Genomic DNA, 230686 nt, shown 5'->3' on the forward strand with positions numbered 1-230686 from the left:
GGCTCTCACTCTTAATCACGAACACACCAGCCTTTCCTTGTTTAAAGTATAAGCGCTTTAACTTTAGTGATAAATAAAAATCGAATTATGCCATAATGAGTAGAAAAGATAAATCACAAGTTAAACCGCTTTAACTTTAATGCTGTCTGTTTCCCTAATCATAGTGGATGAAACGGAAATAATCAACCCTTTATTTTGGGAATAAAGCGCTACCAGTCAATAAATATAACAAAAACATGGATGATAATGCTAAAAACAAAGACATTTTTCGTATGGTAAGGAGTATTGTGTAAGGTAACCTTACTTTATTGGCGCGATTTCAGGAACAGCTCACCCGTCAGCCCACGCGCCGCCCAATGTAATCGGTTTTCCGCATCCATATCATTTCCTGAACGGCAAAAAACCGTCCGGCAGGCCGGACGGCTCTTGTACAAATATAAGAAATTATATGTTTCACACGATAACTTATCCTTCTATTTCTCGCTGAAACGGTACCGTCCCTTAAAAGGACGGTACAGCCGTTTCCACTTGCCATATCAGCCGGTGCGGCTTAATGCCACTGATGATCGCCGGACAGATACTTCTCGGTCAGCACGGACAGCAGCTCGATTCCTACCTGATTCTGTCCGCCTTCCGGGATGATCAGATCCGCGTACTTCTTGGAGGGCTCGATGAAGGCCTCATGCATCGGCTTCACCGTAGTCAGGTATTGCGTGTGGATCGAACGGATGGTCCGTCCGCGTTCTTCGATGTCCCGCAGCACCCGGCGCAGGATACGCACATCGGGATCGGTGTCCACGAACACCTTGATGTTCAGCTGCTCGCGCAGCTTCTCGTCGGACAATACATGCAGTCCTTCCAGAATGACGATATTATTCGGGGCAAGCTCCACGGTCTTCTCGGTGGAGCGGGCATGAACCGTGAAGTCATACACGGGAGCGAAGGCGGCTTGTCCCGCTTTGAGACAATCCAGATGCTCAATCAGCAGTTCCGTGTCAAAGGCCAGCGGGTGGTCGTAGTTAATCGCCCCGCGTTCAGCCATGCTGAGGTAAGAATGGTCTTTATAGTAGTTATCCTGGGATATGAATGTTACTTTGTCAGAGCCAAGACGGTCAATCACGGAGCGAGCTACCGTTGTCTTGCCGGAACCGGTCCCGCCGGCGATACCAATAATGAGCATGGTGTAATTATAAACCTCCCTAAGCGATTGCCTTTGCAATTCCAATATTGTAGCACAGCGTTCAACTTATTTCACCTTGATCGAGAGGAATATCATGTGAACATTCTAAACATTCGGTTATTTTGTAGAGGAATGATATAATTTCAAGGATTCGTACAGATCGGATGATACGGAGAAGGGAGACGGGATAACAGAATGGATGAGCAGATTGCATTAATGGAGGCATTTGACAGGACAGAAGTCCGGCTTGCAGGCCATGGCGCACGTGACATAGCAGTACTCCAAGAAGCACTGGCCGAAGTGGAGGATACCCTCGCTGCGGACATGTACGGTACGGGCGCAGTCATCGAGGAGTTCCAGGCGGAGATGGCGGAGGTGCTGGGCAAAGAATGCAGCGTGTTCTTCCCCAGCGGCACGATGGCCCAGCAGATTGCCCTGCGGATCTGGAGTGACCGCGAGGGAAGCAGACGCGTGGCGTATCATCCGCTGTGCCATCTGGAGATTCATGAGCAGGACGGGCTGAAGGAGCTGCATCATCTGGAGCCGCTGCTGCTGGGAGGCAGAGACAGACTGATTACCCTGGACGATGTGAAGAATATGGGACCGGGCATCGCCTGTCTGCTGCTGGAGCTGCCGCAGCGGGAGATCGGCGGCCAGCTGCCGGCATATACCGAGCTGGAAGCCATATCGGCATATTGCCGGGAGCAGGGGATCAGGCTCCACCTGGATGGGGCTAGACTGTTCGAGGTACTGCCATACTACGGTAAAACCGCCGCAGAGGTCTGCGGGCTGTTCGACAGTGTATACATCTCCTTCTACAAGGGGATCGGCGGCATTGCCGGGGCTGTCCTGGCCGGAAGCCGGGACTTCACAGAGGAGTCGAAGATCTGGAAGCGCCGCCACGGAGGCGACCTGATCAGTCTCTATCCCTATATTGTACCGGCCCGGTATTATTACAAGCAGAGAATCGGCAGGATGTCAGAATACTATGAGCAGGCCAAGGAGCTGGCGGCCTTGTTCAACAGCTGCCATAAGGTATCCACGCTGCCGGAGGTTCCGGTCTCGAACATGTTCCACATCCATTTCGCGCTGTCCCGGGAGCAGCTTGCCCCGGTATTGATGGGGATCTATAACGAGACCGGTATTGGCCTGACACCACGGCTTAAGCCAATCGGCGAGAACTCCTGTTACTACGAGCTGAACATCGGCGATGTCTATGGCGGCGTCTCGGGGCCGGCTCTGAGGGAAGCGTTCCGGCTGCTGGATGAGCGGCTGAAGCAGCTCTGACTCTGATAGATAAGAAACAAGCCTCTGCGGAAGCCCGCAGAGGCTGTTTGCTGATTGTGGTACAGGTTGGAAGCAGGAACACCGAAACGCAGCGCCTGGGCTCAAAGATAAGAATTTATATGCATCGCGCAATAAAAATTCCTTATCCTTCTTCTTGGAGGATGCAGACTACGCCTGACTCCGCAAAGCCATTTTTCTCACCGGCCCGGCCACCATCTGCTTCTCTGCGCCGTTCAGCCCGAACAGCCACATGGTTAGCACATAGATCAGGGAGTACAGGATGACATACATGCCCAGATACACGTAAGAAGTAATGCTCACGAAGCTAAGCAGGAACCCGCACAGACCGGCCAGCACCACCACCGGAAGGAACACCCGGATGATCTGCAGCCAGAAGTGAAGAATATCGAACTTCAATTTATATTTGTAGTACACATTATTCAGGCATACATTGATGATCATCCCGATAGCCGTAGCGATGGCGCAGCCTGTGATCCCCCAGATCCGGATGAACCAGAAGGTTAAGGCTACCTTCAGAATAGCGACAGAGAAATAGATGAAGGCCTTCACCCTGTGCATATTCATCGCTTCCAGCATGGTGGCGAACAGCGACTGCACAATGGAAGTGATCTGGGGAATGATGATGATCAGCGCAACCGTGTATGCATATTTGTAATCCGGGCCGAGCCAGATCAGAATGAAGCTCTGTCCGAATAATACGAATCCCGAGACGATGTAGCCTACGATCAGCGCCTGGATTCTTCCTATTTTGACCAGCTCCAGCATTAAGGCCGCCTGATCTGCACCCTTGACGATCATCTTGGTAAGCTTCGGCAGATAGAAGCTGGCCAGCACATTGGAGAAGTTGAGAATATACGTGTTGAGCTGGGCAGCGATGGCGAAGACGGCGATGGGCGTAGCCCCCAGGAACATCCCGATGATCAGCGGATCGGCATTCGTATAGATCTGGAAGGCGATCGACGACAGCAGGATGTACGAGGAGTAGCTGAAGATCTCTTTGAACAGCTTGGTATCGAAGCCGTGGAATCTGACCTTCAAGTTCAGCTTGGTCCGGCAAAAGACCACATTAATCACGCCAATCGCCAGGTTCAGCACAAGCGCAACAGTGACCATTCCTGTCGATCTGAAGTCGAACAGCAGGACCAGCACCATCATGGCTGGGGACAGGACTACGCGGATCAGATTGATGATTTTGAGATAGACGAACCGCTCATAGGCCGTAATAATCGAGCTGAAGATATTCAGCGGGAACGAGACAGCCACATTGATGGCGGCAATGATGAATATGGTCTTCAGAATGCCCAGCTCAGCTGCATCGAGGCTGCCGAAGATCGCATCGAAATTAAACACCAGAACCACGCTGGCCAGTAAGGAGATGAGTCCGATCGCAGAGAATAGCAGCAGGAACATTCCGTTGATATTGCGCTGGCCCGACGGGTCGTTCTCGGAGATGTATTTCGCATTGAAGCGGATCACCGCGCTGCCGAAGCCCAGATCCAGCAGGACGATATAGGCGATGATGGAGTTCACCAGCGAGAAGAGTCCATATTCGGATTTCCCCAGGGTTGACACAATGAAGGGGGTCGAGCCCAGGGAGATGATTACGCCTAGAAATACCGAAGCATAGGTTATGATTGCAGCAAGTTTTATATTCGTTTTCAAGGGTGGGATCGCTTCCTCACTACAGAGAGTGTCTTGGGCTTATCTTAAGCGGTAACGATAGACGAAGCAGGTGCTTCTGTGCTGCTGCTTGCCATGGATGCAATGATCTGGCTGTAATGCTGGGCCGAGAACTCATTATTGTACCGGGGACGCTGGATCGTCTTCAGTTCTTCCAGCAATGCCGGGATTTGCTTCACATCGTTCGTGAATTTCACATAACCCAGATGCTTAATCCATTCGTAGCTGCCTACAACCTTGTAGTTGTAATTCCCCAGCGCAATACAAGGCGTGGACGTAATCGCCGCAAAAATCATCCCGTGCAGCCGGTCCGTAATCACAACCTCCGCTTCCTTGAACTGATTCCATAGGGTGTTCAGCTCGTGATCCCGGTCTTCCAGGGAGACAGGACGGAGGATGCAGGTGTCGGTGAATGTAGTTGTGCTGTAGTGCTTGGAGGTGTACTCCTGAATGACCTTCTTGTCCTGCTCGCTGAAGATGCTCTCCTTGTCTGCTCTAATGCAGAGAAGGGCTCCGTGGCGCTCCTTGGGAGGATCGGTGATGTCCAGGGACATTACAATGTCCGGCGTTAACAGCACAGCGTTGTTTCTGAAACCTGCTTTCATAATTTCATACGACGTTGCCTCTCTGGCAACCAGCGTAAGGTCTTTGTGGGAGCCGTAGAGGTCCTGTGTCTTCTTGAACTCCGCGCGCCCAAGCTCGGTATCTCCGAAGTAGATGGTCTGCGGGAAGACGATGATTTTGTTATTAGGGAATTCGGAGATAATCTTGCGGCGTACCTCTTCCTCGCGGAAATACTCAATGCCGAAGTTGCCTCCGCCCTGAAGCACGAAGATATCCTCCGGCGAACAGAATTCCTCCAGGCACTTCATGTTATGCATCAGCCGGTTGGCTACAATCTCTATGAGCGTATAATCGGGAAAAGCTTGTCGCAAAAAATTCATCTGCGCATAAGTGATGGCGTGATCGCCGAGATTGTCATGCTCAGGGGAGCCGACCACATAGATGGCCTTGGATTTGCCCTTATATTGGTTCCGGTAGCTCAGATAGCCCTTATAGTATTGATAGACGGGAATGTTGCTTACATAATTGCGGAAAGACAGCGGCAGGATCTTCTCAAGGGCTTGGCTCATATCATATTACTTCCCTTCAAACGGAGTTTGGAATAATACAGCATTTTGTATACCGTGGAGCTGGTCATAATCAGCAGGGCTGCGGTCTTCATCTCCCGGCGGATAATACGGTTGCGCAGGATCGCGGAGGTATGCTTGCTCAGGAACCCGCCCAGCTCGGCGAGATATTCCTTGTTAACTGCAGTCTCGCCGGTAATCAGCTGGAAGTTGCACAGCTCAATGCCTTCCGTTACCGTCCGGGATAACGAGATTTCTTTGGCAATCGGATAGTTTTTATCCTGAATCGTCTCGTAGATCTCCAGCGCCGCGCAATAGCGGTCGTAATATTTCCGGTTGTTCATCGCTCCGGTGATGCTGTCGCTTCGCTTCAGATACAGATATTTGGGGGAATCCAGCGAGACGGTCTTGTTCGCCTGGAGGAATAATTTATAGGTGGTGAAAATATCCTCGAAATACCGGCCGACCGGGTATCTCACCTGGCTGAACAGCTCGGCCTTGTACAGCTTATCCCAGGCAAGGTTCTGGATCTCGGTATCCTCCAGCAGCTTGTCGATGGCATGCGCATTATCGTATACACGCACCTGGTGCGTGAAGGACTTTTCCAGCTTGACATCATCCTGCACCTCGCAATGACCGCATACAGCGATATCTGCGTTGTGGGCGGTGATGAGTCCGTACAGGGCTTCATACATGTCCGGTTCAATCCAATCATCGCTGTCGACGAACCCGATATACCGGCCCTCTGCCACATCAATTCCATAGTTGCGGGCATCGGATAATCCGCCGTTCTGCTTATGAATGACGACGACACGCGGGTCCAGCTCCTTGTAATACTCGCAAATCTCGCCGCACTTATCGGGTGATCCGTCATTGACCAGAATCAATTCAAAATTGCGGAAGGTCTGCGCCAATATCGAATCCACACACTTCCTCAGGTACAGTTCCACGTTGTAGATAGGCACAATAATACTTATCTCTGGCTTCACTCGAGCAGTCACTTCCTTTCCCGGTTCTGATTCGGGTCTACGCGTCACTATATTTGTGATAATCTTACTATCCGGGTCAAAAGGTTGTATATACTACTAAAGTGTACTTATCGTATGCAGAAATGCCGGAAACACGGCGAAAGCGCTTCATTTAAAGCGGTGTGTAAGGCGTATGTAATCAGGAATCACGGTACTCCGCAGCAGCAAAAAGAGGCTGTCCCAAAAGGGATAGCCCGCAACTTTTAAGTAGGATTAACATGAGCACATGGGTGGACGCTCCGCAAACGGACCGTTGTTACAATCGCTGTTGTGTCCGGATTTTACCTTAGCGGTGAAAATCCGGACACAAAGGCGACCGCTGCCGTTTTTACACGGGTCGTTCCGTTCGCTCCGCTGTTTAAGCGGGATGCATTCTTCATTCTTTTAAAAACGATTTCTGTGGATCGATTACGGGGTTTTCAGTTAAATGTAATCGTCAGCGAGCTTGTAAACCGGCCCTCCGGCGGCAGGGAGATTACGCCCTGCTTGTCGTGTATTTCGCCGCTGAAGCCTTCGCTGTCCGCGACGCCATGCCAGGGCTCTATGCACAGAAACGGCGCGTTCTTCGGCTGCCAGATGCCGAGATCGGGGAAGCCCGTGAAGGCGACCGTTACGCTCCGGTCAGACTGTTTGCTCTTCAGGGCCACAGACTGCGAGCGGACATTGCGGAAGACAAGGGCGTCGTGCGCGAACATCTCATGATTCAATGGCAGCAGGTTTCCGTCTTCGAGCAGAGTTTCGCTGGTACCCTGGATGATCTGGCCGGTCTTGTTCAGGAACAAGCGCTCCAGGCGCTCCGGCTGTCCGAATTCAAGGTAATAGTCGGTGAAGCTGCCCTCTCCGCCAATCGGGCAATTGAACGCCGGATGAGTACCAAGCTGGAAGAAGATCTCTTGTCCGCCTGGGTTCTCCACACGGTAGCTAATCTCAAGCGTACTGCCGCTCAGGGTATAGGTGAGGAACAGATGGAACGGGTAAGGATAACTCGCCAGAGTGCTCTCACTGTGCGATAGCCGGTAGACCGCCTGCGTCTCGCTCGCCTCCACCAGCGTGAATTCACTGCGTCTGGCGAAGCCGTGATTGGCAAGCTTGTAGGCCTGCCCGTCCACCTTGATCTCGCCGCCCATAGCTGCGCCGATAATCGGGAACAGCACCGGCGAACGGCCTGTCCAGTAAGCGGCATCCCCGCTCCACATATATTCGGTCCCGGTATCCGTTCTTTTGAAGTTGACCAGCTCTGCTCCGAGTGAACTGATTACAGCTTCCGCTGTACTGTTACGCAAAATGGTGTTCATACTGTTACCCCTCTCGTCCTGCAATATGTAATCCTGACGTCTCATATTCTATCAGACTTCCCCGCAGGTGCCAGCAAATAACGGAAATTCGCCAGTCTATAATTTTTACATTATGTCAAATGACAAACAGGTGGAATTCGTTAACATATAAGGATAGCATATATTCCAGGATTAGCGGAAACGGAGGAACAGTCCATGCAGCTGAAGCAAATATTCGTGAACGGTGTACGGCTGAAGGAGACGATTGAGGCCTTTGCGGATTTCGGGCGGACAGAGCATAACGGAGTGACCCGGCTGTCGCTGTCGGAGCAGGATGTGCGGGTGCGCGGATACTTCACCGCCTGCTGCGAAGAGCTGGGCATGACCGTGAAGGTGGATGATATGGGCAATATGTATGCCACCCTGGCCGGCAGCGAAGAGGGCCCGCCGATCGTAATCGGCTCGCATCTGGATACCGTCAAGAAGGGTGGCAGATTCGACGGTGTGCTTGGGGTAATTGCCGGCCTTGAGGTGGTAAGAACCCTGGTGGATCACGGGATTAAACCGCGCCTGCCTGTCACGGTGATGAACTTCACCAATGAGGAGGGTGCGCGCTTCGAGCCGTCGATGATGGCCTCCGGCGTCTTATCGGGCAAGTTCAGCAAGGCAGAGATGCTGGAGAAGAAGGACCCGGAGGGGATCACCTTCGGGGAGGCGCTCCGGGCCAGCGGGTACGCGGGCGATGCGGAGAACCGGATCAGGGAAGCGGCGGCCTATCTGGAGCTGCATATTGAGCAGGGTCCCGTACTGGAGAAGGAGAACGTTAAGATCGGATTGGTTGACTGTGTCGTGGGTATGGCCTGCTATGAGATTGAAGTGACGGGCGAATCGGATCATGCCGGGACGACGCCGATGGATATGCGGAAGGATGCACTGTTTGCCGCTACGGATATTATTGCGGAGCTGCGCCGGAAGCTGGCTGTGCTGGACCCTGAGCTGGTCTATACGATGGGGCGGATGAATGTGCTGCCGAATATTCATACGGTCATTCCGAACAAGGTGATCTTCACCGTGGAAGCGAGACATAAGGACATGGATGTGGTTCGTGAAGTTGAGGCGGTCATTCGCGGCCTGGCGGAGGAGCTGCTGGAATGCAGCGTGTCGAGCACGAAGCTGTGGGGCCGCGACACGGTATGGTTCGATCCGGGCGTCTGTGCGCTGGTGGAGCAGGCTGCGCAGAAGCTTGGTTACAGCAGCCGGAAGCTGGCGAGCGGGGCGGGGCATGATGCCCAGTTCGTGGCCGGATTCCTGCCGTCGGCGATGATTTTTGTCCCAAGTGTGAATGGTAAGAGTCATTGTGAGGAAGAGCTCACCTCGTATGAGGATTGTGAGATGGGTGTGAATGTGGTGCTGGAGACGGTACTGTCGGTGCTGTCGCGTGCCTGAGCGGCGGGTAGGGCAAGCTTCACTAGACCAGGCGAATTCCATAGATTGGCGACGAAGACACCTAACCGGTGTCTTTTTTTCGTGTCGGTGAAGGTGCGTGGCCAAAATGTAATCGAAAAACCGATTACAATGGGACCGGGCGGCGCGTGGTCCAAATGTAATCGAAAAACCGATTACAATGGGACTGGGAGCGGCTTGTAGGCCAAAATGTAATCGAAAAACCGATTACAATGTGCTGGCGCGAAGGGCGTGGGCCGGATATAGCCCAATGGGAGCGAATGTGGAGCATTATTGCACTAGAATCCGCCGGAAACGGGCGGTACATGGGGCTCCTCTGGCGGGGCTGGCCGACTGGGTTAAGTTAATTAACTGAAAAGTTAAGGGAAAAGTGGCGGAGGGGAATTTTGGAACTGGAGGAGCGGGAGCGGCCGGAAGTCCAAAACTTCTCTGGAGTCACGGCTCATCCCCAAACGTAATCTTTTGACAGATTCAATCCCAATTTCTCAACATCCATATGCAATTCCTGTGATGGACAGGCCATAAGCAAGATATCGATATCGCGGCAAGAATGGGAGATAGCCAGGGCGGGGGCGGAAACGGTAAGTTAGATGAGCGGGAGGGCAGCGGCCTTACGGGGCGGCTAACGCAGAATGCAGAATAAGGTTCACCTCTGGCAGCTGCATATCGATTACGAACACATGGGGGAGATGAGAAGGATGAAGAGATCGTGGAGAAGACGGATGCTGCTGAGTGCCAGCCTCCTGCTGGCCATAGGCGGACTGGCAGGCTGCTCGGGCGGCGCAGAAGGGAATAAGAACGCGGAAGGAGCGGCGGCGAATGGGCCGACGCCGATCTCCATCTGGGCGTCGCTGAATACGAATGTCTCGATCACGCTGAAGAATATGAGTGAGATCACGGCGATTCAGGAGTGGGAGAAGCGAACCAACATTAAGACGGAATTTCAGCATCCGGCGGTTGGGGCGGAGACGGAGCAGTTCAACGTGATGCTGGCGTCCAATAAGCTGCCGGATGTGATGTTCGTCTATGGTGATTACTCCAAGCTGTACACGGACGGCAGCATCATTAAGCTGAATGATCTGATAGACCAGTATGCGCCTAACCTGAAAAAGATTCTGGACGAGAATCCCGAGGTGGCGAAGCAGTTGAGAGCGGATAACGGAGACATCTATGCCATCCCGCATCTGCGGTTGGGTAAGTACAAGACCTTCGGCGGCATGTTCATCCGCCAGGACTGGCTGGATGAGTTGAAGCTGCCGCAGCCGGAGACGATTGCGGAGTGGGAGACGGTGCTGAAGGCCTTCAAGGAGAAAAAGGGCGTCACCGCCCCGCTCCTGTACGGTGCTCCGCCCAAGCTGACGACGATGGGCCCGGCGGCCGCGAATTTCCTGGAGGCTTACGGAATCACGAATACGATCTTCCTCAAGGACGGCAAGGTGGTGTTCGGGCCGGTGGAGCCGGAATTCAAGGAGTTCCTGACCACCTTCCACCGCTGGTATCAGGAGGGGCTGATCGATCCCGACTTCGCCACCAATGATCAGAAGACCTTTGATGCCAAGATTCTGAGCGGCCAGGCCGGTGCCTTCTTCACCTACATCGGCGGCGGCATCGGGCGTTATCTGCCCGCGCTTCAGGAGAAGGAGCCGCAGGCTAACCTTACGGCCGTCCAGTTCCCCGTAGTGAACAAGGGAGAGGAGCCGATGTTCACCGGCCGTTCCTGGGAGTGGAGCGGTGCCGGCGCAACGATCACCAAGAGCAACAAGCACCCGGAGGAGACCGTGAAGGCGCTGGATTATTTCTTCAGTGAAGAAGGCCATATGCTGAAGAACTTCGGCGTAGAAGGGGTGACCTATACGATGAAGGACGGGTATCCGACCTACACGGATGAGATTCTGAAGAATCCGGACGGGTTGTCGGTGGTTCAGGCGATGGCGAAGCATTTCATTGCCAATTATCCGTTTGTCGGGGAGGATGACGACCGGTACAACGAGCAGTATTACCAGTTCCAGCAGCAGAAGGATGCGGTAACGCTCTTTTCCAAATACAGCGACAACACGCTCAAGGTGGGTCTTCCCCCGGTCAGCCTGACTACTGAGGAAACCAGCGAGTACAGCAAAATCATGAGTGACATCACCACCTACCGCGATGAAATGTTCATCAAGTTCGTCATCGGTGCTGAACCGCTGGAGAACTTCGATAAGTTTACGGCTCAGATCAACAAGTTCAATGTGAAGCGGGCGATTGAAATCCAGCAGGCGGCGGTAGACCGTTACAACGCAAGATAACTCAGGATGAAGGTCACCTGCGGAGCGGCAGATGGAGCATTTTGCCCCTGCAGGCCTGTCCTGCAGAAGAAAGGAGGGAGACTTGTGACCCATAAGTTATCTCTGGTATGGCTGAATTACAAACGGAATAAAGTGATCTATTGGATGGCGCTCCCGGTGGTGTTATACTTTCTGGTCTTTAAGTATCTGCCGATGTACGGGGCGGTCATCGCGTTCAAGGAGTATACCGTCGGCAAGGGGATCTGGGGCAGTGAGTGGGTGGGCGTGCAGCATTTCCGCGATTTTTTTCAGAGCTATTATTTCTGGAGGGTGCTCAAAAACACACTGATTCTCAGCTTCTACCAGCTGCTGTTCGGCTTCCCGGCCCCGATCCTGCTCGCACTGCTGCTCAATGAGCTGAGGCATGAGATGTTCAAGCGTACGGTGCAGACGGTCTCTTATATCCCTCACTTTATCTCCCTTGTGGTCATTTGCGGGATGGTGGTCGACTTCTCCTCCCGTGACGGACTGTTCAATTCGATCATTACGTTCTTCGGCGGGGAGAGCAGCGCGCTGCTGAGTGAGCCGGGGAATTTCCGCACGATCTATACGGCCTCCTCCATCTGGCAGGAGCTTGGATTCTCGACCATTATTTATCTGGCTGCGCTCAGCGGCATTAATCCCGAGCTCTACGATGCGTCGAAGGTGGACGGGGCCAGCCGGATACGCCGGGTATGGCATATTACACTGCCGGGGATTATCCCGATGATTGTCATTCTGCTGATTCTGCGCGTAGGCGGGCTGATGGAGATCGGCTTCGAGAAGGTGATTCTGCTCTATAATCCGAATGTCTACGATACAGCGGACGTCATCTCCACCTTCGTCTACCGCAAAGGGATCAGTGAAAGTGCAGAGTTCAGCTATACGACGGCGGTCGGTCTGTTCCAGTCGCTGGTCAATTTCATTCTGCTCATCGGCGCCAACCGGCTCTCCAAGGCCGTATCCGACAATAAGCTGTTCTAAGCGGGGGATTCTCATGACCATTCAACGAACGATAGGCGAAAAACTGTTTGACAGTCTCAATGTGCTGCTCATGGTCCTGCTCATCATCATCACCTTGTATCCGTTGTGGCATGTGCTGAATGCCTCATTAAGCGACTCCAATCGGCTGATGGCCCACAGCGGACTGCTGCTGCTCCCGGACGGGTTCAATCTGGATAGCTACAAGCTGGTGCTCAGTAATCCGAGCATTCTCTCCGGCTACCGCAATACGCTGGTGATCGTGGTGCTGGGCACGGCGCTCAATCTGCTGTTCACCATCCTGGGGGCGTATACCCTGTCCCGCAAAAGCTTCATGCTGCGCAATCCGATCATGCTGGGCATTGTATTCACCATGTTCTTCAACGGCGGCATTATTCCGACCTACCTGTTGATTAACAATACGCTCCATCTTGGCAATAACCTGCTGGCGCTGATTGTACCGGGGCTGGTCAGCAGTTATAATCTGATCATTATGCGTACCGCCTTCCAGGGAATTTCCGAGAGTCTGCTGGAATCGGCCAGAATCGACGGTGCGGGGGAGATGCGCATTCTGTGGCGGATCGTGGTCCCTTTATCCATGCCGGTTATTGCGGTCATGATTCTGTTCTACGGGGTAGGCCACTGGAACTCCTGGTTCAGCGCCATTCTGTATATCCGCGACCGTGATTTGTATCCGCTTCAATTGGTCCTGCGGGAGATTCTGATCCAGAACAGTACGGATTCGATGACCACCTCGGCCGCCATGGGCGACAAGGAAGCGATCGGAGAGAGTGTGAAGTACGCAACGGTGATGGTGGCTACGCTGCCGATTCTGTTTATTTATCCTTTTCTGCAGAAGTATTTCGTGAAGGGCGTCATGATCGGCGCAATCAAGGAATAGACCAGATCCGTACCTGTAAGGTACCCACATCATGAACAAGGAGGAGGAGCGCCATGAAAAAGAAAAGCATCCTGCTGTCCTGGAGCCTCTCTTATCTGGTCATCCTGCTCATCCCCGTCGCCATCGGGGCGGCTGTGTTTGCGGAATCCCGCAATCTGCTGAAGGAAGAGGTGAACCGCTCCAACATGGTATTGCTGTCCCAGGTTCAGGAGACCATCGACAGCCAGATCCGGGATATCAGCAGCATCAGCAGCCAGCTCATGGCCGACTCCCAGCTCAGCAGCTTCATCAACCACGCGTCCGAGCAGGATGCCAGATGGCGGCTGATGGGGCTGGAGCTGATCAAGAACCTCAAGTCGATCCGGATCGGGAACGGGCTCATCCGCGAGCTGTACATCTATGTGAAGTCCTCGGATGTGGCGCTGTCCTCCTCTTCGCTGGTGTCCAAGAAGCTGCTGTATGAGATTTATTATGAGGGGACCGGGGTAAGCGAAGCGGAGTGGACCCGGCTGATGCAGGAGTCGGAGCAGAGTGCCTTCCGCAAAATGAAGGTCCTCAGCGAGGACCGCCGTACCGAGGAGACGCTGGTCTACCTTCAGCCTTTTCCGGTTCAGGTGTCGCAGAGCAGTCCGGCTACGTTTGTGGTTACGCTGGACCCGGAACGGTTCCAGCAGGCGATCAATAATGTGCGGCTGGAGCCGGAGAGTATTGTATTCATACTGGACCGCGACGGGCGTACACTTTTCTCCACAGGTACCGTTGAAACCCCTTACACGATACACCGCTATCTGCAGCAGAATAAGGACAGCGGAAGACGGACAGGTACGGCGGACTGGAACGGGGAGTCGGTGACGGTGTCACAGATTTCCTCCAATGCTGAGGAGTGGCAGTATGTCTCCATCGTTCCGACCCGGATCTATGCCAAGAAGCTGATGGTGATCCGCAGCATCACCTTCGCCGGTGTGGCTGCGGTCCTGCTGCTGGGCGGGGTCGCCGCCTGGTGGTTCACCCGCCGGAATTACCGGCCGCTCGGCCGCATTATGGATATTATCTCCGACAAGGTCAAGGGGAAGCTGGAGCAGCCGGATGATGAGTTCGGCATCCTGCAGACCGTGCTGACCCGGGCCTGGGAGGAGCAGGACCAGTTCGCCACGCGGCTGAAGGAGCAGCAGACGATGGTGCGCAGCAGCTTCCTGGCGAGGCTGCTGAAGGGGCGCGTACAGCCGGGAGAAGAGCTTGCCGGCGAGATGGAGCGCCTGGGCCTCTCTTTGGTGAGCGATTCCTTTGCGGTACTGCTGGTACACATAGAGAATTATGAGGGCCTGTTCCGCACGCGGACGCTGGAGGACAAGGAAGGGAAGCGGCAGTTCGTCCATCTGATTCTGACCAATGTGCTGGAGGAGCTGCTGGGCCCGGCCGGTCCTGTCTATTCCGCGGAGATGGATGGACGGATCGCGCTGCTGGTCAATCTCCGGGAATCAACAGCGGAAGCCATTCCCGAATTGATCCGGGCCACCGGGGAAGCGCAGCACTTCATCCAGTCCCGCTTCCTGATCTATTTCTCGGTTGGCGTCAGCAGTGTCCACACCTCTCTGGCGGACATCTCCGCCTGCTTCAGGGAGTCGGAGGAGGCGCTGGAATACCGGCTGATTCTCGGCATCGGCCAGATTATTGACCAGGGCCGTATCCGGCAGCCCAAGGAGGAGCTGTATTATCCGCTCGATCTGGAGCGTCAGCTGGTCAATTATATTGCCACAGGCAACTATGCCCGCTCTACCGAGGTGATGAATGAGATTCTGATGACCAATTTTGCCGGGGAGCCCTTGTCCGTAGAGCTGGCCCGCTGCCTGATGTTCGAGCTGATCGGCACTATGCTGAAGGCCACGGAGCAGCTCAAGACCGATGACCTGAAGGAGCTGACCCGGGGCAATGAACTGATCCGGCAGCTGTTCGCCTGTGAGACCTTCGAGGAGATGGAGACGGAGCTGCTGCAGATTCTGGAGACAGTCTGCCAGATGGTGCATGAACGCAAGCGTTCCCACAATACCGAGCTGAAGGAGCAGCTCCTGGAGTTCATTCATGAGAATTACAATGATGTGAATTTGGGGCTGACCCATATTTCGGAACGCTTCCGGTTCCATCCTACGTATGTCTCGAAGTATTTCAAGGAACAGACCGGCACCAATGTTATTGACTACATCAACCAGTACCGGATCGGAGAGGCCAAACGGATTCTTGAGGCGGATGATTTGACTGTGCAGGAGGTTTCGGAGCGTGTGGGCTTCCTGAACAGCAATTCCTTCATCCGGGTGTTCAAGAAATATGAAGGGATCACTCCGGGCCAGTATAAACAGGCCAACCGGCTGATCCAGCAAGATAACGTATAACAGGGAGGATATTCTGACATGTGGCAACAAGCGATTGAGGATGCGCTTCGCGTAACGAAACGCAATATTTCCAGATTCGGGGACCGGTTCCCCCATGTGAGCGCCGGGGATGAGCATTATACGCTGAATGACAATACGGAGTGGACAGCGGGCTTCTGGTCCGGCATTCTCTGGCTCTGCTCGGAGTACAGTGAAGATCCGGTCTACCGCGAACAGGCGTTAAGGACTGTCCAGAGCTTCCGCCGCCGTATGGACCAGAAGATTATTTTCGATCATCATGATATCGGCTTCATGTACTCTTTGTCTTCCAAGGCCCAGTGGATCATCGAACGGGATGAGGGTGCCGGGCAGCTTACGCTGGAGGCGGCTGATATGCTGATGAAGCGCTGGCGCGAAGGGCCCGGTCTGATCCAGGCTTGGGGACGGGAGGGTGATGCGGTCAACGGCGGGCGGATCATTATCGACTGTCTGCTCAACCTGCCGCTGCTGCTCTGGGCGCATGAGCAGACCGGCAATGAGGACTACCGGCGGGTGGCTGAGCTGCATGCCCTGAAGTCCCGCCGCTTCCTGGTGCGCGGGGATGATTCCAGCTATCATACCTTCTTCTTTGATCCAGTGACCGGGGACGCCATCCGGGGCGGCACACATCAGGGCTACAGGGACGGCTCCACCTGGACGCGCGGGCAGGCCTGGGGCATATACGGCTTCGCCTTAGTCAGCCGTTATCTGAAGAGCGCGGAGATGCTGGAGACGGCGAAGCGGCTGGGCCGCTACTTCGTGGCCCGTCTGCCGGAGGATAGGGTCGCGTATTGGGACTTCGACGCTCCCGTTGAACCTGGAACGAAGCGTGACAGCTCAGCCTCGGCCATTGCCGCCTGCGGGCTGCTGGAGATTGCGGCGCAGCTGGAGGCTGGCGACCCGGAGCGCCGTTTCTTCCAGGAGGCGGGGGAGGCGTCGGTGAGAGCGCTGGCGGAGCATTATTCGACCCATGGCAGCGATCAGGCCGAGGGTCTGCTGGAGCACGGCGCGTATTCGGCCAGAGCCGGGGATTCGCCGGATGATTACACCATCTGGGGTGATTATTATTATCTGGAGGCGCTGATGCGGCTGGAACGGGGGATTCCGGGGTATTGGTATGAGCGGCCCGTGTTATAGATCCCAGCTATATGGGATGGCGGTTTCCGCGTCCGGCCTTGATAATCGGTACATGACCTGTTGTGGTCATGTACCGATTATCATTTTCGGAGGGGATGGAATGAACAGCAGGACATCTAATACATTTAATACAGCCAGCCCATGGCAACAGGCCGACGGGGATCAGTATGTACAGAACATCAGCCGCAAAATCCCCGGTTACCAGCTCCAGTATGACTTGATGGATACGCTGCTGACAGCGCGGCTGGACAAGCGGGAGAAGCCAAGGCTGCTAGTCGTGGGAGCAGGCGGAGGGCAGGAGATTCTGAAGCTGGGCCTGAGCCACCCGAACTGGAGCTTCAGCGGCCTGGACACCTCGCAGAGTATGCTCCGGGCTGCCGAGCAGCGGCTTACGGCAGCGGGTCTGATGGACAGAGTGCAGCTGCACCATACGGAGATCACGGCCTGGAGCAGCAACACACAGTATGATGCCGCAACCTGTATGCTGGTGCTGCATTTCGTGCCAGAGCGTGAGAGCAAGCTGGCGCTGCTCCGCAGCATTGCCGCACGGCTCCGGCCGGGCGCACCGCTCTGCCTGTCCGCCATCTGCGGGGAGCCGGGCTCCCCTGAATGGGAGCTTCAGATGGCGGGCTGGCGGCTGCATATGCTGGGTAACGGTATCGCAGAGGAACAGTGGCAGACCTTCGAGCAATCGTTCGGAGTAACCTCCCATCCGCTTCCTGCCGAAGAGATGGAGGAGCTGCTGGAGGAGGCCGGGTTCACGGCCGTATCCCGGTTCTTCGGCGCGTATCTGATTGACGGATGGGTGGCGGTGAAGGCGTTGGAACGATAGCAACTGAATTTTGTACAATGGAATGCTGTAAAAAAGGCTTTGAAATAGAATCTATTGTATTCCGTACAATGGAATATTGAGCAAAAGCCACTTTTCACCCAAAACACAATATTCTACTGTATGAAATAATAGAACCTCATTTAGCGCTCAGCAATGCGTTTTCTATTGCAGGAAATACAATCAGCTACTTGAATTGAAGAGTGGAATTCGGCAACGGGTACATTATCAACCTAATAGTAGCTCGAACTTTATGCTCAATCATTGCAGTAAGGTATGAAGCTGCGTTTGCAGCGAATAATCAGAGCTAAGTGTATTCTGTGCAACTAAAAACACTGAAACCGAAGGCTTTCCCCTACTAACTGTATTCTGTACAACTAAATTTGCCCGAATGAGCAGAAATCCAGATATAGAGGCATTTTAGTTGCACGAAATACAGCTAAACAGAGATTCGGCGGCACATCCGGCGATTTAGTTGTACAGACTGCAATTAAGCCTCTCCCTGCACCTGAATAGGGCACGATCAGGCACCGCACCCTTCAGCAAGCGAAGAGTTAAAAGTGATTTTCACACGTTTAAAGCTAATGCTGTACTAGATTGCCTAGTTCATAGTTCCCCGCACCTTCACCCCTTCACCGCTGAGCTGGCTACCCCTTCAATAATGTACTTCTGGCCGAGCAGGAAGACGAGAATCATCGGGATGATCCCGGCGGTGGCGGCGGCCATCATGCCGTTGTAATCGACATTGTTCTCCAGGATGAAGTTCTGCAGCCCGAGCGGCACGGTGAACAGATCCTGGTCGATCAGGAAGACGAGCGCGTTCTCGTAATCGTTCCAGTGCCAGGAGAAGTCGATAATCGCCAGTGTCGCCAGCGAGGGCTTGGCCATCGGCAGGATGATCCGCGAGAAGATGCGGAAATGGCCTGCGCCGTCGATGAAGGCGGCCTCCGAGATCTCATGGGGCACGGAGAGGAAGAATTGCCGCATCATGAATACTCCGAAGATGGTGAACATGCCGGGCAGGATCAGCGCCCAGTGGGTGTTATAGATGCCGGCCCAGTCGAACATGATGAACTTGGGCACGAACAGCACCTGGGGAGGAACCATCATCATGGACAGATAGACCAGGAACATCGTGTTGCGCCCTTTGAATTCAATCCGGGCAAAGCCGTAGGCCGCCAAGGCGGACAGGGAGACCGCACCGATGGTGCTTAGCACAGCGACCTTAAGGGAATTCAGATAGTAAGGCACGAAGCTGCCCTGGCCGGACCAGACTTTGATATGATGGCTCCAGTTGAAATGGTCCGGAATCCACTGGATCGGATAGCGGAACACCTCGGACGGTGTTTTGAAGGAGGTGCTGATCATCCAGAGGAAGGGCACAATCATGACGATGCTGAAGAATAGCATGATCAGGGTGGCGATGCTTTTGGTAACGGCGGCTTTATTCATATTCTCAGCTCCTTAGTAGTGAACCCAGCGTTTCTGGCCCAGCCATTGAATGACGGTGAAGATCAGGATGATCAGGAACAGGGCCCAGGAGACCGCTGACGCATAGCCCATCTCGTAATAGCGGAAGGCATTCTGATAGATGAACAGGGACAATACGGTGGTGCTGTTCCCCGGTCCGCCCTGCGTGATCGCCTGGATGATGCCGAACTGCTTGATCGACATGATCAGCCCGGTAATCAGCAGCAGAAAAGTGGTGGGGCTCACCAGCGGCCACAGAATGCTGCGGACCGTCTGCCACGAACGGGCACCGTCGATAGTGGCTGCCTCCAGCAGCTCGCCGGACACCTCCTGCAAAGCAGCGAGGTAGATAATCATGTTATAGCCGAGCATGAACCAGATCCAGATGATATCAATGGCATACATGGACGTATCCATCGTGGACAGCCAGCCGGGAGGGTTGTCGATGCCCATAGAGCGGAGAATGCCGTTAATCGGCCCGTTATTCGGGTGGAACAGCAGCATCCAGACGAACGCCACGGCTACACCGCTGGTAATGTAGGGCATGAAGTACAAGGCGCGCAACAGCTTTTTGAGATACACGGAACGGTTCAGAATGACAGCCACCAGGAACGCCAGCCCAATCGATATGGGAACGGAGACCAGGAACAGCAGCGTGTTCTTGATGGCAATATAGAAGACCTCATCCCCCAGCATCCGCCGGATATTGGCCAGCCCGACGAACTTGGTATTAGGACTCATAAACTTGTAGTCGGTAAACATGAGATAGAACGAATACATAGCCGGTATGATAAAAAACAGCATCACGCCAATCATATTGGGCCCGATAAACAGATAGCCCAGCAGCTGCTGACGTCGCATCCAGGTTGCCTTCACAATAGCCCACTCCTTTTAGTCTTTTGAGTACATTACAAGCATAGCAAGCGTCCTCCCAGGGGATAAGGAACAAAACCACCCACTTCATGGCACAGAAATATACAATTACGCAAGCGGTGAGAGGCGTTTCTATCTGAGTTATGTTCTATCCGTGTTCAGGCCAAAAAAGCGGCATTCCCGGAGGGAACGCCGCTGCAGCGGTATGGCTATGAGACTATATAAGCAGGCTAAAGGCTCAGTGTATCCGGCTTCTCCCGCTGATTGTGCCTGTACTGGCTGGGGGTCTGCGCGGTCAGACGCTTGAAGATCTTGATGAAGTAATTATCGCTCACGAAGCCGACCCGGTTGCCGATTTCATAGACCGGCAGGTCGGAGCCGGTCAGGAGCCGGATCGCCTGATCCACCCGTACACGGTGCAGATAGTGGATCAGGGTGTGGCCGGTTTTCTTTTTGAACAGGGTGCTGACATAATTCTCGGCCATCATGACATACTGGGACATCGACTTCACCGTAATATCCTCAGCGTAGTGTTCATGCAGATAGTGAAGGATCTTCTGAATCTCCGGGTGTCTCGTAATCTCCTCATGGGCCGGCGGTGGCGGGGGAGACTCCTGAGGGATATCCGGTTCAACCTTACGGTTCTTCTCCAGCTCGCCGCTGATCTTGCGCAGCGTATCCCGGAGGGAATTCACGCTCATCGACAGCTTCAGAATATAATTGGACGCCCCGTATTCCATGGCCTGCCGCACATTCTCGAAGTCATTCATGCAGGTCAGCATGACGAAGCGCGAATCAATCCCCTCCTCACGGGTCCTTCGCAGAAGCTCGACTCCGTCCATCTCCGGCATGACAATATCCGAAATCACCAGATCGGGCGCATCCTGGCGGATCATCTCCAGCGCCTCTGCCCCGTTGCCCGCTTCCCCGCTGACCGTGAAGCCAAGCTCTTCCCAGGCGATAATCTCGCGCACACTTTCCCGTACGAATACCTCATCTTCCACGAGCAGTACCTTCCACATGTGTAATCCCTCCCGTAGTTATGCGCCTCAAGCCGGATGTTCGTTGCCGTATGGTGTGGACAGGAGCAGCGGCATGGTCAAGCGGACCGTTACACCTTCGCCGCTGGAGAGCACCTCAAGCAGTCCCTCTTCCCGGAACAGCAGCCGCAGACGCTCCTGAATATTACTCAGTCCGATGCCCGGACGCTTGCGCGGAGCCTTGGAGCCATCGGCCTGCTCCATGCCTACACCGTTATCCCTGATCTCGACAATCAGCCTGTGCTCTTCGCGGCGGACGGTCAGCTCAATGAGGCCGTGGCCGGGCAGTCTGCTGATTCCGTGATTAATGGCGTTCTCCACCAGCGGCTGGAGGCTGAGCTTCGGCACCAGGGCATACAGGACGTCCTCGTCATACTTGAAGGTACAGTCGAATTTGTGGGCGTAACGGACCTGCTGAATATGGACATAGGCTTCTACCAGCTCAATCTCATCCTTGAGGTGGATCAGATCCTTATCGGTATTCAGACTGGCCTCCAGCAGCTTGCCGAGCGACAGGGTCATGTTCGTAATATCCTCATTCTGCTCGCGGATGGCGATCCATTTGATCGTATTCAGCGTGTTGAGCAGGAAGTGGGGATTCGTCTGGGCCAGCAGCATCTGAAAATGCACCGCCTCCTTCTGCCGCTCCTCCGCCTTCAGCTTCTGGATCAGCAGATGGGTGTCGTCAAGCATCGTATTGAAGGTCCGGGTGAGCTCAAGGATCTCCCCGCTGAATTTGTGCTCCGGCAGGCGGATCTTCAGGTTCTTTTGCACCGCCGCCTTCATCTTGTTCTGCAGATGGGATAAAGGCCGCGTAATGGTCGTGGCAATCACGAAGGTCATCATCAGGAAGATGCTTGTCAGCACCAGGAACGTAATGAAGTACTGCTGCTTCAGCCCCTCAATCTCCACGAACAGCACAGACAACGGAATCCGGTTGACGATATACCAGTCCAGCGACTCCACATAGATATAATTAATCAGCGCATTCGAGTCCTTGTCGATGTAATACTGCTGTCCGGGCTGCCCGGCGAAGCCCGCCTTCACCTTCGCAGATAACTGGCTGCCCGGAACCGACTGGGAGATATCCTCGCCCGAGCGGGTAATCAGGAAATACTGCTGCTCCAGATCGGACTGCTTGTGGATGGAGCGCAGCCAGTACGTATAATCAATGCTGATCCGGGCCATGCCGTACGGCTTGTTCCCAGCATCCTCCAGATACGCGTATAAGGAGAGCAGATAGGCGCTGGTAGAGACATCGCGCAGCACATAGTTGGCATCATTAGGCACCCAGTGATAAGAGCTGTTATTCATCTGCCCTCTGTCGAACCCGGGATTTCCCCGCAGGTTGGAATAGACCAGTGAATCCTTGGGCGGGTATGAGGTGTATGCGCTTTCAGATAAGTCCAGTATCATGAAGTAGACCGAAGGATTATACAGGAAGAAGCTGTTGTTCAGGTTCTTGAAAATATTCTCCATCAGCCGCTTGTTCTCCAGCTCGTTACGCTGTTCGGGATGGAGCAGCACGGACTTCACGGTGTCATCCTGCTTCAGGAACAGCAGCGTTTTGAAGGCGATGCTGATCTGGTCCTCCAGCGTGCGGTACATCTGCTCCAGCTGATAGTGGCTCTGCTGGCTGATTTTCTTCTGGACGAGCGTCTCAATGCGCTGATAGTTATAGATATTCAATGCGCCGAAGGGCAGCAGAATCAGGCAGACAAAGGCGGTGAACAGGCGGTATTTCAACTTCTGGGGAATCAGAATACGCATAAGCTTGGCCACACGGCTGCACCTCCATACACGATTGCACCTGCCCGTGGTCCGGGAGGGGGGATATGGCTAGATTATAGCATAATCCATCCGCCGGATTGGCGATATTTCAAATTGCATGGATTTGTTCCAGCGGGCACAGGGGGATGGCGGAAATGCATAGATTTGTTCTATCCGGGCTGCTTGACAACAAGAAAGACGGATCGGAGTTATCCGTGCCGTCTTCTTAAGGGACCTCTGGAGTATGCAGGGGTATAAGATGTCAGTTTAAACGAATGATGTTGTACTTCAGCGCAAGCAGAAGGAAAATGCCAGCCAGGAGAATGACTCCCGCCGATACTAATCCACCTATAATGATTGTCCTGTCAAAGGGTTTGAAGCTTTTGAGCATTTCATCACTCCTTTGTAAAGATAGTCCCTCCTCCCTAATTATAAACTATCTCCAGTGAACGCAGTAATGAGGGTTCCTGGACGCTTGTGCCCCCTATATGTGCCGCCTATGTTTGTGGAGCGACGGACTGCGGACTGACGGACCGATGGACTGACGGATCGACGGACTCAGAGGCTCTTATTTGGCGAAAAAATCAACTTTATGCTGGTAGGCGGACTGAGAGGCCGTTATATCCCTCCAGGTAACCGGAAATGAAGGGGGAAACGGTAGTTAAGCGCATCTGAGTCCGCATAGCCTCCAGAATCGCGGGATTTGCTCAAATAAGCGCATCCCAGTCCGTAAGAATAAGGCTGGAGCTCGCCGCGTTCATTCAAGACAAAAGAAAAAGAGGCTCCATGATTCCATGGTAAGCCTCCTTATGATGAGCGATGTTTCTCTCTATTTCCAGCTTCGTCTGCGCCCGGGCGGCTACTTCTTCTGCTTCAAATACTCGTTATGCCGGGCTGCCATGGCCTGCAAAGTCTGGTCGAGCGACTGGGAGCCGAGGAAGAACTTCTCGTACTCCTGCGAGCGCAGGTCCATCACTTCTTGCGGCAGGCTGCGGACATAGGTGGGCGTCTTATTGTCGAACATGACGTACATCAGGGAGTCCAGATCGTAGGAGTCACTTTTGTCGCCGACGAGGCTCTTGAGCGCATCCTCCTGCTTGGCATCCTTGGAGGCCGGGATTCTCCCGCCCTCTGCCATCGGGGCCATGCCCCCATCGGAATACCATTTCAGGAATTCCCAGGCCGCTTCCTGCTTCTTGGACTTGGCGTTGATGGAGATGTAATCGCCGAGGCCCCCGCGGGTTACGTAATCACTGGCAGATTCTGCGAGCCGGGGTACCGGAGCGAAGGCGATTTTGAAATCACGCGGGAAGTCGGTGAAGTTATTCGAGCTGCGCAGCAGCCACGCCCCGATATTGAGCATCGGCACCTCTCCGCTGAGGAACACCTGCTCTACCGGCATCTTGGAAGTTAATTGCTCGCCAAGCGGCGGTGTGGTCTTATCGTCCTGCATCATCCCGTTTAGCGTCTCCAGCCAATGTCTGACCAGGGGGTGATCCAGATTGGAGGTGCCATCCGGCTTCGTGTAGCCTTCCTGTGACAGTACGGAATCGAGGGGGTCCACGAAGGGCTCCATATTTTGAATAAAACCGTATGAATTACCGGTCTTCAGCTTCTTTGCATACTCACGCAGCTCACTCCAGGTCCATTCCTTCGGAACCGGCAGGCCGGCCTTGTCCAAGGCGTCTTTGTTCAGGGCGATGAAGAACGAGCTTTTGGTCGTCGGAACGCCGTAGAACTTGCCGTCAATCTTCCAACTCTCCGTCTCCGCGCCCATCTTCTCTTCAATGTTGTAATCGGTGAAGCTGCTGAGGTCGAGGGCCAGCCCGGATTCCACCCGCTTGGCAGCATGGGAGATCGTATAGTTTACGAACAAATCCACATCCTGGCCGGTAACCATCGCCGTGTCGAGCTTCAGATTGCCGTCATCATCATTGACATAGCGTACATATTCCACCTGAATATCGGGGTGCTCCTTGTTCCAGTTGTCGACGACCAGCTGCGGACCGGATTCGGGCGGGACACCGCCCCACATTTTGAGGGTTACCGGAGCAACCTTGCCTGTGGCAGAACTCTCATTGTTGGCTGAAGATGAATTGCTGCTGTTCCCGCACCCTGCGGCCAGGCCCATGATCAGAACGAGTGAAGTGATTCCGGCGATAACACGGCTCTTATTCAAAAGCGACAACCTCCCTTGTGTGTGTACTGTATAAGCTTGCAACTCAAGAATAGCAGATGGCCGTAAGCGTCAGAAGGAACAAAAAACAGGAGAATATGGAACAAAACTTTACATTTCTCTCCCCGGATTAGGGCTAAGACGGTTGTGATTCAGGGAAACGTTCTATCCCGAAGGGCCGTGGCGGGCTTCAAACCCATTGTGATAAAACACAATCATGGCAGATCCTGTTTTTCTTTTTACCCAAAATGCAGCGGAGAATCCTATGTTATGATTCTTTACATAAGAGAACCATACCAGACGGGAGCGATGAAAGATGATTATTGGCGTACCAAAGGAAATCAAAAACAGCGAAAACCGTGTAGCAATTACCCCGGCGGGTGTGGTGAGTCTGACGGCAGAAGGCCACAAGGTGCTGGTGGAGGCTGGAGCGGGCGCAGGCAGCGGATTCCTGGATGAAGAGTACGCCGCAGCCGGTGCGGAATTGGTTGCAGAAGCTGCCGCAGTATGGGCCGCCGCTGAAATGGTGATGAAGGTGAAAGAACCGCTGAGCAGTGAATACGGCTACTTCCGCCCGGGACTCATCCTCTTCACCTATCTGCATCTGGCTCCAGAGCCTGCCCTTGCTGCCGCTCTTAAGGACAAAGGCGTATTCGCCATCGGCTATGAGACCGTAGTGGATGGCCGCACCCTGCCGCTGCTGACTCCGATGAGCGAGGTGGCTGGGCGCATGGCTGTACAGCTCGGTGCACAGTTCCTGCAAAAGAACTACGGCGGACAGGGCATTCTACTCTCCGGCGTTCCCGGTGTAAGCCGCGGCAAGGTCAGCATTATCGGCGGCGGTGTCGTCGGCACCAACGCGGCGAAGATGGCCATCGGGCTTGGTGCCGAGGTGACCATTATCGACCTGAGCGCAGACCGGCTCCGCCAGCTCGACGACATCTTCGGTTCCCAGATCAGCACCTTGATCTCCAACCCATACAACATCGCCAAGGCGGTTACCGAAGCAGACCTGCTGGTTGGAGCCGTGCTGATCCCGGGTGCCAAGGCACCCAAGCTGGTTAGCGAAGCCATGGTGCAGACGATGAAGCCGGGCTCCGTCATTGTCGATGTGGCGATTGACCAGGGCGGGATTGTGGAGACGATTGACCGGGTGACCACGCATGATAACCCTGTATTCGAGAAGCATGGGATCCTGCACTATTCGGTCGCCAACATGCCAGGGGCAGTCGCCAAAACCTCGACCATCGCCCTAACCAACGTCACCGTTCCCTACGCGCTGCAAATTGCCAACAAGGGTGTATTCCAGGCCATCGAAGACGATACCGGTCTGAAGAGCGGCGTCAACGTAGCCAACGGCAAAATCACCTGCCGGGCCGTAGCCGAAGCGCTTGGGGAAGAGTACTTCACGGTTGAAGCTGCTGTAGAGCAGGAGTTCACGCTAATTTAATTTGTAGAGATAAAAGTCGGCTAGAGGGGTATTGTAGTAGACAAAACAGAGCATGCCTACCTTGGCCCGGTGAGAGATCGCCGGGTTTTTTTGTGGTGAGCGAGCCGAATGTAATCGAAAAACCGATTACAGCATCGCACCCGTCAGGGTTTCTTTCGACGGCTGACTTACCTGCGCACGCTTCATGTAAGCTATCGCTCCACACTATTTTGCTTTTGGCGCAAATTCTTTATCGTGTGTCAGGTTTCCTCCACATCATTTGCATATTCCTATAGGCAACTGCCAGACGCTGTAATATAATGTAATCACTTATATAAGCTTCGGCTATTCTTTGGGGTTGGGGTGGGAGCATTGACAGAAGCAGAGCCAGCATTTGACCGTTTTTTTGACAGTATGGAATCCCTGGCAGATACCCTTAGTGAATCGCTTCAGGCTCAGGTTACGATTGAGGACAGCAATCATCATGTGATCGGCTACAGCTCCCATCAATCGGAGAGTGACCCGGCACGGATCTCGACCATCATTGGCAAAAAGGTACCGAATACGGTCATCATCGGTCTGCGCAAAAAGGGTGTCATGCAAGAGCTGGAGAGCAGTAGCCATCCGATCCGTATCCCTGCCGTAATGGAGGTCGGTCTGGGTCCCAGACTAGCCATGTGTATCCGGCACCAGCAGGAGATTCTCGGCTATATCTGGGTAGTGGACGGGGGGAATCTTGCCGAGGACCATGCGGAGCGTATCGTGGAGAAGGCCGCCGGAATCGCTGGACGTTATCTGCTGAAGCAGCGCGGCTGGAAGACGAAGCAGGAGAAAACGTTCGAGGATTTCTTTTGGAAACTGCTGACCTCACATTATGACAGCGAAGCGCGTATTCGCCAGGAGGCGGAAGCCGGATCGATTCTGCTGGCGGATCGCTATTATATCGGGGTGCTGGAGAGCAGCAGGCCGGTGGATGAGCATTTTCTGCAGAAATTCCGCAGGGTGAAGGATGCTTATACCGGGCAGCGGCTGCTTTTTCAGACCGCCGAACAGAACCGGCTGATTATTCTTTTCTCCTTTATGTTTCCGGTGGAAGGGACCGGGCGTCTGTCTTCGTTCCTGCACAAGCTGCTGGAGGAACTGGGCCAGAGCGAAGGCGGCAAGCTTACGGCGGGCTGCAGTCCTGAATACCGTGAATATACCTCGGCCGCCGAAGCGTACCGCGAAGCGCTGCAGATTCTGGAGTTGAAGAAGCTGCTGCCTTACCATACCCGTGAGCTGCTGCTCTATGAAGAGATCGGGTTCTGGGCATACCTTCCGGCGATTGTGGAACAGAAACGGAGCCGCCCCCGCCGGAGCCTGCTGCTCTATCCGCTGAAGGAGCATGACCGTGAGCATAAGAGCGATTTTCTGAAGACCGTCGCTGTATATCTGTCGCTGAACGGAAATCTGAAGGAGTCGGCTGCTTTTCTGCATATTCATACCAATACCTTAATGTACCGCCTGAACCGGATCGCCGAGATTACAGGCCGGAGCCTCAAGGAGACCGATTACCGCACCTCCATCTACCTGGATCTTCTGACCGAAGAGACCGCGCAGATGAACCTGTGGTTCCAGGAGGCTGCCGGTTCCAGAGCGTAGCTAATGTTTGCGGGCGATCCGAAATGCATTGTTAGCCTGTTCAAAGCCGATCTGAGGATAGAACGTTAAAGCTTCCTCAGAAGACAAAAGCACGATGGATACTTGATCTCCTAAGGTCTGCTGAAGGCGTTCTACCAGGTCCTTACCTATATTTTGCTTCTGATACTCTTTGATAACGGCCAAGTCTGAGAGGTAACAGCAGTAACAATAGTCCGTAATGGCCCGTGCTACTCCGACTACCCGGCCGCCATCCCAGCAGCTAATTAAGACATCGGCTTGATCAATCATTTTCCCCATACGGTCTAAATCATGGTAAGGTCGTTTGAGTCCTGATAATCTAAACACCTCGGCCATTTGTTCAGGGAGTAATTTTTCGTTGACCTTAAATTCTAATGCCATAATGACTCTCCTTTTATATTCATTTTTATTATTCTAAACTATAAATGAGCAAAGTTGGATGAAGAATACTCTTGCATCGTCTATAACTAAGTGGAGGTTTCTATGATAAAAATAGTGAGCGTATTTCTCAGTGTTGCGGTGATTTCAATGAGCATTGGAGTCAATGGTATATTTGCTTCAGCAGCTCCCTCTGGTAGTATAGCTAGTGTCAAATCTTCCAGAGAACATCCAAGTATTTTTATCAATAAAGAAAAGTTGGATATTTACGCTAATGTTACAACTCTTGGAACAACGCTTGTTCCCATGCGGCCCATATTTGAGGCTTATGGGATGACAGTAGAATGGGATAATACGACTAAAACAGTTACTGCGGCAAAAGGAGATACTAAAATAAAGTTAACAAATAATTCATTTGATGGGGTTGTGAATGGAAATAAAGTGGTATTAACTCAAGCTCCTTCTCTAGAACCTGATAGTAATATATTTTTTGTGAATTTAAGATTTATCTCTGAAGCACTTGGCGCACAGGTTACTTGGAATAAAACGGCTGATGATGCTTCCGTGTATGTTAACTTTTCTGAATAATACTGAATGATTATAGAGAGTCTGCTGTTCAACTGGGCAGGCTTTTTATATTTTTTTATTTTTTAAGTTCTGGTTGTAATCCATCCGTGTAATTTACCTTATATAGTGAGGGCATTTGTTCTGAGCCTATCTACTAACCAAAGGGAGTGTGATAGAAATGAAAAATGTGCTATATGTACCGCTCGATGATCGGCCTGTCAATTTGGATGATGTGATTGTGCAGGGGAGATCGGCGGGTATTCATGTGATTACCCCGGATCGAACTGACCTTAGGAACCGCCTGGACACGCAAAAGACAGCATCGGGCACGACTCTGCTAAGCACATCCTCGCCGGTATATGGGGACACCGCTAAGATCCGGCAATATATTCTGGATCATGCAGCGTCCGCTGACGGCTTCATCCTCTCGGCGGATATGCTGGCGTATGGGGGACTGATTGGAAGCCGCCGTCTGCGTACGGATGCGGGGGGCGCTTACCCGGCCTATGACGCTGCAATTACAGACTTGCTGGACGTCATCCGTGAAGTGAAGCAGGCGTACCCGGACAAGCCGATGTATGTAATGGATACGATTATGAGGCTGGCCACCACCTCTTTTGCGGAAGGGCTGGACTTGGCGGTGTACAACGAATCACGTAATTTCATGCTTCAGCCGCGAAGAAGCTTTGCACAGTTTGAGGATATCCTCAGCGGATATAACCTGTCCCCAACCGGTGAGTATGGCAGCACGGCTACTTTTGACAAAGAGCAGTATTACAAGTCCAGAGCGCATAAATTCAAGACGAACCGTTATCTTCTGGAGGTGCTGGCGCAGGAGGGAGCTATCGATTTCCTTGCGGTCGGTGTGGATGATGCCAATACCCAGGGTGTGCAGATCAACGAGATTCACTATATGGAGGCAGGTATTAATGAATGGCTGGGCGGGACCGATGGTCAAAATCCGGACCGGGCCGTCATCCTCCCGGATGCAGACGGACTGGGGCAATCCCTACTGGCGCGGATGGCGAATCATCTCTACCGGAACGGGGCCACCACCCGATATACCCTTGAATATTTCGGACCTCATGGCTCTACACTTACGAGTCCTTATGAATATATGAATGTGCATCAGAACATCCTGCGCCATCTGGACATTGTGGGAGGAGAGGCGGTGGGCGATGCACGTGAGGCGGAGATTATCGCGATTACCGCTGCGGATCAGGCACCGGCTGCGGTTAGCCGGATGGCGGACAACTATGCCCGCTCTGTTCCTACGGTAGTGATTGATTGTGTTGGCGCGGGCGCAGCGGATGCAAGTATAACTGAGGCTCTACTGGGCAGCAGGCATACTGGCGCGCTATTAGGATATAGCGGCTGGAATACGCCGGGGAACAAAATCGGCCTCGCACTGGGCATGGCCCAGGCCCGGTATGCTTATATCGTTACAGAGATCGATGCGGCGGCGCTGGATCTTGCGGTTAACGCTCACGGCTCGCTGCTGTTCAAGCGCTTCCTGAAGGATTACTTCTACAAAAGGCTGGCGATTGGTGAAATCCGGACCTACTCCAGAGCCCACTCGTTGTATCAGAATGTTGCAACACTTGCTGATCAGAACATGTTTTTGTTCAATAGTCCGGAAGACTATGCTCATTTGCAGGCCATGCTGAGAGAGCGGATGCAGACACTTACGGCTACCCTCGCCGGAGCATGTGCCTTCCTGAACGGCGGCTCTGAACCGGCTCGTTCGATCCGTCAGATTAACGGCGGTAGCTGGGTCTTCTCGGAATATACCAGCGCTGTCCTTCCGTACGATAACCCCGATTATCTGTGGGGCCGTGCGTTTGAGATTACTTTGAATCCTCAGGTAACTTTACAAGAATAGACGGCTCTGATAGGCGGCTCTCCGTGGATAGATCACGGGGGGCCGTTTCCACTTGAGCGCATATATTCTGTGGCCCCCCCTCGACTGCGCACCAATAGGAGGCCCGACACGTACAATAACCTATATTTCATGACAAGAAGATGGAGGGGGAAGCAGAATGGGGTATGGATACGCAGCTCCTGCAGATCCGGCATTTGAGATTAGAATGCGGGGGGAGATTATTGCGGCGGCCCGGGCAATGAATGTAGGGGGGACCGATTTCTCAACCTTCAGTAACTCCCGCTGCAATCCGAGATATTGGAATCGTACAGCGGGCGGCGGTTTTGAATTGAAGGCAGGGGTCGCGCCTTCGGCGGCGATTCATGATATTTTTGTCAATGGACAGCTGTACGCCTTTGAATGTGCTATGGCGATGGTGATGATTCTATATAGGGCAACCATTAACATGATCGGGGAGGCAGCCTTCAACCGTTATTTCACCGGCCTGTACCTGTGGGACTGGAACTATGACAGCAACCTGAAGCTGATTACCACGTTCAACCGGGCCGAGCTGCAGCCTGGAGATGTCGTCTATTTCAAGAATCCCGATCATGACCCGTCTAAGCCGGAATGGCAGGGGGAGAACGCCATTATGTTATCCAGTGACAGTTACTACGGGCACGGACTCGGAATTAAGAATGCCACTCAGATGATCACCTCGCTTAACCGGGAGCGGGTGCCGGGCAGCCGGACCTCGGCTTATCTGGCGGATGAGGGGCTTCACCCGGATTTTGCCTATATTGCTTCACTGGGCAATGCACGCCTGAGCCCGCCGGTCTCCGGCAAAGAGAATGCCAAGACCGCCATCTACTCCAGAATAGGGACGAAATCCTATATTATCCGCTAGAGCGGCGGCGGTCTAACCCTTGGCCGAACGGAATTTGAGCGGGTGGAGGCCGGTGGTTTTTTTGAAAACAGTACTGAAATAATGGGGATTCTCATAGCCGACCCGCTCCGAGATCTCCATGACCTTCAGGTCCGTGGTCAGCAGCAGCTCTTTCGCCTTGCCTATGCGGATCTGGGTGATATAGTCGGTAATCGTTCCTCCGGTCTCCTTCTTGAACAGCAGGCTGATGTAGTTAGGCGTCAGATAGACCTCCTCGGCAATCCTGGATACGGACAGCTCCGAGGCGTATCCCTCCTGAACGATGGTGCGGATGCGGCTGACGATGCGGCTGTTCCTGGAGGTGTTCTTGCCCGCCACATAAGCGCTCAGGTCATGCAGGAGAGACAGCATATACGCCTTCAGGCCGGTGATGCTGGTCTGCTGGTACAGCTTATCCATGATGCCGATCCGATCGCTCAGCACCTGCCCGATATCCTCATCAATCTCGTACAAGGCTCTGGCGGAGGTGAAAATCATCTCAGCGCAGATACTCTGCACATATTCAATCCGATGCTTGGGACCGGCCAGCCCGGTGAACAGCTGCTCCATCAGCCCGGTGACGGTGTCCGTATGTCCTGCCTTCAACTCATTCATCAGCCGGGCTTGGAGCTTATAGATAAAAGTGCTTTGCAGCTTCTCCGTGTCCGGCTGGATGTCCTTAATGTAGAGGACAGAGGCGGGCCCGGTATAGAATTTGTGCACCAGCGCTGCCAGCGCATCCTTATAGGAGTCCTCAAGCTGGCCCGCCAGCGGACAAGCCCGCCCGATGCCGACGGAGGCATCCAGCCGCAGATACTTCTGGATATTGGCGACAATCTGCCCGCATGTCCCGGAGATGGAATGAGGAAGGGGCGTCTGCGGGGTGCAGAATACCAGGATGAATTCGTTCTCGCTGGCTACGAAGCTGATGGCGCAGGGGTGGCTGTCCAGGCTCTCTTGAATAATATTCTGGATGGAAAAATAAAGCAGCTGCTTATGCTCCTCCGAGTATTTATCCACCGCGCTGCGGTATTCATCGAGCTGGAGCACACAGACGCTCAGCGCTGTTCCCTGCTTGAAGGGCAGGGCGAAATACTGGATCTTCTGCCAGATTTCCTCCTCCTTGCGGTACAGGCCGGCAATCAGATTCTGCAGGAATTTCTCCCGCAGCAGCGGCATATTGTCTTGAAGCTGCTGCTTGAGCTGCTCCACATCCATCTGCTGCTCCCGTTCCCCGGTCAGCTTGGCAACCGCCTGGCGGAAGACGCTGCGGATCTCGGGCAGCTTGACGGGCTTTAGAATATAGCCCTCGGCGTTCATCTTGAGCGCCTCCCGGGCGTAGGAGAAGTCCTGGGCGCCGCTGATAATAATGATCCGGGTAGCGCAGCCTGCCTCCCGCAGCTTCTCGGCAACCTCAAGTCCTCCCATCAGCGGCATCATGATGTCGGTGAACAGAATATCCGGCCTGAGCTTCAGGCATAATTCGTAGGCTTCCAGCCCGTCCGAGGCTTCTCCGATAATCTCAATGCCGAACTCCTCCTGCCAATCGAACACACGGATCAGGCTGCTGCGGATAAACGGCTCATCATCCGCTACGATCATCGTTAACATCTTCACTCACCTCATTCCAAGTAGTGACCACCGGGAACCGGATGACGGCCAGCAGACCGCAGCCGTCTTCGGTATTGTCGTAATAACGGATACCATAGGACTCTCCAAAAAACTGCCGGATTCTCATATGCACATTGCGGATGCCGTAAGACTGGTTGCCCGGCTGCGGGTCTGTCAGCAGCTGGTTCAGCCGTGCAGGATCGGCGCCTGCTCCATCGTCGAACACGGAGATGCTAAGCAGCTCCTGCGTCTGCTCTACCCGAATGCGGATAGTGCCTGTACCCCGCCGCTGCTGAATCCCGTGAATCAGGGCATTCTCCACCAGCGGCTGAAGACTGAGCTTCACCACCAGGCATTCCTCTGCAAGCGCCGGGTCCGTCTCCTCCAGCTCATAGTGAAGCCGGTCCTGGAACCGGAACTGCTGGATCTGGAGGTAGCTCTCCACTTGCCGCAGCTCATCGCGGAGCGGGATAATATTGCGGCCCTTACTTAGACTGTATCTGAAGAAATCCGAGAGTGAGGTAACCATGCTGCTGATCTCGGGAATATCGTGGTTAATGGCAATCCAGTTAATGGAGTCCAGAGTATTGTAGAGAAAATGCGGATTGATCTGGGCCTGGAGCATTTGCAGCTCGGCTTCCTTTTTGCGCAGCTCTGTGACGTAGAGCTTATCGATCAGCGCCTTAATCTGCTGGAGCAGCTTGTTGTAGCGGTTGAATAAATAGGAGAATTCGTCCTTGCGCCGGTAGCGGATGGGGATATTGAAGTTCCCGCTCTCGGCATGCGACATCGACTGGATGAACTTGCGGATCGGAGCGGAGATATTCTCGGACAGCAGCAGGGCCATCAGGAAGGAGACGAGCATGCAGATAACAATTACGACATACATCACCCGGCGGAACGAGACCAGCTCCCCGTTAAGCTCGCGGACAGGCGAGAAGGAGAGGATCGTCCAGCCGGTGTTCTCCAGAGTTTTGTACGAGACGAGCATCTCCTCGCTGCCGATGGAGTGACGGAAGGAATGCAGAGCAGACAGGTGTTGTGGATTGCCCGGATTGCCCGGATTACCGGTACTGCCAGTAAGGTCTGTAGCCAAGCTCAGCTTGCTGTAGTAATCCTGCGCAGCGATATTCTGGCCGATCAGTGTCGGCTCGGGGCTGATGGCGATCGTTCCGGCCCTGTCTGCGATATAGACCTTACTGCCGGGGGTAGGCTTATAGTGCTCCAGCAGCGTGCCGAATTCAGCCACCGGGATATCGGCGGTAAGCAGTCCGACATAGGGCAGCTGTACATGCCGGATACCGAACAGGCGCTTGGCGAATTTGAGGGTGAATCTGGAATCCAGCGAGCTAAGGCCCACCACGGCAAAATCGGCTTTGGCCGGAATGCTTAAGTACCAGGGCTTCAAGGTGATAAGATCGATATTGAATACACGCCTTGAGAAATTATATTGGGTATATTCCGGCCGGTTCAGCATATAGAGCATAGGAACGAAGCTGTTGCCGGAGGTCCCGTTCGCGGGGAAATCCTCAAGGATTTTGCTAAGGGCAGCCAGCTCATTAATGATTCCGGTGCTGTCAGCAGGCCGGTTGGAGGAGATGAGGTCAGCGAATTCTGAATTCAGGTACAGCGCGGTCATAGATTGATTGATGGCTTCGAACCGCCGGGCCAGATTATCCTGAACCAGATTGAAGTTATTCTCAATCGATGTATTCATATTCCGGGTAATGATCCCCGCAGATTTGTTGTAGATGGTGACGGAGATAATCGTGGTTGGAAGAAGAACAAGGAAGAGGAAGTAGAGGATCAGGCGGCTGCGGATACTGAAGTTATACAGGAAGAGAGCCTTCGACAACGAATCGTAATATTTCTTCATCGGAGTCCTCCTTCAGCGGGTGCTGAACTTCTGGTCTTGCCATTTCGCAGGGAATAATGGAAAATACCCATCAATAGCTGGTATACATTGTAAAACGCGTGAAGTCTGGATGTCAACGCAGGAGGTGCGGTGTGAAAAGGTTACTGTTCTATCTGATCGCTATGTTAGGCTGTGGGCTCGCCGTCTACACCCTTGCCTATAACCGTCCGCTGTTGCCGGACCTCACCCCGGAGGAGCAGGCCGCAGTGCCGGCAGAGACTACCCGGGTGAGGATTGCCCTGTATGACTGGACGGAGAACCTGGAAGTGAAGAATGCCATCAGTCAGTATAATACAACGAATCCCGATCACATTGAGATTACAGTGATGAATCTGGCCACAGACGCGTACGACGATACCCTGAATATGCTGATGACCTCGGGTCAGGGCCCGGATGTGTTCAGTGTCGATAACGCCTGGCTGGCTACTTATGTCAACAAGGGTTATCTGGCTAATCTGTCTGCGGAGCTGGATGCCGACTGGCTGCTGCGGTTCCCGGTATGGGCCAGGCAGTATGCCACCGGCTCGTTGTTCAAGGACGGAATCTACTTCATGCCCTCCAGTATTGATACCGTGCGCCTCATCTACAACAAGCAATTGTTCCGGAGCGCCGGACTTGACCCGGAGCAGCCTCCGCTTACCTTCGCGGCGCTGAAGCAGGCTGCTCTGCAGATCAGCCGGGCCGGAGCCCCGGTGAACAAATACGGGTTCGCGTTGCCCGCAGGGGATAGCCGGGACAGTCTGCAGGCCGGACTGGAACTATCGAATACCTACAGTGGTTATTATCTCTATGATTACCGGTCAGGCCGTTATGACCTGAGTGTGTATGCTCCATGGCTGCAAATGGTGAAGGAGATGAAGCAGGAGGGCAGCCTCTATCCGGGGGAGACTCTGCTGAAGCTGAGCAGCGCGCTCCGGCAGTTCGCGGACGGGAATATCGGCATGATGTATGTTACCAGCAAAGATTATGTCAAGCTGCAGGAGTATATGCCTAAGGATGACTGGGGGGTGGCGCTGCCGCCGGCAGCGGACCTGCCGCGGCTCCGGGCCGGGGCCTTGATGATGGTCCCCCACTCCCCGCTGGTGGTGAACAGTGCGGCCGAGAGCCGGGAGGCTGCGGTGAAGGTCTGGAAGTATCTTCAATCGAAGGAGTTCCTGTCTATGCTGTACCGGCAGGCGCTCGCTCTGCCGGTCACAGACGGAATTATGGATAAGCCGGGTTCTTCGCGGGGGCTGCGCCACTTCAGGGAATTCTACCCCACCTCAGCAGAATCAATCTATCCGCTCTCCCCGCAGATCATGGACCAGTACGATCCGAATACGGTGTCTACGGAGCCGCGTTATTCAGGGGATCGCCCAAGAATGCAGCTGTATCTGAAGATCATCGCCGGGGACCTTCCGCTTGACCAGGGACTGGATAGCGAGAGTGAGCGGCTGAATCAGATGCTGGATATTGCAGCTACCGGGTATTCTTTTCAGCGTGAAGAATATATCTACCCGCAGTTCAATCCCCGGGCCCCGCTGGAGGGGGAGAGTCTGGAGAGCCGTTCAAGCAGGGGGCGGGAATAGAATAGGCATACATTCAGGGACCTTTCAATGGCCAGAGCGGCTGAGGGAGGGTCCCTTTGTGCGGTCTCCTATTTATACAGGATGTGTGACGGAATCTAGCTGTAATACACACACCGCTCTGGATTGGAAGAATACTACTATATAAATCAATCTTTCTGCTGCTATTTTCCGTACTGGCTTCTCTACATTCAAAAGATAGATTAAAGAATAGAAGCAGGATCTGGCAGAAAAATGAAAATATGCTGCTAAAGGAGACTGGGAAATGACTCTACTATCCACAGGACCGCTGGAAAATAATGCAGTTGGAGGGGTAAGACCCACCACACAGGTTACAGTCAGAATTGATAACCGCAGTTCTGTTGCATCTTCCAATCTATTAATACAGGGCTATTATTTGCTTGGCGGTGTAAGAAATCTGTATGTCGATCAATCTCTGGTAGTAGCTGCCAATCAATCTATCACTACTACTTATTTTGCGGATTTGGATGCTTTTGAATTTGTCTTTGTCACTCCGGCTACTATGGATGACCCGGTGCAAATCTCCGTATGGGGCAAGAGCAGCACCGGCCAGCTTGTCACCGCCCACCGGCTGGTCTCGGCTGAATTATTGGGCGAGAGCGGATTGACGGGTGCGACCGGGCCTACCGGAGCTACTGGGGTGACAGGTCCGACAGGCGCAACGGGCGCGGGAGTGACGGGTGCGACCGGTGCAGGGACGACTGGAGCGACCGGGGCGACAGGTGTGACGGGCCCGACAGGCGCAACGGGCGCGGGAGTGACGGGGGCTACTGGAGCAGGGGCGACTGGGGCGACCGGGGCGACGGGAGTGACCGGGACGACTGGAGCGACCGGAGCAACGGGCGTGGGAGTGACTGGAGCGACCGGAGCAACGGGAGAAGCCGGAGTGACTGGGGCGACTGGAGCAACGGGTGTGGGAGTGACTGGGGCAACCGGAGCAACGGGAGAAGCCGGAGTGACCGGAGCGACTGGAGCAACAGGTGTTGGAGTGACGGGAGCGACCGGGCCGACAGGCGCAACGGGCGCAGGAGCGACGGGAGCAACCGGAGCAACGGGCGTGGGAGTGACGGGGGCGACCGGAGCAACAGGCGTGGGAGCGACCGGGGCAACGGGAGAAGCCGGAGTGACCGGGGCGACTGGAGCAACAGGAGTAGCCGGAGTGACTGGAGCGACCGGAGCAACGGGAGAAGCCGGAGTGACCGGGGCGACTGGAGCAACAGGAGTAGCCGGAGTGACTGGAGCGACCGGGGCAACGGGAGTAGCCGGAGTGACCGGGGCGACTGGAGCAACGGGAGAAGCCGGAGTGACTGGGGCGACTGGAGCAACGGGTGTGGGAGTGACTGGGGCAACCGGAGCAACGGGAGAAGCCGGAGTGACCGGAGCGACTGGCGCAACGGGCGTGGGAGTGACTGGAGCAACCGGAGAGACCGGCCCGAATTTTGCAACAGAAGGGTTCTCCGCATTACTGCCGACCTTATCGGTCTCGGCCAGCACTCAGCTTACGGGCTGGACCGTGACATCACCTTACTATGACAGTGCAACGTTTAATGAGACTACCGGTAACTACACCATTCCGGCAACAGGCCGATATTCATTTGAGGCGACTATTAACTATAGCACTACGGCTGCAATCTCCATTGCACTAGGTGCAGGAATTGATCCGGCTTTTGTAGTGCGGAGAACATCCCCTACCGTGACAGATCTGGTAACCGGACTGTTCCCTCTGCTGAATGTTAACATTGCGCTTGTGTTGTCTCTCCGGACGATACTGGGCAACGGGACGGTAACCTTGACGGGAGAGTTTGAATTAACGGCAGGCGATGTGATCGGACTGTTCTATGTAGCAGACGGATTAACTGTTCCGCTTGATCTTGGCGGTACCTCGTCAGGCATTGTATGGTCTGTTCACAGACTGACTTAACACCGGCAAGCAGACCAGTCCTCTGAGCTTCATATGCAAAAAGAGCGTTCCACAGCAATCATCGTGGAGCGTCTTTTTGTGTTTGGGCCGTTCTGCTTCAGGATCTTACAGCGATGGATTCCGGTACAGAAAACAGTTGGATTTTCTCCACTTGCTATCGAAGGGATCGTCCTCTGTACGGAAGCAGCGGGCCCCTCCCAAACTCCGTAGGATTTTGAACTTTTATTATAGATGGCCTTATTTAGCAGGGGGCCTCTTCCGGCTACACTGAAGTCAGGGAAGAGAAGGACTGCTGAAGGAACCGGGAGGCGGAAGACAATGGTTATCGAGTCCAAAGGAAGTGTGGCGGTCACAGGCAACGGCAGCAGCTTGCCGCCGGTAGGCCGCAACACGAAGAAGAGACACAGGCTGAAGCATCTGCTGAAGCATAAGGTGCTGCTGCTGATGCTGCTGCCGGGCGTAGTATTTTTGCTGATCAACAATTATCTGCCGATGTTCGGAATTGTAATCGCGTTCAAGAATATCAACTATGTAGACGGGATTCTTGGCAGTCCGTGGGTGGGGCTGGATAACTTCAAATTCCTGTTCGCCACCTCGGATGCCTGGATTATCACCCGCAATACGGTGCTCTACAACTTCGTGTTCATTGTGCTCAATCTGGTTTTTGCCGTATCCATTGCGGTTGCCCTGAATGAGCTGAGGAACAAGCTGGCCGCCAAATTCTATCAGAGCATCATGTTCTTCCCCTACTTCCTGTCGATGGTGGTGGTGAGTTATCTGGTGTTCGCTTTTCTGAATGTTGAATACGGTTTCATTAATAAAGGGGTCTTCGCCCTGTTCGGGCTGGATGAGCTGAACTGGTATTCGGAGCCGAAGTACTGGCCGTTCATTCTGCCGCTGATCAATCTCTGGAAAGGGGTGGGCTATGGCTGTGTCATCTATCTGGCGGCCATCATCGGCATTGACAACGAGTACTATGAAGCGGCCCTGATCGACGGCGCCAGCAAGTGGAAGCAGATCCTGCACATCACGATTCCGCTCATCCGGCCGGTCATTATTATTACAACGATTCTGGCGATCGGGGGCATCTTCCGCTCTGACTTCGGGCTGTTCTACCAGACCACACTGAACTCCGGGGCACTGTATCCGACCACGCTGGTCATCGACACTTACGTCTATAACGCGCTGATTAACATGGGTAACCTCGGGATGTCCGCAGCGGCCGGATTATACCAATCGGTGGTCGGCTTCTTCCTGGTCCTCGGCTCGAACTGGATCGTGCGCAAGGTCGATAAGGATCAGGCGGTGTTCTAGATAAAAGTCAGGCGGTGCACGTACCCTAAGAAGGAGTGGAAATCCGTGGCTAATAACGAAATATCCAGATTCACTAACGTTCTCCTCCATATTATTTTTATCATCCTGTCGCTGGCCTGCCTGCTGCCGATTGTGCTCGTCTTCATGATCTCCATTACCGACTACGATTACATCGTGCGCAACGGATATCAATTCATCCCGGAGAAGCTTAGCCTGGAGGCTTACGCGTATATCTTCAAGGATTACAGCGTGGTACTGCGGGCCTACGGCATCTCGTTCTTCGTCACCATTACCGGAACGCTGGTCAGTGTGTTCATCTCTTCCCTGTATGCGTATCCGATCTCGCGGGCCGATTTCCGGTACCGGGGGGTGTTCGCCTTCCTGATTTTCTTCACTATGCTCTTCGGAGGCGGTTTGGTGCCGTGGTATATGGTCTACACCCAGGTGCTGGACCTCAAGAATTCGATCTGGGCACTGGTCGTGCCGATGCTGCTGTCCCCGTTCAATGTGCTGATTATGAAGACTTACTTCCAGATGAGTGTACCGCCTGCGCTGATTGAAGCCTCTACGATCGACGGGGCGGGGGAACTGCGGACATTCTTCAAGATTGTATTTCCGCTGTCCCTGCCGGTCTTCGCTACGATTGGGCTGTTCAATACGCTGCATTACTGGAACGACTGGTTCAACAGCATGATCTTCATCACCGATACAGACCTCTATTCCCTCCAATATCTGATGTACAAAATGATCTCCCAGGCCGATTACCTGAGCCGCAACGGGGCACTCATTCAAGGCTCGGCCACCGAGCTGGCCAAACTGCCGGGCGAGACGATCCGCATGGCGATGGCGCTGATCGGCATTGGGCCGATTGTGCTGGCCTATCCGTTCTTCCAGCGGTATTTCATCAAAGGACTGACGCTCGGCTCTATCAAAGGCTAACCTCGGAACCTACCGATTAGCATATATTTGTTCCATCAAGGGGAGGAAAAAAGTATGGCAGGTAAAAAAGTCACAGGTCTGCTGCTGTCGCTTGTACTGATAGCCGGGTTCACCCTGGCCGGATGCTCGGGGAACAACGGCAACACAGCGGCGCCTACAGAGAAAGCGGGAGAGAGTACCACGGCTCCGGCGGCAACGAAGAAAGCTGCTGCCACGGAAGCAGCCGGAACAGAAGCGCCAGGTACGCTTGCACCGGTGGAGCTGTCCCTGTATCTGCCCGGCGGGCCGGATACGGATGTGGCATCCGTAGAGCAGGAGATCAACGCCTACCTGAAGGATAAAATCAACGCCACCCTCAAGATCAACCAGCTAAGCTGGGATAAGCCGGCCGACAAGGTTAACCTGATGATCCAGTCCGGCGAGGTGTTCGACATGGTCTATACCTGGAACTTCATGACCAATGCCGCGAAGGGAGCGTATCTGCCGCTGGAGGAGCTGCTGGATACCTATGCCAAGGAGACGAAGGCACAGATCAATCCCGCTTACCTGCAGGCAGCTACCGTCAACGGACATTTGTATGCGGTTCCAACCGAGAAGGAGCTGGGGCAGTCGGTCGGGTTTGCTTTTGACAAAGCAATTGTCGATAAATACGGCTTCGATGTGAACAGCATCCAGAAGCTGGAGGATATTGAACCGATGCTGAAAACGATTAAGGAGAAGGAGCCGGCGCTCTCCCCGCTGTTCATGAACCATACCGACAGTCTGCACTGGTTCACCGCGTATCCTGACAGCGAGGACTTAGACGGCAGCAATGATATCCCGACTCTGCTCGATTACAAGACCATGAAGGTGTTCAACGAATACGACACGCCGGCCATGACGGAGCGGCTGAAGCTGATCCGCAGCTGGTATGAAGCAGGTTACATCAACAAGAACGGAGCTACCGACAAGACTGAGCTGAAGGATGCGGTCAAAAGCGGCAAAGCCTGGTTCGTCTACGGCAATATGAATCCGACCTCCACCAATGACTGGACCCGGCTCGCCGAGAAGCCGATGATCATCAAGACGTTGCTGCCTGTTCAGGTCAGCACCAAGAGTCTGCAGGGCTCGATGCTCGCCATCTCCAGAACCTCGAAGAACCCCGAGCGGGCCATGATGTTCATGAATCTGATCCATACCGATCCGGTGCTCTACAACCTGCTGACCTTCGGCATTGAGGGCAAGCATTACAAGAAGCTGGAGAACAACACTGTGGAGTTCATTGCGGACAGCGGCTACAACTCCGTATCCTCCTGGATGATCGGCAATGTGCTGCTGAATTACCTGAATAAGGATGAGGATCCGAAGCGTGTGCAGCTCTATACGGACTGGAATAAGAACTCGAACATCTCACCGGTCATCGGGTTTGTCTTCGATTCGACCAAGGTGCAGTCGCAGATCGGGGCGCTGATCAACATCACGAAGCAGTATAAGAATACCCTGTACTCCGGGGAGAAGGACCCTGAACCGGTCCTGAAGGAGATGAACAGCAAGCTGAAGGCCGCAGGCCTGGATGCTGTGATTACGGAAATTCAGAGTCAGCTCGACGCTTTTCTGGCCGCCAAATAAGCAGTAGAGGCCATAGCACGCCGGTATGGAGCAGCAAGCAGTCACAGTGGCGGCCTGCTGCCGATACCCGGTATTCTCATTCGCTTATCCAGCACTTGGGGAGCCCCTATCTGATCTCAAGAGAGGGTGTTACGATGCGAATTCAGAGAATCACAGGCAAATTGCTCATTGCAGTTCTGGTATGGATGTCCGCTTCATTGCCCGGAGCACGAATCAGCTCCGCTGAACCGCCGCCTGTACAGGTGGTTGTGGAAGACAGCGAGTCCGCTGCCGCGTCCCCGCCGCCTGTGTCTGAGCAAGAATCCGTCAATAACAGTACCGTTACAGAGGATACCTACCAGCCGACTACGCAGCTCTGGCAGCTCGGCGAGCATGATAACAGCTCGGCAGAATTTACAGTGTATCAGGATGTGTATAGTGAGAATATTACCCTCCCCGTAAATCCCGTGAACTGGAATACGATCTCCCGCGGCATGAAGCTGGACCGCAACGGCACGATGACACTTACCTTCAATCTAACAGAAGTCCCCCTCTATGGTACAGAATTCAGCTTCAAGGTACTGGATGCAAGCACCGCTATTCCACAGCTGGCCGTATTTACCAATGACAGCTTCAGCGGGCTGATTCAGATTACCGGGCTGAACGACGGAGAGACCCCCCTTACGAAGACGTGGAAAGAAACCTATAGACTCTACATTCCCCCAGAACAGCTGAAGTCCGGCAGCAATGAGCTGAAGCTGACCGTGGACCGCGGGCTATACGCCGATCCGCAGGTACCCGGCTATGACGGAGACAAGTACCTGTGGTTCGAGTGGGATTATCTCAGGCTGGACGGATTGACTGAGCCGGCGGCCGAGCCTATCCACGGACGGTATGTCCATCTGGGAAGCACGATTGCCGCCTCGACCTTCCGGTATGACGAGCATGCAATCCGCCATCTGGCGCCGATGACCAAGTGGCTGGGCATTGCCTACAGCGGCAACTGGATGCGCACCTCCTTCTGGTCCGATACCAGCGCAGGCTGGGACCCACAGGGCCGCAAGTACCTGGAGACACTGCGCGACCTCAATCTTACCCCGATGGTCAATATCATCGGCGGCAACTGGAAGACTAACAGTGAGCTGGCGGCAGGGACGATCAGCTCCGCGCTGAGAAGCTATTATAGCGGATTTGTCAGCAAATTCGGCGATCTGTACCAGTATGCCGAGACAGGCAATGAGCCGGGATTGTTCGGCTGGGCACAGAAGGCGGTGCTGGCGCTTCATGAAATGATGGATGAGGAGAGGCAGACGAACAGCCAGCCGTACCTGAAAATTGTCGCCCCGGGCTGGGCATACTGGCCGTATAATGGAAGCCCTGACGGCTGGGAACGGGATGCCGCCCAGCGGGCACCGATTGAAGCGCTGTCGGATGTGTCCAACGGACACAGCTATGGCGGGACCGGGGTCCAGCCGTTGCCTGGCGGCAGCCTGTATGAGAATCTGCGGGTGTATGGCGATTCGGAGGAAGGCTTCGGCAAAGAAATGGCCATGAGCGAGACCGGCAGCAACGACAATCATTCCGACAATACGAAATACGGCACGTATGCTTACAGGTTCGCTTCTGCTTTTGACCGGGAGCTGCGGGGGAATATCGGTTATGTCGATCATATTATGCAGCACGCCGCTTTCTTCAATGACGGGACGGAGTTTGGGCTGTTCGATTCTGCGATTAATTGGAACACGCACCGCTATGAAGATACAGCGGCGGTACCGGCCAATATCAACGAATCCGGGGAGACCCGGCTGAAGACGTTCCGCAGACTGGCCGCCGCTTATGCTACCCATGGAAGCCCGCTGGGCTACGAGGTGCTGAATCCGGCTGAGCTGGCCGGGCTTAAGGCGTATTTCCGCGCAGTGGATACCTCGGCGCTGGGCACTTCGGCCGTCGGGGCGGCTTCGGATAAAATCCTGCTGAACTTCGTGAATTTCGAGAAAACGCCGGTAACGATGCAGGTCCGGGTTGCCATGCCTACCAGCGGAGTGTATGCCGGGGAGCGGTTCGGTCCAGGGGAGACGTACGCCGCCGCCTACTCCCGCGTGGAGCTTACGGCAGACCCGTACATTACACTTACAGTAGCACTGGACGCGGGAGAGACGGTCCAGTACATTTTGGATGAGCAGGACAATACGCTGCCTGCTTCTCCGGGCAATCCTGCGGCAACAGCCGTAAGCCATGAGCAAATCCGGCTGACCTGGGCGGCTTCCACAGACAACGATGCTGTCGTGAGCTATAACGTCTACCGTGACGGCGGAGCGGCTCCTGTGATGAATATTCCGGGACGGCTGACCTTCTGGAGTGACTATACCGTAGCGCCGCAGACCACTTACAGCTACACTGTGCAGGCCGTGGATGACTCCGGCAATGTATCGCCTCCCAGCGCAGCCGTTACAGCGACCACACCGGTCATGCCGGTTACACCGCATGCTGCCGGAGATCCGTCCAAGTTCGAGGCCGAAGCTACCGCCTTCGCCCTGCCGCTGAGGACCGGCAATAACAGCAGCGCCTCGGGCGGTAAGGTGGTGGAGCAGACGCATAGCGGAGGCTTATCGATCCAAGGCTTCCACGCCGAGAACGGAGGCAGCTACACCTTAACGATTGCATACGCTTCCAATGAAGAGTCGAAGAAAAATATTCTCGTGAACGGTGTGAAGCAGTCCATAGTAACATTGCCCTCCACGGGCAGCTGGACCGCGAATCTGAGCTCACGGCAGTATGGGATTACCCTCCAGCCGGGCTATAACACCATCAGCTTCACCTCAGCCGGGAAGGGCGCGAATCTTGATTATTTCAAACTGGAGGAGGGGCTGTATGTTCCGCTCTCCCACTGGTATCCGGCCGCACACGATCATCCTTACATTGACTATACGGGATTCACACCAGCGCCGAATGGAGTCTCCCATGTGACCTATGAGGAGGATGCCACGGCCGCCTTCAGCTTCAATGGCATCGGCGTCCGCTGGAGATCGGATATCAAGAGCGATATGGGCAGCGCGGATGTCTACGTCGATGGCGAGTTTAAGGAGACTGTAGTGATTCCGCAGGCGGGGCTGGAGGGCGATCATAAAATTGTCTATGAGCTGACGGGCCTTGCGTACGGGCTGCACCGGATTGAGATTGCAGGCAACGGAGGAAAGGTGATGGTCAGCGGGCTGGAATATGAGAGCTACGAGTCCGTGCTGCCGGTGCCGGGGCCGGATCTGACGGTGACGGATATCGGCTGGAATATCGTGAACAGCAATGGCAGTCCTTCCCCGCACAGCACGCCGCAGCTGGGTGACTCCCTGATCTTCTGGGCCAAAGTGAAGAACATCGGGGTCCGCCCCACACCGCTGAACGCTTCGACCGGACTCGGTCAGATTACCGGCGGCGCCTTCTCGGTCAATGGCGGAGTGGTCTCATGGACAGACACGAATACCAGTGTGATTCAGCCGGGCGAGGAGATCACCCTGACGGCTAACGCCAGTGCCCAGGGCACCCCCCGGTGGACGGTACCGACCATCGGCGAATTCACAGTCAGCTTTTTTGTGAATGATATCTGGCGGTATGCGGAGATGAACAAGGAGAACAACAAGCGGGGGCAGACGCTGCTGATCAGTCTGCCCTGACGGGCAAAGCCGGATGGACAGATCACCGCAGGCGGTTTATAGAATTTTGAACTTATATTATAGCTGGCTGTATGTAGAGCAGCTTCGCTATCCGGTACACTGAATGGGAACAGAACCTGCCGGGAGGAGTCGGAATCATGCAGAAGCCGTTAAGCAAGGAAGAACAGGAATGGGTGGAGGGTACGCTTGAAGCGATGAGCCTCCGTGAGCTGATCGGGCAGACGATGCAGGACCATGCGGGCAGGCTGCCGTTCAGAGGGGATGATGAGGCAGGTCTCCGCCGGTATCTGGAGCAGTATCCGGTGGGCAGCTTCTTCATCGGCGGTGAGGTCATTCAGAAGGCTGCGGGCAAAGCGGAGGATTACCGGGACTGGGCGGGGCTGCTGCAGGGCATCAGCAGATTCCCGCTGCTGTTCTCCGGTGATCTGGAATTCGGGGCAGGTTCGGCCGTGAGGAGTCTCACGGCCTTCCCGCCCCTTCTCGCGCTTGCTGCCGCTGATGATGAAGCGCTGGCCTATGAATACGGCAAGTATACCGCGCTGGAAGGCCGGGCGGCAGGATTCACCTGGGCACTGGCGCCAGGCACAGACCTGCTGCTGAACTGGATGAACCCGGTCATTACGACCCGCTGCCTTGGAGACGAGGCCGGGCGGGCGGCGCCTCTGGCTGCGGCTGTGATGCGGGGCATGCAGGAGCATGGCCTTGCGGCATGCGCCAAGCATTTTCCCGGTGACGGGGTCGATTACAGGGACCAGCATATCATTACTACGGTGAACAGCTTATCGGAAGAGGAGTGGTTCTCCACGTACGGGCAGGTGGCTCAGCGGATGATCAATCAGGGGGTGATGTCCTATATGACCGGACATATCGCCCTTCCCTGGATCGAAGACGGGGCAGGCGGCGCCGGATTGAAGCCGATTCCGGCAACCGTCTCGGAACGGATTACAACAGGATTGCTGCGGGAACGGATGGGCTTCGATGGAGTGGTGTTGTCAGATGCGCTGGATATGGGCGGGTTCTTGTCCTGGGGAGACTATGCGCAGCGTATTATAGATTGCTTCAATTGTGGTACGGATGTGCTGCTCTGGCCGGGAGTGAGGTACTTCGCGTTGATGGAGCAGGCTGTGGAGGACGGGCGCGTAAGCCGGGAACGGCTGAAGGCCAGTGTCCGGCGGATTCTGGAGATGAAGGCGCGGCTTGGCCTGCATGCGGCCGGCGCCGGGGGAGAGAACAGGAGGGCCATGCCGCTGCTGGACGACAAGCTGCCGCCCGCGCTGGACCGGCAGGTCCGGCAATTCAGCCGCGGGCTGGCCGCGCGCTGCATTACCCTGGTCCGCAATCGTACCGGCCAGCTGCCGCTGAACCCGCAGACGGTCCGCCGGGTACTGGTCATCATGATGAACAAGGTGACAGAGGGGCGCAGATATGAGCGGATGAATCTTTTTGTGGAGCAGCTTAAGGCCAGGGGGCTTGCGGTCGATATTCTGGATGAATTCGAGCCGCTGACGACGCTGCGGCAATGGGAGCTGTCCGGGGTCCGCTGGGACGCTGCCTTCGCCCCTTATTTCCTCCCGCTGCATGGAATGATGAACACCGCCCGTCCGGTAGGAGAGGCAGCCAAGGCGATCTGGGCTATGCAGCATGCGGAGACGGTCAGGCCGATCGGCATTTCGTTCGCCACGCCTTATCTGCTCCAGGATATTCCCTTCCTCGACACCCTGGTGAATGCGTATTCCCTGCATGAAGATACGGTCGAGCTGACCGTCAAAGCGCTGTTCGGAGAGATACCATTTCAGGGAAGCTCTCCGGTGAGAGCGGAGATTCAAGAAGACGATTACGGTTCAGGGAGGCTTCAGATGTCTTGAATATGAAGCGGAAGGCAGCGAACAAGCAGGAATTAGAGCAGAAGCTGGAGCGTATCTGGGAATACATGCGCTCCGGACGGCACCAGGGCCATTGGGGAATGGATATGGATCACTGGGATTGGGTACCCGGCGTAGGTGTAATCTCATTGCTGGAATACGGTACAGTTGCTGGTAAGGGTGAGGTTATCGAATACCTGCTGCACTGGGTGGGCCGGAATAAGCAGCAGGCCGAGGGGGTTCGGGTCATTAATTCTCTGGCTCCTTATGCCGTGTTTCCTGAATTGTACCGGCTGACCGGGGACCCTTGGTATCTAAGCACGGCTCAGGAGATTGCCGGATGGATACTGGAGAGCGCGCCGCGGACCCGGGAAGGGGCGCTGGAGCATACCGTGACGGAGGCGGTGGAATTCCCGGAACAGGTGTGGGCCGATACGGTGTATATGGCCGTGCTGTTCCTGGCCCGGCTTGCCGGCCTGACCGGCGACCGGGAGCTTGCCGCCGCCGCCGTGCAGCAGACGCTGCTGCACCTTCGGCTGCTTCAGGACCCGGCGACGGGGCTGCTGTTCCATGGCTGGAACAGCGGCGCGGGCAGCCACATGTCAGCTGCCCGCTGGGCCCGGGCCAATGCCTGGGTGACACTTGCGGTCCCGGAGATTGTGGCCGGGACCGGAAGCCTCACTGCTGTTCCGCAGGAGCTGTATAACCGCTACCGCAGGCTTGCTTCTGCCCTGCGGCAGGCGCAGGGGGCGGGCGGCTTGTGGCATACAGTGCTTGACCGGCCGGATTATTACGGGGAGACCTCGGCCAGTGCTGGCATTGCCTGCGGCTTCCTGAAGGCGGTGAAGAGCGGACTGCTGGAGAATTCCTATCTGGAGAGCGTGGAGGTGGCCCTGGCGAAGATTCTTCCGCTCATCCGTGAAGACGGGGAAGTTCAAGGGGTCTCGGGAGGAACCCCGGTCATGCCGTCGATAGAGGCGTATAACAGGATTGAGAGGTACCCGGCAGTGTATGGGCAGGGGCTGGTTATGCAACTGCTGACAGAGGCTCTGAATCTGGGGGATATGAAGGATCGTCTAGAGCGTCAGGGATTTCAGGAGCAGCGAGAACAAGGAGAGCAGAAAGGATATCCAGAGCGTCAAGGGCATCAGGGGCAGCAAGAACATCCAGTACGTCAGGAGAGTCAGCGACGTCAGGGGCAATCCAAGGGGGAAGCTCCCTTAAATGTTGAAGGAGAGGCAGGAGGATGATAGTGAAGGATAATGGACTTCCTGGGGGTGGCGGGGTGGATCAGCGGCAGCTGCTGATTCATAAGATGTCCGGGCTGGAATCCCGTTACGATCCAGTCATCTGCATGCTGCGCTCCCCGTTCAGCAGCCCGGGTTATCATACGACGCTGAAGCAGGCTGAATTCATCCACTCCACCAGAGACTCGCTCAGCTATGCGCTTGGGCTGCTCGATACCGGGCTGGCCGGTTATGAGCAGCGGGCATTCGATGTGATCCGGCAGGTCATCTCCTTGCAGGATACGAATCCGGCGCATGACACGTGCGGGATCTGGTCCTGGTTCTATGAGGAGCCGCTGGACCAGATGGCACCGCCGGACTGGAACTGGGCTGACTTCTGCGGCAGCCGTCTGGTGCAGGCTCTCGCGCGCCACGGACACCGCTTCCCGGATGATCTGCGCGAAGCAGCCGTCTTGTCCATCGAGTACGCCTGCGAAGCCATTATCCGGCGGAATGTCGGACCGGATTATACCAATATTGCGATTATTGGAGCATTCGTGACCCGAATTGCCGGGGAGAAGCTGGGGCGCAGAGATTATGCGGACTATGGGCTGGAGCGGCTAAGGAGGCTGCATGCCCATACACTTAAGTATGGGGCCTTCCAGGAATATAACAGTCCGGTCTACACCTACATTGCCATTCTGGAGCTGTCGAAGCTCCAGTCCGAGACCACGGACAGCAGGGTTAAGGCATGGACCGGGGAGCTGCTTGAGCTGACCTGGAGGAGCGTTGCCGGGTATTATCACCCTGCCACGGCCCAGTGGTCCGGGCCGCATTCCCGCTGCTACGGAGTGCTGCTGGAGGACCAGAGCAAGGCGTTTCTGCAACTGGCGACAGGAGGGGCCGTGATGTTCTTCCCTTGGGAGGAGCTGCCCTACGAAGAGGAATGGTATATGAGCGGCATCCACTGTCCCCCTACTTATCTGGATGGATTCAAGGTGCGTGATACGAAGGAGATAAGGCAACGATTGGAGGGGGAGGGGCATGACGGCAAGTGGGCGGTCACTTATATGACTCCGCAGTGGAGCATGGGTTCCTTCACCTGTAGTGACATGTGGAACCAGAGACGGCCGCTGCTGATCTATGCAGATAATCACGGACAGCCTGCCTATATCCGGCTCCGCTGCCTGCATGACGGCTATGACTACTGCTCCGCGCGCTTCCAATCCTTGCAGGAGGGAGGGGATGTGCTGTTCGGGATCGACTTTATTACAGATGGCGGGGATACCCATCCGAACCTTGACCGGACCAGTGGTGTGATTGCGGCCTCGGACCTGCGGCTGCGGCTGGAGGTTGGCGGCGGTCTGGAGGGAGTTACATCCGTATTAACGGAAAAAGGTGCGGTTATTACCATCGGAGAGACGGAGTTTGAACTGACAACCCGGTTCGCGGCCTTCAGCGGGCAAACGGATGCAGGGAAGCGCTTGGGATGGGAAGTTCATCAGGAGGACGGCCGCATAAATATCGATATGATTCTCTACGCCGGTCCGCGCAGGAGCCTGGACTTTACCTCCATGCAGCAGGCTGCGCTGGTGTTCTCCCTGACGGTTCAGGAGGAGAGGAGAATTGATCTGTCCCCGCTTCTGGAGCTGACGGATGAGGGCAGGCTGCGGGTAAGCGGCGGGTTAGAGCGCGGAGGGAGCAGAGCGCAGGGAGTTGCCGGAGGAACGGCGGCGGGAGCAAAGAGGGCGGATGAAGCGAATAAAGTAAATAAAGCGAATGAAGTGAACGCAGTGAATGCTGAGGAGGAAGATCGGGGTCCGGGAAGCGTAAAAAGCATGAGAGGAGGATTTGTACTCAACCTGCGGCCCGCTCCGGGAGAATAAGGACGATGGGGAGCCATCTCCGGTCTGAAAAAGGATAGAGTACAGCAAGCCATCTACCTTGTTTTTTAGGAAATATACTTTCCGACTGCTGTGGATAATATGTGTACAGATTTGTGGATAAATGTTCTTTGAATGCTTCGTAGGGCGACTTTGTTGCTGAACGCGGCTGAAGAGTCGTCGGGAGGAGCAGGAGTGTATCTGAATCACCGCTCAAAGGCCAAATGTAGGCGAAAAACTGAACACAATGTGGTGATGCGAGGGCGCGTGGTCAAATGTAGGCGAAAAACCGAATACAATGGGGAGTATAACGGCACATGTACTAAACGTAAGCGAAAAACCGAACACAATAGGCAAGTGAGACGGAACATGGACCAAATGTATGTGAAAAAGCGAATACGAGCAATAGCCGGTACAACGGGAGATAGACCAAACGTATGCGAAAGGTATCCGTGCTACCCATGGTTGACGATGTATGTATGTCGCCAGATAGCATACGGTGGAAGAGTGTGAACTATTGCCTATGCGCGGCATGAGGCACCAGCATCGTTTACCCGCAGGGTGATTTTGTTCCTGTAACTTCATAGACAACACAAGAGCTGGCCCGTAATAACGGGACCAGCTCTTGTTACATCCAGCGGATTTTATTGGGATAGCTCTACAAAATCATCTCTGAACCGCTCATAATCTGCGGCCCGGCATTCCAGCTTCAGGCGTGTGCCCTGCTCTTCATAGCTGACAGACTGCACATCGGCATGTTCGTTGAAGTAGGAGACGATGCTGCCCCGGTCGAACGGGACGAGGATCTCACACTGAACATAGTCGGTGAAGACGCGGCTGCGGATCAGCATGACCAGCTCGGCAATTCCGCGGTTTTTCTTAGCCGAGAGGGTTACCGAATCCTCCCCCACCTGCGGGTAAGGCTCCTCTCTCAGATCGGCCTTGTTGTAGGCGTACAGGGTAGGGATTCCGTCAGCGCCCAGCGCCTTCAGGGTCTCCTCTGTTACAGCCATATGCTGCTCATGCTGCGGATCGGCAATATCGACAACATGGATCAGCAGATCCGCTTCCGTTACCTCCTCCAGGGTCGAGCGGAAGGCCTTCACCAGATGATGGGGCAGCTGGCTGACGAAGCCTACGGTATCGGTTAACAGGAAGGTCTTGTGATCGGGCAGCGCAATGCTGCGCACCGAGGTTTCCAGCGTGGCGAACAGCATATCCTTGGCGAGCACCCCTTTGCCTGAACCGGGATGATAGGTCTCTACCAGGGTGTTCATCAGGCTGGACTTGCCGGTGTTGGTGTAGCCGACCAGACAGACCACAGGCACCTCGTTCTTATGCCGCTGCTTGCGCTGGATCTGCCGCCGGGAGACCTGCGTCTGCAGCTCTAATTGCAGTACGGTGATCCGTTCTTCAATCCGTCGGCGGTCCAGCTCCAGCTTGGTCTCCCCGGCCCCTCTATTCTTCAGGCCTGAGCCGCCGCCTTGTCTGCCAAGAGACTCACGCAGCCCTGTCAGGCGGGGAAGCATATATTGCAGCTGTGCGACCTCTACCTGGAGCTGGGCTTCCTTGGTCTTCGCCCGTGAAGCGAAAATATTCAGAATCAGAATCGTCCGGTCAATCACTTGGCGGTCCAGGGCGGACTCCAGATTGCGGATCTGGGAGGGCGTCAGCTCATCGTTGAAAATGACAACCGGTGCTTCGTGCTGTTCCATCAGCAGCGCCAGCTCCTGGATTTTGCCGGTCCCGATGTAATGGGACGGGTTCACCCGGCTGGATTTCTGGCTAAGCTCGGCCAGCACCTCAACTTCGCAGGCGGCTGCCAGGTTGCGCAGCTCCTCCATCGAATAAGCGAAGTTCGTGTCGTTCTGCAGTTGTACGCCGACGATAACGGCTTTCTGTTGTGTTTGTTCCATATATAGATCAACCTCCATAGTGTGTAATTTGAGCATCAAAAAAGCACAGGCAGTCTGCCTGTGCTAACAGTAGGTGGAGGAACAACAGAATAAGGTCTGGTATAGCCCGCTGCATGGGAGCAACTATACGGTCATGCTCGCCATAGACACCGTGAAGGATCTAGCGGCAGGGGTGAAGGGACCCGGCTGCTAAACCATATAGATTCAATCCTCCCGGCAAACGCAGCTCCCGGCGGCTTAGGCTTATTCAAACAAGATAGAAGACATTCTTGCGTTAGCCTAAGGGATACAAGCCCTGATGGGCACAGTGTACCGGTTCCGGGTAGCAGCGCACGGGCTGCGGATGAATGGGTGTATGCTATGGGTTGCGTATCATGGACAGACTTATCCTGAGTCCTCTGCACAGGGCAGAGCTTTCGCGCTATGAGAATGTAATTAGCCGCGTAAAGTACGAATCCGGATATAGTCTATCACACGCAACCCTCCGTTCTAAAAAAGTTACATTGATTTTAGCACATTCCTCTTCATCTGGCAACAACCTCCAGTTGAAGGAGTGACTGTGAATTGTATTCTATCACGGCCTGTTAATCGGCCAGAAACTTCCAATTTCTTCTGCATATCCTATGGAATACGGCTCGAATCGGAGGGTGATAACGTTGCCTATACTGACAACCAATATGTTAACCAAGAACCCTACCACGGGAGCGGGGCCAATCAGTCAGGCTGTAGTGAAGGTAGTGAACAACGGAATAGCCCAGGGCGCGGTCTATTTAACCGGGTTGAACAATGATGTCAGTCCTGCAACGCTGTTCGCTCAGGAGCTGTTTGAGTCAAACTATCGGGAAGTGGTGACCAAAACCTATAATATTACGCAAAATTTCTTCCAATTTAATATAGTGTATTCCCAGGAGCAGGTCTGCGTACGGATCTATCTGGTGGACAGCGGCGGGCTCTGGATTCCCGTTCCGATGCAGCCCCTAGCGGTGAGCCGGATCACTTCGGAATTCCGTAACAATATCCCCGTAACCGGCAGCGACACCGCCGCCATCAGCTTCCGCAGAAGCACTACGGTTGTCATTCCCGAAGCGGCGACTGCTGAGATTGTGGCAGACGGGCTGGAGATTCTGGCCTCTACCCCCATCCGCTATAAAGTGATCGCCGGGGGGAGTGTTAATGGGACTTTTGTGAATTACCCGACGCCGACTACAGCCATCCCTGTCACTGAAACCGCGCTGCAAGTGAACTATACCTGTACCACGGTCACAGGCGGACAGGTACTGACTCAAGGCATCGGCTCCGGCATATCCGGCGCGTACCAGAATGTGGCGGTGAATCTGCTCAATCAGCGGCTTGATTACGATCTTCAGCAAGTGCCGGTCACGCTGGTGGTCAGCTCGCTCGCCGGTGCGGACAATGTGGCGGCTGCCTTCAGAATGTCTGAGCAATGGTGAAGACCGCCGGGTGATGGCCGGTTTCTGCCACGCTGGCTGCCTGGCAACAGAGCAATGCCAGACCTGTAGCAGATAAAAGACAGCCGGAGCAGGGGGTATCCGCAGCAGCGGGTTATCCCACCCATTCCCGGCGCAGTGTGAACAGATCCTTCAGCGCGTCTGTGGACAGCTCGGTGATCCAGCCCTCGGAGCCGGAGATGACGTCATCGCTAAGCTGCTGCTTGCTCTCCAGCATCTCGTCAATCTTCTCCTCCAGCGTGCCGAGCGAGATGAACTTATGCACCTGTACATCCCGGGTCTGGCCCATGCGGTAGGCACGGTCCGTGGCCTGATTCTCGACCGCCGGATTCCACCAGCGGTCGAAGTGGAACACGTGGTTAGCGGCCGTCAGGTTGAGGCCGACTCCGCCCGCTTTGAGCGAGAGGATGAATACATTCGGCTGATCGGACGGCTGGGCTCCGGCGCCTGCACCCGAAGCAGCTTCGGGTGCAGGCGGCGCGGGAGCCTGAAACCGCTCAATCATGCGGTCGCGCGCGCTCTTCGGCGTGCTGCCGTTCAGATATAGCACCGGCTCCTGTAACTCCTGCTGGAGTACAGCCTGGAGCATTTTGCCCATGCCGACATATTGGGTGAAGATCAGGCAGCGCTCGTTCTCCTCGCGCAGCTCGCGGACCATGGCGAGCAGCCGTTCCAGCTTCGCAGAGCGTTCTATCAATGAGGCGGTGTCCAGCGTGCTACCGGCTTCCGGCTCGGGCAGCGCCTCCTTGGTCAGCAGCATCGGATGGTCACAGAGCTGCTTCAGGCTGGTCAAGGCGGCCAGAATGGCTCCCTTGCGTTCAATGCCCTCCAGCTTCTGCATCCGTTCAAGCAGGCTGTTCACGTTCTGGTCGTAGAGTGCGGCCTGCTCGGCCGTCAGATTGATGTAGGTCTTCATCTCATTCTTATCCGGCAGATCAAGCTGGATGGCCGGGTCCTTCTTCTTGCGGCGCAGCATGAACGGCTTGACCAGCCGCTGCAAATCTGCCGTCCGCTCGGCATTGCGCTCCTTCTCAATGGCATTTGCGAACCGGTCCTGGAACCCCTTCGGGCTGCCCAGATAACCCGGTGTGATGAAATCGTAGATCGACCACAGCTCGGACAGCCTGTTCTCAATCGGCGTTCCGGTCAGGGCGATCCGGTGCAGGGCCGGGAAGCTGCGCACGGCGGCGGACTGCTTCGTTCCGGCATTTTTGATATTCTGTGCTTCATCGAGGCATACGGTTGCCCAGGTGAACTGCTTCAGCAGCTCCTGGTCCAGTGCAGCGGTAGCGTAAGAGGTGAGCACCACATCCGCCTGCGAAGCCGCGCCGTAGAAATATCCGGCATCCAGCCGCCGGCTTCCGTAATGCAGCATCACATTCAGGGAAGGCGCGAAGCGCTGCAGCTCCTTCTGCCAGTTGCCCAGCACGGAGGTCGGGCAGATGATCAGCGAAGGCCAGCCGGCCGGTTCGGTCTGCCGTCGGGCCACCGGCGCGCCGGAAGCCGCCGCTTGCTCCTCCTGCTCCTTCAAATGGAGCAGGTAGGAGATCAGCTGCACTGTCTTGCCAAGCCCCATGTCATCGGCCAGGCAAGCGCCCAGCCCGAAGCGGCGGAGGAACACCAGCCAGGCGAAGCCCTCATGCTGGTAGCTTCTCAGCTCGGCATGCAGACCGGCCGGCACCTCCGGCTTCGGCCACTGGCTGCGCTGCCCCAGCTGACCGATCAGCCTCACCAGATGCTCGTTCAGCTCAACCTCCAGCCGGACGCGGACCGCTTCCTCTTCGGCACGCTGTGCTTCGGCTTCCTCCGAATCGCCGTCTGCACCTTCGTTCAGCAGGTGCAGCTGCAGGACATCCTGGAAGGACAAGCCGCGCGACTTGTCCATCCCGGCCATGGCCCGCTGAATCTGCGCCAGCAGCGCAGGATCCAGCGGAATCCACTTGCCGCGGAACTGGACGAGGCGTTCCCCGCGTGCCACGAGGTCGGCGAACTCCGCCTCGGACAGGTCGGCGTCGCCGATGGAGATGCGCCAGTCGAAATCGACCAGCGCATCCAGGCCGAACAGCGACTGCCCGCGGCTGCCTTCAGCCGTGCCGGAGCTGATCTTCGCGCGCAGGCGCGGCTTCCTGCGGCTGGCGGCCTCCCACCACGCCGGCAGCAGCACCTGCCAGCCGGCCTCCAGCAGGAGGCGGCTGTCGGCCGTAAGGAACCGCCACGCGACCTCGTCGCTTAGCGGCTCCGCCAGCACATCGGCGCCGCGCCCGATGTGCTCGGGAAGGCTGTCACGCAGCCGTGACAGCCACCCGCCCGCGCGCTCGTGGACATGCTCTGTCCACGCTGCAGGCCAAGTGCCATGCGGCTCGCCGTCCCCGGTGAGCCGCAGCGGCACAAGCGCGGACTCGTCGCGCTTGTCCTGGAGAAGCAGCTGGAGCCGCCAGTGCGGCAGCTCATCGTCAGGCTCAAGCAGCTGCAGCACCGGCCGGAACGGCGCGGTGTCTGCCTTCCAGCCGATGGACATCAGCCAGCTGTCCTCGTCCATACCGGCTGCGCTTCTCCCGCCTGTGCTGAACAGCAGCGGGAATTCGCTGCGCAGATCACCGGCCTGCGCCTCGGTGCTGTAGTACCGCTGGAAGACCGCCGCCGAGAAGGCGGCCTGCAGCCCTTCGGCGAACCCGCTGCGCTCCTGAAGACGATGCAGCGCGGCCGCATCGTCCCAGTCCGCCTCGGCGGCTTCCGCCAGCGCCTGATCCGCCCAGGCCCAGCGGAGCTGGCCTTCACGGTAGGCGGCGAAGCTGGGGGCATACTGCCGGGCCTCCAGCATTCCGGCCAGCAGCGGGGCCAGCCGGGTCAACAGCTGGGCATCGCCCTGCCAGCTCCAGCCGACATGCCGGAGCAGCCGCAGGTCCGCAAAGAACGGAAGGACCTGCTCGGCAGGCAACACCACCAGCTCAACCTCATCGGCCTTCGAAGTGCTAAGCTCCGTGCCGTAGAAGGATTCCTCATGCCAGGCGAACAGCTTCTGCTTAAGCTGGACACCGGGCATATAATCATCCCGGTCATCCACACCGTAGATCAGCGCGTCCCCGTACTGTGTAAGGGCGAGCTGGACGGTAATATTGCGCATTTTTGTAGTCATGGAATCAATTTTCCTTTCCGCAGCTCCTCCTGAAGGGCGCGCAGGCGGCTGTGCCTGTCCAAGAAGCCGTCCAGGAACAGCTCCCAGCGCGCTTCGCGCTTCAGTTTTTTGTACAGCTTGGCGAGCCGCTTCAGCAGCTTCACGGCCGCTTTGTAGCTGTGCCGGTTCTTCTCCAGCACGAAGCGCTCCACCGCCTGATGATAGAACGGCAAGAGCAGCTCCGGCGCATTTTTCTCGATGGGCTGGAGGTCGCTTACCCGGAAGTCGGAAGGCTGATGGCCGGAGGAGAGCTGCATGTCCATCCATTCCTGCCATTGGCCGTAGGCGAGCAGCTGGACTTCATAGATCTCGCGTGAGAGCGGCAGCATGCCGGACAGCGTATCCCACATCAGCGGCTCCGCTTCGGGCAGGTTCCGGACCGCCTCATCCCAGTAGCCCGCATAATCCAGCAGATTGTACATCCGGCTGTTCAGCAGCGGGCCAAGCGCGGCCAGCCACTGCGTCAGGCGATCCCACTGGCCGGCTTCCGCCAGCGGAGGCAGGAAGCTCATCAGCTCCTCCGGGTGCAGCCCGGGCCGTTCGGAAGCTGTGTGCAGCTTCTCAATAGCGGCCGCGTCCTCATGCAGAGAAGCAAGCATCCGGCTCTCCGCCAGCAGCAGGGCATGGCGGGGAGCAGCGGAGTTTAGTGCGGCTCCGGCCTTTTGCAGCTCCTCCAGCTCCTTGGTATACAGCTCCGGTCCGCTTAGATTCGGGGTAATCCAGTTCATCCACAGCAGGCTGTAACAAGCAGCGAAATAAGGCTGTTCCCTGGCGCGGTCACGGGTCTCGGACAGCATCTCGCTCCGCAGATAGGCAATCGTGTCGTAGACTCTGGTCCACTCTTCAGGGGCCTCCGCCAGCGGCAGACCTTGCTCCATCAGCTTTATGATATGTTTTTGCAGCTCGGAAATGGCAATAGAGGTATAGTAGCCCACGGAATAACCAAGGGACATGGGGTTCGCCGCGGGGGAATGCCCGCCGGGTCTGAGGATGCTCTCCAGCACACAGAGATGAGCATGGAGCTTGAACAGCTGGGCAGCAGCGGGAGGCAGCTTAGGCTGGCCCCCGGTGATGGCAGCGAGCGCCCGGTCGGCATACTGCGGGTTACGCACCGTATGGGCAAGCGGCTCGACCAGCAATGCCATGTATTCACGCCACTGCTGCACCGTAGCCTGAGGAATCAGGGCCGCCAGCTTTTTCAGCTGCTCGCCGCGCCGTCCCGGAACAGCGAAAGCCGCAGCGGAACGGATCATAGGCCGGTCCACCAGGGCCTTGGCGTTGGCGATCGAATGCACAGGCTGGTCCTGCTCCTCCGCGTATCTCATCAGTACGGCCGCCATATGCTTGCACATCCCGGATACAGGGCAATTACAGGTGCTCTCTTGCAGATGGTCCAGATCTATGGAGACCATATAATCCTCCCGGCCTTCCACAATGGACATCATTCTCCGTTCTTCCATCATCCTGAAGACCTGCACGCGCTGCTGCTTATAATATTGAAACCCCCGTTTCAGGGTCAGATCATCGAAAGAATGGGCGACCTCCGAGATGAGCTTATCCCACCCGGCAGCATCCATGATATAGTTTGACTGCATCGCTATCGTTCTCCTGTAGCAGATTGGGTGAATCCATCGTTCCATTATATCATTATTGAAATGGGTTATCCCCGAAAAGTCTGAAATCCTGACAGGTATGATATGCCCCATATTGAAATATTAGGGGAACATGCTAATCTGAAATCTAAACCTATGAGCGACCGCTGGAAGGATGAAGCTTAAGCAATGCTGCGATTTACAATGAAATATCTGCTGCACAACAAACAGAACCGTCTGATTCTGCTGCTGACGGCCGGAGTGTCCCTTCTGATTACTATGATTGGTCTATTCTCCTATAGAGAGTACCGCAATGCACTGGACACCGAGCTGAATACGCCGAATATTGAACTGCTGCAGATTAACGTGGATGTGACGAACCGGGCCTTCCGGGAATCCGACAACAAGGCGGTGGATCTGTCCTTTCATCCCGCTGTACTGAGCTATATCGGGGCGGCTGAGGCGGATAACCGGGGCAGAGCCGCAGCGGCGCAGGAATACCTCAAGGCGCTGGCGACAGAGCCGGATGTGCATGCAATCAGCGTCGTCAAGTTTAAGGACCAGTCTGTGCTCTCCAGCCGCTACGGCTATGTACCGTCCTGGGACGAGGCGCCGGAGCATGAATGGGAGTCCTGGATCGGGGAGATGAAGGAGAAGCCGCTTCTGATCAAAAGATGGCAGTATACCGGCGCCGGTTCCCGTCCCGGAGATACCGAGCTGCTGTCACTGGCCCGGCCGGTGATGGTGAACGGCGAAGTCGCCGGTGCCGTGCTGATTGATCTGGATTACGATACGCTGTTCTCCAAAATGTACACCCACCTCTCCAGCTACCAGCTCGTATTCAACCTGGAGGGAGAGCTGATCTACCCCAAGCTGAATCTTCCGTTCCCGCTGACGGAGCTGAGGAATGTGCTGGAAGACATAGATGTCAGCCCCTTTGCCCATGTCACCATCGGAGGCCAGGCCTATATGGCGAATCAGACCTTCTCCAATGTGACCGGCTGGCGGCTGCTCTCGCTGGTACCGATGGAGCAGCTGCTGAAGAATGTGAAGATTGCGCGCAATATGATGCTGATGCTGTCGCTGATCTCCATCGCTGTAGGGCTTGCCGCCATGTATTATTACAATTTCGCCGCCTTTCGTCCGCTCAAACGGATTAACAGGCTGCTGCTTCCTGAGCAGAAGGCAGCCGGGCAAGGCGGGCTGTATGATCTGGAGCCGGTCATCGGCAAGCTGGTCGGTGATTTCCGCAGTAAATCGCTGGTGGCGGACTGGAGTCTCCCTGAACTACGCTCCAAATTCCTGCAGGATCTGATCACAAGAAGTATCGGCACGCAGGAGACACAGACCAGGTTTGAGCATTATTTTACCGGCTGGAAGGAAGGGCCGTTCGAGCTGCTGGTCTTATCCATCGACCGGCATACCCAGTGGTCTGCGGACTTTAAGGAAGAAGATCAAATGCTGCTCAAATACGCGATGATCAATATGGCCTATGAAATCTGCGAGGCTTCCTGGCGGACTGTGGCCGCTTCACCGCAGCAGGACAGTCTCGTCATCCTGTTACAGGCGGCAGGCGGTGAGGAGACAGAGCTGTATGCAGATGCCCGGAGGCTGGCGGCTGCCATGCTTGAAGTGCTGAAGATTCCGGTGTCCGTTGGCATCGGTGAACAGGCGGCCTCGATTGCCGATATCTCCCGGTCTTACTTAGAGGCGCAGGCGGCGCTCTCCTACCGGTTATATGAAGGTTATGCCCATGTACGGGTATATTCCAGCACAGAGAACACATATGAAGAGAGCATCGGGGCGGCAGATGAGGTCTGGAAGCAGGAAATGCTGAACGCCCTGAGAGCATCGGATGCCGCCGCTGCACAGGATTGGGTCCGCAGAGGGATGGCCGAGATCCGCAAGCGGGGAATTCAGCCGCAAAAAGTATTCCGCTCGGTCAATGACCTGCTGGAGGAGATTCTGCATATGGCGGCTGCCGGGGGATACCCGGTGCCTGCGGAGCTGGCTGACTACACCTGGCATCAGGTGACCACGATGGAGCTTAATGAGATCGGGCAGATGCTGTGCAGCATAGCGGTTCAACTGGCGGATGCCTTCGGAGCACACCGGCAATCGAAGGAGTTCCTGCTGGTTCAGAATCTGATCCAGTATATGCAGGAGAATCTGCAATTCAATATCGGGCTGTCGGATATCGCCTCCCATGTGAACATGGGGGTGTCCTCAGTGAGTACCATCTTCAAGGAAGAGACGGGGACCACGGTATATGATTACCTGACCAACTTGAGAATCGATAAAGCCTGCGAGCTGCTGCAAGACAGCAGTCTGAGAATTGCCGAGATTGCCCTGCAGGTGGGCTACCAGAATGAGAACAGCTTCATCCGGGTCTTCCGCAAGATTAAATCGACCACACCCGGCAAGTTCAGGGAGAGCAGCAAATCTTCCAATGAATATGCAGATCGGCCAAAACCGCGTCATTCCGGCGTTTTTGAGGATTCGGAATAAGATTATACGATTGAAGGAATACCCCCGAGTGCGATAAAGTTCTATTTGAGAAAAATTTCACAGCCTCCCTGACAGGCGGCTGATACTCAGAGAAACCGGGGGTGAGGGCACGGGCGTACGGCCAGGCATAAGCATCACAATTCGGCAGGCTGCCCGATTACTTCTAATTAGAGAAGAGGGATGGACTTGAAACGTACAACTCGAATAGGACTCTGGACAGCAGCTGTAGCAGCAGTGGTCCTGCTGATGCTTAGAATCGGCAATCCGGCGGGCGGCGGCCCGGGTCAGGAGACTGCCGTCACCGGGTATCCCGGACGGCCGATCACTCTGCTTGTGCCCTATGCCGCAGGCGGGGGAACGGATGCTACCGCGAGAGCGCTCGCCACCGAAACAGAGAAGGTGCTGGGCCAGCCGGTGATCGTGGTCAACCGCACAGGCGGCGGAGGCTCCGTAGGACTGATGGAGGGCGCGAACGCCAAGGGAGACGGCTATACCGTCACTTTTTTGCCGGCCGAGCTGACGATTCTTCCGCATCTGGGATTATTGCCGATTACCTATGAGAGATTCAAACCGATCGCTCAGACGAATTTTGATCCTTCCGCTATCACCGTAAGACAGGACGCACCATGGCAGGACGTCAATGAATTTCTCGACTTTGCGAAAGCGCATCCAGAGGAACTCAAAATGGGGAATGCAGGAACGGGGAGCATTTGGCACTTGGCCGCCGTAACCCTGGAACGGGAGACTGGTGTGAAGTTTGCACATATTCCCTTTGAAGGTGCAGGACCGGCCGTCTCCGCCTTAATGGACGGATTCGTGGATGCGGTACCGGTCAGTCCCGCCGAAGTGAAGAAGTATGTGGATGAAGGGAAGCTGCGGATACTGGCAGTCAATGCCGATAAGCGCTCAGAGGCGTTGCCGGATGTGCCGACCTTGGAAGAGCAGACCGGAATTCATGTGAACTTCACGGGAACATGGAGAGGACTGGCAGTGCCGAAGGATACGCCGGATGCCATTGCGGAGGTATTGGCTGCGGCATTTATCAAAGGGACCGAAGACAGGGATTTCCGCGCATATATGAATGCGAACGGGCTGGGGCTGCTGGTGAAGGACGGCAAAGCCTTTGCGAAGCAGCTCAAGGAGAGCGATGATCTATTCGCCGCCATGATCCCGGAGCTGGGACTAAGCCGCAAGTAGTCTGCATGCAATGTGAAAGCGTCATCAAAAGTGTAAGATCACATAATTTGCAATATTATAAACACTCATCATGAGTAAGAAGGGTAAGGTAATCATATGAAAATCAAAAAGACATTGGACCGTATTCCCGGCGGAATGATGCTGATTCCACTGTTTCTGGGAGCAATCATTCACACTGCTTTTCCTGATGCGGGCGAATATTTCGGAGGGTTCACCAAAGGCCTGATGACCGGCACCGTGCCGATTCTGGCCGTATGGTTCTTCTGTATGGGAGCCGCGATTGATGTCAGAGCCACCGGCACCGTACTGCGCAAATCGGGTACGCTGGTATTGACCAAGATCGCCGTGGCCTGGGTCGTTGCCATGATCGCCATCCAGTTCCTGCCCGAGGGCGGGGTGCAGACCGGCTTCTTCGCCGGACTGTCGGTCCTCGCCATCATCTCTGCCATGGATATGACCAACGGCGGCCTGTACGCTTCCATTATGCAGCAGTATGGTACCAAGGAAGAATCCGGTGCCTTCGTGCTGATGTCGCTTGAATCCGGTCCGCTCGTCACCATGCTCATTCTGGGCAGCACCGGTGTGGCCGTGTTTGAACCGCATCTCTTCATCGGCGCTGTCCTGCCGTTCCTTATCGGGTTCGTTCTGGGTAACCTGGATCATGATCTCCGCGCCTACTTCGGCAAAGCCACCCAGACACTCATTCCCTTCTTCGGCTTCGCTCTGGGCAGCTCGATCGACCTTGGCGTGATTGTGGACACCGGCCTGCTCGGCATTCTGCTGGGAATTGTCGTAATCATCATTACCGGCATCCCGCTGATCCTGGCCGACAAGTTCATTGGACGCGGTAACGGTACCGCCGGATTGGCAGCCTCCAGTACCGCCGGAGCTGCGGTCGCCAACCCCATGCTGGTGGCGAACATGAAGCCCGAATTCCTGCCGGCCGCCCAGTCCGCTACAGCGCTGGTAGCCGCATCCGTAATCGTTACCTCCATTCTCGTCCCGATCATCACCGCCTACTATTCCGACTACATGAAGAAGAAGAACCCCCCGCAAGCAGAGGGCCCTGTCGATGCTAAAGTTCAGAAGGCAGTGGGATAAACAGCGGATAACAACGAATTAATAACATATTAGAGCAATTAAATTCTATGTCAATTAGAACCTCCGGACAGCGTTAGGGCTGCTCCGGAGGCTTTTTTGAAATATAAGAATTTATATGTTTCACATGATAACTTATCCTTCCATTTCTCGCTGAAACGGTATCGTCCTTTAAAAGGACGGCAAGGCCGTCTCCACTTGATTAGAAAAACCTTATTTCAGCAAACGCAGGCTGCGGAAAACAGAATACAATCGGTGTTGCTGCGAAGAGGGAGGGGACCCCATGCTCCGTAGCATGTAACATTGTAGAGAAATCCTGCAAGAAGTGCAGCAATACTGCCCAATAGAAACGCCAGATGCTGAAATCCTGCATGAAATGCAACAAAGCCAGCGCAAATTTGCTTTAAACACCGGAATTCCTGCAAATGATGCAACAATGTACTGTGTCCAGTAACCTTTTTCAAAGGAATCCTGCAAAATGTGCAACAATGCGATCCATACAAGCAGTCCGCGACCGGGAGCTAACTTTGGCATATAGGTTCCTTACTCGGGGATGGCCCGGATCAGCTCCGTGTAAGAGAGGCCGGGGAATTTAAAGGTTGTTACAGTCCCGTCGCTAAGAGTGTGATAGCCGCTATAAACACCGTTGCTGTAGCTAAAAGAATCCTGAAACAGATCGGAAATATACGCTGGCTGCACACCGCCGAACGTAGTTGCAGGATAACCGGGGAGATCGGCTTCCGAAGCCTGCCATACGGCTGTTGCCGTTGTGCCAGTAATCTCAACAACTGTGGTTATTTCTCCATTGCTGTAGGCATAGCGGCTGGCGTCCTTTGAGGCAAAGGAATAGGTGTAGTATTGGGACTCATCACTTTGTACACTCGTACCCGGTTTGAAAGAGTAGCGGACCGGCAACGAAATGGCCGCCAGGCGCGCCTGCTTAAGATCTGCTGAATGGATGGACTGGGCATCAGGAGTGAAATTCTTGGATTGAATGAAGAGAATTTCCCGTATCTTTTCATAGTACACATTGTATCCGAACGCCTCACTGACAAACTTTGCGGGAACCATAATTCGTCCGTTGTAATTATTGGCTTCACTATCCATTTGTACAGGTACGCCATTCTTGTAAGCAATAGGCTGTCCCTGAGTCATCTCAAAGAGGTCGTTGGAGGAATTCGTGATCGTTACCGCATGGCGGATAGCGTCCCATGAATATTGGAGTCCTAAGGAAGCAAGCGTGCGGATGGGAATCATAATTCGGCCGGATAGTATAAAAGGACTGCGGTCGGCGGAGATAAAAGCACCGTTGATGTTAACCTGTAGAGGTCTTGTGGTGGATTGGGCAGGGCTGGAAGCAGCAGCGGCGGAGCTAATGCCCGCAAATAAGAATAAGAGGATCAGACAGAACGGAACTAACCTTTTCAGTATAGGCATTGGTAGCTCATTCCTTCCAAGTTATGTATATCTTTTGATTATAACGTGAGATTACAAGGATGTTAAGATTGCGCGCAGATGAAAAACAAGCCTTCCAGACGCCGTCAGGGCATAGGGAAAGCTTGTTAAGATAGGGACGGGGTCACCGCAGAATTCTGTTAGCTATAAGATAAAGTCACAACCCTCAAAGCACTGCCCCCTAGAAATTAGCGTCACCGCATGAGCAATAGCAGCTTGTTGCAATTCAGACAGTTCAGACTCATCGCCGTTCCAATCACCCAGCCACCAGAAATAGGAGCAGATATTCCGGTAGTCCATGAACATAGGGATCTGCCCAATCCAGTAACCGGATAATACATGATACACAGAGTATCCGGTCAGAAATTCATTCAGAAAGTGAGCAGCAAAATTATTTTTGGACTGCCGGTCTTCCTTGGGAGAACCCCACCAGACAGCATGGACGGCTGCGATTGCTATATCAAGGGCGTACCAGCCATAGATGCTGTCATCGAAATCAAACACCGTAAGCTCATTTTTGTCGATATGGAAATTATACGGATGGAAATCATTGTGGATGAGTCCATATGAATCCGTATCTCTTGGCAGGCTGGAAAGGACATCCTCCAGGGCTTCCAATTTGTCTATCAGCATCCGGTAGCGGCCTTGGTGCAAATAAGGGTTAGCGATGCGCCGCCTTCCCCAGTCAGACCTTCTTGCGGCGGGATCTGCTGGAGAATAGCTGTCAAATATACTAATACTTAAGTCCAAATCATTTTATTTCTTCGCTACAGGAATCCATACCTCGCATATACATTCATCTTGCTCATCGTTCGTCCAGAAGTATTTCTCGATGCACGGTCCTTCTACTTGCTCAAAGCCTGACGACGGGAACCATTCCGAATAGATCCGCCGCCACACATTCTTAATGTCTGATCCCAGCTCCGGGTCATTGGGCACCTTATCCAGGCAATCGAATACTGCATAGGTCTGGTCAGGTATAGTCAGATTAACCAGCTCCTCTGGCACCTTCTGTCCTTCCGGCAGCTCCATTCCCATCAGGTAACGTTTGGTCCCATCCTCACGGAAGTCATAATAATAGCCAAAAAGCAGCGAGTCCGCAGGTCTTCCGGCAATTTCGTTAATCCGGTCATGTGTCCCGTCGTTCCAGATTTTCTCCACGAACGCAGGGATTTCGGTATAAGCATCCTGGTGGATGATAACCTCCTGCCCCATGACGCTGTAGCCCTTCTCTTCAACCATTCTGTAATTCATTTCGCTTTCCCCTTTGATCTGAATTTGAAAGGAGAGGCGGGGGAATGACTTGAGCTTCACGTTCTTTTTCTTCGCCATATTGGGAGTCACCCCATGTACCCGCTGAAATGCTTTGGCGAAGGACTCCGGCGTCTCGTAACCATACTTCAGCGCAATGTCGATCGCCTTGCCGTCTGTTCCCGCCAGCTCTTCCGCCGCCAGTGTGAGCCTCCGGTTACGTACATATTCAGTAACGGTAAAGCCCGTCAAGGCATGGAACATCCGCTGAAAATGATATTTCGAGGTCATTGCCGCTCCGGCAATATCCTCAACGCCAATGGCGGAGTTCAGGTTCCGCTCCACATAATCAATCGCCTGCTGCAGCAGCCGTATCGTCTCCACATCCTCACCGTTCCTTTCACTATTCATTGTAGAGGAGCAGGCAGGGAGGGGCCTGACCGGGAATGCTCTGAGTTGTCTATCCGTAGCTTAAGCTACACCAGCTCCTGCGCAATCTCCCAGATATGTCCTGCGGGGTCTGCGAAGCTGGCTGAGCGGATGCCCCACGGCCGGTTCATAGGGCCGTTGAGCAGGCTTACGCCGCGGGCATTTAATTCAGCGCATACAGCATCCACATCTTCCACGCGGATCGTGAATTGGAACCGTGAGCCGGATTCGCGGCCGGCAACCGCAGCGGGCTCAATCAGCCCGGGGGCTTCGGAGATGCGCAGCAGGTTGATGCTCATATTGCCGAAATCATAGACAGCCGAATTCTCGTCCGCGTACACCTCGTCAAGGCCAAAAACTTCCCCGTAGAACGCCTTGCTCTGCGGCAGATCCTCAACGAACAACGTCACCACATTGATATTCTGTGCTCCCAGGTTTTTCATCTTGGTTATCGCTCCTTTTCCTGTTCAAGCTGTACTTCAGCGGCTCCCAGCGTTTTTCTCCTATATTCCGTACAATGCGTCTCCTGAAACCCCACGGACGCGCATTTCATGAAAAGCAGTGGCATACAAGGAATGAGCCGGGAGAAAATCCCCGTCCACATAGGGTCTGGCAGGGGTCTCCCCGACAGGGAAGAGGCCGGCGGTCCGCTGCATATATACAAGTGAGTAGTAGGGGGCATACCCAAGCTTACCGGCAAACGCCGAAGACGCCGGAACTCCGGAACGAAAAGAAGTGCTGACCGTCCGGGTTCCCCCTGCCTGCAAATGTATCTCAGCAGCCTTTGCCATTGCCGTGCCGATTCCCTGTCTGCGTAACCGTGGAGCAACGAACACTTCTAAATGTGATTGTATTGTATGCGCTTCCATTAAGACAAGTGCGACGAGCGTATCCTTCACAAAAGCGGAAATGAACAGCTCCGGTTCTTCATCCAGCACCCGGAGGAGGTCTGCACCAGCTTCCGCATCCTGGCTTAATAATTCTCGGGCGGCAGAGCAGTTCCTGTTATTGAAGCGTTCGTAGCGGATATCTGACAGGTGCATCAGCCTCTGAGTCCTCCTTATTCTATTTAACGCCAGTGATTATGGCATAGAATACTGGGCATTTCAACCCTCTCTCTACAAACACAGAGCCGGGCAGCCTCGCTGGGGCGGACTACAGTTCCGTTATTTTGCCGAAATTGCCTGTTTGGCAGCTGTCGCGGACTACAATTCCGTTATTTCCCGGATTCCGCCTCTAATTACCCTCTGTAGCAGGGAGTAAAGTCCTCTCAGTCCGCCCGGCGCGAAAAAAGCCCTGATTCCGGCAATTAGCGGAATCTCAGTCCGCGGAGAAAGGGAGCCCGCTCCAGCCACCCCAATCCGGTACCCAACGCACCCAAAAGTACTCCACCAGCATAATCCGGCACTCAACCACAAACAAACGTCCCCACCAGCCCAATCCACTCAACCGCACACAAACGTCTCCCCTACCCCAATCCGGTATCCAGCCCCCCTCCCCGGTCCCCCATTCCTGTATGTGAACACGAACTTCAATGGGCCATCGGCTGTATGCTAATGGGGCTGATTCACTGTCGTAATCTTGCTCTCCTATTGCAATAGGCTGCATAAGCCGAAACGAATCGTTTATACTGGCGGTAAGAGGTGATGGGGATGGACCCGCAATTGTTCGAACGTATCTATGAAACGGTGGTGCGGCGCGAGCCGACCTATGACGGGATCTACTATACGGCGGTGCTGACCACGCATATTGTCTGCCGTCCGTCCTGCCGGGCGAGAACGCCGAAGGCAGCGAATGTTGTATTCTATGGCTCCTTGCAGGAGGCAATTTCGGCAGGCTTCCGTCCCTGTAAAAGATGCCGCCCCGAAGAAGGAGGCACACTCCGGCCAGATGCCGTTCTCGCCGCGCAGGCAGATGCCATTATGGACGGGCGGTTCGGCAGCAAGCTGACCCTGGAGTCCATGGCCGCAGAGCTGAAGGTCAGTCCTTTCCACCTGCAGCGCACCTATAAGCGGGTAACCGGCCAGTCCCCTGCGGCCAGACTGGACGCGCTGCGCACAGAAGAAGCCCGCAGGCTGCTGACGGAGACAGAGGCGGGGATGGCGGAGGTCGGCGGGGCGGTGGGGTTCCGTACGCCCTCTCATTTTGCCGCCTGGTTCGTGAAGAAGACGGGGCTATCCCCTACAGAGTATCGCATTAAGCATATCGAAGGAGGAATACCGCATGAACCCAAGCCGGAATAACAGCCGGAGTACAAATACCATTACAATCTACCATCATACCCTGAATCCCGGTAATGGAGAGTGGACCCTGTGGGCCAGCGATAAAGGCCTGATCCGCCTGTCCTTCCCGCAGGATGGAGGGCAATTACCCGCCTCCTGGTTGAAGACGTATGCTCCTGCCTATGAGCTTCAGGAGGATGCCGGGAGGTTCGAGCGGCTTGGGGTGATAACGCTGCTGGAGCGGTATTTTGCCGGAGAGGCGGTGGATTTCAGCGGGGTTGAGCTGGATCTGTGGGGCACTCCGTTTCAGCAGGAGGTCTGGCGGGGACTGCTTACCATTCCTCATGGCAAGATTGCCAGCTACAAGGAATTGGCTGAACGGATCGGCAGACCGCTGGCCGTCCGTGCTGTCGGTGCAGCCAACGGGCAGAACCCGGTGCCGGTCATTGTACCCTGTCACCGGGTGATCGGCGCGAACGGCACCTTAACCGGCTTCCGGGGCGGACTCCAGATGAAGCAGGAGCTGCTGAAGCTGGAGGGAATTCTGAATGTGAAGGCGGCGGGACATGAACGATTTGCTTTTTGAGCTGCCGCTGCCGGAGGATTTCGACCTGAATGCCTGTCTGGAATACATGAACCGCTCACCGCTGGAATGCCTGTTCCGCACGGATGAGGCAGGCGTTAGCCGGATGTTCAGGCTGGAGAGCGGACCGTTCCTGGTCCGGTTAAGTGTGTCTGAGGGTCACAGGCTGAGCGTAACCCGGCTGCATGGAGCGATTCCCGATGTTCTGGAGCAGGAATGGCTGGCCCGTTACATTGTGGAATGGTTCGATCTGGACCGCGACCTTATCCCGTTCTACCGGGTTGCAGAAGCCGATCCGCTGCTCGGCCCGCTGGCCAGCCAGCACCGGGGGCTGCGGATCATCGGCATCCCGGATCTGTTCGAGGCGCTATGCTGGGCGATTCTGGGCCAGCAGGTCAATCTGGCTTTTGCCTACAGGCTGAAGCAGCGGCTGACCGCTGAATACGGGGAAGCGCTGGAATGGGAAGGGCAGACCTACTACCGTTTCCCTGGGCCTGAAGTGTTCACAGGGGTGCAGATCGAGGAGTTATGCGCCTTGCAGCTAACCCGCAGCAAAGCGCAGACCGTGCTTACCGTAGCCTCGCTGATCACAAGCGGGGAGCTAAGCCGGGAGGAACTGCTGGCGCTCCCGTCTCCGGCCGCCGCCGAGCAGCGGCTGCTGCAGATCCGCGGGATCGGCCCGTGGACCTCGCAGTATGTCCGCATGCGCTGCCTGCGCGACGCGTCCTCCTACCCTGTAGGCGATGTCGGCCTCCAGAATGTGATCAAGTTCCTTACCGGCATGGACCGCAAGCCGACACCGGCGGAGCTGCTTGAGCTGGCCCGGCCGTGGCAAGGCTGGGAAGCATACGCCACCTTTTACTTGTGGCGGGCGTTATATTAGAACAAAGCCCTGCCCTCGCCGGATTCTCCGGGAGGCAGGGCTTTTTTGCAGATATATGCTGATTAAGTCAGGGAGAAATAACTGGATTTCCTCCACTTGCTAATGAACCAACTGACCTCATCCGGGCAGGAGTTGGAAAAACAGCACTTAAATGTTCTCCCTCCAGACAATCCCGGGGGAATCGGCGATAGCAGTTGCTACTTTTCCACTTATTTCAGTTTGGGGCGTAGCATCCGGGAAATTAAGCTGCATTTTTCCACTTGCTTGCCATAGAGGCCAGCTTCTCCGTCCCCTCATCCGGCCAAGGCGCTCTCCTTGCCTCGCCGCTCAAGCCCTACCGTCTATTATCCGTGAAGATCTGGAAGCATACGCCGAACTTATCGGTAACCATGCCATAAGCAGGACTGTAATAGGCTGGAGCCAGCTCGATATCGACGGTGCCGCCTGCCTTCAGCGAGTTGAATAGCTGCTGCGCTTCAGCCTCGGTCTCCACCGTGAGGCAAATGTTGATGTTGTTGCCCCGGCTGCGCGGCATACCCGATTCATAATCCCCTACAAAAAACTTGTTCTCTCCCGCCAGCAGCACCGCATGGGCAATCTGCGCCTTCTCTTGCTCCGTCATCGGGGCGTCCGGATTCTGTGGGCCTTCGCCCATCGTCTGCTTGAAGAGTACCACTGCGCCCAGCGCCTCCTGATAAAAGGCTATCGCCTCAGCGGCAGATCCGTCCACCAGAATATAAGGGTTCATTTGCAGTTTCATGTCTTGTTCGCTCCTTGGAATGGTTTATTTGCCTGTACTAACCGGCTATGGTTATAGTGTAGACTATAATAGTGACAGTTCTTGTCATAGTTAAAATAATAAATGGAGTGAAGCCCTGTGTCGAAATCCAAAAGGCTGCTGGACCTGATGATGACCGTCAACCGCAAACGCAAATTCACCGTCAGGGAGCTGGCTGACGAATTCCAAGTCTCCTCACGCACAATCCTTAGGGATTTGCAGGAGCTGGGGGAGCTGGGCGTACCGCTGTATTCCGAAGTGGGGCCGCATGGAGGGTATCAGGTGCTGAACGAACGGATTCTGCCGCCGATCGCGTTCACGGAGGAAGAGGCGGTGGCGATTTTTTTTGCCAGCCATGCCCTGCGCCATTATAAATATCTTCCCTTCAAGGAAGAATCCTTATCCGCCCTGCACAAATTCTATAACTACATGTCTGGGGATGTCCGTGACCGGATTGATGAGATGAAGCACCGGATTGACTTCCTGACCCCTGCACGGCAGGCGGAATTTCCTTATCTGCCCCAACTGCTGGAAGCGGCCACCGGGCAAAAAGTGCTGCTGATCGATTACCAGTCGAAGGGCCGCCGGCAGCAAAGATGGATACAGCCCGTTGGCATCTATGCCAGTAACGGCCTGTGGTATTGTCCGGCGCATTGCTTCCTGCGGGACGGTATCCGTCTCTTCCGCTGTGACCGGATTCAGTCTGCGGGGTATGATGAAGCGGGTCCAGCCGCGCTTGATCTGCGGCATGTCCATCTGGACAATATGGAGCACTATAGCAGCACGCCGCCGCAGGCGCAACAAAACCTAATCGGACTGTACGTGGAGCTGGGCAGTGAAGGGGTACAGGCTTGCGAAGGGGAGGTATGGTCGCCGCAGCTGCTGCATATCCGCGCAGACGGAACAGGCTGGCTGGAGGGAGAGATTCCGGGAAGCGATCTGGGCTTCTTCGCGCGGTTTGTGATTGGCCTGTGCAGCGAGGCTACGGTGCAGGAGCCGCCGGAGCTGGTGGCCGAGGTGAAGCGGACGCTTGCGGACATGCTGGAGAAGTATAGTTGATTCAAAACCTATATTGATTGAACTTGAAGCATAAATTAAGGGAGGAGTGGCGGAAGGGAATTTTGGAACTGGAGGAGCGTTAGCGTCCGCCTTTGTCTGCGGATTTCCACCGCGAACAGCGGTATGAAAATTCAAGAAATCTGCAGACAACAGCGGCTGGAAGTCCAAATATTCTCTGGAGCCACGCCTCTCCCAAAATAACAAAATTAGTAGTTCAATCCATATAGCCCAGCCATACCCCCGCCAATCTGCGGATACCTTCATCGATCAGGTCCTCGGCAATCCCGCCGAAGCCCAGGATGAATTCGGATTCATCGTAGTCCGGCTTGGTCCACCATGTATAAGACATGGGGGTAACGCGGATGCCTTCAGCTTCCGCTATTGCGGCAAGCTCCTTGGCGCTGGTGCTATTGCTAACTCTATTGCTAACTCTGGAGCCAATTTCTGCTGCGGGCGGCTTAAAGGTCAGCAGCAGATGAAATCCGGCATCCGTTCCGCTAAGCACGGCGGCATCGCCGAAATGCTGCCTGACTGAACGCAACAGCAGGTCATGCTTGCGCTGATAAAGCAGACGCATCCGGCGCAGATGCTTCTCGAAATGACCGCGTTCCATGAAATAATGCAGCGCAATCTGATGAAGCCGGGAGGCCGAATGCTCCAGGTACAGCTCACTTCTCAGGCTGTGGTAGTCCGGCAGCAGCTCCTCCGGCAGAACCATGTAGTGAATACATAAGGCAGGAGTCACCGACTGTGCGAAGCTGCACATATAGATCACCGGGCTGCCCTCGGCAAGCCCTTGAAGCGCCGGAATCGGCCGCCCGTGATAGCGGAATTCCCCGTCATAATCGTCTTCGATGATATAGCCGCCCGTGGACCGGGCCCAGTCCAGCAATGCAAGACGTTTGGTGATCGGCATCGTCATCCCCCGGGGAAACTGGTGGGAAGGCGAGATGTATACGGCATCTGCTCCGCTGCTGTACAGCTTGTCTATCTGTAATCCATCCTCCGCCAGCGGAATCGGCTTAATGCCGTATCCGCTGCGCCGGAATGCCGCCGGCAGCAGGTGGTACCCCGGATCTTCGATACCCAGTCCGCTCACCCTTCCCTTCAGCAGCAGACACAGCAACGAACACAGCGTATACTGGTCGCCGCCGATCACAATCTGTTTCTCTGTGCATCGTAGTCCGCGGAATTGCCTGAGATGAGCGGCGATGCTCTCGCGGAGAGCCGGCTCCCCCTGGGGATCGCCGTACTGGAGCAGGTCCGGATTCGCAAGCTGCTCCTGATAGAGGCTTCGCCATATTTTGTGCGGGAACAGGGAGAAATCATTCCGCGAGATATGGAAATCATATGCGTACGGCCGTGAATCACGGGGCGTGATCGGGCGGGGTGCAGGACTGGGCCGTTCCCCGGCAGCCGCAGGGCTGCCTTCCCGATGAACGGGCAGGATGTAGTAGCCGCTGCGCGGTTTGCTGGCGATGAAGCCCTCTGCCAGAAGCTGCTGGTAGGCCAGCTCCACTGGAGTGGCGCTGATTCCGCATAACCCCGCCAGGCGGCGGATAGAAGGCAGGCGCGTGCCGCTCTGGAGGGCGCCGCTCAGGATTGCTTTTGCCAGGTAATCATAGAGCTGTATGTAGTAAGGGGTCTCGCTATGTTCATTCAGATCCGGGACGAGCAGCATGCTTCACCTTCCATCTGTCCTTTGAAATCGGACGTTTCTGTATATTTTATAGTGTGCAGATTTATATTACCATAAGAGCAATTACGACAGTGGGAGTGGACAGAGATGAACGGTCATTCAAGGCTTTTAACAGGGGATAAAGTATATTTGCGCGCTCTGAACGGGGAGGACGCCGGGCTGTATTATGCGATGTTCCACGGAGCGGAAGTTCGCAGGCTGACCGGAACCAAGAACCATGTCAACAAGGAGCAGGTTGAGCAGTATATCGCCCGCAAATCCGGGGATGACAGTACCGTGCTGCTGCTGATCGCGCTGAAGGAAAGCGATGAGGTGATCGGCGACATCGCCATTCAGGATATCGACGGGGATAACCGGAATGCCAATCTGCGGATTGCTATCGGGGACGAGCGGCATCAGGGACAAGGGTACGGGCGTGAAGCGCTGCTGCTTATGCTGGATTATGGCTTCGGCATTCTGAATCTGCACAGGATTGAGCTGGAGGTCTACCGCTATAATGCCCGTGCTGCGCATGTCTATGAGTCCATCGGTTTCGTGCATGAGGGGATAAGGCGTCAGACGCTCTTCTATAACCATGAGTACCATGATGTGGTAATGATGAGTATGCTGGAGAGTGAATACAGGGAGCGTTATTTGAAGCAGAGCAGAAAGGTCAAATAAGGTCAAAAATTTAAAAATGTTAAAATTTATTATAATAAACGAGCCGAAACGCCGGATTTTCCCGGATTTTCGGCTTATACCGGTTTTGTTTTCTACGGGGACGCAGGCTATAATAAAGCCATAGGTCAGACAAAGTCAAATGAGAGGAGAATGAAAGATGTTTGATTTGGTTCCTTTTGGTAAACGCAGAGATGATGCTTTTGGTATGCTGGCGAAGTCGCTGAACGAAGTGTTTAATGATGATTTTTTCGCACCGTTGACGAGTAACGCGCTGTCTTTCCGGACGGACATCCGTGAGCGTGAAGGGGCATATCTGATCGAGGCCGAGCTCCCGGGCTTCCGCAAAGAAGAAATCGACATTGATTATTCCAGCCCTTACTTGACGATCAAGGCCGTTCGCAAAGAAGAGAACAGCGAAGAGAATAAGGAGCATCAGATGGTGCGCCGCGAACGGCGGTATGGTGAATATGTACGCCGGTTCTACGTCCAGGATATTGCCGAGGAAGACATCCGCGCTTCCCTGAAAGACGGGGTGCTGAGCCTGGAGGTGCCGAAACGGCAGAAGGCGCAGGGCAAACGGATCGAAATTCAGGATGGCGGCGGCAATACTTCGGACCAGCAAAAGCTTCAGTAAGCATAAGGGCAGCCTGTTTGAGGCTGATGGACCTCCAAGTCCGGCTGAAGCGCCGCTTCCGAAGGGGCTCCCGGCTTAGCGGCTGCAGCCGCTGGCCTATCCGGTCCCCCGGGCGGCGGCAGGAGTTCACCGGGCTTTTCATATAGCACTTCATATTAGACGCATTGTAGTGGGGGTCCCGGCTATAATGCGTCTTTTCCCGGAGGAAGGAACTAGGTTCCCATTACAAGAAAGGAGGAGGTTCCGGTGGCGGCAAATTATTATGAACGTCTTGGCGTAGACAAGAAGGCCCCGAAGCAGGAGATCAAGAAGGCTTATCAGAAGCTGGCCAAAAAATGGCATCCCGATGTCAACAAGGCCCCGGAGGCAGAGGCGAAATTCAAGGAAGCAGCCGAGGCATATGAGGTGCTGGGCGATGAAGAGAAGCGCAAAATCTATGATGAGGAGCTCCGCTATGGAGCCGGGTCAGGCTTTGCAGGATCACGGGGTGCGCAGAGTCACGGGTCAGCCTCCTCTGCGTCATGGGAATCGCCGTTTGGCGCGGGCTGGAGCAGCGGAGCCGCCTCTTCCGGCGGTATACCCGAAGAGGATCTGTTCGGGATGTTCTTCGGCAGCCGGGGTGCGGCGGACCGCGCAGGCTTCGACTTCTTCTCCGGCAGCGGAGGGTCCCGCTCAGGGGGAAGCCCTTGGGGTGACGGGTTCAGTACGATGCAGGCCCAGCTTGAAATTATGCTGGAGCAGGCCTACAAAGGCGGCAATATCAGCGTTCAGGCGGCCGGCAAGGACCTGAACGTACAGATTCCGGCACGCTCGGCGGAAGGGACGGTCATCCGGGTACCCGGCGGCGGAAGCGGGGCAGCGGGCCAGGGCGGCGATCTGCTGATCTCGCTGCATCTCCTGCCGCATGAGATCTATGAGCCGGACGGCGGCGATTTGCACGGCACCGTTGAGATTGCCCCCTGGCAGGCTGTGCTTGGCGGGGAAGCCAAGGTGCCGCTGCCGGATGGCAGCAGCGTGAAGCTGAAGATCCCCGCAGGTATAGCCAGCGGCGGGACGCTGCGCCTCTCCGGCAAGGGCCTGAGACGTCCTGACGGAACGAACGGAGACATCCTGTTCCGGATGGAGATGGTCATTCCGGCAGGGACGACCGAGGCGCAGAAGAAGCTGTACCGCCAGCTGGCGGAGTCCGGCAGCTTCCAGGCCGGTGCGAAACGGCGTACCTCCGGCGGAGCGCAGCGGCGCAGAGCGGCAACGCGGTAAGGCATATTCTGATTCAGTAAATAACAGCCGGGCATCCGGCTGATTAACATATACATTGTAGAAAGGCGATGATCCAAATGGATTTCAATAAACTTACCCAGAAGCTGCAAGAGGCCGTGGCGGAGGCACAGTCGCTGGCGGCTTCCGGCGGGCATCAGGAGATTGACAATCTTCATCTGCTGAAGGCCTTGCTGCAGCAGCATGAAGGCCTGCTGCCCCGGCTGCTGCAGAAGATGAATGTCCCCGCAGCAGAGCTGCTCCAGGGAACGGAGGCGCTGCTGCAGAAGAAGCCCAGCGTAAGCGGGAGCGGAGCAGGCACCATGCGGCGGTATGCCTCGCCCGCGCTGATTGCCATGCTGGAGCAGGCGGAGCAGGAAGCGGCCAAGATGCAGGACGAATTCGTTGCGGTGGAGCATGCGGTCCTGGCGATGGTCTCGGATGCAAGCAGCGGGAACCGTGAGCTGCGCGGATTATTCACCAGCCGGGGCGTTACCCGGGAGAAGCTGCTCGGTGTGCTTGCGGAGATCCGCGGACACCAGCGGGTGACCAGCCGGGAGCCGGAGGCCACCTATGAGGTATTGGAGAAGTACGGCCGCGACCTCGTGGCCGAGGTACGGGCAGGCAAGATCGACCCGGTCATCGGACGGGATGCCGAGATTCGCCGGGTCATCCGCATCCTCTCCCGCAAGACGAAGAATAACCCTGTGCTGATCGGGGAGCCGGGGGTCGGCAAGACAGCGATTGTGGAAGGGCTGGCCCACCGGATTGTCCGCCGGGATGTGCCGGAGGGACTGAAGGACAAGACGATTTTCTCGCTGGATATGAGTGCGCTGATTGCCGGTGCCAAGTACCGCGGGGAATTCGAGGAGCGGCTGCAGGCGGTGCTGAAGGAGATCCGCGAGAGTGAAGGACGAATTATTCTGTTCATTGATGAGCTGCATACGATTGTCGGGGCGGGCAAGACAGAGGGGGCTATGGATGCGGGCAACATGCTGAAGCCGATGCTGGCCCGTGGCGAGCTGCACTGTATCGGGGCGACTACGCTGGATGAGTACCGCAAATATATCGAGAAGGACCCGGCGCTCGAACGCCGCTTCCAGCAGGTGCTGGTCAGTGAGCCGGATGTCGAGGATACCATTTCGATTCTGCGTGGCTTGAAGGAACGCTTCGAGGTGCATCACGGTGTCAAAATCTATGACAGCGCCCTGGTCGCAGCCGGTGTGCTGTCTAACCGTTACATCACCGACCGCTTCCTGCCGGATAAGGCGATTGACCTGGTCGATGAAGCCTGCGCGATGATCCGTACGGAGATTGACTCCATGCCCGGCGAGATGGATGAGGTAACCCGCCGCCTGATGCAGATGGAGATTGAGGAAGCCGCGCTCAAAAAAGAAACTGACGATGCCAGCGCGCGCCGTCTGGACATTCTGCAGCGGGAGCTGGCCGACCTCAAGGAGAAGCATCTGGAGATGACCGCCCGCTGGGAGAAGGAGAAATCGGCCATTCAGGGCATCCGTGACCTGAAGAAGCGGCTGGAGCAGGCCCGCAAGGATCTGGTCGATGCGCAGGAGATCTATGATCTGAACAAATCGGCTGAATTAAGCTATGGCATCATTCCTGATCTGGAGCGCCAGCTGAAGGCCGCAGAGGAAGCGGCGCAGCAGGATCAGGAGACCCGGCTGCTGCGTGAAGCCGTTACGGAGGAGGAGATCGCCGATATTGTCTCGCGCTGGACCGGTGTCCCCGTAAGCAGACTGGTGGAAGGTGAGCGGGATAAGCTGCTGCGGCTGGAGGATACGCTGCATGAGCGGGTAGTCGGGCAGGATGAGGCTGTCCGGCTGGTGGCCGATGCTGTACTCCGGGCAAGAGCGGGTATCAAGGATCCGAATCGCCCTATTGGCTCATTCCTGTTCCTCGGGCCGACCGGGGTCGGGAAGACCGAGCTAGCCAAAGCACTGGCGGTATCGCTGTTCGACCGCGAGGACGGCATGATCCGTATCGATATGTCAGAGTACATGGAGAAGCATAGTGTCTCCCGTCTCGTGGGCGCTCCTCCCGGATATGTCGGCTATGAAGAAGGCGGCCAGTTGACGGAAGCTGTCCGCCGCCAGCCGTATACTGTGGTGCTGCTCGATGAGGTGGAGAAGGCGCACCCGGATGTGTTCAACATTCTGTTGCAGCTGCTGGATGACGGGCGGCTGACCGACTCGCAGGGCCGGATGGTCGACTTCAAGAACACGATCATCATCATGACCTCCAATATCGGCTCACCGCATCTGATTCAGGGCACGGATGACAATGGCGAGCTGACCGCAGCCGTGAAGGACCGGGTCATGAAGGAGCTGAGCGGGCATTTCCGTCCGGAGTTCCTCAACCGGGTGGATGATATCGTAATGTTCAAGCCGCTGACACTGGGCGAGACCCAGAGAATTGTAGTTAAGCTGGTAGATGGACTGCGTCTGCGCCTCGCAGAGCGGAATATCGGCCTCACATTGAGTGACCGGGCGGTCCGCTTCATTGCCGAGGAAGGCTTCGATTCCGTCTATGGCGCCAGACCGCTGAAGCGGTTCATCCAGCGTAGCCTGGAGACCCGGGTGGCGCGTGCGTTGATCGCCGGAGAAGCGGAGGAAGGCTCAGTGATGACGGTGGACGAAGCGGACGGCGAGCTGACCGTTCAGATCGCGAAGCCGGAGGCGGCGACGGTAAGCTCCGTTTAACCCTGAATCTGGCCCGTTGTTCCAGAGCAGCGGCACCTGTAACACACAGAAAAAGCGTTCCGCCCTAAGGCTGGAACGCTTTTTCTGTGTAACGGTGCAGGACTTCAGAAAGCCGGCATAACCGTTGCTGCTTGTATTGTGCATAATCGGATGGAGCCTCTATGCTATCGGCTGCTTATTCGCTCCAGGGCACCAGCCGGGGATTCGGGTCAAGGATGGACTGATATTGCTCGTTCCAGCCGTACCGGGCGTCCGGGTCCAGTACCATATAACGCAGATACTTCTCCAGCCGGAATTCCGGCTTCGACCAGCCCAGATGCTTCAAGCGCAGATTGCTTAACTGGTGGGGCAGCTCGAAGATGTTCTCCGGCAACCGCCCGCAGTGCTGCGGCAGATCATTCCAGGCATAGGTGACGTCTTCCCGGTAACGGAGCAGGAACGGGCGGTAGCTCTGGTGGGCCCGCCAGTACATATCCTCGCGGTAACTTGCTTCATCCCAGAAGTCGTAGAGGCGGAAGCAGAACAAGTCGCAATTATCCGTCCGCAGCAGGGAATCCACTTCGTCTGCGAATTTGGACTCGAAAACCTCATCCCCGTCCAGATTAAGAATCCACTCCGGCTGGGTCGCAACCACTGCCTCCCACTGCTGCCTGCGCAGCCCGGATTCATTATGGAAGCGGGAGACAGGATTGTGTATCAGGTGGAGCGGAATCCCCTCAAGAATCTCGCGGCAGATATCGGCTGTATCATCTGTGCTTGCATCGTCGATAATGACCGCCTCATCGATATACTTGCGGTGCTCCAGCAGCACCTTGCGCAGGAACCTTGCGCCTTCATTCTTGACGATCATCGTAAGGGTCAGCTTGGGCCGGCGGGAAGCAGAAGCTGCCGGATTATTCTTCACCCCTCTGCCTGCTTCTGCCGTCGCGTCTGCGTCGCCGCCTGCGTCAGCAGGCAGGGATTCCTTGGATAAGCGCTGCCGGGCTTCGGCCTCGGTCCACAGCACCTCCCACTGTGCGGCTGCTTCCTGCACTCTTTTGTCAGCGGGAGCCGTCTCTGCATGCTGCGGCAGATCAGCAGCGGCTGCTGAACCTCCGTCCTCCGGGAACGCCGCTTCATCCGAGCCGTCAGGCGCTGCTTCAATCCCGGCCCCGGCTGCTTCAGCGCCATCTCCGGTCTCCGCCTCTGCTATAGAAGCTGCCTTCGTGCCCGAGGTGTGAAGGATGAACTCCGCAACCAGGTCCAGATCGCTGTCTCTGTAGAGATGCAGTGCCGGGAAGTGGGTATCGACGAAGAGGGGAATGCCTAGAGTTGCTGCACGGATGCAGAAATGGCGGTCCTCTCCCCAGTACGAGATATTAGGGACCCTGTCGTAGCTGATACCGGAGCTGATGGCCGAGCTGCTGATCAGCGTGCAGGCGCCAAGCCCGCCGACCTCATAGATTCCCGGCTGCTGCATCTTCGTCAAAAAAGCATAGAAGCGGCGCTGAATCTCCTCCGGTGAGAGCTGTTCCCCAGGATGAAGCTCCCACTGGTTGTATTCGTCATGCATCCATACCTGCGGCTGAAGCAGTGTATTCGGCTGCCACTGTGTCCAGAAGATCTCGGAGATAATCTCTTTGTCTGTACGGATCAGATGCAGCAGCGTATCCGGATGCAGAATGAGATCGGAATCAATCAGGAACAGGTAGTCATAGCCGAAGGCCTCCGCCCGCCGGATCATCAGATTCTTGAATCCGGCCACCTTCCAGACCAGATTGGAATGCCAGACATGAGTATGCTCATCACGGATATAGTCATCATGATAGCCGGAGGATTGCAGGAAGACGGATCTGCCGCTCTCTGCAAACTGCTGCAGCAGCTGGCTTGCGGCTTCATCCGGGTTATCGTCAATCAGATAGAAGTGCAGATCGATATCCTTCAGGTTCAGACGCAGCAGAGAGTTCAGGAATTGCTCCAGGATTGCCGGTTTCTGATGGATCGGACTGCCCAGCAGCACCCGGGTTCTACTTCGATTCATAGCAGGCCACTCCAGAATAAGGTCAACATGATAGAACATCCCCTTGGATTCTCAAATAGTTGATATGAATTATATGTATTCAATATATTGAGAGAAGTACCAGACTAACCCCCGTTTGGAGAAATAATAAGCAGTAAGCAAGCGTAGATCCTAATTGCTGTATGCCACCGAGCTGTTGTACAATACCGCATAAAGGGAGGTTAGCGAAATGGAAGATATACAGAATAAGGTGAAACTATCACAGTGGGATGCCCTGCTGCTGGAATCGCTGCGTGCTCTGGCCGGGTCTGACGAAGAGCTGCTGCGCAGAGTCGGTGAAGGGGATCTGCCGGCGGATGAGAGTGAATACAAGTTCGATTACGGCCAGTTGTCTGTACTTGCGGGTGAACAGCCGGAGCTGTTCCGCCGGGCCGTTCTGGAAGGCTATCAGATTAAATATAATACCATTCGCGGGATCCGCAGCTGGATAGATGTTGCACTGGGAGTTGAAGCCAGGCTGGAGCTGGAGGAAGGGCAGGAAGCGGTGGAAGCGGAATTAACAGAGGCTGAGCGCGGCCGGCTGCAGGATGTATTGTCTTACGGCTGGGCAATCAACGGCGGGCCGACAGAGGACGGCAGTGCCGGAACCTGCCGGATCGAGCCGGTTCAGCGGTAGAGTCTGAAATGTTCCTTGTGAGGCTGTAAAAGACGCCGCTCCGAAGGGGAGCGGCGCTGGAAAGAGGGCCTGTCTGGAGTAGATTATATCGGCAATAGGCATGCAATTACATATTCAACTGGATTCTGCGCGTGCTAAGGACGCCTTCCAGTCCGGTAGGGTCGGTGCTGACCTTGCGGTGAACGAATTCTTCGGCCCGCTCCGAGGTGCGCAGACGCAGCGGCTTGGTCTCAAGCTGTACCAGCTCCCACATGACCTCCGCAACGGACTCTGCCGTCTGCGGCTCCACATTCCGCTCCAGGAAGGCGGCCCGGTAAGCATCCAGAACCGGCTTGTATTCATCCTCCAGAACACCGCCGGTGCTGGCGACATGCCCCATTACGGTTGAGTTGAATTCAGTGGCGATTGCCCCCGGCTCCAGCAGTGTGATGTCGATGTTGAACTGCGGCTTGTAATAGGTGGCCAGGCTCTCCAGCAGCCCTTCCACCGCAAATTTGCTGGCGCAGTAGACCTCGTTCATCGGTTGCCCGACCAGTCCGCCGACACTGGAGGTCGCCACAATGTGGGCGTAGCCAGTCTTTTGCAGCAGCGGCAGTGCCGCCCGGATCGTATGCATTACCCCGTACACGTTGGTGTTGAAGACATCCTCGATCTCAGGGAACGGTGCCTGTCCCAGCGCTCTGAGGTATCCAAATCCGGCATTACAGAATAATAGATCCAGCTTGCCTTGCTCTGCTTCTATCCGTTCTATAACCTGCTGAATACTCTCCGGCTGTGTCACCTCCAGCTCTACGAACTGCAGACCCTCCACATTCTGGTACAGCTCCTGTTCACGCTTCAGATGGCGGGTTCCGGCGTAGACCGTCCAGCCCTCATGAGCGAACTTCAGTGCCGTGGCCAGGCCGATGCCTGAGGATGCTCCGGTGATACAGATTACTTTTTTCATATAGCTTTCGCCTCCACTTGGATTGAACCTGACTGAATAACCTATGAAATGAAAAGGGTATACATTATCCAGTTTTGCCCACATTATAGCATATAGTAATAGAGCTACCTGAAAATCGACATAAAGTTCGCTGTTTCGCGGGAATTGGGCTGTGCAAAGTTGCTATAATTGTTTTCAGTACGGTACACTATAATAAAAAACTTAATCGCCAGCGAATGGAGAGGAACAAGGGAACAATGGAAGTATTCAAGCGTTATATTGCCAATTTAACAGTCCGGCGCTTCTTGATTCTGGGCTTGATTGGACTGCTGCTGTACAGTATCAGGGATATGCTGAATCTGGTGCTGTTGACGTTCCTGATCGCTTACGTCATGAACAGCTTTCAGCTGCTGCTGAGCAAACGGATCGGCAAGTTTGTGAAGGTGAACAGCAAGGTTATCATCATCATACTGTATGTGGCGCTGATCAGCATGATCGTCATGGCACTCGTCAAATATATGCCCAAGGTATTCTCGCAGATCAAGCAATTAACCACTTTTCTCGGCACGCTGACCTCCGATGATATTCCGCAGAATGAAATTATGCAGTACTTGTTCCGAAAGGTCAGGGAGCTCAACTATCAGAGCTATTTGAATCAGGGAATTGAATATGTCTTCAAAATCAGCAACTGGGGAACCACCTTCGTGCTGTCCACGATTCTAAGCCTTGTCTTCATTCTGGAGAAGAACCGGATCGTGAGCTTCACCTCCCGCCTGAGAGACAGCAAAATCTCCTGGTTCTATGTGGAGCTGGAGTATTTCGGCAGAAAGTTCATCTCCTCCTTCGGCAAGGTGATTGAAGCACAGATTCTTATAGCTCTGTTCAATACTTTGTTTACCGTGGTCGGACTGTGGGTGCTTGGATTCTTTTTCGAGCCGTTCCCGTATCTCTTTGCCCTCTCCATTATGATCTTCATGCTCAGCCTGATTCCCGTGGTCGGCTTTGTCATTTCGCTGATTCCGCTATGCATTATCGGTTATAACACAGGCGGACTGATGCTGACGGTTAACATTCTGGTGATGATTGCCATTCTGCATGTCATAGAAGGCTACTTCCTCAACCCGAAGCTGATGTCTTCCAAAATGAATCTGCCGATGTTCTACACGCTCGTAGTGCTGCTGTTCTCCGAGCATTATATCGGGGTGTGGGGACTGATTCTCGGGATTCCGATCTTCGTCTTTTTCCTGGATATCCTGGAGATTAGCCGGGACAATAAGCCTTCACTGGAATGATGCACCGAGCTATATAGGAAGCACTTAAGTTATGAACATGAAGCTTCATCGTCACTGCGGTGAACATTTGGACTTCCGGCCGCTGTTGTCACCAGATTTCTTGAATTTAACCGCTAATCGCGGTAGAAATCCGGTGACAAAGGCGGTCGCTAACGCTCCTACAGTTCCAAATTTCCCCTCCGTTTCTTTTGCTTTCAGTTAATTTCTTTTATGCTTCTTATATAGATAATCAGGAAGCTGTAGCCTATGTATAGAGGCGGTATTCAACCTGCTCAAGGTTCGGGTATCGCCTTTTCATATTATGATTGGAGGAATAGCCAGATGATCAGATATCCGGTATTAGAAGCAGGAGCCGTTATTGGTGTAACCGCACCCTCGTCAGGAGTGGGGGAGGAGCTGCGTGAACTGCTTGAGCAGGCGGTAGAACGGCTGCAAAAAAGAGGGTACGGCGTAGTATGCGGACCCACGGCGTGGACACAGGAGAAGGCCAAATCGGCTCCGGCCGCTGTACGAGCAGCGGAATTCAACGCGATGATGGCCGACGAGTCCATCGGACTCGTCGTACCTCCGTGGGGCGGGGAGCTGCTGATCGAGATTCTGGAGCAGGTGGATTTCGGGAAGATGGCGTGTAAATGGATTCTCGGTTATTCCGATATCAGTATGCTGCTGCTGGCCGTTACGCTGAAGACGGGTATCGCCACGGCCCACGGCACGAACTTCATTGACCTCAGGGGAGAAGAGACGGACCCGGTAACCGCCATGTGGGACAAGGTATTGTCCACGCCAGACGGCGGGACCATAGTTCAGAAATCCTCACAGCAGTATCAGCTGGAATGGGGAGGCGAGCCGTCGCCCCATGTGTTCAACCTTACAGAAGCGACTAACTGGAAGACGGTGGACAATCACGCCATCACCATGCAGGGCCGTCTGCTGGGCGGCTGTATTGACATTATCCGTCATCTGATCGGCACGCCGTATGGGGAGGTGCGGCATTTCCAGCAGCACTATATCCATAATGAGCCTATCCTGTGGTATCTGGAAAATTGTGAGTTGTCCGTGACCGACCTGCGCCGCTCTCTGGTGCAGATGAAGCTGGCCGGCTGGTTCGAGCATTGCAGCGGCCTGATGTTCGGCCGCAGTGCGGCGAACCCGCCTATGGAGGGGTACACCGTAGAGGATGTCTACCGGGAGCTGGCCGATGAGCTGGGCGTTCCGGTAGCCTACGACATCGACTGCGGCCATCTGCCGCCGCAGGTTACTTTGGTGAATGGCGCTTTTGCAGAGGTAAAGGTTGGAGATGGCAAGGGAACGGTGCAGCAGGTTTTCCGGAGGTGACTTATGAGCACCATTCACCTCTGATTTTCCACCCCTCCTCATACCATAAGCAGTCTGCTCTTAAACAGGTATATTCGTCATATATAATGTGAATTTATGTCGAATTTAGTTGAAAAAAAGTGTTGGAATTATTCAAGGATCGCTCTGCGTATGGCTGTCATCCTGTATAATTTATGAATATACAGACAGCTAGAGCTGCCGATTCCTGATCGCAGTTAATCCCTCACGAAAGAGAGCAGTGACCATGAAATCCATCGCCTGGGTGACTGACAGCACCAGCACCATTGATTCTGAATTCGCCATGAATAACCATGTGTATATCGTTCCCCTCCGTCTAGTCGTCAACAATGAATGTTATAGAGAAAATATAGATATTAACGCCGATCAGTTCTATGAGAAAATGCGGCAGCAGGACAAGGTAGGCAGCTCCCAGCCGCCGATTGGCGAGTTCGTGGAATTATACGAGCGTCTCAAGGAAGAGTATGACGAGATTATTGCGATCCACTGTTCCTCCGAGCTTAGCGGGACCTTCAGCACCTCGATGCAGGCAGCGGACATTGCTGGAGTGAACGTAATTGGTATCGATTCCAAAGTAGGCGCATACCCCATCCGTGAGATGTTACTGCGCGGTATTCACTGGCAGCAGGCAGGTTGCTCTGCACAGGAGATTAAGAACAGAATTGATAATATCATTGAGGAAATGTCCTTCTATATCATCCCAGCCAGCCTGAGCCAGCTGCACCGCAGCGGACGGCTCTCCGGCTCTCAGTTCCTGCTCGGCCAGCTGATGCGGATTCATCTGCTTCTGAGGTTCGATGAGGGCAAAATTGTCGTCGTTGATAAAATCCGCACCTTCAAAAAGACGAAGCAAAAGCTGCTGGAGACCATCCAGGAGGAAATCGGACGCTTCCAGGATGTATGTATTATGCACGCGAACAATAAAGAAGAGGCGCTGAGCCTGGAGTGGGCCATTAAGGCCATGTCCCCTTCGGTGCGTACAGAGATTATGACCTTTGTCCCGGTGGTAGGTGCTCATATGGGCGAGGGAACACTGGCGCTGTCTTGGATTAACCGAACGGCCCTGAATAGTATAGATGCTGAGGATGAAGTGCTGGAGTCTGTGCTCTAGAAAAGGAGCGGAACGATGTTCTTATATCATTACTATGATTCAGCTGTGGGTCCGTTTGTCAGTATATCCGATTTGCCGGGCGATCAGGCGAGGGCCGTGCTGGAGACGATTAAGCAGACCAAACCTAAGGCCCAGAGCGCTCAAAGACATGATAAGTATGTGGAATACCGGCGGAACTGCGAGAACATCATCCGGGCGGAATTTATTCGTAAAGGCGGTCTTGTCCAGCGCACCTCCCCGCATTATATGGTAGTTGAACACAGTCCGTGGCTAAGCACATGGTTCGAGAATGGCGCCTCGCTCAAGATTCCGGTAGAGGAATTTGATGTCAACACGATTTCTTTTACCTATGGCGACTCCATGCCGACCTTCAGTCCGCTGGTTAACGACGGCAAAGAGTACAGGCACACCCTGTATACCTATACCGAGATTGTGAGCATCATTGCAAAATACGGGCTGCCGCAGCATTGGAACAATGACGGAAAATTCGGTCCTGAGCGGTATGTCGAAGCGCATGTCTGGAGCGATGAGACGGTCAACCGGTACCGGGGGTGAAGGAGAGACGGTGATGTCTCTCCTTCAATTTATCCGGATACATTCCTTTTCCTTTTTTAAGAAAAATGCTGGGCGATATTCGTTAGATACCCTTCCTCATCGGTATGCTCCTTCATTCCATCCTCTTTCGGCACAATATTGTATGGTAGCTCTCCCGATGCCCGATGAAGCACCCGTGATAAAAATAGTCTTCATAACCATTCCTACTGATTCCAATCTATTCCTGCCCTAACCGAACCATAAGGCGGAGCATGATAATTATCGATCCCGGAATAAAATTTGGGCTTAACTGTTGTCATAGCGGTTCCGAACGGGTAATAGAAAAGACTAGAATTTTCGAATTGGCTGAATTTGGAACAAGAGCCAAGGGAACGGAGGGGCCAATCATGGCGGCACAGACAGTATCAGGGGTCGGCGCGGTACAGGCTATTCAAGCTTATGGCAGCACACAGAGCGATGTCAGCTCTCTGGAGAAGCAGCGGGACCGGCTGCTGATGGAGCTGGACAAGGTGAATGCGGCGCAGGGCGGAGAGATGCAGACTCCGTATCGCCGGGAACAGCTCCAGCGGCAAATACGGCAGTTGGAGGCCCACCTGGTACAGAAAAGCGGAAGTACAGCCTCGGCTTCATTGGTACCCGCGCCCCCGCTTCAAGATCATATTCCGCTCTGGGAGGCAGAAGGCAAGGGCGGTTTTAAGGGCATCGGCCTGACCGATCCCCGGACGGCGACAGTAGATGAACACGGTCACTTCGACGCATTGATATAGTTATGCGACAAGTGGCGGCTCCATTGCCAATGATCTGACGAATGAGGCCTGGATCTGCTTTAGTAACAACAAATTTGTAAATAAACTGGATTTTTTGAAAAAATCAAAATGAATAGTATTAACAAAAAAACGGCTTAGTCAGGGAAAACTGACTAGCCGTTTTGCTGCAGAATGGTTATATCAACGCTATTCTGATTTGATAATACCGATTCTCGAAGATATTACAGGCTCATCCAGACTTAAGGTCGAGTTCTGCTCTATGGGAGCGTGGGACATCAACCGTAGACTAGGTTTCTGCCCGGTAGGTCTTGCCAAGCTGATGACCCAGACCGAAATAATGGCGGAAATTATAGATGAGCGGACTCCATTTCAGAGGATCGATATGATTGTCATCCATGATAATATCCTGGTGGGCATGGACATGAACAGCCTGTGCCTCAATGATTGCAAAGTCAGGCGAATGAACGGGTATCCGAATATTGTGGATGCTTGCTTCAATTTGTAACGGGCATTCCATAATTCGTGAAGGCTTAACCGTTAGGGACGCCACAGGTGTGAGTCCGCTGGCCGCATATTTATCCTTTTGATAGGAGTACCCATGTTGTTGCTTGTCTACAGGCACAGGATTCTTACCCGTATAGGGAGCAAGCTGCTCCACATTCTCCCATAGCGAGGGGCCGGGGAGGTTAATGACGCATTCGGGAAGCCGTTCCAGGTTCTCGATGGCTTTTCCGCCAAGACCAATCCCTAGTACAATATAGTCTCCCAAGGCCCAGGAGGATGAAATAGGAGTGATATTTACGGTATCATCCTCATTCAAGGTGTTCAGTAAGATGACAGGAGTTCCATAATATAAAATCTTGGGTTGTATCGTTTCAGTGCTAATCATTTGCTTGGTGTTGTCCATTGTAGTTCTCCTCCCCTGTTGTAGATCTTACTTCAGTGTATAATATAAATGATTCAACACTCATCGAAGTATGGAATACAATAAAGGAGGGTCAGGATGCAGGCAAATCCGAATGCTGCCATCATCGCAGCTCTAGTGAGTGAAGCTTCACGGGCAGCAATATTGACCGTTTTACTGGATGGAAGGTTCCATTCGGCCAGCGAATTAGCACATATGGCAAGCATTAAGCCTCAAACGGCAAGCTTTCATTTAGCGAAATTGATCGAAGCTAACGTGATTACCGTTCTGAAACAGGGGAGATATCGTTATTTTGCGATTGGAGATCAGGAGGTTGCGAGGGTGATGGAGTCCTTATTGTCTATTGCTCCGCCTGTGACAGTGAAGTCTTTACGGCAATCCACGCAGGACAAGGCGTTGCGTTATGCCAGAACGTGTTATGACCATCTCGCCGGGAACGTGGGGGTGCAATTAACCCATGCCTTGCTAAGAAGCGGTATTTTACTTGAAGAAGCGGACAGGTATTCGGTGACGGAGCACGGGGAAGAATTTTTTGCCGGTTTCGGCGTTGATTTGAACGAAGCTGCAATGAAACGCCGCCGATTCTCCCATCAATGCCTGGATTGGAGCGAACGCCGCCACCACCTGGCCGGAGCCTTGGGAAATGCCCTTCTGGAGAGAGTCTTGGAGCTGGACTGGGTACGGCGTCTCCCGGATACACGTGCGGTACAAGTCACCAATGAGGGAAAAGCGGGTTTTAAAAAAGTATTCTCACTGGATTTGAATTAGCTGCAAGGAGCTACCACTCCATGAAGTTCTCTTCGATCAGCGCAGCGAACGAGTCCGCGACCACCTCATATTCTCCATTATCGTGATCGATGAGCAGCACACGGCCTTGCGGGTCAAGCAGAATCGGATTGCCTGAACCGTCCATAGAGAAAACAACACTTCGTGCGAGCAGCCCGCCCATAGGGGTGTCCTTGTAATCTTCGCGGAAGGACAACGTTAACTCAGTGACACTCTCCCGTCCGATGGAGGAGCCGTTGCTGAAGGCGTGTACGGAGAGTCCGGCATAGGCACCGCCAAAGCTTCGGATGAAACGAATATAGTCCTGATCCAGCGACAGACCCAGCAGCTCCTCTGCCTCAGCGATCTGTTCCTGCGTGGCCGGTGTGCCCAGCAAACTCTGATTCCCCTCTTTGGTTAAAAAAAGCTGCAAACGGTCCATTAGCGCATCATTCATAGCTATTCCTCCATTTCTAAGAATATCTATTCATCATAACAAGAGAGGCACTCGAGTCAATAGCCCGGGTGCCTCTCTTGTGGATATTCGCTGTGTCAGATGCTTCACTCACCCGAACGAAGTTTCGACACTCTGCGTCACAATCTCCCTAAGCTCGGCCTTCTGTGCGGTGAATTGCTGCGGGGTGATACTGCCGCTGGCCAGTCTGGCTTCCAGCTGCTGGGTCAGCTGTCTGACTTGCAGGTTAATAACCTGATTAATGTTGCCGCCGTGCTCTTCTGCGATGTTGCGCAGGGATTTGCCTTCATACAAGGCATCGTAAAGCTCCTCGTCGGAGGCCGGGTTCAGGTTCAGGGTATCCAGCAGCTCATCGGTATCGGCCACATCAGAGGTGGACCACTTCGCTACCGGAAGGGTATGTAAGGCCGGCTTGCCCCAGGTCGTCCCTCCGAACGACATGGCTACGATCATTGTTCCAACAATCATTACGCGCTTAATATTCATATGCTGTATATTCATGTGTATAATCCTCTTTTCGTGGTTGGTTATATCGGTCAAGGTTCGTCATGTACGGCGGCTTGTGAACTTCAGCTAAGTACATTTTACCCAACAATACTGAAATGAAGCTTAAGTCTTCTTAAAGATAACCTAAATCTTTACTTCCAGCTGCCGGTTCCTTGCTCCCGCTTCTTCTTCTGCGTTATTCTTGAAGGGCATGACCCGAACCGAACAAGCGCGAGTGGAAGGATGAACCGTCTATGAAAAAAATACTGGTCGTCGATGACGAACCGGCCATTGTAAGTGCGATTGCCTACGCGCTGCGGCGGGAAGGCTATGAGGTCGATACTGCCGGTGACGGGGAGGAAGCACTGAGCAAGGCGAATACCTTCCGTCCGAATGTGCTGGTGCTGGATGTGATGATGCCGAAGCTGAGCGGTTATGATGTCTGCCGCAAGTTGGAGGACCGGGATGATATTGGAATCATCCTGCTCACTGTCAAGAATGATATTGTCGATAAAATTGTCGGTCTGGAGCTGGGTGCAGACGATTATATGACTAAGCCGTTCGAGATCCGCGAGCTGCTGGCCCGGGTGAAGGCGCTGCTGCGGCGGCTGGAGAAGAATACGGCGGAGATCCGCAGTGAGCTGATCGAATACGGCCTCTTACAGGTTCACCCGGACCGGCGCAGCGCCGAGCTTGGCGGGGAGCCGCTGGAGCTGACCCCGAAGGAATTCGATCTGTTGCATCTGCTGCTCTCGCACCCGCAGCGGGTGTATATGCGCGAGGAGCTGCTGGAGCAGGTCTGGGATATGGACTATGCCGGGGGAACGCGCACCGTAGATATTCATATCCAGCGGCTGCGCAAAAAGCTGGGTGAGCCCTACCAGAATATCCTGCAAACCGTCTACGGCGTAGGCTATAAGGCAGTGCCTGCGGGGAGCTACCCATGAGAATCAGCATTAAGCTGAAGTTCAGCCTGTTCCTGGCGGCGCTGCTGATTCTGGCCGTCGGCGTGCTGAGCTACTTCGTCCTGCGCGGCGTTGAACGCAACGAGCAGGGGCAGACGGAGCACAATCTGGCCCAGCATGTCAACACGGTCAATCTGCGCGTGAAGCAGACGTACTATACCGGTGCGCGGCTTGCGCCGGAGGCCTTCATGCAGCAGCGGGGCAAGGCGCTGGCTGCCGAGCTGGCCGGCTTCACCGGCCTGGAGGTGACCCTGTACGACAGCCAGGGTCAGCAGGCAGGCACCTCGGCCCAAGACGGGCCGGGACCGGGTCCGGGTAAGCCGGATCTCAGCGCGGCGCTGGGCTACGCGCTGAACAACAAGGTCGCCTACCAGAAGGAAGGCGGCAGGCTGTTCTACCTGGCCCCGCTGCAGGGGCCGGAGGGGCAGATGGGCGTGGTGCAGCTGCAATACTCCCTGGAGGGCGCACGCAGCTTCCAGCAGACGCTGCTGAATCTGTTCCTGACCACAGGCGGGGCGGTGCTGGTGTTCAGCTTCATCCTGGGGTATCTGTATTTCAACCGTGCGGCCGCCGCGATCGGGCGGCTGAAGAAGGCGGCGGAGGATATCCGCCGGGCCGATTATATCGCGGCTCCGCCGGTGAAGCGCAAGGATGAGCTGGGGGAGCTGGCCGAGGGCATCTATTTCATGAGCCGGGAGATTAAGAGCAGCATTGCCGCCAAGGATGAAGAACGGCGCAAGCTGCAGCTTGCCGTAGAGAAGCTTCAGGCGCTGGAGCAGCAGCAGAAGCAGTACATCGGGAACATCAGCCATGAATTCAAGACGCCGCTGACCTCGATCAAAGCGTATGTCGATCTGTTGAATATGTATGACGATGACCCTAAGCTGCTGCACGATGCCAAGCTGAATATCGCCAAGGAAACAGAGCGGCTGTACGAGATGGTGGAGAAGGTGCTGCAATTGACGGCGCTGGAGAAGTATGATTTCGAATCCCAGGCTGAGCTGCTGGAGATTGAGAGTACCCTCAGCGATATCTGCGGCCGGATGAAGGGCAAGGCGGAGCGCTACGGCCTTACCGTTACGCTTGACGTCAAGCCGGCGCATATCTGGATCGACCGGGAGAGCTTCATGCATATCTTCATCAATCTGCTGGACAATGCGATCAAATATAATGTTCCGCAGGGGGATATTCGTCTGCACAGCGAGGTCAGGGAGCAGCGGGTCTGGATTACGGTGCAGGATTCAGGCATCGGCATCCCCGAGGCGTCGCGGGACAAGATCTTCGAGCCGTTCTATACGGTCAACCGTGACCGTTCAAGAGCCTCAGGCGGCACGGGGCTTGGACTCTCGCTGGTCCGTAATCTGGTGGAGAAGCAGGGTGGCACTATTGCCTTGCTGGAAGCCCCCGGCGGGGGGGCGGCGTTTGAGCTGTCTTTTCCGCTGCTGTCCTGAAGGGATGAAGTTTACAACTTGGATACAATTCATATGCGGTTTGGAAATAAGCGTCCGGTATGCTGGAGAGGCAACATGAGTCATGAGCTGGAGGGAAGTCTGAATGAAACATGAGAGCCATAGAACCGCCTGGGGCAAGACATGGAGCATTCTGCTCTGCGGAGCTGTGCTGCTGTCGGTCACTGCCTGTAGTGCAGAGAACGCAGAGACGCGGGAGGTTGTAGAGAAGGCAGGCCGCACAATTACAGTCCTCGACAATACCAGCGAATCGGTCTACACGAAGCTGCAGCTTGCGGGCATACAGAAGGTGGAGGGTGTGCGGGGAACGGATTTTGCCAGCGAGGATGTGATGGCAGTAACCAAGGAGAACCGCAGTCTTCCCGCGCAGGTCATCGAAGGACAGGAACGGTATCCGCTGAATCTCTATCTGCATACCCTCTCCACAGGGGAGGAGACTCCGCTGCAGGCGGGAGAACTGAATTATGGCGCGCCGCAGCTATCTCCGGACAAGACGCATGTATTCTTCAAGGAGCTGTATGACGTCACAGGCTTAGGTTATATTATGGATCTGGCCGGCGGCGCTCCGGTGAAGGTAAGCGATGCGGAGTTTCGGATAGAGGAAGGGAAATGGGCGGATAACGCGCATGTGATTTTTCCCGATATGGAGGGCAATATTCTAAGCGCAGATGTGAGCGGCAAGCGGGAGACGATCCTGAAGACGGGCATTCCTTATGTGCATGAGGTGGTTCAGACTGGCAGCCGGATTCTCTACGTTACAGGTGAAGACAGCCAGCTTAGCGCTTATGACACAGTGACGAAGCAGACCAAGCTGCTGCGTAAAAATGTGATCTGGGCGGTTCCGTCCCCGGACGGCAGCCGGCTGGCGATTGTCGAGCGTACCGGACGCGGCGAGATGACTCTGAAGCTCTGTGACAGCGAGGGCAATGAACAGTCGGAGTTAACTTCGGGACAGCAGATCTTCGGCACCAGCTGGTCGCCGGACGGCAAGCTGCTGGCTTATGCAGTCACGGCGGCCGGTTCAACGGATGACCAGCAGGATTTGTTCATTACTGAGGTGGAGACCGGAGAGCAGACGCCTGTGCTGAATGATTTTCATCTGGCTGACCCGCTCCACTGGAGCCCCTCCGGCAAGAAGCTGCTGGCCACAGCTACGGTGCTGAAGGACAATATCTATCATTTCCTGACCTACGTGGTCAGCCTGTCGTAACGCTTTTATGCGCCAAAAGCAAAAGGCTGCCCGGGATCAGCCGCATGGTGACTACCCGGACAGCCTTGCTTTTTAGTTGAATTTATAATTCATACTTGACAGGTTGGTTTAAGGGGGTATATGATAACAGCAATCATTCACCGCTAATTAAATGAACAGTGAAAGAATCGTTGTGAACATCATACCTGAGATTTGAGCTGATTGGACCACCAAAGGCTCCCGCTACAGTTCCCGAACAGGGAATGGACCGGGGGCCTATTTGCGTCCCGTGGATGAATAGCAGAGGAGAGAGGGCATGGAGAATAGACAGTGGGAGCGGCTGGAGCAGACGGATCATCTGTTCCGTAAGCTGGTACGCAGGTTCGTCAAGGAACGTGACCGGGTAAGCGTGGAGGGGGTGGCCTTGCCGGGAATGCTGATTCTGCACACAATCATCCGCGACGGGGAGCAGCGTCTGGGCGATCTGGCGGAGCAGCTTGATTTCACCTCAGGCGCCATAACCGCGCTGAGTGACAAGCTGGAGGCAGGCGGATATACGGTACGCAGACGTAAGGAGGATGACCGCCGGACTGTGCTGCTGGATATTACAGCCCGCGGCCGGGAGATGGCGGAGCGCAACGGAAACATCGGTGCCAGGTGTATTATGCTTCTGTTCGAGGGCTTCACGGAGGAGGAGCTGGAGCAGCAGAGCCGGTTCTATCAGCGGATGATCGGGAATCTGGAAGGGTTCTCGGAGACGCTGCTGGAGCTGGCACAGCAGAATGCGGCCATCCCCGTTCCCGCCAAGCCTGAACAGAAGCCGCGCCCAGGCACGAAGAGTAATTATCTCAGCTATTGAGAAATGAAGAGAATACCAACCCAACCCAAAGATGAGGAGAGATGAGCATGGGACATTCCACAATATATCCGACAGGGGCAACCGTATATAACCCGGCCAAGGCATGGAGCGGCTACACGGTATTTCAGGCAGGCGATGAGGGCGTAGTACTGATCGACATGAGCGGCAAGGAGGTACACCTCTGGCAAGGGCTAATCGGTTTCCCGGCCAAAATCCTTCCCGGCGGCTATGCCCTGGGCAGCACAGGCAGAAGAGATCCCAAATTTGGCATTCAGGATAATGTCGATCTGGTGCAGGTGGATTGGGACGGCAACGTGGTCTGGAGATACAACAGCTATGAGCAGATCGAGGACCCTGGGGCTGAGCCGCTGTGGTATGCCCGCCAGCACCATGATTACCAGCGGGAAGGCAATCCTGCCGGATACTATGCTCCCGGGCTTGAGCCTTCAGTTAACAGCGGGAAAACGTTAATCCTGGCGCATAAAAATCTGCATAATCCCGAGATTTCAGACAAGGAGCTGCTGGATGACACGATTATTGAAGTGGACTGGGAAGGCAATATCCTCTGGGAGTGGGCAGCCAGCGATCATTTCGCGGAGCTGGGATTCGACCAGGCGGCGCGCAATGTCCTGTTCCGCGATCCCAACACCCGCTCCTTCGGCGATCTGGGCGGAGGCGTAGGCGACTGGCTGCATATTAACTCTGCGTCTTATGTGGGGCCGAACCGGTTCTATGATCAAGGAGACGAGCGCTTTCACCCGGACAACATTATCTGGGATGCCCGTGAGGCGAATATTATCGCCATCACCGACAAGCGCAGCGGGGCTATCGTCTGGCGGCTGGGACCGGATTATTCCCTGCCTGAAGTGAAGCATATCGGCTGGATTATCGGCCAGCATCACGCCCACATCATTCCTAAGGGGCTGCCGGGAGAAGGTAATCTGCTTGTATTCGATAACGGCGGCTGGGGCGGCTACGGTCTGCCGAATCCGGCATCGCCGTTCGGTCAGAAGAACGCGCTGCGTGATCACTCACGCGTACTGGAGATTAACCCGGTGACGCTGGAGATTGAATGGCAGTATACTTCGGCGGAGGCCGGATTCTCCATTCCGACGGATTCCTATAAGTTCTACAGCCCGTATATCAGCTCGGCGCAGCGGCTAGCGAACGGCAACACGCTGATTACCGAAGGCTCCAACGGACGGCTGTTCGAGGTGACGGCAGCGCATGAGCTGGTCTGGGAGTATATCTCCCCGTATACAGACCGCCGCAATACGAATATGGTCTATCGTTCCTACCGGGTGCCTTATGCCTGGGTGCCGCAGCTTGCGGAGCCGCAGGAGATTGCGATTGAGCCGCTAGATGTGTCCAGCTTCAGAGTGCCGGGAGCCGCGCCGAAGGGATCGGATTCGGTTGTACAGGTAGCGACGACGCTTCCTTTTACAGAGGGGGCAGCCTGTGTAGCCACTACGGATGAAGGCAGCGTCCGGCGGGCCAGGTAGAGAGGCAGGCAGGCTTCAGAAATTCATAGACGAAGAGGTGCGTTCTTGTGACAAAATCATGGTACAGCTCAGCGATCCTGCTCTTATCCTTATTTTTCGTACTGGTGCTCTCCGGCTGCAGCTCCAAGGGAGATGCGGCAGCTTCTGCGGGAGAGGGCAGCGGTACACCGGAAGCCTTGAAGATCAGGATTGCCGATATCAACACGAATCCGACCTTTCGGGCAGCCCTTAAGCAAGGCATCTTCGAAAGCCACGGCATCGATGTGGAGATCATCAACTTCGGGACGCCGGCGGAGGGAGTGAATGCGCTGTTCATCAAGCAGGTGGATGTGGCCTTCGGCGCGGACTTTCCGGTACTGAATGCCGTTGCCAAGGGCGACTATTCGATCATTGCTTCCGCCGGTCAGGCTACGGATCAGGCAGCGGCAGTATGGAAGCTGTACGTCAGAGACGACATTCAGTCTGCTGCTGACTTGAAGGGCAAGAATCTGAGCTTCCTGCGCGGGACGTTCCTGCCGTATCTGTGGGACGAATACCTGAAGGAGCAGGGCATCGCGCTGAGCGATGTGAAGCTTACCGGACAGGGGGCGTTCGACGAATCCTTCATCGCCCTGAAGCAGGGGGATATCGATGCCGCCTGGTTCAGCGGTTCAGCGCTGACTGATAAGCTAACCGCGCTTGAGGGCGTTCATGAGCTGACTGATATGTCGAAGACTCCGGTGCGGCTGGGGATGGGAATCGTAGCCGCGGATGCTTTTGTAGAAGCGCATTCCGATGGCATTGGAGCCTTCCTGGCGGCAGTGGATGAAGCCTCGGTGTACGTACAGGAGCATCCCGAGGAAGTGGCGGAGCTGATGTTCCAGGAAGTGAAGCAGCCGAAGGAAGCAACGCTGAAGGATCTGCCGGCGAATCCGTGGAAAGTGGGCTTCACCCAGGCTGCGTATGACAGTCTCGCTGGGCAAAAGAAATATATGGTGGATACAGGGATTATCACGCAGGATTTTGACCTTGGCAGCAAGCTTAAGCTGGAGGCGCTGAAGCAGGTGCTGCCGGATAAAGTGACCTACCCGAAATAAATGAAACCAAAGGAGGTGCCCCATGTCTTTATCTGCTAAACCAGCGGCAAGGCAGCATGCCATTCATATCGAGCAGCTGCGCAAGAGCTACAGCGAACCGGCAGCCGGGGATGTTCACTACATTATTAAGGATGTAGATCTGGTGATCAAGGGCGGGGAATTCTTCGTGCTGCTCGGCCCAAGCGGCTGCGGCAAATCCACGCTGCTGAATATGATTGCCGGGTTCGTCTCCAAGTCGGGCGGACATTTGCGGGTAGACAATATCGAGGTGGATAAGCCGGGCCGGGACCGGGCGGTGGTGTTCCAGCAGGCCGATTCGTCCCTGTTCCCCTGGCTGACGGTGCGGGAGAATGTAGAGTTCGGACTGCGGATGAAGAAGGTGGCCAAGGCAGAGCGCCGGAGCTTATCCGAACGGTATATCAAGCTTGTCGGGCTGAACGGCCATGAGGACAAATTCCCGAAGGCGCTATCGGGCGGGATGAAGCAGCGGGTACAGCTGGCCCGGGTGCTGGCGAATGATCCGGCAATATTACTGATGGATGAGCCGTTTGGCGCGCTGGATGCCATGACCCGGCGGACGATGCAGAAGGAACTGGTCCAGATCTGGCGGGAGACGCATAAGACGGTGATCTTCGTGACCCATGATATTCAGGAAGCACTGCTGCTGGGGGAGCGCATCGGCATTATGTCGGTAGGGCCCTCCTCCAATATTACAGACATATACGACAATACGCTGCCCTTCCCCCGGGAGGTGGCTTCACCTGAATTCTACGCGCTGTATAGCCGGATTCAGAGCCATTTTGAAGAATAGGACGGGAGGTGACACCTGATGAGATGGGTGGAAAAGAAATGGGTATCCGTATCCCTGTTATGGCTTGCCGTACTGCTTCTGTGGCAGCTTGGCGCCTGGATGTATGGTCCGGATGTCATTCCCGGGCCGTGGGCCACGGTCCGGGGCGGGCGGGAGCTGGTGGAGGACGGGACGCTGATGCAATACATCGGAGTCAGCTTGTACCGCGTGCTGATCGGCTGGGTGCTCGGCAGTCTGCTGGCTATTCCGGCAGGACTGATCACCGGCAAGGTGAATGTAGTCCGCCTGTTCGCCGAGCCGTTCCTGAATTTCATCCGCTTCATTCCGCCGATTGCCTTCATTACACTCTTCCTGGTCTGGTTCGGCATCGGGGAGCAGTCGAAGATCGCGCTGATTATGTACGCCACCTTCTTCATTGTGGTGTTGAACACCCTGACCGGGGTCATGTCGGTGGAGGAGGACAAGATCCGCTCCGCACGCAGCATGGGGGCCAGTGAGTGGCAGATTCTGCTGCATGTCATTGTGCCTTCGACTATTCCGTATATTTTCACCGGTGTACGGCTGGCAATGGGCACCTCCTATATGGCGATAATCGGGGCGGAGATGATTGCCTCGAACGAAGGGGTAGGCTATCTGATCTGGAATTCGCGGCTGTTCTTCCGTACCGATTGGATCTTCGTGGGGCTGATTAGCCTAGGCTTCATGGGCTTCTTCACAGACCGGGCCTTCGGCTGGTTCGGCCGGAAGGTGCTCTACCGCTATGGCGTGGTCAGCGTGGCTGCGCACAGAAGATAAAGGTACAGATCGGATAGAAGCAGCGGGTTTCGTGGTATAATGGGGGAATCTGCAAGCAGGATGAACAGGAAGGAGCAGTACCCCCAATGGAAGTAACCGCACAGGAAGTAGCGGAGTGGATGGTGAAGGAAATCAAGTTCACAGGGACGTTATACCAGACCGCTGCGACCCAATATGTGAAGGCAAACTTTGGTGAACAGTTTGTATTCGTGAATGAGAACGGCAATGCCTCATTATCCAAGGAAGTGAAAAAGGCATTCCGCAAGCTGCATGGCGGCAGAATCGCCTGGGACCGCGACGGGTTCCTGTGGGCCTGGACTTAAGGCTGAGTGGGCAGAGGAACAACCGCAAGAACATAATAAAGGGAGCGTTGCTTGTTCAGCAGCGCTCCCTTTTGTATGCAAATAGGGCTTACGTAACATCACTCATACATATTCCAGCATGCCCTTGTCCTTGAGCAGATCCACAATGTCTTTGACCGACTGCGCTTTATCCTTGGGACAGATCATGACGGCATCCCCGGTGTCCGCGATGATATAGCCGTCTACGCCGATGGTGGTGATCAGCCGCCCGTTGCCATAAATGATGGAATTGCGGGTGTCGATGCCGACATGATTAGCCTTGATAATGTTGCCTTCATCATCAGGCGGGAAGATGGCACCGAGTGCGTCCCAGCTGCCGATATCATTCCAGCCGAACTGGCCGGACAGGACCACTACTTCATCGGAACGTTCGAGTATGCCGTAGTCAATCGAAATATTCTGCAGCAGCGGGTAGATCCGGTTAATCGTCTCCTGCTCCTGAGCGGTACCGAGCGCTTCACTGATCGGCAGCATCGTATTATACAACCGCGGAAGATAACGCTTGAAATTATCGAGAATGACCGAAGTTTTCCAGATGAAGATCCCGCTGTTCCAGAGATAATTGCCTGAGGCCAGATACCCCTGGGCCTTCTTGAAATCCGGTTTTTCCACGAATTCAGCTACATCATATACGGCAACCGGCTTGACTGCGATCGGCTCTTTGTCGTAAGCAATGTAGCCGTAGCCGGTGGACGGGAATGTCGGTTTGATTCCTATCGTGACAATGGAATCACTCTCCATTGCGACGGTGCAGGCTTCGTCCAGCGTAAGCCGGAACTGCGGCTCATCGGTAATGTAGTGATCGGAAGGCAGGACAACCATTAAGGAATCCCCTTCACTCATCTGCTGGATGGAGAAGGCGGCAAACAGGATACTTGCTGAAGTATTCCGGGCCACAGGCTCGATCAGAATATTGCTCTTCTGCACACTGCTGTGCATGATGCTCTCCAGCAGGACCGCCTGGGTGCGGTTCGTTACAATAACGGTATTCTCCTGCGGGATGATGCCCTTGAAGCGTTCAATTGTATCGTTCAGCATAATATCGTTGCCGCTGATGTTCAGCAGCTGCTTGGGAATCTCCTGTCTGGACAATGGCCAGAAGCGGGTACCGCCTCCGCCTGCGAGGATCGTTGCATATTTATCCATGGTGAGTCACCAGATGGGCAATCGTGAAGGAGATGATGCTCTCCGACCCCTGATTGAGGTTCAGCCCCGAGCTGTGAATCCCGTCGTAGCAAGCCCCGGTCTGGGGATCAATCAGGGAGAGCTGCAAGGAATTATGTCCCGTGTACCAGGCGTAGCATAATTCAGCCTGCTTCAGATAAGCCGGCTCCTGCAGCACTGCGGCAGCCTCCCGGCAGGCGAGCAGCATCTCGCAGGCTTCAATCGGCTGTTCGTCATAGAGAGCAGGCTTGCCGCCGCGCAGCAGCCAGCCATGGCTGCCGATGGGCCGATAATAGTCCTCCGGTGCGAAGGTCATGGAGATCAGGAAATCCAGACTTTCTGTGGCTGTTACACGAAGCTCAGGATTGCCGGAGAGCGCGGCAGCCTTAAGCAGCGCCCAGGGCAGCATCGAATTTCCGTAGGTCAGGCTGTTTTCGTACCAGTTCCAGCCCTCGCCTTTGGTATGGTTGTACTGGTCATTCAGCCGGACAGCGACAGATTCTATAAGCTCTCTAATGTAGGCTTCAGGAAGGAAGGCCCGTTCCTCTTCCGTGCTTGGTATATGCGGATAAGGGAAGGAATAGATGAGTGCTCCGGGAGTCTCAAGCAAATAGCTGAGGCCGATAACAGCATAGCCTAAGGCCCGTGGAGAACGCAGGCCTGCGATATGCGGCAGCGCCTGATTGATTAGATACCGGCAGGTGTTCAGCAGATTATCCGGCAGAATGGAGGAGTGGGAGAGTACGAACCCCAGCGCCCAGAGTGTACGTCCCTGGCAATCCTCGGAGCCGCGCTCCTCCAGGAAGGACCGGCTGTAGTCCATGAAGTTCCGGAAGTTGCCCTCTTCATTCTGTGCATGATGGACGAACGAGAGGTACGTATGAATTAGATCGAGTGAAGCAGTGTCCTGATTCTTTCGGTACATCAGCACGGCTGCGATTAATGCCCGCGCATTGTCATCGGTCGTGTAGCCCTTGGCACGGTCGGGAACCCCAAATTTCGTATGCTGGAAAATGCCCGTGTCATCGGTTATTTGGTGCAGATAGCCGGGTATGAACTGTAACACCGCAGGAGCCTGCATCAGATCACGCTCCGGTCAGCCGGTGTGGCAAGGCCAATAAGTTCCTCAAAGATGACGGCATAGGTCTTCGCAACCTCACTCCACATCATTGTACTGCCGAGCGCCTGTGTGCGCTGTTCCATATCCCGGACTTTGGCCGGATTATCCAGCAGCTCCAGAATACTGGCTTCCAGGGAAGCTGAATCGCGGAATTCCGCCAGCAGGCCGCGGCCTCCGGCAAGCATCTCCTCGGCATAGCGGTAAGGAGTGGAGATAATCACTCTGCCATAGCCGACTCCATAAGCGAGCGTTCCGCTGACGGCCTGTTCCTTGCCCAGATAAGGGGTCATATAAATATCCGACATCACCAGGGACTCGATGACCTCTTCCTGGGTCAGCAGCTTGTCGACGAACAGCACATTATGGATTAGGTCTAATTCATGCACCAGATCGGTCAGCTTGCGGCGGTAGACTTCACCGATCTCCTGTTTGACAACCGGATGCGTCTTGCCCCAGATGATATAGAGTGCGTCCGGATGCTGCTTCACTACTCCGCTCATAGCCTGAATCGCATATTCAATGCCCTTGCCGGGGCTCAGGAAGCCGAAGGTTGAGAGAATTTTGCGTTCGCCGAACTTGTACTGAAGCTTCAGCTCTGCACGGGTAGAGGTCTGGACAAAAGGAACGCCGTGGTGAATGAACGCAATTTTGGCGGCATTAATATGATAGACAGTGATCAGATCATCTACCGTAGACTGGGCCATCGTAACTACCTTGACGCTGCCTTTGGCGAGCCGGGTGATGATCTCATGCTGCTTCGGAGTAGGCTTGGTCAATACCGTATGAAAGATCACCACATATGGAACCTGAAGCGCCTCCGTGAATTGCAGCAGATATTCGCCGCTCTCCCCGCCGTAGATGCCGAATTCATGCTGAATGACTAGCAGATCGGTGTCCGACTGGTTGATGTCCCTGGCTGAATCTATATAATCGGATAGCTGATGTTGGTTAATTTCCCGCATGACCTGATCCGTATAACGGTAATCTCCGTTGTTGTTCATGGCGATGATCCGCGGTTTGTTGAAGCCCTGAAGCTTCGTGAACTCATCCAGCAGATCCTGGGTGAAGGTAGCAATTCCGCATTCTCTAGGCAGGCTGGTGGACAGGAAAACAATGTTTTTATTGCGGTTGCTGTGGTTCATAATAGAAAGCCTCCCTATGATTATCGAACTTTTGGGGACAAAAAAAGAAAATAAAGAGGACTTTATTTTCCGGGAATGAGTGGTATAAAATTTGGTTTCTGCAAATTATTTCCTGTTGCCACTATAACATGACCATTTAATCTTGTCAATTTATTGACTCTCTTGAAATCACCGGATATAGTGATGTAGGAGGTGTATGGATGCCAGTCATACGCAGTAAACTGAGTGAGGTTATGGAGAAGCATGACCCGAAATTATCGATTCGCAAGCTAGCGAAGGACATTAATTACCATTTCGATTCCGTCAGGCGGATGTACAAAGACGAGATGGTGCAGTACCCCCGGGATCTGCTGCTGAAGCTGTGTACGTATTTCAATATTCAGCCTGGAGAACTGATCCGGATGGAATCCGATGAGAACGATTGGGCCATAGATAAGGCAAATGAATATGAGGAGGAAGGCAATGACAAGGAGCCCGGCGAAGACAGCAACCTGTAATGAACTGCTGGATACCTTTTATGCCAATCTCCGTACCGTGCACGTGGAGAAGCTTGTCTTCTCCGGTGTGGGCGGGCGTGATGTCTACAATATAACGGCTCCGTTTCTGCATGACGGGGAGGAAGTAATCTTGGGAAGAGTTGAGGAACGGGATAGCGAGTTCTCTCAAGTCTTCTTTTTTACATCCGGCGGAGATAGTGTATGGGTTCCCCGTGCGCATACCCATACCTATAATCTGCAGGACCCGTGCGTAACCCGCGTTAAGGGAGAACTGATTGTCGGCGGAGTTGAAGTGATTACGGCCGGGGATAATCCGCAAAAAATAGTCTCCTGGGTTACCCAGTTCTACCGGGGATACCGGATCGACTCGCTGCATCACTTCTCCTCCGGTCCGGCCATGATGAAGGATATCCGGCTGATTGAGCTTCAGGATGGCAGAATAGGCGTACTTACCAGGCCCCAGGGAGAGCGGGGAGGCAGAGGGCAGATCGGCTTCACCGTGATTGATTCCCTGGAGGAGCTGCATGAACAGACTTTGCTTGCGGCGGAGATTCTGCAGCATCAGTTCGTGCCGGAAGAGTGGGGCGGAGCCAATGAGGCCCATCTGCTGAGCAATGGCCATATAGGTGTGCTGGGGCATATTGCCTGTTTTGGCCGTTCCGGGCAGAAACACTACTATGCCATGGTGTTCTCGCTTAATCCGGGCACCTTCGAGACAACTCCGGTCAAAATCATCGCGGCCCGCAGCGATTTCCCTATCGGTCCGGGTAAACGTCCTGATCTGCAGGATGTCATCTTCAGCGGCGGATTGGTACGCGGAGCGGACGGCCGGGCGGTATTGTCTGTAGGCGTCAGCGATGCGGAGGCCTACAGAATCGAGATCCCCGATCCTTTTGCCGAATATGAAGTCTGATTGCTGCGGTTTGACTAGATTCTATGGTCATGCTACACTTGAGGTGACAAGAATTTATGGTCGAAGAGAGCGGGAACCAAGCAATGAGTAAATTTATTCAACTAAGCAATCGTACGTCTGACATGAAGTCCAACCTGAATGTGGCAAGAAAGCAGGGCCGCATCCCGGCTGTACTGTACGGAATTGGTAAAGATACTCTTAGTCTTGAAGTGAACGAGAAGGAACTGATGGAAGTGCTGAGAACGAATCCGCGGGCGATCCTGCAAGGGAAATTAACCGACGGCACAACCGTTCCGGTAGTGGTTCAGAACATCCAGAAGCAATCCATGTCCGGTAAAGTGCTGCATATTGATTTCCAGCATGTGAACATGAGCATCAGCATGGACAGCAAGGTGACCATTCATTTTGCAGGCGAAGCTGTTGGCGTCAAAGAAGGCGGCGTATTACAGGTGGAAATCTATGAAGTCGAAGTCCGCTGTATGCCGGGCAATCTGCCTACTTCCATGGAAGTGGATATCAGCAGCCTTGCCATCGGTGACCAATTGCTGGTGTCGGATCTGATTTTCCAGGATGGCATTGAAGTGCTGACCGATCCAAGCACTGTCATGATTCAGATCAAGACGGTCCATGAAGAAGAAGCTGCGGAACCGGAAGTCACTCCGGCTTAAATGCAGATTAACGAATAATAGCCCCTTCGGGCAGAACGTACTTGGAAGTCATGATGATATCATGACTCCGGTTACGTCTGCTGGAAGGGGCTTTTGGTTGTTTGGGTTGAAGCTTATATCGGTTAGATTAGCTGGAAAAGCAGCCGGGAGCCCGCTATACCGGGACGTCCCGGGTGCCCGATTCCATCGGGGAGCTGCACAGCGGACATGGCTTCGAGGCCAGGTGATCCTCGGCCCCGCCTGCCTTCTTCCGGGTCCAGCCCGGGCAGGCCTTGCCGGTGCACTTCCAGATCGGGACGGTATGTGTTCTCACTGCAGCTGGACCCGAGCGCAGTCCCGCGCCCGAGGCGGAAACATGGTTGCTGCGGGTAACAGGCGTTCTGGCTGCGCTTATGCCTCCAGCAGCCGGAGCCGGTGCCTGGGGGCGGGCCGCCGAACGGAAGGCCGCGAGCATGAAGCGCGAGACCTCCGCCTTCTTGCCCCGATGCCTGGCGGGCGAACTGATGAACAGCTCCTCCTTGGCCCGGGTAACGGCCACATAGGCGAGCCGGCGCTCCTCTTCCAGTGCGGCAATGCCCGCTTCGGCTGCGGCTCTGGCAGCCGAAGCGCTGATTACCTTGACTGAGGCCTTCGCAGGCTTGCGGTCCTTGGCGCGGTCATCCTCCAAGGCGGAGCTATGCGGCAGAATCCCTTCGGAGGCTCCGATCAGGAAGACTACGGGGAACTCCAGCCCCTTGGATTTGTGGATGGTCATCAGCGCAACCCGGTTGCCTTGCTCCTTCAGCCCCGGCTGCCGGTTCTGCTCATTGCGCTCCGTTACGTTGCCGATGAATTCGAGGAACAGCGGAATTGTAGCGAACCGCTCCGCTGATGCCTCCAGCTCATCCAGCATTTCCTTCAGCGTCTCCCGGTGCAGTGTCGCCTGATGCCGCTCGCTTCCTTCAATGAAATAATCATAGAATACAGTGCGGATCTGGCGGATCGCCTGCACCGGAGTCAGCTCCCGCAGGCCGCGGATCAGGTCCAGCCGCTCGCGCAGCTTGACTGCCTTGAAATCCTCCATGCCCGGCAGGGACAAGAGATGGATCAGCGGGCCTTGCTTCGCTTGCACCGCCTCCATACGCCGGATATGCTCCATGCCTTTGTCCCGGTTCATATAGAGCGTCGGCAGAATATTCTCCATGGCGGCGAAGTCCCGGCGGTTAAGAGAGAGCCGCAGATGATCCAGCACGGGAGAGATCAGCCAATGCTCATAGAGCAGCTGGCCTTCCCCATAATCGATATAAGGAATATCGCGCAGCAGCAGCAGCTCCAGAACCGCCCGGTTGCTGCTGGTAGCGCGGTATAACAGCGCGAAATCACGGTATTCCCGGGCACCGCTCTGAGTCTCATGCTCAATATGCTCCACAATCTGTGCGGCCTCGTCATCTGCCGTTTGCGGGCGCAGATAACGGGGCGGCAGGCCGCTGCTGTGGGCGGCCTGGAGCGTCTTGGCCCGGCGTCGGGAATTATGGCGGATAATGCCGTTGCCAAGCCCAATGATCGCCGGACCGGACCGGTAGTTGATATCCAGCGTGATCACCTTGGCCTGCGGATACAGCTTCTCGAACTCCAGGATGAACTCGCTGCGCGCCCCGTTGAAGGAATAGATCGTCTGGTCATCATCTCCGACCACCATCAGATTATCCTGCGGAGCAGCAACCATCTTCACCAGTTCATATTGCAGCGCGTTCGTATCCTGGAACTCATCGACCATCACATACTGATACTGCTGCTGAAGCTCCCGCAGCAGCGCGGGCTGCTCCCGTAGCATCCGGTAGGCGAGCAGCAGCACATCATCGAAGTCGATTTTGAAATGATCGGTCTTCCACTGCTCGTACAGAGCCAGGATCGCCTTGATCTCCTTCTCCGCTTCGGTGGTCTCCGGCAGATGCTCCGGCAGGCCCATATTCATCTTGCAGGCGGAGAGCAGGCTGAGCAGATTCTCCGGCGGATAGGCATCCTTCGGCAATCCCAGCTCACGCATAATCTGCTTCAGCAGAATATGCTGGCGGCGCGTCTCATGGAAAATATCCTGCCGCAGCCCCTGCCGCCGCAGGAAATACAGAAAGAACGAGTGGAACGTACGCGCCGTAAGGCGCGCAGCGTCCCCCTCGTTCACCCCGGGCAGCAGGGCGATCCGCTCGCGCATCTCTGCTGCTGCCTTGCTGGAGAAGGTCAGCAGCAGCAGGCGTCCGGGGGCGATGCCGCGCACAGACAGCAAATACCCGGTTCTGCAGATCAGCACCGAGGTTTTGCCGGAGCCGGCTCCGGCCAGCGTCAGCAGCGGTCCGAGATGATGCCGCACGGCTGAGATTTGTGGCGGATTGAGCAGAATACCGCCTGCCTCCAGCCGCCTGAAATAAGCCGCATCGCTGTCCCCCGGCAGTACCGTCTCCCGGCTCGTCCGGGCGGAGGCGACCTTCGCCTGCGGGATATGCTCACCGCTGGCTCCCAGCGGGATATTATGAAATAAGAGCTTGTTCATGAAGTCCACCTTCGTTTGTTTCTGAATGCGTAATCCGTTATGCTATTTTGGCCAGTATACACTATACCACATTCGGCATTCTTGTCTGTACCGGTCTGCACCCGTCTACTTCCCGGCTACATTCAGCCTGCCAAGAATGCGGTTCACCTTGCGCTCGTACAGCCGGGGCTCATTCTCCTTGATCTCCTCCAGCAGGAAGGCCAGGCATTGCCGGATTCTTAGCGGCATTCGCACAGCGATCTCGGTGTAATCCTTGCGGAAGCTGTCGTCCAGCAGAATTCTTTGGTTCAGTACAATCGCCCAGTTGCGGGCGTGCTCCAGCATCTCCGGCAGCGACTCCAGCAGCTGGGTCAGATACATCTCCATCTGTACACTCTCGACAAAATGAACAAGGCTGAACATCACCTCTTCCTGCTCCGTATCATCGTCGAATACTTTGAAAATCTGGTGAATGACGGCATCCTCCGTATCACCGGCCAGACTTTCCAGGGCCTGATCGAACTGCTCGCATTCCAGCTCGCTCTGCAGCAGCCGGTTCTCATATAACCGGGCAATCCCGGGATATAGGTTCATAGAGTAATTCCTCCCAGCAGCAAATAACGCCATTTATCATAAGGTCCATTTTTTGACAGATAAGGTTAATATATTGGACAAAGGACTAGCTGATTATAACAGATGTACAAATAGAAGTAAGGTATGGAGGGATAACATGTTTATACCGGTTCTAATGGAATTAACCAATGCTGAACGGTTGACGCTCATTCTATATCTGGCACTCAACCTGGGAGCCATCTCATTATGCTTCTACCGGCGCTCGGGAACCGGCCGCCGCTAGCGCACAACAGCCTTCATTCGAAGGCTGTTGTGCTGTTCAGAAGATGCCGGATTCCAACTGCTGCCCCATTCTCCGTATTGCTTGATGTAATGAAGTCGGCGGTCTGCTTAAGGACGGGTGCAGCATTCTCCATGGCAATCTTGTACCCCGCCATCTCGAACATAGGCAGATCATTGTAGCTGTCGCCCATCACCGCCACTTGCTCCGCAGGAATCCCGTAGTGGGCAGCGAGCATACTTACACCGGCGCCCTTATTCGCATCCTCATGATTGATCTCAATATTGTTGACATGCGATGCGGTAATAATCAGTCCGGGTATGGCGGCGAACCGCACAGAGGCTTCCTTCAGCAGCTCGCGGTTCAGAGAGAAGACCAGGGTCTTATAAATCAGATTCTCTTCCTTGCTCCAGACCTCCTCCATATTCTCCACGTAGGTCACCGCCGCCTGCTGGAACTGCTGGTCAACCATCGCCTGGAGCAGCCAGGCCAGTTCCTCCGGAACTTCGGTGTCCTTAAGAGTAGCCAGCTTCTCCAATTGTACCCGCTTGTTCAGCTCTACATATACGTTATCCTCTGTATAGACCTCGTAATACAATTCAGGAATGTCGTTCATCCAGCGCAGCGCGGGAATAATATCCTCTTTACTCAGCGGAGTGCTTGCCGCCACCGTCCGGTCAGATAATGTGATCACGGCGCCGTTAAGACTCACCACAGGGCACTCCAGATCAGCCAGCCGCAGCTGCCGTTCAGCATCCATGTAGGACCGGCCTGTAGCGATAATCACGATATGCCCCAGGCGCTGTGCTTGAAGAATCGCCTCTTTGTTCTCTTGGCTGATTTCGCCCTCCGCATTAAGCAGTGTTCCGTCCATATCCAGTGCAATAAGCATGTGATTAGTCTCCTGTTCTATCTGTTTATGATGGGTCCCCTTCAAGGGCGTGTAGGCTTTGCCTGTATTTTATCATGATTGACCGGAACATTCGAAATGAAAGTATCCGTCTGTCGTATTACAGGATAGAGTGGGCGCTGCATGCAGCGTGACGGATTTTCAGAAAAGAGTACTCACGTGGTACAATAAAAGGCAGACCTGCAACCGGACAGTCCGGTTCGTCTGCTGCATGCCAAAGGGGCGATAACCCGGGCGCAAGCGGCTTAAGGTCGCTATGTAAGGGGGAAAGATACTGATGAAATCCAGAAATTTAGCTACGATCTCTCTAGCTATTATGGCCTGCGGATTCCTGTTCACCTTGTTTCTGCCGGAGAACCTGGCGGTTATTCTGCTGAGAGGGGGCTTCGAGGCAGGTCTGGTCGGAGGGATCGCCGACTGGTTTGCCGTGACTGCGCTGTTCCGCCATCCGCTGGGCCTTAGAATTCCGCATACCTCGCTGCTGCTGAAGAACCGGGATAAGCTGATCCAGTCGCTGATCTCTGCCATGGAGAACGAGCTGCTGAATAAGGAGAGCATTGAGAATAAGCTGCGCACCTTCAATATCATCTCGCTGGGAACTGCCGTACTGACCCGGTTCTTCACCAGAAAGAAAGCGCGTCAGGAAGTGCTGGAGCAGCTGAAGGGCTTCGTGCTGCGGCTTCCGGTAGAGCAGGCCGTTCCGTATATTCAATCGGCAGCGGCAAGCTACCTGCGTGAAGCCAAGCTCGGGGTAGCCGCAGATACCATTGCCACCAGCCTGATGAATGAGGGCAAGGACATTGCAGCCCTTGATTTTGCACTGGAAGGGATCTCTGCCTGGAGCGGACGCCCGGAGACGCGGGCCATGCTGGGCAAGATCGCCAGTGAGAAGCTGGCCGAGGTCAAGCTTGGCGGGCTGAAGGGCATGGCCTTCCAGGCCTTTGTCGGGTTCGTGGATGCCGATATGCTGGGGGAAATGCTGCAGGGTATGGTGCAGTCAACGATCCGTGACTTTAAGGAAGAGGATAGCCCCTACCGCGAGGAGGTCATCCGTGAGATTCGTGTGGCGCTGTTCCAGCTGCTGAGCGATGAAGCACGGATCGACTCGCTGAAGAATTGGGCGCTGAATGAGCTTCAAGGGGAAGCCGCAGCAGCATTTGTGCTGCAACAGCTGCAAGGGCTGCGCGGCAAGGCGGTTACACTGCTGGAAGAGGATCAGGTCCGGGGCGGGCGCAAGCTGTTCTCACTCTATGCCGCGCTGGTCCGGCGGGTTGGCCAGGAGAAGGAATGGATCCAGACGTCCGAGGACCGGATTCGCGGTACGTTAATCTCCTTCGTGGAAGCTAATCATTACCGGATCGGGCAACTGGTCAAGGAGAACCTCGATCAGATGGACGATGCCGCTCTGGTGAATATGCTGGAGGAGAAGGTCGGCAAGGATCTGCAGTGGATTCGGGTCAACGGGGCCGTCTGCGGTTTTGTAGTCGGGCTGGGGCTTACCGTGATCCAGCTGATCTGATATTGCTATATAAGCAGAACATAAATATAGACCAGTAAATCATACAGGCAGCAAGCAGGCAGCAAGGCAACTCCCGGACCGTCCGCGAAGACGGAGACCGGGAGGACACTTTGCTGCCTCTTTCATGAATACAGCAGGGCTTAAGGCTGCCCGGCCTATGCTGCCCTGTACTTACCGGAGGAACATTGAAGCCGGTTAACGTGGAGGCACCAGCTTCAGGTAGATGTCCTCCAGCAGCTCTGCGGTATGCTGCCATTCATACATCTGCAGCGCATCGTTTCTTCCCTGTAGTCCGATCCTTGCGGCAAGGTCCGGATTGCGTCCGATTTGCAGCATACGCCTGGCAAAAGCAGCGGGGTCCCTGTACTGCCTGACCAGATAGCCGTTATGGCCCGATTCGATAATCTCCCGGATTCCGCCATTGCTGGAGGCGATTACCGGCAGCCCCGAGGCCATAGCCTCCACGTTCACCAGCCCGAAGGATTCATGCTGCTGGGAGGGGCAGATGAAGCAGTCCGCAGCCTGATACAGACCGTGGATATCTGCATGGGGAATATTGCCGAGAAATGACACCTGTACGCCCAGCCGCCGGGCGAGAGATCTCAGCTGCCGGAGATACAGCGGCTTCCCCTTGCCTGCGATCAGCAGCCGGGCAGGCATATGCCGTTTCAGGCGGTGCATGGCCCGGAGCAGCACAGGGACTCCCTTGCGCGGAATGACCCGGCCTACGAACAGGACCGTGAAGCCGGGACCAAGACCGTACAGCGTGCGCAGGCGCGCCTTCTCCTGCGGGGACACAGGGGTGAAGCGCGACAGGTCTGCTCCCAGAGGAACCACGCGAAGCTTGCTGCGGATGCCGGGGAACCTCCGGATCAGCCGCTGCTCCAGTGAGCGGCTGTTGGCCGTGACCGCATCGGCCACGCTCAGGCTGCGGGCGATGCCGGGCTCCTGCGGCACGAATGTGAGCGAGTGGAGGAAGGCCAGCACGGGAGTGCCGGGGTGCTGCCGCTTCACAGCAGCTACGAGCCGCGGCCGGTTATCGATCTGGATAAGATCGAACGGCTCGGCTCCCTCCAGAAATCGAAGAACGGAGCTGCGGTACGCGGAAGGGGTGCCCGCAGGCAGCCGGATGAAGCGGACTTGCTCGATCTCATCCGTGTCAGGAAGCCCGGAGGCTCTGCGGCTCAAGATGGTAACCTTATGTCTCCGGGCCAGTCGCCTGGCGATATTCCAGATGCAAATCTCCACAGAGCCGTCCCCGGGAACCGTGAACTGCTCCGGTGCAATCATGCAGATGCGCATGGTGGATACTCCTCCCGCTGCATAAATATGGTTCATAACCTAACATATGCGTTCAGGCCCCCGGAAGACACAGGCACCGCAGTGAGGGACAGCCTTCTGCGGCTTAGCTGCGGGTCTGTTTGAGCGTTGCGGAGATGACTCCGGCAACCGTCTGCTCATACTCCAGGATCTTCAGCTTTCCCGCTGCGATCTGCTTGTACCCCGAGACCATAGAAGATAAGGCTTGTCCGGCCAGAGCCGGATTCTGCTTGCGGATGGCCGCTTTGAAGTCGCTCCAGTCAGCCGTGAGCCGCTTGTTCAGTGCAGAGACGGCGCTTTTCTGGGACTTGATTAAGCTGTGCGGCCTGTCGATGCCTGACAGGGTCTTGCGGGCAGCGGCCATCCGCCGGGTGCGGGTATCCTTGGCAACCTTGAGCTGCGCTTCCTTGTCGCGGATCTCCTGGCGGGCTATTTGGACCAGCAGCTTCATGGCCTCCGACTGGGCCTTCAGGACGGAATTCAGTGTCTTGTCCTTCAGTCCTCTGAGCAGGGAGATCCGTTTGTTCAGCGCGCTGTATTGATCGAACAGCGGCTGATAACGCTGCTTGGCGCTGCTGACGGCTGTGCTCAGCCGGGTGATGGAAGCCAGATCAATGTTCTTGATGGACTCCCGGACGGCATCCAGCGCCTCAGCATTCTGATCATGAAGCGTGCGGATCTGCACCTCCCGGCTGTCGTATTGGGCCGAGAGAAGGGCCAGCTCAGTGAACTGGCTCTTCATCCGGGCGCGGGCCGTGCTGTCCGCTGTAGCAGCAGTCAGATCAAAGGAAGCCTGAACAGACGGGGTGATGACCGTCACCGCCGCTGAAGCCCGGCCCGCCGGGAAGCTCAGGGCAAGGGCAACTAGCAGGGACAATAGCAGACAGCCGGACTTATACAGATTCTTCATTACATTCCTCCGTTAGTATCCGTGTCCCGGAACACAAAGAAGCACCCGCAGTAAAGGCCGACAGGCCTCTATTACGGGTGCTTCCAGCGTAATGAGTCACGAAGATAGTTTTGCTTTTTAATATAGGGATAATCTCTTTGTTTGTCAATATTTTCAATTTTAGCTTTTGGGGCTCAAGGGGGGACTTCCCATTTCATTCCCTGGCTGTCATGGCGTATACTTGTGAAAGTAGAACGATAAGTGAAGAACAGCAGAGGGTCTGCAGAAGCGCCGGCCCCCAGATGAAGGAGGCCTTAGGTAATGGATAACTTGGCTAATAATAATAGCATTCTGGAGCAAGCATTCCAGCTGTCGCCGGTGGGGATGGCTGTAGGGTCTCCGGAAGGTGACCGGTGGATGAAGATTAATCCTGCTTTTTGCAACATGCTGGGCTGCAGTGAAGCCGGGTTTCTCACAGGGGCTCTATCGGGGGCTGGCCGGGAGCTGCAGGAAGAATTTTCGATTCAGCGAATCGGGAGAGAGCTTGCACAGCAGCAAGGACAGCCTCTCCAGGTGGAGCAGCGGTTCTCCGGCATTGACGGGCATTCGTTCTGGCTCTCTCTGACCTTCATTCCGGCGCAAGAGGAGCCGTCCGGCCGGACTGTTATGGTATATGCACAGGATGTAACCGACCGCAAAATTGCGGACCAGCTGACCGTAGACAGCCGTGATCTGTACAATTTGTTCATAAAAGACGATCAGAGCATGATCTCCTTCTCCCTGCCGGACGGGACGATAACGTTCATATCGCCTTCCTCTTACTCCCAGATCGGGTATCATCCGGAGGAAATCATCGGCAGGAACCGCGCAGAATTCTATCACCTGGACGATGTTGAGGCTGTCAACAGCTCCGGCGGTCTGCTGAAGAACGATATCTCCATCCGCCGCCTGCGCCATAAGGAGGGTCACTATCTGTGGTTCGAGACGTCCTTCCATGTGATTCGCAATGAGCAGGATGAAATCACACGGATTATGGGAATTGGCCGTAACGTCACCCGGCGCAAGCACAGCGAGGAGGCCTTGGCGTCCGCCCAGCGGGTGGCCAGAATAGGCTCGTGGGGCTGGGATCTGGTCAAGGGCAGAGTCACATTCTCCGATGAGCTGCGGCGTATTCTGCAATATAGTGTGGAGACAGGCCAAGTGAATCAGAATGCCTTTCTGGCACTGGTCCATCCGGAAGATGTTCCGATTCTGAGGGAGGCCGTCGAATGGGCTATTACATTAGGGGAGCCGGGGAATAGGGCTTTCCGGATGATTCTGCCGGATGGGGAGGTCCTGATGGTGCATGTCCAGTGGGACGTTATCCCGGGGCCAGAGGGCCGGCCGGCGCAGTTGTTCGGCATGATGCAGGATATTACCGAGCGTATGCATATGGAGGAGCAGCTGCGGGAGAGTGAACGGAATTTCCGGCTAATGTCGGAGAATTCCCTTGACCTGATCTCCCGTCATGCGATTAAGGACAGCATCTTCCTGTACTGCTCGCCGGCCAGCCGGTCGCTGCTCGGCTACGAGCCTGAAGAGATGATCGGCACCAGTGCCTACGATTATTTGCATCCCGATGATCTGGAGATGATTGTGAACCGGATGGCGGAGAGCGAGGATTCGAGCTTGATTCCCCCGTCCTCTTTCCGCTACCGCCACAAGAACGGCACCTATGTCTGGTTTGAAACGAACAGCCGCTATATTTTTGACGCGCAGGGCCGGAAGACAGAGATTATTGCCGTAGGCCGTGACATTACGGAACGCAAGCAGTTCGAATCGAAGCTGCAGGAGAATGAGCAACGCTACAAATCCCTGTTCGAATATAACCCGGCGGCGGTATATTCCATGAATCTGCAGGGGGATTATCTGACGGCGAATGCCAATCTGGAGAAGCTGAGCGGTTACCCGGTGGAGGAACTGCTGGGGAATTATTTCGGACCGCTGGTGGCTGAGAAGGATAGACAGAAGACGCAGCATCATTTCACCCTTGCCAGTCAGGGCGAGCCGCAGAGCTATCAGCTGACGCTGATCCACAAAGACGGGCATCCGGTGGAGATCAATACGATTAATATTCCTATCATCGTGGATCATCAGGTGGTAGGGGTATATGGAATCTCCCGCGATATTACAGATCATATCAGATACACGGAGCAGATTGAGAAGCTGAGCAATGACTATACCCTGATTCTCAATGCCGTGTCCGAAGGGATATTCGGTCTGGACAACGAGGGGCGGGTCACCTTCATCAATCCTGCGGGAGCGCATATGTTGGGCTTCGAGTGTGATGAGATTACCGGGCATCCTTACCTGGACCCTATCCAGCAGACAGCGCTTGACGGCAACCATTACCGGCCGGAGGAGTCTCCGCTGATGCGGGCAGTCCGGGCAGGTGAATCCCATCGGAGTCTCGACGCGGTGCTGTGGCGCAAAGACGGCTCCAGCTTCCTGGCCGAGTACCAGGTTACCCCGTTGTTCGACAAGGGCGAGCGCAAGGGAGCGGTCGTTGTCTTCCGTGACACTACCGGGGAGAAGGAGATTATCAGAGCCAAGGAGCTGGCGGAGAAGGCGGACCAGGCCAAATCAGAATTTCTTGCCATCATGAGCCATGAGCTGCGTACACCGATGAACGGAATTATGGGCATGACTGACCTGCTGGCTGAGACGGAGTTGACGGAAGAACAGCGGGGATATGCCCAGATTATCAGCGATAGCAGCGCATCCCTGTTATTTATTCTTAACGAAATTCTGGATTTCAGCAAAATCGAAGCCGGTAAAATGACGCTAACCCGCGAGCCGGTAAGCCTGGCGGATTTGCTCGGTAACATCACGGAGCTGTTCATGCCGAAGGCCCGTGAAAAGGGCATTGAGCTGTCCTGCCGCATGGCTGCGGATGTGCCGGAGCTGATTATGGGAGATGCCGCCCGGCTGCGCCAAGTGCTGGTGAATCTCGTCAGCAATGCCGTGAAATTCACCGATGCAGGAGAGGTCTCCATTCTGCTGAGCAGAGAATACAGCCGGGACCGCAGGAAGCTGACGCTCAAATTCAGCGTGGCCGATACAGGCATTGGCATCTCTCCCGAGAAGCAGCCGCAGCTGTTCCAGTCCTTCTCGCAGCTGCACCCGTCCATTAACCGCAAATACGGGGGAACCGGACTGGGCCTGGCTATCTGCAAAAAGCTGGTTGAGCTGATGGGCGGTGCCATCACGGCGGAGAGCGTGGCCGGGGAAGGGTCCGATTTCTATTTTACCCTGCCTGTAGATATGGAACTGGAACCGGAAGGAGGCTTGCAAGAGACGGCAGGCAGCCTGGAGCTGGAAGCTTCCTCTGTACAGGGTAGCCTCCCGAAAGAGGGAGAATCTGCTCCGGAGTTCGGGCCCCTGCGGATATTGGTGGCGGAGGACCATCCGGTGAATCAGAAGCTGCTGGTGACCATGCTGGACAAAAGAGGTTATGCCGCCGATCTGGTGGTCCATGGTGAAGCAGCGGTGCAGGCAGTGCTCTGTGAGCGGTATGATCTTGTATTCATGGATGTACAGATGCCGGGGATGAGCGGGCTTACGGCAACGGCCAAAATCCGTGAACAGGCGCATTTCTTTCATCAGCCGTACATTGTGGCCGTGACCGCCTATGCCAGAGAAGAGGACCGGGAACGCTGCTATGCGGCAGGCATGGATGACTTTGTCAGCAAGCCGTTCCTGACTGCCGATATTGACCGGGTGCTGGAGCAATGCAGCCTTAAGGTATCTTTATGAGCGGGAAGCCTTCCGGGAAACGACTGAAAGCGGAGACGTATACGCAGTGGGAAGCGGGGGTAACCTCGCCTTCTTCGGCCTGCGGACCGGCGACCATGGCGGCCCTCATGGAATACTGGCATTCGCACAAGGGGCGGACGTTTATTCGGGGTATCCGTCATTTTGATTCAATGGCAGCGCATATCAACTACATCTATACGCATCATGGCGGTGCGCCCTGGGGGATGAGCGTACGCAGCTTTGTCAGAGGACTGCGGGCATACATCAGCGAAGCTGTGCCGCCAGGAAGTGACTTCTCCGGGCGAATTAAGGTATCCGTGTTCAATGATATCGGGCGCTACCAGGCCGAGATTGATGCCGGGCGTCCGGTAGCTCTCAAATTCGACAAGTGGTTCAGCTTCCGCTGGCAGGGAAGCTATGCGTATGACTACCACTGGGTGCTGGGCATCGGATATGAGACTGGGGAGGACGGTTCCTGCAAGCTGGTTGTCCATGACAACGGGGTGCGGCATCCGGGCGGCGGTTATACCCCGGGCAGAGAACGGCAGATCTCCTATTCAGCGAATACAAGAATACTTACGATGGTTTCGCTGAATCTGCCGGAATCCCCGGCAGCGCCGTGACGGACAAGCCGTTTCCACTTGCAGAGTGTAATTCAAACGTTTGCACTAAAATGACGATTAGGATAAAATTTCATATAGGTCAAAGAAGAATTGTATAAAACTGAGGAGCTCTGCCGTATATTTAGTTAAGGGTAAAGGAGGCGGTTTGCCTTGTCAGTACAGAAGGAAATGAAGGAACCGATTGATTACGGGGACCCGGCGGCTACCAGCGGAATATCCGTATTCGACCGGAGTTTCGACGAGCTGTTCAGCTATGACGGAGAGGATCTTGGCCTAACCTATTCATCCTCCGGCTCTGCGTTCTGCCTATGGGCCCCGACAGCGCAGGAAGCGGAGCTGGTGCTCTATCCATCCTGGGAGGGTGCAGCGGGCCGGCATATTCCCATGGCGCGTGATGTCCGGGGAACCTGGAGACTCAGCATTCCGGGCGATCTGGACGGACAATTCTACACCTACAGGGTGCGTATCGGCGATCTATGGAATGAAGCTGTGGACCCCTATGCCCGCGCAGTCGGCGTGAACGGGGACAGAGGGGCCATCCTGGATCTGCGCAAGACCGATCCCGAGCGCTGGACGCAGGATAAACCGCCGCTCTCTGATCCGGTGGATGCGGTGATCTATGAGCTTCACCTGCGTGACTTATCGGCTCATCCGGCCAGCGGCATTGCCCATACCGGACAATACCTGGGCCTTGCAGAAGCCGGAACCCGCGGTCCCGGAGGGATTGCCACCGGCCTTGACCACATTGCCGGGCTGGGTGTGACTCATGTGCAGCTGCTGCCAATCTATGATTATGCGACAGAGAGCGTAGATGAGACCCGTCTGGATGAGCCCCATTATAATTGGGGATATGACCCCAAGAATTACAATGCTCCTGAAGGCTCCTATGCGTCAGATCCGTATGTTCCGGGCCTGCGTATCCGGGAGCTGAAGACGATGATCCAGGCGCTTCATGACCGGGGCCTGCGGGTGATCATGGATGTGGTGTACAATCATGTCTACGACGGCTTCCGTGTGAACTTCACCAAGCTGGTTCCCGGTTATTATCTGCGCTACACCGCAGATGGCCGGTTATCCAACGGCTCCGGCTGCGGGAATGATACCGCCTCCGAGCGGAAGATGATGTCCCGCTTCATCGTAGAGTCTGTACTGTACTGGGCCAGGGAATATCATATCGACGGCTTCCGCTTCGATCTGATGGGCCTTCATGATATAGGAACCATGAACGAGATCCGCCGCCGTCTGGATGAGCTGGACCCCTCCCTGATCACGATTGGCGAAGGCTGGGTGTTGGACACCGCGCTGCCGGAGGAGCTTCGGGCCAACCAGCGCCATGCCAATGAGCTGCCGGGCATCGGACACTTCAATGACGGCTTCCGCGATGCGGTGAAAGGAAATATATTCTTGCATGACCGGAAGGGCTTCATCAGCGGGGGCAGCGGCTTTGAACGGAATGTGAAGGCGGGCATTGCCGGAGCAATCTACTACGGGCCCGGTCTCGGGCAATACGCCCAAGAGCCGCAGCAGAGCGTCAACTTCGTGGAGTGTCATGACAATCATACGCTGTGGGATAAGCTGGTACTGTCTACGGCAGGGGTGGAGGAGGAGCAGCGCCGCGCCATGCATCATCTGGCCTCAGCCATCGTGCTGACCAGCCAGGGGATTCCGTTCATTCATGCCGGGCAGGAGTTCCTGAGAACGAAGGACGGGGTGGAGAACAGCTATAAATCACCAGTGGAAGTCAACTGGCTGGACTGGGAACGCTGCGCCGAACACTCCGGATCTGTAGAGTACATGAAGCGGCTGATTGCGCTGCGTGCCGCTCATCCCGCCTTCCGGCTGCGTACCGCAGAGGAGATCCGTGACCATCTGGTCTTCGAGGAGGCACCGGCGCATACGGCGGCTTTCACGCTCCGCGATCATGCCGGAGGAGATTCTGCGGAGCATCTGTACGTTCTGTACAATGCCAACCCGGAGGGCGCAGCTCTGGAAGTGCCCCTGCTGGGAGAGTGGAGCGTCCTCTTCGGCGGGGAGCATATCGGCGCGCTGGAGAGCGGCATTTTAACTGCTGCAGGAATTGGCATGATTGTACTGGCTGTGAACTGACTGATAGGTATCGCGATTATAGGTATTGCACAAAAGCAGGCTGCCGGGCAGTCTGCTTTTTGCTGTGGAGGAAATATGCTTAATGTATATGAAAAACCGAGCATAATGTGCTGACGGGAGGATGTATGGCCAAATGTATGAGAAAAACCGAATACAATGATCTGATACAGGGGCTTGCCGGATTATGCTCAAACACTCACCCGCGACATTAGAGCCGAAATAGAAGTAAGCAGCCAAACCAGTAAACAGAGGAGGGCAAGTATCAAGAACAAGCTAATCTCAAACATAGAACGGCCAAGACTGGTCTGAACGGCTATAAACAAAATGGCAATCAGCCAAGCTATACAGCCTGTATGCAGGAGCTGACGCTGTTTGCCGGGCCGTAGATTCGAATGTTCCAGCAGCCAGGCCGGTACCAGTAGGGTTTGGAGGGAGTGAAAGCCAATTCCATGTAGCACAATATAATTGCCTCCAGCTCCGATAAAACGGCCTTGTAAGCTCATCATGATCAGTCCTGCCAGATTAGCTATGAATACCGACAGCAGGGCATAACGGATACCGTTGATAAGTACAGGGCGCGATAATGGAGCCTTCATCCTCAAGAATTGAATAGTAAGCAGGATACCCGAGACAACAAAAGAAAGAGATATGACGCCAAATAAAGCACCCCCAAGGGTGTCAACCAGGCCTCCAGCTTTAGAGAAACGGGGATTGAAGCCCCGAAAATTCTGCAGAGTTTCAATTGCATAGCTGTAGGAAGCAGCAGCAATATTAAGCCGACGAACCACTTTTCTCATGCGGACGGTAAAGCCTGCAAAGGGTAGAATCGCAGCGATGGAGAACAGAAAAATTCCTAGTGCTGCTGCAAACGAGAATACATTTTTTATATTACCTTCCGGCAGAACAACTACTCCATGAAAGAACATAAAGACAGCAGCACATCCAGCAATAACAAACCCAAGCAGTCCAAGGATAACGAGCGATTTTTCACGCTTGAAAATGGATACGGCAGATGTCATCAATTCGTTGAACATAATAGGCACGATTAGATCACTCTCTCAAATTTATTTATCGATTAATAAATAATTATCAAAATAATTGCAAGCAGTAACAGATACGAATCTATCCGTTTGCTGCTTGCCCCTGATTCAATCTTTAGTCATTAGTATGGATTGTTTTATTTCTGGTAAATCAAGCACCTCGGATAACGTGACCAGCAGCCCCATGCTCATAAAACGGATTGCATATTCTTCGGCATTGGGTAACCCGGATTTCTGAAATTTGGCAGTCACTTCATCAAAAATAGTCTTATAGAGCTTAGCAGAATGTTGTTTGATCCCTGCTTCCGATATGGTGTAAGCCTGCATGACCATCAATACTTCGGAACGGTGTGTCTGCATTAAGTTGAAAAAACTGGCACCCATAGCGCCAACCAACTGATCAGCAGGTGCTTGAACTTTCATAAAAGTGTCATGAATCCGATCGTAGGCACGTTTTAACACAGCTATATATAAGTCTTCTTTGTTGTCAAAAAAATGAAAGATGTAGGGCTGTGTAACTCCCGCGGCTTTAGCTACCATAGCTGTTGTTGTCCTGTAGTAGTCATATTCTGCAAATAAGGTTAATGCACTTTCCATAATTTTTTGCTTTTTATCTTCCTTTGCTGCCATTGTGATCAGTTCCAATCTTTTATTTATCGTGCGATAAATAAATCATATAAAAGTATGATTTATATGTCAATGCTATACTAAGGTAAATACAGTCGAACTTATAAGGACGTGAAGCACATGACCAATTATATTAAACAAATCCGCACCTTAGTCGGAACTCATCCCATCATTATGGCAGGAGCTTGTGTGATTTTGTTGGACCCCCATGGGCGATTATTATTGCAACAGAGAACAGATAACGGCATGTGGGGATTGCCTGGAGGTTCTATGGAGCCGGGGGAAGAGATGATAGAGGTTGCGAAGCGGGAGCTTTTGGAGGAGGTAGGATTAGAGGCGTTAGGCTTAGAGCTACTGGATTTATTTTCTGGGCCGGAATTGTATTACCGGTATCCCAATGGAGACGAAGTACATAACGTTGTTGCAGCATATCTGTGCAAGGGTTACCGGGGAACCATTAGAGGAGACGGAGATGAGGTGCAGGATATTCAGTTTTTTGAGCTAGATCAACTGCCAAGTCACATAAGCCCTCCAGACCGGCCCATCATATCAAGGTTTCTAAGAGATCAGGTGTAGCACCCTGAAGCAAGCAAGTTGATGTAAAAACGGGACAGTAAAGTCCAGGAATAAGATTCAGTTTAAGCGTCCTTTGGAGGAAACTCTCCAAGGGGCGCTTTTATGTCAAGGGTCTATCCGAGCCTGCTTTAGCACGGAAACCGCCCATAAGCCCACTTTTAAAAATAAAAAATCATTCTCCCTAAATACTACTTCATCTGTCGTAGTAATTGTGCTACACTGAATTTAATTACTACGACAGATGAAGTAATAGGAGGCAGGCAATTGATCAGCAGTGATGTGATTAGGGGATATAACGACACGATGATCCTCTACATGCTTCTGGACGGGGAGTCTTATGGCTATGAGATTTCCAAGAATATACGGAAGCTATCGGATGAGAAATACATTATGAAGGAGACCACACTCTATTCGGCATTCACGCGGCTGGAGAAGAACGGTTATATCGATTCCTTCTATCTGGATGAGACGTTTGGCAAAAGACGCACCTACTACCGCATCACTCCCCTGGGCCTGGCCTACTACCGGGCGAAATGCGAAGAATGGCAGGTCACGCAGGAAGTCATCAACAAATTCATAAAGGAGCTGTGAGGAACTTGGATACCATCATTGGATACTTGAACAATATGTTCGCATCTTTGCCCAGAACAGAACAGATGTTTATGCTGAAGCAGGAGCTGCTTGGCAACATGGAGGAGAAATACCATGAACTGAAGAGTGAAGGGAAGTCGGAGAATGAGGCGGTGGGCATCGTCATTTCCGAGTTCGGCAACATTGATGAGCTGGTCAGCGAGCTGGGGGTCGGAGAGGTTCGTAAGGATGAAGGGCTGCCCCTGCTGGATGAGTTCGCTGTAGAAGGATTCATTACTGCCAAAAGAAAATCCGGCCTGCTCGTAGGCTGGGGCGTAGGGCTGATTTTGCTGGGTGCTGCGCTGCTTATCCTTTTCTCGGGTCTTGGGGAGAACGGGGTCATGGGAAATGTATTCTCTGAGGATGCTATGGGCATGATCGGACTGGTCTCCCTGTTACTGCTGCTCGGTCCGGCTATCGCATTATTTATCTACAGCGGCACGAAGATGGAGAAATACAAATACATGGAGTCGGGTTTCAGTCTGCCGTATCCGCTGGAGGCGTATATTGAGCAGAGACAGTCCGCTTTTGCCGCCACCTATACGCTGTCGCTTATCATGGGTGTCTGTTTATGTGTATTGTCGCCGATTGCCATCTTTGTATCTTCCGTGTTTGGAGATGAATACAGCTCGTTCGGGGTAGCCGTTCTGTTGATCATGGTGGCTGTAGCCGTGTTCCTTTTCGTATATTACGGGAATATCCGGAGCGCTTATCAGAGACTGCTGAAGACCGGGGATTTCAGTGAGGGGAAGCAGGAGGAGAACCGGATTGTCGGTGCGGTTGCTGCTGTGATCTGGCCGCTGGTTACCTGCGTTTTTCTGGTCAGCGGTTTTGTGTTCGACCAGTGGGAGATCAACTGGATCGTCTTCCCGTTAACGGGCATTCTGTTCGGGGTGTTCAGCTCGGTCTACAATATGTTCAAGAAAAAAGATGCTGCCTGAGTCTGCTGTACACGATTTGCCACATAACGTTAACACAAAAGGTGACATTGCTCATGTTCCCTCCCTGCGGATAGGTGGTAATATGAAGGCATTTATTCCCCTTATGATAACCGTGCAAGAGCCTGTACCGGGGTGATTTCATGCCCCGTTATAGCCTCTTGCTTCGCTGCTTTACAGTGACAGAATAACGGACGGTGACAGAAGAGTGTGTTTCTTTTTGGAGCCGGGTGTGGGCATGAATGCCGTCTATTACCTTTCGGCGGCCAATCAGAGAGACTCGGAGGATGACAGGGATGGGTAAAACAACCGGATTTATAGAATATCAGCGGCGGACGCCTGCTGAATGCGAGCCAATGGAGCGGATTAAGAACTGGAATGAATTCTCGGTTCCGATGGAGGAAGAACAGCTGCGTGAGCAGGGTGCCCGCTGTATGGATTGCGGAACACCGTTCTGTCATGTAGGACGTATATTGTCAGGAATGGCCAGCGGCTGTCCGCTGCATAATCTGATTCCAGAGTGGAATGACATGGTATACCGTGGCAATTGGCAGGTTGCGCTGAAGCGCCTGCATAAGACGAACAACTTCCCTGAATTTACAGGACGCGTCTGCCCTGCGCCATGCGAGGGTGCTTGTACGGTGGGCAAGAACGGCGATCCGGTAACGATAAAATCGATCGAAAAAGCGATTGTAGACAGAGGTTTTGCTGAAGGCTGGATCGTTCCTGAGCCGCCGCTTACCCGTACGGGCAAAAAGGTTGCTGTCGTCGGCTCCGGCCCTGCCGGGCTGGCCTGCGCTGCACAATTGAACAAGGCGGGACACAGTGTAACGGTATATGAGCGGGCTGACCGGATCGGCGGACTGCTGACCTACGGCATTCCGAACATGAAGCTGGATAAGAAGAAGGTGCAGCGCCGGGTAGATCTGCTGACGGCGGAAGGCATCACCTTCGTCACCCGGACCGAGATCGGAAGAGATATTACTGCCGCGCAGCTCCAGGAAGAGCATGATGCGGTGGTCCTCTGCGGCGGCTCTACCAAGGCGCGCGACCTGCCGCTGGAGGGCCGGGAGCTGCGCGGCATTCACCAGGCGATGGAGTTCCTGACGCTGAATACGAAGAGCCTGCTGGATTCCGAACTGGCTGACGGAGAGTATCTGCCCGCGGCAGGCAAGGATGTGGTCGTCATCGGCGGCGGAGATACGGGTACGGACTGCGTAGCCACTGCGATCCGCCACGGCTGCCGCAGCGTGATCCAGCTGGAGATTATGCCGCAGTCCCCATTGACCCGCCAGCCGGGCAATCCTTGGCCGGAGTGGCCGAAGGTGCTGAAGGTGGATTACGGACAGCAGGAGGCGGCTTCCCTGTATGAAGAAGATCCGCGCCGCTATCTGGTTAATACCAAGCGCTTCGTGGGCGATGCAGGGGGACATGTGCAGGAACTGCATACAGTGCGTATTGAATGGAAGCGTACGGAAGACGGGCGGATGGCCCCGGTAGAAGTGCCGGGCAGCGAAGAGGTCATTCAAGCGCAACTGGTACTGCTGGCGCTGGGTTTCACCGGACCCGAGGAGACGGTGCTGGGACAGCTCGGAGTGGAGCGTGATGAGCGCTCCAACGTGAAGGCAGAGTTCGGCGCGCAGGCAACGAATGTGGAGGGCGTCTTCACAGCCGGTGACATGCGGCGCGGCCAGAGCCTTGTGGTCTGGGCGATTAACGAGGGCCGCCAGGCCGCCCGCGAGGTAGACCGCTTCCTCATGGGCTCGTCCAATCTGCCTTGAGGCTGGACGTACACTGATCTTTTAATCTTATAGGATGTGGGTGTGGGCTGCGTCCGAATGTTGCATATATTGCAGTTTTGGTGCCACGATATAGGGGAGTTTAGGTGAAATGTTGCACCAATTGCAGGAATTTGTCCTACAAATCCGCTTGGAGCAGTAGGAATCCTGCCTTTTGTGCAACAATAGTGAATTGGAGCCGGAATGATGGGCGGAATGTTGCATTTTGGGCATGATTTTCATAGAGAGCATTAGCAGAGTTGAGAGCGTGCTATATTAGTTGGTGTAGGAATTCAGGCAATACAGGCAGAAAGGAAGCACGAAGATGAAGCTGATGTTTATTTCCGACATTCACGGATCGCTGTACTGGCTGGAGCAGGCGCTGGCGAAGGCGGAGGAGGAGCAGCCGCATACGCTGGTAATTCTGGGGGATTTCCTGTACCACGGACCGAGGAATCCGCTGCCTGACGGGTATAACCCGCAGGGAGTCGCCGACAAGCTGAATGCTTACGGCAAATCGCTGGTGGCGGTGAGAGGGAACTGTGACACTGAGGTGGATCAGATGCTGCTGCACTTCCCGATGATGGGCGACTATGTGCTGATTCTGCATGAAGGCCGTAAGATCTATGCTACTCACGGGCATGGCTTCAGCATGGATCACTTACCGGCGCTCGCTCCGCAGGATGTGTTCATTCAGGGACATACGCATCTGCCTGTGGCAGAGGTGAAGGACGGCATTACCCTGCTCAACCCCGGATCAATCGCGCTGCCCAAGGAGAACAATCCGCACTCATACGGGATTCTGGAGAACGGTGAGTTCAGCATTAAGGATTTTGAGGGCAATATAATCAAGTGCATCACTCTGTAAAATCGATTCATTATACTTCTATGGCAGTCCCTCTGGATATTTCCAGAGGGATTATTGCGCTTCAGTAATTGAGCGTACCGGCATATTCATGTATGATGGGTGAGGAGCTTACGGGTAGATCCCCGGCTTCAAAAACTAAACAGCAGAGGTAACTAAATGATGTATCCACGTGATTTACACTATACAATGCCGGCGGAATGGGTTAAGCATGAACGGACCTTCATTTCCTGGCCGGTGAAGGACTCCATGGTACACCCTGATAATCATGAAGCGGTTAGTAGGGGCTATGCCGAGATTATCCGGGCCATTGCCGAATTCGAGCCGGTGACGGTTATCGTCAATCCGGATGAGCTGGATACGGTAGAAAAGCTGGCGCTTGGAGATAATGTCACGCTGCTTCCGGTCCGGCACAACGATGCCTGGCTGCGGGACAACGGGCCGACCTTCCTCACAGGTCCAGGCGGGAAGCTGGCCGGAGTGAACTGGAAATTCAATGCCTGGGGTGGCAAATACTCCCCCTGGGATCTCGATGATGAGGTAGCTCCGCAGATTCTGAAGCATCTGGAGCTCAGCGCGTTCGATGCTCCGCTGGTAATGGAGGGAGGCTCCATTCATACGGATGGCGAGGGCACCCTGCTGACTACGGAGGAATGTCTGCTGAATACGAACCGTAATCCTGAGCTAAGCCGCGAAGAGATTGCCGGTTATGTCAAGCAATATACCGGGACGGAGTCGATCATCTGGCTGAAGCGCGGACTCAGCGGGGATGAGACGGACGGGCATGTCGATAACATCGCCTGCTTCGCGGCACCGGGCAAGGTGATTATCCAGGTCTGCGAGGACCCGCAGGATGAGAACTATGCGATTACGCAGGAGAATCTGCGCATTCTGGAGCAGGCAGTCGATGCCAAAGGCCGGAAGCTGGAGATTATCCGCATTCAGCAGCCGCCCCGTACAGATTATGAGGACAGCCGCCTGACCCTGAGCTATCTGAATTTTTATTTTGTGAACGGCGGAATTATCCTGCCGGTCTTCGGCGGTACGGCGGCTGAGACGGACAAGCTGGCCGAAGAGACGCTGGCCGGGCTGTTCCCAGGCCGCAGAATCCGCACCGTGAACGGCATGGCCGTGATCGGCGAAGGCGGGAACGTGCATTGCACCACCCAGCAGATGCCTGCGGTGGCTGGAACTTAACGAAAAGCAAAAAGAAGCAGAGGGGAAATTTGGAACTGTAGGAGCGTTAGCGATCGCCTTTGTCACCGGATTTCAACCGCGAACAGCGGATTAAATCAAGAAATCTGGGGACAACAGCGGCCGGAAGTCCAAATGTTCACCGCAGCGACGACCAAGCTTTGAGTTCTAAGTGTTATAAGTTCAACCAAGGAGGAACAACCATGAGACAAGTAAAAGTAGCCGCGACCCAAATGAGCTGTTCCGGCGACATTGATGAGAATATCCGCAAGGCGGAGACATTGGTCAGAGAGGCGGCCGCTCAAGGCGCGCAGATTATTCTGCTCCAGGAGCTGTTCGAGACGCCGTATTTCTGCCAGAAGGAGAAGTCGGATTACTATGCCTATGCTACAGAGCTTGAGCAGAACAAGGCGGTGAACCACTTCAAGGCAATCGCCAAGGAGCTTGCGGTGGTGCTGCCAATCAGCTTTTATGAGAAGAAGAATTATGCGCGCTACAACTCGCTGGCGGTAATCGATGCTGACGGAACAGTGATGGGCAAATACCGCAAGAGCCATATTCCGGACGGCCCCGGCTATGAGGAGAAATTCTACTTCAACCCGGGCGATACCGGCTTCAAGGTGTGGAACACCCGCTATGCCAAGATCGGAGTCGGCGTATGCTGGGACCAATGGTACCCGGAAGCCGCCCGGGTGATGAGCCTGATGGGTGCGGAGATTCTGTTCTACCCGACAGCCATCGGCTCGGAGCCGCAGGATGGGTCAATCGATTCCAAGGATCACTGGCAGACCTGCATGCTGGGTCATGCTGCTGCCAACCTGATTCCTGTCGTGGCCTCCAACCGGATCGGCAAGGAGATCGACGAGGATTCCAGCATTAACTTCTATGGCTCATCGTTCATCGCCGGCCCGCAGGGCAACAAGATTGTTGAAGCCGGGCGTGAGGAGCAGACGGTGCTGGTCAGCGAATTTGATCTGGATGCCCTTGAGGTAGGCCGGATTGAATGGGGGATTTTCCGTGACCGCCGCCCAGAGCTGTACCGGATGATTGCTTCCTATGACGGCGATTTGACCTTCTAAACTATTTGCTAATATGTATTGACCATTCAGTAAGCAGCCAGAATGCTGCCGGAGCGCTCTCCGGGACGTTTTGGCTGCTTTTTTGCATGATATGTTACAATATATCGATAATGGTGTAATATTATATAACGCAGTTGGATATAGTTTATTGTCATCAATACTTTAATCTGATAATATCTCCTTAAGTTATTTGACAAATAAGTAGGGGGATTGGAGAATGGGAATCCGAAAAAGATGGATGATGTCAGGTATAGTGGCACTGATGGTCTTAGCGATGGCCGGTTGTAGCTCAGGTAATGATGCGGACGGCGGCAGTGCGGACGGGAAGAGTCTCAAAATCGCTACCGATGCCAGCTATGCACCAATGGAGTATATGGATACGGATACGATCAAGGGCTTTGACATTGATTTCATCAAGGCGGTAATGAAGGAGGCCGGCATCGATTACACGGTCACCAACACCGGCTGGGATACCATGCTGACCAGTGTGAAGCAGGGCACTGAATATCAGGCGGGCGTATCCTCGGTCTCGATTACTGATGAGCGCAAGGAAACCTATGACTACTCCATCCCTTATTTCGAATCTACGAACATGATCATGGTGAAGGAAGGCAGCGATATCAAATCCGCCCTGGACCTGAAGGGCAAGAAGGTTGCGGTTCAGGCGGCCACGACAGCGGATGAGCTGATGAGCGGCATTATGGGCGTCGACAACGGCAGCCTGAAGCGGTTCGACAGCAATGCGGTGGCATTAATGGAGCTGAACGGCGGCGGAGCGGATGCGGTGGTAGCGGATATCGCCATTGTGAACGAATACATCAAGAACAACCCGAAGGAGAAGCTGACAGGGATTATCGACAAGGAGAATTTCGGCTCTGAGTACTACGGCATCCTGTATCCCAAGGGCAGCGAATGGAAGGCCAAGCTTGATCCGGCGATCAAGAAGGTCATCGAGAACGGCAAATATGCGGAGATCTACAAGGAATGGTTCGGTGAAGAGCCGGACACGGCGGCGCTTATGAACGCGAAGTAGCTTGAGGGCCGGCAACAGCTAAGCATGCGTAATGATTGCTATTGCGCGTGCTTCTTTTTTTGAGCAGGCCACAAGCTGAAGAGAAGGGAAGAATGCTATGGATTTCAGATTTGACATCATCATTCATTATTTACCGGTTTTGCTCAAAGGAACCCTGTTCACCATCGGCGTATCGCTGGTCTCCATTCTGTGCGGCTCCCTGCTGGGACTGGTGATCGGATTCGGCAAAATGGCGCCCAGATGGTATTTCCGCTGGCCGTTTCACGCGTACATCAACCTCTTCCGCGGTACGCCGCTCTATGTGCAGATTCTGATCGTCCATTTCGGCCTGATCCCGTTGTTCTACGGCAAAACCTATGCGCTGATGAGCGCATTTGTGGCGCTGTCGCTCAATTCAGCGGCTTATTCCGCCGAGATCTTCCGCGCCGGTATCCAGTCGATCGACCCCGGGCAGCGGGAGGCGGCCCTGTCCCTCGGCATGACCCGGCAGCAGGCGATGCGCTTCATTATTCTGCCCCAGGCGATCAAGCGGATGGTTCCCGCCTTCGGGAATGAATTCATTGTGCTTGTGAAGGACTCCTCGCTGCTGGCGCTGATTGCCGCCCCTGAGATTATGTACTGGAGCAATACCATGAAAGGCCAATACCTGCGGATCTGGGAGCCGTATCTGACTGCTGCACTGATCTATTTCATGCTTACTTATTCGCTCAGCAAGCTGCTTAATTATATCGAACGGAAGGTGTGATCCTATGGAGCCGGTTATTTCAGTCAAGCATCTGCATAAATCATTCGGTGCCCATCAGGTATTGACGGATATCAGCATTGACATTCGCAGCCGCGAGGTTGTGGTAGTCATCGGGCCGTCGGGCTCGGGCAAATCGACTTTTCTGCGCTGCCTGAATCTGCTGGAGCAGCCGCAAGCGGGCGATATTATCATTGAAGGCACTTCCTTGATGGCCAAAAGCACAAGGATTAACGATATCCGAACCGAGGTGGGGATGGTCTTTCAGCAGTTCAATCTGTTTCCGCACCGCACAGTGATCGAGAACATCATGCTGGCCCCGGCGAAGGTGCGGAAATACACGGCGGATCAAGCGAGGCAGAAGGCATGGGAGCTGCTGCATAAGGTGGGGCTTGGCGAGAAGGCGGAGATGTATCCATCCTCGCTCTCGGCGGTCAGGCCCAGCGGGTGGCGATTGCCCGGGCGCTGGCGATGGAGCCGAAGATCATGCTGTTCGATGAGCCAACCTCGGCCCTGGACCCTGAGATGGTGGGCGAGGTTTTGGCGGTCATGAAGGAGCTGGCCCTTGAGGGGATGACCATGGTTGTGGTAACCCATGAGATGGGCTTCGCCCGTGAAGTAGGGGACCGGGTTCTTTTTATGGAGCAAGGGGTAATAGTGGAGCAGGGAGCGCCGGAGCAGTTGTTTGGCAGTCCGTCTCATGAGCGTACCCGGGAGTTCCTGTCCAAGGTGCTGTGAGAATCGGCCAAAGTAGAATATTGTTATTTAATCGGTTATATTAGAAGAGTAAGAATAAGGCAATAGGACCATGAATGAATAGCTGCCAGAGATGGCGGGGAGGAGGCTCTGGGATATCTTTTTTTAAAGTATAGGGATTAGATGGGTTCTGCATAATGATATATCCTTATATTTCCGGCAGAAAAGGATAGGGTGCTTAATAGAGTGGCATACTATTACTGTTGGTCATAATTCAGAATGATAGAAGGAGAATACGATGAGCACATTCAAAAATTGGCTGAATACGACAAAAACCGGACTGACAGAACAGGTTAAGAAATTTAAGAATAAAGACTTCATGAATGCGGTAGTGGCAGGCTGCGCACTGGTTGCGGCGGCTGACGGCAAGATTGAGGAATCCGAGAAGAACAAGATGGCGGGATACATGAATCTCAGCAATGAACTGAAGGTATTTGATATGAGAGATGTCATCGCCCAGTTCAATTTCTATGTGAGCAACTTCGAATTCTCGCCCGAAATCGGCAAGCAGGAAGCGCTCAAAGCGATTGCGAAGTTCAGCAGCAAACCGGAGATTGGCCGCGTTATTATAGGTGTATGCTCCGCGATTGGTGCGGCTGACGGTGACTTCGATGAGCATGAGAAAGCGGTTGTGCGGAATATCTGCAACGTGCTGTCACTTAGTCCTAGCGAATTCAGCCTGTAACCGCAGGCTTGAATACAGCTGCCAAATAGCTGAAACTTAGGCGGATAATCGCCGTATCACTGATGTAGCACCATACGCAAACTTCTATTTGGAAACGGAGGTACTTCAAGTTGGCTGGAATCAATCTGGTAAAAGGACAAAAGATCGACTTAACCAAAGGTAATGCCGGCCTGTCTAACGTGATCGTAGGACTGGGCTGGGACCCTGCCGAACCGGCAAGGGGATTCTTTGGCGTCAAGAAACAGGCGAATGTAGACTGCGATGCTTCAGCGCTGCTGCTGAACGAGAACGGCAAGCTGACTAATAAGCTGAACCTCGTCTGCTTTCACAACAAACAGAATACGAACAATTCCGTGGTTCACTCGGGAGATAACCTGACGGGTGAAGGGGACGGGGACGACGAGCAGATTAATGTGAATCTGAAGTCGATTCCTGCCGATGTCCATAAGGTTCTGGTTGTGGTCAACATCTACGACGCCGTGAACCGCAAGCAGGATTTCGGGATGATCAAATCTGCGTATATCCGGATTATGAATGCGGCAGGGAATGCAGAATTGGTTAAGTTTAATCTGACAGATAATTACACAGGCTTCACGGCATTGATCTGCGGTGAATTGTACCGCCATGGCGAAGAGTGGAAATTCGCCGCCATCGGTGAAGGCGCCCACGCAGCGCATATCAATCAGCTGGCAGAACGGTATCTCTAAATCCAATTTGAGAAAAGAGGGCTCTATTCATGGCTATCAACTTATCCAAGGGACAAAAAATTGATCTGACCAAAACCAACCCGGGCTTGTCCAAAATTACAGTCGGCCTCGGATGGGATACGAATAAATACGATGGCGGTAAGGACTTTGACCTGGACGTATCCGTGTTCCTGACCAATGCGAGCGGTAAAGTCGATAAAGAAACGAACTTTATCTTCTTCAACAACAAGCAGAACGAGAACGCTTCGGTTGTGCACACCGGCGATAACCGTACCGGTGAAGGCGACGGCGACGATGAGCAGATTCAGGTGGACTTGCTTAATGTCCCTGCGGATGTTGACAAAATTGCCTTCACTATTACGATCTATGAAGCTGAAGCTAGAAGCCAGAACTTCGGACAAGTCTCCCGTTCTTATGTGCGTATTGTCAATGATGCGAACAGTGAAGAGCTGATCCGCTTTGACCTGGGTGAAGATTTCTCCGTTGAAACCGGCGTAGTTGTCGGCGAATTGTACCGTAATGGCGCAGAGTGGAAATTCAACGCGATCGGCAGCGGCTACAAGGACGGTCTCTCTGGACTGACCCGCGATTACGGTCTGCAATAAGACCGGGTTGATCCGTGAAATAAATTTTTCAGGAAAGAGGGTTTTTGACAGTGACGATCAGTCTTTCCAAAGGTCAGCGGATTGATCTTACCAAGACTAATCCGGGCCTGACGAAGGTAGTTGTAGGACTGGGCTGGGATACGAACAAGTATAGCGGCGGCCAGGATTTCGACCTCGATGCATCAGCGTTCCTGCTGCATGAGGACGGCAAAGCCAAAAGCGAAAACGACTTTGTATTCTATAACAATCCAAGTGGCGGTACAGGCTCTGTAACCCATACGGGCGACAACCGTACCGGTGAAGGTGACGGGGACGATGAGCAGATCCTCGTAGACTTCAGCCTGGTGCCGGCAAATATTCAGCGTATCGGGATTACAGTAACCATATATGATTATGAGACACGTGCGCAGAACTTCGGACAAGTCTCCAACGCATTCGTCCGTGTAGTCGATGCTTCGAGTGACCGCGAGATTCTGCGGTTTGATCTTGGTGAGGACTTCTCCACCGAGACGGCCGTTGTCTTCTGTGAATTCTACCGCCACGGGGCGGACTGGAAATTCCAGGCGATCGGCAGCGGGTTTGCCGGCGGACTAAGCGCATTATGCAAAAACTACGGGCTGGACGCGCAATAAGGGCTTCAAAGGCGGGATCTTCATGATCCTGCCCTTTTTATACACAAAATCTAGTAATTTGCGCTCTTATCCATGAATAAAGGTGGCGTAAGAATGAATACAGAAGTAGTCAAAGGGCAGAAAGCCGACCTGACCAAAGGAAACCCTGGAATCCGCAGTGTGACTGTTGAGATCGGGTGGAAGGCCCCGTCTTCCATGGATATTGATGCCTCTGCATTCCTGCTTGGAGCGCAAGGCAAAGTAAATAGTGACGATGATCTGATTTTCTATAATAACCCGTCTACCCCTTATATAAAGTATAAGGATGTGCCGGGTACGGCTTCTGGAGGACTTAAGCAGTTTGAAGTCTCGCTGGATAAGATTCCTGCAAATATCATGAAGATTGCCTTCACGCTTACCCTGTATGATGGCGAGAACCGCAAGCAAATGTTCGGACAAATGAGCGAGGCGGAATGCCGGGTCCTGGATCAGGCGACAGGGTCGCAAATTCTGCGGTGTAACCTCGGAAATCAGTTCTCTGTGGAAACGGCTGTTGTGGTTGGAGAATTATATAGATACGGTGAAGAATGGAAATTCAGCGCAATTGTTGCAGGCTTCTCAGGCGGGCTTAAGGCGCTGTGCGGCAACTATGGCATAGAAGTGGAGGACGAGCCTGCCCCCTCTTCCGCAGCGAAGCAGCCCGGGAAGGCAACTCCGCCGCCGGAACGTCCGCCGCTTCAAGTGCCGCCGCCCCGCACGGAGCCGTCCAGGCCGAATATTGTAATACCGCCGCCCCCTGCACCGGCGCCGCCCAAGCAGGAGGCTGCCCCCGCACCGGCGTTGAATCTCAATCTGAAGAAGATTGAGCTGAAGAAGAAGGGCGATTCCATCAACCTGAAGAAATCGGCCTCCGGTCTGGGTGAGCTGCTCATTAACCTGAACTGGAACCAGAAGCAGGGCGGGGGGCTGTTCAGCCGTAACAAGGGCGGGGTGGATCTCGATCTGGCCTGTCTGTATGAGCTGAAGAACGGCAGCAAAGGCGTGGTGCAGGCACTGGGCAATGCATTCGGCAACCTGCAACAGCCGCCCTACATCATGCTTGATGGAGATGACCGGACCGGCTCCGTAACATCCGGCGAGAATCTGCGTATAAACGGAAGTAAGGTTGCACAGATCGAACGGATTCTGGTGTTTGCCTTTATTTACAAAGGAGTTACCAACTGGTCTGAAGCGGATGGAGTGGTTACCCTGAAGCAGGATGGAGGACCGGATATTATCGTGAATCTGGACGAGCATAACAACCGTAAAGGCATGTGCGCCATCGCGCTGATCCGGAATGTGGACAATGAGACCTTCAGTATTGAACGGCTCGTGCAATATTTCAGCGGTCACAAGGAGATGGATGAGGCTTATGGCTGGGGGCTTCGCTGGGTAGCGGGCAGCAAATAATTTGATATTACCGGAGGCGCAAGTGGAATGGACTGGTTCAGTGATTTTTTTAGGAGTATCGGTGAGAATTACGGGCATTTCTTCTCATGGAGTGATATTGCAGGGACGCTATCCGACCCTGTCAGCTGGGGAATTATCGGAAGTCTGATTCTGCTGGAGGGTCTGTTGTCCGCTGATAACGCGCTTGTACTGGCGGTCATGGTTAAGCATCTGCCGAAGGAGCAGCAGCGTAAGGCGTTGTTCTACGGGATTATCGGTGCTTATGTATTCAGATTCCTGGCGATTGGTCTGGGGACCTATCTCGTCAAATTCACACTGGTTAAGGTGCTTGGAGCCTTGTATCTCTTCTACATTGCCTACAAAGGGTTGTTCAAGGGCAGCGGAGAAGAGGGAGAGATTAAGAATAAAGGCGCCTCCTTCTGGAAGACGGTACTCCTCGTTGAATTAATGGATATTGCCTTCAGTATTGACAGCGTGGTAGCCGCATTTGGTCTTAGCAGTGAAGTATGGGTACTCTTCCTGGGCGGTATCCTCGGCGTACTGATGATGCGCGGAGTGGCACAGGTGTTCCTCAAGCTGATTGCCAGATATCCTGAATTGGAACAGACAGCATTCCTGCTCATTGCACTGATTGCCGGTAAAATGCTTGCCGGAGCCTTCGGTTATGAATTGCCGCATGTAATTTTCTTCGGGATTCTGATTGCGGTGTTTGCAGGTACTATCGTATACAGCGCAAGCAAACGCAAGAAGGCTGAGAACCACAAAGCCTGATTGATCTGCGTGCTTCATTTTTTTCATATCTTTATCCTTCATAGCTGTTCAGGAAGGCGCGGAGTTCACGGGAAGGGTGGACTCCGGCACGCCTTTCGGGTAATCGTAACAGGTTTATAGCATGGCCTTTGCTTGGGTTCTAATTAAGCCGGATACCGTCCCCGAGAGGACGGCATAGCCGGTTCTGCTCGCAGCCAAAGGCCATTTGTATGGTGCTGGCACAACATTAAGGGGGAAGGGCCTTGAGATATTTCGATTACCTCACGCAAGAACAGGAAGCCTCATTATTCCATGTTCCGCCGGTTTCATTTGATCATACTACCCGCAAGGATTTACTGGCTTATGCCGTCGGAGCAGCCCTTTATATGCCGGCCACCCGTGCCAGTGTTGCCGAAGATATTATTAAGCTGAGAGCCTCGGGGCTTATCACGGTAATTATAGATTTGGAGGATGCCATCGGGGACGGTGAAGTGGATTATGCCGAAGAGTCCATCGTCAGGCATCTGGCGTTCCTGTCCGCTTATGCGGAGAATGAGCCGGAACTGCGCGGCAGTCTTCCGCTGCTGTTCATCCGCGTTCGTAACCCGGCACAGCTGCGGGATCTGATTTTTCGGCTGGGGTCATTGATCACCATGCTGACCGGCTTCGTCTTCCCCAAATTCTCCGTAGAGAACGGTACGGATTATTTCGAAGCCATTGCCGATTACAATGACACGCGGAGCTATGCAGCCCCGGTGCTCTACGGAATGCCGATTCTGGAGAATGCGCCGATCATCTACCGGGAGAGCCGGATGGACACCCTGCTGGGGGTCCGGGATCTGCTCGGGCAATACCGCGAGTATGTGCTTAACGTCCGGATTGGAGCGACGGACTTCTCCAGCCTGTTCGGACTTCGGCGCAGCCCGGATATCAGCATCTATGACCTGACGCCGATCCGTGACTGCATATCGGATATTATCAATGTATTTGGCCGGGTGGAGGAAGGCTACGTGATCTCGGGACCGGTGTGGGAGTATTTTGCCAACAAAGGGCACCGGGTACTCCGTCCGCAGCTGCGGGAGACGCCCTTCGAGGATACCTACGGCAAGCATGGCCGCGAGATGCGCAACAGCTTCATTTCCAGCTCCATGGACGGGCTGTTCAGGGAAGTGATTCTGGACAAGGAGAACGGTATTGTAGGCAAAACCATTATCCACCCCTCCCACCTCAGACCTGTGCAGGCGATGTATACCGTAATGCATGAAGAATATGTGGACGCCTTAAGTATCGTGGACAGTAACGATGGCAGCCGCGGCGTGTTCAAGAGTGAATACTATAACAAAATGAATGAGATCAAGCCTCATTTGAACTGGGCCAGACGAATTTTATTACGATCTCAAATATACGGGGTGTTACATGAACAACAGCATTTTGTCGGATTACTACCCGAGAACGAATATACACACGTTTAATATCGTCGAGAATCTGCAGGTTACGGTAACGGAAACCTCCAACCCCTTCCACATGCCCGTGGATTCCTTATTCTCCATGGCGGCACGGATCAATAAGAAGCGCTCATTCCTGTTCGTCAGCAAAGTACTGGGCAAGCATATTCCGGTAGGGCCGTATACCCCGCTGCTCAGCGGCGCGGCGCTCGCCCTACTCCTGTATCGGGAGATGAGCGGAGATACCGAAGGCCGCGAGGTTATGGGCCCGCTGATGAACCAGGCCGTTCATGGCCTGATCCATCCTGAAAGTGCGGAAGAAGCTTATCATGCGCTGCTGGCTGCACGCCTGGTTCTGCCGCAGCCCGTCTTGTTCATCGGGTTCGCCGAAACCGCTACCGCCTTGGGCCACAGCATGTACAATGCGTTCGCCGGCGGAGCGTCATATATTCATACCACGCGTGAATTGATTCCTGAGCTGGAATCGGTAGTCACCTTTGAAGAAGAGCATTCCCACGCCGTAGATCATCTCTGCTACGCCCTGGATGCCGGACTGTTATCAGGAACGGAGCCGATTGTGCTGGTGGATGATGAGATCACGACCGGCAATACAGCGATTAATACCATCCGGGATATCCAGTCGAAGTTCCCGCGCCGGGAATATGTCGTGGCCTCGCTGCTCGATTGGCGGAGCGCCGGCAATATTCAGGCTTACCGTGATCTGGAGCAGGAGCTGGGCATCCGGATTACCGCTTTGTCCCTGCTGCAGGGAAGCATTAAGGTGGAGGGAATCCCGCTGCTGCAGGCTGCAGCCGATAGCGGAGCCGCTGATTCCGCAGGCGCGGAGCTTGTAACCACTTATGTGTTCGACGGCTTAGAGCGGCTTCCGGTAACCTCGGCGGACGGGCAAGGCATAGTCAACCCATCGCCTTATCTGAAGCACAGCGGCCGCTTCGGCCTGGAATCAGCGGATAATGCGCAGATAGATGCAGGTGTAAGCCGCGTAGCCGGGCAGCTCCGCGAGCTGCGGGAAGGCAGACGTACCCTGGTGATGGGCGTAGGCGAATTCATGTATTTGCCGATGCGGATTGCCGCAGAGATGGGGGAGGGCGTATTCTACCAGTCCTCCACGCGCAGCCCGATCCATCCGGAGCGGCGTGCCGATTACGGCGTGCACAGCGCCGCTGCCTATCCGTCTGCCGGGGACACGGAGATTATGAATTTCATCTATAATGTGGACCCCGGCCAGTATGACGATATCTTCGTCCTGCTGGAGCGTGAGGTGCCCCGGCAGCGGATTGCACCGATGACGGATATTTTACAGAGGCTGGCGGGCAATAAGGTCCATCTTGTTGTGCTCACCTCAGAACCAGACAGAGGAGGCCCGGGGCTATGAAAGGAATAGATATCGAAGCCATTCACAATAGAAGAATATCCCCTCCGGTTGCGCTGGGCAGCTATCCTGCTTCGGACGTTACTTTTCTGCTCAAGGATCTCAGCAATGTATCCCTGGAGCGGGGAACGGCCGAGCGGGAGGAAGCGATCCAGTCCGGCGTCCATTATTCAGAGATGCTTCCTGTGGAATACCAGCCGACGGAGCAATATATAGAGTTGTTTCATGAGACGCTGCAGCAGACCGCCAGGAAGGTGGCACTGGCTGTAGCTGTGGTATCCGAGATGATTGTAGCCCGGCGGGGAACTGCGAATACCGTGCTGGTCTCTCTGGCGAGAGCGGGCACGCCCATCGGGGTGCTGATCAAACGTTACATTCTTGAGAAGTACGGAGCGGATCTTCCACACTACAGCATCTCCATTATCCGCGGCAAAGGGATTGATGAGAATGCGGTACTGTATATGCTCCAGCAGCACGGAAGGGATGCCGAGCTGCAATTCATCGATGGCTGGACCGGCAAGGGGGCCATCCGGCAGGTGCTGATTGAGGCCTGCGAGAGCATGAACAGGAAATACGGCATCACGCTGAATGATGATCTGGCGGTACTCGCTGATCCCGGGCACTGCTCGGGAACCTTCGGCACCCGGGAGGATTATCTGATTCCAAGCGCTTGCCTGAACTCCACGGTATCCGGCCTGATGAGCCGTACCGTGCTCCGCGACGATCTGATCGGGCCTGAGGAGTTCCATGGGGCCAAATTCTACAAGGAATGGCTGGACAGTGATCTGTCCAATGTATTCGTTGCAGCGATTACCCCGTATTTCTCTGAAGTAGCGGCAGAGGCGCTTGCACAGGCCGGAGAGATGCAGGAGCATCCACCGGAGATTACCTGGCAGGGGCTGGCCGATATCCGCAGTATCCAGGATACCTTCGGCATCGATAACATCAATCTGGTGAAGCCGGGGGTTGGCGAGACGACGCGTGTGCTGCTGCGCAGAGTGCCCTGGAGAATCCTTGTGGACAGAATCGATAACCCCAATCTGCGGCATATTCTGCTCCTGGCCGAAGACCGGGGAGTGCCGGTAGAGGTCTATCCGGGGCTGACCTACTCCTGCTGCGGAATCATCAAGCCGCTGAAAGGAGAGAGTGAATGATCTACGCCAGCGATCTGGACCGTACGCTGATCTACTCTCTTAGCGCGATAGGCGTTCCAGAGGATGCTCCCGGCCTGGTTCCGGCAGAGATTGTTGACGGAAGGACGGTATCGTATATATCACAGCAGGCTCTGGCTACACTGAAAGAGCTGGCGGCGAAGATTGTCTTCATGCCGGTGACTACACGTACGATTGCCCAGTACCGGCGGATTAACCTGTTCCAGGAGACGGTCATTCCGGATTATGCCATCACCAGCAATGGAGGCAATATTCTTGTAGGCGGTGTAGTGGATCAGGATTGGCGGGGTGCTGTCGGCAGAGCAGTAGAACGCGGCTCCGCTGCGGCCGGAGAGGCTGAGAGCATCGTGCGCTCTGTTGTGCGGGAAGAATGGATCATAAGCCGCCGTTATTGCGACGAGCTGTTCTATACCTTTGTGGTTCACCGGGATTCGTTGCCGCTGGAGGAGATTGCCCGAATGGCGCAGCGGCTGGATGAGCTTGGCTGGAGGGTATCCCTGCAAGGGCGCAAGCTCTACATCGTGCCGGAAGCTGTGAACAAAAGCGATGCCATTCTCCATGTCCGGCGCACCGTACATTCGGAGCCGATGGTCGCCTCGGGCGATTCGCTGCTGGACAAGAGCCTGCTTGCTGCCGCAGACTATGCCATAGCCCCCTGCCACGGAGAAATATTTGCCGAGCAGCAGGCGGGTTTAGTACACTTAGAGTATCCATTTACAGAGCGGCCGGGGGTGTTTGCCGCGGATGAGATTATGCAGTATGTTCAGCAGATATATAATAATTTGACAGCATTGGGAGTTGGGCCGCCACCATGAAAAAGGTAAACATATATTTCAACCGCTGGTTCTCCGTTGCCTATCATTACATGAATCTCATCCGGGCCAATGAGGACGGAATTCCGGTACAGATCTTCGCCACCCACCCGGATATCCACCATATGTCGCTGCAAGGCGCCGATGTGGCCGGAACCGAGCCGGCGCTTGAAGGCATTGAATACGTACAGTTCTGCGTTGATTTCTGCCGGCGCAATGAGATTGATATCTTCATCCCCCGGCTGCATATGCTCGATATCGCGCTGCATGCTTCGCTGTTCGATGACATCGGGACGAAGGTACTGGTCTGCCGTGATCTTGATCTGCTGGAGATGATCATGGATAAGGGCAAGTTCTATGAGAGCGTGAAGTCCAACGGAATTATGACGATTCCCGATTATCATGTAGTTAGTAATGCGGAGCAGTTCAGGGAAGCTTATGAAGACCTCGCAGCCAAAGGGCATAAGGTCTGCTTCAAGCCTACCGAGACGGAAGGCGGACTTGGATTCCGGATCATAGATAATGACCGCAGTCCCGTGGAAGAGCTGTTCGGCCATGTGACCCCGCTGATCTCCTTCGGGGAGGCACACCGCATCCTTGCTGAAGCCGGGAGCTTCCCTAACCTGATGGTGATGGAGCTGCTGGAGGGATATGAATACAGTATTGATTGCCTGTCGGATGAGCAGGGCAGACTGCTGGCCGCCGTTCCGCGCCGGAAGGCGGGTGGCCGTCTGCGGCTGATGGAGTATATTCCGGAGCTTGCGGAGGTGGCCCGCAGGGTGGCTGAGACGTACCGGATTCCGTTCAATTTCAATATTCAGATGAAATACAGCGGCGATGTCCCCAAGCTGCTGGAGATTAACCCGCGGATGTCCGGCGGTCTGCATATCTCCTGTCTGTCCGGCATCAACTTCCCCTATCTGGCTGTCAAAAGCGCGCTCGGCGGCGAGGTTCTGCCTGCGGAGTTCGAGCATAACGTCCTGGCCAGCCATGTCGAGCAGCCGCTGATCATGAGAATAAACGGAGAATCCGTCATCACGGATTCCGTGAATTGAGCGTGTAGCATTCACGCTCATAAGAGGTGAGAAGGAATGCAAGCTAAATTCAAAGTACTGGCCTATGCCGGTGCCGGTTATGTCGTAGCTGTCCTGACCAGCGGCTTCCTGCCTGAGCTGGTCTCACTGCTGCTTCCGGTGATCGGGGCCGCACTTGCGGTGCCGGAGCTCAGGCGCACAAGAGTGAATCTCCCGGTGGAGGTGATTCCTGCCGGACAGGAGCCGAAGGCCATTCCGGCGGCATCCTCCGGCGGTCCTCAGGCTCCGTCTGGCACCGCTGCTACTGCCTCTCCTGCTGCTGCGGGACACGCCTCCCCGGCCCATCCGGGAGCCGGACACAGGGAGGAAATACAGATCGGGGCAGAGTTCGCTCCGGTGGTGGAGTATCTGGGCATCCTGGAGGATATGATTATCTCCGAAGGGCAGAAGGATACGCTGGACAACGAGATTGTCGAGAAGTCGCTGGCGCTGTTCGCCAGGCTGCAGCGTGTGATTCCGCTGCTGCAGGAGCTGGGCAACGGCGAGATCAACCATACCGTCCGCAGACTGGTGCTGAAGGACCTTAATGGAGTCATCAACCCGTTCCTGCGCCTGGGCGGCGAAGCCAAGACAAGAAACCGGAGAATGCTGCTGAATGGTCTGCGTGATGTCGATGCCAAGATTTCCGATATTGCGTCTACAATTGAACACAAAGACCTGATGGAACTTCAGACCAAGGCGGAACTGATTCATCAGCGCTACAGCAGTTCCGAATTATAGGAGGAGGAGAACCATGTCCACGCAGTTGATTGAGCTTAGAAAAGAAGATGAGCAGAAGGTCGTCCAGGAGGCTTCCCAGTTAATTGAGCAGGTAGCCAAGACAGACACGGTGGCGCTGGATTCCCTGATGGATGATATCGGGAAGCTAGGGGTGAAGACGCAGGAGAAGGCGGGGCAGACCCTGAAGCTGCTGGACCGTCCGGTCAATGACCTGATGAGCGGCAAGCGGGTGGAAGTGCCGAATATGATTATGAAGCTGCGCAATGAGTGCGAGACGCTGCAGCAGAGCAAGAATGTCAGCTTCTTCGGCAAAATGCTGCGCAAAAGCCCGCTTAAGAACTATGTCTACAAATATCAGTCGGTCCGCACCAATATCGATGCCATCATCACCGGCCTGCGTGACGGCCGGGATACGCTGGAGGAGAGCATCGTCAACATGCGCCAGCTGAAGCGCACCTCGATGGAGGAGATTTACAACCTCCAGACCAAGATCGCCTTCGGCAATAAGCTGAAGGAGCTGTTCGAGGTCGAGATTGCAAAGCCCGAGAATGAATTCCGCAAAGCGTACCTGGAGCGGGGGCTGCGCAAGGTCATGGTGCGGATTCAATCCATGACCGAGATGATTCTGCTCTACAATCAGGCGATTGCGGCAACAGACATCATCAATGACAATAATGACAAGCTGATTGATTCCGTAAACAACGCGATTGACAAGACCTCTAACCTGATCACCGTCTCGGCGATGATTGCCATGTCCCTGGCCGATCAGGAGAATGTCATCAATGCGGTGGAGGCCACCAACAAGACCATCGAGGATCAGTTCAAGGAGAATGCGCGGCTGCTGCGCACGACGACCGAGAAGACCACGGAGCTGCTCTCCAAGCCGTCCATGTCGCTGGAAGCCGTGAATCAGGCCATCGGCGACCTGCTCAGCGCCCTGGATACCTCGGAGCAGTCCAACCGGCGGATCATCGAGAGCTGTCAGGATTATACGTCCAAAATGACGACCATCAACACCCAGCTGAACAACCGGCTCGGGCTGAATGAGGGTTCGCAGCCGCAGGCGTTGAAGCAGGCGGAGAACGGGCTGAGCAGCTTTTTGAATTAAGGGTCTGATTCGTTGCCGGTAGAATATCCATTCATATTATCCCGCTCCCCCACATACGTTGTCACTAAGGCGACCTGTGGAGAAAGAGGGGATAAGCGGGATGATTCTGGGATGCTTGATCGTGGTGCTTATCGTCGTAGCCAGCAGTGAGAAGGCCGAGGCGATTGCCAGCCTGAATGATCGGGAGGATAACGGCCTGTGAAGAGGGTGCGGGCAGTGGGCGGATTTCATAAATAATTGATGCTCTGTGATTCAAGCAATTTCCAGTGGTTTATTGGGTATAATAGCCTGGAGGCTGTACATCAGTCTTCCGGCGCCACTGAAAATATAAAGCGAATACGGAGGTCAAATGGAGAACGAGGCACTGCTGCAGGTTGAGAAGCTGGCACTTAAGAAACAGAAGATTTTCCGGCAAAGCGTATTCCGGTATATTGCCAGGGCTATGCTCGCCAGCATGTTTATCGGATTCGGCGTTATCGTAGCCTTTAAGACCGGCAACTTCTTCTATATGGAACAATCGCCGATGACCTATCCGATGGCTGCGATCACCTTCGGCGCAGCCATCATCCTGATTTCCTACGGCGGGGGAGATTTGTTCACCGGGGATACTTTCTATTACACCTATGCGGCACTGAGGCGCAAGCTGGCATGGACCGAAGTGGTGCGGATGTGGGTCGTCAGCTACCTCGGCAACATTCTTGGGGCTACGGCATTTGCACTGCTTATTTTTCTGACCGGATTGTTCTATGATTCCTCCGTGAACGGGTTCCTGCTGAATGTGGTGGCCCATAAGATGGAAGCCCCGGCGATGCAGCTGTTCTTCCGGGCGATTCTCTGTAACTGGCTCGTCTGTCTGGCCTTCTTCGTGCCGATGTCGATGAAGAACGACGGTGCCAAAATGTTCGCCATGGTGCTGTTCGTGTTCTGCTTCTTCATCTCCGGGTATGAGCATAGTATTGCCAACATGTGTACCTTCGCTATTGCCCTCGTTCTGGACCACCCCGGCACGATCTCCTGGGGAGGCGTGGTGCATAATCTCGTCCCGGTCACATTAGGCAATCTCATCGGCGGGGGCGTGCTAATGGGCGTGATGTATTACTATGTGAACAAGCCGTTTCTGGAGGATGATTCTCACTGAACGGCAATATAATCAGCACAGCAGCGATTCTCCGGTGAATGGGGAATCGCTGCTGTGCGTTTGCAGTACATTGTGCTGGCGTGTGGTGCGTGGCCAATATATGCGATTAAACCGAACATTGTGCCGACGCAAGGATGCGCGGAACGGATAAAGTCCAAAGAAAGCAAAATCAGGGACACTACTGCCCCTGATTACGCTTGATGCCACAGAATAAGTTGTTATATCATCCACCTGTTAGGATGAGTATTAGTTGTAGCGGCAATCTGTGGCTTACCACTTGGAGCCACCGGAGCTTCGCCCCGATTTGCCGCCGCCAAATGAAGAACCGCCGGAGGAACGTCCACCGCCTCCGCCGCCCCAGGATGAGCCGCCGGAGGAGCGCCCGCCGCCGCCAAACCCGCCGCCCGAAGGCGGGCCGGAATTGCGTCTGCGGGCTTGCTCCCGGCGCTGCTGCTCCCGCAGCATGGCCATTCTGGCTGCGCGTTCGGCCTCTTCCTTCTGGCGGACCAGCCGGTTCGCTTCTTCTACGAAGGACGCGATCTGCGCAGCATAGGAGCGTCCTGTTTCCTCCAGTTCATCCAGATCGTAGGGACCTGAGGCCAGACGCTGCTCCAGCTCGGCATACTCCGGCAGCAGGGATAGCTGGAAGCGGTTCTGCGAGGCAATCCCTCTGCTGTGCAGCAGATTGTAGGCGGCATCCACCTGGCTCTGCCCCTCCGTGAACAGCCTGCTCACACTGTCCAGGCGCTCCTCCAGAGAATCCAGACTGCTGCTGATGCTACTGAAGCTGCCTGCCGTCTCATCCTGCAAGGCAAGCAGCCGGTCCAGCCCGCTGCGTGCATTGTCATACTCTCCGCGTGCATCGCTGGTCCAGGTCTCAAGCTGCGGCACTTCCGCCGCACCTTGCCGCAGCGCACCGCCGGTCTCCTCCAGCAGCTTCTCCAGAGCGTCCAGATGCTGCCGGGCGAACCGGTTCTTAGCCCCGGCAAGCCGGCTCTGCAATTCATTGCGCCGCTGGGTTAGGGTTGCCCATGTGCTGCGTACAGTCTCCAGATCCTTGAGGTTATTCTGCCGGATCATAGCCTGGCGTTCCGTCATTGCAACGGCCTCAGTCAGCAGTGCATCCATGTCAGCGCCAATCCGGCGCACCTCATCCATATCGCCGCTGTGCAGCGGCCCTTCCATGGAACTTGAAGCAGCATCAGCCTGCTCCAGGCTATCGTAAGGCTTAACCTTCATATTGTGCAGGTTGTTCTGGTCGATCAGCCCGGCAATGCGGCTGCGGGCAGCGGCCAGGACGCCGGGAAAGGCCTTCAGCTTATCGTCAAAAGTCCCCACATCCTGCACATCCTGCTCAATCTGCTGTTGCCGTTTCTTCGCTTGTACAGTAATCTCCTGGGCGGCAATCGGGTCGAACAGCTCCAGCTGATCTGCCTTAGCAGTCTCTTCGGCCAGCTCCTGAAGATCTTGGGTAATCATCTGCAGCGCATAGCCCGTCTCCCGGGCTTCTTCCTGCCGCTTTTCCTCAAGCTCCGGGGCATCCTGCTTCAGCTCGGTGATCTGCTGCTTGACGTTCCGGTCGGCATCGCTGATGACCGCAATATTCTGCTCCTCTTCCTCCAGGGCGGCGCGGAACTCAGCCTCTGTCTGCTGAAGCTGCTCTGCCGCCGTCTTAAGCGCTGACAAGCGGTAGAACGGCGGCAAGGGGCCTTGCCCGGCTGTCTGGAGTGCCGAAATTTCGACCAGCCGGGAGGTCAGCCGCTTCGAGATGCCCTCGACCCTCTCACCGGTCTTGCCCTGCACGATTCCCTTGAACGGCTGTAGGGACTCCAGGGCATGGTTGGCCCGTACCAAGAGGTCGGCGAGCTGGTCCCGCTGCTCAGACAGCCCCTTGCGGCGCCGCATTCCGGTAATTAGTACATACAGCAGCAATATCAGCAGTGCAGCCAAGACCAGGCCCCCTGCGACCGGCAGGAGAGGGAATCCGCTGCCGTTGCCGTTAGCGCCTGAGGCAGCTCCTGCGGTCCCAGCGGCGGCACCGCCTGCCGCACCGCTGCCGGTATTGCCGCTCTGTGAGCGGCTGCCAATGGCTTGCAGCTCCTGGACCACAGAACGTATGCCTTCAGCAATATCTCCCTCCCGGGCATAAGGATTGAAATATGTCTCCAGTACCTTGTTTATTGCTGCACTGCCCGCAGCTCCGCCCTGTTGTCTGGACCAGGCATCGAGCGCAGTTTGCAGCGCAGGATTAATGAAGCTGATCTCTGTCAGCTGATCCTCGTAAGCGATCAGGAGCAGGATATCCCGGGTCTTCAGACCCCAGGTATCATATACATCCGCAGCATAACTGGACATATCGCTCCCATCCGGCGAATCCACGGTTAAGACATGGAAGGTATAGCGGTCTGTAGTGGCTATTCGGGTTAGGTTCTCTGCTTCTTGGGCAGACAATAGCCGGGCTTCATCCGTAATTACTCCTTGCTGTGCAGGAATATTCGCAGCATAGACCCCCGGAATCCACAGCAGAGATAATATCAAGACCAAGGCGAGGGTGAGGTTTTTTCTCAATGGGACACACTCCGATCTATAGGCTATTGTTCATTATAGTATGCTGATCATTATACTATATCATTAAACATTCTGAGCCCCGCAGATGCAGGCACCCCGGAATCGACGGGATAACCGCAAGAAAACCGCACCCCCTTAAGGGATGCGGCGCTGTACGAAGTAAGCTGTATTCATCTATTTCCGTATAGAACAGACTATCTGGTTTGCAGGCACAGGATATATTGCAGTCTGGACTTGATCTCTTTCTGCCATTTCATATCTCCGACTTTTACAGCAAGATTGAGCAGGTCCAGGTAATCGTCAACCTGCAGGGCGGTCCGGGTAGTGGCTGCGTTCATGGGTGTTCAGTCTCCTTTTAGCTCAAATATAGAAATTAATGAATGATATACATCCAATAATGATAATCATTATCAACCGTTACTGCTATTATCCACATATTAAGCATAAAAAGCAATATAAATCTAAAGTTTTTGATTAAATATAAAATTGTTTGCTCAGGGGTTAAGAAGACGATGCCGCAGAATGTGCACAATTTATCAGAATTGCAGGGAAAGGAGCAGGAACCCTACCATATTTTGTCGAATAAGCTTGTATACATATGTTAAGCCGATCTTACTGGGATAAAGGAGAATTGCGATGAAGCGGTGTAAATTGTTGCTTCTAATTAGCATTGTGCTCATGCTTGCACACCCCGCTGCCGCTTATGCCGAAAGACAGGAAATTAAATACCAGGCAGAACTGGAGTATCCACCTTATAAGTACATACAGAATGGTTATCTGACGGGCTTCGATATTGATCTGACCAGTATGATCTTCGAGAAGCATGAGTATCTTGTCCACTACAGCACCGGAGACTGGGAGCAGACGTACCGGCAGCTGACCGAAGGCGGGATCGATACAACCGGGCTGATGGCTGTCAGCGAGGAGCGGAAGCAGAGCATTCTGTTCTCCAGACCCGTGTTAAAAAGCTACATTTCTGTCTATGCGCGTCAAGGGCTCCAGGGTGAAGTGAAGCTGGACACACTCAGTAAGTACAAAATCGGTGTCGGTAAAGGTCAGTACTCAGAGACAGTCCTGCAGACTAAGGCGGGTATCTCCCCATCGCAATACATAGAATATGCAACCGTACCGGAGGCGTTGGACGCCCTCAGGCGGGGTGAGATCGACCTGCTCTTCGAGAATCAGGGAGTTGTCGATTATCTGATTGTGGAACAGGGCTTAACCGGTAATATTATCCGCAAAATAAGCGATTTATATCCGCAGGATGTGGCCTACGGCATCAGTGCGTCCAAGCCGGAGCTGTTGTCTTATGTCAATGAGAGGTTAGAGCGGCTGGTAAGCTCCGGTGCCTTCGAAGAGCTGTATCAGCAGTATTTCTTCGTCCATTCCGACCAGTATAATGAAATGATGCGTAACCGGATTTTTACCGTTTTCTCTATCGGGACCATTCTGCTGGTAGTCGGCGCCGTTCTGCTGCGGATGTATATCCGGCGGCTGCGCCGTACGATTCACTCCGAGCAGGAATTCTTCAAGGATGTGATTGAGAATACCGGGGTGATTGTGTGGGCCGTTCACGGGGACAAGCGGAGCGTGCGCTTCAATAAATATGCCGAGATCATGACCGGACTGAAGGAAAAGGATGTGCTGGGCGTAAGCATCGATGAGCTGGCCGGTCTGGAAGACGGAGCAGCAGTGCTTAGGGAGCTCCTTGCCAAAGCGGCAGCTAAGGAATATGTGACCAATGTGGAGCTGAGGCTTCAAGGCCATGCTCCGGATGCCCATTATTTCTCCATCCGCACGGCCCTAATTAAGGGGATGGACGAGCAGGCGGAGGATATCTTCGTTCTGGTCGGCATCGATATTGATGAGCGCAAGCAGAATGAGCTTAAGCTGCAGCTTAGCTACGAGGAGCTGGAGTCCACCTATGAGGAGCTGGCGGCGACAGAGGTGGAGCTGCAGGATCAGTTCAATAAGCTGGGGGTCAGTGAACGGCGGTTCCGCCTGGCCTCGGAAGGCTCGGGTGCTTACATGTGGGAGCTGGACTGGGACAGCGGCTTCTACAAGCTCTCGGACCGTTGGTACGAGGTGATGGGCTATACCGAGGCTGAGATTAACTCCTTCGAAGGAGGCGTTCTCAGTATCATTCACCCGGATGACCAGGAATCTGCGCGCAAGGCCAGACAGGAGCATCTCACCGGACTCACCCCGATCTATGAGACTGAATACCGGATGAGGACCGCACAGGGGGAGTACATCTGGTTCGAGGTGCGGGGGAAGGCGATCGTGGACCCCAAGGATCAGATTGTCCTGTTCCTGGGCTCCCTGATCGACATCAGCAAGCGCAAGCAGGCCGAATTCAAACTGAATAACAGCTACCAGGAGCTGGAGGCGACCTATGAGCAGCTGACAGCGACCCAGCAGGAGATTGTAGGGCAGTACGATATGCTGCTGGAGAATCAGAAGAATATACACCGTCTGGCTTATGTGGATTCACTCAGCAATCTGCCGAACCGGCTCTGTCTGCTTGAGACGATGGAAGGGTATTTCCGCCGGACGGATGGCAGAGCGGCGCTGCTTTTTGTTGACATGGATAACTTCAAGTACATCAATGATACGCTTGGACATAAGTCCGGCGATATTCTGATCCGCAAGGCCAGCGAGCGCCTCCAGTCCGTAGTGGGCGAGGAGGATATGCTGTCGCGGCTGGGCGGAGATGAATTTGTGATTTTCCTCAAGGATATCGAGAGCCGTGTGGATGTACTGAATCTGGCCGAGGATATTATGCGTGCATTCCGCAAGTCTTTTCTGATCGGTGAGAGCAATCTGTATGTCTCCTCCAGCATCGGGATCTCCTTTTACCCGGAGGACGGCGAGACAACAGAAGAGATTCTGAAGAACGCCGATGTGGCAATGTACCGGGCCAAGGAAGAGGGAAAGAGCACCTATGTCGTATATGATAAATCGATGCACACTCCCTTCAATGACCGGATGAATATTGAGAAGCATCTGCGCAGTGCGATGAACAATAACGAATTCGAGCTGCATTATCAGCCACAGGTTCAGATGGAGAGCGGGCAGATCTCGGGCTTCGAGGCTCTGATCCGCTGGAACAGTCCGGTCCTCGGGTTCGTCTCCCCGCTCTCCTTCATTAAGATCGCCGAGGATTCCAGGCTGATTATCTTTATCGGTGAATGGGTGCTGCGGGAAGCCTGCAAGTTCATGAACAGCATCCATCAGTGCACAGGAATTCCTTACAAAATATCGGTGAATATCTCCATTATTCAGCTCCTGCAGGATGATTTCGTTGAGATTGTGCTGGACAGTCTGGAGGAGAGCGGCCTTGCGGCATCCAGCCTGGAGCTGGAAATCACAGAGTCCATCTTCATGGAGTCGTTCGAAAGTACGGTCAGCAAGCTGGAGTTCCTGAAGTCCCGGGGAATACGGATTGCCCTGGATGATTTCGGGACGGGGTATTCCTCCCTCAGTTATCTGCAGCAGTTGCCGATCTCTACGCTCAAGATGGATAAAATCTTCATCGATTCCCTGGCGGATAAGGCCTTTAGCGAATCTTTTGTCCAGACCATTATTATTCTAGGCCATAAGATGGGCTTGGTGGTAATAGCCGAGGGCGTGGAGGACGCCAGCCAGTGGGACTTCCTCCGGGAAGCGCACTGCGATAAGGTGCAGGGGTATCTGATCAGCCGTCCGGTGCCGCAGCGCAAGGTCATGGATCTGCTCGTTCCGCAGAGAAGGTATGGACCCGGGGAACCGGAATAGAGTGCAGCACAGGTTCAAAACACAAGCGGGTCCCCGGCATAGGTTGCTATGCATGGTGGACCCGCTTGTTTGAAATATAGAATTCATATGTTTTGGGGGCCCCCGCAAAGTACCTGAATCATCAACGAAGCTAAGGCCACACTTTGTGGGGTTATTTAGCGTACAGAGGGATGGATGGACTTAGAAGATGACGATTTTGTTCTTGCCGGTTTTCTTGGCCTCGTATAGAGCGTCGTCCGCCTGCTGAAAGATAGAGCTCTTGGAATCGCCGCCGTTATATTCGTGCATTCCGATGCTTACGGTAACTGGCTTATTGTCCATTTCGCTGACCGGAAGGCCCGCAATCCCCGTAAGAATCTTGTCCATAATCCGTCTCGAATCCTCCAGCGGTTTGGCGGTCAGAATAATTACGAATTCCTCACCGCCGTACCGGGCAGCGAAATCATCCGAGTCGATATGCTGAAGCATGACAGCGGCGACCTGCCGGAGAACAATGTCTCCGACCCAGTGCCCGTACTGGTCGTTGACCTTTTTGAAATTATCGATATCCACAACGGCCAGCTGCATAGGAAAAGGATTGCTCTGCTGGTGGTCAATCAGCCAGCCCAGATATTCATGAAAGGTCTTATGGTTGTACAGGTCAGTCAGCGGGTCGATCTTGGACAGCCGGTCCATAATGATGTTCTGGATACGCAGCTCTTGCTCTGACTTCAACGAAATCTCCAGCGAGCGCATAAGATCCTTGCCCCGGGCTATAACACCGAAGCCGGCCAGGGAGGTTCCGGCTAAGATCAGAGTGATAATGATGTTCTGGATGCGGAGCGTGTAATCGGTAATAGAGGTGTTCAGAAATAGTATGATGATGTAGATCAGGCAGATCACAGAGGAAGCCTTCAGATAATTCTCCCTCAGATAGATCATGGATACCAGCAGGGGAAGCAGCATAATCAGCGGCTTTACATGATATTCGGAACTAAGATTCAGGATAAACACGATGCCGCACAGGTGGCTTCCAAGAATGATTGAGAATTCGGATAACAGCGGCTTGTATTTATGGACAGCCTCCAGAATCAGCAGCAGGGCGAACAGAATAGCATCTGGAATCCAGATATGTCTAAGGAGATATGGCTTGCCGGACAACTCGGGCCGGTGGCCCCACATGGATAAGCATACATATAGCTGGCTTGCCATATAAACAAAAAGCGCCATCCAAAAGGTATTGAGGAGGACGCGGTTCCAGTACATTTGGCGAGGAGTGGGCGGTGGAATTTTCATAAGATGTTCCTCTTTTCCAGTGTCAATGTACTTATATATTCGACAATGTTCTTGTTTTTCCTTCTAGGACTTATGTCCGGCAATAGGTCTGGAATAACGTTCGTGTTTATGGGGCGTTTATTAGATAGTCAAAGTGTGATATTCTGTGTAATGTCGTAAACACGAACTATTAATGCTATTCATCATTGACACATTCGGATTTATTCGGTAAAATTCCAATTGGCCCGTCATAACGGGTGAAGCTGTTCGTATATCCTCAATGATAAGGTTTGGGGGTTTCTACAGGGGACCGTAAATTCCTGGCTACGAATAGGGTGCATTTTGCATACCTATGAAGAGGCCGGGATTTTTTGTGCTGCTTGCTGAAATAGACTAACATACCGCAGAGACGCTTCGCGGCCCCTGTCAACCGCAGGCCGAAGCCGTTTCACCCTGGGAGGAACAGAGGAGATATGAGTAAATATGATGTTATTGTGGTTGGTGCCGGTCCGGCTGGAATATTCGCCTGTTATGAATTAACGCTTAAGGCTCCTGAGCTGAAGGTGCTGCTGGTGGACAAGGGACATGATATCTACCGCCGCAACTGCCCGATTCTGGAGGAGAAAATCAAGCTCTGTCCGCCAGCCTCCGGCCGGAAGGAATTCGCCGGATGTCTGCCGGCCTGTTCCATTACTGCAGGCTTCGGCGGCGCAGGCGCGTACAGTGACGGCAAATTTAACATTACAACCGAATTCGGCGGCTGGATGACGGATTATCTGCCTCCCTCCCAGGTGATGGAGCTGATTGAATATGTGGACGGAATCAACCTTGCGCATGGGGCGACTCCGGTTATTACCGATCCGACCACGGAGAGCATCCGCGGCATTGAGCAGCGGGGATATGCCGCCGGGCTGAAGCTGCTGCGGGCGCAGGTCCGCCATCTGGGAACCGAACAGAACCTGGAGATTCTGAAATCGATCTATGAATATCTGCGGACACGCGTTGATATGTTATACAAGACAGAGGTAGACGACATTGTTACTGTCAAAGAGAACGGGACACACCGCATTACAGGCATTACGCTGAAGAATGGTGAGAGTCATGGGGCGGGTCTTGTGATGATTGCTCCGGGAAGGGACGGCTCGGCCTGGCTGACGGAGGTGCTGAAGAAGCGCCGGCTCAAAATGTACAATAATCAGGTTGATGTCGGGGTGCGTGTCGAAACCTCGGATGTGGTGATGCGGGAGATCAATGAGCATCTGTACGAGGGCAAATTCATCTTCAATACCTCTGTGGGTACACGCGTCCGTACCTTCTGCAGCAATCCATCCGGGCATGTGGTCGTGGAGAATCACAGCGGGGCCATGGCCGCGAACGGGCACTCCTACAAGGACCCTGCGCTGGGCTCGAAGAATACCAATTTTGCGCTGCTGGTCTCCCACACCTTCACCGAGCCGTTCGACAAGCCGAATGAATATGCACGGGAGATCTGCAAGCGGGCGAATGATCTGTCCGGCGGCGGGGTCATTGTGCAGAAGTACGGAGATATCCTGCGGGGGCGCCGTTCTACGGAGACCCGGATCAAGGAAGGATTCCTGGAGCCTACGCTGAAGGAAGCGGTACCCGGTGACCTGGGTCTGGTGCTGCCGTACATCACGATGAAGAGCCTGATTGAAATGGTGGAGGCGCTGGAAAAGGTAACCCCCGGCATCGCCTCCGAGCATACGCTGTTCTATGGCGTAGAAGCGAAATTCTACTCCGCCCGTCCGAAGCTGACGGATGAGTTCGAGACCGAAATCTCCGGCCTCTACTGCGGCGGGGACGGGGCGGGCATTACCCGCGGGCTGGCGCAGGCCGGAGCAGCCGGTGTCTGGATCGCCCGCGGCATGATGGCGAAGAAATAGTTTCCTTAATTTAACTCTGCTGATATAATGTTAGAATACATAACATGATAGAGTGGAGTGAACGCGCAGAATGGGAATTCACCGGGGCAAGGCTGCTATCGTTATTATTTTACTGCTGTGTGTGGGGTTGTATGGGCTAGGGATGGAGATGCACTGGATTCATAAGGTTGTCTATCTGCTGCTGATGGCGGCGCTTGCCGGGCTTGCGCTGGATATCCGCCGGAGCGGAGTGCTCGGAGCCGGGCAATTGGCGGAATCCCGGAGCCAGGTCGAGCTGCTTGGCAATGAGATTGTCGTTACCTCGGACCGGCTGCATGGTGCCCTGGAGGAGATTACCCGCCATACCGAAGGGCTTCAGCAGACAGCGGACTATTCGCACGCTTATGAGGTTGAACTGCAGACCCGCAGTAATGAGGCGAAGGCCAACATTGAGGGGGCTTTTGCCACGATGGGAGGAGTCGCGGCGGTGACCGGACAGATTGGAGAGCTGACCGGACGGCTGGGTGCGGCGATGCAGGCGGCGCGTACAGGGATGGCGGGAATGGTGGATTCCCTCAAGAATACAGATGAGGTCATGGACGAATTGCAGGTGCAGAGTGGAGATATGCTGGGCAAATTCACGGTCTTAAGCGGGCATATTGCGCTGGTGGAGGAGATGAACTCCCTGATCGTTCGCATCGGCAACGAAACTTCGCTGCTGGCCCTTAATGCTTCGATCGAAGCTGCACGTGCCGGGGAATCGGGCCGGGGCTTCGCTGTGGTTGCAGGGCGGATCAGACAGCTTGCCGATCAGAGCCGGGATTCGGTGGAGCGCTCCTCGGCGGTGCTGCTGGATCTCAATCATGGAGTGCGGGAGGTGCTGGAGTCGGTCACGAAGGAGCAGGCTGCGGTTGCACATGGGGTGAATGAAGTGGCGAAGGTGAAGCGGCGTCTGGGCGATATCTCGGCCCGCGTGGAAGAGGTAGGGGTTATCGTTACGGAATCAGCGGCGGCTGCAGAGCGGCAGAGCAGGCTGATCGAAGAGGTGACCGGCGAGCTGAGCGGCGCGGTGGGAATTGTCAATGAGACCATAGCGGGCGTAGACCTGACCTTGGAACAGGTAACCCGCCAGCGGACACAGATTGGACAGCTTAATGAGATCAGTGCAAGCCTGCTGCTGGAGTCTCAGACCCTGCAGCAGGCTGTGAATGGAATTGCCGGACGCGAGGTCATTGAGCTGAGCCAATATACGGCGCGGCTTCAGGAAATGCAGGCATTGCTTCAAGAGATAGCAGCCAAGCAGGAGATGTACGCTGCGGATGCGGACATCCATGGCAGAGTGCTTACAGCCTGCAAGCTTAAGATGCCGGATGTGCAGGCGATCTGGTCCAACCGGACGGATGGCACGTTCATCTACTCCGAGCCTGCGGCCGGGCTGCTGAATGCGAAGCGCCGTGACTGGTGGAACGGAGCGATGGCGGAAGGCCAGTACGTCTCGCAGCCGTATGTCTCGGCCATTACTAAGCGTTCCTGCATTACCCTCTCCAGAGCGATTACGAACGGACGCGGGGAGATCGTCGGTGTGGTAGGGATTGACCTGGCAGTCTAAGTGCAGTGAACAGTGGGCGCAAACGGTGCAGTAAGGGAAGATGGTACGGTGAGAAAATGCACCTATCGCGGCAGCTCTGAACGAAAAACAAAGTCATAGACTGCCGCTATGTTGTTGAACAAACGTTTCTCGTTAGCTCAATAAACAGTTCATCAAAAATTATCACTTCACTCGTTCGGAAATATTTTTACTTATTTCTTCAGGATTTTCAACACCAATGATCAACTTTGATATTTTGAACTTACCAACTTTAACGCTATTCAAATCTAAATGAAGAGTTTCAAGCTCATTTTCAAAAAAGTGCAGTTGATAACCGCCGTTTGATCTAAATAACCCATTTCTCATTCCTCCTAATAAAGCACCATATAGTTTAAAAGCATTTGGTATCGGTCTGCCTGTTGTTATTCCTGTGATTGAAGAGTATGGGATTTGCAGCCCTTTATCTAATTTTAAAAAGGGTGAGTTTCCAAAGTCGATATTTACGTAGGTTTCCATTAGTTGAATTTTACGTTCCATATTTTAATTCCCCCATTGTCGAATAATCCATTTATTTCATAACCCATAATTACATATAATACCACAAACACCTCTTTTCTTCATAAAGGTCTTAACTGCCCGTTAGCTTAAATAGCTTTTTTTCATCGAGAGACATAGTGATTAATGCGCAATACGAAGATACAGAACTATTGGTTCATACAACGAAGCTTGCTGGCATTAACCCATAAGAGGGGCAGGCGGTCCTCCCGTTAAGGGGACAGCCTGCCCCTGTTCGGGCTGTAGAAGCCGCTCTGGCCCAGCACTACAGATGATCCGCCGGGAGTACCCGCAGCCCGTTCCAGATGCTCTGCCAGTTCTTGCCGGCAATCCGCTTCTCATACACAGGCAGCAGATGCGGATGTGCTGCGAAGTATGGCGAGGGTCGCAGGATCAGATCAATTACATCGGCAATTCCATGCGGAGCGGCCAGGATCACTTGTCCGTCCTTGTTAAGGGAGAGACCAAGTGCTGTGGCTGTCTCCGGGAATTTGGACATGCCGTTGGTGGAGGAGTGATAGGGTGGGAGGTTATTGATCGTGTGCATTCTGGCCTGATTCTTGACGGACCAGGGGATGGCGGGATGATGCGCCTTCAGCCGTGCCTCCCAGTGCTTCTCCACTTCCTCCCGCAGGTCACTGGGGTCATAATAGATAACATCAATATCTGCCAGCGGCGTTCGATGGGTGAAGCCATGCTGAACATCCCAGATCTTGGAGCGGACGAATCCGGCACAGACCCACCAATCCGGCAATTGCAGTGTGCTGACGGATTCTAAAATGTCCATCATCCAGGCATCCTCCTTCACCAGCCGGAGAAAATCGGATTCGTTAAGAATCGGCATCATTACTTGAACCTCCATTGGAGCATAGTTAATAACTTTTTCTATTATATACAACTTAAGGATGGCGGCGCGCGGAATGCTATAAGCATCACATCTTATAATGGGCGGATCGATTGGCCTGTGTGATGTGTGATGTGTAATGTGTCGAGTGAAAGTGCAAAGTGTTAGTTTTGAGTGCCAAGTGCCGATAATCCGTTTCAGTAAAGTTGCAGTAATTACAACTTTTGTTCACACTTCCCCGGTTGTTTGGCGAGATTGTTGCAGGAAATGCAGGAATTATCTTGCTTAGCGACTTTGATGGGAGGAAATCCTGCATTTCGTGCAACAATCATTCATTTTGGTCGTTTTAATGAGGGAAATGTTGTTTTTTGTGCAGCAGTTTCATTATTACTAACCCAAAAAACAGGCATCCGGCAGAGCGGGTTCGCTCTACGGATGCCTGTTTGTATATAGGTGGAGGGGTGAGAAGGCTGCGGCGAGAAGGTTACCCTTCCAGCAGCAGAGCTTCCGGGTCCTCCAGCAATTCCTTGACTTTGACCAGGAAGCTGACCGCTTCTGATCCGTCCACGATCCGGTGATCGTAGGACAAGGCGATGTACATCATCGGACGGTTGACTGTGCGCTCCTCATCCAGCGCAATCGGGCGCAGCTGGATCTTGTGCATGCCGAGAATGCCGACCTGCGGGGTATTGAGGATTGGCGTGGACAGCAGGGAACCGAACACACCGCCGTTCGTGATCGTGAAGGTTCCGCCCTGAAGCTCCGGCAGGCTGAGCGTGTTGGCGCGCGCCTTGGAGGCGAGCTCGCCGATCCGCCGCTCGATCTCAGGGAAGCTAAGCCGGTCAGCATCGCGGACGACCGGCACGACCAGGCCTTCCTTGGCAGCTACGGCAATCCCGATGTCATAGTATTTCTTCAGCAGGAGATCTTCCCCGTCGATCTCGGCATTCAGCATAGGGTACGCCTTGAGCGCGCCGATGACGGCCTTGGTGAAGAAGGACATGAAGCCGAGTCCGACCTCGTGCTTCTCCTTGAAGCCATCCTTGCGGCGCTTGCGGATGTCGAGAATGGCGGTCATGTCCACCTCGTTGAAGGTGGTCAGCATCGCAGCCGTCTGCTGCGCTTCGACCAGGCGGCTGGCAATCGTCAGCCGCCGCCGTGACATGCGCTTGCGCTCGGTGGCTTTGCCGTCCTCGGCGTGCGGTGCCTTGCCCGCTGCGGGCGGCGCGGGCTTCGCCGGCTCCGGCCGGGCGGCCGCCGCCGGAGCTGACGGCGCAGCAGCCTGCGGCCCGGCTGCGCCATGACCATCGACATCGGCCTGACCGATCCGGCCGATAGGGTCGCGGGCACTGACCTCGCCGAGGTCGATGCCCCGCTCCCTGGCCAGCTTGCGCGCCCCCGGCGAAGCCAGGGCCGCAGTGCCGGCAGCGGCTGGCTCAGCCGCTGCTACACCAGCCGCCGCCGGCTCAGCCGCTGCGGCAATTGCGGCAGCAGCCGGCGCGCTGCTGCTCTGCGGAGCGCTGCCTGCTGCCGGCTTACCGCCGCTGGCAGCACCTGCACCGGCGGCGCTGCCGATGATGCCGATGGCTTCGCCAACGGCAACGTTCTCGCCCGCCTGGCGCAGGATGGAGGAGATGACACCGTCCTCCTCCGCACTGATCTCCAGATTGACCTTGTCGGTCTCAAGCTCGGCAAGCACATCCCCCTGGCCGACAGTGTCGCCCTCTTTCACCAGCCATTTGTAGATCGTTCCTTCGGAAATTGATTCGCCCAAATCAGGTACTTTTATCTCGGACACAGGCCGTTACCTCCCCAAATATAGTGGTGTGCATGATATTGTATGACCGCCTTGCTGTGCTCAGGAAGACGGTACAGGTGCTTGCACTGCAGCATTCAATTTCAGGGCTTCTCTGACGATGCGCCGCTGCTCAAAGCTGTGGACATCGGCATAGCCGCTGGCCGGACTGGAACGGTCCGGACGGCCGATATACTGGACGGTAACCTTCTGCGGGGCGATGGCGCGCAGCCGGGATTCGGCATAAGTCCACCCGCCCATATTCTTCGGTTCTTCCTGCACCCAGACGATTTCCTCCAGCGAGCTGAAGCTGCTGAGGTGAGCGCCAAGCTCGCGTTCCGGGAACGGATAGAGCTGCTCCATGCGCAAAATGTGCAGCCAGGAGAAGTCCTGTCCGCGCGCGGCCTCAAGCTCCGTCTGGAGGTCGATGGCCACCTTCCCGCTGCATACCACGAGACGCTTCACCTCTTCAGGCTTGCTGCCAAGCAGCGGCTCGGGAAGAACCGGCTGGAAGGTGCCTGAAGAGAGGTCCGCTCCGGCCGAGGTGCTGCGCGGGTTACGGATCAGGCTCTTCGGTGCCATGACGACCAGCGGCCGGGCATCCGGTTGTCCGCAGAGCGCAGCCTGGCGGCGGAGCAGATGGAAATACTGCGCAGCGCAGGTCAGATTGGCTACGGTCCAGTTCTCCTCGGCGGAGAGCTGCAGGAACCGTTCCATTCTGGCGCTGGAGTGCTCCGGCCCCTGGCCTTCATAGCCATGGGGCAGCAAGATCGTCAGATTGCTGCGCTGCGTCCACTTGGCGCGGCCGGCGGAGATGAACTGGTCGATAATAACCTGGGCGGCATTGGCGAAGTCGCCGTATTGAGCTTCCCAGATGACGAAGGTCTCCGGTGCGAACACATTATATCCATATTCGAAGCCGAGTACGGAAGCCTCGGACAGCGGGCTGTTGTAGACGCCGAACGAAGCGCGGGAATCACTCAGCTGATGCAGCGGAGAGTAGAGTCCGCCGTTCTCGCTGTCATGCAGGACCAGGTGACGGTGGGCGAAGGTGCCGCGCTGCGAATCTTGGCCGCTGAGGCGGATCGGCGTGCCGTCCTTCAGGATGGTGGCGAAGGCAAGGGTCTCTGCCAGCGCCCAGTCCACCCGTTCCCCGTCATTCAGCGCATCCTTGCGGCGCTGGAGAATGCGTTCCAGCTTCGGATAGACCTTGAAGCCGGAAGGTACGCGCAGCAGCTCGCGGTTAATCTCCTGCAGCCCGGCCAGCGGGAAGGCGGTCGGACGCGGCTTAGAGCTGTCGTTATCCAGCGCGACGGAGGTTTTGGACTCCGCATTCTTCTGCTTGCCTTCCTTCATCTGGTCGAAGGCCTGCTGGAGGACGCTCTCGGCCTCGGCGATCATGTTCTTCACATCATCGGCAGTGATTACCTTCTCACGCTGAAGGCGTTCCGCATAGGAGCGGTAGACGGTAGGGTGATTGCGCACCTTGCTGTACACAATCGGCTGGGTAGTATCGGGATCATCCATTTCATTATGCCCGTGGCGGCGGTAGCCGATCAGGTCAATCAGGAAGTCCTTCTTGAACTGATGGCGGTAAGCGCTGGCCAGACGGACTGCGGCAATGCAGGCTTCCGGGTCATCGGCATTGACATGCACGACCGGAATCTCATACCCTTTGGCCAGATCGCTGGCATAATGGGTGGAGCGGGAATCCTCGCTCTCCGTGGTGAAGCCGATCCGGTTATTGACGATAATATGCACGGTGCCGCCATTCTGATAACCCTGCAATTTGCCGATATTCAGCGTCTCGGCGACAATGCCTTCGCCCGGGAAGGCGGCGTCGCCGTGCATCAGCACAGCCATGGCCTTGCTTGTATTCAGCTGAGGCAGGCCCGGGGCGCTGCGCTCTTCCTGTGCGGCTCGAGTGAAGCCCTCGACCACAGGATTGACGAATTCAAGATGGCTCGGGTTGTTGGCAAGCGTGATCCGGGTACGCACAGTCTCGCCTTCGCGGACGGCACGGTCAGCCCCGAGATGATACTTCACATCCCCGCTCCAGCCGTAAGTAACGCCCATGGAGCCTTCCGAAGGGAACAGCTCTTTGTTCGGCGAGTGATGGAATTCCGAGAAAATAATATCATAAGGCTTACCCAGAATATGAGCCAGCACATTAAGTCTTCCGCGGTGGGCCATGCCCATCAGAATATGCTCTGCGCCATCATGCGCGGCAGCCCGCACAATCTCATCCAGCATCGGCACGAGGGCGTCATTGCCCTCCAAGCTGAACCGCTTCTGGCCGACGAAGGTCTTGTGCAGGAAGGTCTCGAAATGCTCAACCTGAATCAGCCGCTTCAGCAGCTCCTTGCGCTCTGTATTATTCAGCGGGGCAGGGGAGGTCATGGATTCCGCTTGGCTGTTGAGCCAGCGCAGCTCCTGTTCATCGTGCACATGGCCGAATTCATAGGCGATGGTCTGCGTGTAGGCCTTGCGCATTCTATGGACGGCATCCATAGCGGTATGCACATCCGCCGGGGCATTGTCCCAGATCAGCGAAGCGGGCAGGGCATTCAGATCCTCGCGTGTAAGCTCGTAGGTCTCCAGCTCCAGCCATTTCGCCATCGGGTTACTGCTGCGCTCCAGCGGGTCAATGTCTGCGGCCATATGGCCGTATATACGAATATTGGCGATCAGCTTCGAGGCCTTGACAGCCTTCTTGAGCCACTGCGCATCTGCGGATACGGCAGGCCTTGGTGCCCTCTCGGCATCTGGAGCCAGAGGAGGGGGGCCGGATACGGTGAAGAGATCGCGGTAATGTTGTTCAACTGAAGAGGGGTCCTTAACAAATTGCTCATACATCTCTTGGATGTAGCCCAGGTTCGGGCCGTAGTATTTGTTCCATACTGTGTCGTTATAGGGCTCTTTGACTGCCATGAATAGGTCCTCCTAACGGATAAACTCCACGCGAGGCATCCAGTGTGCCACTTGGCGGAGCTGCAAATGTTTGCGGTTTCATTCTCATCTTATTGTGCTACTTTCCGGCAGGGTAATCAATTCATACTTTCGCGCAATCCGTTCGCAATTCGGCATGATTCATTACCGTATTCATACGGAACTATCATAAATAAGCTTTAATACTCTAACTGTCCATAATATATGCAAATGGGTAATTGTCTCTATACAATGTCGCCGTGTAGCGGTATGGCGGGGCGGTTACGGTTCCCCTTAGTATAATTAAACTATTACCCGGGGTTTGAACTTGGAACTGGGAATATTTATACAAGCCGCTGCCAATTTCGGCTACGTTTCCTCACATTTTATCATAAAAAAATTCCAGAAAACGACACACTAATCGCGCATGATCTTGTATAATGTTATTGCGGAGAACGGTTTCATTAATTCTTGCCAGATCCTTTCATGATGGAAAGGGTCCAGTAAAGGGTAAACCTGCCGAAAGACAGGGGCACAAAGTCTCGGATCTAAAGTAGGGATACTACACAGTAGAAATACTACTATGATGGCCGGACTGCCTGGGGACGCGAAAATTCTAGGAGGAGATTTCTTGGATATGTCCAACCAGGAGAATGACGAGTTGCAGGCAGTTGATCTGGATTTAGAATGGGTGCATTTGCTGATGTCTGCCAAACAGGCAGGGATCGCGGCGGATGATATCCGCCGGTTTCTCAGTGAAAAGGCGCTCCAGGCGATGTAAGGGCGGTCATCATTGTTCGGATACATACAGAAAAGGCACAGCGGACGGTAGCTGTGCCTTTTCTGTATGTCAGGGAGGGATTTCAGCTCCGAAGGCGGTCTCCCTGGCATGTACCCCTGTAGCTTATAATGCCACGTTTAGTTGTCCTTTTGTTCCATGCGCCATTTCTGGTAATCCAGGAATTCCTTGAATTCACGTTTGCTGATACCGGAGGCCATGGCCTCCTGAACCAGCCGGAACCATTCCCCGTCCAGGGCCTGTTCTTCCGTCTCGGCCAGTCCGCCGTACAGCAAGGCATGAATGGATACCTGAAGCGCGTCAGCGATTTTTTCGATGAATTGAATGGAGGGGTTGGATTGAATATTCCGTTCCACATTACTGAGGTATGATTTCGCCACATCAGCCTTATCCGCAAGCTCGGATAACGAATAGCCCTTCTCCAGACGGAGTTTGTGGATGCGGCTTCCCATAGTATCTGACACGATTACAACGCCCTCCGTACTTTTTTTGTTAAAAGATAAGCATCTATGATGCTTCGCGCAATCCATTGTCCTTATCTTTCTCGCTGAAACGGTACCGCCGCTAAAAAAGGACGGCAAAGTCGTTTCCACTAGTCAGTATAACAAAAAACCGCAAGACGGACAAAATCATTGAACCGGGCAGCAGGGAAAAAATAAACGGCATACCGCTCCCGGCTGGGGGAGGATATGCCGTTATTCTTGTAGTTCTCGCTGAAACGGTACCGTCCTATACAAAGGACGACAAAGCCTTTTCCGCCTACAGATTCAGTCCCTGACCTGCCTGCCTACTTGGCTTCTCCCAGTCCCTGAAGCGCATCGAAGGTCCAGTTCAGCGATAAGCCGTCACCCTGGAAAATGTTCTGATCGAGCGTGTTGTCTACGAACTCGAAAGCGATCTTGAAGGTCTTGGACCCGGCAGCGGCAATCCCGCCCGGCAGTACGCCCGCCGCTACGAGATCATAGCTGGGGGTGTTTTTCAGATCCTTCAGGGAGATCTCGGACAGCACATGGCCGCTTAGGGAACCGCCGGTATACGAATTATCGAGGAGCTTGACCTTGAAGTGGTCTCCGAGATCCTGGCCCGCGTTATCCCCCTTGGCATCGGTTACAGTATAAGTGCTGGCGAGCTTGAGGAATTTGATATCCAGTGTGCCGTCATTGGACAAGGTGAAGGTGCGGACGGTGTAGTCTCCCGGCTTCAGGTTCGTCAGCGCTACCGGTGTATTGAAGGAAGAGCCGAGCTTCAGCGTACCGGCGGCGAAGGTTGCCGTGCTGGTGGCTGTGGAGCTGAAATAAGCGAAGGTGCCCCCGCCGATTAAAGACAATCCCAGTGCTGCCGATGCTACGCCAAGACCCAATGTTTTTTTGATTCCCATGATTTAATTCCTCCTTGGATGGTTTGTTTGTTATGGATTATTTGAGAGTGCCTTTTTCCTGGTTAGCTTCGAAATTCAGTGTCAGTGCAAGCGTGTCGCCCTGATAATAGTTCTGCGGCTGGAGGGTCTCCTTGAAGGCGAACTGAATGGTCAGGTTATCCGAGGTGCCGGCTTTAATGCCGGACTTCTCTCCGCCTAAGATCGCTCCGATAATTCCCCGGGCTACCAGATCGGGACTCTCCTGCTCCAGATCGGCCAGTGAGATGACCAGGAGCGGCGATTCCTTCTTATCCTTGTTCAGGAGGAAGGTCACGATAATATCATCCTTGAAATTATGGGAGCCGTTGTCTCCCTGGGCGTCTGTAATGGCCGATGAGGTGCGCAGTACCACTTTGGGAATATTGAGCGTCCCGTCATTTTTGAGTTTGAAGTCCCGTAAGACGGTATCGCCCGGCTTGAGGTTGCTGAGATTAACAATGACAGAAGGATCGGTTTGCAGTGATAAAGTTCCATTGTTAAAAGAAGCAGAAGAAGTGGAAGTACTGCTGAAGTAAGCGAAGGTGCCTCCGCCGACCAGGGTTAAGCCTAATGCTGCCGATACAACGCCGAGACCTAATGTTTTTTTGACGTTCATTGATTCATCCCTCTCTTATGAGTCTGCTTTGTGCATAGCCGGTGCTTCCGGCAAGCTGTATTGTGGCTCCGCGTTTCGTAAACGGGAGAGAACAATCGGTCATTGTACGAGGTCAGTGAAAGTATCCGGCCCTCCGCCGCTGGCTGCGGATGACGCGACATTCTTCTTTTCCAGTGCCGCTACGGCCTTCCAGGAAGAATACAGCGCGTAGAGGAGCAGAAGCAGTCCGGGAATAATCATCAGCACTATGCTTCCGGCTTTGGAGACTGCGAAGCTCATGGCATAGCCTACATAGGGGACAGTCACGCCGGTGTACTCGCCTACCACATTCGTGGAACTGACGGCTGCGGTGTCGGCTGAATCATTACTGTCGCCCTTGGTGGTGTAGCTGGCTTCCCCCAGAGCACTGTTCAGCTCGGCATCGACCACGCGGTGGGTAATCAGAATATTATCGGGATTCAGAAAAGTGATCACATCGCCCTTCTGGAACCGGGTCATGTCCCCGCCGGGCTTAATGGCCACGATGGAACCGGTCTGGATGCCGGGCTCCATGGAGCCGGATAATACCGTCTTGATCTGGTAGCCGAAGAAGGAGGGCTCGCCGCCGGAGGCCTTGGAGATCACAACGGCTGTGATCAGCACCAGGAAGATGATCAGGATCAGTGTGGAGATGATCGTATTGGCTATTTTTCGGATGCGCATCTTATTCGCCGCCTTTGCTGGTATCGGATGGTGGAGCCGGAGTAGCTGTAGGAGAGGGCTGCCCGCCGTCCACGACAGTACCTGGAATTACGCTGCCTGGTTCATGATCTGGAGTTGCCATCGGTAAAAGAATCTCAGGCGCAGGCGTGGCCGCTGGAGCAATAACCTCTGCTGCTGCTGAAGCTGTGGGGACTGGATTGTCCGTTACAGGCGCTTCGGGAGCAGGCTCCTCTACCGGCTGGCTTTTGTCAGGAGGACTGGTTGCGGGCGGTTGATTCTTGGCTTGTTCGTTCTCCAGCTCCAGCTTCAGCGCTTCGTCAGCAGCCTTCTGCTTCTCTAGGGCGAGCTGTTCGGCTTCCTCGGCCTGGGCTTTATCGGCCTTTTCAAGCGCTAGGCGTTGCTCTTCCTCTTGCTGTGCCTTCGCCTTGTCTTCAAGGGCCGTCTTGGCCTTATCGACTTCTGCCAGCCGTTCCTGCAAGGTATGGATTGTGGAGGACAGCGTATCCTTGGAGACTGTTAATTCGGTATTCAACAGCTCATACGTACCCAGCAGCGCGGGGGATACCTGAGAATCTGCATAATAGGTGCTGGTTACCACAGAGAGAACAGGCTCTTCAGCAGGGAAGCTGTAATCATCCTGCCGGAGAAAGATACGGTCCGGATTGCCGGTGGGCAATGATCCTCCGATATCATGAATCGAGCCGAGGTACTGCACAATTCCGCTCAACGTCTCCGCCAGCGGTTCCGACAGAATCCCGCTTTGTTGAAGACTCTCCTGAAGGTTGTTGAAGAACTGTGCGTCACGGATTTCCAGACAGTTAGGGTCGAGGTTCACCATATATCCTCCGAGCTTGTGCAGAATGGCCGCTGCGTTGCCAATTTCCTGCAAAATTTGTTGCCAGACCGTCCTATTGAAGCTCAGTTGCGTCTCTAGTAGGGTGATCTCGCTGCCAGCTTGAGTGAGCTCAGACGAGAGTTCGCCCGCAGCCTGATCCAGCTCTGCAAGCGACAACTCTCCGGCAGGGACTGAAGTGTTATACACTCCACTAATGTTATAGCTGCCAAGGGAAGCCTTCAGCTCTATGAGGGTATTCAGATGCCCGCTGAATTCCGACAGCAGCTGCTCAATCTGACCCGGGAAAACCGGGCATAGCCCGATGGAGCTGATCTGTTCCTGGGAAGTCTTGAACTCTCCGTAGGTGCTGCCGATCTGACCCGAGGTATACATCAGAAGAACAGATACAGCCATACCCGATTGCAGAATCCGCAGGCCGAGCTTCCGGGTCTTCCGTGTGCGCCGCTTGGCAGATCTGGGGTACATAGCTAAGCCCCCTCTCAACATGCTGATGATTATTCGTTATATTCGTTCTTAATAAAGAACGATATCGTAAGCAAATCATACACTGCGCGGCTTGGAAAAGAAAAATGTTAATTTCAGCGGAATGTTCGCAATAAAGTACAAATCATTCGCGATATCTGGCTTTATCTGCTGATCTCGCTGTTTTTCATAAATGTTCTTAATAAAGAACGGTTGGAGGTGTAGGATGGGGAGGTGGGGTGAGGAGGGAGAGTGGGGAGAGTGGGGAGAGTGGGGAGAGTGGGGAGAGTGGGGAGAGTAATGAAGAGCACTAGTGCACCTGAATCTGCCGAAAGCGGGCAGTAGGCGGAAATGAGGAGCACTAGTGCACCTGAATCCGGCAAAAGTGGACAGTAGGCGGAAATGAGGAGCACTAGTGCACCTGAATCTGCCGAAAGTGGGCAGGAGGCGGAGATGAGGAGCACTAGTGCACCTGAATCCGGCAAAAGTGGGCAGTAGGCGGAAATGAGGAGCACTAGTGCACCTGAATCCGGCAAAAGTGGGCAGTAGGCGGAAATGAGGAGCACTAGTGCACCTGAATCTGGCGAAAGTGGACAGTAGGCGGAAATGAGGAGCACTAGTGCACCTGAATCTGCCGAAAGTGGGCAGTAGGCGGAAATGAGGAGCACTAGTGCACCTGAATCCGGGGAAAGTGGGCAGTAGGCGGAAATGAGGAGCACTAGTGCACCTGAATCTGGCGAAAGTGGACAGTAGGCGGAAATGAGGAGCACTAGTGCACCTGAATCTGGCGAAAGCAGATAATACGAGGTGGTGGCTGCAACACGATCCGACGGTGAGGGATAGGCACCAGTTGGCGGAGCGATCGGGTTAGTGTATACCGATGCAAAGAAGGTACTATCCATAAATGGAAAGTACCTTCTCCGGCGTACCTGTTCAATTTCGATGTACCTGTTCAATTCCGGCGTACCTGTTCAATTTCGATGTACCTGTTCAATTCCGGCGCACCTATTCAATTCCAATGCACCTGCTCATTAATGCGGTTCTCCAGCAAACTGCATTCTTAAGGCAGCTTCTCCCCGCGAGAGGTGACGTACAGCTCATACCACTCCTTGCGGGACAGCTCCAGCTGGTCTGCGCCTGCACAGGCGGAGATCCGCAGCGGATTCACGGTGCCGATGACGGGCTGAATAGCTGCGGGATGCGTCATCAGCCAAGCCAGTACGATGGCCTCGGGGGTCGTGCCCTTCTCGTCAGCAAGCGTCCGTACCATGGCCGCTGTCTTTACAACCTTATCCGGCTGGCCTTCAAGCGGCCGTCCGCTGAAGAGTCCCTGGGCCAGCGGGCCCCAGGCCTGGAGCTGGATGTTCCCGGCACGGCAATATTCCATAGTGCCCTCCGGGAACGTAATATCCTTCCACGGGTCGCGGTTCACGCTGAGTACGGCGTCCACCCAGCTGATTTTGGCCAGGCTCATGTGCAGCTGATTGACAATGAACGGCTCGTCGCAATAAGTCTGCAACAGCTGGATCTGGGCGGCGCTCATGTTGGAGACTCCGAAGTGGCGCACCTTGCCGGAGGCCTTGAGCTGATGCAGCGCTTCGGCGACCTCCTCCGGGTCCATTAGCGGGTCGGGGCGGTGCAGCAGCAGAATATCAATATATTCTGTGCCCAGCCGAGAGAGAATTCCATCGACACTGGACAGGATATGCTCCCTGGAGAGGTCGAAGCTGTTGGAGAGGTCGCCCGGCTCCATCAGCTTGATGCCGCATTTCGACTGAAGGATAATATCCTCGCGCAGCCCCGGGCGCTCCTTGAAGATCAGTCCGAATACCTTCTCCGCCTTGCCCCGGGTATAGATATCCGCATGGTCAAAAAAATTAATGCCCACCGACAACGCCGCATCCAGCGCCTCATGTCCCTGCTTCATATTCGCGGCGGTGATTGGCTCACGGTCCCAGCCGCCGCCCAGCCCCATGCAGCCCAGGGCGATACGGCTGGCGGGTATGCCGCGCCGGTTAAGGGGTAACGCTCTCAGCAATGTGATCCCTCCATAGCAATTTCAGCTTGTGAATGCTCCGGTAATGCTCAGGTGTAGTTACCGGAAGTAGCTTACACCTTTAGAACCCGGTGTGGTATCGCTTGTCGCTGGAGGAGCGGTGCTTCGTGGCTTCCTTATCCTTCTCTTCCTCCTGCTCCAGTGTCAGGTCCTCTACCGGTATCGGGTCCACATGCTGCTGACTCTCATCCACATCGAACAGGCTTGGCTTGTCCGTAGGGTATTGCTCCGGGTGGTCACGTTCGTCTCTGATCGGCTTTTTGTCATCGCTCATAACGGCTTCACTTCCCTTTCCAGAGTCCCGTCAGGCTGGGCGGGCACGCACTACAATTCTTGTTAACCGTATCTTGATCTAGCCAAATGCCCCAGCCGCTCACCTGCGGTTTGCTCCCTAATAAACACATATTGTCCTCGTTAAACAGTTACAGCGGCTGTGAAAGGGGATACGGACAGGAGACAACAGGTGATTTCGAACAGGACATAACGGATAATTCGCACAGGGCATAACAGCTACGCCTGACGGCAAGGGGACTGCCTGCTGCCGGTAACGGCAAAATAGACAATCCCCCTGGTTCATAGGTATTTTATTAGTCTGCAATAATTGGTCTGCCGATATCATCCAGTCTGAGGGCGGCGACATCCTCATACAGGCGCTTCAGCCATTTCAGCTCGGTCTGGGTATGCTCATATCTGCCGTACATCATATGCAGCACCGAGCGGGGCACTATGGAGATATGCTCCTCGTATACTTGATAGGCGAAGTTCACCTGATGCTCCGCCTCCCGGATGCGCTCCTCCAGCAGCTTCGCCACCTTGTCCTGGTCGATATGACGCGCGAGGGCCAGGGCCATGTACAGCGGATGATAGGGCGGGTCACTTTTCTTGATCTGCTGGAGAATGAGCTGCTCCATGAATTCTTTGCCTTTGTCCGTAATGCGGTAGATGGTCTTATCCGGCCGGTCCGGGCTGTGAATGATCTCCACCGCCGCGATATGGCCGCCTGCGGCCAGCTTGTCAACGGCATAATACAGGGAACCGGTCTGCAGCTTGATGACTTGGTCCATGGAGCGTTCCTTCATGACAAGGGTGATCTCATAGGGATGCATATCCCGCTCCAGCAGAAGTCCCAGAATTAGCAGCTTCATCGGCATAGGCTTACCTCTGATCCTGATCTGCACCATGCTGGCTGCCCTGCGGCATCAGCCGGTCCTTCGGCATCAGCAGTACGAAGACCACGGTAAGCACCGCCGGAAGGAGGGCCCACCAGAAGGTATGCGAGATCGATGAAGACAGTGAATTCGTGATTTTCTCCAGTACAGGCGGCGGAATCTGCGCTCTGGCCTCGGGCGTCAACGCGGAACGCGGGTCGCCGAAGGAAGCGGCCTGGCCGCCGTCTCCGAAGGCTGTGCTCAGCTCGGAGGCGAAGCGGTTACGCTGGATAATGCCGAAAATGGTAATGCCCAGCGTCATCCCCAGCGAGCGCATGAAGGTGCTGGTGGAGGTTGCCGAACCGCGCTGGCGCATGTCGAAATGATGGATCGAAGACAGGCTGAGTACAGAGAAGGAGAAGCCGACTCCGAAGCCGGTCAACGCCATGAAGGCATTAAGCGCCATCCGGGAGGTCTCCGGGGTCAAGGTGCTGAGCGAGTAGATCCCGCCCACGAAGCAGACCGCCGATAGCAGCATGATGTTGCGGAAGCTAGTCTTGGTGGTCAGCAGGCCGCCGGACTGGCTGCCGATTACGGTACCGATCATCATCGGCATCAGGATCAGGCCGGAGTTGGTGGCGGAGCCGCCGTATACCCCCTGGACGTAGATCGGGATATAGACCGTTGCTACGATGAACGCCGAACCATAGAATAAGCCAAGTATACTGCTGGTTGCGAACAGACGCTGGCGGAACATGGCGAAGGAGATGACCGGCTCTGCCGCTGACTTCTCAATGAACACGAAGGCAATCAGAAGCACGGCGAACGCAGCGAATAGTCCGAGAATGACCGCAGAATCCCAGGCATACTGGTTGCCTCCAAGCTCCAGGGCGAACATCAGGCAGATAATCCCCGCCACCAGAGTGAAGGCGCCGCCCCAGTCAATACGCTGTCTGGAGTGCGATATGGATTCCTTGTAGGAGCTCATAATAAGGAAGAACGAGACGATCCCAATCGGCAGGTTGATATAGAAAATCCAGTGCCAGCTCACAAATTCGGTGATATAAGCACCAAGCAGAGGCCCGATTACACTGGAGATGCCGAAGACAGCGCCGAAGAGTCCGGTGAGCTTGCCTCTTTTCTCAGGCGGAAAAATGTCGAAGACAATCGTAAAAGCAATCGGCATCAGTGCGCCGCCGCCAATCCCTTGAATCGCACGGTAAATACTGAGCTGGGTAATGCTCGTCGACGTCCCGCACAGGGCGGAGCCGATCAGAAATACGATGAGTCCGAAGATGAAGAATCGCTTGCGTCCGTACATATCGGACAATTTGCCGAAGATTGGGGTTCCGGCCATAACCATGACCATATAGGCGGAGGTGACCCAGACGATTTTATCCAGTCCTCCGAGATCGGAGACAATCGTGCCCATAGCTGCGGCAACAATGGTATTGTCCATGGCCGACATCAGAATGCCGAGCAGCAGTCCGACAATGACGAGCTTGAGATTGCTTTCTTTGGTGTGCATGTTGAAGCTCCTTTATAGTTAAAATTCAGTGGAATTTCATTATAGTCAAATTTGAATAGGGTGGCAATTGTTTTTTTGAAATATAAGAATTTATATGTTTCACATGATGAATTTTCCTTCTATTTCTCGCTGAAACGGTACCGTCCTTTAAAAGGACGGCAAAGCCGTTCCCACTTGATAGGACAGAGGGTTGGGTGCTTCTTGGGAACTTGCATACGCGTACTTGGTATTCCTTATCTGCCGGTCCTTTATTCCTGCTGCAATAGGGCAAAGTATCTGGAGGAGGGAAAAAAGGCTGCTTGTCACCTGAGGTCTTGACATACCCATAGGGGGTATATTATATTGGTACATAAGGAGGCTGATTCCTGTGTCAACAAATGAGAAAGACCCCGCCGGACAGAATTCCGCCGAAGCTTGCCATTCTTCTGCATCCGGCGACCGCAAGAGCCACCATTCCCCGGAATTCAAGAACGGGCTGACGACCCGGCTGAACCGGATTGAAGGGCAGATCCGCGGAGTGAAAGGCATGATTGAACGGGATACCTACTGCGATGATGTGCTGAATCAGCTCGCTGCGGTGCAGGCGGCCCTGAACAGTGTCGGCAAGCTGCTGCTTGAAGGCCATATGAAGAGCTGCATTATTGAACGGATCGAAGCCGGTGAGCATGAGGTGATTGACGAGCTGCTGGTTACGGTGAACAAGCTGATGAGATAAAGGTTGATTTCATGATTGATACCGTATAGCGGTAGAAATCCGTGCACAAAGGCGGTCGCTGGCGCTCCTGCAGTTTCAAAATTCCTCTCCGTCACTTTCATCTTTGTATGGGATTTAATAGTTCAAATTCTCCAGGCTGTGGTGAGGAAGAAAGAAGAATAACAAACAAGGATCTGATTGTACTTTGTGCAATAGAATTCCTGCTTAACGATTAAAATATCCATTCTATTGTATTCCGTACAATTGAAGTCAGGGAAATAAGGTGAAAGTGCCTAAAAGCAGAAAAACTAATGTACAAAATACAATAGATTCCATTCAGAGGATGATTTATCCGGCATCTGTTGTACAAAGTCATTCAAGCACAGCTACCCCTTCCTTACGTAACAATTTATATATCCGGCTGTAGAATATGAACACAAATTAAGCGTGTACCAACAATAATTAGGAGGTTATTCAAATGTCGAACGTAACACTGAAGGTTGAAGGAATGTCTTGCGGTCATTGTGTAAGTGCTGTAGAGAAGGCTGTCGGCGGCGTGGGTGCAGCGGCGAAGGTAGATCTGCCGGCGAAGACGGTGGCTGTTGAATTCGATGAGAATACAGTAAGTCTGGATAAGATCAAGGCCGCTATTGAAGATCAGGGCTACGACGTAGTGTAAGCGACGAAGGGTTGTAATATTAGGGCTTGGAGCAGGGAACCCTGGGGAACAGGGCCGGGCGCCAATGCCTTTTCTTTTCAAGATAAATATACCCCTTGGGGGTATACGGAGGTGCGTGAGAATGGAAAAGAGTACAGAATCGGCCCCGCAGCAGCAGGCCACGCTGCAAATTACCGGAATGACCTGCTCCGCCTGTGCGACGCGGATCGAGAAGGGCTTGTCCCGCATGGAGGGGGTATCCCGGGCGAATGTCAATCTGGCGCTGGAGCAGGCTACGGTAGGCTTCGATCCGGCCGCTATGGATGTGCCGCAGATTGAGGAGAAGATCCGCTCTCTTGGCTACGATACGCTGAAGGAGTCGGCGGATTTCGATATAACAGGAATGACCTGTGCGGCCTGCTCGTCGCGGATTGAGAAGGTGCTCGGACGGATGCCGGGGATCGCGGCCGTGAATGTGAACCTGGCGCTGGAGACCGCCCACGTGGAATATTCGCCGGGCAATGTCAGTACAGCCGAGATTATGGATAAGGTGAGCAGCATCGGCTATAAGGCGGCGCTTAAGCAGGACCGGAAGGATATCGCAGAGCAGCGGGGTGAAGAGATTACGCGCAAGCGGAATAAGTGGATGATCTCCGCGCTGTTGTCCCTCCCGCTGCTCTGGGCCATGGCAGGCCACTTCTCGTTCACTACGTGGATCTGGACGCCTGAGCTGTTCATGAATCCCTGGTTCCAGCTTGTGCTGGCGACCCCGGTTCAGTTCGTGATCGGCTGGCAGTTCTATGTCAGCGCCTATAAGGCGTTGAAGAACGGCAGCGCCAATATGGATGTGCTGGTGGTGCTGGGCACCTCTGCGGCGTATTTTTACAGCTTATACCTGACGATTGATTCGCTGAACATGAGCGGGATGCACCACACCGTGGAGCTGTACTTCGAGACCAGTGCGGTTCTGATCACGTTAATTCTCGTAGGCAAGTGGTTAGAAGCGCTGGCGAAAGGGCGTTCATCGGATGCGATCCGCAGCCTGATGGGGCTTCAGGCCAAGACAGCGCTGGTGCTGCGGGATGGTGCAGAACTGAGTATTCCTGTGGAAGATGTAGTGATCGGCGATATTGTGCTGGTGAAGCCCGGCACGAAGGTGCCTGTAGACGGTGAAGTTGTTGAGGGGGTGTCCTCCGTCGATGAATCCATGCTCACAGGCGAGAGTATCCCGGTGGAGAAGAAGCCGGGGGATTCCGTTATCGGAGCTACGATGAACAAGAACGGAATGCTGCGGGTTAAAGCCCGCAAGGTCGGCCGTGATACGGCGCTGGCACAGATCATCAGAATTGTGGAAGAAGCGCAGGGCTCCAAGGCACCGATCCAGCGGATTGCTGACGTCATCTCCGGGATTTTCGTGCCGATTGTAGTCGGCATTGCTGCTGTAACCTTCGGGATCTGGTATATCTGGGGGGCACCCGGTCAGTTCGCGGAGGCCCTTGAAAAAGCCATTGCGGTGCTTGTCATCGCCTGTCCGTGCGCACTGGGACTGGCGACGCCAACCTCCATTATGGCAGGGTCCGGCCGGGCCGCCGAGTTCGGCATCCTGTTCAAGGGCGGGGAGCATCTGGAAGCTGCGAAGGGCGTGAAGGTGGTGGTCGTGGATAAGACCGGGACCGTGACCAACGGCAAGCCTGTGTTGACCGATATTGTAGCAACTACCGCAATAGCTGCGCAAGGCCGGGTGCTTGGCGAGAACCGGCTGCTGGCCATAACAGCGGCTGCGGAGAAGCTCTCGGAGCATCCGCTGGCGGAGGCCATTGTGGCTGGCGCACAGGGCAGAGGAATCGACCTGCCGCCTGCGGGCCAGTTCGAGGCGGTACCGGGCCGCGGGGTGTCGGCGGTTGTGGACGGCCAGCAGGTAAGTGTAGGCACACGGCGGATGATGGTGGAGAACGGGCTGGATATCGAGCCGTGGACAGGGATCATGACCAAGCTGGAGCAGGAAGGTAAAACAGCGATGCTGGTAGCTGTCGATGATGCGGTAGCGGGAGTGATTGCCGTGGCTGACACGATTAAGGATACCTCACGCGAGGCGGTAGCCCGGCTGCATGCCATGGGTATTGAGGTTATCATGATTACCGGAGACAACAAGATTACGGCCCAGGCGATTGCGGATCAGGCAGGCATCCGCACGGTTCTGGCGGAGGTGCTGCCTGAGGGCAAGGCGGAAGAGATCCGCAGGCTCCAGAGCGGCGGAGTCAAGGTAGCCATGGTCGGTGACGGCATCAACGATGCTCCGGCACTGGCGACCGCAGATACGGGCATGGCGATCGGCACCGGCACCGATGTAGCGATGGAGGCGGCGGACATCACGCTGATGCGCGGCGATCTGATGAGCATCCCGGATGCGATCCTGATGAGCCGTAAGACCATGCGCAATATCAGGCAGAATCTGTTCTGGGCGCTTGCCTATAATACGCTCGGCATCCCGATTGCGGCGCTCGGCTTCCTGGCCCCTTGGCTGGCCGGAGCCGCGATGGCGCTCAGCTCGGTGTCTGTGGTACTGAACGCGCTGCGTTTACAGCGCGTCAAGCTGTAAAGATCATATAGCCTGCCGCAGCCGGAGTCATCCGGACGGAAGGCCGCAACGCAAAGAATCGCCGGCGTGTATCTGCCGGCGATTTTTTTTTTATCGAAGAAGCTTAATGGATTGGCGTATTCAATCTATGCTGTTCTATTCGCTGGCTGCTGCGGAAGCCGCAGCGGTCTTTTTCCGGCCCAGCAAGTTCGTGCCAATGACCCCGGCGATGATCAGGAAGGAACCGATCCAGTGATAGACCGTGATCTGCTCACCCAGGAAGATTGCTCCGGCTGCAATGGATACGATGGTGGAGAGGTTGGTGAACACGCTCATGAGTGAGGCCTCGATTTTGGATAAAATATAGGTGGAAGTCAGGGTTGTGACCAGCGAAGCTACCACCCCCAGATATACGGCGGACAGGACAAACGTGCTGCTCCTAAGCGGGTTCAGGAAATCCCCGAGGGTCCCGCTGGTTACATGTCCGGTGAGCGAGATGATCAGGAAGGTAGCGAAGCCGACCCCCATCATCAGGTAGCTGAGCTCAGCGGGACTGAAGTGGCTGGAGAGTGAGCGGGCCAGCACACTGTACCCGGCAAAAGCGAGACAAGTCATGAACAGCAGCACAATCCCGGTCATATTGGACAGCTGGATGCCGCTTCCCTTCATGACGAAGATGAACACTACGCCGAATACCGAGAGGAAGATGCACAGCTTTTGCAGCAGAGTGGTCTTCTCTTTCAGGAAAATCCCGGCGATGATCATCGTCACCACCGGAGTGAAGGAATAGAGGATTCCTCCCTCGGCTGAGGTGGCGCGCTGAAGTCCGAAGACCTGCAGGGTGAAGAAGCCGAGCGGATACATCGCTGCGAGCAGCAGTGCCTGGCCAATCGGTTTGCCCCGGTAGGATACCTTAACCCAGCCGAGGGCGACCGGAACTGACATCACGGCAAAAGAGGCAGCGAACCGGAAGGTCAGCGTGTCGAGCGGCCCGGCATGAACCAGAGCTACTTTGGTGAACAGGAAGGAGAAGCCGATAATGACCGCATTGAGTACGGCGAAGCTGTAGGCCAGCTTGAGTCCTTGTTTGTGCATGGGTACATCTCCTTGTAGGTTAGTGAAGATTGGATGCTGTAAACATTCGATCTATTACTTTAAAATTAAAGGAAAAGGCGTACACCAACAATACAAGGTTTCCTCAACTGTATCGGTACAGTTTACCGTGATCCTATATAATAAGGGAAGAATAATAGGATAAAATACACGGCATAGCATGGTAATGACGGCGAACGGAGGCGGGCGATGAACAAGTATCATCAGGTGATCACGGAGATGGAGAGACAGATGAAGGAAGGGCAGTACCGCCCGGGGGACAAGCTGCCGTCTGTGCGCAGTGCCGCAGAAATCTACGGCTGTAGCGTCAGTACCATTCTGAGGGCATACGCGGAGCTGGAGCGCACACATACGATCTACTCTATTCCGCAGAGCGGCTACTACATGGTGGAAAATAGCGCGGATTCGGCAGCGGCGGGGGGTGAAGGGATACTTGACTTCGCCTCGGCATCGCCAGATCTGAATGTGTTCCCGTACCTCGACTTCCAGCATTGCCTCAATAAGGCGATTGACCAGTACAAATACCATCTGTTCACCTATGGCGATGCCCTGGGGCTTGCGACGCTGCGCCGCACCCTGGTGTCGCATCTGGCGGAGTATCAGGTGTTCGCGAAGGCGGAGTCGATCCTGATTACCTCGGGGATTCAGCAGGCGCTGGAGATACTGGCGAGAATGCCTTTTCCCGGCGGCAAGCGGGAGATCCTGGTGGAACAGCCGGGATATGATATCTATCTGCGGTATTTGGAGGCGGAGGGGCTGCCGGTGAGCGGAATCGGGCGTTCGGCAGCGGGAATTAATTTGCAGGAGCTGGAGGAGCGGTTTGCCAGCGGGAGATTCAAGCTCTTTTACACCATGCCCAGATATCACAATCCGCTCGGGACAACGTACAGCACAGAGGAGCGCAAGGCCATTGCCGGGCTGGCAGCCAGGTACGATGTCTATATTGCCGAGGATGATTACATGGCGGATCTGGGGATCGGACGGCGTTATGACCCGATCTATGCGTATGATCAGACTTCCCATGTCATTTATCTCAAAAGCTTCTCCAAAATCATCTTCCCGGGCCTCAGGCTCGGTGCGGTGGTGGTGCCGGAGCAGCTGCTGGAGAGCTTCCGCTCCTATAAAGGCTATACAGATACCTCGCTGCTGTCGCAGGCGGCGCTTGAGGTCTACATCAAGAATGGCATGTACGGCCATCACAGGCACAAGATCAAGGCTATGTATGCCAAAAAAATCCGCGCGGTGTATGAAGCGCTCGGGCGGCATAATACGGAAGGCATTATCGAAGCCTCTGCGGACAGCTCCGGTATCTATATCCAGTTCAAGCTGCCGCTTACCGTTAATCTGGAGCGTCTGGTCAAGCGTCTGGCGGAACGCAAAATTCAGGTGGTACCCGGTAACGGCTTCTATCTGCCGGGCTACCAGGCCCGGGACAAATTCCTGCGTATCAGTATTTCCCGGGCGGGGCTTACGCAGATTGATGAGGGCATCCGGGTGATTGTCCAGGAGGTGAAGCGCGGGAACGGGTGGTAGGGGCGGAAGAGGCGTAAGGGGCGGAAGAAGAAGAAAGTCCCGCTTGTTGTCTGAGCCGCGAAATGGGATCATAATAGGCTATATATGAGTGAAGAGAGGCGGAACAATTCCATGAAACCCACGAATGAAACCCTTGAGCTGTTGAACCGTCACACCTCTGTCCGCCAGTATCAGGACAAGCCGGTCAGCGAGGAGCTGCTGGCAGCAGTCATTGGAGCGGGACAGATGGCTTCAACCTCCAGCAATGTCCAGGCGTACACAGTTATTGCTGTAACCGAGCCTGCGCTTAAAGAGCAGCTATCCGTTTTGTCCGGTAATCAGGCCTACATCAAGCAGTGCCCGGTCTTTCTGGTCTGGTGTGCGGACATGTACCGGCTGCGGGAAGCGTCGGCTCCGCATTTGCAGGGGAAGCCGTCCTATGAGGACACGGCCGAGAATCTCATTGTAGCGACTGTCGATGTAGCGCTTGCTGCGCAGAACGCCGCCGTTGCCGCAGAGTCGCTCGGCCTTGGCATCGTGTATATCGGCGGTATCCGCAATGAGATCGCTCAGGTATCCGAGCTGCTCGGACTGCCGGAGCTGGTCTACCCGGTTTTCGGCATGTGCCTCGGGTATCCGGCAGCCGTGAACGGCATCCGCCCGCGCCTGCCGCAGGCGGCGGTGCTGCATCATAACGGCTACAATGCTGCAGCCGCAGTGGAGCAGGCCCGTGTGTACGACACCATCTCCAGCGACTATATGCGGGAGCGGACTGGCGGCCAGAGCGCAGCCTCCTGGTCGGAGATGATGGCGGGCCGGCTGGCTCAGCCTGCCCGGCTGCACATGAAGGAATTCCTGCTGGGCAAGGGGTTTATGCAGAGATAGTGAACAGAAAGGCCTTCTCCAGAGTCTGTGGGGGAGGCTTTTTTTGATTGGATGAGGATGGACCGAACGTATGCTTAAAACCGAATATTGTAGGCTGGCGCGAAGGTACATAGGCTCAATACGCCACAGCCAGTAACAAATATTGAAATTTCCTGCAAGAAGTGCAACAATGCTGCCCGATATAAGCGGCCTATGCAGGAATCCTGCACGAAATGCAACAATGCCAGCGCTAACTTGCTCAAAACACCAAAATTTCTGCAAATGATGCAACAATGCGCCGCAGTCAGTGACATATCTAGAGAAATCCTGCAATAAGTACAACAATGCTGCCACATACAAGCGGTTACTGGGATTGCAAACCATCAAAATTGGCCAGAGATAGGCAGAACATCGCCATGATGTGCTACTGCGGGGATATCTTAGGTAAATGTATGCCGAAAACAACATACAATGTGCAACCGCAAGGGTGAGCGGGGCGAATGTATGTGGAAAACAACATACAATATGCAACTGCAAGGGTGAGTGAGACGAAGCGAGCGGATGGGTATTCTCCTGTTTGATTATTTTGCATGCATAGAAAAATTGCATCGAAAGAAAAATTGCGTGTTGCGCAAAAATATGAAAAGTGCTAAAATCTGGTCAGAGGTTGATTTCGCTGGACGCCAACATCCGGGCCCGGAATCGCGCCGTAGCCTAATTCCCTCTTCCGCTTCGCGGCTGTTTCTGCTGTGGATGATCTTGAAAGGATAGATTGGAGAAGGAGGAGAACGATATGGTACAGGTAGATGGGCAAGAGACAAAGGTGGCTGCGCGATTGACGCACAAGGTATTCTTCGAACGCGATGATATTGAATTCACGTTCCAGTGGCTGCTGTCGTTCGTACACTGCGGCGGTGTGGCACAAGGTGAAGTATTTAAGCTTGCACGTAACATCGATCCGAACTCTTTGGCCAGTTGGAAAACTGAATTCGAGAAGGAAGCCGTTAAAATCGAAGCAACGGCTGAAAACTGTCTGAAGAAGGGACATCTGATCAGCGCCAGTGAGGCATTTATCCGTGCCCACTCGTACTACAGAGCAGCCTTCTATGGGGCTTTTCCCGGTGAACCGGACTTCGCGCGGTATCACGGCAAAAGTGTGGAATGCTTCAAGAAGGCGCTTGATGCGAAGTCTGAACAGATTCCCCATGAGTGGGTCGAGGTGGAATACAAGGGGTATAAGTTCCCGGGGTGCTTCCTGAAGGCGGAGCACGGCAATGCGCCTAAGCCAACAATTATCTTCCATAACGGCGGGGAGACACATAAGGAAGATACCTATTTTCTCGGCGGGCAGGCGGCTATTGACCGCGGATATAACGCGCTGATCGTAGATCTTCCTTATGATGTGTGTGTCAGATTCTATGAGCCTGAGGCGACAGCCCGGAACTTCCCGCGCGAGGAGCTGCACAATGTCTACAGAGCCACCACGGATTTCGTCCTGGCCCGTCCGGATGTGGACCCTGAGCGGCTGGTCGTCAGCGGCATGAGCTATGGCGGAGCCAAGACGATGGTGCATGCAAGCTGTGACGACCGCTTCGCAGCGGCAGTTCCCAACTCGCCTGTGTACTCCATGGCCTCCTTTATTGAACGCGGCATGCCTTCGTTCCTTCGGGGCAGCGCGGAAGAAGCTGCAGAGCAAAGCAAAAAAATGCCGTACACCGGCCAGGTCTTGTTCGCAGGATCGGCTTGGTCCCACGGCTTCGACAGTATTGCCGAGTGGTATAATGTAGCCAGGGAAGCGATCGAAGTGGACCCGAAGGACGTCAAGTGTCCCCTGCTATCCATGTATTCCGAAGCGGAGCATCCTGAGATGCAGCGGCAGGCGGTAGATACTTTCGAGAAAGCTCCGAACAAGAAGAACGCGCTGTTCAAAGGGACGGAAGAGGATGGTGCCGACCTGCACTGCCAGCTGAATAATCTGCCGCTCAGTTACCAGGTGATGTTTGACTGGCTGGACGAGGTTCTGGATTATAACATTCAGCTACAGACGGCGCAGTAAACGATTCCGCAGGATGATACCGGATCTGCGGTGCTGTGATTGCAGCGCCGCAGATCTTTGACTACATACAGGATTGGAGCCATAGAGTGATATGACGACTGAGAAACCGGGCTTGAGAGAACGCAAAAAGGAAGAGACCAGGCGGACGCTGAGCGATGTAGCATGCAGACTTGCCATGGAGAAAGGGGCCAGCCAGGTCCGGGTAGAGGATATTGCCGCCGCCGCCAATGTCTCCCTGCGGACATTCAATAATTATTTTGCTTCCAAAGAAGCCGCAATGGTCGGCAATGCTTATCAGCGTTCCGAACGGATAGCGGCTACCCTTGCCGGCCGTCCATCCAGTGAACCGCTGCAAGACTCGGTCCGGGCTGCTGTGCTTGAAGGTTTCGCCGAGACAACAGACCGGCAGTGGTATGCACGCATCGTCCTTCTCCGTGATGATCCGGCATTGTTCGGCGCGACACGGAAGGTGGAGATAGAGATTGAACGGGAGCTTGCCAAGGTGATTGCAGAACGTACACACAAGGATGTGAAGCTCGACCTGTACCCGGACTTATTGGCCGCGCTGCTTATGGCAGCGATACGCACAGCGGTTTTCCATTGGGTAAGCGCCCCTCCCGGAGGACAGACGCTGAACGACATGCTGGAACAGGCGATTGGGCAATTGAGGTTTGAGTAATATGCACACGGAGGCGCTCCTGCTACGATAACGGAATCGTGGACAGGAGCGCCTTATTTAAATATAAGAACTTATATGTTTCACATGATAAATTATCCTTCTATTTCTCGCTGAAACGGTACCGTCCTTAAAAGAACGGTAAAGCCGTTTCCACTTGTTGCCGGGTGACAGTTGTCACTTTGAACCGGTGACAGTCCATACTGATGTTCCTCTCCGGTCTCCGGTACTATAGCAATATAGCCGAGAGGGCAGAAGGACACGGAGGGATACATGATGGAACATGTCATTGAAATGAAGAATGTTAGCCGCAGCTTCCAGGAGAAGCAGGCGGTGAAGCAGGTGAGCTTCACCATTAGCCGGGGCTCGATCACAGCAGTGCTTGGACCCAACGGAGCAGGCAAAACCACCACACTGGCGATGCTGCTGGGGCTGCTTCAGCCCTCGGAGGGAAGCGTGAAGGTGTTCGGTCTTCCGCCCGCCGACGTCAGGGTGAAGCAGCGGACCGGAGCCATGCTCCAGGAGGTCAGTGTTATGGACCGGCTGAAGGTCAGGGAGATTCTGGCCTTGATCCGCAGCTATTATCCGCAGCCGATGGAGATGGAGGTGCTGCTTCAAGCGACGGGGCTGGGGGCGGCGGATCTGAATCGCTACGCCGAGAAGCTCTCCGGCGGGCAGAAGCGCAGTCTCAGCTTCGCGCTGGCGCTGGCGGGTAACCCGGATTTGCTGTTTTTTGACGAGCCGACGGTGGGACTGGATACGACCGCCCGGCGTCATTTCTGGGAGAGGGTGCGGGGACTGGCCGATCAGGGCAAGACGATTCTGTTCACCACCCATTATCTGCAGGAGGCGGAGGATATCGCGGACCGGATTCTGCTGTTCAACCGGGGAGTGCTGGCGGCTGACGGAAGCCCGGACGAGATTAAGGCGAGACTGGTGAAGAAGTCGCTGTCCTTCCTGCCGCTCGGCGATCCGCAGCTGCTGCGCAGTCAATTGCTGGAGCTACCGGCCGTGGATGGCTGCTACGAGAAGGATGGTCGGCTGCATGTAACAACGGAGAATACGGATGAGGCGCTGCGGGCTATTTTCGTGAACGGGCTGGCTGTGCAGGATGTACGGATCGACCAGGGGAAGCTGGATGAAGCGTTCGAGCAATTGACCCTGAATCAAGAGGAGGCGGCACAATAATGATGAAACCCCTGATGACCCAGTGTAAGGCAGAGCTGCTGCGGATTATCCGCAATCCCTATTATGTATTCTGGTCGCTGCTGATGCCGATTATGTTCTACTTCATCTTCACCCGGGTGGTGAATACGGGGACGGATGATACGAAGCTGTGGCAGGCGCATTATCTGATGTCCATGGCGGCCTTCAGCGTGATGGGCTCGGCCATTATGACGCTCGGCATCCGGCTGGTACAGGAGCAGACCCAGGGCTGGAACACGTTTATCCGCATTACTCCGCTGCCGTCCCCGGTATATTTTTTCGGCAAAATGTTCGGTCAGAGCGTGATGCATCTGTTCTCGATCCTGTGTATTTTCCTAGCCGGGTATCTGATTAACGGGGTCTCGCTGACTGCCTCGGAGTGGCTGCTTAGCGGACTGTGGCTGCTTGCGGGCTCACTGCCTTTTCTCGCGCTGGGTACAATTATCGGGTCCATGAAGCGGGTGGATACGGCCAGCGGGGTGAGCAATGTGCTCTATATGGGGCTGGCGGTGGCCGGAGGCATGTGGATGCCCCTCGACATTATGCCTAAGCTGATGCAGAAGATCGGGCACTGGCTGCCGTCCTACAATTATGGAGATGGAGCCTGGGCAATTGTAGCGGGAGATTCCCCGTCGTGGAAGGCTGTGCTGCTGCTGCTCGGCTACCTGGCTGTATTTATGATATTATCGGTCTATATCCGAAAAAAACAGGAAGCGGTGTAATGTACAATGGCTCGTAAGCAGTTCCGGTTCTTTCCGCAAAAATTCGGCTTCTTCCCCTATATCTGGCTGATCTATCTGGTGTTTCCGATTCTTAACCTTCAGGGGTATAGCGGGTTCAAGCTGATGGCGGGTTATGCGCTGGTCCTGCTGTTCCTGGTTACGTACCGTCAGCTCTACTGGACGGAGGGCAAGCCCTACTCGGCCTGGCTGGGACTGCAAATGTTGATTATTGTGGTGTTATTTATAGGGTTTAGCCCCTTCAACTTATATATGGCTTTCTTCACCAGCAACTTCATCGGCTGGTATACCGATTCACGCAGCTTTGGGCGGGCCTTGACGATATTTACGGCACTGCTGGCCTCTATGTTCCTGCTGTCCCTGGTGCGGTATCAGAGCATGGACATTCTGTTCATGCTGCCTTTTCTGATGATGATGCTGGTGACTCCCTTCGGTATCCGCTCGATCAACCGCAGGCGTTCGCTGGAGCGGGAGCTGGATGAGGCCAAGGAGAGGATCAAGGAGATGGTCAAACGCGAGGAACGGATGCGCATCGCCCGCGACCTGCATGATACAATGGGCCACACGCTGTCACTGATCACGCTGAAAAGCCAGCTTGTCGAGAAGCTGGTCCTCAAGAATCCCGAGCGGGCGCAGGCGGAAGCCAGAGAGATTGAGCGGACCTCGCGGGCTGCGCTGCGCCAGGTGCGGGAGCTGGTCTCGGAGATGCGCGCGGTCTCTGTCGCCGAGGAGCTGGCCGGAGCTGAAGAGATGCTGCGCAGCGCAGAGATAGCGCTTGAAGTAGAGGGAGAGGTGGCACTGCCGGGCGTGTCCGATCTGACACAGAATATTCTCAGTCTCTGCATCAAGGAGGGCGTGACCAACATCGTCAAGCACAGCCATGCGGACTGGTGCCGGATCAGCATCACCATGACAGCCGGTGAGGTGCAGATTGCGGTGGAGGATAACGGCATAGGGGTAGAAGCCTGCGGCTCGGAGAGCGCGGATCGCCGGGACGGCAACGGCATGAAGGGAATGGGCGAGCGGCTGGCTCTGATTGACGGTTCACTGACGCTTGCTCAGAGACCCGGCGGGGGAACCCGGCTGACGGTGGTCATACCAAGAGTAGTTAAGGATGGAAAGGATGGGGAAACGGCATGATCAGCATCATAATTGCCGAAGATCAGCGGCTGCTGCGCGGCGCGATGGCATCGCTGCTTGATCTGGAGGATGATATTGAGGTAGCGGGCGAAGCGGGAGACGGGGCGGAGGCGCTGGCCCAGATTGAGCGTATCCAGCCGGATGTGTGTCTGATGGATATTGAGATGCCGCTGATGAGCGGCCTGGAGGTGGCCGAGCTGCTGAAGTCGCGGGGCTGCCGTACCAAAATCATTATCCTGACCACCTTCGCCCGCCCCGGTTATTTCGAGCGCGGAGTGAAGGCCGGGATTCAGGGGTATCTGCTGAAGGATGAGCCGGTGGATAAGCTGGCCGATGCCATCCGCCGTGTGATGGCCGGGGGGCGCGAGGTCTCGCCTGAGCTGGTGTTCGGCAGCCTGCGCGAAGAGAATCCGCTCTCGGACCGGGAGCGGGAGATTCTGAAGCTGGCCGCAGCAGGCCGGAGCGCCGGAGAGATCGCCTCGGCGCTCCACCTCTCCTATGGCACCGTCCGCAACTACATCTCGGAGATCCTCAGCAAGCTTGCGGTCAAGACCCGGATCGAAGCCGTGCGGCTGGCGGAGGACAAGGGCTGGATGTAGGGGAAGATGGTGGTTTCTGTAAGTGCGCAGGGTTAGCTCAATTGTAATTAGTACAACAGATGTCCCCTGAATCCGCAGCCAATCCGATTCTGTTGTACTCTGTACAGCAGAAATCTGGGAAAGTGGTGTTTTGCGGCAAATAAACAAAAAACTGCTGTACGAAATACAGCAGATTTGAATTTTGTCTGTAATATTGCGAATTCTATTGCACCAAATACAATCAGGTACAGTTATGCCGCTACAGGCAGTGCCGAGTCACTAGCGCTGTAGATATGCATAACAAGGAGCGCAAGCTTATCCTGCTAAGTCACCAACGCAGCAGCCCTCTTAACTCGGGCTCTTCGCCTGCTCCTCACGCATCCATTGCGAGAGCTGCCGCCTCATCCGGAGGAACTCCGGCGAATCGGCGATCTCTTCGCGGCGCGGACGCGGAAAGGGGACCTCCACGGTATGGAGGACGGAGCCGGGCCGTCCGGAGAAGACGTAGATGCGGGTGGAGAGCAGCAGCGCCTCTTCGATGTTGTGGGTGATGAACAGCACGGAGCGGCGGTTCTCCTCCCACAGCTCCAGCAGCCAGCGCTGCATCTGCTCGCGGGTCAGCGCGTCCAGTGCGCTGAACGGCTCATCGAGCAGCATCAGCTCCTGCGGCGCGAGCATGGCCCGCAGGAAGGCGGCCCGCTGCTGCATGCCGCCGGACAGCATGTGCGGGTAGGCCCGCTCGAAGCCGCCCAGGCCGATCTTCGCCAGCCAGTGGCGCGCAGCCTCGCGGGCCTCCCGCTGCGGGGCGCCTTGCAGCTCGGCGCCAAGCAGGACGTTGTCGAGCGTGCTGCGCCACGGGAACAGCGCGGGCTGCTGCGGCATATAGCTGATCTTGCCGCGCTGCCCGGTCACCGGGATGCCGTTCATGCGGACGGTTCCGGTATCGGGCAGCGTAAGGCCGCCGATAATATGGAACAGCGTGCTTTTCCCGCAGCCGGACGGGCCGACAATGGAGACGAATTCCTGCGGCTCCACGGTCAGGGACACCTGATCCAGCACCTGCGTCTCCCGGCGGCGGTGCTTGAACGACTTGCTGATGCCGCTCACTTCAAGCGCAGGCGGCACACTCTGAGTTCGCAGGCGTCCGTCTCCGTCCGCCTTCTCCAGTTCAATCCTCGTAAGCTCAGACACTTCGCCCAGCCTCCTTCTTGTTCATTATGGTTACTTCCGTTGTGGATGATCCTTCCGTACACACTAAGCTTCCTTGCGCGGCTTCCAGCGCACCAGCCATCTCTCCAGCAGGGCAATGAGTGCGAATAATACGAGACTCAGCAGCACGATAATGGCGATGGCCACGAACATCCGGTCCGCCCGGTAAGAAGCCTTCTGCAGCAGCATATAGTAGCCGATCCCTTTGTCGGCACCGATCCATTCGGCCACCACTGCGCCCATCACCGCATAGGTGGCGGAGATTTTGAGCCCGGAGAACAGGGAGGGCAGCGAGCCGGGAAGCTCCAGCCGGGTGAAGATCTGCCACTTGTCCGCACCGGCCATCTTCATATAATTCATCATCACCCGGTCGCTTTGGGCCAGCCCGCCCATGGCTGCAACAGCTACGGGGAAGAAGCAGACGAGGGTGATCAGGATGATTTTGGGCAGCAGGCCGAAGCCGAACCAGATAATCAGCAGCGGGGCAAGCGCAATGGAGGGCACATTCTGGCTGAGGATCAGCAGCGGATAGAGCGCTCTCTTGACCCAGGGCAGCAGATGCAGCAGCAAGGCGGTGAGCAGGCCGATGCCTGTGCCGACCGGGAAGCCGATCAGGGTCAGGCGCAGCGTGGCGGCGGTGTGCTCCCAGATCCCGGAGATGTTGTTCCTCGACTCACGCGCGATATCCGCGGGGCTGGGCAGCTGGTAAGCCGGGATGTCGAACAGCATGACCGATAGCTGCCATATTCCCACAAAAAAGAGGACCGCCACAAGGGGCGGCCACACTAGCTTCCAGGTGCTTCTCACGGCCGGTATTTCTCCGTCAGCTTGTTCATGCTGATGCCGCCCGGATTATGGGCGATCTTGATCTGGGAGATCACACTCGGGCTGCCGGAGGCGATCAGCGCCTCATGCATGTCGCGCACAATATCCAGCAGCTCGTTCAGCTCGCCCTCCATCGTGGTCTCCAGCGGGTTCACCTGATGCTTAATGCCCGACTTCTGAATGACCTCAATGGCCTTGTCCACATAAGGGATAGAATCCTCGTTGTTCGGTGTCTTGGGAATTACCTGAATGCTGAGCAGTGTATTAGCCATTATCAATCATTCCTCTCAAGTTATTATTCCGGCAAAAATTCATTCGTGAACGTACTCTCCGCATCCAGCGGCTTATCCAACAGCTTCAGGCCGTACATCCAGTCGGCGTAATTCTTCCAGATCTCAAGCTTCTGCTCGCCCCAGCGCGGGGCGTCATCCTTGTATTTCGGGCTGAGCCATTTCTGGCTGGCCAGCACCAGCTTGGGGTCCAGATCAGGCACAGCATCGGAGAGGACCGTCGCTGCTTCTTCCGGGTGGTCGATAGCGTACTGGTAACCTTTTGACGTAGCCTTCAGGAAAGCCTTCACTACTTCAGGATGCTCGGCGATCTCCTTCTCGCTGGTGGTCAGCACTGGTGTGTAGTAATCAAGCTGCGGCGCATAATCCTTCAGATACAGCATATCCAGCGGCTCCCCGCGCAGCTCGGCTTCCACCCCGGTCCAGGCATAGAAGATCCAGGCGAAATCGATATCCCGCTTCACGGCCGTGAAGTAGTCCGCTTCGCCGATATTCACCAGCTTCACCTTGGAGACATCCCCGCCTTCGGGGTCCATGATAGCTTTCATGGCAGCTTGCTCCGCAGGGGAGCCCCAGCCTCCGTATGTCTTGCCTTCGAAATCCTTCGGCGTCTTAATATTGCGTTCCTTCGGAGCCGCGAAGCCGGAGGTGTTATGCTGTATGATTGCAGCGATTGATACCAGCGGGACATCCTGCAGACGGGCCAGGGTGAGCGCCTCCTGGGCACTGATGCCGAACTGGGCTTCGCCGGAAGTGACCATCGTGTCCGATCCGGCAGCGCCGGGCTGAACAATCTGAACGTCAAGACCTTCCTCCGCGTAATAGCCCAGCTCCTTGGCGGCATACAGGCCGGTATGATTCGTGTTCGGCGTCCAGTCCAGAGCAATCTTGACCGGAGTCAGCGCCTTGGGTGCATCCGTGGGTGCGGCTGCGTTTGCATCAGGTGCAGCCGTGCTGTTCCCGGCAGCAGGTGCGCTGGCCCCCGCATTGCCGCTGTTGTTCCCGCCGCCGCATCCTGCTACAGTGAGCAGCAGCATGGAGCTGAGCAGCAGCGTTACAGTTTTTTTGACTCCCATTTCTCTTTCTCTCTCCTTCCAGCAACCCCTGGTCTTCAGAGCTTACAGAAACCATATTCCTGTACATCCTTAGAATCAAAAAAGCGTCCCAAAGATCGGGACGCCAGTGACTTGCGTGAGGGGATTCAGCTACAGGGCCGCTCAGGGCACTGCGATGAATGAAGATTCCTACGCTGGCATTATCCAGATCAGGTATAAGGGTCAGTATCTTGTGGGATACAATCTCAGCCGGCCAATTCCAGCACCCCTGGTTCTATAAAGTTCACGGGTATTGCTATGTTCTTACGGTGTATTATAGACGGCAGCTTCGCGGTTGTCCAGAGCTGTCTGTTCAATCCTTATCATAGTATCGCTTCCTGCGGCGGCTGCGGATAGTATTCCACGCCTCCCGCAGCGTTAAGCCGAGGCTGACCGCGATCCCCGAGAAGGTCAGGAACAGCGCCAGATATTCGAACACGGAGTACTCCAGCATTTTGCTCCAGTCGATGTTCCCTTTCAGATCCTCAATGACCTGATTCATCCCGTAAATTCCGCTGATTACCGTAAATACGGTCAGGACCATCAGCAGGGTGTCCCGGCGCTTGGCCTGGAATTTGTCCTGATACTGGAACAGGTCATTCAGCGTCATCTTCACTTCATCGAACAGGGCGTCATTGCCGTAGACCTTGCGCAGCTGGAAGAAGATCTCCCGCCCCTGCGACTGCGAGATCAGCTCCAGGAAATAGAATTTGGCCGAGAATTTATTGATCAGAAAGATCAGATTCTCGATCTCGTCGTAATCGTGGTTGATGCGCAGCCGGGAATGCAGATTGGCGAGCTTCAGCAGGACGATTTTATGAAAAATACTCAGCAGCAGCCCATAGTAATACTCTCCGTACATCTGGTTGACCAGCTCCGTGGCAATATCGGGCTTCGCCCGGCTCAGGCAGCAGAAGGTCTGCTCGTTCGTCATATAATAGGTATCCGGCCCCCAGCGGTTATAGCAGTGCTCACGGGTGTACTGCTCGATATATTCAGGGTCACTCGCGCTGGTAAAAGGCCTGCCCTCCAGACTCAGCCCATCCAGCTGGGAGGCACGGTAGCGCAGCCGGGCACTGATCTCATCCAGCTCTTCCTCGCGGTTGAAGCCATAGAAGGCCTGCACCAGCATCCGTTCATCCACGAAAAAGGGCAGGGTCTCGAAATACGCGCCATCAATCTCGGCCGGGTCGAGAAACGGCTCCAGTCCGGAGACGAGATTCTTGAACACGAAATCCTCCACCCGGCCGAAGGTCTTCTCCTGGCAATGGATAAAGGCATGTTTATCCTGATAACACACATCCTCCAGTGTACGGAACCGGTCGGCGAATTCCAGCACGGTGCTGAAGGGAAGGTTCTCCTCCTCGATAGCCACTCTTATGGTCAGAAAGCCCAGCTCAAACGGACAGAGGAACACATCGGTGGACAGAATCCGGAAATTCACAGACTGGAAGAGCATTTCCAGCCGGCACTGCAGATCGTTTACCCGGGAAAAGCGGCGGAAGGAATCGCTGTCCTTCTCACGCGGAAACAGCACATGAGCGGCAAACGGCAGATAGCTGCGCTCCATTTTCTCATGGGACACGCAGTAGCCTTCTCCGTAATAGGCATTCTCCAGTTCTTTGTTGTCGAGAAAAAAACGCGTGAACCCGTCCTTCTGCAGACTTGCTATCAGTTCTTTATCCTGTCTTGGCTTGATCGAGAAGGGGAAAATGAATTGCAGCAACGCGGTATGCAGAGTGGGCTCGGATTGCAGTTCAGCCAGTAGTTCAGCCATATACGAATTCCATCCTTATTCGCAGAATATGGATCTTGTTAGCTATATTACCCGATTCTCCAGGCGGTCACACTTAACAGGAATAATAAGGCGGCAAAAGCGGCCAATAGCCCCGAGGTCTGGGCAATTTGCATATGATCCATGGACCAGCCGGTCAGCAGCGGCAGCACAGCTCCGCCAATCCCGCCGGACGCGATCATAATACTCGGCGTCGATTCTTCGGCGCCGGGCAGCAGCTTGCTGGAGAAGACCAGCGCGATGGAGAAGATGCCGGACATAAACAGGCCAAGCAGCAGGATGACAGCAAAGGCGGCTAACCGGTGCCCGGCGAACGGGAATACGATCAGCAGCAGCAAAGCGGCAAAGCAGCTGACGAGCACATAGATGCGGTAGGAAATCCGCTCAGCGATGACACCGGCGAACAGTCTGCCCGCTGACATGGCGAGCCAGAAGAAGGTGACTGTGAGCGCTGCCGAAGATTCGCTCATGCCCAGCTTGGCGATGAAGATCGCCGGCATGAAGTTCACCAGACTCATCTCAGTGCCGACATAGAGAAAGAAGAACAGAATGAACAGACCCAGCACTACCCACTGTTTGCCCTTGTAGGGCAAGGACAAGCGTCTGGTCTTGCTCGCTGCTGCCCTTTGTGCAGGCCGCGAAGGCCGCTCATCCAGCACGCTTTGGAGCGGACCGAACCCGCTCTTAGTCCAGAAGAGCAGCGAGATCAGGGAGAAGGCAGCAACGATCAGGAAGGCCAGTCTCCACTGGCCGGCGGCAATGAGGGGACTGGCGGCCAGCGGCATAAGCAGCGCCCCGACGCCGAACAGTACCTCCAGCCTGCTCATGGCAACCGCCGTCCCTTCGGTGACTGCGGCTATAATAATCGTGCCGATGACGGCTTCGATCATGCCGAAGCCGAACCCTGCGGCTACTGCGATGACGTACATCCAGCCCCAGGGCGGGAGGAAGGCGTAGGCCAGCTCGGCGCAGAGCAGCAGCCCGGTGGCGATGAGAATGCCGCCGCGTTTGCCGAAGCGGCGGTTCAGCAGCGGCGAGACCAGCACACCGGCGAGGAAGCCCGCGAACTGGCTGAAGATCAGCTGGCCTCCTTCACTATAGTTGCGGTCATAATGCTGGAGCAGGATAGGCAGTATAGAGCCCAGGACTACATGGGCCAGGCCGATCACGAAATAGGAGAGACAGCCGATCCAGATTAGTTTTTTCAAGTGGTGGAACTCCTTATAGGTGAATTTATGAACAGGTTCCGGGATTCAGAACGAACCGGACGGGTACACTATATTAGGCACAGGTTAATCATAAATCCAAACTGCGGATGTGAATATATAAACTTATATTCACATGAATTTTGAAAGGAGATTAGACGTCCATGGATAACAAAGAGCTGGAGAAATTAATCATGCAGGCGCTGGATGACAACAAGTTCGGGTCCTTCGGTACGGTTGAAGCCGGCAATAAACCTAAGGTGCGCTATATGGCGGTATTTCATGACGGACTTGCCATTTATCTGGCTACGAACCGCAAGACTCATAAGGTAGAAGAGCTTCAGGATAATCCGAATGCCAGTCTGCTGCTCGGCTATGAACAGGGCGGCGGCAAGGATGTGCTGGAGATTGAAGCTACGGTTGCCGTGACCAAGGATGACGGCTTGCGGTCCAAGGTATGGAATGAGTCCCTGGAGAAATGGTTCAAGGGGCCGGATGATCCCGATTATGTCATCCTTGAGCTGACTCCGTCACGGATTGAATATATGGGCAAGAACGGCGAGCATGGGGTATGGCAGGCTTAAATGGCTGTTGCAGGCAACTATTGGACACCGGCCGGAGCGGATAGCTGATCAGGCTCCAGCCTATGTACAGCGCAGTCCGGCCAACCGGGCCTCTCATGAACCTTTAGGGTTCATAGGAGGCTTTTTCTGCTGCGTTCATCCTGATTATGCCGGAGGAATCATGCTATAATGACCTCAGGTTATCGACATCAAGAGGCGGAGGAGATTGCCATGAACTGTGTTGACTGTGCTGACATCGATCCGGTAGAGGATCAAGGGGAGCTGAAGCTCCGCCCTTGTTCTGATCAGCTGGCGGCTGTAATCCGAAATGCCGGTTATGAAGTACATCAGACAAGCAAGAGCTGTATCATTCCCTATCACCATAAGGAAGAGCTGATGACGCTTATAGAATGGCTGGGGGCGGCCCGGGACATGCCGGACTCCTTGTCCTTATGCGTGAAGAGCAGAGGGGCCGATGCCGTTCTGGAACGGTGGCTGACGCTCGATCAGCTGCAGGTCCGCTTCGCCAATGAGAATCTGGTGTCCATCATAATGAGTCATGATTTCTGCAGCCACATGCAGCCGATTGTGAACTTCGGCGAGGAGATTGTCGGCTTTGAATTTCTGCTGCGCCCGCTGCCCCAGGGCAGTTATTTTCAGCCCTATGAGCTGTTTGAGATTGCCCGGCGAACAGGGTTCCACTCCTTCCTTGACCGGGCCGCCCGGATCTCGGCGATCGAGACCAGCAGCAAGCTGTTGCCCAAGGGCATTAAGCGGTTCATTAATTTCCTGCCCTCTTCTATTTATAATCCCAAGTATTGTCTGACTCATACCTTCGAGGCGATCCATAGGCTGGATCAGAACCCGGAGGACTATGTATTTGAAGTAGTGGAGACGGAGCAGATCAGCGATATCCCGCATCTGCGCGCCATCTTCGCCGAATACCGCCAGCAGGGGATGCGGGTTGCGCTGGATGATGTCGGCGCGGGCTATTCGACCGTTGAATTGATGTCCAGTCTCCAGCCTGATTATGTCAAGGTTGACCGTAGTCTGATCAGCTTCTGTGACCGGGATGAGGAGAAGCAGCGGATTCTACAGGAGATTATTTCCAGAGCGGGGGAGTTCGGTGCCAGGCTGCTGGCCGAAGGCATTGAACGCCGTGAGGAATTCCTGGTCTGCCGTGATCTGGGGATGGATCTGGGACAAGGCTATCTGTTCGGATTGCCGGCGGACAAGCCGCCGGGACGTTTCGGAATCACGGCCTGAACAGCAGGTAAGGTTATCCCCGGATGCCGGCATCCGGGGATTTGTGATGTCATTTGCAGTAGAAAGGAAGGAGAATAACATGAGTGTAACCCTATTGTACGTGGAAGATGACCGTGATATCGGCAATGCCGTGTCAGCAGATCTGCGCGAACGGGAATATGCCGTCCGCTGGCTGGAGAGCGGGGACGGGGCGCTTGAAGCGGCAGAGGGCTGCCAGCTGGCGATTCTGGATGTGATGCTTCCTGGACTGGACGGCTTCACGGTCGGTCAACGGCTGAAGCGGGCCTATCCGGAGATGCCGATCCTAATGCTCTCGGCACGCACCTCTATTGACGATAAGCTCCAGGGGCTGGACTTCGCCGATGATTATCTGACCAAGCCGTTTCATCCCGATGAGCTGGCGGCGAGAATTGAGGTTCTGCTGAGAAGAAGCGGCAATGCTGCGGCTGCTCCCCTGATTCTTAAGCATCTGGTAGTGATGCCGGGCAGCAGCGTGGTTACGGAAGCCGCAACCGGACGGGAGATTATGCTTACCGGCAAGCAGTTCCAGATCTTCTCTTACCTGCTGCGGCATCTTGGCCAGATTCTGACCAAGGAACAGATTTATGAAGCCGTCTGGGGGGAGAGCTACATCGAAGGCGACAAGACCTTGATGGTACATATCCGCTATCTGCGCGAGAAGCTGGAGCTTGATCCCGCTTCGCCGGAGATCATTGAGACGGTCCGGGGAATCGGCTACCGGGTGAGAGGATGAGGGGGGCGGGGCGTTTCCAGCATCTGCACCGTTCCCTGCTTTTCCGTTATCTGCTTATCCTTCTGGCCGCCCTGCTCTTTATCCCCGTTATTGTTCCATTAACTATTATGCTGTACACCCTCTTTGGCGGGCTCACCCACGATGCTCCGCCCAAGGAGTATGCGGCATATTCCAATGTAGGTAAGCTGGAAATAATGTGGCATGAGGAAGCACGCAAGCTCCTGAATCAGCCGCCGGAGGAGATCACCCGGCGGCTCCGGGTACTCAGTGAAACCTATCATCTGGCCCGGATATTCTGGGTCGATAACGGGGGCAGCACACGGCTGATTACAGAGCCCTCCGGCCCCCCGCTGCTGGAGGACGGACCGGTCCGGCCCATCCCTGCGGATTGGACTGCTGCTGAAGCGATAGTGTTCATGAAGGACAGTGCGGTACTTAAACCGCTGGCGATTGTTGCTTTTATAGGGGATCAGGCCGAAGCCGGAGAGGGCTTCATGGTCATGCAGATTCCGGAGGAAGTCAAGAATGTCAAATATGCCGCCGGGCTGGATAAGTGGTATTCGATTATGCTGCTGGTGTTCTTAATCGTCTTCGTCGTCAGCTCCTGGCTCTTCTTCATCATGATCCGCAGAAGGCTGCTGCGGCTGCAGACTGCTATGGTCTTTACCGGACATGAAGGCTTGCCGCAGGTGGTTCCGCCGGGTAAGCCCGATGAGATTGGCCGCCTGGAGGAGGCGTTCAATACGATGGTCACGGAGCTTAAGGCCAGCCTTGCCAGAGTGGCGGAAGAGGAAGCGCTGCGCAAGCGGCTGGTGGCCGATCTCTCCCATGATCTGAGGACTCCGCTTACTGTCATCCGCAGCCACCTCCATGTGCTGGGCAAGGAGGCGCTGTCGCCGCGCGGCCAGTCATCCCTGGAGCTAATGGACCAGCGTATAGAGAGTCTGGGCATCCTGATTGAGAACCTGCTGTCCTATAATCTGCTTAGCAGCGGGCGTACCCTGCTGAATCTGGAGCAGCGGGATGTGCTGAGGCTGCTGCGGGAGAGCGCTGCTGCCTGGTATCCGGTCTGGGAGAAGGAAGGCTTTGAGGCTGAGATTGATCTGGAGGGTGCACCGCTGTACTGGAATATCGATGACAGCTGGTTCCGCAGGGTAATGGATAATCTGTTCCAGAATATTCTGCGTCATGCACGCAGCGGCCTGTATGTAGGGGTGTTTACGGAAGTCCGTGACGGCAACCGTGTGATTATCATCTCGGACCATGGCGGCGGTCTGGAGAAGAGTTCCGACTCCGCCGGAGCGGGGCTGGGCCTGTCCATTGTGGATCTGCTGCTTAAGCGGATGGAGCTGGAATGGAGCATGGAGAGTACCGGCCAGGGCACCGAGGTTGTCATCTGGAAGCGGTCCCTCTGATAATTTAAACAAAATTTAAACTTGCTGCTTCCGTGCTTTTAACCTTGGGGCGTTATGCTGTTACCGAGGTGAAGAGAATGAAGGAAACTGTGATAGAGACTAAGGATCTTCTGAAGGAATACCGCGGCCGCGCGGCCGTGAAGGAACTGAATCTGAACATTGGTAAAGGGGAGATATATGGCTTCCTGGGACCGAACGGTGCCGGCAAAACGACAACCATCCGCATGCTGCTCGGTCTGATCAAGCCGACCTCCGGCCGCATTGAAATCTTCGGCCAGGAGCTGCGTGCGAACCGGATGCAGATTCTGCGCAAGGTAGGCTCGCTGGTGGAATCGCCGTCTTACTACGGGCATCTGAGTGCATGGGACAACCTGGAGGCGATCCGCCGGATTCTGGGTGTGCCCAAGGCGAGGATCAGCGAGGTGCTGGAGATCGTCTCCCTTACCGGGGAGGAGAAGCGGCCGGTCAAGGGCTTCTCGCTGGGCATGAAGCAGCGCTTGGGGATAGCGGCAGCTCTGCTGGGCAGCCCGGAGCTGCTGATTCTCGATGAGCCGACCAATGGGCTGGATCCTTCAGGCATACAGGAGATCCGCTCCCTGATTAAGCGGCTGCCCGGAGAGCAGGGCATTACGGTTCTGGTATCCAGCCATCTGCTGAGCGAGATTGAGCAAATGGCCGGTACGGTCGGCATTATCCGCGAGGGGCAGATGGTCTATCAGGATACGATTGCCCATCTCCAGCAGCAGGCAGCAGGGCACCTGCGCCTGGCGTTGTCGGAGCCGGAGACCGCGCTGATGACGGCGGTGCGGCGCGGCTGCGGCGGCGAACTGCAGGAAGGCCGCCTGGTCCTGCCCCGGATGAGCGATGCCAGAGTATCGCTGCTGGTCAAAGAGCTGGTCGAGGAGGGCCATGCCATCTACAGGGTAGAGGAGCACAGGCAATCCCTGGAGGACTTCTTCCTGCAGGTGGTTGGGGGAGGGGAGCTATGATGTGGCGTGCGCTGTCGGCGGACTGGCTTAAGATCCGCGGCAAAGGCATATGGCTCCTCACCTTCCTTGGCCCGCTGGGACTTATCGCCATGCAGGGACTAAATTTCGGCCTCCGTTATGACTATCTTCACGGGCAGTACCGGGAGGACCTGTGGGCCGGCCTGCTGAGTGAGATCGCTCCCTTCCTGCCGATTGCCCTGTACCTTGGCGGCACGCTGATCTGCTCTCTGATTGCGAATGTCGAGCATCAGACCAGCTCCTGGAAGCAGCTTCTGGCGCTGCCAATCTCCCGTTCGGCTGTATTCCTGGCGAAGCTGCTGCTCTGCCTGCTGCTGCTTATCGGCTCCTGCCTGCTGCTGTCGGCAGGAGCCGTCATCCTGGGGCTGCTGCTCGGCTTCGGAAGTCAGCCCATTCCTTATACAGATGTACTGCGGATCGGATTCGCTTCTTATGCTGCGGCTATGCCTGTCATTGCCTTGCAGCTCTGGCTGTCGCTATCCAGCCGCAATCAGACGCTTCCGGTATCTGTGGGAATGACGCTGTCGCTCCTTAGCCCGTTCGGTATGTTTTTCTCGGAATGGGCACCCCTCTCCTGGCCGGCCTTGGCCTGGAGCGGACCGCATCCTTGGCTGTTCAGCGGAGCCGGTCTGTTGCTTGGACTCCTGGTACTATTGCCCGGAGCCATACATTTCGCACGAAAGGATGTGGACTGAATATGCGGACTTGTCTGCGAATAATGTCTGCGGAACGCCTGAAGATCGCCGGATTCCGCACCTGGCTGTTAATTCTGCTCAGTCCGCTGATCTCTCTGCCGATAGGCGCGCTTACGGACATGCAGGAGGATGGGGTTGTGACCTGGCAGGTGCTGCTGAGCACGATGTCAGCGGTACATGCGCTGCTGTTCCTTCCGGTGCTCTCAGGCCTGTTCGCTGCCTTAATCTGCCGCAATGAGCATGCGGACGGAGGATGGAAGCAGCTGCTGGCGCTCCCGGTTACGCGTACCTCTGTATACTTCGCCAAATATGTAATGATTATGGTGCTCCTGGCTGCAGTTCAACTGCTGTTGCTTGCCGGAGTTCTGGGAGTAGGATGGTATCGGGGTGCGGAAGGGGGAGTCCCGTGGGAGCTGCTGCTGAGCAGCCTGTTCGGGGGATGGTTTGCCTGCCTGCCGCTGGCTGCGCTGCAACTGGCGGTATCCCAGGGCTGGAGCAGCTTCGGGGCTCCGCTTGCGCTGAATGTCTGCTTCACTATTCCCAACATCCTGGTTGCCAATTCCTCCACCTACGGTCCTTATTATCCATGGGTGCAGCCGGCACTGGCCATGTCCCCCTTCGGTGAAGAGCAGTTCGGCGCCTTCAACCTGCCGCTGGAGAGCCTGATGATTGTCGTGTCGGGAAGCCTGCTGCTGTTCCTGGCTACAGGCTTGATCTCCTTTTGGCGTAAGGCGGTATAAGATTGGTAGGCATTTGAATTAGACTGGCGGGAAATATTACAACTATTCATACGCCATATGAAAGGATCTACGTACGATTTACGTTCACGATTAAGGTATACGTGATGCCTAGTCGGACTTTGTACAATTAAATCATCTGATATTTCACCTAAGATTAAGTTAGTTGCATTTCGTACATTTAAAAATCCATCTGTACTGGATTCTCACCCATTCGGACAGATTTAGTTGTACAGACTACAGTTAGAAGAAGGAATCCTTTCTTTTCGGGGGTTTTAGATGTACAGATTACAACTAACATTGAATATTTGGAGCGAATCCGAACGAAACTCTATATATCATCGCCGCATGTTTATATGAATTTTCTTGCGCATTCCCGCTCTCCATGGACAATGGGCGCCATTTTTTCTATAATTAATCGTAGAAGATACTATTAAGCGCCGGTGATGCCGGATAAGCATATGGAGGAGGGCGGGAGCATGGAGCCAGCAGCACTTGAAGAATGCGACAACACCTGTAATGGTTCCGAACTGGAACCGGAATCGATGGCCTTGATTCTGCCGGACCGTGAGACTACAGACAAGATGGCCGAGATGTTCAAGGCACTGGGTGATCCGACAAGAGTTCGGCTGATCTACGCGTTATCCCAGCAGGAGCTATGTGTGCATGACTTGTCATCCATACTGGATATGGGACAGTCGGCAGTCTCCCATCAGCTCCGCTATCTGCGCAATCTGCGGATTGTGAAACGCCGCAAGGAAGGCAAGACCGTATATTATTCGCTGAATGATGCGCATGTGGAGCAGATCTTCCTGCAGACCCATGAGCATATCCGGCATGAATAGATTGTCCTGACAGGAAAAAGGGCTGTCCCAAGCCATGAATGGCTTGGGGCGGCCCTTTATATTATGATGTGCGATAAACCAAATATATGTGGAAAACAGCATACAATTGGTGGTCGTGGGGGCAAGTGGTCCGAATGTATGTGGAAAACAGCATACAATTGGTGGTCGTGAGGGCAAGTGGTCCGAATGTATGTGGAAAACAGCATACATTCGGCAGGCCTACAGAATCGTTAGGCTTTTCTCGGACTCCCTCATTCTCCCTTACCCGCGTACCACCTCTTCCTCAGACCGGAAGGTGACCATGCTTCACAGCAGAATTCTCAATCTGCAGCGTGGTATGCTGGATGCCGAAATTCTCTTCCACCATTTGAAGTGCTTGTTGCAGCACCTGCTCCGCATTGACCTCATCATGGATCAGCAGATGGCCGCTGAGGGCATCCAGGCCGGAGGTGATGGTCCAGATATGCAGGTCATGCACATCCCGGACCCCTTCAATCTCCAGTAGCGCCTTCTCGACCTCGGCGGCATTTACTCTAAGCGGAGTCCCTTCCATAAGAATATGGAAGGCCTGCTTGATGACGCCCCAGGCGCTGCGCAGGATGAGCAGTGCGACCAGCACGCTGATGATAGGGTCTGCGACATACCAGGAGAACAGGTTCATAATCAGACCAGCCGCCAGTGCGCCGACGGAGCCGAGAGCATCGCTGATCACGTGCAGGTAAGCGCTGCGGATATTGATATTGTCTTTAGCTCCGCTTTTGCGCATCAGCGACCAGGCACTGACGAGATTGGCCAGCAATCCGACACTGGCAATCAGCATCATCGTTCCGCTGGCTACCGCCGGAGGGGCGGAGAAACGCTGGAAAGCTTCATACATAATGAACCCGGCAATTACGAACAGGGTCACCCCGTTGAATAAGGCCGCCATAATCTCGAACCGGTGGAAGCCATAGGAGTTCTTGGAGGATGCCGGCTTCACGGCGATAATCATGGCCACAAGACTAAGCGCAAGGGAAGCGGTGTCGCTGAGCATATGCCCCGAGTCGGACAAGAGAGCCAGGCTCCCCGTTAGCAAGCCGCCGAAGAATTCAAGGAACATGATACCGCCGGTGATGATTAAGGCGATCAGCAGACCTTTTTTATTATCCGGTGCGTGAGAATGTGAATGTCCGCCAGCCTGCGCATGAGAATGTGATCCACTATGTGAGTGTGAGTGCGGATGTGACTCGTTGTGCGTGTGCGCTGGATTCCCATCACCGGTGGACTCCGGCCCGTGTATGTTACTGCCTTTGGGTTCTGCTACATGCTGATGCTGCCCGGAGTGCGTAGCGTTATTCAGTTTTGAAGGGTTCATCTTGGATTTGTTTATTTTGTTCATTAGGAAGGACCTCTTTTCAGTTAACATATGAATGATTGCTCATATGTTAATATTATGACTGGCGCAAGCAAATTACAAGCTTTTCTTATTTTGATTTTTATTTTCTTATATAGATAAAGCATAGTTTGTCCAAAATAACTCAATCGGTTTTAAGATTTTTGCAGTCCATCATTAGAGCCGCAATCTGCGCGCAATCTGTGGGCTGAATGCATTGACACTGTGTGATTCAGGGGAATATAATAGGTGTAAGTTAACATATGAACAAATACTCATATATAGGAACGATCAAGGGAGATGAGTCATTTGAGTACGGTAGAAGGCAATGTTAAGCGGAAATGGGTGCTGGATGGACTGGACTGTGCGAACTGCGCCATGAAGATTGAGAATAAGGTCAAGAAGATTGAGGGCGTGTCCTCCTGCTCCGTTAACTTCGCTACGAAGACTATGACACTGGAGACAACGGCTGCCGCTGCGGACGAGATCGCCGAGCAGGCTGAGTATACGGTCACCCGGCTGGAGCCGCATGTGAAGCCGCGGGCGGTTCAAGCTTCGCGGGCTGTCAAGAAGCCGGTGGCCGCGGGAGGCGCAGCTCAGGTACGCAGTACCGCAGCTCAGGGACAGAGCCATGCTCATACCCACGGTGAACAACACGGTCATGAGCATGCCCACGGAGAAGGGCATGCCCATGAAGACGGGCACCAGCATTCACATGCTGCTGAGCATAGCCACAGCCATGACGATTCACATGGCCACGGGCACAGCCATGAGCACGGGGAAGGCGATACACGCCGTATCCTGATGAGGCTGGGAGGCGGCGCCATTCTGGCCGCTGCCGGAATGTTCCTGCCGGTCAGCGGCATCACCGAGCTGCTGATTTTCCTGGCAGCCTATCTGATTGTCGGCGGTGAGGTAGTCTTCGCCGCTGCCCGGAATATTGTAAGAGGCCAGGTGTTCGACGAGAACTTCCTGATGGCCCTTGCAACCATCGGTGCCTTCGCCATTGGTGAATACCCCGAAGGCGTAGCGGTTATGCTCTTCTATCAGGTAGGTGAGCTGTTCCAGGGGATGGCAGTGAACCGTTCACGCCGTTCGATTACAGCGCTGATGGATATCCGGCCGGAGTTCGCCTATCTGAAGGAAGGCAGTAATCTGCGTAAGGTGTCCCCTGAAGAGGTTAGAGTAGGGGACAGCATCGTAGTTAAGCCCGGCGAGAAGGTTCCGTTGGACGGAATCATCCTGGAGGGCAGTGCGATGATGGACACCTCGGCACTGACCGGAGAATCGGTTCCCCGCTCGGCCCAGCCGGGAAGCCAGGTGCTGAGCGGATTCATTAACCGTAATGGTGTGATTACCATAGAGGTGACCAAGGACTTCGGCGAATCGGCAGTCTCGCAGATTCTGGAGCTGGTGCAGAATGCCACGAATAACAAAGCGAAGACCGAGAATTTCATCACCAAATTCGCCCGTGCCTATACTCCGGTCGTAGTGATAACAGCGCTGCTGCTGGCGGTGGTACCGCCGCTGATTCTGAGCGGAGCAACCTTCTCGGACTGGATCTACCGGGCACTGGTCTTCCTCGTTATTTCTTGCCCATGTGCGCTGGTGGTGTCGATCCCTCTCGGGTTCTTCGGCGGGATTGGTGCCGCCTCCAGGAGCGGAATTCTGGTGAAGGGCAGCAACTATCTGGAAGCCTTGAATGATGTTAAGGTCGTTGTGTTCGATAAGACAGGAACCTTGACCAAAGGCCAGTTCACTGTAACCGGCAATGTTCCGGCAGAAGGCTTCACAGAGCAGGAGCTGCTGCGGGTGGCGGCTTACGCCGAGAGCCATTCCAGCCATCCGATTGCAGAATCGATCCGTACAGCCTATGGCGAAGCTATTCCCGGCGAAGCCATTACAGACTATAACGAGATCTCCGGCCACGGCATCGCCGTTAAGGTTGAGGGGAAGGCAGTGCTGGCCGGGAATGCACGGCTGATGGAGCGTGAAGGAATTGCCAGCGTGACCCCGCAGGAGTACGGGACGATTGTTCATGTTGCCGTAGATAAGCAATACGCAGGATACCTCGTCATTGCAGATGAAGTGAAGGACGATTCGCTTAAGGCCATTCAGGCCTTGAACGCACTGGGAATCCGCAAGACGGTCATGCTGACCGGTGACGCCGCTCCGGTAGCCGAGTCTGTCGGCAGACAGCTGGGGATTCAGGAGATTCATGCAGAGCTGCTGCCGGGAGATAAGGTCGCAGCGATTGAACAGCTGGAGCGGGAGAAGGGAGCGAAGGAGAAGATCATTTTTGTCGGGGACGGAATCAATGATACGCCGGTGCTGGCCAGAGCGGATGTCGGGATCGCCATGGGCGGACTTGGCTCGGATGCGGCCATTGAAGCTGCGGATATCGTCATTATGACAGATGAGCCTTCGAAGATTGCCGCCGCGATCGGGATCGCCAAGCGTACACGGACCATTGTCTGGCAGAACATTGCTTTTGCGCTGGGGGTCAAAGCGGTCTTCCTGCTGCTGGGAGCGTTCGGTATTGCCACTATGTGGGAGGCCGTATTCTCGGATGTGGGAGTTACGGTAATTGCTGTGCTGAACAGCATGCGCGCCTTACAGCCGCCGAAATCAGCGTAACGGTGTACCATTTATAAATAATGAAAAATCTATGAAAAAATAAGTCTTGATGATCCTAAAAACTGGGTCTCTAGGCTTATTTTTTATGGGGTGAATATATTTTTTGTCTATTTATGCCGATATATTAATATATATTTACAGCATATGGAAGACCACAATGGGGTTCTAGGGGGATTTTGCGGTGAATGAGGCAAGTGTACGGTCAAAAATGAAAATGAATGCAAAGAACGGAAAATCATTATCGCTGCAACGCAAGTATTCGCTGGTTATTTTGGCAATTGCTATTGTACCTCTGCTCGGAGTCACGATCTTTTTCATGCAGTACTTCGGGGGTGTAACCAGAGACGACAGCGAGGAGCTCGCCCAGAATATTCTGGAGATGAACACCACCCGGATTACAGAGTGGCTGAATACCAGAACATCGGCGGTAGAAGAGCTGATTGCGCAACATCCTGAGTTCGACACCTCAAGACCGGATACCATTTTTCCTGTGGTCAAGGTACTGGAAGAGAGCGATACACAGTCCGAAGGCTATAGCGTGATTAACAAGGACGGGATTTTGGCCAACGCCCTTAAGCTTACGGCGGATGTGGGCAAATCGGCATACTTCCTGCAGGCTAAGGAGAGTCTGGCCCCGGCGGTAGCGGACATGTCTTATCTGGAGCAGCTCAGTAAATATATTATCCCGGTATTCGTTCCGGTAGTGGACAAGGACAAGCAGTTTGGCGGCGGTATCGCCTTCTCGGTGACACCGGACATTCTGATGGAGATGAGCAAGAATATCCACGTGGGCGATACCGGCTATGGGTATGTGATCTCGGGCAAGGGCGATTATTACGCCTATTCAGAGAGCGAACGGATCGGCAAGAACATTGCGGATTATGCCAAGACAACGGAGATGAAGCAAGCCGTAGAGCATATTCTCGGTAAGGAAGCAGGCTCGGAAGCCTACAAGGGAGAGGACGGCAAACAGGTGATTACCTATTTCCGCAGTGTCCCGGGCACAGACTGGAAGCTGCTGATTACGGTTCCCAAAAGCGAGATTACGGCCAAAGTCACCGCAGCCCAGCGAATATCCATATTGTTCATTGTGATCATCATTCTGGTGGTCATTGCGCTGGCGTTATATCTGACCCGCCTGATTGTGAGGCCGATTGCGGCAATCTCCGGGGTGATGAAGAAGGTCGCGGACGGCCATCTCAGCGAACGGGTAACGGTGCGCTCGGGAGATGAAATCGGCCAGATGAGCCAGAGCATTAATGATATGATCGGTTCACTATCCGGCATTGTCGGCAAAATTGATGCTACTGTAGCGCAGGTTGCGGTCTCTGCAGAAAGCGTACTGAACTACGCCAGCCAGACCTCGAATACGTCGGCGGAGATCGAAACGGTCGTCCAGGAAGTGGCCCAGGGGATGAGAGAACAGTTCAAAGGCTCGGAGCAGGCTGCCAGAGCTACGGAAGAGATGGCGATCGGGCTGCAGCGGATTGCGGAATCCTCTGTCAATGTGTCCGACCAGGCGGAAACGGTCAGCACCGAGGTCGAGAACGGCTATGTGGAGATTCAATCGACCCTTCAGCAGATGAACGTCATCAGCGGTGCAGCGGAGGAGACCTCGGCTCTGATCAGCAATCTGAGCGGGCAATCGGAGCAGATCGGCCAGATTATCGATGTAATCTCGGAAATCTCCAATCAGACGGGCCTGTTATCCCTCAATGCGTCGATTGAAGCGGCCAGAGCAGGCGAGCACGGGCGCGGGTTCGGCGTGGTGGCGAATGAAGTGAAGAAGCTGGCGGAGCGCACGAACAGCGCCATTGTGAACATTGTGGAGCTGATCCGCCAGATTCAGGAATCCACCAAGGCAGCCGAGGTCTCTATGGAGAAGAGTATTGCCGAGATCGGGGACGGTATGGGGAAAATGCAAAATGTAGGCACCTCCTTCGACCATATCCGCTCGTCCATCCGTGAGGTGTCGGTTCAGATTCAGGACGTCTCTGCCGTCAATGAGCAGATGTCCGCCGGAACAGAGGAGATTACGGCCTCCATATCCGATATGCTGACCATTGCCAGAGATTCGGCCGAGAGTGCCGAGATGGTGGCGGAGGCTTCCACCGAGCAGCGGAATCTGATGGACCGGGTCGTAACCTCAGCCGAATCCCTTAATCAGCTGATGAGCGAGCTCCGCAGCGAGATTGAGAAATTTCAATAAGATACGTTAAAATTATCGCAACACCCCTCTGCCGCACAGGTTACTGTGTGAAGCAGAGGGGTGTTTTGCTGCAAATGTGTTGTTGCAATGTGTTGTTTGTAAGCCTACAGCTTCTCCTCCAGCGAGAGGCTATTAATCCCGGTGCGGATGATATGGCAGGAGGCTGCGAATTGGGCCATCTCCGTCTCGCTGAGGTTCAGCTCCAGCAATTCCTGAATGCCGTTGCTGCCGATAATGGCCGGGACTCCGGCGCATACGCCGCTTTGTCCGTATTCCCCGTCCAGGATGGCGGAGACGGCGATGATTTTGTGCTCATCATTCAGAATGGAGCGTGTGATATAGGCCAGTGCACTGCCGATCCCGAAGTGAGTGGAGCCCTTGCGCGTAAAAATCTCCCAGCCAGCATCCTTCGTCTTGCGGGCGATATCCATAAGGTCCAGGCTGCTGAAGCGCTCACGGTGCTGCTCCATAATCTGCAGAATCGGCTTGCCGCCGATTGTCACATGGGACCAGGCCACGAACTGTGACTCCCCGTGCTCGCCAAGGGCATAGCCGTTGACGCTGCGCGGATCGATCGTGAACACCTCCGACAGCAGTGTCTTCAGCCGGGAAGAGTCGATGGAGGTGCCTGTGCCGATAATCCGGTGCCGCGGCAGGCCGGAGATCTGCCAGACCATATAGGTGACAATATCTACAGGGTTCGCAGCGACAACAAAGATCCCATCGAAGCCGCCCGCCATAATCTCGGTGATGATCTCGCGGGTGATTACAGCGGCGGCATCCAGCACATCCAGCCGGGTCTGCCCCGGCTTGGGATTGGCGCCTGCCGTCAGTATGACGACATCCATCCCCGCACAGTCGCTTGCGGTACCGGCATAGACCTTGGTGCGTGTTCCGGTGAAGTCCATGCAATGCGAGAGGTCAAGCGCTTGTGCCATGGCGCGGTCGAAGGTGCGGTCGATCATCATGATCTCATCGCATACGGCCTGATTCACCATGGAATAGGCCACGCTTGAGCCGACCATGCCGGAGCCGACGATTGCCACTTTTCTTGATTTACTTTTCAATTGCCCAGTCCCCGCTCTCTAGAAGTATGGTACTATTCTAACAGGATTCTTATAACATATAATATGCAGCAGGTAGGCATTCGGGAAGGCAGAAGGCAGAAGGAGAGGGTGCCCTCCGGCAGTCATCCTTATGGCCGCCGGGGGCACCCCCTGTTACACGTGATTATTGGCTTAATCCGCCTCACCCTAGACCCGGGGCTGTGGAATCTGCGGCTCGGCAGGCACCATCCCGGTATAGTGCTTATACATGAACAATCTCCAGTGGAGGATCATGCCGAAGGCCAGAATGAAGAATAATCCGCCGGATTGCGGGACAGAAACGTACCGGTTAATGAACTCATGGAGCAGGGTACGGACCAGCAGCAGTCCCAGCAGGATGAACGCGAAGCTCTTGGAGCGCTGGGCATAGATCAGCCCTTCGCGTTCTTCGAACCGCGTACTGCGGATTAGCGGATAGGCAAAAATAAACCAGCCGACCAGGAAAGCAAGGACCGCCCACCACCAGGGGAAGCGTACTTCCGGTACGATGAACATGGCGAAGCCGGTGGACATGCCCAGCGGCGGAATCCATATTTTGCGGATGGTTACCGGGCGGGCACTGGCCTTCACGCGGATAAAAATCACCATCAGCGCCATGAATACAGCTCCCAGGGTGGAGCCCACATGCAGAAGTGAGGGGTTGATGTTACCCATAATTCACTTTCCTCTCTGTGATTTCGGTCACTATTTTCTTCATTATAGCAGATAATGAACGGATTTCAGAATGATGTACACACAGCAAACCCGCCAGAGTCTACCCCGGCGGGTTTGCTTGCAAAGTATAGTTCAGCAGCTTCTGGAAAGAATGCTGCCATAGTGCTTAAGAACGGCTACGTCCGCCAACCGAACGCAGAATCAGGCTTACGATAAAGATCAGAACCACAGCACCGATCAGTGAAGGGAAGACATAGTAGTCGCTGATCTTAGGTCCCCAGCTTCCCAGCAGCATGCCGCCAAGCCATGAACCGAGAATACCAGCGATAATGTTGCCGATAATTCCGCCCGGAATGTCTCTGCCCATAATCAACCCGGCCAGCCAACCAATTACGCCACCAACAATCAACATCCATAGTAAACTCATTAACCTTCAGCTCCTTTTGTGTTTGTTGTCTTCGATGGTTACTATTAACCTCATGCACAGCGTTTAAACCAAGTGTTAAATTTTGCCCGCGCACATTTATTTAGTATTCAAGTCTGTCCAAATTTATGCTGTTTAATCCCTATAAGGTGGTGGGTACATAAAGATGTTATAGTGAATTTGTCGATCACCCGCTGAGTGAGAACAGGCGTGTACAGGTTATATAAGCTTATATACTATACAACAAAGGAGCCGCTGCTATGCACCAGCCTAATGAAGTATTATTCTATATTGGAACGTACAACAGTGAGGAGAAGGAGGCCATCCTGCTCGGTGCGCTGGACAAGGAAACCGGAGAAATGAGAGTAATGGGCGGTACCCGGGGGATAGCGAATCCTTCCTATCTGGCGGTCAATGCGGCGCAGACTGTACTATATACAGTGAGCGAGCAGGATGAGGGTGAGGTTCATGCCTACGCCATTGACCCCGGCAGCAAAGCCCTGCATCCGCTGGGCAGCAGAGCCACAGGAGGCGGTGCACCCTGCTATGTCTCGGTGGCTCCGCAGGGAGATTACATAGCCGTGTCTAACTATGCAGGAGGCAATATCAATGTGTTCCCGCTGAACCCGGACGGCTCATTGCAGGAGATGTCCTCCCAGGTGAAGCATGAAGGCTCGGGAATCCGCAGCGACCGCCAGGATGCACCCCATCCGCATTCCGTGATTCCGGACAAGACGGGGGAGCATGTGCTGGTCTGTGATCTTGGTCTGGACCAGATCGTGATCTACCGCGTGGAGGACGGGAAGCTGGTCACTCACCGGGAGGTAGAGCTTCCTCCAGGCTCAGGACCGCGCCATCTGGCGCTTCATCCTTCGCGGCAATGGATCTATCTGGTCAATGAACTGAACAATACCATCACCGTGTTCGCTAATGATGAGCCTCAGGGGAATCTGAAGCTTCTGCAGAGCGTCAGCAGTCTGCCGGAGCATTATACGGCCGGAAGTGATGATACGGCTGCCGATATCCATGTCTCGCCTTGCGGGCGTTACCTCTATGTCTCCAACCGTGGACATGACAGCATCGCGCTGCTGCATATCGATAATGCGACGGGTCTGCTGGAAGCGGAGGACTGGGTGATCTCCGGGGGGCGGACACCGCGCAACTTTGCCCTGATCAGCGGCATGCTGCTCGCCGCCAACCAGAACAGCGGCAATATCGTCTCCTTCCGGATAGACAGCGAGACCGGACGGCTGATTCCTACCGGGAATGAACTGGAAGTGCCCGCACCTGTCTGCCTTGTAGCCCTGGATTAACCTGCATAAGGATTGCTGTGCAGGAACAGCAAAGCCCCCTGTCCGCCGGAATACGGCGATCAGGGGGCAATTTGGGCTGCTGATATGGAATTGAATATGGAGAATGAGTCCGGTTAATGTACACCTGTCAGCGGGTCCTCCCGCTCATAGAAGCAGATGTCATCCAGCATGATCTTGTCTTCTGTCCCTTGCAGATAAAAGGTGATATCGGTCAGACGGTCAGGATCAAGCGCCGGCTCTTCCTCAAGAAACAGTTCGAAGGGCAGCTTATACGTCTGGTAGACGGCTTCCGAGAGGTTGCCGAATTTGCCGTCGCTGATCCGCTCCTCCAGCCATGGACTGACTGTGAATTCCGTCTGCGGCAGCGGCAGGATGTCCATTACCTCGTCCAGGGGGATTCTTGCGGCGGTATCATTGCTGTCAGTCAGCTCCACCTCCACCTCCGGGGATAGCCCGGATTCCGGCAGCGGCTTGGCATCTCCATCCTCGTTAGGATCGGAGTTATGGTTCGCCAGGGAGAAGGTCAGCCCCTCCACGGCAGCAGATTCCGCAAGTGTCCGGGTCAGCGAGTCGTTAAGCCGGATGCTGTAAGCCGCCTCAGCTTCCACAGGCTCCTGATCCGCGCTGGTGCTGCGCTCCAGCAGAACACCGTAAGAGGGCTTGTTGTTCCGCTCGCGGTCCTTCGCGGCCTCTTCGCTCCACTGAAGCCCCGTAGTCGTAGAAACGGTCCCGCCCTGGACGGCACCTCGCCTGCGGTCTTCATCATAGTCCGCCACCGTGATATAGGCTCCGCTCTGGAAGCGGCTATAGTAGGCGGTATCCGGCAGCCACCCTGCACCGCTGCGGTAGTCGCGGAACAATTGCCGGTATTCGGTTCTCCCGTGCAGCGTGGTCTCCAGGAAGGCAGACACATAGACCTTGGCGATCTGCCGCTGCTCCTCCCCGTCCATGATCCGTGAGCGCTTCAGGAACAGGCCGGTCGGCAGCGTCTGGTCATATAGCCCCCAGTCTGTGTTGAACTGGCTGTGATTGGCGTCGGCAATATAGAGCGAGCTTTTGAAGCCTGGGGTATTGCCGGTGTAGGAAGAGCGCATATATTGCCGGTCCCCGTAAAAATCATGCACATCTCCGTCACGGGCACCCTGCAGCGTCAGATAGCTCACAGCGGTTAGACGGGCCTGCTTGCTGTCGATCATTTTATCCGTAGGAGCCAGTGCAATGACCGAGGTAATATGGAACTGCTGGGTGGCGTTCAGCACCGGATCACTGCCGAACCAGCGCGAGGCATCCGCAGCCATTGCTACGGCCTGTCCGCCGCGGCTGTGGCCCAGCAGCGCAACGGAGTCATAGTCAACCTTTTGGTAGAAGGGGGTGCCGGGCTGCCCGGCGAAGCTGGCGATCTGCTGCAGATGCTTCAGAATCATCCAGGTCCGCGCCTTGAAGTCGTTGTCCGGGATACCCGACCAGGCGGAATAATTCAGGAAATTCTCATCCAGGGTAACGGCGATGAAGCCCCGGCTGGCCAGTAATTCGCCAAGATAGGCATAGCCGCCCTCGGAGAAGTCCTCCATCATATGGTTGCCATGCACCATGAGCACCAGCGGATACGGCCCGTCCCCGTCCGGCATCCATACTCTGGCATTCAGCGGAAGGGAAGCGGGATCGAATCCCCAGAACAGGGTCCGCAGCGCGGGCCAGGAGGGAATATACCCGGTAGCATCCACGGAAGCGGAGACCAGCAGGGCATCCTTGCCATACTCCTTGCGCTGCAGATCCTTGCCGCTCCCATAGGTGAAGCTGCGGAAGGTGTAGTCTCCCGGCTGGGCGGGATCGGCAGCAATTACGGGAAGCGCTTGCCCGTCCGCTGCCAGTGTATTAACCGAGGGTGCAGCTTCAGGGCTGCTTCCCTTGCCATAGCCATAGGCCAGTGCGAAGGGGGACAGAAGGAGCACGGCTGCCAGCAGGCCGCCGGTGAGCATTCGCCGGGTCCGCAGCAGACCGGCCGCAAGCCCGACTAACCCGCAGGCCCAAGCTGCGATGCAGGCGATAACGGCTGCGGCGCCAAGCTCCAGATCAGCGAAATACAGGATCAGCATTACAGCCGCATAGGCGCTGAGCAAAGAGCCTGCGAACAGATGCGGAAGACGCAGTCCGGTTAAGGAGAGCAGCACAGCCAGCAGATTGCTGGCCAGCGCCATAACAAGCGTTCCCGCGCCGGCTGCCAGCATGATATCCGCAGCGCTCCCGAGGCCGGTAGGGATACCCATGACAGCTATAGTAAAAGCCAGAATACATAGAATCCAAGGACCGCTGAGCGCAGTCCTCCATAAGGCTGTATCGTACCTGTAGGTCTCCAGGATACGTCTGCCCAGTTCTCTGAGTACGCGCCTGTGCAGCCGCGGTCTCTGCGGCGCGGGGGCATACTCCAAACCTATTCCCATGATTATTTCCCCCGGTGTAAGCGGCAATAACAGACTGCGAAGCCCGGTAATCTCCCGCTCTATTTCGCTCTATAAGATGTAGCAATGATATTACTTTGGCCCAACAATAACAAGTGGGTCTTACAGGAACGGCCTCCACTTCCTGCCCCGGTTCCATAGATTGCCGCCTTTCATCCAAAGTGAAAAAAAGGTTTGACAGCACGGGAGGCGTTCAGTATTATATCTGTATAACCTACTAAATGGGTAGGAATAATCAAATAAGTTCTTACCGTACAGACGGAGGAACGCCTGCTTCAGGCTCGCAGATACGTGTCTTTAAGACCGGTTTGACTTGCCGCAAGCGGGCTTTCCTGCGTCTATTGTTTGTTACAAGACTATTATGGGGGAGTGGGCTAAGATGACACAAGGGATCAAGAAGGGGCTTCTCGCCGGGTTTGCATTGATATTGACGGCAGGGCTTACGGCTTGCGGGAACAGTAATACAGGGAACAGTGCGGGTGTCGGAACAGCCGCTCCGGCAGCAACCGAGGCGGCTGCGAATGCTGCGGCCACACCGGAAGCTACCCAGACACAGGCAAAGGAACCGGTCGAGCTGCTCAATGTATCCTATGATCCAACGCGTGAGCTGTATGAGAACTACAATAAGGCCTTCGCCGCCTACTGGGAGCAGGAGACCGGCCAGAAGGTTACAGTCAAGCAGTCGCATGGCGGATCGGGCAAACAGAGCCGGGCCGTGCTGGACGGCCTGGAGGCGGATGTCGTTACATTGGCGCTCGGGTATGACATTGATGCCCTTCAGGAAGCCGGTCTGATCGGCGCGGACTGGCAGAGTAAATATGAGCATAACAGCTCCCCCTATACCTCCACCATCGTCTTCCTGGTCCGCAAAGGCAACCCGAAAGGCATCAAGGACTGGCCGGATCTGCTGGAGGAGGGCGTGGAGGTCATTACCCCTAACCCCAAGACCTCCGGCGGTGCCCGCTGGAACTACCTGGCTGCCTGGGGCTATGCGCTGGACCACAATAATAATGATGAAGCCAAGGCCCAGGAATTCGTGCAAAAGCTGTTCAAGAATGTACCGGTCCTGGACACCGGCGCGCGCGGCTCGACCACTACCTTCGTGGAACGCGGCATCGGGGATGTGCTGATCGCTTGGGAGAATGAGGCTTATCTGTCCATCAAGGAGCTGGGTCCGGACAAATTCGAGATTGTGAATCCGTCAGAGAGTATTCTGGCAGAGCCGCCGGTTGCAGTGGTGGATAAGGTGGCCGATAAAAGAGGAACCCGCGAGGTAGCAGATGCCTATCTGAAATATCTCTACACCGAGGAAGGCCAGAAGATTGCTGCCGAGAACTATTACCGTCCCACTCTGGAGAGTGTGAAGGCACAGTTCAAGGATCAATTCCCGGAGATCAAGCTGTTCACCCTGGCGGATAAATTCGGAACCTGGAAGGAGACCCAGGCGAAGCACTTCAATGACGGAGGGATTTTCGACACAATCTACGTGCCGGGCAGCTGACCGGAAGCTGCGGGACGGAGCCAAGCAGAACAGGCAAGTGAATCTTGCAGGGCGGGGTCCCGTCAAGGTGCTGATCGGCCGCACGCCGAAGGCAGGAAAGGATGAATGGGCACATGAATGTCACTATTAAAGCTGCTCCAAGGACGGTGTCACGGCGCAAGCTGCTGCCGGGATTCGGGATTACGATGGGGTTCAGCGTCTTGTATCTCAGTCTTGTGGTCCTGCTGCCGCTGTCCGCGCTGCTCTTCAATTCAACGGGGCTGAGCTGGGCCAAGTTCTGGGATGTGGCCACGGATGCCCGTGTCCTGGCCTCCTACCGGGTCAGTCTGAGTACGGCGGGCGCTGCGGCTCTGATCAACGTTTTTCTGGGGCTACTGCTGGCCTGGGTGCTGGTACGGTATGAATTTCCCGGCAAAAGAATCTTCGACGCCCTGATCGACCTGCCGTTCGCGCTCCCAACAGCCGTGGCGGGCGTATCGCTGACCGCCCTCTATTCCCAGAACGGCTGGATCGGCTCCTTACTGACGCCGCTGGGCCTCAAGGTCGCCTTCACGCCGCTCGGCATTACGCTGGCGCTGATGTTCATCGGCATTCCCTTTGTCGTCCGCACGGTGCAGCCGGTGCTGGAGGATCTGGAGCGGGACATGGAAGAGCAGCCGCCACGCTGGGTGCAGGCCGCGGGCGCAACTTCCTGCGGATTGTCCTGCCGGAGCTGTTCCCTCCGCTGCTTACGGGCTTCGCCCTGGCGTTCGCCCGGGGCATTGGCGAATACGGCTCGGTTGTATTCATCTCCGGCAATATGCCGATGCGCACCGAGATCGCCCCGCTGCTGATCATGTCCAAGCTGGAGCAGTTCGATTACGCCGGAGCCACCGCCGTGGCCCTGATTCTGCTGCTGCTCTCCTTCCTGATGCTGCTGGTCATCAACAGCCTTCAGCACTGGGCGCGGAAGAGCTCGCGATGAGGGCGGGCGAGTTTTGTCTGGAGCGGATTCAGGATGAATATGCTAACAAAACTTAAGCGTATGCTTCCGAGGCGAGTTTTATTGCGATGTGTAGCCATGAAGTAGATAGATACTTCATAAAACTTAGGCATATGCTTCCGAAGCGAGTTTTGTCTGGAGCGGATTCAGGGTGCATATACTAACAAAACTTAAGCGTATGCTTCCGGGGCGAGTTTTATTGCGATGTGTAGCCATGAAGTAGATGCTTCATAAAACTTTAGGAGGAATAAATATGGCCGGTACGGTTCCCCTGCATGTCCCCGGGCCGCGAACGGGCGTATCATCGCCCGCGGCAACAGAGTCACCGGCGGTGAAATGGGTACTCATCTCCCTGGCCGGACTGGTCCTGCTCTGGCTGATTGCGCTGCCGCTGATCATTGTGCTGGTGGAGTCGCTGAAGCGGGGGCTGGATGTCTACTGGGCCGCATTGACCGACCCGGACGCCGCCTCGGCGCTGAAGCTGACGCTGCTGGTCGCCGCCATTACCGTTCCGCTGAATACGGTCTTTGGGGTAACGGCGGCGTGGGCGGTGACCAAGTTCCGTTTTCGCGGCAAGGGGTTTCTGGTTACGCTGATCGATCTGCCTTTTGCCGTATCCCCGGTAATTGGCGGGCTGATCTTCATTCTGGTGTTCGGCTCACACGGCTGGTTCGGCCCCTGGCTCAGCGACCATGATATCAAAATCGTCTTCGCCCTGCCGGGCATCGTGCTGGCTACGCTGTTTATCACTTTCCCGTTCGTGGCCCGCGAGCTGATCCCGCTGATGGAGGAGCAGGGCACGCAGGAGGAGGAGGCTGCAATTACGCTCGGTGCGCACGGCTGGCAGATCTTCTGGCGCGTGACGCTGCCGAATATCAAGTGGGGCCTGCTGTACGGTATTATTCTCTGTAATGCACGGGCCATGGGCGAGTTCGGCGCCGTATCCGTAGTATCCGGGCATATCCGCGGGGAGACGAATACTTTGCCGCTGCATGTCGAAATTTTGTACAACGAATATCAGTTTTCGGCATCCTTTGCCGTGGCCTCTCTGCTGCTCCTGCTGGCGCTGGTGACGATGATTGTGAAAAGCGTGCTTGTACGCAAAAATGCTCATTGACAGCTATTGGGTGCCGTGCTAAGTTAATTCATAGTATACAACGTGGTAATAACGGAATTTAGGTGAGATAACGTCCCTAACCGGGAAAGGGAGGCTTGCGAATGGCGAAACCACTGAAGGTGGATGAGGTATGGCTGGCACGGATCACGGAACTTCTCGACGATATGGAATTCGGCTCCTTGCACATTGTGGTGCATGAAGGCCAGATCGTACAGATGGAGCGCACGGAGCGCAAACGTTTCGAGAACAGCACAGCAAATGCACGTGGTAGTGGAGAGACCGGAAGCCGGCGGACCGATACCCGTTCTGGGGGACGAGGATAATGCAGAAAGACCTTCCATTGGGCAACCAATCGAAGGTCTTTTAGGGTTGACTGTCAGTAACGCGGATTGCGCCGTGAGCCGCTCAGCCCTTCAACGAGCAGAATAATAGCGGTAATGGCATGCATGACCCAGCCGACAAAAGGAATCAGGGCAACCACCGAGGTAATCACCCCTACTGCATTCCCGATAATCGGACCGCGCTCTCTCAGCAGGATGATTATGGCTACCGCATGCAGCAGAAAAGCGATCCCGAGCGGCGCCCAGGCATTAGCCACCACAAAGCTTCCCCCGATAATCGGCAGCGCCAGAAAAGCCTCATAAGCGAAAGTTCCCCATTTAAATAGTTTCCCTGTAGGAGACATAATTACTTCACCAACCTTCCACAATAGTAGTATTACGTGTCTATCCACAGTTTACCCAAGGACAAGGGTTAAGAATAACCTGCCCGCAGACAAAGGTGCTGTGGTTGTGAGTAATTGTACGCCGGAGGAGGCGGGACGTTTCATTTTTGGACAGATACATATATATTGGTATCAGTATGGCAGCGGGGTCTGCTCGCAGATTGCAGGATACAGGAGGAAGGTTATGACAAATTCAGCGCAGACGGAGATCCGGCGGGAGCTGCCCGCAGTAGCGGATTATCTGGCCCTGCGGCAGGAAGCCGGGCTTAGCCCGATGAGCATCGAGGGGGCGTCCATCGGGCTGCCTAACTCTGCTTTTGCGGTGAGTGTATACGCAGGGGATCTGCTGGTGGGAATGGGCAGGGTTATTGGGGACGGGGGCTGTTTCTTTCAGGTGACGGATATCGCCGTGAAGCCTTCCTTCCAGGGACGGGGTCTCGGAAAGAGCATCATGCGGGAGATCCGCGCGTTCCTGGACAGTGTCCCGGAGAAGGCGTATATCAGTCTTATCGCTGACGGGGAAGCGGCAAGGCTCTATGCCAAATACGGGTTCGAGCCGGTAATGCCTGCTTCCCAGGGAATGTTCCTGCGGCGATAAGCAGTGTGAATAGGTATAAGATAAATGACAGAAGAGTAGGAAAGTGAGGCAGCGGGAGAATGGATATTGTAGTGTTTGGAGCATCGGGCAGGGTTGGAAGTGCCATTGTAGAGGAAGCGTTAAAAAGAAAGCACGAGGTCACGGCTGCGGTACGCAAGCCTGAAGCCTTCGGCATTCAGCATGAGCGGCTGCAGGTGGTGGCTGCGGATCTGCTGGACCCGGCCTCGGTCACGGCGGCGGTGCGCGGGCATGAAGAGGTAATCAGTGCGTTCGGTCCGGCCGCGGGGCATGAGAATGATCTGCTGCAGGTAGCGGATTCGCTGCTGGAGGGGCTGCGTGCGGCTGGACTTGAGCGTCTGATCATTGTCGGCGGAGCGGGCAGCCTGAAGACGGAATCGGGGGAATGGCTGATGGACACCGCCGGATTCCCGGAGGACTACCGCGCGCTGGCTGCGGCTCATGCCAACGCCTATGAGATCTACAGGGGCTCAGAGCTGGATTATACGTATCTTAGTCCGCCTGCGGCTCTGGTGGACGGGCGCCGCACCGGCCAGTTCCGTATCGGCCTCGACCGGCTTATTGTAGACGAAGACGGCCGGAGCGGCATCAGCATTCAGGATTTCGCCGTGGCGGTCATCGACGAGCTGGAGGAAGGCAATTTCAGCAGAGCGAGGTTTACTGTAGGCTATTGATGGGGCCAGCTTAACTAATCGTACGTTGAGGGTTTGCCGCGCGCCCTGGTTAGGGTACATGCACGCAGAGGCGGATGCTCAGTTGCACTCTGTACAACTAAAACGTCGGATATACCGCTGGTAGTCCGTTTAGCTGTATTCCATACAATTAAACTGCCCTCTTTGCTTGGGTTCTGCCCATACGGGCAGATTTAGTTGTACAGACTGCAGTTAGAGGAGGAGAGTCTGGTTTTTAGATGTTTTTAGATGTACGGAATGCAGCTATGAGTGCAAGTTATGGATACAACCATACAACCATCGATGCAATTATCAGTGCAGGAATGAGTGCAGGAATGAGTGTAACCATCAGTGCAACTATTAGTGCATAAAATTATCATTGGAATTCATATCTCTCCTATTCGCCTAATAGAACTCCGGAAATGAATAAGAGATCTTATTCAAAAAGCAGGTTATAAGGTGATTAGAGGTATGTGGAAGAGTGGTAAAAGCCGATTAAGGTATGTAAAGGTACTTAAAGGTGCGTAAATAGTTAGGAATGTAGATTTTGGTGAGTAAAGGTAGTTAAAGGTGTGTAAAGGTGTGTAAAAGCAGGTAAAGACGGGTAGGGAGGTCCTCTTGGGTGGCGGGAGGGCTTTTTGATGTTTTAGCGGATTGCTGTTCGCAGGCCGCCATGAGTTAACCGGGCTATTTGCTTGCTGAAACGGGACTTAGTACAATCGAAGCAACTATGAAGGAGGTCTGGACCAATGGATGTGGTGACAGCGGAGGAGATGCGGGCATTCGACCGCGACACAATTGAGCGGCTGGGCATCCCGGCCATTGCACTCATGGAAAATGCCGGACGGGCCATTGCCGAGGAGGTCATCGCCCTGTGCCGCCGCCGGGCTGGTGCGGCAGATAGCGGCACGCGCTGGGGCGGAGCGGGTGTGAGTGGGGGCGGAGTGCGGAGTGATGAAGCTGGCACAGCTGGAGGTGGAGCATGGAGTAACGCAGCGGGCGGGACTGGTGGCGGAGCGGCGGGCAGCGGGTCAGGCGCGATTGGTGCTGGAGCGCGGGATGACAGAGCGGACGCGCCAAGCGGAAGCGGATGGTCAGGCAGCGGGACTGGTGGCGGAGCGGCGGGCAGCGGGTCAGGCACGGCTGGTGCTGGAGCGCGGGATGACAGAGCGGATGCGCCAAGCGGAAGCGGATGGCCAGGCAGCGGGACTGAGGCTGCGGGCTTCTCGGTCAGCGGAGATGCAGCGCTGACGCTTGCCGCTGCCGGCGGAGAGCATTGGCTCGTCCTCGCCGGCAAGGGCAACAACGGCGGCGATGGTCTCGCCGCCGCCCGGCACCTGCGTGAGGCCGGCATCGCCGTCACGCTGGTGTACGCGGCCGCGCCGGAGTCGCTGGCCGGCGAAGCCGCGCTGCAGCGTGATGCCGCTGCAGCTATGGGCATCCCTGCCGTAGTCTACGGCAAGGACGCCCTGGACCTTGCCGCATGCAGCGGCATCGTGGATGCGCTGCTCGGCACAGGCAGCGCGGGAGCCCCGCGCGGTGCCTATGCGGAGCTGATTGCCGCTGCGAACGCCAGCGGCAGAGCCATTGTGTCCGCGGACATCCCCAGCGGGCTGGATGCGGACACGGGGGAGACGCATGAGCCCTGCATTCATGCGTCAGTGACCGTCTGCCTCGCGTTCCTCAAACGCGGGCTGCTGCAGTATCCCGGCGCAGGGGCCGCCGGGCGGGTCGTGGTCCGCTCCATCGGCATTCCCGCTGCCCTTGCCCGGGAGAGCGGCGTCCCGGTCAGCCTGCTGACGCCGGAAGTACTGACGGCGCGCCTGAAGGTAAACCTGGCGCGCCGCCGTTCGCCCGAGGGCCACAAGGGCACCTACGGGCATGTCCTGCTTGCAGCAGGAAGCCTGCGCATGAGCGGCGCAGGCCTGTTGTCTGCCCGCGCTGCGCTGCGCGCAGGCTGCGGGCTGGTAACCTGGGCGCTGCCTGAGAAGCTGCTGCCCTATGTGATCGGTTCCGTACCGGAGCTAATGCTGGCCCCGGTCGCTGGAGGCGACGGGGAGTGGAACGCCGATACGGCCGCCGAGGTGCTGCGGCTGAGCACCAGCCGCGATTGTATGGCCATCGGCCCGGGTCTGGGCCGGTTCGCAGGAGACGCGGAGTGGCTCCGCAGACTGTGGGAGGAGACGGACGGTCCTATGGTTATCGATGCGGATGCGCTGAATATACTGGCAGATGCCGATTACAGGAGCTGGAGCCGCCGCCATCCGGTGATTCTGACCCCGCATCCGGGGGAGATGGCCCGTCTGGCGGGAATCTCTACGGCGGAGGTACAGCGGGACCGGATCGGATTGGCATTATCCTATGCAGCCCAGCATGGGGTAATCCTTGTGCTCAAAGGAGCCCATACCGTAATAGCAACACCTCAAGGGCAGGCCTATATCAATATCACCGGGCATCCCGGTATGGGCACCGGCGGTGCGGGGGATGTGCTGACCGGCATCATCTCCGGTCTGCTGGCCCAAGGTCTGGAAGCGGATCAGGCCGCAGCGTTCGGAGTCTATCTGCACGGGCTGGCGGGGGAACGCGCCGCCCGGAAGCGGGACCATCCTGCCGCCCTGATCGCCGGGGATATTATTGAAGCACTGTAACGGGCAGCACCGGGCTGAATTTCTCCAACTATTCCTTTAATGATTTCTATCTCTGGTGCACGGCCATACGTTGCCCGTCTGCTCTATTGGTTCGTCTGCTCTGGCAGATAACAGGTGGATTTTGTCCACCTGTTGATGAGTGGATGAGCGCTGATGGAACATTAGTTGGATAAACGACACTTCATTTAGTACATTTCGCCCCAGGCGGCGAAATGTACTTAAATTAGTTGTCGTTTTTCCACTTGCTTGCCTATAATCGGCAGGGACGGATGATTGAAGATACATTTTTCCAATTGTTTGCTGCGGACATCCTGTTGAGTACGATGTACCACAGGTTGCGCCTGAGCCGCCCCGTCAGAATAAGATCAGACAGAGCAGCGGGATGAACAGGGCGAAGAAGGGAAGCAGGATCGGGCAGCGCTCGCCCGCGATCTGGGCGATGCGGAACAGCAGCAGCACGGCGAGTCCGGTAAGGCCGGAGACGAGGGCGTCGCCGCCCTGCTCCGAGGCGAGCCACAGGCCGGCGCCATAACCGGCAACGGCGTACAGGGCCAGTGCGGGGCTGAGCGAGGTGGAACGTAACAGGCGCAGCAGCCCGTCGGCCAGGATGGCAGCCGGCAGGCCGTAGGCGTAGATGGCATAGGGTACCGATACCGGCCAGCCCACTGGAATTCCGTTCTCGTAACCATGGATCAGCAGGAACAAGGAGATGAGGATGAAGGTTAATCCGGCGGCCGACAGCTTGGTCAAAGCGTACATGCCTGCACTCAGGCGGACAGAAGGCAGATCGTAATCATTGTACTGAGTCATCGCTATACATCCTTTCAGGTGGGGGATGAAAACGGCCGGAGTGACCGGCTGGAGCCTGGACATGGATCGGTCTGTAACCATGTCTCCGCCGTTAAAATGAATACAGGTGCCGGTTACATAAGAAGCATTGCCGCTGGCCAGCCAGACATAGGCTTCTGCCCGTTCGTAGGGCTGAGCTGAGCGCTTGAACGGAGTCGCTGTACCGGAGTTGCTGTATCGGAGTCTCTATACCATAGACACGGACCTCCTCCGCAGAAAAGCAGGTCGGCCTTTGCGGCGTTCAAACCGGACAGGGAGCTACGCTGTTGACACGGTTGCTGCTCTTCCTCGCCTGCTCAGCTCTTCCGTATATGGGTATGCATGCGCCCAGAAAAGCGTGCGGCGTGAATTGGAGTCATAAATATAGAAATGGGGAGAATGAATGATATATCGGGCAATGGTCGGGGACGATTACGAAGCTGCTTATCAGTTATGGGAGAATACGGACGGAATGGGCCTCAGTGAAGCCGACTCGCGCGGCAATATTATCCGTTATCTGGAGCGGAATCCGGGCATCAGCCAGGTCTGCGTGAGGGAGGACGGCACCCTGTTGGGAACAGCAATGTGCGGACATGACGGGCGCAGAGGTTATATGTATCATGTAGCTGTCCACAGCAGCAGCCGGGGAAGCGGTGTTGGCCGTGAGCTGGTGGCGCGCTGTCTTGCGGGACTGCGGGAAGCGGGCATCACGAAATGCCATCTTATGGTGATCGGGGATAACGCGCCAGGCCGCATCTTCTGGACCCGTATCGGCTGGCAGGAGCGGGACGGGCTGGTGCTTTTCTCGAAAATATAAGAATTTCCACCTGCAGAGCAGCGAATAGGTCACAATTCATGTAATAGTGTAGCTTTGGGGCGGACGCAGTATAATATATAGGAGCTGTACAATGAAAGGATGAACACATTCGCTGTACATTGCCGAATTCAGATAGCGGGAGACCAGGACGATGAGATTTAAAGATGTATTCTCAATTATAGGTCCGGCCATGGTCGGGCCTTCCAGTTCGCATACAGCGGGAGCGGCGCGGATCGGGCGGGCGGCCAGGCAGGTGCTTGGTGAGCTGCCGGGAGAGGCCGAGGTTACGTTCTTCGGTTCTTTTGCCGCGACTTATCAGGGTCATGGGACAGACCGGGCGATCGCCGGAGGGCTGCTTGACTTCGCCACGGACGACCACAGGCTGCCGGATTCCATTGAGCTTGCAGCCGAAGCCGGGATGAGCCTCTCCTTCGGTCAGGGAACGGGGTTGTTTCCCCATCCCAATACGGTCCGTCTGCGCCTTGTAGGCAGGGAGAGCGGGACGGAGATGACCCTGACCGGCACCTCCATCGGCGGCGGCAATATTGAGATTGTGGATATTGACGGCTTCAGTGTGAAGCTTACCGGCATGTACCCGACAGTGCTGATTCAGCATATGGATTATCTGGGTGTGCTGGCCAGTGTAACGGAGGTCATGCGGGAGGGCCAGTTCAATATCGGGCATATGTCACTGGACCGAAAGAACCGCAGCGGCGCGGCCCTGACAGTACTTGAGCTGGATGAGGCAGCCACGGCAGAGCTGCTGGAGAAGCTGCGGGCGCTTCCGGCAGTCAAGAGCGTCAAGGTAGTGGATCTGAACGACAATGCACAAGAACAGACACAGAAGGGGAAGGACATCACAACATGAATTTTCAAACACTCAGCCAGCTGGCTGTACTATGCGGGGAGCGGGAGCTTGGGATCGGCGCCCTGATGCTTGAGGAGCAGAGTGCCGAATCCGGCCGTTCCAAAGAGCAGGAATTCGCCACCATGCGCGAGTATTACGGGGTGATGAAGGAAGCGGTGCAGCGCGGTATGACCGAAGACACCACCTCACGCAGCGGCCTGACAGGTCTGGATGCCCAGCGGGTGGCCGCCTATAATGCAGCGGATGAGCCTTGTCTCGGGGGACCGGCAGGCCAGGCGATGGCCTATGCCCTTGCCGTCTCTGAAGTGAACGCCTCTATGGGCCGGATTATTGCCACACCGACTGCCGGCTCCTGCGGGATTATCCCCGGTGTGTTCCTGAGCTGTCAGGAGCGCTTCGGCTGGGACGATGACTATATGGTCTCCGGTTTGTTCGCGGCTGGAGCGATAGGGTATGTGATTGCCAATAATTCTTTTGTATCGGGTGCGGAAGGCGGCTGTCAGGCCGAGGTAGGTTCAGCGATCGGCATGGCGGCCGGAGCCTTGACCGAGATGCGCGGCGGGACTCCGGCACAGGCGGTACATGCGGTAGGTCTCGCGCTCAAAAATACACTCGGGCTGATCTGTGATCCGGTCGGCGGACTCGTGGAGATTCCATGCATTGTCCGCAACGGCTTCGGTGCCGTTACGGCGCTTGCTGCGGCGGATATGGCCCTGGCCGGTGTCCGCAGCGTGATTCCGTCCGATGAAGTGATTAAGGTGATGCTGGAGGTCGGCTCCGCGATGCCCGAGAAGCACCGGGAGACGGCAGGGGGCGGGCTGGCCCAGACCCCGACCGGCCGCCGGATTATGAAGGATCTGCGGAACCCGAAATAACTGCCCGGTCACAGGCGCTCCGCCGTCTGCGGTTGATCAGAGCATACGGAAGCGTTCCAGCTGCTCCCATAAGCCCTCCTGGCGGAGAATCTCCGCCTGCTTCGGGCCCATAAGGTCGAAGTGGGGGAACGGCTGGCGGTTATGAATATACCGCGCCGGGAGACCGTGCTTCCTGCACCACTCCCGCAGGCGGGGCAGATCACTGCACCCTACCTTGGTAACAGTCGTGATCTCAGGGTAGCGTGCATCGATCCAGTAATGGGTCAGGAAGGCAATCTCCCCTGCGGAGACGGCCTGCTTCCAGCGGGTTAATTCTGCCCGGTTGATTCCAAAAGCCATGGCTGTTCATCCTTATCTGTAAGAGTAAGTAGACTATATATAACGCAAATATTACCGGAAAGGAGAGTGTATTATGAACGGACAAATTAGAGCGGATATTCGCCCCGGCATTCAGGTAGACATCGTGCTGAAGCAGGACCAGGCCAGCGGCAAGCTCACGCACGGCACAGTGAAAGACATCCTGACCAACTCGCCCCGCCATCCGCACGGGATCAAGGTGCGGCTGGCGGACGGCCAAGTGGGACGGGTCAAGAATATCACCGGCTCATGAATTGCTCCACCAACTGGTCGGCCTTCGTCTGATTGCATAAATTGCAGGCGCAGACGCAGTTATCCGGCGTAGTATGCCCGCCCTTGGCGCGGGGAAGCAGATGATCAATCGTATCGCCGTACTGCCCGCAGAAATAACAGGTGTAGTTGTCCCTCGTCAGAATATAGGCGCGGAAGTCCTTGTTGCTGTATAAGCGGCGGATCGTCCGCCGGTTCACAACGATGGCCGCATGCTCCTTGACCAGCGTCACCGCAAGCTCGAGGTCGATCTCCTGATGCCAGCGGCGGCCCTTGTCGCTGTGCCCGCGCATGAGAATCATGCCCTTGGCTGAAGGAATCAGGGCAGAGGCATCCTGCGGATCGGGCTTCGGCCCGCGCTGCTGCGGAAGGCTGCGCCCGGTCTCGGCGGTATGCCGGGGCCGCGTCTTCCCCTTGAGGCCAGCCGCTCCCGCGCTGCCTCTGGCGTCCCGGGCATGTTCCGGCCGGGACGCCGGACGGGGCTGGGACGCGGGCGGCTTGGCCTTAAGCGGCGCCGCTGCCCCGGAGATTGAGACCGGCCCCTTGTCCCGCTTGAGGGGGCTGGCCGGTCCGGCCTGGCGCTCCGGCAGGGCAGGCGCTGCGCTTGCCCGCACCGGCGGCAAGGAAGCCTCGGCCTCGCGGAGCTTGCGGCATTCCCGGCAGGCTCCGCGCCGGGATACGCCCTTGGCGCGCTTGCCTGTGCGCCTGCGGAATTCAGAGAGCGGCTTAAGCTGATGGCAGTACGCGCATTTTTTGGTTGGAGGTAGAGTTGTCATCTCAGTCATAAGTGTACTTGGCAGAAGCAGCGCTTCAGCCGCAACTGTCCATTCCCTTCTGTATTGTGAATGATAAGTGCATATCCTGGCATCTGTCGGCTTAATTTGAGTAGTTGTCCTAATGGATACTAGTATAGCGTAAACCGGAGTCATTCACACAGCAGGCACACCCTCCCCTGCAAATTTTTCGGGAAAGTGCCAGGGAACTGCTCTATTCAGACCGTTACGCGGCTGCCTGCGGTTCAAAAATATTTTATGCTGGACGGCCGTGCCGAAAGAAGTTAGAATGTCTGTGAACATAAAAGGGCTTTCATTGAGCTGCGGGAGTGAACCGGAAATGACCACGATATACGATATTGCCAAAAGGACCGGCTACTCACCAACCACAGTGTCCAAGGCGTTCAATAACTATTCCGATGTGCGGGAGAAGACGCGTGAGGAGATTCTGCGTACCGCCCGGGAGATGGGGTATCTTCCCAATGCGCATGCACGTACACTGACGACCAAGAAATCCTGGACCATCGGTGTGCTGTTTGTGGAGAATACGGGGGCGGGGATCCGCCATCCTTTTTTCAGCGCAGTAATTGAGAGCTTCAAGCAGGTTGCCGTAGCCAAGGGCTACGCCCTGATGTTCATCTCGAAGGATGTCGGCGGCAAGCAAAGCGGCTATCTGGAGAACTGCCGGATTCGCGGAGTCGATGGGGTTGTAGTGTTCCTCTCGGATTATGATGACCCGTATTTCCGGGAGCTGCTGGAGAGTGATATTCCGACTGTGGTGCTTGATTTCGAGACGGAGCTGTCACATACAGTCTGCTCGGATAACATGACGGGTGCACTGCTGGCCGTGGAGTATCTGGCCGGTCTCGGACACCGCCGGATCGCCCACATCTCTGGAGGCGGGAATACCTATCCGGGACAACAGCGTGAGCTGGGGTACAGAACAGCGATGGAGCAGCAGGGACTGGAGGTACCAGACGAATATGTGGCCGCAGGAGCTTTCTACTCACTGGAGAACGGCTATGCTGCAATGAAGCGTCTGCTTGCGCTGCCGCAGCGGCCGACGGCTGTATTTGCTTCGGGTGACTTGCTTGCCCTGGGTGCGGTGATGGCGGCTAAGGATCAGGGGCTTGCGGTGCCGGAGGATGTTTCGGTGATGGGCTATGACGATATTGACCTGGCCGGATACGTTACGCCTGCGCTAACCACTGTACGCCAGAACACCGGACTGCTGGGAACCCGTGCGGCGGAGCTGCTTCTGGCATCCATGAACGGCCCGGGTACGGCACAGGAAGCACTGGTGCTGCCTGTGGAGATTATTGTAAGGGATTCCTGCGCACCGCCGGGCCGGTGATGAAGATGCGTTCATCCGGGATCTCTTTTTTTTCGGTAAAATCGAAACCGGTTTCGATTTCGTTCGTCCCTGCTTTCGCCCGGCAAAATAATGATAAGGAGTGATTGACATGACAACTGTTCAAACCGTAGTCACCGCCAAAGATACAGAGGATCGTCTGAGTCCCAAGGAAGGGATTCAGTTCAAGGCGGACAGCGCCGCAGCCAAAGCGGATATCGTGCTGTCCCCGGAGCAGGGGTATCAGACGATCATTGGTTTTGGCGGCGCGTTCACCGAAGCAGCGGCTTACACCCTGTCCCGGATGAGTCCGGCGAAGCGCTCGGAGGTGATCCGGCGGTATTTCGATCCGGTAGACGGGCTGAATTACAGCATGGGCCGTGTGCATATCCATAGCTGCGACTTCGCGCTCGGCAATTATACCTATGTGCAGGATGGGGATACGGAGCTGGCGACCTTCGATATCTCGCGTGACCGCAAGTGGGTTCTGCCGCTGATTCAGGAGGCCATGGAGGTGCGGGGCGGACCGTTCACCATGCTGGCTTCCCCGTGGAGCCCGCCTGCCTGGATGAAGACCAACGGCGAGATGAATAACGGCGGCTCGCTGAAGCCGGAGTATGCGGCAGTGTGGGCGCGGTATTATACCAAATTCATTGAGGCCTACCGCAAGGAGGGCGTTCCGGTCTGGGCCGTTTCTGTGCAGAATGAGCCGGCAGCGGTGCAGACCTGGGACTCCTGCGTGTACAGTGCTGAGGAAGAGCGTGATTTTGTCAAAAACCATCTCGGCCCCGTAATGCACGAAGCCGGAATGGGCGATGTGAACATCGTCATCTGGGATCATAACCGCGACATTATGATCGAGCGCGTGACCCCGATTCTGTCTGACCCGGATGCTGCAAAGTATGTATGGGGGACCGGCATCCACTGGTACGGCGGCGAGGAGTTCGGCAACGTGGAGCAGGTGCATGAGCTTTTCCCGGATAAGCATGTGCTGTTCACCGAAGGCTGCCAGGAGGGCGGCGTGCGTCTGGGAGAATGGTTCACGGGCGAGCGCTACGGCCGCAATATGATCGGTGATCTGAACGCCTGGACGGAAGGCTATCTGGACTGGAATCTGGTGCTGGACGAGACGGGCGGACCGAACCATGTGGGCAATCTTTGCGATGCTCCGGTGATTGCGGATACGGCTACAGACGAGGTGCACTACAACAGCTCTTATTACTATATCGGGCATTTCAGCAAATATATCGCGCCGGGTGCGGTGCGGATCGGCCTGGAATCGGCGGCAGAAGGTGTGCTGTCGGCCGCATTCCGTAATCCGGACGGCAGCCTCGCCGTGGTGCTGATGAACGAAGGCGACGAAGAGTGTTCGCTGACGCTGGGGCTGGGCGCAGAAACCGCCGAATGCACGCTGCCTGCGCACTCGATTGCGACGCATCTGATCACGCAAGCTTAGGTATATGGTGCAAAGTGCAATCACCCGAAAGTCATATAGCAAGAGAAAGCTCAGCCAACAACGTAGTTACTGCGGCCCGGCAGCTGGAGCGGGACCCGTAAGCATTCATTGATATTTTAGGAGGAGTAATTAATGAGCCGTTATACTTTTGATTCAGGTACATTTGTTATCGAGCAGTTCCATGAAGGCAAGCCGTTCGCCAGCTTCCTGCCCGGCCTGGCCGGACTGAAGGGAATCCCGATGTGGACGTTCTATGTGAACCGCGGCCAAGGGATCAGCAGCTTCGGCGTACGGGACAAAAACTCACCGATTATGGAGTTCTCCCCAGCCAATATATCCTACAAGAATGTAACCTCGACCGGCTTCCGCACCTTCATCAAGCTGAAGGGCAATGCGGAGATCTATGAACCGTTCCAGTCGGCCCGCCCGGGCCCTGCAGCCCAGCGGATCATGACCATTCTGCCGAACGGACTGACCATTGAGGAGTCGCATGCCGGACATGGGCTGAAGACCACGGTCCACTACTTCAACCTGCCGGGGGATAATTATGCTGCGCTGGTCCGTCAGGTGGAGATTCAGAATATCGGCGGGACTGAGCTTACGCTTGAGCTGCTGGATGGTCTGCCGGAGGTGCTTCCATTCGGGGTGGCGAACAGCAACTACAAAGAGATGGGGAACCTGCTCCGCAGCTGGATGGATGTATTCAACCTGGAGAACGGGATTCCGTTCTACAAGCTGCGCTCCGGCACGAATGACGATGCCGAGATCGGCAAGATTGAGAGCGGGCATTTCTATCTCTCCTCCACGGCGGAAGGGGAGCTGCTTCGCCCGCTGGTCGATTATGAAGTGATTTTTGGCGGGAATACTTCACTGGCCTATCCCGACCGCTTCGCGGCGCTTCCGCTGGCAGAGCTGCTGGCACAGGCGCAGTATCCGGTTAACAAGGTGCCGTGCGGATTCAGCGGTACTGCGCGGACGCTGGCTCCCGGTGCTTCGCTGAAGCTGAACACGATCATCGGGCATGTGAATGATATTGACCGGATCAATGAACGGGCGGCGGAGCTGTGCCGTGGGGAGTATTTTGCCGCCAAGTCCCTGGAAGCTGCCGCTCTGACCGAGGAGTTAACGGCGGATATCGCCACCCGGACGTCCTCGCCGGTCTTCGATGCGTATTGCCGCCAGTCCTACCTCGACAATTTCCTGCGCGGGGGATATCCGTTTATTTTTGACAATGGGGAAGAGGGATTCGTCGTCCATCTGTACTCCCGCAAGCATGGCGATATGGAACGGGATTACAACTTCTTCTCGCTGGCTCCCGAATATTACTCGCAGGGCAACGGGAATTTCCGCGATATGAACCAGAACCGCCGCAACGACGTCTTTTTCCATCCCAAGGTGGGCAGCTTCAATATCAAAATGTTCTATAGCCTGATCCAGGCGGACGGTTATAATCCGCTCAGTGTGCAGGGCACCAGCTTCGAGATTCTGCCGGAGGCGGGAGAGCGGCTTAAGGCATGGATGACCGGGGCGCTTGCGGAGCAGCATGCGGGACTTACGCAGCTCCTGGCCGGACGCTTCACCGCAGGCAGTCTGATTAACTACATTGCCGATCAGCAGATTACGTTAACGATAAGCGAGCATGAATTCCTCAGCGGGGTGCTTGCCCTGTCACAGCAGAATATTGAGGCCGCCTTCGGCGAGGGGTTCTGGTCCGATCACTGGACGTATAACCTGGATCTGGTGGAAGGCTATCTGGATATTTATCCTGAGCGCCTTGGGGAGCTGCTGTTCGGAGATGAGACGTATGCCTTCTACGACTCTCCGGCCTATGTCCTGCCGCGCAGCGAGAAGTATGTGATCAGCGGCGGCAAGGTGCGGCAATTCGGCGCTCTGCTGGAGGACGAAGAGAAGCTGCATAAGCTCAAACGCAAGGCAGCGGATACCCAGTGGCTGCGGACGCAGGGCGGTCATGGGGAAATCTACCGGACCAGCTTATTTGTGAAAATGCTGTCGCTGGTCCTGAACAAATTCGCCACGCTTGATCCCTACGGTATGGGAGTGGAGATGGAGGCGAACAAGCCGGGCTGGAACGATGCGATGAACGGGCTGCCGGGCCTGATCGGCTCAGGGATGAGCGAGACGCTGGAGCTGAAGCGGATGCTGGTCTTCATGGCGGAAGCGCTGGAGAACAGTGCGGAGCTTCCGTCCGCAGTTGCCCTCCCATCGGAGATCGCGGCGCTGCTGACACAAGTCAGCCAGGCTGTAACGGAAGTGCTGGACGGCTCGCTGGACTCCTTCCTGTACTGGGACCGTGTGGCTTCGGCGCGTGAGGCATACCGCGCGGACATCCGTTTCGGGATTACTGGTGAGACCAGTGATGTCTCCCTTACGGTGATTCGCGGAATGCTGGAGCAGTGGCTGCGCAAGACGGATCAGGGGATCGCGCGTGCGGTGGAGATGGGCGGCGGATTGGTTCCTACCTATTTCCGGTTCGAAGCCACGCGCTTCCGGCCGGTCACGGATGCAGCCGGAGAGCCGGTCATCAGCGGCTATGGACTGCCGAAGGCCGTAGTGGAGGAATTCGAGGCTTCGGCCCTGCCGTATTTCCTGGAAGGCCCAACCCGCTGGCTTAAGACACTGGAAGATCAGCAGACCGCCAAGGAAATCTACAGCAAGGTGAAGCAGAGCGGGCTGTTCGATCCGGTCACTTCGATGTACCGGACTTCGGTATCGCTGGAGGAAGAGGGGCATGAGATCGGCCGCATCCGGGCGTTCACCGCAGGCTGGCAGGAACGGGAATCGAACTTCCTGCACATGTCGTATAAATACTTGCTGGAGCTGCTGAAGGCGGGGCTGTATGAAGAATTCTACAGTGAGCTGAGAACATCGCTGATTCCGTTCCTTGACCCAGAGGTCTATGGACGCAGCACGCTGGAGAATTCCTCGTTCATCTCCACGGGCGGCAATCCTGACCCGGCTACACACGGACGGGGATTTGTAGCCCGGTTGAGCGGCTCCACGGCAGAGTTCCTGAGCATGTGGAGAACGATGATGGCAGGCAGCAGCCTATTCACTATCGTGGATGGCGAGTTAACTCTGGCGCTGCATCCGGCCCTGCCCGGCTGGCTGTTCGACGAGCAGGGAGAGATCTCCTTCACGCTGCTGGGCGGAACACAGGTGACGTACGTGAATCC

At 55.0% G+C, this 230686-nt stretch carries 192 protein-coding genes, 2 pseudogenes and 3 riboswitches (2 of these 197 cut by a window edge); of the genes and pseudogenes, 123 read left to right on the top strand and 71 right to left on the bottom strand.

Annotation, left to right across the window (positions count from 1 at the left end):
- Both MHH28_RS24000 and udk read right to left on the bottom strand, forming a co-directional pair.
- A protein-coding gene (locus MHH28_RS24000; RefSeq protein WP_405106179.1) for a carbohydrate ABC transporter permease crosses the window boundary here: on the bottom strand, positions 1-19 show its 5' end (the start). It extends 875 nt beyond the left edge of the window; only the first 19 of its 894 coding nucleotides appear in the window; the start codon lies at positions 17-19; its stop codon lies beyond the left edge, outside the window.
- A 531-nt stretch (positions 20-550) separates the two neighbouring features.
- Complete coding sequence (gene udk, locus MHH28_RS24005; protein ID WP_341183025.1) at positions 551-1180, bottom strand: uridine kinase; 630 nt, start codon at positions 1178-1180, stop codon at positions 551-553.
- A gap of 195 nt (positions 1181-1375) precedes the next feature.
- Between udk and MHH28_RS24010 the strand changes: the two genes are divergently transcribed.
- Positions 1376-2467 (top strand): threonine aldolase family protein, encoded by a 1092-nt coding sequence (locus MHH28_RS24010; protein WP_405106182.1) that lies wholly within the window; start codon positions 1376-1378, stop codon positions 2465-2467.
- Between the two features lie 168 nt (positions 2468-2635).
- Here the strand turns inward: MHH28_RS24010 and MHH28_RS24015 are convergent, their stop codons facing one another.
- The 4 genes from MHH28_RS24015 to MHH28_RS24030 form a co-directional block, all read right to left on the bottom strand.
- On the bottom strand, positions 2636-4150 hold the full coding sequence (locus MHH28_RS24015) for an oligosaccharide flippase family protein (protein WP_405106184.1): 1515 nt from the start codon (positions 4148-4150) through the stop codon (positions 2636-2638).
- Positions 4151-4194: 44 nt separating this feature from the next.
- Positions 4195-5301, bottom strand: a complete 1107-nt coding sequence (locus MHH28_RS24020; RefSeq protein ID WP_405106186.1) for a polysaccharide pyruvyl transferase family protein — start codon at positions 5299-5301, stop codon at positions 4195-4197.
- Complete coding sequence (locus MHH28_RS24025; protein ID WP_405106188.1) at positions 5298-6287, bottom strand: glycosyltransferase family 2 protein; 990 nt, start codon at positions 6285-6287, stop codon at positions 5298-5300. The genes MHH28_RS24020 and MHH28_RS24025 overlap by 4 nt, the downstream gene beginning before the upstream one ends.
- Positions 6288-6745: 458 nt before the next feature.
- Positions 6746-7621, bottom strand: a complete 876-nt coding sequence (locus MHH28_RS24030) for an aldose 1-epimerase family protein (protein ID WP_405106190.1) — start codon at positions 7619-7621, stop codon at positions 6746-6748.
- Positions 7622-7816: 195 nt separating this feature from the next.
- On the opposite strand from MHH28_RS24030, the gene MHH28_RS24035 reads away from it, so the two are divergent.
- From MHH28_RS24035 to MHH28_RS24065, 7 genes are all read left to right on the top strand, one after another.
- Complete coding sequence (locus tag MHH28_RS24035) at positions 7817-9046, top strand: Zn-dependent hydrolase (protein WP_405106192.1); 1230 nt, start codon at positions 7817-7819, stop codon at positions 9044-9046.
- A gap of 716 nt (positions 9047-9762) precedes the next feature.
- A complete protein-coding gene (locus MHH28_RS24040) occupies positions 9763-11349 on the top strand; it encodes an extracellular solute-binding protein (protein ID WP_405106194.1) in 1587 nt (528 codons plus the stop codon).
- 144 nt (positions 11350-11493) lie between these two features.
- Positions 11494-12351, top strand: coding sequence for an ABC transporter permease (locus MHH28_RS24045; RefSeq protein ID WP_405117228.1), 858 nt, complete (start codon positions 11494-11496; stop codon positions 12349-12351).
- A gap of 13 nt (positions 12352-12364) precedes the next feature.
- Positions 12365-13249 carry a carbohydrate ABC transporter permease gene (locus tag MHH28_RS24050; RefSeq protein WP_405106196.1) on the top strand — a complete coding sequence of 295 codons (885 nt, stop codon included), beginning with the start codon at positions 12365-12367 and terminating at the stop codon, positions 13247-13249.
- A 53-nt stretch (positions 13250-13302) separates the two neighbouring features.
- A complete protein-coding gene (locus MHH28_RS24055) occupies positions 13303-15636 on the top strand; it encodes a helix-turn-helix domain-containing protein (RefSeq protein ID WP_405106198.1) in 2334 nt (777 codons plus the stop codon).
- A gap of 18 nt (positions 15637-15654) precedes the next feature.
- Positions 15655-16791: a glycoside hydrolase family 88 protein gene (locus MHH28_RS24060; RefSeq protein WP_405106200.1), complete on the top strand. Its 1137-nt coding sequence runs from the start codon at positions 15655-15657 to the stop codon at positions 16789-16791.
- Positions 16792-16891: 100 nt separating this feature from the next.
- Positions 16892-17623 (top strand): class I SAM-dependent methyltransferase, encoded by a 732-nt coding sequence (locus tag MHH28_RS24065; protein WP_405106202.1) that lies wholly within the window; start codon positions 16892-16894, stop codon positions 17621-17623.
- Positions 17624-18244: 621 nt separating this feature from the next.
- On the opposite strand, the gene MHH28_RS24070 is transcribed toward MHH28_RS24065, so the two are convergent.
- The 5 genes from MHH28_RS24070 to MHH28_RS24090 form a co-directional block, all read right to left on the bottom strand.
- Positions 18245-19072, bottom strand: coding sequence for a carbohydrate ABC transporter permease (locus MHH28_RS24070; protein WP_405106204.1), 828 nt, complete (start codon positions 19070-19072; stop codon positions 18245-18247).
- Between the two features lie 12 nt (positions 19073-19084).
- A complete protein-coding gene (locus tag MHH28_RS24075; protein WP_405106206.1) occupies positions 19085-19966 on the bottom strand; it encodes a carbohydrate ABC transporter permease in 882 nt (293 codons plus the stop codon).
- Between the two features lie 227 nt (positions 19967-20193).
- On the bottom strand, positions 20194-20985 hold the full coding sequence (locus MHH28_RS24080; protein WP_405106208.1) for a response regulator: 792 nt from the start codon (positions 20983-20985) through the stop codon (positions 20194-20196).
- A 27-nt stretch (positions 20986-21012) separates the two neighbouring features.
- Positions 21013-22785, bottom strand: a complete 1773-nt coding sequence (locus MHH28_RS24085) for a sensor histidine kinase (RefSeq protein WP_405106210.1) — start codon at positions 22783-22785, stop codon at positions 21013-21015.
- A gap of 847 nt (positions 22786-23632) precedes the next feature.
- Complete coding sequence (locus MHH28_RS24090) at positions 23633-24952, bottom strand: ABC transporter substrate-binding protein (protein WP_405106212.1); 1320 nt, start codon at positions 24950-24952, stop codon at positions 23633-23635.
- Positions 24953-25265: 313 nt separating this feature from the next.
- On the opposite strand from MHH28_RS24090, the gene ald reads away from it, so the two are divergent.
- Together ald and MHH28_RS24100 are read left to right on the top strand one after the other, a co-directional pair.
- Positions 25266-26399, top strand: coding sequence for an alanine dehydrogenase (ald, locus tag MHH28_RS24095; RefSeq protein ID WP_405106214.1), 1134 nt, complete (start codon positions 25266-25268; stop codon positions 26397-26399).
- A gap of 393 nt (positions 26400-26792) precedes the next feature.
- A complete protein-coding gene (locus MHH28_RS24100; RefSeq protein ID WP_405106216.1) occupies positions 26793-28019 on the top strand; it encodes a PucR family transcriptional regulator in 1227 nt (408 codons plus the stop codon).
- On the opposite strand, the gene MHH28_RS24105 is transcribed toward MHH28_RS24100, so the two are convergent.
- Entirely contained in the window at positions 28020-28418 is a 399-nt protein-coding gene (locus MHH28_RS24105) for a GNAT family N-acetyltransferase (RefSeq protein WP_405106218.1), read from the bottom strand.
- 102 nt (positions 28419-28520) lie between these two features.
- Here MHH28_RS24105 and MHH28_RS24110 point away from each other — a divergent pair, with 102 nt between their 5' ends.
- The 3 genes from MHH28_RS24110 (at position 28521) to MHH28_RS24120 (ending at position 31750) form a co-directional block, all read left to right on the top strand.
- Complete coding sequence (locus tag MHH28_RS24110; protein WP_405106220.1) at positions 28521-29003, top strand: copper amine oxidase N-terminal domain-containing protein; 483 nt, start codon at positions 28521-28523, stop codon at positions 29001-29003.
- Between the two features lie 157 nt (positions 29004-29160).
- Positions 29161-30864: a DUF4127 family protein gene (locus MHH28_RS24115; protein ID WP_405106222.1), complete on the top strand. Its 1704-nt coding sequence runs from the start codon at positions 29161-29163 to the stop codon at positions 30862-30864.
- Between the two features lie 157 nt (positions 30865-31021).
- Complete coding sequence (locus MHH28_RS24120; protein WP_405106224.1) at positions 31022-31750, top strand: protein-glutamine gamma-glutamyltransferase; 729 nt, start codon at positions 31022-31024, stop codon at positions 31748-31750.
- Positions 31751-31762: 12 nt separating this feature from the next.
- Here the strand turns inward: MHH28_RS24120 and MHH28_RS24125 are convergent, their stop codons facing one another.
- Both MHH28_RS24125 and MHH28_RS24130 read right to left on the bottom strand, forming a co-directional pair.
- Positions 31763-33379 carry a response regulator gene (locus tag MHH28_RS24125; protein ID WP_405106226.1) on the bottom strand — a complete coding sequence of 539 codons (1617 nt, stop codon included), beginning with the start codon at positions 33377-33379 and terminating at the stop codon, positions 31763-31765.
- Positions 33354-35255 carry a sensor histidine kinase gene (locus tag MHH28_RS24130; protein ID WP_405106228.1) on the bottom strand — a complete coding sequence of 634 codons (1902 nt, stop codon included), beginning with the start codon at positions 35253-35255 and terminating at the stop codon, positions 33354-33356. The genes MHH28_RS24125 and MHH28_RS24130 overlap by 26 nt, the downstream gene beginning before the upstream one ends.
- A gap of 131 nt (positions 35256-35386) precedes the next feature.
- Between MHH28_RS24130 and MHH28_RS24135 the strand changes: the two genes are divergently transcribed.
- The 9 genes from MHH28_RS24135 (at position 35387) to MHH28_RS24175 (ending at position 51283) form a co-directional block, all read left to right on the top strand.
- On the top strand, positions 35387-36862 hold the full coding sequence (locus MHH28_RS24135; protein WP_405106230.1) for an ABC transporter substrate-binding protein: 1476 nt from the start codon (positions 35387-35389) through the stop codon (positions 36860-36862).
- Positions 36863-37124: 262 nt separating this feature from the next.
- Entirely contained in the window at positions 37125-38801 is a 1677-nt protein-coding gene (locus tag MHH28_RS24140; protein ID WP_405106232.1) for a hypothetical protein, read from the top strand.
- A gap of 444 nt (positions 38802-39245) precedes the next feature.
- Complete coding sequence (locus MHH28_RS24145) at positions 39246-40115, top strand: ABC transporter permease (RefSeq protein WP_405117230.1); 870 nt, start codon at positions 39246-39248, stop codon at positions 40113-40115.
- A 45-nt stretch (positions 40116-40160) separates the two neighbouring features.
- Positions 40161-41054, top strand: coding sequence for a carbohydrate ABC transporter permease (locus MHH28_RS24150; RefSeq protein WP_036691245.1), 894 nt, complete (start codon positions 40161-40163; stop codon positions 41052-41054).
- Between the two features lie 54 nt (positions 41055-41108).
- On the top strand, positions 41109-42662 hold the full coding sequence (locus tag MHH28_RS24155; protein ID WP_405106234.1) for an ABC transporter substrate-binding protein: 1554 nt from the start codon (positions 41109-41111) through the stop codon (positions 42660-42662).
- Between the two features lie 134 nt (positions 42663-42796).
- Positions 42797-46309 (top strand): hypothetical protein, encoded by a 3513-nt coding sequence (locus MHH28_RS24160; protein WP_405106236.1) that lies wholly within the window; start codon positions 42797-42799, stop codon positions 46307-46309.
- A 137-nt stretch (positions 46310-46446) separates the two neighbouring features.
- The gene (locus MHH28_RS24165; RefSeq protein WP_405106238.1) at positions 46447-48174 is read left to right on the top strand and encodes a glycoside hydrolase family 3 protein; all 1728 of its coding nucleotides are present in this window, start codon (positions 46447-46449) and stop codon (positions 48172-48174) included.
- 2 nt (positions 48175-48176) lie between these two features.
- On the top strand, positions 48177-49421 hold the full coding sequence (locus MHH28_RS24170) for a glycoside hydrolase family 105 protein (protein WP_405117231.1): 1245 nt from the start codon (positions 48177-48179) through the stop codon (positions 49419-49421).
- A complete protein-coding gene (locus MHH28_RS24175; protein WP_405106240.1) occupies positions 49418-51283 on the top strand; it encodes a hypothetical protein in 1866 nt (621 codons plus the stop codon). Before MHH28_RS24170 ends, MHH28_RS24175 begins: the two co-directional genes overlap by 4 nt.
- Positions 51284-51924: 641 nt before the next feature.
- Here MHH28_RS24175 and hflX read toward each other — a convergent pair.
- Positions 51925-53196 carry a GTPase HflX gene (hflX, locus tag MHH28_RS24180; protein WP_405106242.1) on the bottom strand — a complete coding sequence of 424 codons (1272 nt, stop codon included), beginning with the start codon at positions 53194-53196 and terminating at the stop codon, positions 51925-51927.
- A gap of 656 nt (positions 53197-53852) precedes the next feature.
- On the opposite strand from hflX, the gene MHH28_RS24185 reads away from it, so the two are divergent.
- Entirely contained in the window at positions 53853-54647 is a 795-nt protein-coding gene (locus MHH28_RS24185; protein ID WP_405106244.1) for a hypothetical protein, read from the top strand.
- Between the two features lie 112 nt (positions 54648-54759).
- On the opposite strand, the gene MHH28_RS24190 is transcribed toward MHH28_RS24185, so the two are convergent.
- Both MHH28_RS24190 and MHH28_RS24195 read right to left on the bottom strand, forming a co-directional pair.
- Entirely contained in the window at positions 54760-57801 is a 3042-nt protein-coding gene (locus tag MHH28_RS24190; RefSeq protein WP_405106246.1) for a DEAD/DEAH box helicase, read from the bottom strand.
- A complete protein-coding gene (locus MHH28_RS24195) occupies positions 57798-59435 on the bottom strand; it encodes an SWIM zinc finger domain-containing protein (RefSeq protein ID WP_405106248.1) in 1638 nt (545 codons plus the stop codon). Before MHH28_RS24195 ends, MHH28_RS24190 begins: the two co-directional genes overlap by 4 nt.
- Positions 59436-59621: 186 nt before the next feature.
- Between MHH28_RS24195 and MHH28_RS24200 the strand changes: the two genes are divergently transcribed.
- The 3 genes from MHH28_RS24200 (at position 59622) to kdgT (ending at position 64238) form a co-directional block, all read left to right on the top strand.
- Positions 59622-61940 (top strand): helix-turn-helix domain-containing protein, encoded by a 2319-nt coding sequence (locus MHH28_RS24200; RefSeq protein ID WP_405106250.1) that lies wholly within the window; start codon positions 59622-59624, stop codon positions 61938-61940.
- 246 nt (positions 61941-62186) lie between these two features.
- On the top strand, positions 62187-63137 hold the full coding sequence (locus MHH28_RS24205) for a tripartite tricarboxylate transporter substrate binding protein (protein WP_405117232.1): 951 nt from the start codon (positions 62187-62189) through the stop codon (positions 63135-63137).
- A 96-nt stretch (positions 63138-63233) separates the two neighbouring features.
- Complete coding sequence (kdgT, locus tag MHH28_RS24210) at positions 63234-64238, top strand: 2-keto-3-deoxygluconate transporter (RefSeq protein WP_405106252.1); 1005 nt, start codon at positions 63234-63236, stop codon at positions 64236-64238.
- Between the two features lie 540 nt (positions 64239-64778).
- Here kdgT and MHH28_RS24215 read toward each other — a convergent pair.
- The 5 genes from MHH28_RS24215 to MHH28_RS24235 form a co-directional block, all read right to left on the bottom strand.
- Positions 64779-65672: a copper amine oxidase N-terminal domain-containing protein gene (locus tag MHH28_RS24215; RefSeq protein WP_405106254.1), complete on the bottom strand. Its 894-nt coding sequence runs from the start codon at positions 65670-65672 to the stop codon at positions 64779-64781.
- 162 nt (positions 65673-65834) lie between these two features.
- Complete coding sequence (locus tag MHH28_RS24220; RefSeq protein ID WP_405106256.1) at positions 65835-66440, bottom strand: phosphotransferase enzyme family protein; 606 nt, start codon at positions 66438-66440, stop codon at positions 65835-65837.
- Between the two features lie 6 nt (positions 66441-66446).
- Positions 66447-67352, bottom strand: coding sequence for an effector binding domain-containing protein (locus tag MHH28_RS24225; RefSeq protein ID WP_405106258.1), 906 nt, complete (start codon positions 67350-67352; stop codon positions 66447-66449).
- Between the two features lie 65 nt (positions 67353-67417).
- Entirely contained in the window at positions 67418-67813 is a 396-nt protein-coding gene (locus MHH28_RS24230) for a VOC family protein (protein ID WP_405106260.1), read from the bottom strand.
- 60 nt (positions 67814-67873) lie between these two features.
- The gene (locus MHH28_RS24235) at positions 67874-68413 is read right to left on the bottom strand and encodes a GNAT family N-acetyltransferase (protein WP_405106262.1); all 540 of its coding nucleotides are present in this window, start codon (positions 68411-68413) and stop codon (positions 67874-67876) included.
- A gap of 609 nt (positions 68414-69022) precedes the next feature.
- On the opposite strand from MHH28_RS24235, the gene MHH28_RS24240 reads away from it, so the two are divergent.
- From MHH28_RS24240 to MHH28_RS24250, 3 genes are read left to right on the top strand one after another with little or no spacing between them, the layout of a single operon-like run.
- Positions 69023-69613, top strand: a complete 591-nt coding sequence (locus MHH28_RS24240) for a bifunctional transcriptional activator/DNA repair enzyme AdaA (RefSeq protein WP_405106264.1) — start codon at positions 69023-69025, stop codon at positions 69611-69613.
- Positions 69594-70178: a methylated-DNA--[protein]-cysteine S-methyltransferase gene (locus MHH28_RS24245; RefSeq protein ID WP_405106266.1), complete on the top strand. Its 585-nt coding sequence runs from the start codon at positions 69594-69596 to the stop codon at positions 70176-70178. The genes MHH28_RS24240 and MHH28_RS24245 overlap by 20 nt, the downstream gene beginning before the upstream one ends.
- Complete coding sequence (locus MHH28_RS24250) at positions 70159-71058, top strand: DNA-3-methyladenine glycosylase family protein (protein WP_405106268.1); 900 nt, start codon at positions 70159-70161, stop codon at positions 71056-71058. Before MHH28_RS24245 ends, MHH28_RS24250 begins: the two co-directional genes overlap by 20 nt.
- 334 nt (positions 71059-71392) lie before the next feature.
- Here MHH28_RS24250 and MHH28_RS24255 read toward each other — a convergent pair whose 3' ends face one another.
- The gene (locus MHH28_RS24255) at positions 71393-71818 is read right to left on the bottom strand and encodes a VOC family protein (protein ID WP_405106270.1); all 426 of its coding nucleotides are present in this window, start codon (positions 71816-71818) and stop codon (positions 71393-71395) included.
- A gap of 117 nt (positions 71819-71935) precedes the next feature.
- On the opposite strand from MHH28_RS24255, the gene MHH28_RS24260 reads away from it, so the two are divergent.
- Complete coding sequence (locus MHH28_RS24260) at positions 71936-72895, top strand: helix-turn-helix transcriptional regulator (RefSeq protein WP_405106272.1); 960 nt, start codon at positions 71936-71938, stop codon at positions 72893-72895.
- 214 nt (positions 72896-73109) lie between these two features.
- Here MHH28_RS24260 and MHH28_RS24265 read toward each other — a convergent pair whose 3' ends face one another.
- Positions 73110-74576: a PLP-dependent aminotransferase family protein gene (locus MHH28_RS24265; protein ID WP_405106274.1), complete on the bottom strand. Its 1467-nt coding sequence runs from the start codon at positions 74574-74576 to the stop codon at positions 73110-73112.
- Between the two features lie 105 nt (positions 74577-74681).
- On the opposite strand from MHH28_RS24265, the gene MHH28_RS24270 reads away from it, so the two are divergent.
- From MHH28_RS24270 to clpB, 4 genes are all read left to right on the top strand, one after another.
- Positions 74682-75254, top strand: coding sequence for a GNAT family N-acetyltransferase (locus MHH28_RS24270; protein WP_405106275.1), 573 nt, complete (start codon positions 74682-74684; stop codon positions 75252-75254).
- A gap of 157 nt (positions 75255-75411) precedes the next feature.
- On the top strand, positions 75412-75888 hold the full coding sequence (locus MHH28_RS24275; protein WP_405106277.1) for an Hsp20/alpha crystallin family protein: 477 nt from the start codon (positions 75412-75414) through the stop codon (positions 75886-75888).
- A 246-nt stretch (positions 75889-76134) separates the two neighbouring features.
- Positions 76135-77148 carry a DnaJ C-terminal domain-containing protein gene (locus tag MHH28_RS24280; protein ID WP_405106279.1) on the top strand — a complete coding sequence of 338 codons (1014 nt, stop codon included), beginning with the start codon at positions 76135-76137 and terminating at the stop codon, positions 77146-77148.
- Positions 77149-77225: 77 nt separating this feature from the next.
- Positions 77226-79865, top strand: a complete 2640-nt coding sequence (gene clpB, locus MHH28_RS24285) for an ATP-dependent chaperone ClpB (protein WP_405106281.1) — start codon at positions 77226-77228, stop codon at positions 79863-79865.
- Between the two features lie 175 nt (positions 79866-80040).
- On the opposite strand, the gene MHH28_RS24290 is transcribed toward clpB, so the two are convergent.
- The gene (locus MHH28_RS24290; RefSeq protein WP_405106283.1) at positions 80041-81885 is read right to left on the bottom strand and encodes a glycosyltransferase family 2 protein; all 1845 of its coding nucleotides are present in this window, start codon (positions 81883-81885) and stop codon (positions 80041-80043) included.
- A 208-nt stretch (positions 81886-82093) separates the two neighbouring features.
- On the opposite strand from MHH28_RS24290, the gene MHH28_RS24295 reads away from it, so the two are divergent.
- Positions 82094-82540: a hypothetical protein gene (locus tag MHH28_RS24295; protein WP_405106285.1), complete on the top strand. Its 447-nt coding sequence runs from the start codon at positions 82094-82096 to the stop codon at positions 82538-82540.
- 106 nt (positions 82541-82646) lie between these two features.
- Here the strand turns inward: MHH28_RS24295 and MHH28_RS24300 are convergent, their stop codons facing one another.
- Entirely contained in the window at positions 82647-83486 is an 840-nt protein-coding gene (locus tag MHH28_RS24300) for an SDR family oxidoreductase (protein WP_405106287.1), read from the bottom strand.
- Between the two features lie 236 nt (positions 83487-83722).
- Between MHH28_RS24300 and MHH28_RS24305 the strand changes: the two genes are divergently transcribed.
- From MHH28_RS24305 to MHH28_RS24325, 5 genes are all read left to right on the top strand, one after another.
- Positions 83723-84757 (top strand): AI-2E family transporter, encoded by a 1035-nt coding sequence (locus tag MHH28_RS24305; protein WP_405106289.1) that lies wholly within the window; start codon positions 83723-83725, stop codon positions 84755-84757.
- 321 nt (positions 84758-85078) lie between these two features.
- On the top strand, positions 85079-86092 hold the full coding sequence (locus tag MHH28_RS24310; RefSeq protein ID WP_405106291.1) for a S66 peptidase family protein: 1014 nt from the start codon (positions 85079-85081) through the stop codon (positions 86090-86092).
- Positions 86093-86336: 244 nt separating this feature from the next.
- On the top strand, positions 86337-87221 hold the full coding sequence (locus MHH28_RS24315; RefSeq protein ID WP_405106293.1) for a DegV family protein: 885 nt from the start codon (positions 86337-86339) through the stop codon (positions 87219-87221).
- A gap of 15 nt (positions 87222-87236) precedes the next feature.
- Positions 87237-87776 (top strand): hypothetical protein, encoded by a 540-nt coding sequence (locus MHH28_RS24320; protein WP_405106295.1) that lies wholly within the window; start codon positions 87237-87239, stop codon positions 87774-87776.
- A gap of 386 nt (positions 87777-88162) precedes the next feature.
- Entirely contained in the window at positions 88163-88543 is a 381-nt protein-coding gene (locus tag MHH28_RS24325; protein WP_405106297.1) for a hypothetical protein, read from the top strand.
- A gap of 286 nt (positions 88544-88829) precedes the next feature.
- Here MHH28_RS24325 and MHH28_RS24330 read toward each other — a convergent pair whose 3' ends face one another.
- Positions 88830-89450 carry a flavin reductase family protein gene (locus MHH28_RS24330; protein WP_405106299.1) on the bottom strand — a complete coding sequence of 207 codons (621 nt, stop codon included), beginning with the start codon at positions 89448-89450 and terminating at the stop codon, positions 88830-88832.
- A 96-nt stretch (positions 89451-89546) separates the two neighbouring features.
- On the opposite strand from MHH28_RS24330, the gene MHH28_RS24335 reads away from it, so the two are divergent.
- The gene (locus MHH28_RS24335; protein ID WP_405106301.1) at positions 89547-90236 is read left to right on the top strand and encodes an ArsR/SmtB family transcription factor; all 690 of its coding nucleotides are present in this window, start codon (positions 89547-89549) and stop codon (positions 90234-90236) included.
- Between the two features lie 10 nt (positions 90237-90246).
- Here the strand turns inward: MHH28_RS24335 and MHH28_RS24340 are convergent, their stop codons facing one another.
- Positions 90247-90690 carry an SMI1/KNR4 family protein gene (locus tag MHH28_RS24340; RefSeq protein WP_405106303.1) on the bottom strand — a complete coding sequence of 148 codons (444 nt, stop codon included), beginning with the start codon at positions 90688-90690 and terminating at the stop codon, positions 90247-90249.
- 108 nt (positions 90691-90798) lie between these two features.
- Complete coding sequence (locus MHH28_RS24345) at positions 90799-91209, bottom strand: hypothetical protein (protein ID WP_405106305.1); 411 nt, start codon at positions 91207-91209, stop codon at positions 90799-90801.
- Between the two features lie 239 nt (positions 91210-91448).
- Here MHH28_RS24345 and MHH28_RS24350 point away from each other — a divergent pair, with 239 nt between their 5' ends.
- The 9 genes from MHH28_RS24350 to MHH28_RS24390 all read left to right on the top strand — a co-directional run bounded on the left by MHH28_RS24350 (position 91449) and on the right by MHH28_RS24390 (position 100183).
- Positions 91449-92141 carry a response regulator transcription factor gene (locus MHH28_RS24350; protein WP_405106307.1) on the top strand — a complete coding sequence of 231 codons (693 nt, stop codon included), beginning with the start codon at positions 91449-91451 and terminating at the stop codon, positions 92139-92141.
- Positions 92138-93610 carry a sensor histidine kinase gene (locus MHH28_RS24355; RefSeq protein WP_405106309.1) on the top strand — a complete coding sequence of 491 codons (1473 nt, stop codon included), beginning with the start codon at positions 92138-92140 and terminating at the stop codon, positions 93608-93610. The genes MHH28_RS24350 and MHH28_RS24355 overlap by 4 nt, the downstream gene beginning before the upstream one ends.
- A 103-nt stretch (positions 93611-93713) precedes the next feature.
- Positions 93714-94838, top strand: coding sequence for a hypothetical protein (locus MHH28_RS24360; RefSeq protein WP_405106311.1), 1125 nt, complete (start codon positions 93714-93716; stop codon positions 94836-94838).
- A 295-nt stretch (positions 94839-95133) separates the two neighbouring features.
- A complete protein-coding gene (locus tag MHH28_RS24365; RefSeq protein ID WP_405106313.1) occupies positions 95134-95676 on the top strand; it encodes a MarR family winged helix-turn-helix transcriptional regulator in 543 nt (180 codons plus the stop codon).
- Positions 95677-95723: 47 nt separating this feature from the next.
- The gene (locus MHH28_RS24370; RefSeq protein ID WP_405106315.1) at positions 95724-97178 is read left to right on the top strand and encodes an aryl-sulfate sulfotransferase; all 1455 of its coding nucleotides are present in this window, start codon (positions 95724-95726) and stop codon (positions 97176-97178) included.
- A 47-nt stretch (positions 97179-97225) separates the two neighbouring features.
- Positions 97226-98254 carry an ABC transporter substrate-binding protein gene (locus MHH28_RS24375; protein WP_405106317.1) on the top strand — a complete coding sequence of 343 codons (1029 nt, stop codon included), beginning with the start codon at positions 97226-97228 and terminating at the stop codon, positions 98252-98254.
- A gap of 22 nt (positions 98255-98276) precedes the next feature.
- The gene (locus MHH28_RS24380) at positions 98277-99065 is read left to right on the top strand and encodes an ABC transporter ATP-binding protein (protein ID WP_405106319.1); all 789 of its coding nucleotides are present in this window, start codon (positions 98277-98279) and stop codon (positions 99063-99065) included.
- Positions 99066-99083: 18 nt separating this feature from the next.
- A complete protein-coding gene (locus MHH28_RS24385) occupies positions 99084-99860 on the top strand; it encodes an ABC transporter permease (protein WP_405106321.1) in 777 nt (258 codons plus the stop codon).
- An 86-nt stretch (positions 99861-99946) separates the two neighbouring features.
- Positions 99947-100183, top strand: coding sequence for a DUF6953 family protein (locus MHH28_RS24390; RefSeq protein ID WP_036695574.1), 237 nt, complete (start codon positions 99947-99949; stop codon positions 100181-100183).
- Between the two features lie 102 nt (positions 100184-100285).
- Here MHH28_RS24390 and MHH28_RS24395 read toward each other — a convergent pair whose 3' ends face one another.
- From MHH28_RS24395 to MHH28_RS24405, 3 genes are read right to left on the bottom strand one after another with little or no spacing between them, the layout of a single operon-like run.
- Positions 100286-101368, bottom strand: a complete 1083-nt coding sequence (locus MHH28_RS24395; protein WP_405106323.1) for a mannose-1-phosphate guanylyltransferase — start codon at positions 101366-101368, stop codon at positions 100286-100288.
- Complete coding sequence (locus tag MHH28_RS24400) at positions 101361-102452, bottom strand: glycosyltransferase (protein ID WP_405106325.1); 1092 nt, start codon at positions 102450-102452, stop codon at positions 101361-101363. The genes MHH28_RS24395 and MHH28_RS24400 overlap by 8 nt, the downstream gene beginning before the upstream one ends.
- Positions 102453-102466: 14 nt before the next feature.
- Entirely contained in the window at positions 102467-103648 is a 1182-nt protein-coding gene (locus MHH28_RS24405; RefSeq protein ID WP_405106326.1) for a glycosyltransferase family 4 protein, read from the bottom strand.
- Between the two features lie 200 nt (positions 103649-103848).
- Between MHH28_RS24405 and MHH28_RS24410 the strand changes: the two genes are divergently transcribed.
- The 3 genes from MHH28_RS24410 (at position 103849) to MHH28_RS24420 (ending at position 105726) form a co-directional block, all read left to right on the top strand.
- Positions 103849-104145: a helix-turn-helix domain-containing protein gene (locus MHH28_RS24410; protein WP_405106328.1), complete on the top strand. Its 297-nt coding sequence runs from the start codon at positions 103849-103851 to the stop codon at positions 104143-104145.
- A complete protein-coding gene (locus MHH28_RS24415) occupies positions 104111-105058 on the top strand; it encodes a DUF1861 family protein (protein ID WP_405106330.1) in 948 nt (315 codons plus the stop codon). Before MHH28_RS24410 ends, MHH28_RS24415 begins: the two co-directional genes overlap by 35 nt.
- Before the next feature lie 83 nt (positions 105059-105141).
- On the top strand, positions 105142-105726 hold the full coding sequence (locus MHH28_RS24420) for a 50S ribosomal protein L25 (protein ID WP_405106332.1): 585 nt from the start codon (positions 105142-105144) through the stop codon (positions 105724-105726).
- A gap of 154 nt (positions 105727-105880) precedes the next feature.
- Here MHH28_RS24420 and MHH28_RS24425 read toward each other — a convergent pair whose 3' ends face one another.
- Together MHH28_RS24425 and MHH28_RS24430 are read right to left on the bottom strand one after the other, a co-directional pair.
- On the bottom strand, positions 105881-108253 hold the full coding sequence (locus MHH28_RS24425) for a UvrD-helicase domain-containing protein (protein ID WP_405106334.1): 2373 nt from the start codon (positions 108251-108253) through the stop codon (positions 105881-105883).
- 105 nt (positions 108254-108358) lie between these two features.
- Entirely contained in the window at positions 108359-108826 is a 468-nt protein-coding gene (locus MHH28_RS24430; RefSeq protein ID WP_405106336.1) for an Imm30 family immunity protein, read from the bottom strand.
- 136 nt (positions 108827-108962) lie between these two features.
- Between MHH28_RS24430 and MHH28_RS24435 the strand changes: the two genes are divergently transcribed.
- Positions 108963-109088 (top strand): hypothetical protein, encoded by a 126-nt coding sequence (locus MHH28_RS24435; protein WP_405106338.1) that lies wholly within the window; start codon positions 108963-108965, stop codon positions 109086-109088.
- Between the two features lie 13 nt (positions 109089-109101).
- On the opposite strand, the gene MHH28_RS24440 is transcribed toward MHH28_RS24435, so the two are convergent.
- Positions 109102-109977: a Cof-type HAD-IIB family hydrolase gene (locus MHH28_RS24440; protein WP_405106340.1), complete on the bottom strand. Its 876-nt coding sequence runs from the start codon at positions 109975-109977 to the stop codon at positions 109102-109104.
- Positions 109978-110272: 295 nt separating this feature from the next.
- Between MHH28_RS24440 and MHH28_RS24445 the strand changes: the two genes are divergently transcribed.
- Positions 110273-111514, top strand: coding sequence for a DUF445 domain-containing protein (locus tag MHH28_RS24445; protein WP_405106342.1), 1242 nt, complete (start codon positions 110273-110275; stop codon positions 111512-111514).
- 195 nt (positions 111515-111709) lie between these two features.
- On the opposite strand, the gene MHH28_RS24450 is transcribed toward MHH28_RS24445, so the two are convergent.
- Both MHH28_RS24450 and MHH28_RS24455 read right to left on the bottom strand, forming a co-directional pair.
- Positions 111710-112816, bottom strand: coding sequence for a glycosyltransferase family 4 protein (locus MHH28_RS24450; RefSeq protein ID WP_405106344.1), 1107 nt, complete (start codon positions 112814-112816; stop codon positions 111710-111712).
- 103 nt (positions 112817-112919) lie between these two features.
- The gene (locus MHH28_RS24455; RefSeq protein ID WP_405106346.1) at positions 112920-113744 is read right to left on the bottom strand and encodes a hypothetical protein; all 825 of its coding nucleotides are present in this window, start codon (positions 113742-113744) and stop codon (positions 112920-112922) included.
- A gap of 300 nt (positions 113745-114044) precedes the next feature.
- On the opposite strand from MHH28_RS24455, the gene MHH28_RS24460 reads away from it, so the two are divergent.
- From MHH28_RS24460 to pulA, 3 genes are all read left to right on the top strand, one after another.
- On the top strand, positions 114045-117518 hold the full coding sequence (locus MHH28_RS24460) for a PAS domain S-box protein (protein ID WP_405106348.1): 3474 nt from the start codon (positions 114045-114047) through the stop codon (positions 117516-117518).
- A complete protein-coding gene (locus tag MHH28_RS24465) occupies positions 117515-118141 on the top strand; it encodes a C39 family peptidase (RefSeq protein WP_405106350.1) in 627 nt (208 codons plus the stop codon). The genes MHH28_RS24460 and MHH28_RS24465 overlap by 4 nt, the downstream gene beginning before the upstream one ends.
- A gap of 150 nt (positions 118142-118291) precedes the next feature.
- Positions 118292-120247, top strand: a complete 1956-nt coding sequence (gene pulA / locus MHH28_RS24470) for a type I pullulanase (protein ID WP_405106352.1) — start codon at positions 118292-118294, stop codon at positions 120245-120247.
- A 188-nt stretch (positions 120248-120435) separates the two neighbouring features.
- Here the strand turns inward: pulA and MHH28_RS24475 are convergent, their stop codons facing one another.
- Together MHH28_RS24475 and MHH28_RS24480 are read right to left on the bottom strand one after the other, a co-directional pair.
- On the bottom strand, positions 120436-121281 hold the full coding sequence (locus tag MHH28_RS24475) for a hypothetical protein (RefSeq protein WP_405106354.1): 846 nt from the start codon (positions 121279-121281) through the stop codon (positions 120436-120438).
- Positions 121282-121395: 114 nt separating this feature from the next.
- A complete protein-coding gene (locus MHH28_RS24480; RefSeq protein WP_405106356.1) occupies positions 121396-121917 on the bottom strand; it encodes a TetR/AcrR family transcriptional regulator in 522 nt (173 codons plus the stop codon).
- Positions 121918-122034: 117 nt separating this feature from the next.
- Between MHH28_RS24480 and MHH28_RS24485 the strand changes: the two genes are divergently transcribed.
- The 24 genes and pseudogenes from MHH28_RS24485 to MHH28_RS24600 all read left to right on the top strand — a co-directional run bounded on the left by MHH28_RS24485 (position 122035) and on the right by MHH28_RS24600 (position 145194).
- Positions 122035-122490, top strand: coding sequence for an NUDIX hydrolase (locus MHH28_RS24485; RefSeq protein WP_405106358.1), 456 nt, complete (start codon positions 122035-122037; stop codon positions 122488-122490).
- A gap of 264 nt (positions 122491-122754) precedes the next feature.
- Positions 122755-123081, top strand: coding sequence for a PadR family transcriptional regulator (locus MHH28_RS24490; protein ID WP_076161743.1), 327 nt, complete (start codon positions 122755-122757; stop codon positions 123079-123081).
- A gap of 5 nt (positions 123082-123086) precedes the next feature.
- Entirely contained in the window at positions 123087-124061 is a 975-nt protein-coding gene (locus tag MHH28_RS24495; protein ID WP_405106360.1) for a permease prefix domain 1-containing protein, read from the top strand.
- Between the two features lie 293 nt (positions 124062-124354).
- Complete coding sequence (locus tag MHH28_RS24500; protein WP_405106362.1) at positions 124355-125839, top strand: glutamate synthase subunit beta; 1485 nt, start codon at positions 124355-124357, stop codon at positions 125837-125839.
- A 322-nt stretch (positions 125840-126161) separates the two neighbouring features.
- Entirely contained in the window at positions 126162-126704 is a 543-nt protein-coding gene (gene yfcE / locus MHH28_RS24505; RefSeq protein ID WP_405106364.1) for a phosphodiesterase, read from the top strand.
- A 159-nt stretch (positions 126705-126863) separates the two neighbouring features.
- Positions 126864-127898, top strand: a complete 1035-nt coding sequence (locus MHH28_RS24510) for an agmatine/peptidylarginine deiminase (protein WP_405117233.1) — start codon at positions 126864-126866, stop codon at positions 127896-127898.
- A 200-nt stretch (positions 127899-128098) separates the two neighbouring features.
- Entirely contained in the window at positions 128099-128974 is an 876-nt protein-coding gene (gene aguB / locus MHH28_RS24515; protein WP_173135099.1) for an N-carbamoylputrescine amidase, read from the top strand.
- A 217-nt stretch (positions 128975-129191) separates the two neighbouring features.
- Entirely contained in the window at positions 129192-130007 is an 816-nt protein-coding gene (locus MHH28_RS24520) for a basic amino acid ABC transporter substrate-binding protein (protein ID WP_405106366.1), read from the top strand.
- Between the two features lie 97 nt (positions 130008-130104).
- Entirely contained in the window at positions 130105-130752 is a 648-nt protein-coding gene (locus MHH28_RS24525) for an amino acid ABC transporter permease (protein ID WP_405106368.1), read from the top strand.
- Between the two features lie 4 nt (positions 130753-130756).
- Positions 130757-131487, top strand: a pseudogene (locus MHH28_RS24530) (amino acid ABC transporter ATP-binding protein).
- A gap of 256 nt (positions 131488-131743) precedes the next feature.
- Positions 131744-132190, top strand: coding sequence for a tellurite resistance TerB family protein (locus MHH28_RS24535; protein WP_405106370.1), 447 nt, complete (start codon positions 131744-131746; stop codon positions 132188-132190).
- A 110-nt stretch (positions 132191-132300) separates the two neighbouring features.
- Positions 132301-132897: a TerD family protein gene (locus tag MHH28_RS24540; RefSeq protein ID WP_405106372.1), complete on the top strand. Its 597-nt coding sequence runs from the start codon at positions 132301-132303 to the stop codon at positions 132895-132897.
- Between the two features lie 29 nt (positions 132898-132926).
- Entirely contained in the window at positions 132927-133502 is a 576-nt protein-coding gene (locus MHH28_RS24545; RefSeq protein WP_173135090.1) for a TerD family protein, read from the top strand.
- Between the two features lie 50 nt (positions 133503-133552).
- On the top strand, positions 133553-134134 hold the full coding sequence (locus tag MHH28_RS24550; protein WP_405106374.1) for a TerD family protein: 582 nt from the start codon (positions 133553-133555) through the stop codon (positions 134132-134134).
- 93 nt (positions 134135-134227) lie between these two features.
- Entirely contained in the window at positions 134228-135562 is a 1335-nt protein-coding gene (locus MHH28_RS24555; protein ID WP_405106376.1) for a TerD family protein, read from the top strand.
- A gap of 27 nt (positions 135563-135589) precedes the next feature.
- Positions 135590-136333 carry a TerC family protein gene (locus MHH28_RS24560; RefSeq protein ID WP_036723548.1) on the top strand — a complete coding sequence of 248 codons (744 nt, stop codon included), beginning with the start codon at positions 135590-135592 and terminating at the stop codon, positions 136331-136333.
- Positions 136334-136575: 242 nt separating this feature from the next.
- Positions 136576-137784: an HpcH/HpaI aldolase/citrate lyase family protein gene (locus tag MHH28_RS24565; RefSeq protein WP_405106378.1), complete on the top strand. Its 1209-nt coding sequence runs from the start codon at positions 136576-136578 to the stop codon at positions 137782-137784.
- 76 nt (positions 137785-137860) lie between these two features.
- Positions 137861-139153 (top strand): phosphoribosyltransferase family protein, encoded by a 1293-nt coding sequence (locus MHH28_RS24570; RefSeq protein WP_405117234.1) that lies wholly within the window; start codon positions 137861-137863, stop codon positions 139151-139153.
- Positions 139150-140304, top strand: coding sequence for a cysteine protease StiP family protein (locus MHH28_RS24575; RefSeq protein ID WP_405106380.1), 1155 nt, complete (start codon positions 139150-139152; stop codon positions 140302-140304). The genes MHH28_RS24570 and MHH28_RS24575 overlap by 4 nt, the downstream gene beginning before the upstream one ends.
- Positions 140301-141137 carry an HAD family hydrolase gene (locus MHH28_RS24580; RefSeq protein ID WP_405106382.1) on the top strand — a complete coding sequence of 279 codons (837 nt, stop codon included), beginning with the start codon at positions 140301-140303 and terminating at the stop codon, positions 141135-141137. The genes MHH28_RS24575 and MHH28_RS24580 overlap by 4 nt, the downstream gene beginning before the upstream one ends.
- Complete coding sequence (locus MHH28_RS24585; RefSeq protein ID WP_405106384.1) at positions 141134-142189, top strand: ATP-grasp domain-containing protein; 1056 nt, start codon at positions 141134-141136, stop codon at positions 142187-142189. The genes MHH28_RS24580 and MHH28_RS24585 overlap by 4 nt, the downstream gene beginning before the upstream one ends.
- Positions 142190-142225: 36 nt before the next feature.
- Positions 142226-142948, top strand: coding sequence for a hypothetical protein (locus tag MHH28_RS24590; protein ID WP_405106386.1), 723 nt, complete (start codon positions 142226-142228; stop codon positions 142946-142948).
- A 13-nt stretch (positions 142949-142961) separates the two neighbouring features.
- A complete protein-coding gene (locus tag MHH28_RS24595) occupies positions 142962-144056 on the top strand; it encodes a toxic anion resistance protein (protein WP_405106388.1) in 1095 nt (364 codons plus the stop codon).
- Between the two features lie 349 nt (positions 144057-144405).
- Positions 144406-145194, top strand: a complete 789-nt coding sequence (locus MHH28_RS24600) for a formate/nitrite transporter family protein (protein WP_405106390.1) — start codon at positions 144406-144408, stop codon at positions 145192-145194.
- 270 nt (positions 145195-145464) lie between these two features.
- Here MHH28_RS24600 and MHH28_RS24605 read toward each other — a convergent pair whose 3' ends face one another.
- Both MHH28_RS24605 and MHH28_RS24610 read right to left on the bottom strand, forming a co-directional pair.
- Positions 145465-147762, bottom strand: coding sequence for a TPM domain-containing protein (locus tag MHH28_RS24605; RefSeq protein ID WP_405106392.1), 2298 nt, complete (start codon positions 147760-147762; stop codon positions 145465-145467).
- Between the two features lie 194 nt (positions 147763-147956).
- The gene (locus tag MHH28_RS24610) at positions 147957-148100 is read right to left on the bottom strand and encodes a hypothetical protein (protein ID WP_171720322.1); all 144 of its coding nucleotides are present in this window, start codon (positions 148098-148100) and stop codon (positions 147957-147959) included.
- A 298-nt stretch (positions 148101-148398) separates the two neighbouring features.
- On the opposite strand from MHH28_RS24610, the gene MHH28_RS24615 reads away from it, so the two are divergent.
- The gene (locus MHH28_RS24615) at positions 148399-151539 is read left to right on the top strand and encodes an EAL domain-containing protein (protein WP_405106394.1); all 3141 of its coding nucleotides are present in this window, start codon (positions 148399-148401) and stop codon (positions 151537-151539) included.
- 180 nt (positions 151540-151719) lie between these two features.
- Here MHH28_RS24615 and MHH28_RS24620 read toward each other — a convergent pair whose 3' ends face one another.
- Entirely contained in the window at positions 151720-152814 is a 1095-nt protein-coding gene (locus tag MHH28_RS24620; RefSeq protein WP_405106396.1) for a GGDEF domain-containing protein, read from the bottom strand.
- A gap of 226 nt (positions 152815-153040) precedes the next feature.
- Positions 153041-153140: riboswitch (purine riboswitch) on the top strand.
- Between the two features lie 126 nt (positions 153141-153266).
- On the opposite strand from MHH28_RS24620, the gene MHH28_RS24625 reads away from it, so the two are divergent.
- Together MHH28_RS24625 and MHH28_RS24630 are read left to right on the top strand one after the other, a co-directional pair.
- Positions 153267-154697: an NAD(P)/FAD-dependent oxidoreductase gene (locus MHH28_RS24625; RefSeq protein WP_405106398.1), complete on the top strand. Its 1431-nt coding sequence runs from the start codon at positions 153267-153269 to the stop codon at positions 154695-154697.
- A gap of 70 nt (positions 154698-154767) precedes the next feature.
- A complete protein-coding gene (locus MHH28_RS24630) occupies positions 154768-156285 on the top strand; it encodes a methyl-accepting chemotaxis protein (protein ID WP_405106400.1) in 1518 nt (505 codons plus the stop codon).
- 162 nt (positions 156286-156447) lie between these two features.
- Here the strand turns inward: MHH28_RS24630 and MHH28_RS24635 are convergent, their stop codons facing one another.
- The 4 genes from MHH28_RS24635 to MHH28_RS24650 form a co-directional block, all read right to left on the bottom strand.
- Complete coding sequence (locus tag MHH28_RS24635) at positions 156448-156801, bottom strand: hypothetical protein (protein WP_405106402.1); 354 nt, start codon at positions 156799-156801, stop codon at positions 156448-156450.
- Positions 156802-157084: 283 nt separating this feature from the next.
- Entirely contained in the window at positions 157085-157663 is a 579-nt protein-coding gene (locus tag MHH28_RS24640) for a nucleotidyltransferase family protein (RefSeq protein ID WP_405117235.1), read from the bottom strand.
- 484 nt (positions 157664-158147) lie between these two features.
- On the bottom strand, positions 158148-159461 hold the full coding sequence (odhB, locus tag MHH28_RS24645) for a 2-oxoglutarate dehydrogenase complex dihydrolipoyllysine-residue succinyltransferase (RefSeq protein ID WP_405106404.1): 1314 nt from the start codon (positions 159459-159461) through the stop codon (positions 158148-158150).
- 60 nt (positions 159462-159521) lie between these two features.
- Positions 159522-162389 (bottom strand): 2-oxoglutarate dehydrogenase E1 component, encoded by a 2868-nt coding sequence (locus MHH28_RS24650; protein ID WP_405106405.1) that lies wholly within the window; start codon positions 162387-162389, stop codon positions 159522-159524.
- A 496-nt stretch (positions 162390-162885) separates the two neighbouring features.
- A riboswitch (cyclic di-GMP riboswitch) is annotated at positions 162886-162989 on the top strand.
- 34 nt (positions 162990-163023) lie between these two features.
- On the opposite strand from MHH28_RS24650, the gene MHH28_RS24655 reads away from it, so the two are divergent.
- On the top strand, positions 163024-163167 hold the full coding sequence (locus MHH28_RS24655; protein WP_405117237.1) for an anti-repressor SinI family protein: 144 nt from the start codon (positions 163024-163026) through the stop codon (positions 163165-163167).
- A 137-nt stretch (positions 163168-163304) separates the two neighbouring features.
- Here MHH28_RS24655 and MHH28_RS24660 read toward each other — a convergent pair whose 3' ends face one another.
- From MHH28_RS24660 to MHH28_RS24700, 9 genes are all read right to left on the bottom strand, one after another.
- The gene (locus MHH28_RS24660; protein WP_036732876.1) at positions 163305-163637 is read right to left on the bottom strand and encodes a helix-turn-helix domain-containing protein; all 333 of its coding nucleotides are present in this window, start codon (positions 163635-163637) and stop codon (positions 163305-163307) included.
- A 335-nt stretch (positions 163638-163972) separates the two neighbouring features.
- Complete coding sequence (locus MHH28_RS24665) at positions 163973-164563, bottom strand: TasA family protein (protein ID WP_405106407.1); 591 nt, start codon at positions 164561-164563, stop codon at positions 163973-163975.
- A 37-nt stretch (positions 164564-164600) separates the two neighbouring features.
- Complete coding sequence (locus tag MHH28_RS24670; RefSeq protein ID WP_405106409.1) at positions 164601-165197, bottom strand: TasA family protein; 597 nt, start codon at positions 165195-165197, stop codon at positions 164601-164603.
- Between the two features lie 99 nt (positions 165198-165296).
- Complete coding sequence (sipW, locus tag MHH28_RS24675; RefSeq protein WP_405106411.1) at positions 165297-165899, bottom strand: signal peptidase I SipW; 603 nt, start codon at positions 165897-165899, stop codon at positions 165297-165299.
- Between the two features lies 1 nt (position 165900).
- Positions 165901-167220, bottom strand: a complete 1320-nt coding sequence (locus tag MHH28_RS24680; protein ID WP_405106413.1) for a hypothetical protein — start codon at positions 167218-167220, stop codon at positions 165901-165903.
- A 1057-nt stretch (positions 167221-168277) separates the two neighbouring features.
- On the bottom strand, positions 168278-169255 hold the full coding sequence (locus MHH28_RS24685; RefSeq protein ID WP_405106415.1) for an aldo/keto reductase family oxidoreductase: 978 nt from the start codon (positions 169253-169255) through the stop codon (positions 168278-168280).
- 79 nt (positions 169256-169334) lie between these two features.
- Complete coding sequence (locus MHH28_RS24690; RefSeq protein WP_405106417.1) at positions 169335-169547, bottom strand: hypothetical protein; 213 nt, start codon at positions 169545-169547, stop codon at positions 169335-169337.
- A gap of 313 nt (positions 169548-169860) precedes the next feature.
- Positions 169861-170418, bottom strand: a complete 558-nt coding sequence (locus tag MHH28_RS24695; RefSeq protein ID WP_405106419.1) for a PadR family transcriptional regulator — start codon at positions 170416-170418, stop codon at positions 169861-169863.
- A 10-nt stretch (positions 170419-170428) separates the two neighbouring features.
- Positions 170429-171949, bottom strand: a complete 1521-nt coding sequence (locus MHH28_RS24700; protein WP_405106421.1) for an MDR family MFS transporter — start codon at positions 171947-171949, stop codon at positions 170429-170431.
- Between the two features lie 367 nt (positions 171950-172316).
- Between MHH28_RS24700 and MHH28_RS24705 the strand changes: the two genes are divergently transcribed.
- The 3 genes from MHH28_RS24705 to MHH28_RS24715 all read left to right on the top strand — a co-directional run bounded on the left by MHH28_RS24705 (position 172317) and on the right by MHH28_RS24715 (position 175900).
- Positions 172317-172664 carry a metal-sensitive transcriptional regulator gene (locus MHH28_RS24705; protein WP_405106423.1) on the top strand — a complete coding sequence of 116 codons (348 nt, stop codon included), beginning with the start codon at positions 172317-172319 and terminating at the stop codon, positions 172662-172664.
- Positions 172665-173121: 457 nt separating this feature from the next.
- On the top strand, positions 173122-173322 hold the full coding sequence (locus MHH28_RS24710) for a copper ion binding protein (protein WP_405106425.1): 201 nt from the start codon (positions 173122-173124) through the stop codon (positions 173320-173322).
- 121 nt (positions 173323-173443) lie between these two features.
- On the top strand, positions 173444-175900 hold the full coding sequence (locus MHH28_RS24715) for a heavy metal translocating P-type ATPase (protein ID WP_405106427.1): 2457 nt from the start codon (positions 173444-173446) through the stop codon (positions 175898-175900).
- Positions 175901-176035: 135 nt separating this feature from the next.
- Here the strand turns inward: MHH28_RS24715 and MHH28_RS24720 are convergent, their stop codons facing one another.
- A complete protein-coding gene (locus MHH28_RS24720; RefSeq protein ID WP_405106429.1) occupies positions 176036-176974 on the bottom strand; it encodes a DMT family transporter in 939 nt (312 codons plus the stop codon).
- 207 nt (positions 176975-177181) lie between these two features.
- Here MHH28_RS24720 and MHH28_RS24725 point away from each other — a divergent pair, with 207 nt between their 5' ends.
- The 8 genes from MHH28_RS24725 (at position 177182) to MHH28_RS24760 (ending at position 185785) form a co-directional block, all read left to right on the top strand.
- Entirely contained in the window at positions 177182-178525 is a 1344-nt protein-coding gene (locus MHH28_RS24725; protein ID WP_405106431.1) for a PLP-dependent aminotransferase family protein, read from the top strand.
- Between the two features lie 111 nt (positions 178526-178636).
- Positions 178637-179389 carry an oxygen-insensitive NADPH nitroreductase gene (gene nfsA / locus MHH28_RS24730; RefSeq protein WP_405106433.1) on the top strand — a complete coding sequence of 251 codons (753 nt, stop codon included), beginning with the start codon at positions 178637-178639 and terminating at the stop codon, positions 179387-179389.
- 772 nt (positions 179390-180161) lie between these two features.
- Positions 180162-181424, top strand: a complete 1263-nt coding sequence (locus tag MHH28_RS24735; RefSeq protein ID WP_405106435.1) for an alpha/beta hydrolase family protein — start codon at positions 180162-180164, stop codon at positions 181422-181424.
- A gap of 91 nt (positions 181425-181515) precedes the next feature.
- Positions 181516-182103: a TetR/AcrR family transcriptional regulator gene (locus tag MHH28_RS24740; RefSeq protein WP_405106437.1), complete on the top strand. Its 588-nt coding sequence runs from the start codon at positions 181516-181518 to the stop codon at positions 182101-182103.
- A gap of 273 nt (positions 182104-182376) precedes the next feature.
- Complete coding sequence (locus MHH28_RS24745) at positions 182377-183288, top strand: ABC transporter ATP-binding protein (RefSeq protein WP_405117238.1); 912 nt, start codon at positions 182377-182379, stop codon at positions 183286-183288.
- 2 nt (positions 183289-183290) lie between these two features.
- Positions 183291-184028 (top strand): ABC transporter permease, encoded by a 738-nt coding sequence (locus MHH28_RS24750; RefSeq protein ID WP_405117240.1) that lies wholly within the window; start codon positions 183291-183293, stop codon positions 184026-184028.
- 6 nt (positions 184029-184034) lie between these two features.
- Positions 184035-185186, top strand: a complete 1152-nt coding sequence (locus MHH28_RS24755; protein WP_405106439.1) for a sensor histidine kinase — start codon at positions 184035-184037, stop codon at positions 185184-185186.
- Entirely contained in the window at positions 185183-185785 is a 603-nt protein-coding gene (locus tag MHH28_RS24760; protein ID WP_405106441.1) for a response regulator transcription factor, read from the top strand. The genes MHH28_RS24755 and MHH28_RS24760 overlap by 4 nt, the downstream gene beginning before the upstream one ends.
- 327 nt (positions 185786-186112) lie before the next feature.
- Here MHH28_RS24760 and MHH28_RS24765 read toward each other — a convergent pair whose 3' ends face one another.
- The 6 genes from MHH28_RS24765 to MHH28_RS24790 form a co-directional block, all read right to left on the bottom strand.
- Positions 186113-186937 (bottom strand): ABC transporter ATP-binding protein, encoded by an 825-nt coding sequence (locus MHH28_RS24765; RefSeq protein WP_405117241.1) that lies wholly within the window; start codon positions 186935-186937, stop codon positions 186113-186115.
- An 81-nt stretch (positions 186938-187018) separates the two neighbouring features.
- Complete coding sequence (locus MHH28_RS24770) at positions 187019-187780, bottom strand: ABC transporter permease (RefSeq protein ID WP_405106443.1); 762 nt, start codon at positions 187778-187780, stop codon at positions 187019-187021.
- On the bottom strand, positions 187777-188070 hold the full coding sequence (locus MHH28_RS24775; protein ID WP_405106445.1) for an MTH1187 family thiamine-binding protein: 294 nt from the start codon (positions 188068-188070) through the stop codon (positions 187777-187779). The genes MHH28_RS24770 and MHH28_RS24775 overlap by 4 nt, the downstream gene beginning before the upstream one ends.
- Before the next feature lie 23 nt (positions 188071-188093).
- Positions 188094-189164, bottom strand: a complete 1071-nt coding sequence (locus tag MHH28_RS24780; protein WP_405106447.1) for an ABC transporter substrate-binding protein — start codon at positions 189162-189164, stop codon at positions 188094-188096.
- A gap of 148 nt (positions 189165-189312) precedes the next feature.
- Positions 189313-189423, bottom strand: a riboswitch (TPP riboswitch).
- 72 nt (positions 189424-189495) lie between these two features.
- A complete protein-coding gene (locus MHH28_RS24785; RefSeq protein WP_405106449.1) occupies positions 189496-190959 on the bottom strand; it encodes a hypothetical protein in 1464 nt (487 codons plus the stop codon).
- Positions 190960-191006: 47 nt separating this feature from the next.
- Positions 191007-192185 (bottom strand): MFS transporter, encoded by a 1179-nt coding sequence (locus MHH28_RS24790; protein WP_405106451.1) that lies wholly within the window; start codon positions 192183-192185, stop codon positions 191007-191009.
- A gap of 161 nt (positions 192186-192346) precedes the next feature.
- Between MHH28_RS24790 and MHH28_RS24795 the strand changes: the two genes are divergently transcribed.
- The 8 genes from MHH28_RS24795 (at position 192347) to MHH28_RS24830 (ending at position 199464) form a co-directional block, all read left to right on the top strand.
- Positions 192347-192766, top strand: coding sequence for a pyridoxamine 5'-phosphate oxidase family protein (locus tag MHH28_RS24795; protein WP_405106452.1), 420 nt, complete (start codon positions 192347-192349; stop codon positions 192764-192766).
- 210 nt (positions 192767-192976) lie between these two features.
- Positions 192977-194011, top strand: a complete 1035-nt coding sequence (locus MHH28_RS24800) for an EAL domain-containing protein (RefSeq protein WP_405106454.1) — start codon at positions 192977-192979, stop codon at positions 194009-194011.
- A gap of 79 nt (positions 194012-194090) precedes the next feature.
- Positions 194091-194765 carry a response regulator transcription factor gene (locus tag MHH28_RS24805; RefSeq protein ID WP_405106456.1) on the top strand — a complete coding sequence of 225 codons (675 nt, stop codon included), beginning with the start codon at positions 194091-194093 and terminating at the stop codon, positions 194763-194765.
- Complete coding sequence (locus MHH28_RS24810) at positions 194762-196180, top strand: histidine kinase dimerization/phospho-acceptor domain-containing protein (protein ID WP_405106458.1); 1419 nt, start codon at positions 194762-194764, stop codon at positions 196178-196180. Before MHH28_RS24805 ends, MHH28_RS24810 begins: the two co-directional genes overlap by 4 nt.
- A 77-nt stretch (positions 196181-196257) precedes the next feature.
- Positions 196258-197169 carry an ABC transporter ATP-binding protein gene (locus MHH28_RS24815; protein WP_405106460.1) on the top strand — a complete coding sequence of 304 codons (912 nt, stop codon included), beginning with the start codon at positions 196258-196260 and terminating at the stop codon, positions 197167-197169.
- Positions 197166-197882 (top strand): ABC transporter permease, encoded by a 717-nt coding sequence (locus MHH28_RS24820; RefSeq protein ID WP_405106462.1) that lies wholly within the window; start codon positions 197166-197168, stop codon positions 197880-197882. The genes MHH28_RS24815 and MHH28_RS24820 overlap by 4 nt, the downstream gene beginning before the upstream one ends.
- Before the next feature lie 2 nt (positions 197883-197884).
- Positions 197885-198622: an ABC transporter permease gene (locus MHH28_RS24825; RefSeq protein ID WP_405106464.1), complete on the top strand. Its 738-nt coding sequence runs from the start codon at positions 197885-197887 to the stop codon at positions 198620-198622.
- A gap of 476 nt (positions 198623-199098) precedes the next feature.
- Positions 199099-199464 (top strand): metalloregulator ArsR/SmtB family transcription factor, encoded by a 366-nt coding sequence (locus MHH28_RS24830; RefSeq protein ID WP_036702072.1) that lies wholly within the window; start codon positions 199099-199101, stop codon positions 199462-199464.
- A 283-nt stretch (positions 199465-199747) separates the two neighbouring features.
- Here MHH28_RS24830 and MHH28_RS24835 read toward each other — a convergent pair whose 3' ends face one another.
- Positions 199748-200743, bottom strand: a complete 996-nt coding sequence (locus MHH28_RS24835; RefSeq protein ID WP_405117242.1) for a cation diffusion facilitator family transporter — start codon at positions 200741-200743, stop codon at positions 199748-199750.
- Positions 200744-201145: 402 nt separating this feature from the next.
- Between MHH28_RS24835 and MHH28_RS24840 the strand changes: the two genes are divergently transcribed.
- Positions 201146-203473: a heavy metal translocating P-type ATPase gene (locus tag MHH28_RS24840; protein ID WP_405106466.1), complete on the top strand. Its 2328-nt coding sequence runs from the start codon at positions 201146-201148 to the stop codon at positions 203471-203473.
- Between the two features lie 208 nt (positions 203474-203681).
- Positions 203682-205682, top strand: a complete 2001-nt coding sequence (locus tag MHH28_RS24845) for a methyl-accepting chemotaxis protein (RefSeq protein WP_405106468.1) — start codon at positions 203682-203684, stop codon at positions 205680-205682.
- A 104-nt stretch (positions 205683-205786) separates the two neighbouring features.
- Here MHH28_RS24845 and MHH28_RS24850 read toward each other — a convergent pair whose 3' ends face one another.
- The 3 genes from MHH28_RS24850 to MHH28_RS24860 all read right to left on the bottom strand — a co-directional run bounded on the left by MHH28_RS24850 (position 205787) and on the right by MHH28_RS24860 (position 207869).
- Positions 205787-206749 (bottom strand): L-lactate dehydrogenase, encoded by a 963-nt coding sequence (locus MHH28_RS24850; RefSeq protein WP_405106470.1) that lies wholly within the window; start codon positions 206747-206749, stop codon positions 205787-205789.
- A 186-nt stretch (positions 206750-206935) separates the two neighbouring features.
- Positions 206936-207442, bottom strand: a complete 507-nt coding sequence (locus MHH28_RS24855; protein WP_405106472.1) for a CcdC family protein — start codon at positions 207440-207442, stop codon at positions 206936-206938.
- Positions 207443-207608: 166 nt separating this feature from the next.
- The gene (locus MHH28_RS24860; RefSeq protein WP_036732764.1) at positions 207609-207869 is read right to left on the bottom strand and encodes a GlsB/YeaQ/YmgE family stress response membrane protein; all 261 of its coding nucleotides are present in this window, start codon (positions 207867-207869) and stop codon (positions 207609-207611) included.
- 257 nt (positions 207870-208126) lie between these two features.
- Here MHH28_RS24860 and MHH28_RS24865 point away from each other — a divergent pair, with 257 nt between their 5' ends.
- Positions 208127-209179: a lactonase family protein gene (locus MHH28_RS24865; RefSeq protein WP_405106475.1), complete on the top strand. Its 1053-nt coding sequence runs from the start codon at positions 208127-208129 to the stop codon at positions 209177-209179.
- A 113-nt stretch (positions 209180-209292) separates the two neighbouring features.
- Here the strand turns inward: MHH28_RS24865 and MHH28_RS24870 are convergent, their stop codons facing one another.
- The gene (locus MHH28_RS24870) at positions 209293-211620 is read right to left on the bottom strand and encodes a chlorophyllase/cutinase-like alpha/beta fold protein (protein WP_405106477.1); all 2328 of its coding nucleotides are present in this window, start codon (positions 211618-211620) and stop codon (positions 209293-209295) included.
- Between the two features lie 397 nt (positions 211621-212017).
- Here MHH28_RS24870 and MHH28_RS24875 point away from each other — a divergent pair, with 397 nt between their 5' ends.
- The 4 genes and pseudogenes from MHH28_RS24875 to MHH28_RS24890 all read left to right on the top strand — a co-directional run bounded on the left by MHH28_RS24875 (position 212018) and on the right by MHH28_RS24890 (position 215561).
- Positions 212018-213139: a sulfate ABC transporter substrate-binding protein gene (locus MHH28_RS24875; protein WP_405106479.1), complete on the top strand. Its 1122-nt coding sequence runs from the start codon at positions 212018-212020 to the stop codon at positions 213137-213139.
- Between the two features lie 113 nt (positions 213140-213252).
- Positions 213253-214103 (top strand): annotated as a pseudogene (gene cysT / locus MHH28_RS24880) (sulfate ABC transporter permease subunit CysT).
- A gap of 271 nt (positions 214104-214374) precedes the next feature.
- A complete protein-coding gene (gene cysW, locus MHH28_RS24885) occupies positions 214375-215238 on the top strand; it encodes a sulfate ABC transporter permease subunit CysW (RefSeq protein WP_405106481.1) in 864 nt (287 codons plus the stop codon).
- 101 nt (positions 215239-215339) lie between these two features.
- Positions 215340-215561 (top strand): YezD family protein, encoded by a 222-nt coding sequence (locus MHH28_RS24890; RefSeq protein ID WP_405106483.1) that lies wholly within the window; start codon positions 215340-215342, stop codon positions 215559-215561.
- Positions 215562-215614: 53 nt separating this feature from the next.
- On the opposite strand, the gene MHH28_RS24895 is transcribed toward MHH28_RS24890, so the two are convergent.
- Positions 215615-215923 carry a hypothetical protein gene (locus tag MHH28_RS24895; RefSeq protein ID WP_405106485.1) on the bottom strand — a complete coding sequence of 103 codons (309 nt, stop codon included), beginning with the start codon at positions 215921-215923 and terminating at the stop codon, positions 215615-215617.
- A 223-nt stretch (positions 215924-216146) separates the two neighbouring features.
- Between MHH28_RS24895 and MHH28_RS24900 the strand changes: the two genes are divergently transcribed.
- The 4 genes from MHH28_RS24900 to MHH28_RS24915 all read left to right on the top strand — a co-directional run bounded on the left by MHH28_RS24900 (position 216147) and on the right by MHH28_RS24915 (position 219897).
- Complete coding sequence (locus MHH28_RS24900; protein WP_405106487.1) at positions 216147-216560, top strand: GNAT family N-acetyltransferase; 414 nt, start codon at positions 216147-216149, stop codon at positions 216558-216560.
- Between the two features lie 59 nt (positions 216561-216619).
- Positions 216620-217252 carry an NAD(P)-dependent oxidoreductase gene (locus tag MHH28_RS24905; RefSeq protein ID WP_405106489.1) on the top strand — a complete coding sequence of 211 codons (633 nt, stop codon included), beginning with the start codon at positions 216620-216622 and terminating at the stop codon, positions 217250-217252.
- Positions 217253-217488: 236 nt separating this feature from the next.
- Positions 217489-217620 (top strand): hypothetical protein, encoded by a 132-nt coding sequence (locus MHH28_RS24910; protein WP_405106491.1) that lies wholly within the window; start codon positions 217489-217491, stop codon positions 217618-217620.
- Between the two features lie 378 nt (positions 217621-217998).
- Positions 217999-219897 (top strand): NAD(P)H-hydrate dehydratase, encoded by a 1899-nt coding sequence (locus MHH28_RS24915; protein ID WP_405106493.1) that lies wholly within the window; start codon positions 217999-218001, stop codon positions 219895-219897.
- Positions 219898-220251: 354 nt separating this feature from the next.
- On the opposite strand, the gene MHH28_RS24920 is transcribed toward MHH28_RS24915, so the two are convergent.
- On the bottom strand, positions 220252-220707 hold the full coding sequence (locus tag MHH28_RS24920) for a hypothetical protein (RefSeq protein WP_405106495.1): 456 nt from the start codon (positions 220705-220707) through the stop codon (positions 220252-220254).
- A 421-nt stretch (positions 220708-221128) separates the two neighbouring features.
- Between MHH28_RS24920 and MHH28_RS24925 the strand changes: the two genes are divergently transcribed.
- The 3 genes from MHH28_RS24925 to sdaAA all read left to right on the top strand — a co-directional run bounded on the left by MHH28_RS24925 (position 221129) and on the right by sdaAA (position 223285).
- Positions 221129-221542 (top strand): GNAT family N-acetyltransferase, encoded by a 414-nt coding sequence (locus MHH28_RS24925; protein WP_405106497.1) that lies wholly within the window; start codon positions 221129-221131, stop codon positions 221540-221542.
- A gap of 151 nt (positions 221543-221693) precedes the next feature.
- On the top strand, positions 221694-222410 hold the full coding sequence (gene sdaAB / locus MHH28_RS24930; protein WP_405106499.1) for an L-serine ammonia-lyase, iron-sulfur-dependent subunit beta: 717 nt from the start codon (positions 221694-221696) through the stop codon (positions 222408-222410).
- A complete protein-coding gene (gene sdaAA / locus MHH28_RS24935; protein ID WP_036702096.1) occupies positions 222407-223285 on the top strand; it encodes an L-serine ammonia-lyase, iron-sulfur-dependent, subunit alpha in 879 nt (292 codons plus the stop codon). Before sdaAB ends, sdaAA begins: the two co-directional genes overlap by 4 nt.
- Positions 223286-223321: 36 nt before the next feature.
- Here the strand turns inward: sdaAA and MHH28_RS24940 are convergent, their stop codons facing one another.
- Positions 223322-223624 carry a hypothetical protein gene (locus MHH28_RS24940; protein WP_341182846.1) on the bottom strand — a complete coding sequence of 101 codons (303 nt, stop codon included), beginning with the start codon at positions 223622-223624 and terminating at the stop codon, positions 223322-223324.
- A gap of 73 nt (positions 223625-223697) precedes the next feature.
- Here MHH28_RS24940 and MHH28_RS24945 point away from each other — a divergent pair, with 73 nt between their 5' ends.
- Positions 223698-223895, top strand: coding sequence for a YwbE family protein (locus MHH28_RS24945; RefSeq protein ID WP_405106502.1), 198 nt, complete (start codon positions 223698-223700; stop codon positions 223893-223895).
- Here MHH28_RS24945 and MHH28_RS24950 read toward each other — a convergent pair.
- A complete protein-coding gene (locus tag MHH28_RS24950) occupies positions 223882-224697 on the bottom strand; it encodes an HNH endonuclease (RefSeq protein ID WP_405106504.1) in 816 nt (271 codons plus the stop codon). The two genes, MHH28_RS24945 and MHH28_RS24950, sit on opposite strands and share 14 nt — an antisense overlap.
- 328 nt (positions 224698-225025) lie before the next feature.
- On the opposite strand from MHH28_RS24950, the gene MHH28_RS24955 reads away from it, so the two are divergent.
- The 3 genes from MHH28_RS24955 to MHH28_RS24965 all read left to right on the top strand — a co-directional run.
- Positions 225026-226039 (top strand): LacI family DNA-binding transcriptional regulator, encoded by a 1014-nt coding sequence (locus MHH28_RS24955; RefSeq protein WP_405106506.1) that lies wholly within the window; start codon positions 225026-225028, stop codon positions 226037-226039.
- 109 nt (positions 226040-226148) lie between these two features.
- Entirely contained in the window at positions 226149-227492 is a 1344-nt protein-coding gene (locus tag MHH28_RS24960) for a glycoside hydrolase family 30 protein (protein WP_405106508.1), read from the top strand.
- Positions 227493-227624: 132 nt separating this feature from the next.
- Positions 227625-230686 carry the 5' portion of a cellobiose phosphorylase gene (locus MHH28_RS24965; RefSeq protein WP_405106510.1) on the top strand. The gene runs 166 nt beyond the window's last position, so the window shows 3062 of its 3228 coding nt (coding positions 1-3062); it begins with the start codon at positions 227625-227627; its stop codon lies off the right edge, out of view.

The sequence above is a fragment of the Paenibacillus sp. FSL K6-1217 genome (genome assembly GCF_045040735.1).
Lineage (GTDB): Bacteria > Bacillota > Bacilli > Paenibacillales > Paenibacillaceae > Paenibacillus_AQ.

What these genes read in the sequence shown, in the direction of transcription:
- udk (WP_341183025.1), bottom strand. Translation starts at nt 1,180, where the DNA reads ATGCTCATTATTGGTATCGCCGGCGGGACCGGTTCCGGCAAGACAACG.
- MHH28_RS24010 (WP_405106182.1), top strand. Translation starts at nt 1,376, where the DNA reads ATGGATGAGCAGATTGCATTAATGGAGGCATTTGACAGGACAGAAGTC.
- MHH28_RS24020 (WP_405106186.1), bottom strand. Translation starts at nt 5,301, where the DNA reads ATGAGCCAAGCCCTTGAGAAGATCCTGCCGCTGTCTTTCCGCAATTAT.
- MHH28_RS24030 (WP_405106190.1), bottom strand. Translation starts at nt 7,621, where the DNA reads ATGAACACCATTTTGCGTAACAGTACAGCGGAAGCTGTAATCAGTTCA.
- MHH28_RS24035 (WP_405106192.1), top strand. Translation starts at nt 7,817, where the DNA reads ATGCAGCTGAAGCAAATATTCGTGAACGGTGTACGGCTGAAGGAGACG.
- MHH28_RS24040 (WP_405106194.1), top strand. Translation starts at nt 9,763, where the DNA reads ATGAAGAGATCGTGGAGAAGACGGATGCTGCTGAGTGCCAGCCTCCTG.
- MHH28_RS24045 (WP_405117228.1), top strand. Translation starts at nt 11,494, where the DNA reads ATGGCGCTCCCGGTGGTGTTATACTTTCTGGTCTTTAAGTATCTGCCG.
- MHH28_RS24050 (WP_405106196.1), top strand. Translation starts at nt 12,365, where the DNA reads ATGACCATTCAACGAACGATAGGCGAAAAACTGTTTGACAGTCTCAAT.
- MHH28_RS24055 (WP_405106198.1), top strand. Translation starts at nt 13,303, where the DNA reads ATGAAAAAGAAAAGCATCCTGCTGTCCTGGAGCCTCTCTTATCTGGTC.
- MHH28_RS24060 (WP_405106200.1), top strand. Translation starts at nt 15,655, where the DNA reads ATGTGGCAACAAGCGATTGAGGATGCGCTTCGCGTAACGAAACGCAAT.
- MHH28_RS24065 (WP_405106202.1), top strand. Translation starts at nt 16,892, where the DNA reads ATGAACAGCAGGACATCTAATACATTTAATACAGCCAGCCCATGGCAA.
- MHH28_RS24070 (WP_405106204.1), bottom strand. Translation starts at nt 19,072, where the DNA reads ATGAATAAAGCCGCCGTTACCAAAAGCATCGCCACCCTGATCATGCTA.
- MHH28_RS24080 (WP_405106208.1), bottom strand. Translation starts at nt 20,985, where the DNA reads ATGTGGAAGGTACTGCTCGTGGAAGATGAGGTATTCGTACGGGAAAGT.
- ald (WP_405106214.1), top strand. Translation starts at nt 25,266, where the DNA reads ATGATTATTGGCGTACCAAAGGAAATCAAAAACAGCGAAAACCGTGTA.
- MHH28_RS24100 (WP_405106216.1), top strand. Translation starts at nt 26,793, where the DNA reads ATGGAATCCCTGGCAGATACCCTTAGTGAATCGCTTCAGGCTCAGGTT.
- MHH28_RS24105 (WP_405106218.1), bottom strand. Translation starts at nt 28,418, where the DNA reads ATGGCATTAGAATTTAAGGTCAACGAAAAATTACTCCCTGAACAAATG.
- MHH28_RS24110 (WP_405106220.1), top strand. Translation starts at nt 28,521, where the DNA reads ATGATAAAAATAGTGAGCGTATTTCTCAGTGTTGCGGTGATTTCAATG.
- MHH28_RS24115 (WP_405106222.1), top strand. Translation starts at nt 29,161, where the DNA reads ATGAAAAATGTGCTATATGTACCGCTCGATGATCGGCCTGTCAATTTG.
- MHH28_RS24120 (WP_405106224.1), top strand. Translation starts at nt 31,022, where the DNA reads ATGGGGTATGGATACGCAGCTCCTGCAGATCCGGCATTTGAGATTAGA.
- MHH28_RS24125 (WP_405106226.1), bottom strand. Translation starts at nt 33,379, where the DNA reads ATGTTAACGATGATCGTAGCGGATGATGAGCCGTTTATCCGCAGCAGC.
- MHH28_RS24130 (WP_405106228.1), bottom strand. Translation starts at nt 35,255, where the DNA reads ATGAAGAAATATTACGATTCGTTGTCGAAGGCTCTCTTCCTGTATAAC.
- MHH28_RS24140 (WP_405106232.1), top strand. Translation starts at nt 37,125, where the DNA reads ATGACTCTACTATCCACAGGACCGCTGGAAAATAATGCAGTTGGAGGG.
- MHH28_RS24145 (WP_405117230.1), top strand. Translation starts at nt 39,246, where the DNA reads ATGCTGCTGCCGGGCGTAGTATTTTTGCTGATCAACAATTATCTGCCG.
- MHH28_RS24155 (WP_405106234.1), top strand. Translation starts at nt 41,109, where the DNA reads ATGGCAGGTAAAAAAGTCACAGGTCTGCTGCTGTCGCTTGTACTGATA.
- MHH28_RS24160 (WP_405106236.1), top strand. Translation starts at nt 42,797, where the DNA reads ATGCGAATTCAGAGAATCACAGGCAAATTGCTCATTGCAGTTCTGGTA.
- MHH28_RS24165 (WP_405106238.1), top strand. Translation starts at nt 46,447, where the DNA reads ATGCAGAAGCCGTTAAGCAAGGAAGAACAGGAATGGGTGGAGGGTACG.
- MHH28_RS24170 (WP_405117231.1), top strand. Translation starts at nt 48,177, where the DNA reads ATGAAGCGGAAGGCAGCGAACAAGCAGGAATTAGAGCAGAAGCTGGAG.
- MHH28_RS24175 (WP_405106240.1), top strand. Translation starts at nt 49,418, where the DNA reads ATGATAGTGAAGGATAATGGACTTCCTGGGGGTGGCGGGGTGGATCAG.
- hflX (WP_405106242.1), bottom strand. Translation starts at nt 53,196, where the DNA reads ATGGAACAAACACAACAGAAAGCCGTTATCGTCGGCGTACAACTGCAG.
- MHH28_RS24190 (WP_405106246.1), bottom strand. Translation starts at nt 57,801, where the DNA reads ATGACTACAAAAATGCGCAATATTACCGTCCAGCTCGCCCTTACACAG.
- MHH28_RS24195 (WP_405106248.1), bottom strand. Translation starts at nt 59,435, where the DNA reads ATGCAGTCAAACTATATCATGGATGCTGCCGGGTGGGATAAGCTCATC.
- MHH28_RS24200 (WP_405106250.1), top strand. Translation starts at nt 59,622, where the DNA reads ATGCTGCGATTTACAATGAAATATCTGCTGCACAACAAACAGAACCGT.
- MHH28_RS24205 (WP_405117232.1), top strand. Translation starts at nt 62,187, where the DNA reads ATGCTTAGAATCGGCAATCCGGCGGGCGGCGGCCCGGGTCAGGAGACT.
- kdgT (WP_405106252.1), top strand. Translation starts at nt 63,234, where the DNA reads ATGAAAATCAAAAAGACATTGGACCGTATTCCCGGCGGAATGATGCTG.
- MHH28_RS24215 (WP_405106254.1), bottom strand. Translation starts at nt 65,672, where the DNA reads ATGCCTATACTGAAAAGGTTAGTTCCGTTCTGTCTGATCCTCTTATTC.
- MHH28_RS24225 (WP_405106258.1), bottom strand. Translation starts at nt 67,352, where the DNA reads ATGAATAGTGAAAGGAACGGTGAGGATGTGGAGACGATACGGCTGCTG.
- MHH28_RS24230 (WP_405106260.1), bottom strand. Translation starts at nt 67,813, where the DNA reads ATGAAAAACCTGGGAGCACAGAATATCAATGTGGTGACGTTGTTCGTT.
- MHH28_RS24235 (WP_405106262.1), bottom strand. Translation starts at nt 68,413, where the DNA reads ATGCACCTGTCAGATATCCGCTACGAACGCTTCAATAACAGGAACTGC.
- MHH28_RS24240 (WP_405106264.1), top strand. Translation starts at nt 69,023, where the DNA reads ATGGACCCGCAATTGTTCGAACGTATCTATGAAACGGTGGTGCGGCGC.
- MHH28_RS24245 (WP_405106266.1), top strand. Translation starts at nt 69,594, where the DNA reads ATGAACCCAAGCCGGAATAACAGCCGGAGTACAAATACCATTACAATC.
- MHH28_RS24250 (WP_405106268.1), top strand. Translation starts at nt 70,159, where the DNA reads ATGAACGATTTGCTTTTTGAGCTGCCGCTGCCGGAGGATTTCGACCTG.
- MHH28_RS24255 (WP_405106270.1), bottom strand. Translation starts at nt 71,818, where the DNA reads ATGAAACTGCAAATGAACCCTTATATTCTGGTGGACGGATCTGCCGCT.
- MHH28_RS24265 (WP_405106274.1), bottom strand. Translation starts at nt 74,576, where the DNA reads ATGCTGCTCGTCCCGGATCTGAATGAACATAGCGAGACCCCTTACTAC.
- MHH28_RS24270 (WP_405106275.1), top strand. Translation starts at nt 74,682, where the DNA reads ATGAACGGTCATTCAAGGCTTTTAACAGGGGATAAAGTATATTTGCGC.
- MHH28_RS24275 (WP_405106277.1), top strand. Translation starts at nt 75,412, where the DNA reads ATGTTTGATTTGGTTCCTTTTGGTAAACGCAGAGATGATGCTTTTGGT.
- clpB (WP_405106281.1), top strand. Translation starts at nt 77,226, where the DNA reads ATGGATTTCAATAAACTTACCCAGAAGCTGCAAGAGGCCGTGGCGGAG.
- MHH28_RS24290 (WP_405106283.1), bottom strand. Translation starts at nt 81,885, where the DNA reads ATGAATCGAAGTAGAACCCGGGTGCTGCTGGGCAGTCCGATCCATCAG.
- MHH28_RS24295 (WP_405106285.1), top strand. Translation starts at nt 82,094, where the DNA reads ATGGAAGATATACAGAATAAGGTGAAACTATCACAGTGGGATGCCCTG.
- MHH28_RS24300 (WP_405106287.1), bottom strand. Translation starts at nt 83,486, where the DNA reads ATGAAAAAAGTAATCTGTATCACCGGAGCATCCTCAGGCATCGGCCTG.
- MHH28_RS24305 (WP_405106289.1), top strand. Translation starts at nt 83,723, where the DNA reads ATGGAAGTATTCAAGCGTTATATTGCCAATTTAACAGTCCGGCGCTTC.
- MHH28_RS24310 (WP_405106291.1), top strand. Translation starts at nt 85,079, where the DNA reads ATGATCAGATATCCGGTATTAGAAGCAGGAGCCGTTATTGGTGTAACC.
- MHH28_RS24315 (WP_405106293.1), top strand. Translation starts at nt 86,337, where the DNA reads ATGAAATCCATCGCCTGGGTGACTGACAGCACCAGCACCATTGATTCT.
- MHH28_RS24320 (WP_405106295.1), top strand. Translation starts at nt 87,237, where the DNA reads ATGTTCTTATATCATTACTATGATTCAGCTGTGGGTCCGTTTGTCAGT.
- MHH28_RS24325 (WP_405106297.1), top strand. Translation starts at nt 88,163, where the DNA reads ATGGCGGCACAGACAGTATCAGGGGTCGGCGCGGTACAGGCTATTCAA.
- MHH28_RS24330 (WP_405106299.1), bottom strand. Translation starts at nt 89,450, where the DNA reads ATGGACAACACCAAGCAAATGATTAGCACTGAAACGATACAACCCAAG.
- MHH28_RS24335 (WP_405106301.1), top strand. Translation starts at nt 89,547, where the DNA reads ATGCAGGCAAATCCGAATGCTGCCATCATCGCAGCTCTAGTGAGTGAA.
- MHH28_RS24340 (WP_405106303.1), bottom strand. Translation starts at nt 90,690, where the DNA reads ATGAATGATGCGCTAATGGACCGTTTGCAGCTTTTTTTAACCAAAGAG.
- MHH28_RS24345 (WP_405106305.1), bottom strand. Translation starts at nt 91,209, where the DNA reads ATGAATATACAGCATATGAATATTAAGCGCGTAATGATTGTTGGAACA.
- MHH28_RS24350 (WP_405106307.1), top strand. Translation starts at nt 91,449, where the DNA reads ATGAAAAAAATACTGGTCGTCGATGACGAACCGGCCATTGTAAGTGCG.
- MHH28_RS24355 (WP_405106309.1), top strand. Translation starts at nt 92,138, where the DNA reads ATGAGAATCAGCATTAAGCTGAAGTTCAGCCTGTTCCTGGCGGCGCTG.
- MHH28_RS24360 (WP_405106311.1), top strand. Translation starts at nt 93,714, where the DNA reads ATGAAACATGAGAGCCATAGAACCGCCTGGGGCAAGACATGGAGCATT.
- MHH28_RS24365 (WP_405106313.1), top strand. Translation starts at nt 95,134, where the DNA reads ATGGAGAATAGACAGTGGGAGCGGCTGGAGCAGACGGATCATCTGTTC.
- MHH28_RS24370 (WP_405106315.1), top strand. Translation starts at nt 95,724, where the DNA reads ATGGGACATTCCACAATATATCCGACAGGGGCAACCGTATATAACCCG.
- MHH28_RS24380 (WP_405106319.1), top strand. Translation starts at nt 98,277, where the DNA reads ATGTCTTTATCTGCTAAACCAGCGGCAAGGCAGCATGCCATTCATATC.
- MHH28_RS24385 (WP_405106321.1), top strand. Translation starts at nt 99,084, where the DNA reads ATGAGATGGGTGGAAAAGAAATGGGTATCCGTATCCCTGTTATGGCTT.
- MHH28_RS24390 (WP_036695574.1), top strand. Translation starts at nt 99,947, where the DNA reads ATGGAAGTAACCGCACAGGAAGTAGCGGAGTGGATGGTGAAGGAAATC.
- MHH28_RS24395 (WP_405106323.1), bottom strand. Translation starts at nt 101,368, where the DNA reads ATGGATAAATATGCAACGATCCTCGCAGGCGGAGGCGGTACCCGCTTC.
- MHH28_RS24405 (WP_405106326.1), bottom strand. Translation starts at nt 103,648, where the DNA reads ATGAACCACAGCAACCGCAATAAAAACATTGTTTTCCTGTCCACCAGC.
- MHH28_RS24410 (WP_405106328.1), top strand. Translation starts at nt 103,849, where the DNA reads ATGCCAGTCATACGCAGTAAACTGAGTGAGGTTATGGAGAAGCATGAC.
- MHH28_RS24415 (WP_405106330.1), top strand. Translation starts at nt 104,111, where the DNA reads ATGACAAGGAGCCCGGCGAAGACAGCAACCTGTAATGAACTGCTGGAT.
- MHH28_RS24420 (WP_405106332.1), top strand. Translation starts at nt 105,142, where the DNA reads ATGAGTAAATTTATTCAACTAAGCAATCGTACGTCTGACATGAAGTCC.
- MHH28_RS24425 (WP_405106334.1), bottom strand. Translation starts at nt 108,253, where the DNA reads ATGAACAAGCTCTTATTTCATAATATCCCGCTGGGAGCCAGCGGTGAG.
- MHH28_RS24430 (WP_405106336.1), bottom strand. Translation starts at nt 108,826, where the DNA reads ATGAACCTATATCCCGGGATTGCCCGGTTATATGAGAACCGGCTGCTG.
- MHH28_RS24435 (WP_405106338.1), top strand. Translation starts at nt 108,963, where the DNA reads ATGTTTATACCGGTTCTAATGGAATTAACCAATGCTGAACGGTTGACG.
- MHH28_RS24440 (WP_405106340.1), bottom strand. Translation starts at nt 109,977, where the DNA reads ATGCTTATTGCACTGGATATGGACGGAACACTGCTTAATGCGGAGGGC.
- MHH28_RS24445 (WP_405106342.1), top strand. Translation starts at nt 110,273, where the DNA reads ATGAAATCCAGAAATTTAGCTACGATCTCTCTAGCTATTATGGCCTGC.
- MHH28_RS24450 (WP_405106344.1), bottom strand. Translation starts at nt 112,816, where the DNA reads ATGCGCATCTGCATGATTGCACCGGAGCAGTTCACGGTTCCCGGGGAC.
- MHH28_RS24455 (WP_405106346.1), bottom strand. Translation starts at nt 113,744, where the DNA reads ATGAAGAATCTGTATAAGTCCGGCTGTCTGCTATTGTCCCTGCTAGTT.
- MHH28_RS24460 (WP_405106348.1), top strand. Translation starts at nt 114,045, where the DNA reads ATGGATAACTTGGCTAATAATAATAGCATTCTGGAGCAAGCATTCCAG.
- MHH28_RS24465 (WP_405106350.1), top strand. Translation starts at nt 117,515, where the DNA reads ATGAGCGGGAAGCCTTCCGGGAAACGACTGAAAGCGGAGACGTATACG.
- MHH28_RS24475 (WP_405106354.1), bottom strand. Translation starts at nt 121,281, where the DNA reads ATGTTCAACGAATTGATGACATCTGCCGTATCCATTTTCAAGCGTGAA.
- MHH28_RS24480 (WP_405106356.1), bottom strand. Translation starts at nt 121,917, where the DNA reads ATGGCAGCAAAGGAAGATAAAAAGCAAAAAATTATGGAAAGTGCATTA.
- MHH28_RS24485 (WP_405106358.1), top strand. Translation starts at nt 122,035, where the DNA reads ATGACCAATTATATTAAACAAATCCGCACCTTAGTCGGAACTCATCCC.
- MHH28_RS24500 (WP_405106362.1), top strand. Translation starts at nt 124,355, where the DNA reads ATGGGTAAAACAACCGGATTTATAGAATATCAGCGGCGGACGCCTGCT.
- yfcE (WP_405106364.1), top strand. Translation starts at nt 126,162, where the DNA reads ATGAAGCTGATGTTTATTTCCGACATTCACGGATCGCTGTACTGGCTG.
- MHH28_RS24510 (WP_405117233.1), top strand. Translation starts at nt 126,864, where the DNA reads ATGTATCCACGTGATTTACACTATACAATGCCGGCGGAATGGGTTAAG.
- aguB (WP_173135099.1), top strand. Translation starts at nt 128,099, where the DNA reads ATGAGACAAGTAAAAGTAGCCGCGACCCAAATGAGCTGTTCCGGCGAC.
- MHH28_RS24520 (WP_405106366.1), top strand. Translation starts at nt 129,192, where the DNA reads ATGGGAATCCGAAAAAGATGGATGATGTCAGGTATAGTGGCACTGATG.
- MHH28_RS24525 (WP_405106368.1), top strand. Translation starts at nt 130,105, where the DNA reads ATGGATTTCAGATTTGACATCATCATTCATTATTTACCGGTTTTGCTC.
- MHH28_RS24535 (WP_405106370.1), top strand. Translation starts at nt 131,744, where the DNA reads ATGAGCACATTCAAAAATTGGCTGAATACGACAAAAACCGGACTGACA.
- MHH28_RS24545 (WP_173135090.1), top strand. Translation starts at nt 132,927, where the DNA reads ATGGCTATCAACTTATCCAAGGGACAAAAAATTGATCTGACCAAAACC.
- MHH28_RS24555 (WP_405106376.1), top strand. Translation starts at nt 134,228, where the DNA reads ATGAATACAGAAGTAGTCAAAGGGCAGAAAGCCGACCTGACCAAAGGA.
- MHH28_RS24560 (WP_036723548.1), top strand. Translation starts at nt 135,590, where the DNA reads ATGGACTGGTTCAGTGATTTTTTTAGGAGTATCGGTGAGAATTACGGG.
- MHH28_RS24570 (WP_405117234.1), top strand. Translation starts at nt 137,861, where the DNA reads ATGGCGGCACGGATCAATAAGAAGCGCTCATTCCTGTTCGTCAGCAAA.
- MHH28_RS24575 (WP_405106380.1), top strand. Translation starts at nt 139,150, where the DNA reads ATGAAAGGAATAGATATCGAAGCCATTCACAATAGAAGAATATCCCCT.
- MHH28_RS24580 (WP_405106382.1), top strand. Translation starts at nt 140,301, where the DNA reads ATGATCTACGCCAGCGATCTGGACCGTACGCTGATCTACTCTCTTAGC.
- MHH28_RS24585 (WP_405106384.1), top strand. Translation starts at nt 141,134, where the DNA reads ATGAAAAAGGTAAACATATATTTCAACCGCTGGTTCTCCGTTGCCTAT.
- MHH28_RS24590 (WP_405106386.1), top strand. Translation starts at nt 142,226, where the DNA reads ATGCAAGCTAAATTCAAAGTACTGGCCTATGCCGGTGCCGGTTATGTC.
- MHH28_RS24595 (WP_405106388.1), top strand. Translation starts at nt 142,962, where the DNA reads ATGTCCACGCAGTTGATTGAGCTTAGAAAAGAAGATGAGCAGAAGGTC.
- MHH28_RS24600 (WP_405106390.1), top strand. Translation starts at nt 144,406, where the DNA reads ATGGAGAACGAGGCACTGCTGCAGGTTGAGAAGCTGGCACTTAAGAAA.
- MHH28_RS24610 (WP_171720322.1), bottom strand. Translation starts at nt 148,100, where the DNA reads ATGAACGCAGCCACTACCCGGACCGCCCTGCAGGTTGACGATTACCTG.
- MHH28_RS24615 (WP_405106394.1), top strand. Translation starts at nt 148,399, where the DNA reads ATGAAGCGGTGTAAATTGTTGCTTCTAATTAGCATTGTGCTCATGCTT.
- MHH28_RS24620 (WP_405106396.1), bottom strand. Translation starts at nt 152,814, where the DNA reads ATGAAAATTCCACCGCCCACTCCTCGCCAAATGTACTGGAACCGCGTC.
- MHH28_RS24625 (WP_405106398.1), top strand. Translation starts at nt 153,267, where the DNA reads ATGAGTAAATATGATGTTATTGTGGTTGGTGCCGGTCCGGCTGGAATA.
- MHH28_RS24630 (WP_405106400.1), top strand. Translation starts at nt 154,768, where the DNA reads ATGGGAATTCACCGGGGCAAGGCTGCTATCGTTATTATTTTACTGCTG.
- MHH28_RS24635 (WP_405106402.1), bottom strand. Translation starts at nt 156,801, where the DNA reads ATGGAACGTAAAATTCAACTAATGGAAACCTACGTAAATATCGACTTT.
- MHH28_RS24640 (WP_405117235.1), bottom strand. Translation starts at nt 157,663, where the DNA reads ATGCCGATTCTTAACGAATCCGATTTTCTCCGGCTGGTGAAGGAGGAT.
- MHH28_RS24650 (WP_405106405.1), bottom strand. Translation starts at nt 162,389, where the DNA reads ATGGCAGTCAAAGAGCCCTATAACGACACAGTATGGAACAAATACTAC.
- MHH28_RS24655 (WP_405117237.1), top strand. Translation starts at nt 163,024, where the DNA reads ATGTCCAACCAGGAGAATGACGAGTTGCAGGCAGTTGATCTGGATTTA.
- MHH28_RS24660 (WP_036732876.1), bottom strand. Translation starts at nt 163,637, where the DNA reads ATGGGAAGCCGCATCCACAAACTCCGTCTGGAGAAGGGCTATTCGTTA.
- MHH28_RS24665 (WP_405106407.1), bottom strand. Translation starts at nt 164,563, where the DNA reads ATGGGAATCAAAAAAACATTGGGTCTTGGCGTAGCATCGGCAGCACTG.
- MHH28_RS24670 (WP_405106409.1), bottom strand. Translation starts at nt 165,197, where the DNA reads ATGAACGTCAAAAAAACATTAGGTCTCGGCGTTGTATCGGCAGCATTA.
- sipW (WP_405106411.1), bottom strand. Translation starts at nt 165,899, where the DNA reads ATGCGCATCCGAAAAATAGCCAATACGATCATCTCCACACTGATCCTG.
- MHH28_RS24680 (WP_405106413.1), bottom strand. Translation starts at nt 167,220, where the DNA reads ATGTACCCCAGATCTGCCAAGCGGCGCACACGGAAGACCCGGAAGCTC.
- MHH28_RS24690 (WP_405106417.1), bottom strand. Translation starts at nt 169,547, where the DNA reads ATGAGCGATGACAAAAAGCCGATCAGAGACGAACGTGACCACCCGGAG.
- MHH28_RS24695 (WP_405106419.1), bottom strand. Translation starts at nt 170,418, where the DNA reads ATGAAGCTGCTAATTCTGGGACTTCTGCTGGAGCGGGATATGCATCCC.
- MHH28_RS24700 (WP_405106421.1), bottom strand. Translation starts at nt 171,949, where the DNA reads ATGCACACCAAAGAAAGCAATCTCAAGCTCGTCATTGTCGGACTGCTG.
- MHH28_RS24710 (WP_405106425.1), top strand. Translation starts at nt 173,122, where the DNA reads ATGTCGAACGTAACACTGAAGGTTGAAGGAATGTCTTGCGGTCATTGT.
- MHH28_RS24715 (WP_405106427.1), top strand. Translation starts at nt 173,444, where the DNA reads ATGGAAAAGAGTACAGAATCGGCCCCGCAGCAGCAGGCCACGCTGCAA.
- MHH28_RS24720 (WP_405106429.1), bottom strand. Translation starts at nt 176,974, where the DNA reads ATGCACAAACAAGGACTCAAGCTGGCCTACAGCTTCGCCGTACTCAAT.
- MHH28_RS24725 (WP_405106431.1), top strand. Translation starts at nt 177,182, where the DNA reads ATGAACAAGTATCATCAGGTGATCACGGAGATGGAGAGACAGATGAAG.
- nfsA (WP_405106433.1), top strand. Translation starts at nt 178,637, where the DNA reads ATGAAACCCACGAATGAAACCCTTGAGCTGTTGAACCGTCACACCTCT.
- MHH28_RS24735 (WP_405106435.1), top strand. Translation starts at nt 180,162, where the DNA reads ATGGTACAGGTAGATGGGCAAGAGACAAAGGTGGCTGCGCGATTGACG.
- MHH28_RS24740 (WP_405106437.1), top strand. Translation starts at nt 181,516, where the DNA reads ATGACGACTGAGAAACCGGGCTTGAGAGAACGCAAAAAGGAAGAGACC.
- MHH28_RS24745 (WP_405117238.1), top strand. Translation starts at nt 182,377, where the DNA reads ATGGAACATGTCATTGAAATGAAGAATGTTAGCCGCAGCTTCCAGGAG.
- MHH28_RS24750 (WP_405117240.1), top strand. Translation starts at nt 183,291, where the DNA reads ATGAAACCCCTGATGACCCAGTGTAAGGCAGAGCTGCTGCGGATTATC.
- MHH28_RS24755 (WP_405106439.1), top strand. Translation starts at nt 184,035, where the DNA reads ATGGCTCGTAAGCAGTTCCGGTTCTTTCCGCAAAAATTCGGCTTCTTC.
- MHH28_RS24760 (WP_405106441.1), top strand. Translation starts at nt 185,183, where the DNA reads ATGATCAGCATCATAATTGCCGAAGATCAGCGGCTGCTGCGCGGCGCG.
- MHH28_RS24775 (WP_405106445.1), bottom strand. Translation starts at nt 188,070, where the DNA reads ATGGCTAATACACTGCTCAGCATTCAGGTAATTCCCAAGACACCGAAC.
- MHH28_RS24780 (WP_405106447.1), bottom strand. Translation starts at nt 189,164, where the DNA reads ATGGGAGTCAAAAAAACTGTAACGCTGCTGCTCAGCTCCATGCTGCTG.
- MHH28_RS24785 (WP_405106449.1), bottom strand. Translation starts at nt 190,959, where the DNA reads ATGGCTGAACTACTGGCTGAACTGCAATCCGAGCCCACTCTGCATACC.
- MHH28_RS24795 (WP_405106452.1), top strand. Translation starts at nt 192,347, where the DNA reads ATGGATAACAAAGAGCTGGAGAAATTAATCATGCAGGCGCTGGATGAC.
- MHH28_RS24800 (WP_405106454.1), top strand. Translation starts at nt 192,977, where the DNA reads ATGAACTGTGTTGACTGTGCTGACATCGATCCGGTAGAGGATCAAGGG.
- MHH28_RS24805 (WP_405106456.1), top strand. Translation starts at nt 194,091, where the DNA reads ATGAGTGTAACCCTATTGTACGTGGAAGATGACCGTGATATCGGCAAT.
- MHH28_RS24810 (WP_405106458.1), top strand. Translation starts at nt 194,762, where the DNA reads ATGAGGGGGGCGGGGCGTTTCCAGCATCTGCACCGTTCCCTGCTTTTC.
- MHH28_RS24815 (WP_405106460.1), top strand. Translation starts at nt 196,258, where the DNA reads ATGAAGGAAACTGTGATAGAGACTAAGGATCTTCTGAAGGAATACCGC.
- MHH28_RS24820 (WP_405106462.1), top strand. Translation starts at nt 197,166, where the DNA reads ATGATGTGGCGTGCGCTGTCGGCGGACTGGCTTAAGATCCGCGGCAAA.
- MHH28_RS24825 (WP_405106464.1), top strand. Translation starts at nt 197,885, where the DNA reads ATGCGGACTTGTCTGCGAATAATGTCTGCGGAACGCCTGAAGATCGCC.
- MHH28_RS24830 (WP_036702072.1), top strand. Translation starts at nt 199,099, where the DNA reads ATGGAGCCAGCAGCACTTGAAGAATGCGACAACACCTGTAATGGTTCC.
- MHH28_RS24845 (WP_405106468.1), top strand. Translation starts at nt 203,682, where the DNA reads ATGAAAATGAATGCAAAGAACGGAAAATCATTATCGCTGCAACGCAAG.
- MHH28_RS24855 (WP_405106472.1), bottom strand. Translation starts at nt 207,442, where the DNA reads ATGGGTAACATCAACCCCTCACTTCTGCATGTGGGCTCCACCCTGGGA.
- MHH28_RS24860 (WP_036732764.1), bottom strand. Translation starts at nt 207,869, where the DNA reads ATGAGTTTACTATGGATGTTGATTGTTGGTGGCGTAATTGGTTGGCTG.
- MHH28_RS24865 (WP_405106475.1), top strand. Translation starts at nt 208,127, where the DNA reads ATGCACCAGCCTAATGAAGTATTATTCTATATTGGAACGTACAACAGT.
- MHH28_RS24870 (WP_405106477.1), bottom strand. Translation starts at nt 211,620, where the DNA reads ATGGGAATAGGTTTGGAGTATGCCCCCGCGCCGCAGAGACCGCGGCTG.
- MHH28_RS24875 (WP_405106479.1), top strand. Translation starts at nt 212,018, where the DNA reads ATGACACAAGGGATCAAGAAGGGGCTTCTCGCCGGGTTTGCATTGATA.
- cysW (WP_405106481.1), top strand. Translation starts at nt 214,375, where the DNA reads ATGGCCGGTACGGTTCCCCTGCATGTCCCCGGGCCGCGAACGGGCGTA.
- MHH28_RS24890 (WP_405106483.1), top strand. Translation starts at nt 215,340, where the DNA reads ATGGCGAAACCACTGAAGGTGGATGAGGTATGGCTGGCACGGATCACG.
- MHH28_RS24895 (WP_405106485.1), bottom strand. Translation starts at nt 215,923, where the DNA reads ATGTCTCCTACAGGGAAACTATTTAAATGGGGAACTTTCGCTTATGAG.
- MHH28_RS24900 (WP_405106487.1), top strand. Translation starts at nt 216,147, where the DNA reads ATGACAAATTCAGCGCAGACGGAGATCCGGCGGGAGCTGCCCGCAGTA.
- MHH28_RS24905 (WP_405106489.1), top strand. Translation starts at nt 216,620, where the DNA reads ATGGATATTGTAGTGTTTGGAGCATCGGGCAGGGTTGGAAGTGCCATT.
- MHH28_RS24910 (WP_405106491.1), top strand. Translation starts at nt 217,489, where the DNA reads ATGTTTTTAGATGTACGGAATGCAGCTATGAGTGCAAGTTATGGATAC.
- MHH28_RS24915 (WP_405106493.1), top strand. Translation starts at nt 217,999, where the DNA reads ATGGATGTGGTGACAGCGGAGGAGATGCGGGCATTCGACCGCGACACA.
- MHH28_RS24920 (WP_405106495.1), bottom strand. Translation starts at nt 220,707, where the DNA reads ATGACTCAGTACAATGATTACGATCTGCCTTCTGTCCGCCTGAGTGCA.
- MHH28_RS24925 (WP_405106497.1), top strand. Translation starts at nt 221,129, where the DNA reads ATGATATATCGGGCAATGGTCGGGGACGATTACGAAGCTGCTTATCAG.
- sdaAB (WP_405106499.1), top strand. Translation starts at nt 221,694, where the DNA reads ATGAGATTTAAAGATGTATTCTCAATTATAGGTCCGGCCATGGTCGGG.
- sdaAA (WP_036702096.1), top strand. Translation starts at nt 222,407, where the DNA reads ATGAATTTTCAAACACTCAGCCAGCTGGCTGTACTATGCGGGGAGCGG.
- MHH28_RS24940 (WP_341182846.1), bottom strand. Translation starts at nt 223,624, where the DNA reads ATGGCTTTTGGAATCAACCGGGCAGAATTAACCCGCTGGAAGCAGGCC.
- MHH28_RS24945 (WP_405106502.1), top strand. Translation starts at nt 223,698, where the DNA reads ATGAACGGACAAATTAGAGCGGATATTCGCCCCGGCATTCAGGTAGAC.
- MHH28_RS24950 (WP_405106504.1), bottom strand. Translation starts at nt 224,697, where the DNA reads ATGACTGAGATGACAACTCTACCTCCAACCAAAAAATGCGCGTACTGC.
- MHH28_RS24955 (WP_405106506.1), top strand. Translation starts at nt 225,026, where the DNA reads ATGACCACGATATACGATATTGCCAAAAGGACCGGCTACTCACCAACC.
- MHH28_RS24960 (WP_405106508.1), top strand. Translation starts at nt 226,149, where the DNA reads ATGACAACTGTTCAAACCGTAGTCACCGCCAAAGATACAGAGGATCGT.